Source organism: Microvirga zambiensis WSM3693 (genome assembly GCF_016735695.1).
GTDB classification, from domain to species: Bacteria; Pseudomonadota; Alphaproteobacteria; order Rhizobiales; family Beijerinckiaceae; genus Microvirga; species Microvirga zambiensis.
This window is the reverse complement of sequence record NZ_JAERQD010000006.1, coordinates 1-190843: the sequence shown is the minus strand read 5'-3', so window position 1 is coordinate 190843 and position 190843 is coordinate 1. Positions and strand designations below refer to the sequence as shown.

168 protein-coding genes and 1 tRNA gene are annotated in these 190843 nt (G+C 64.4%); 78 read left to right on the top strand and 91 right to left on the bottom strand.

The window, feature by feature from the left end; genetic code table 11:
* The first annotated feature begins 218 nt into the window (after window positions 1-218).
* Entirely contained in the window at window positions 219-884 is a 666-nt protein-coding gene (locus JKL46_RS07365; RefSeq protein ID WP_201831391.1) for an MBL fold metallo-hydrolase, read from the top strand.
* Between the two features lie 264 nt (window positions 885-1148).
* Here the strand turns inward: JKL46_RS07365 and JKL46_RS07360 are convergent, their stop codons facing one another.
* Window positions 1149-2615: a catalase gene (locus JKL46_RS07360; RefSeq protein WP_201831383.1), complete on the bottom strand. Its 1467-nt coding sequence runs from the start codon at window positions 2613-2615 to the stop codon at window positions 1149-1151.
* Between the two features lie 96 nt (window positions 2616-2711).
* On the opposite strand from JKL46_RS07360, the gene JKL46_RS07355 reads away from it, so the two are divergent.
* Complete coding sequence (locus JKL46_RS07355) at window positions 2712-3626, top strand: hydrogen peroxide-inducible genes activator (RefSeq protein ID WP_201831381.1); 915 nt, start codon at window positions 2712-2714, stop codon at window positions 3624-3626.
* 19 nt (window positions 3627-3645) lie between these two features.
* Here JKL46_RS07355 and JKL46_RS07350 read toward each other — a convergent pair whose 3' ends face one another.
* The gene (locus tag JKL46_RS07350; RefSeq protein WP_201831379.1) at window positions 3646-4881 is read right to left on the bottom strand and encodes a YeeE/YedE family protein; all 1236 of its coding nucleotides are present in this window, start codon (window positions 4879-4881) and stop codon (window positions 3646-3648) included.
* A 216-nt stretch (window positions 4882-5097) separates the two neighbouring features.
* Between JKL46_RS07350 and JKL46_RS07345 the strand changes: the two genes are divergently transcribed.
* Entirely contained in the window at window positions 5098-6126 is a 1029-nt protein-coding gene (locus JKL46_RS07345; protein WP_201831376.1) for a cysteine synthase A, read from the top strand.
* Between the two features lie 140 nt (window positions 6127-6266).
* Here the strand turns inward: JKL46_RS07345 and JKL46_RS07340 are convergent, their stop codons facing one another.
* The 4 genes from JKL46_RS07340 to JKL46_RS07325 all read right to left on the bottom strand — a co-directional run bounded on the left by JKL46_RS07340 (window position 6267) and on the right by JKL46_RS07325 (window position 8907).
* The gene (locus JKL46_RS07340) at window positions 6267-6725 is read right to left on the bottom strand and encodes a hypothetical protein (protein ID WP_201831374.1); all 459 of its coding nucleotides are present in this window, start codon (window positions 6723-6725) and stop codon (window positions 6267-6269) included.
* Window positions 6726-6854: 129 nt separating this feature from the next.
* Window positions 6855-7622, bottom strand: a complete 768-nt coding sequence (locus JKL46_RS07335; RefSeq protein ID WP_201831372.1) for a sulfite exporter TauE/SafE family protein — start codon at window positions 7620-7622, stop codon at window positions 6855-6857.
* 135 nt (window positions 7623-7757) lie between these two features.
* Window positions 7758-8297 (bottom strand): GNAT family N-acetyltransferase, encoded by a 540-nt coding sequence (locus JKL46_RS07330; protein ID WP_201831370.1) that lies wholly within the window; start codon window positions 8295-8297, stop codon window positions 7758-7760.
* Between the two features lie 10 nt (window positions 8298-8307).
* Window positions 8308-8907 (bottom strand): helix-turn-helix domain-containing protein, encoded by a 600-nt coding sequence (locus JKL46_RS07325; RefSeq protein ID WP_201831367.1) that lies wholly within the window; start codon window positions 8905-8907, stop codon window positions 8308-8310.
* Between the two features lie 139 nt (window positions 8908-9046).
* On the opposite strand from JKL46_RS07325, the gene JKL46_RS07320 reads away from it, so the two are divergent.
* Complete coding sequence (locus JKL46_RS07320; RefSeq protein WP_201831365.1) at window positions 9047-9304, top strand: hypothetical protein; 258 nt, start codon at window positions 9047-9049, stop codon at window positions 9302-9304.
* Between the two features lie 7 nt (window positions 9305-9311).
* On the opposite strand, the gene JKL46_RS07315 is transcribed toward JKL46_RS07320, so the two are convergent.
* Window positions 9312-10862 (bottom strand): hypothetical protein, encoded by a 1551-nt coding sequence (locus tag JKL46_RS07315; RefSeq protein ID WP_201831363.1) that lies wholly within the window; start codon window positions 10860-10862, stop codon window positions 9312-9314.
* A gap of 66 nt (window positions 10863-10928) precedes the next feature.
* Complete coding sequence (locus tag JKL46_RS07310) at window positions 10929-12077, bottom strand: TAXI family TRAP transporter solute-binding subunit (protein ID WP_201831361.1); 1149 nt, start codon at window positions 12075-12077, stop codon at window positions 10929-10931.
* Between the two features lie 430 nt (window positions 12078-12507).
* On the opposite strand from JKL46_RS07310, the gene minC reads away from it, so the two are divergent.
* From minC to minE, 3 genes are read left to right on the top strand one after another with little or no spacing between them, the layout of a single operon-like run.
* Complete coding sequence (gene minC, locus JKL46_RS07305; RefSeq protein WP_210381292.1) at window positions 12508-13176, top strand: septum site-determining protein MinC; 669 nt, start codon at window positions 12508-12510, stop codon at window positions 13174-13176.
* Between the two features lie 17 nt (window positions 13177-13193).
* On the top strand, window positions 13194-14009 hold the full coding sequence (gene minD / locus JKL46_RS07300; protein ID WP_201831350.1) for a septum site-determining protein MinD: 816 nt from the start codon (window positions 13194-13196) through the stop codon (window positions 14007-14009).
* Window positions 14006-14275 (top strand): cell division topological specificity factor MinE, encoded by a 270-nt coding sequence (gene minE / locus JKL46_RS07295; protein ID WP_201831347.1) that lies wholly within the window; start codon window positions 14006-14008, stop codon window positions 14273-14275. The genes minD and minE overlap by 4 nt, the downstream gene beginning before the upstream one ends.
* 50 nt (window positions 14276-14325) lie before the next feature.
* Here the strand turns inward: minE and JKL46_RS07290 are convergent, their stop codons facing one another.
* The 3 genes from JKL46_RS07290 to JKL46_RS07280 all read right to left on the bottom strand — a co-directional run bounded on the left by JKL46_RS07290 (window position 14326) and on the right by JKL46_RS07280 (window position 16734).
* Window positions 14326-15462 carry a hypothetical protein gene (locus JKL46_RS07290; protein WP_201831339.1) on the bottom strand — a complete coding sequence of 379 codons (1137 nt, stop codon included), beginning with the start codon at window positions 15460-15462 and terminating at the stop codon, window positions 14326-14328.
* Window positions 15455-16171 carry a hypothetical protein gene (locus tag JKL46_RS07285; protein ID WP_201831337.1) on the bottom strand — a complete coding sequence of 239 codons (717 nt, stop codon included), beginning with the start codon at window positions 16169-16171 and terminating at the stop codon, window positions 15455-15457. The genes JKL46_RS07290 and JKL46_RS07285 overlap by 8 nt, the downstream gene beginning before the upstream one ends.
* A gap of 173 nt (window positions 16172-16344) precedes the next feature.
* On the bottom strand, window positions 16345-16734 hold the full coding sequence (locus JKL46_RS07280; RefSeq protein ID WP_201831335.1) for a septal ring lytic transglycosylase RlpA family protein: 390 nt from the start codon (window positions 16732-16734) through the stop codon (window positions 16345-16347).
* A gap of 439 nt (window positions 16735-17173) precedes the next feature.
* On the opposite strand from JKL46_RS07280, the gene JKL46_RS07275 reads away from it, so the two are divergent.
* A complete protein-coding gene (locus tag JKL46_RS07275; protein WP_201831334.1) occupies window positions 17174-18106 on the top strand; it encodes a DMT family transporter in 933 nt (310 codons plus the stop codon).
* Window positions 18107-18131: 25 nt separating this feature from the next.
* On the opposite strand, the gene JKL46_RS07270 is transcribed toward JKL46_RS07275, so the two are convergent.
* The gene (locus JKL46_RS07270; RefSeq protein WP_201831333.1) at window positions 18132-18416 is read right to left on the bottom strand and encodes a hypothetical protein; all 285 of its coding nucleotides are present in this window, start codon (window positions 18414-18416) and stop codon (window positions 18132-18134) included.
* 206 nt (window positions 18417-18622) lie between these two features.
* Between JKL46_RS07270 and JKL46_RS07265 the strand changes: the two genes are divergently transcribed.
* The 5 genes from JKL46_RS07265 to JKL46_RS07245 all read left to right on the top strand — a co-directional run bounded on the left by JKL46_RS07265 (window position 18623) and on the right by JKL46_RS07245 (window position 21455).
* On the top strand, window positions 18623-18961 hold the full coding sequence (locus JKL46_RS07265) for a hypothetical protein (protein WP_201831331.1): 339 nt from the start codon (window positions 18623-18625) through the stop codon (window positions 18959-18961).
* A 258-nt stretch (window positions 18962-19219) separates the two neighbouring features.
* On the top strand, window positions 19220-19429 hold the full coding sequence (locus JKL46_RS07260) for a cold-shock protein (protein ID WP_099509679.1): 210 nt from the start codon (window positions 19220-19222) through the stop codon (window positions 19427-19429).
* 85 nt (window positions 19430-19514) lie between these two features.
* Entirely contained in the window at window positions 19515-19733 is a 219-nt protein-coding gene (locus JKL46_RS07255) for a hypothetical protein (RefSeq protein ID WP_201831330.1), read from the top strand.
* Between the two features lie 61 nt (window positions 19734-19794).
* Entirely contained in the window at window positions 19795-20709 is a 915-nt protein-coding gene (locus JKL46_RS07250) for a class I SAM-dependent methyltransferase (protein WP_201831329.1), read from the top strand.
* Entirely contained in the window at window positions 20706-21455 is a 750-nt protein-coding gene (locus JKL46_RS07245; RefSeq protein WP_201831328.1) for a pseudouridine synthase, read from the top strand. Before JKL46_RS07250 ends, JKL46_RS07245 begins: the two co-directional genes overlap by 4 nt.
* 16 nt (window positions 21456-21471) lie before the next feature.
* Here the strand turns inward: JKL46_RS07245 and JKL46_RS07240 are convergent, their stop codons facing one another.
* A complete protein-coding gene (locus tag JKL46_RS07240) occupies window positions 21472-21891 on the bottom strand; it encodes a nuclear transport factor 2 family protein (protein WP_201831326.1) in 420 nt (139 codons plus the stop codon).
* Between the two features lie 241 nt (window positions 21892-22132).
* On the opposite strand from JKL46_RS07240, the gene JKL46_RS07235 reads away from it, so the two are divergent.
* The 4 genes from JKL46_RS07235 to JKL46_RS07220 all read left to right on the top strand — a co-directional run bounded on the left by JKL46_RS07235 (window position 22133) and on the right by JKL46_RS07220 (window position 25047).
* A complete protein-coding gene (locus JKL46_RS07235) occupies window positions 22133-22480 on the top strand; it encodes a hypothetical protein (RefSeq protein WP_201831324.1) in 348 nt (115 codons plus the stop codon).
* 138 nt (window positions 22481-22618) lie between these two features.
* Window positions 22619-23299, top strand: coding sequence for a TerC family protein (locus JKL46_RS07230; protein ID WP_201831323.1), 681 nt, complete (start codon window positions 22619-22621; stop codon window positions 23297-23299).
* Window positions 23300-23461: 162 nt separating this feature from the next.
* Window positions 23462-23538, top strand: a tRNA-Arg gene (locus tag JKL46_RS07225).
* A gap of 363 nt (window positions 23539-23901) precedes the next feature.
* Window positions 23902-25047: a GNAT family N-acetyltransferase gene (locus tag JKL46_RS07220; RefSeq protein ID WP_201831321.1), complete on the top strand. Its 1146-nt coding sequence runs from the start codon at window positions 23902-23904 to the stop codon at window positions 25045-25047.
* A gap of 26 nt (window positions 25048-25073) precedes the next feature.
* Here the strand turns inward: JKL46_RS07220 and JKL46_RS07215 are convergent, their stop codons facing one another.
* Window positions 25074-25307, bottom strand: a complete 234-nt coding sequence (locus tag JKL46_RS07215; protein ID WP_201831319.1) for a hypothetical protein — start codon at window positions 25305-25307, stop codon at window positions 25074-25076.
* Between the two features lie 230 nt (window positions 25308-25537).
* Between JKL46_RS07215 and JKL46_RS07210 the strand changes: the two genes are divergently transcribed.
* On the top strand, window positions 25538-25885 hold the full coding sequence (locus JKL46_RS07210; RefSeq protein WP_201831317.1) for a hypothetical protein: 348 nt from the start codon (window positions 25538-25540) through the stop codon (window positions 25883-25885).
* 51 nt (window positions 25886-25936) lie between these two features.
* On the opposite strand, the gene JKL46_RS07205 is transcribed toward JKL46_RS07210, so the two are convergent.
* The gene (locus tag JKL46_RS07205) at window positions 25937-26896 is read right to left on the bottom strand and encodes an EamA family transporter (protein ID WP_201831423.1); all 960 of its coding nucleotides are present in this window, start codon (window positions 26894-26896) and stop codon (window positions 25937-25939) included.
* A 357-nt stretch (window positions 26897-27253) separates the two neighbouring features.
* On the opposite strand from JKL46_RS07205, the gene JKL46_RS07200 reads away from it, so the two are divergent.
* Entirely contained in the window at window positions 27254-28678 is a 1425-nt protein-coding gene (locus JKL46_RS07200) for a hypothetical protein (protein WP_201831315.1), read from the top strand.
* Between the two features lie 158 nt (window positions 28679-28836).
* On the opposite strand, the gene JKL46_RS07195 is transcribed toward JKL46_RS07200, so the two are convergent.
* Window positions 28837-29040: a hypothetical protein gene (locus tag JKL46_RS07195; protein WP_201831314.1), complete on the bottom strand. Its 204-nt coding sequence runs from the start codon at window positions 29038-29040 to the stop codon at window positions 28837-28839.
* 243 nt (window positions 29041-29283) lie between these two features.
* Here JKL46_RS07195 and JKL46_RS07190 point away from each other — a divergent pair, with 243 nt between their 5' ends.
* A complete protein-coding gene (locus tag JKL46_RS07190; protein ID WP_201831313.1) occupies window positions 29284-29616 on the top strand; it encodes a hypothetical protein in 333 nt (110 codons plus the stop codon).
* Window positions 29617-29734: 118 nt separating this feature from the next.
* The gene (locus tag JKL46_RS07185) at window positions 29735-30187 is read left to right on the top strand and encodes a baeRF12 domain-containing protein (protein WP_343074028.1); all 453 of its coding nucleotides are present in this window, start codon (window positions 29735-29737) and stop codon (window positions 30185-30187) included.
* Window positions 30188-30229: 42 nt separating this feature from the next.
* On the opposite strand, the gene JKL46_RS07180 is transcribed toward JKL46_RS07185, so the two are convergent.
* From JKL46_RS07180 to JKL46_RS07160, 5 genes are all read right to left on the bottom strand, one after another.
* Window positions 30230-30427: a hypothetical protein gene (locus tag JKL46_RS07180; RefSeq protein WP_201831311.1), complete on the bottom strand. Its 198-nt coding sequence runs from the start codon at window positions 30425-30427 to the stop codon at window positions 30230-30232.
* A 71-nt stretch (window positions 30428-30498) separates the two neighbouring features.
* Complete coding sequence (gene iolB / locus JKL46_RS07175; protein WP_201831310.1) at window positions 30499-31302, bottom strand: 5-deoxy-glucuronate isomerase; 804 nt, start codon at window positions 31300-31302, stop codon at window positions 30499-30501.
* 12 nt (window positions 31303-31314) lie between these two features.
* Entirely contained in the window at window positions 31315-32199 is an 885-nt protein-coding gene (iolE, locus tag JKL46_RS07170; protein WP_201831305.1) for a myo-inosose-2 dehydratase, read from the bottom strand.
* 187 nt (window positions 32200-32386) lie between these two features.
* Window positions 32387-34234, bottom strand: coding sequence for a 3D-(3,5/4)-trihydroxycyclohexane-1,2-dione acylhydrolase (decyclizing) (gene iolD, locus JKL46_RS07165; protein ID WP_201831304.1), 1848 nt, complete (start codon window positions 34232-34234; stop codon window positions 32387-32389).
* 92 nt (window positions 34235-34326) lie between these two features.
* Window positions 34327-36240, bottom strand: coding sequence for a bifunctional 5-dehydro-2-deoxygluconokinase/5-dehydro-2-deoxyphosphogluconate aldolase (locus JKL46_RS07160; protein WP_201831299.1), 1914 nt, complete (start codon window positions 36238-36240; stop codon window positions 34327-34329).
* Window positions 36241-36384: 144 nt separating this feature from the next.
* On the opposite strand from JKL46_RS07160, the gene iolG reads away from it, so the two are divergent.
* The gene (iolG, locus tag JKL46_RS07155; protein WP_201831297.1) at window positions 36385-37374 is read left to right on the top strand and encodes an inositol 2-dehydrogenase; all 990 of its coding nucleotides are present in this window, start codon (window positions 36385-36387) and stop codon (window positions 37372-37374) included.
* Between the two features lie 107 nt (window positions 37375-37481).
* Here iolG and JKL46_RS07150 read toward each other — a convergent pair whose 3' ends face one another.
* Window positions 37482-38345 (bottom strand): MurR/RpiR family transcriptional regulator, encoded by an 864-nt coding sequence (locus JKL46_RS07150; protein WP_201831295.1) that lies wholly within the window; start codon window positions 38343-38345, stop codon window positions 37482-37484.
* 261 nt (window positions 38346-38606) lie between these two features.
* On the opposite strand from JKL46_RS07150, the gene JKL46_RS07145 reads away from it, so the two are divergent.
* The 5 genes from JKL46_RS07145 to JKL46_RS07125 all read left to right on the top strand — a co-directional run bounded on the left by JKL46_RS07145 (window position 38607) and on the right by JKL46_RS07125 (window position 43342).
* Window positions 38607-39548, top strand: coding sequence for a substrate-binding domain-containing protein (locus JKL46_RS07145; RefSeq protein ID WP_201831293.1), 942 nt, complete (start codon window positions 38607-38609; stop codon window positions 39546-39548).
* A gap of 74 nt (window positions 39549-39622) precedes the next feature.
* On the top strand, window positions 39623-40765 hold the full coding sequence (locus tag JKL46_RS07140) for an ABC transporter permease (RefSeq protein ID WP_246529192.1): 1143 nt from the start codon (window positions 39623-39625) through the stop codon (window positions 40763-40765).
* The gene (locus JKL46_RS07135) at window positions 40765-41550 is read left to right on the top strand and encodes an ATP-binding cassette domain-containing protein (protein WP_201831291.1); all 786 of its coding nucleotides are present in this window, start codon (window positions 40765-40767) and stop codon (window positions 41548-41550) included. The genes JKL46_RS07140 and JKL46_RS07135 overlap by 1 nt, the downstream gene beginning before the upstream one ends.
* Before the next feature lie 199 nt (window positions 41551-41749).
* Entirely contained in the window at window positions 41750-42874 is a 1125-nt protein-coding gene (locus tag JKL46_RS07130) for a Gfo/Idh/MocA family protein (protein ID WP_201831289.1), read from the top strand.
* Between the two features lie 27 nt (window positions 42875-42901).
* Window positions 42902-43342 (top strand): SRPBCC family protein, encoded by a 441-nt coding sequence (locus tag JKL46_RS07125; RefSeq protein ID WP_201831287.1) that lies wholly within the window; start codon window positions 42902-42904, stop codon window positions 43340-43342.
* A 221-nt stretch (window positions 43343-43563) separates the two neighbouring features.
* Here JKL46_RS07125 and recQ read toward each other — a convergent pair whose 3' ends face one another.
* Window positions 43564-45366 (bottom strand): DNA helicase RecQ, encoded by a 1803-nt coding sequence (gene recQ, locus JKL46_RS07120; protein ID WP_201831285.1) that lies wholly within the window; start codon window positions 45364-45366, stop codon window positions 43564-43566.
* Window positions 45363-46634: a BaiN/RdsA family NAD(P)/FAD-dependent oxidoreductase gene (locus JKL46_RS07115; RefSeq protein ID WP_201831283.1), complete on the bottom strand. Its 1272-nt coding sequence runs from the start codon at window positions 46632-46634 to the stop codon at window positions 45363-45365. The genes recQ and JKL46_RS07115 overlap by 4 nt, the downstream gene beginning before the upstream one ends.
* Before the next feature lie 152 nt (window positions 46635-46786).
* Here JKL46_RS07115 and JKL46_RS07110 point away from each other — a divergent pair, with 152 nt between their 5' ends.
* Complete coding sequence (locus tag JKL46_RS07110) at window positions 46787-47251, top strand: CAP domain-containing protein (protein WP_201831281.1); 465 nt, start codon at window positions 46787-46789, stop codon at window positions 47249-47251.
* A 60-nt stretch (window positions 47252-47311) separates the two neighbouring features.
* Window positions 47312-49087 carry an SLC13 family permease gene (locus tag JKL46_RS07105; RefSeq protein ID WP_201831279.1) on the top strand — a complete coding sequence of 592 codons (1776 nt, stop codon included), beginning with the start codon at window positions 47312-47314 and terminating at the stop codon, window positions 49085-49087.
* Between the two features lie 9 nt (window positions 49088-49096).
* On the opposite strand, the gene JKL46_RS07100 is transcribed toward JKL46_RS07105, so the two are convergent.
* Complete coding sequence (locus tag JKL46_RS07100; RefSeq protein ID WP_201831277.1) at window positions 49097-49360, bottom strand: hypothetical protein; 264 nt, start codon at window positions 49358-49360, stop codon at window positions 49097-49099.
* A gap of 192 nt (window positions 49361-49552) precedes the next feature.
* On the opposite strand from JKL46_RS07100, the gene JKL46_RS07095 reads away from it, so the two are divergent.
* Window positions 49553-50197, top strand: a complete 645-nt coding sequence (locus tag JKL46_RS07095) for a hypothetical protein (RefSeq protein WP_201831275.1) — start codon at window positions 49553-49555, stop codon at window positions 50195-50197.
* 469 nt (window positions 50198-50666) lie between these two features.
* On the top strand, window positions 50667-51626 hold the full coding sequence (locus JKL46_RS07090; RefSeq protein ID WP_201831273.1) for a DMT family transporter: 960 nt from the start codon (window positions 50667-50669) through the stop codon (window positions 51624-51626).
* Here the strand turns inward: JKL46_RS07090 and JKL46_RS07085 are convergent.
* Window positions 51589-52542 (bottom strand): hypothetical protein, encoded by a 954-nt coding sequence (locus JKL46_RS07085; protein WP_201831271.1) that lies wholly within the window; start codon window positions 52540-52542, stop codon window positions 51589-51591. The genes JKL46_RS07090 and JKL46_RS07085 overlap by 38 nt on opposite strands.
* Before the next feature lie 271 nt (window positions 52543-52813).
* On the opposite strand from JKL46_RS07085, the gene ribA reads away from it, so the two are divergent.
* Window positions 52814-53926 (top strand): GTP cyclohydrolase II RibA, encoded by a 1113-nt coding sequence (ribA, locus tag JKL46_RS07080; RefSeq protein ID WP_201831419.1) that lies wholly within the window; start codon window positions 52814-52816, stop codon window positions 53924-53926.
* A gap of 132 nt (window positions 53927-54058) precedes the next feature.
* On the top strand, window positions 54059-55741 hold the full coding sequence (locus tag JKL46_RS07075) for an L-lactate permease (protein WP_201831269.1): 1683 nt from the start codon (window positions 54059-54061) through the stop codon (window positions 55739-55741).
* Window positions 55742-55809: 68 nt separating this feature from the next.
* On the opposite strand, the gene JKL46_RS07070 is transcribed toward JKL46_RS07075, so the two are convergent.
* The 6 genes from JKL46_RS07070 to JKL46_RS07045 all read right to left on the bottom strand — a co-directional run bounded on the left by JKL46_RS07070 (window position 55810) and on the right by JKL46_RS07045 (window position 62575).
* Window positions 55810-56979: a M20 aminoacylase family protein gene (locus JKL46_RS07070; RefSeq protein ID WP_201831267.1), complete on the bottom strand. Its 1170-nt coding sequence runs from the start codon at window positions 56977-56979 to the stop codon at window positions 55810-55812.
* 87 nt (window positions 56980-57066) lie between these two features.
* Complete coding sequence (locus JKL46_RS07065) at window positions 57067-58227, bottom strand: peptide ABC transporter permease (protein WP_343074026.1); 1161 nt, start codon at window positions 58225-58227, stop codon at window positions 57067-57069.
* Between the two features lie 286 nt (window positions 58228-58513).
* Window positions 58514-59404 carry a 3-hydroxyisobutyrate dehydrogenase gene (mmsB, locus tag JKL46_RS07060; RefSeq protein WP_201831262.1) on the bottom strand — a complete coding sequence of 297 codons (891 nt, stop codon included), beginning with the start codon at window positions 59402-59404 and terminating at the stop codon, window positions 58514-58516.
* Window positions 59405-59462: 58 nt separating this feature from the next.
* The gene (locus JKL46_RS07055; protein WP_201831257.1) at window positions 59463-59834 is read right to left on the bottom strand and encodes a DUF5367 family protein; all 372 of its coding nucleotides are present in this window, start codon (window positions 59832-59834) and stop codon (window positions 59463-59465) included.
* On the bottom strand, window positions 59831-60982 hold the full coding sequence (locus JKL46_RS07050; protein WP_201831255.1) for an isobutyryl-CoA dehydrogenase: 1152 nt from the start codon (window positions 60980-60982) through the stop codon (window positions 59831-59833). Before JKL46_RS07050 ends, JKL46_RS07055 begins: the two co-directional genes overlap by 4 nt.
* A gap of 96 nt (window positions 60983-61078) precedes the next feature.
* Window positions 61079-62575: a CoA-acylating methylmalonate-semialdehyde dehydrogenase gene (locus JKL46_RS07045; protein WP_201831253.1), complete on the bottom strand. Its 1497-nt coding sequence runs from the start codon at window positions 62573-62575 to the stop codon at window positions 61079-61081.
* A 109-nt stretch (window positions 62576-62684) separates the two neighbouring features.
* On the opposite strand from JKL46_RS07045, the gene JKL46_RS07040 reads away from it, so the two are divergent.
* Window positions 62685-63575, top strand: a complete 891-nt coding sequence (locus JKL46_RS07040) for a LysR family transcriptional regulator (RefSeq protein ID WP_201831250.1) — start codon at window positions 62685-62687, stop codon at window positions 63573-63575.
* A 267-nt stretch (window positions 63576-63842) separates the two neighbouring features.
* Window positions 63843-64814, top strand: coding sequence for a transaldolase (gene tal, locus JKL46_RS07035; RefSeq protein WP_201831248.1), 972 nt, complete (start codon window positions 63843-63845; stop codon window positions 64812-64814).
* A gap of 228 nt (window positions 64815-65042) precedes the next feature.
* Here the strand turns inward: tal and JKL46_RS07030 are convergent, their stop codons facing one another.
* The 3 genes from JKL46_RS07030 to JKL46_RS07020 all read right to left on the bottom strand — a co-directional run bounded on the left by JKL46_RS07030 (window position 65043) and on the right by JKL46_RS07020 (window position 69795).
* Window positions 65043-66722, bottom strand: a complete 1680-nt coding sequence (locus JKL46_RS07030; RefSeq protein WP_201831247.1) for a thiamine pyrophosphate-binding protein — start codon at window positions 66720-66722, stop codon at window positions 65043-65045.
* Window positions 66723-66796: 74 nt separating this feature from the next.
* Window positions 66797-68347, bottom strand: a complete 1551-nt coding sequence (amaB, locus tag JKL46_RS07025) for an L-piperidine-6-carboxylate dehydrogenase (RefSeq protein ID WP_201831246.1) — start codon at window positions 68345-68347, stop codon at window positions 66797-66799.
* 314 nt (window positions 68348-68661) lie between these two features.
* Window positions 68662-69795, bottom strand: a complete 1134-nt coding sequence (locus JKL46_RS07020; protein ID WP_201831245.1) for a saccharopine dehydrogenase family protein — start codon at window positions 69793-69795, stop codon at window positions 68662-68664.
* A gap of 114 nt (window positions 69796-69909) precedes the next feature.
* Between JKL46_RS07020 and JKL46_RS07015 the strand changes: the two genes are divergently transcribed.
* The 7 genes from JKL46_RS07015 (at window position 69910) to JKL46_RS06985 (ending at window position 78905) form a co-directional block, all read left to right on the top strand.
* Entirely contained in the window at window positions 69910-70338 is a 429-nt protein-coding gene (locus tag JKL46_RS07015; RefSeq protein WP_201831244.1) for an Lrp/AsnC family transcriptional regulator, read from the top strand.
* A complete protein-coding gene (locus JKL46_RS07010; RefSeq protein WP_201831243.1) occupies window positions 70335-71543 on the top strand; it encodes an NAD(P)/FAD-dependent oxidoreductase in 1209 nt (402 codons plus the stop codon). Before JKL46_RS07015 ends, JKL46_RS07010 begins: the two co-directional genes overlap by 4 nt.
* Window positions 71544-71826: 283 nt before the next feature.
* Window positions 71827-73134: a sn-glycerol-3-phosphate ABC transporter substrate-binding protein UgpB gene (gene ugpB / locus JKL46_RS07005; protein WP_425493239.1), complete on the top strand. Its 1308-nt coding sequence runs from the start codon at window positions 71827-71829 to the stop codon at window positions 73132-73134.
* A 129-nt stretch (window positions 73135-73263) separates the two neighbouring features.
* Window positions 73264-74145 (top strand): sn-glycerol-3-phosphate ABC transporter permease UgpA, encoded by an 882-nt coding sequence (ugpA, locus tag JKL46_RS07000; RefSeq protein ID WP_201831242.1) that lies wholly within the window; start codon window positions 73264-73266, stop codon window positions 74143-74145.
* Complete coding sequence (ugpE, locus tag JKL46_RS06995; RefSeq protein WP_201831240.1) at window positions 74145-74990, top strand: sn-glycerol-3-phosphate ABC transporter permease UgpE; 846 nt, start codon at window positions 74145-74147, stop codon at window positions 74988-74990. Before ugpA ends, ugpE begins: the two co-directional genes overlap by 1 nt.
* A gap of 92 nt (window positions 74991-75082) precedes the next feature.
* Window positions 75083-76159, top strand: a complete 1077-nt coding sequence (locus JKL46_RS06990; RefSeq protein ID WP_201831238.1) for a sn-glycerol-3-phosphate import ATP-binding protein UgpC — start codon at window positions 75083-75085, stop codon at window positions 76157-76159.
* A 1114-nt stretch (window positions 76160-77273) separates the two neighbouring features.
* Window positions 77274-78905 carry an HAL/PAL/TAL family ammonia-lyase gene (locus JKL46_RS06985; RefSeq protein WP_201831236.1) on the top strand — a complete coding sequence of 544 codons (1632 nt, stop codon included), beginning with the start codon at window positions 77274-77276 and terminating at the stop codon, window positions 78903-78905.
* Window positions 78906-78955: 50 nt separating this feature from the next.
* Here JKL46_RS06985 and JKL46_RS06980 read toward each other — a convergent pair whose 3' ends face one another.
* On the bottom strand, window positions 78956-79261 hold the full coding sequence (locus tag JKL46_RS06980; protein WP_201831235.1) for a hypothetical protein: 306 nt from the start codon (window positions 79259-79261) through the stop codon (window positions 78956-78958).
* Window positions 79262-79339: 78 nt separating this feature from the next.
* Between JKL46_RS06980 and JKL46_RS06975 the strand changes: the two genes are divergently transcribed.
* Window positions 79340-79855, top strand: coding sequence for a GNAT family N-acetyltransferase (locus JKL46_RS06975; protein WP_201831234.1), 516 nt, complete (start codon window positions 79340-79342; stop codon window positions 79853-79855).
* 6 nt (window positions 79856-79861) lie between these two features.
* Here the strand turns inward: JKL46_RS06975 and JKL46_RS06970 are convergent, their stop codons facing one another.
* Entirely contained in the window at window positions 79862-80302 is a 441-nt protein-coding gene (locus JKL46_RS06970) for a GNAT family N-acetyltransferase (protein ID WP_201831233.1), read from the bottom strand.
* Between the two features lie 10 nt (window positions 80303-80312).
* Window positions 80313-81551, bottom strand: coding sequence for an allantoate amidohydrolase (locus JKL46_RS06965; RefSeq protein WP_201831231.1), 1239 nt, complete (start codon window positions 81549-81551; stop codon window positions 80313-80315).
* Window positions 81552-81689: 138 nt separating this feature from the next.
* Here JKL46_RS06965 and JKL46_RS06960 point away from each other — a divergent pair, with 138 nt between their 5' ends.
* Complete coding sequence (locus JKL46_RS06960) at window positions 81690-85484, top strand: beta strand repeat-containing protein (RefSeq protein ID WP_201831229.1); 3795 nt, start codon at window positions 81690-81692, stop codon at window positions 85482-85484.
* 115 nt (window positions 85485-85599) lie between these two features.
* Here the strand turns inward: JKL46_RS06960 and JKL46_RS06955 are convergent, their stop codons facing one another.
* From JKL46_RS06955 to JKL46_RS06925, 7 genes are all read right to left on the bottom strand, one after another.
* Window positions 85600-86643 carry an NAD(P)/FAD-dependent oxidoreductase gene (locus JKL46_RS06955; RefSeq protein ID WP_201831227.1) on the bottom strand — a complete coding sequence of 348 codons (1044 nt, stop codon included), beginning with the start codon at window positions 86641-86643 and terminating at the stop codon, window positions 85600-85602.
* A gap of 171 nt (window positions 86644-86814) precedes the next feature.
* Complete coding sequence (locus JKL46_RS06950) at window positions 86815-87129, bottom strand: 2Fe-2S iron-sulfur cluster-binding protein (RefSeq protein ID WP_201831225.1); 315 nt, start codon at window positions 87127-87129, stop codon at window positions 86815-86817.
* 136 nt (window positions 87130-87265) lie between these two features.
* Window positions 87266-87982 carry an ABC transporter ATP-binding protein gene (locus tag JKL46_RS06945; protein WP_210381290.1) on the bottom strand — a complete coding sequence of 239 codons (717 nt, stop codon included), beginning with the start codon at window positions 87980-87982 and terminating at the stop codon, window positions 87266-87268.
* Window positions 87979-88755, bottom strand: a complete 777-nt coding sequence (locus tag JKL46_RS06940; protein WP_201831223.1) for an ABC transporter ATP-binding protein — start codon at window positions 88753-88755, stop codon at window positions 87979-87981. The genes JKL46_RS06945 and JKL46_RS06940 overlap by 4 nt, the downstream gene beginning before the upstream one ends.
* Window positions 88752-90599 (bottom strand): ABC transporter permease, encoded by a 1848-nt coding sequence (locus JKL46_RS06935; RefSeq protein WP_201831221.1) that lies wholly within the window; start codon window positions 90597-90599, stop codon window positions 88752-88754. The genes JKL46_RS06940 and JKL46_RS06935 overlap by 4 nt, the downstream gene beginning before the upstream one ends.
* Before the next feature lie 3 nt (window positions 90600-90602).
* The gene (locus tag JKL46_RS06930; RefSeq protein ID WP_246529191.1) at window positions 90603-91031 is read right to left on the bottom strand and encodes an endonuclease domain-containing protein; all 429 of its coding nucleotides are present in this window, start codon (window positions 91029-91031) and stop codon (window positions 90603-90605) included.
* Between the two features lie 76 nt (window positions 91032-91107).
* The gene (locus JKL46_RS06925; protein WP_201831219.1) at window positions 91108-92313 is read right to left on the bottom strand and encodes an ABC transporter substrate-binding protein; all 1206 of its coding nucleotides are present in this window, start codon (window positions 92311-92313) and stop codon (window positions 91108-91110) included.
* Between the two features lie 174 nt (window positions 92314-92487).
* Between JKL46_RS06925 and JKL46_RS06920 the strand changes: the two genes are divergently transcribed.
* The 4 genes from JKL46_RS06920 (at window position 92488) to JKL46_RS06905 (ending at window position 95905) form a co-directional block, all read left to right on the top strand.
* Window positions 92488-93681 carry an amidase gene (locus JKL46_RS06920; protein ID WP_201831217.1) on the top strand — a complete coding sequence of 398 codons (1194 nt, stop codon included), beginning with the start codon at window positions 92488-92490 and terminating at the stop codon, window positions 93679-93681.
* 71 nt (window positions 93682-93752) lie between these two features.
* The gene (locus JKL46_RS06915; RefSeq protein ID WP_201831215.1) at window positions 93753-94634 is read left to right on the top strand and encodes an SMP-30/gluconolactonase/LRE family protein; all 882 of its coding nucleotides are present in this window, start codon (window positions 93753-93755) and stop codon (window positions 94632-94634) included.
* A 5-nt stretch (window positions 94635-94639) separates the two neighbouring features.
* On the top strand, window positions 94640-95641 hold the full coding sequence (locus JKL46_RS06910; protein ID WP_201831213.1) for an aldose epimerase family protein: 1002 nt from the start codon (window positions 94640-94642) through the stop codon (window positions 95639-95641).
* A gap of 87 nt (window positions 95642-95728) precedes the next feature.
* A complete protein-coding gene (locus JKL46_RS06905; RefSeq protein ID WP_201831211.1) occupies window positions 95729-95905 on the top strand; it encodes a hypothetical protein in 177 nt (58 codons plus the stop codon).
* 29 nt (window positions 95906-95934) lie between these two features.
* Here JKL46_RS06905 and JKL46_RS06900 read toward each other — a convergent pair whose 3' ends face one another.
* Entirely contained in the window at window positions 95935-98013 is a 2079-nt protein-coding gene (locus JKL46_RS06900) for a M3 family metallopeptidase (protein ID WP_201831209.1), read from the bottom strand.
* Between the two features lie 72 nt (window positions 98014-98085).
* A complete protein-coding gene (locus tag JKL46_RS06895) occupies window positions 98086-98847 on the bottom strand; it encodes a dienelactone hydrolase family protein (RefSeq protein ID WP_246529190.1) in 762 nt (253 codons plus the stop codon).
* Between the two features lie 189 nt (window positions 98848-99036).
* On the opposite strand from JKL46_RS06895, the gene JKL46_RS06890 reads away from it, so the two are divergent.
* Window positions 99037-101052 carry an AI-2E family transporter gene (locus JKL46_RS06890; RefSeq protein ID WP_201831207.1) on the top strand — a complete coding sequence of 672 codons (2016 nt, stop codon included), beginning with the start codon at window positions 99037-99039 and terminating at the stop codon, window positions 101050-101052.
* Between the two features lie 7 nt (window positions 101053-101059).
* Here the strand turns inward: JKL46_RS06890 and JKL46_RS06885 are convergent, their stop codons facing one another.
* The 18 genes from JKL46_RS06885 to bcsN all read right to left on the bottom strand — a co-directional run bounded on the left by JKL46_RS06885 (window position 101060) and on the right by bcsN (window position 126998).
* Window positions 101060-101887, bottom strand: a complete 828-nt coding sequence (locus JKL46_RS06885; protein ID WP_201831205.1) for an ABC transporter ATP-binding protein — start codon at window positions 101885-101887, stop codon at window positions 101060-101062.
* Window positions 101884-102741, bottom strand: a complete 858-nt coding sequence (locus JKL46_RS06880) for an ABC transporter ATP-binding protein (protein ID WP_201831203.1) — start codon at window positions 102739-102741, stop codon at window positions 101884-101886. The genes JKL46_RS06885 and JKL46_RS06880 overlap by 4 nt, the downstream gene beginning before the upstream one ends.
* 2 nt (window positions 102742-102743) lie before the next feature.
* Window positions 102744-103658, bottom strand: a complete 915-nt coding sequence (locus JKL46_RS06875) for an ABC transporter permease subunit (RefSeq protein WP_201831201.1) — start codon at window positions 103656-103658, stop codon at window positions 102744-102746.
* Window positions 103655-104665: an ABC transporter permease subunit gene (locus JKL46_RS06870; protein ID WP_201831199.1), complete on the bottom strand. Its 1011-nt coding sequence runs from the start codon at window positions 104663-104665 to the stop codon at window positions 103655-103657. Before JKL46_RS06870 ends, JKL46_RS06875 begins: the two co-directional genes overlap by 4 nt.
* Before the next feature lie 65 nt (window positions 104666-104730).
* Complete coding sequence (locus JKL46_RS06865) at window positions 104731-106332, bottom strand: ABC transporter substrate-binding protein (protein WP_201831197.1); 1602 nt, start codon at window positions 106330-106332, stop codon at window positions 104731-104733.
* Window positions 106333-106589: 257 nt separating this feature from the next.
* Window positions 106590-108491, bottom strand: a complete 1902-nt coding sequence (locus JKL46_RS06860; RefSeq protein WP_201831195.1) for a response regulator — start codon at window positions 108489-108491, stop codon at window positions 106590-106592.
* Window positions 108488-110212, bottom strand: coding sequence for a response regulator (locus JKL46_RS06855; protein WP_201831194.1), 1725 nt, complete (start codon window positions 110210-110212; stop codon window positions 108488-108490). Before JKL46_RS06855 ends, JKL46_RS06860 begins: the two co-directional genes overlap by 4 nt.
* Window positions 110209-111285: a chemotaxis-specific protein-glutamate methyltransferase CheB gene (gene cheB / locus JKL46_RS06850; RefSeq protein WP_201831193.1), complete on the bottom strand. Its 1077-nt coding sequence runs from the start codon at window positions 111283-111285 to the stop codon at window positions 110209-110211. Before cheB ends, JKL46_RS06855 begins: the two co-directional genes overlap by 4 nt.
* A gap of 10 nt (window positions 111286-111295) precedes the next feature.
* A complete protein-coding gene (locus JKL46_RS06845; RefSeq protein ID WP_201831192.1) occupies window positions 111296-113512 on the bottom strand; it encodes a response regulator in 2217 nt (738 codons plus the stop codon).
* Between the two features lie 27 nt (window positions 113513-113539).
* Window positions 113540-115216, bottom strand: a complete 1677-nt coding sequence (locus tag JKL46_RS06840) for a methyl-accepting chemotaxis protein (protein ID WP_201831191.1) — start codon at window positions 115214-115216, stop codon at window positions 113540-113542.
* A 1-nt stretch (window position 115217) separates the two neighbouring features.
* The gene (locus JKL46_RS06835) at window positions 115218-115814 is read right to left on the bottom strand and encodes a chemotaxis protein CheW (protein WP_201831190.1); all 597 of its coding nucleotides are present in this window, start codon (window positions 115812-115814) and stop codon (window positions 115218-115220) included.
* Window positions 115815-115816: 2 nt separating this feature from the next.
* The gene (locus JKL46_RS06830; protein WP_246529189.1) at window positions 115817-117277 is read right to left on the bottom strand and encodes a CheR family methyltransferase; all 1461 of its coding nucleotides are present in this window, start codon (window positions 117275-117277) and stop codon (window positions 115817-115819) included.
* Window positions 117259-117756, bottom strand: a complete 498-nt coding sequence (locus tag JKL46_RS06825) for a chemotaxis protein CheW (protein WP_201831189.1) — start codon at window positions 117754-117756, stop codon at window positions 117259-117261. The genes JKL46_RS06830 and JKL46_RS06825 overlap by 19 nt, the downstream gene beginning before the upstream one ends.
* A gap of 97 nt (window positions 117757-117853) precedes the next feature.
* Window positions 117854-120028, bottom strand: coding sequence for a tetratricopeptide repeat protein (locus JKL46_RS06820; RefSeq protein WP_201831188.1), 2175 nt, complete (start codon window positions 120026-120028; stop codon window positions 117854-117856).
* Complete coding sequence (locus JKL46_RS06815; protein ID WP_201831184.1) at window positions 120019-121116, bottom strand: family 8 glycosyl hydrolase; 1098 nt, start codon at window positions 121114-121116, stop codon at window positions 120019-120021. Before JKL46_RS06815 ends, JKL46_RS06820 begins: the two co-directional genes overlap by 10 nt.
* Window positions 121113-123671, bottom strand: a complete 2559-nt coding sequence (locus JKL46_RS06810; RefSeq protein WP_201831182.1) for a cellulose biosynthesis cyclic di-GMP-binding regulatory protein BcsB — start codon at window positions 123669-123671, stop codon at window positions 121113-121115. Before JKL46_RS06810 ends, JKL46_RS06815 begins: the two co-directional genes overlap by 4 nt.
* Window positions 123672-123680: 9 nt before the next feature.
* Window positions 123681-125876, bottom strand: coding sequence for a UDP-forming cellulose synthase catalytic subunit (gene bcsA / locus JKL46_RS06805; protein ID WP_201831179.1), 2196 nt, complete (start codon window positions 125874-125876; stop codon window positions 123681-123683).
* 162 nt (window positions 125877-126038) lie between these two features.
* Window positions 126039-126998, bottom strand: coding sequence for a cellulose biosynthesis protein BcsN (gene bcsN, locus JKL46_RS06800; RefSeq protein ID WP_201831174.1), 960 nt, complete (start codon window positions 126996-126998; stop codon window positions 126039-126041).
* Between the two features lie 355 nt (window positions 126999-127353).
* Between bcsN and JKL46_RS06795 the strand changes: the two genes are divergently transcribed.
* Window positions 127354-128541, top strand: a complete 1188-nt coding sequence (locus tag JKL46_RS06795; RefSeq protein ID WP_201831172.1) for a multidrug effflux MFS transporter — start codon at window positions 127354-127356, stop codon at window positions 128539-128541.
* On the opposite strand, the gene JKL46_RS06790 is transcribed toward JKL46_RS06795, so the two are convergent.
* Window positions 128532-129428 carry a LysR family transcriptional regulator gene (locus tag JKL46_RS06790; RefSeq protein WP_343074025.1) on the bottom strand — a complete coding sequence of 299 codons (897 nt, stop codon included), beginning with the start codon at window positions 129426-129428 and terminating at the stop codon, window positions 128532-128534. The genes JKL46_RS06795 and JKL46_RS06790 overlap by 10 nt on opposite strands.
* Window positions 129429-129570: 142 nt before the next feature.
* On the opposite strand from JKL46_RS06790, the gene JKL46_RS06785 reads away from it, so the two are divergent.
* Genes JKL46_RS06785 through JKL46_RS06775 form a run of 3 tightly spaced genes read left to right on the top strand, consistent with a single transcriptional unit; the run spans window position 129571 to window position 132769 of the window.
* The gene (locus JKL46_RS06785; protein ID WP_201831170.1) at window positions 129571-130767 is read left to right on the top strand and encodes an acyl-CoA dehydrogenase; all 1197 of its coding nucleotides are present in this window, start codon (window positions 129571-129573) and stop codon (window positions 130765-130767) included.
* Window positions 130768-130784: 17 nt separating this feature from the next.
* A complete protein-coding gene (gene dapB, locus JKL46_RS06780) occupies window positions 130785-131591 on the top strand; it encodes a 4-hydroxy-tetrahydrodipicolinate reductase (RefSeq protein WP_201831168.1) in 807 nt (268 codons plus the stop codon).
* A gap of 5 nt (window positions 131592-131596) precedes the next feature.
* Complete coding sequence (locus tag JKL46_RS06775; RefSeq protein ID WP_201831166.1) at window positions 131597-132769, top strand: CaiB/BaiF CoA transferase family protein; 1173 nt, start codon at window positions 131597-131599, stop codon at window positions 132767-132769.
* Between the two features lie 203 nt (window positions 132770-132972).
* Here JKL46_RS06775 and JKL46_RS06770 read toward each other — a convergent pair whose 3' ends face one another.
* On the bottom strand, window positions 132973-133545 hold the full coding sequence (locus tag JKL46_RS06770) for a TetR/AcrR family transcriptional regulator (protein ID WP_201831164.1): 573 nt from the start codon (window positions 133543-133545) through the stop codon (window positions 132973-132975).
* Window positions 133546-133709: 164 nt separating this feature from the next.
* Between JKL46_RS06770 and JKL46_RS06765 the strand changes: the two genes are divergently transcribed.
* The gene (locus JKL46_RS06765; protein WP_201831162.1) at window positions 133710-134843 is read left to right on the top strand and encodes an efflux RND transporter periplasmic adaptor subunit; all 1134 of its coding nucleotides are present in this window, start codon (window positions 133710-133712) and stop codon (window positions 134841-134843) included.
* Window positions 134844-134852: 9 nt separating this feature from the next.
* Window positions 134853-137936 (top strand): efflux RND transporter permease subunit, encoded by a 3084-nt coding sequence (locus tag JKL46_RS06760; RefSeq protein ID WP_201831160.1) that lies wholly within the window; start codon window positions 134853-134855, stop codon window positions 137934-137936.
* A 157-nt stretch (window positions 137937-138093) separates the two neighbouring features.
* Here the strand turns inward: JKL46_RS06760 and JKL46_RS06755 are convergent, their stop codons facing one another.
* The 7 genes from JKL46_RS06755 to JKL46_RS06725 form a co-directional block, all read right to left on the bottom strand.
* Complete coding sequence (locus JKL46_RS06755; protein WP_201831150.1) at window positions 138094-138546, bottom strand: Fur family transcriptional regulator; 453 nt, start codon at window positions 138544-138546, stop codon at window positions 138094-138096.
* A 248-nt stretch (window positions 138547-138794) separates the two neighbouring features.
* Complete coding sequence (locus JKL46_RS06750; protein ID WP_246529188.1) at window positions 138795-139214, bottom strand: Fur family transcriptional regulator; 420 nt, start codon at window positions 139212-139214, stop codon at window positions 138795-138797.
* Between the two features lie 120 nt (window positions 139215-139334).
* Window positions 139335-140510: a Gfo/Idh/MocA family protein gene (locus tag JKL46_RS06745; RefSeq protein WP_201831144.1), complete on the bottom strand. Its 1176-nt coding sequence runs from the start codon at window positions 140508-140510 to the stop codon at window positions 139335-139337.
* A gap of 18 nt (window positions 140511-140528) precedes the next feature.
* A complete protein-coding gene (locus tag JKL46_RS06740) occupies window positions 140529-141587 on the bottom strand; it encodes a sugar phosphate isomerase/epimerase family protein (protein WP_201831143.1) in 1059 nt (352 codons plus the stop codon).
* A gap of 326 nt (window positions 141588-141913) precedes the next feature.
* Window positions 141914-142864, bottom strand: a complete 951-nt coding sequence (locus JKL46_RS06735) for a substrate-binding domain-containing protein (RefSeq protein ID WP_201831138.1) — start codon at window positions 142862-142864, stop codon at window positions 141914-141916.
* A gap of 65 nt (window positions 142865-142929) precedes the next feature.
* A complete protein-coding gene (locus JKL46_RS06730; protein ID WP_201831130.1) occupies window positions 142930-143928 on the bottom strand; it encodes an ABC transporter permease in 999 nt (332 codons plus the stop codon).
* Window positions 143925-145445: a sugar ABC transporter ATP-binding protein gene (locus JKL46_RS06725; protein WP_201831128.1), complete on the bottom strand. Its 1521-nt coding sequence runs from the start codon at window positions 145443-145445 to the stop codon at window positions 143925-143927. The genes JKL46_RS06730 and JKL46_RS06725 overlap by 4 nt, the downstream gene beginning before the upstream one ends.
* A gap of 256 nt (window positions 145446-145701) precedes the next feature.
* On the opposite strand from JKL46_RS06725, the gene JKL46_RS06720 reads away from it, so the two are divergent.
* Window positions 145702-146763: a LacI family DNA-binding transcriptional regulator gene (locus JKL46_RS06720; RefSeq protein ID WP_201831127.1), complete on the top strand. Its 1062-nt coding sequence runs from the start codon at window positions 145702-145704 to the stop codon at window positions 146761-146763.
* Window positions 146764-146768: 5 nt separating this feature from the next.
* On the opposite strand, the gene JKL46_RS06715 is transcribed toward JKL46_RS06720, so the two are convergent.
* Window positions 146769-147134 carry a hypothetical protein gene (locus JKL46_RS06715; RefSeq protein WP_201831126.1) on the bottom strand — a complete coding sequence of 122 codons (366 nt, stop codon included), beginning with the start codon at window positions 147132-147134 and terminating at the stop codon, window positions 146769-146771.
* 342 nt (window positions 147135-147476) lie between these two features.
* Here JKL46_RS06715 and JKL46_RS06710 point away from each other — a divergent pair, with 342 nt between their 5' ends.
* Complete coding sequence (locus JKL46_RS06710; RefSeq protein ID WP_201831125.1) at window positions 147477-147890, top strand: VOC family protein; 414 nt, start codon at window positions 147477-147479, stop codon at window positions 147888-147890.
* Between the two features lie 18 nt (window positions 147891-147908).
* On the opposite strand, the gene JKL46_RS06705 is transcribed toward JKL46_RS06710, so the two are convergent.
* Window positions 147909-149540, bottom strand: coding sequence for an alpha-D-glucose phosphate-specific phosphoglucomutase (locus JKL46_RS06705; protein WP_201831119.1), 1632 nt, complete (start codon window positions 149538-149540; stop codon window positions 147909-147911).
* Between the two features lie 210 nt (window positions 149541-149750).
* Window positions 149751-150011 carry a hypothetical protein gene (locus JKL46_RS06700; RefSeq protein ID WP_201831117.1) on the bottom strand — a complete coding sequence of 87 codons (261 nt, stop codon included), beginning with the start codon at window positions 150009-150011 and terminating at the stop codon, window positions 149751-149753.
* 185 nt (window positions 150012-150196) lie between these two features.
* On the opposite strand from JKL46_RS06700, the gene JKL46_RS06695 reads away from it, so the two are divergent.
* Window positions 150197-151183, top strand: coding sequence for a Bug family tripartite tricarboxylate transporter substrate binding protein (locus JKL46_RS06695; protein WP_201831115.1), 987 nt, complete (start codon window positions 150197-150199; stop codon window positions 151181-151183).
* Window positions 151184-151192: 9 nt separating this feature from the next.
* Here JKL46_RS06695 and JKL46_RS06690 read toward each other — a convergent pair whose 3' ends face one another.
* Window positions 151193-152008, bottom strand: a complete 816-nt coding sequence (locus tag JKL46_RS06690; RefSeq protein ID WP_246529187.1) for a DUF1194 domain-containing protein — start codon at window positions 152006-152008, stop codon at window positions 151193-151195.
* 639 nt (window positions 152009-152647) lie between these two features.
* Here JKL46_RS06690 and JKL46_RS06685 point away from each other — a divergent pair.
* The 5 genes from JKL46_RS06685 to JKL46_RS06665 all read left to right on the top strand — a co-directional run bounded on the left by JKL46_RS06685 (window position 152648) and on the right by JKL46_RS06665 (window position 157654).
* Window positions 152648-153067: a DoxX family protein gene (locus tag JKL46_RS06685; protein WP_201831113.1), complete on the top strand. Its 420-nt coding sequence runs from the start codon at window positions 152648-152650 to the stop codon at window positions 153065-153067.
* A gap of 208 nt (window positions 153068-153275) precedes the next feature.
* Complete coding sequence (locus tag JKL46_RS06680; protein WP_201831110.1) at window positions 153276-153572, top strand: hypothetical protein; 297 nt, start codon at window positions 153276-153278, stop codon at window positions 153570-153572.
* 305 nt (window positions 153573-153877) lie between these two features.
* Complete coding sequence (locus JKL46_RS06675) at window positions 153878-156160, top strand: putative bifunctional diguanylate cyclase/phosphodiesterase (protein ID WP_201831109.1); 2283 nt, start codon at window positions 153878-153880, stop codon at window positions 156158-156160.
* Window positions 156161-156311: 151 nt separating this feature from the next.
* Window positions 156312-157205 carry a response regulator transcription factor gene (locus tag JKL46_RS06670; protein WP_246529186.1) on the top strand — a complete coding sequence of 298 codons (894 nt, stop codon included), beginning with the start codon at window positions 156312-156314 and terminating at the stop codon, window positions 157203-157205.
* A 233-nt stretch (window positions 157206-157438) separates the two neighbouring features.
* Window positions 157439-157654, top strand: coding sequence for a hypothetical protein (locus JKL46_RS06665; protein ID WP_201831102.1), 216 nt, complete (start codon window positions 157439-157441; stop codon window positions 157652-157654).
* Between the two features lie 115 nt (window positions 157655-157769).
* On the opposite strand, the gene JKL46_RS06660 is transcribed toward JKL46_RS06665, so the two are convergent.
* The 13 genes from JKL46_RS06660 to JKL46_RS06600 all read right to left on the bottom strand — a co-directional run bounded on the left by JKL46_RS06660 (window position 157770) and on the right by JKL46_RS06600 (window position 175661).
* Window positions 157770-157970, bottom strand: a complete 201-nt coding sequence (locus tag JKL46_RS06660) for a hypothetical protein (RefSeq protein WP_201831100.1) — start codon at window positions 157968-157970, stop codon at window positions 157770-157772.
* A gap of 122 nt (window positions 157971-158092) precedes the next feature.
* A complete protein-coding gene (locus tag JKL46_RS06655; RefSeq protein ID WP_201831098.1) occupies window positions 158093-158983 on the bottom strand; it encodes a LysR family transcriptional regulator in 891 nt (296 codons plus the stop codon).
* A 252-nt stretch (window positions 158984-159235) separates the two neighbouring features.
* Window positions 159236-160615, bottom strand: a complete 1380-nt coding sequence (gene pelG / locus JKL46_RS06650; protein ID WP_201831096.1) for an exopolysaccharide Pel transporter PelG — start codon at window positions 160613-160615, stop codon at window positions 159236-159238.
* On the bottom strand, window positions 160615-162144 hold the full coding sequence (pelF, locus tag JKL46_RS06645; RefSeq protein ID WP_201831092.1) for a GT4 family glycosyltransferase PelF: 1530 nt from the start codon (window positions 162142-162144) through the stop codon (window positions 160615-160617). The genes pelG and pelF overlap by 1 nt, the downstream gene beginning before the upstream one ends.
* Window positions 162137-163207: a hypothetical protein gene (locus JKL46_RS06640; RefSeq protein ID WP_201831090.1), complete on the bottom strand. Its 1071-nt coding sequence runs from the start codon at window positions 163205-163207 to the stop codon at window positions 162137-162139. The genes pelF and JKL46_RS06640 overlap by 8 nt, the downstream gene beginning before the upstream one ends.
* Entirely contained in the window at window positions 163167-164606 is a 1440-nt protein-coding gene (locus JKL46_RS06635) for a GAF domain-containing protein (protein WP_201831088.1), read from the bottom strand. Before JKL46_RS06635 ends, JKL46_RS06640 begins: the two co-directional genes overlap by 41 nt.
* Entirely contained in the window at window positions 164603-165967 is a 1365-nt protein-coding gene (locus tag JKL46_RS06630; RefSeq protein WP_201831085.1) for a polysaccharide biosynthesis/export family protein, read from the bottom strand. Before JKL46_RS06630 ends, JKL46_RS06635 begins: the two co-directional genes overlap by 4 nt.
* A 24-nt stretch (window positions 165968-165991) precedes the next feature.
* On the bottom strand, window positions 165992-167776 hold the full coding sequence (locus tag JKL46_RS06625) for a tetratricopeptide repeat protein (protein WP_201831080.1): 1785 nt from the start codon (window positions 167774-167776) through the stop codon (window positions 165992-165994).
* Window positions 167773-168714, bottom strand: coding sequence for a glycoside hydrolase family 191 protein (locus JKL46_RS06620; RefSeq protein WP_201831078.1), 942 nt, complete (start codon window positions 168712-168714; stop codon window positions 167773-167775). Before JKL46_RS06620 ends, JKL46_RS06625 begins: the two co-directional genes overlap by 4 nt.
* A 97-nt stretch (window positions 168715-168811) precedes the next feature.
* Entirely contained in the window at window positions 168812-172492 is a 3681-nt protein-coding gene (locus JKL46_RS06615) for an Ig-like domain-containing protein (protein ID WP_201831076.1), read from the bottom strand.
* A gap of 402 nt (window positions 172493-172894) precedes the next feature.
* Complete coding sequence (locus tag JKL46_RS06610; protein WP_201831075.1) at window positions 172895-173986, bottom strand: transporter substrate-binding domain-containing protein; 1092 nt, start codon at window positions 173984-173986, stop codon at window positions 172895-172897.
* A gap of 111 nt (window positions 173987-174097) precedes the next feature.
* Window positions 174098-174979, bottom strand: coding sequence for an SMP-30/gluconolactonase/LRE family protein (locus tag JKL46_RS06605; protein ID WP_201831074.1), 882 nt, complete (start codon window positions 174977-174979; stop codon window positions 174098-174100).
* On the bottom strand, window positions 174972-175661 hold the full coding sequence (locus tag JKL46_RS06600; protein ID WP_201831073.1) for a GntR family transcriptional regulator: 690 nt from the start codon (window positions 175659-175661) through the stop codon (window positions 174972-174974). Before JKL46_RS06600 ends, JKL46_RS06605 begins: the two co-directional genes overlap by 8 nt.
* A 203-nt stretch (window positions 175662-175864) precedes the next feature.
* On the opposite strand from JKL46_RS06600, the gene JKL46_RS06595 reads away from it, so the two are divergent.
* From JKL46_RS06595 to JKL46_RS06525, 15 genes are all read left to right on the top strand, one after another.
* Window positions 175865-177061 carry a UxaA family hydrolase gene (locus JKL46_RS06595; RefSeq protein ID WP_201831072.1) on the top strand — a complete coding sequence of 399 codons (1197 nt, stop codon included), beginning with the start codon at window positions 175865-175867 and terminating at the stop codon, window positions 177059-177061.
* A 20-nt stretch (window positions 177062-177081) separates the two neighbouring features.
* Window positions 177082-177891 (top strand): ABC transporter permease, encoded by an 810-nt coding sequence (locus JKL46_RS06590; RefSeq protein WP_201831071.1) that lies wholly within the window; start codon window positions 177082-177084, stop codon window positions 177889-177891.
* On the top strand, window positions 177888-178646 hold the full coding sequence (locus JKL46_RS06585; RefSeq protein ID WP_201831070.1) for an ABC transporter permease subunit: 759 nt from the start codon (window positions 177888-177890) through the stop codon (window positions 178644-178646). Before JKL46_RS06590 ends, JKL46_RS06585 begins: the two co-directional genes overlap by 4 nt.
* A complete protein-coding gene (locus JKL46_RS06580) occupies window positions 178643-179461 on the top strand; it encodes an ABC transporter ATP-binding protein (protein ID WP_201831068.1) in 819 nt (272 codons plus the stop codon). Before JKL46_RS06585 ends, JKL46_RS06580 begins: the two co-directional genes overlap by 4 nt.
* 30 nt (window positions 179462-179491) lie before the next feature.
* Window positions 179492-180721 carry an ABC transporter substrate-binding protein gene (locus tag JKL46_RS06575; protein ID WP_201831066.1) on the top strand — a complete coding sequence of 410 codons (1230 nt, stop codon included), beginning with the start codon at window positions 179492-179494 and terminating at the stop codon, window positions 180719-180721.
* 59 nt (window positions 180722-180780) lie between these two features.
* The gene (locus JKL46_RS06570) at window positions 180781-181680 is read left to right on the top strand and encodes an NAD(P)-dependent oxidoreductase (protein WP_201831064.1); all 900 of its coding nucleotides are present in this window, start codon (window positions 180781-180783) and stop codon (window positions 181678-181680) included.
* Between the two features lie 8 nt (window positions 181681-181688).
* Window positions 181689-181997 carry a UxaA family hydrolase gene (locus tag JKL46_RS06565; protein WP_201831061.1) on the top strand — a complete coding sequence of 103 codons (309 nt, stop codon included), beginning with the start codon at window positions 181689-181691 and terminating at the stop codon, window positions 181995-181997.
* 27 nt (window positions 181998-182024) lie between these two features.
* Window positions 182025-182849 carry an SDR family NAD(P)-dependent oxidoreductase gene (locus tag JKL46_RS06560; RefSeq protein ID WP_201831059.1) on the top strand — a complete coding sequence of 275 codons (825 nt, stop codon included), beginning with the start codon at window positions 182025-182027 and terminating at the stop codon, window positions 182847-182849.
* A 118-nt stretch (window positions 182850-182967) separates the two neighbouring features.
* Window positions 182968-184362 carry an ABC transporter substrate-binding protein gene (locus JKL46_RS06555; protein WP_201831057.1) on the top strand — a complete coding sequence of 465 codons (1395 nt, stop codon included), beginning with the start codon at window positions 182968-182970 and terminating at the stop codon, window positions 184360-184362.
* Window positions 184359-185309 carry a carbohydrate ABC transporter permease gene (locus JKL46_RS06550; RefSeq protein WP_201831055.1) on the top strand — a complete coding sequence of 317 codons (951 nt, stop codon included), beginning with the start codon at window positions 184359-184361 and terminating at the stop codon, window positions 185307-185309. The genes JKL46_RS06555 and JKL46_RS06550 overlap by 4 nt, the downstream gene beginning before the upstream one ends.
* Window positions 185306-186145, top strand: a complete 840-nt coding sequence (locus tag JKL46_RS06545; RefSeq protein ID WP_201831054.1) for a carbohydrate ABC transporter permease — start codon at window positions 185306-185308, stop codon at window positions 186143-186145. Before JKL46_RS06550 ends, JKL46_RS06545 begins: the two co-directional genes overlap by 4 nt.
* Window positions 186142-187194, top strand: a complete 1053-nt coding sequence (locus JKL46_RS06540) for an ABC transporter ATP-binding protein (RefSeq protein ID WP_246529185.1) — start codon at window positions 186142-186144, stop codon at window positions 187192-187194. Before JKL46_RS06545 ends, JKL46_RS06540 begins: the two co-directional genes overlap by 4 nt.
* Before the next feature lie 34 nt (window positions 187195-187228).
* Window positions 187229-187978, top strand: a complete 750-nt coding sequence (locus JKL46_RS06535; protein WP_201831053.1) for a GntR family transcriptional regulator — start codon at window positions 187229-187231, stop codon at window positions 187976-187978.
* A 45-nt stretch (window positions 187979-188023) separates the two neighbouring features.
* Window positions 188024-189658, top strand: coding sequence for an arylsulfatase (locus JKL46_RS06530; protein ID WP_201831052.1), 1635 nt, complete (start codon window positions 188024-188026; stop codon window positions 189656-189658).
* Window positions 189659-189772: 114 nt separating this feature from the next.
* A complete protein-coding gene (locus JKL46_RS06525) occupies window positions 189773-190729 on the top strand; it encodes a formylglycine-generating enzyme family protein (protein ID WP_246529184.1) in 957 nt (318 codons plus the stop codon).
* Window positions 190730-190843 lie beyond the last annotated feature (114 nt).

Below are 190843 nucleotides of genomic sequence, written 5' to 3'. Positions count from 1 at the left end.
ACCTCGCCCGCCTTCGGGCCTTCGATGCGGATGGTCTCGATGGTGAGCGGCTTGCCAGCCTCCCAGGCGACGGCGGCCCTGGTTTCCATGCTCGTGTCCTTTGATGATTCGATGAGGGGACTATGTGAATGCGCCTCGCCGGCGGTCAATAGAAGCGATCTTCGTTTCCCTGGACTTCACAGACAGGACCGCGCGACATATGTCTGCCGTCGAATCCCATGAAGGAGCGACTTGTGTCCGACGTCCGCGCCGCCATCATACCCGTGACGCCCTTCCAGCAGAACTGCACCTTGCTGTGGTGCGAAAAGACCAAGAAGGGCGCGGTGATCGATCCGGGCGGCGATCTCGAGCGCATCCGGGACGCGATCGCGCAAAGCGGCGCGAGCGTCGAGAAGATCATTCTGACCCACGGCCATATCGATCACGCGGGCGGGGCGGCGGAGCTTCGGGACGAGCTCGGCGTGCCGGTCGAGGGACCGCACGAGGCGGACGATTTCCTCCTGCAACGGTTGGCCGAGCAGGGCAAGGCGTACGGTTTCGAGGCCCGTGCCGTGACGCCGGATCGCTGGCTGCATGAGGGCGACACGGTGAGCGTCGGCGATCTGACCCTCGACGTGCTGCATTGCCCCGGCCATTCGCCGGGCAGCGTCGTCCTCGTTTCCCCGGCGCAGCGCTTCGCCCTTGTGGGCGATGTGCTCTTCCAGGGCTCTGTCGGGCGCACCGACCTTCCCGGCGGCGACGGCAAGGTGCTGATCCGCTCGATCAGGGACAAGCTCCTGCCCCTCGGCGACGACATCGCCTTCATCTGCGGCCACGGCCCGATGAGCACCATCGGCCAGGAGCGGCAGACCAACCCGTTCCTGCGGGGCGAGGAGCTGGTTTGACGCTAATCTAACCCCAATGTCATTCCGGGGCCGCGCAGCGGAGCCCGGAATCCATAGCCGCTAACGGTGCAAGAGAAGGCTCAACGCGTCTCATCCGCTCTTGAGACGTCGTGCTTATGGATTTCCACGCCTGCGGCGCGGCCCTTTGGGTCGGGCTCGGCCTCCGGCCGCCCCGGAATGACAGCGCGATACACGGAAAACAAAAAACGGCCCGGGATCGCTCCCGGGCCGCTCGCTTTTTTGCCCCTACGGATTTCTTTTCGATTATTCCGCAGCCTGGATCAGCACGGCGCCCTTGAGGCCCATGCGGTCCGCCACGCCGAGGCCGTAGGCCTTGTCGGCAAGGTAGAAGTGGACGATCTGGCGCTTCACGATTGCCTCCGGCACCCCCTGCATCGCTTCGGCGATGTTGTCCATGAGCCGGTCCTGCTCGTCCGGCGTCATGAGGCGGAACAGGTCGCCCGGCTGCTTGTAGTCGTCGTTGCCGGCGCGATGATCGTAGCGGTCGGCGTCGCCCGAGATCTTGAGCGGCGGCTCGGCCGCGCGACGCGTCTGCACCGGGCCGTTGAAGGAGTTCGGCTCGTAATAGGCGTCACCCCGGTTGGGGATATCGAACAGCATCGAGCCGTCGGCATGGTAGTGATGCACCGGGCAGCGCGGACGGTTGACGGGGAGCGCCTCGTAATGGGTGCCGACGCGGTAGCGGTGCGCATCCGCATAGGCGAAGATGCGGCCCTGAAGCATCTTGTCCGGCGAGAAGCCGATGCCGGGCACGATGTTCGACGGCGAGAACGAAGACTGCTCGACCTCGGCGAAGTAGTGCTGCGCGTTGCGGTTGAGTTCGAGGATGCCGACCTCGATCAGCGGATACTCGCCGTGCGGCCACACTTTTGTGACGTCGAACGGGTTGTAGGAGGTCTTCTCCGCATCGGTCTCCGGCATGACCTGCACGCAGAACTTCCAGCGCGGGAAGTCGCCGCCTTCGATGGCCTCGTAGAGATCGCGCTGCGCGCTCTCGCGGTCCTTGGCGATGACCTCTGCACCCTCGCGGTTCGTCCAGGTCTTGATCCCCTGCATGGACTTGAAGTGGAACTTCACCCAGAAGCGCTCATCCTTATCGTTGATGAACGAATAGGTGTGCGAGCCGAAGCCGTGCATGAAGCGGTAGCCTTGCGGCAGGCCGCGATCCGAGAACAGGATCGTCACCTGATGCAGGCTCTCGGGGCTGAGAGACCAGAAATCCCACATGGCGGTCGTCGAGCGCAGGTTCGTGGCGGGGTGACGCTTCTGCGTGCGGATGAAATCGGGGAACTTGACCGGATCGCGCACGAAGAACACCGGCGTGTTGTTGCCGACGATGTCCCAGTTTCCCTCATCCGTGTAGAACTTCAGCGCGAAGCCGCGTACGTCACGCTCGGCATCCGCCGCGCCGCGCTCTCCGGCGACGGTCGAGAAGCGCAGGAAAGCCTCCGTCGTCTTGCCGATCTCGGAGAAGACCTTGGCCTTGGAATATTGCGTGATGTCGTTGGTGATCGTGAGCGTGCCATAGGCGGCCGAACCCTTGGCATGAACCACGCGCTCCGGAATACGCTCCCGGTTCTGATGCGCGAGCTTCTCGATCAGCTGGTAATCCTGAAGCAGCAGCGGGCCACGCGAGCCGGCGGACAGGCTGTTCTGGTTGTCGGCGATCGGCGCACCAGCCGTCGTGGTCATGGTTGTTGTTTTTGTCATGGTTGTCCCCATTGAGTGGGACGCAAGATGCCGATGCGGTGCGATAAGGTCCAATTGTATTGATTACAAAGTGCGATCAGTTATTCTTATCGCACGATGATCACGCTCCGACAGCTCCGATATTTCGAAACGCTGGCGCGCATGAAGCATTTCGGTCTCGCGGCCGAGCAATGCTCCGTCACGCAGCCGGCCCTCTCCATGCAGATCAAGGAGCTCGAGCGCGAACTCGACGTGGAACTCGTCGAGCGCAAGGGAAACTTCGTTGCGTTGACTCCCATGGGGCAGGAAATCGCCGCCCGGGCGGAAACGATCCTGAATCAGGTGCGGGAATTGTCCGATTATGCGCACCAGCACCACGGCGTCCTGACCGGGCCCCTGCGCCTCGGCATCATCCCCTCGATTGCTCCCTATCTTCTGCCTGACATCCTGACGGAGGTGGGAAGGCAATATCCGGCGCTCGACCTGCAGATCCGCGAGACGCAGACGAGCGCCCTCGTGGAGGAATTGACCCGCGGCGAGCTCGACGCGGTGCTGCTCGCCCTGCCGCTGCAGCAGCCGCAGCTCGAAACCATGGCCCTGTTCGAGGATCGCTTCCTCATCGCGGTGCAGAGCCAGACGGCGCATGATTGGGCGACCGGGGATCTGCGCGCCCGGATCGAGCAGGAGCGGCTGCTTCTTCTGGAGGAGGGCCATTGCCTGCGCGATCAGGCCCTGCAGTTCTGCCACATCGCCAACATGCAGGCCCGCAAGGCTCTCGGCGCTGCCTCGCTCACCACCATCATGCAGATGGTGGCGGCCGGTCACGGCATCACGCTCCTGCCGGAGATCTGTGCGAAGAGCGAGGTCGACCGGCAGCGCGTCGCGCTGATCGAGTTTCCGGAGGACGCGCCGATGCGCATTGTCGGCCTCGCCTGGCGCCGGACCTCGACCCGCAAGAACGACTTCGTCGCCCTCGGCGAGCTGATCAATGCGCTCAAGCGTCAGGAACCGGCAAAGCCTGCCCGCTCCTGACGCAGCGACCGGATCAGGTTCAGCAGCCGGTGAGCTTCACGCGTTCGACTTCGAGGCCGAAGGCGGGGCGCAGGCGCGTGCCGAAGACGTTGCCCGCGAAGGCTGCGACGAGCCAGACCCAGCCATGCACGCTGCCCGAGGCGATGCCGGAGAAATAGGCGCCGATATTGCAGCCATAGGCGAGGCGGGCGCCGTAGCCGAGCAGCAGACCGCCGACGATGGCGGCGATGGCGGAGCGCAGCGGCACCTTCCAGGTCGGCGCGAAGCGGCCGGCGAGCGAGGCGGCGAGCAGGGCACCGAAGATGATGCCGAAATCCATCACCGTGGTGACGTCGTTGAAGATGCTGCTGTTGAGCGCCGCCTTGTTGGCGGGGCTCGACCAATAGGGCCAGCTCGCCACGTCGAAGCCGATGGCGGCCGCAATCTTCGAGCCCCACAGGGCGAAGGCGGAGGTCACGCCCCAGGGACGGCCGGCGAGATAGAGCGTCACGAAGTTGAGGAGGGCAAGGGCGACCGCGCCGGCCACGATAGGCCAGGGACCGCGCAGGAAGCGCGCCAGGCCCTGGCGCGGCGACGGATCCGCCGCAACCAGCCGGCCATGCCGGCGCTTCTCGAACACGACGGTGATTGCGGCGATCAGGGCGAAGACCGCGAGCTGCACGGCCAGCGCCGTCCAGGGACCCCAGGTCTTGACGATCGAGATCGCAGGCAGGCTCGGCAGCGCGACCCACCAGTGGAGATGCGCGGCGCCGATGGCGGAGCCTGCGATGAAGGCCGCAAGCGTGATCACCATGCGCGTCGAGCCGCCGCCGACCGTATAGAGCGTGCCGGAGGCGCAGCCGCCGCCGAGCTGCATGCCGATGCCGAAGATGAAGGCGCCGACGACCACGCCGATGCCGGCGGGCGAGACGTTGCCGGCAACCGGCTGGCCGAACAGGGTGCCGGAGGCGAGGACGGGGAAGAAAAGGATCGAGGCGATCGCCAGCATCACCATCTGCGCGCGCAGGCCTTCCCCGCGCCGGTCGGCGATGAAGACGCGCCAGGCGGAGGTGAAGCCGAAGGCGGCGTGATAGAGCACGAGGCCGAGCGCCGCGCCGAGCACGTAGAGCGCGGCCTGACGCGGATTGATGATGACGCCGAGGAGCGCCGCACCGCCGAGGATGCCTGCGGCGGCGGCCAGGGAAGCGGGAGCGTTGACGGTCAGGCCTGCCCGGTTCCCGGCGGAAAAGGGCGATGCCACGGCGGAGCTGGACATGATCGAACCTCAAGGATTGCAAGCAAATGAAGCGCGAAGGCCTCACGTGCCTTGCGCGAGCAACATGTAGTTCGTTATAAAGAACGTCAAGAGATACATTTTATCCAATATTCACGCTAAATTATGTGAATATTGGATCTGCAGCCGGCGCCTTGATGTCGCCGGCTGCCGCGCGACAATCCCGCTGCCCGTCAAAAAACCGTCTGCGAGTCCACTATGATCAAGTCCGACGTTCCCGCCGCCATCGGCAACACCCCTCTGATCAAGCTCCGCCATGCCTCAGAGCTGACCGGATGCGCGATCCTCGGCAAGGCCGAGTTCATGAACCCCGGACAATCGGTGAAGGACCGCGCCGCGCTCTTCATCATTCAGGATGCTGTCAGGCGGGGTACCCTGCGACCGGGCGGCGTCATCGTCGAGGGAACGGCGGGCAATACAGGCATCGGTCTCGCGCTTGTCGCCAACGCGCTCGGCTTCAGGACGGTGATCGTGATCCCGGACACGCAGAGCCAGGAGAAGAAGGACATGCTGCGGCTCGCCGGCGCCGAGCTGATCGAGGTGCCGGCGGTGCCTTACGCGAACCCCAACAACTACGTGAAGGTTTCGGGCAGGCTGGCCGAGCGCCTCGCTGCTTCCGAGCCGAACGGAGCGGTCTGGGCCAACCAGTTCGACAACGTGGCGAACCGGCAGGCCCATCTGGAGACGACTGGGCCGGAGATCTGGGAGCAGACGGAGGGCAAGGTCGACGGATTCGTCAGCGCCGTCGGCACGGGCGGCACGCTCGCCGGCGTCGGCATGGCGCTGAAGGAGCGCAATCCGAAGGTGGCGATCGCCCTCGCCGACCCGATGGGCGCGGCGCTCTACAGTTATTATACGACGGGTGAGTTGAAGGCGTCCGGCTCGTCGATCACCGAAGGCATCGGTCAGGGCCGCATTACCGCCAATCTGGAAGGTGCGCCGATCGACGTGGCCTTCCAGATCCCGGATGAGGAAGCGATCCCGATCGTCTTCGATCTGCTCGCCCATGAAGGCCTGTGCCTCGGCGGGTCGTCGGGCATCAACGTTGCAGGCGCGATCCGGCTCGCCAAGCAGCTCGGACCCGGGCACACCATCGTCACGGTGCTGTGCGACTACGGCACGCGCTACCAGTCCAAGCTCTTCAACCCGGATTTCCTGCGCTCGAAGAACCTGCCGGTTCCGGCCTGGCTCACGAAAGAGATCAGCATCGATCCGGGGCTCGTCTAGAGCATTTTTCGGCGAAGTGGATCCGGTTCGCCGTCAAAAAATGCGGCAAACCAAAAAAAGAGAGGTTATTCCACGCAAGTGGAAACGGCTCTAGACAAAGGGACGCCGCGTCCGATGCTTCCGGACGCGGCGTTCTTCGATCAGGCAGCCGACGAAGTCGCGGCCTCAGCGCTCGTCGTGGATGGCGTCTCGTCGGGACGCTGCGGCTGTTGCGGGCGGCTCAGATTGGCCGGCGAGCGGTTAGCGGATACTGCCGACGGCGTCGTGGACGAAGCCTTCGCGTGAACGGTGTGAAGATCGGCCTGAATGCTGTCGATCAGATCGACGAGCCAGCTCTCGCCGCCCTGGATGCGTTCGCGCAGGGCGGATTTCGCGATGTCGAGCTTCGCCGAAATCTCCATCGTGTTGCGTGACTGCAGATCACCGAAATCCTTCTCGATGGCGGCCAGCTCGCGCACGAGCTCGTCACGCAAGGGACGCTGATCTTCGACCGTGATCAGAGGCGAGTTCAGCATGCCCCGCAGGGCAGCCCATCGCAGGCCGAGAGCGCTGACGGATTGCGTTCCTTCGAGTCCGGACATGTTTTGGGATTCGGCCACGGGCAGTTCCTTTTCGCGAGAGCTTCAGAATCGGGTCGTCGCAGGAAGGAGCATGGTTGTGGCGTGAATCGGGCAGCAGCCGGCAAAATGCCGCCCGGACTCGTGCTATTTCGAGAATGGTTAGCGAATTCAGCGAATAAAGAAATACAGTGTCAGTGCGGCGCCGACGGCGATGACGAGCCAGCGGATGACGCTCGCCGGCAGGCGGCGGCCGAAGACGACGCCGAGATAGCCGCCGATCACCGAGGCCGCGCCGACGACGAGCGTCTCGGGCCAGCTCACGAGCCCCGCCGCGATGAACAGCACCACGGCGACGAGCTGAATCAAGGTGGAGCACAGATGTTTCGCCGAATTGATCAGGTGAAAGTCGTCGCCTTCGGTGATGGCGAGGGCCGCGAGCATGACGATGCCCATGCCCGCGCCGAAGAAGCCGCCATAGACCGCGACCCCGGTCTGGAAGACGAGGCCGGCAGCCCAGGCCTTCGTCGAGGGATGATGGCCCTCATGCTTGCCGATGGCGCGGGCGAGCGCCACGATCTTCGGGCTCGCCGCAAAGAGCAGGGTGGCGAACAGCAGAAGCCACGGCACGAGCTGCCGGAAGGCCTCGTTGTTGGTCACGGTCAGAATGTAGGCGCCGCCGAGACCTCCGATGAGGCTCACGATCCCGAGCGCGGCAAAGCGTCGGATGTTGGCGGCAAGCTCGCGCCGATAGGCCCAGGCGCTCGACAGGTTTGCGGGCGTGACCGCAACCGCGCTGGTGGCATTGGCGACGACAGGCGGCAGTCCGGAGGCGACGAGGGCGGAGAAGGTGAAGAAGGTGCCGCCACCCGCGATCGCATTGACGAGGCCGGCGGCAAGACCCGAAGCGGCAAGAAGCGCCGCGCTGGATAAGTCCATGATGGTACAGTCTGATGTAAAGGCGGGACCGATTGGTTCGCCGCGGCCATAGCATGGCCGTGAGGCCATGTCCTCTAGGCGATCGTCTAGAGCCGCTTCGCCGAAAAATGCTCTCGGCGGTCATGCGCTGTCGGATCAGGCGGCGGCGAGCAGCTTGTAGAACACCGTCGTGTCGCAGAACCCGCCCTGCGGCCAGAGCGCGTAATTCGGGATGATTCCGGACTTGGTCCAGCCGACCCGCTCGTAGAGGCGCTCCGCATCGCCGCCGGTTACCGTGTCGAGCACGAGCACGGTCTTGCCCGCCTTCCGCGCCGCCTCCTCGGCGGCGAGCATAAGGGCTGCGCCGATGCCGTGCTTCCGGAACCCGCGATGGACGAGCATCTTGGCGATGTCGGCCCGGTGCGGCTGGTTCTCCGGCTGCTTCAGGATCACCTGCACCGTGCCCACGACCTGTCCGCTTGCCCGCTCCTGGGCGATGAGCAGGATGCGCTCGCCTGCCACCACGCCCTCGGCCACGCCCCGCCAGAACGCGTCAGCCCTGTCCCGGGTGAGCGGCAGCATGAAGCTGACCGAGGCGCCGCCCTCGACGCAGTCGATGAGGACGTCGGACAGGGCGCCGACCTGTTCCCCCGCCTCCTGCGGCGCGAGCGTGCGGATGATGAACGGGTCGGTCATGAGGCTTTCCTCAGCGTTGGCCGGCGGGGCCGGCCCGCGTGTCGATGGCGAGCGCCACCACGTAGCGGGCTGGGCGCTCGGATTGATTGCGAAAGATGGTCGGCTGATCGAGGCGCATGGACAGGCAGTCGCCGGTGCCGAGGTGATAGGTGTCGTCGCCGAGGGTGAGGTCGATATCGCCCTCGATCATCCAGATCTGCTGGTGAACCACCGAGGCGCGATGCCCGGTGTCGTAGGCCACGCGGGCTCCCGCCGGAAGCACGACCTCGACCAGCTCGATGGGTGAGGGGAAGCCGGGAGCCGAGAGGTTGCGGCGCATGTAGCCGCTGTCCGGATCGCGCCAAACGCGCTGATCGGCACGACGTGCCAGCGGCGAGGCCCCGGCGCTGTCCTTCTCCGCGAAGAGAGAGGCGAGCGTCACGCCGAGACCGGCGGCGAGCTTGTCCAGCACGGTCGCCGTCGGGCTGCTCTCGCCGCGCTCGATCAGCGAGATCATGGAGCGGCTGACCCCGGTCCGATCAGCCAGACCATCGAGAGTGAGGCCGTTCTCCGCACGCAGATCGCGCAGGCGGGTCGCCAGATGAGTGTTCAGAGCGGAGGAGTGATCCATTAAGATAGACTATGAAATCCAATATATTGGAGTCAAGCGCGTAACGCTGCAGCTTGGCAGCCCTGACGACGTCGGTTTGCTGTGGATCACGCTAGGGCACTCCATTGCCCTTGTGAGAACAAAAGAAGATTTTCAAGGCATGTCGAACGTGATCCCCCTCGCTCCGCGCCTCAAGCAAGGACAGACGCCTGTCGCCGAGGCGGAGGAGAGGGCTGCGCTCGCCGCCGATCTCATCGACCTGATCGAGCGTGTGCGGGAACTGACCGAGCACGTGGCCGGACTGCCGGGCTCCCCGCTGCAGGTCCAGCAGACCGCCCAGCAGCTGCTCGATGCCGGCACGGCTCTCGAGCGGGCCGTGGATTCCCTCACCGAGGGCGGCGAGTGGGTGCCGTTCTAAAACCTTGTTACTTCAGCGCCTCCATGCGTTCGCCGGCCTGAGCGATGCCGAGCGCGCGCGCCTGCGCATAGAGTTCCCGCGCCTTTGCGGCATCGCCGCGGATCCCCCGCACGCCGAGCTTCGACAGCATGTTCGGGTCGAAGGTCTCGGCCAGCAGGAAGGCCGCCCGCGCATGTCCGCTCGCCATGGCCCGTTCGAGGAGGAGGCGGGCGCCGCTCACATCGCCTTTGTTCATAAGCTCTTCCGCGCGCGCCGTCAGCCGGTCCTCGGGCTTCGTGGGTTCGGGTGTCGCAGCCGGCCTTGGTTCGGACGCCGGAGGCGGCAGGACGCGCGCCGGATCCAGGCTCCGCGCTGCGAGCGGCAGCGGCTGGATGCTTTCCGGCAATGCGGCAACGACGACAGCGCTTGTCGTTCTCTCCGGCAGGGCCGGGGCCGCATCGGGAATGGCGGGGCCTGGTGCGCTTGCAGGCGCCGCCGGCAGCGCGGATGTCACCATCACGGCGGTCTCCTCCGGCATGGGAGCGGGGAGCGGCGGCTCAGCGCCGGCCGTCGCGATCCGGAACACGAAGGGGGCCGCGCCCGGACGGAGGGGATCCTGCAGGGCGCGAAGATCGTCCTCCGCATCGGTCAGGGCCTGGGTCAGGATATCGCTGCGGATCTGCGAGCGGGCGACGGCCTTTTCGAGCTCGGCCACCCGGGTCGACTGGGCCGCCAACGTCTCGTTCCTGGAAGCCTGCAGATCGCGCAGTTCCTTCTGCATGCTCGCAAGCTGGCGCGAAGCGGTGGCGCTCTGCTCCCGTTCCTTTCCGAGCAAGGTTTCCAGCTCGGCATTCTTCGATGAACCTGCTGCCTGGTCCTGCTCGCGCGTCGTCCGCAGGCCGCGATTCTCGTCCTGCAGTTTCGCCAGCTCGGCGCGGGCCGCTTCGCCGCGTTCCCGTTCACCCGCCAGCGCCTGCTCGATCTCGGACAGCTTTGCGGATTGCGCTTCCGTCTCGGTATCCAGGCGGGCGGCAAGGGCATTGTGCTCCTGCGTGAGGCTGTCCAGGGTCTGCGAGACGTTGCTGCTGAACGATTGCTCGCGCTCGAGCGCCTGCTGTATATCGGCGAGGTTCGCCGCGGTCGGTGCGAGGGGGCAGGAATCGGAGGTTGCAGCCTGAGCGACCGCGCCTGCAGCCGCAGCGGGCCTGGCCTCGCCGCGTATGCCGAGCTCCTGCAGGGCCTTGACGAAATCCGGGTCCTTGAGATGGTCGGCGAGAACGATGGCCAGGGTACCGACTTCGATCGCTGCGTTGACGCTGTTCTCCGCTGCGGCGACATCGCCCTGTCGGATCAGGGCCTCGAGATCCGCGGCAAGCTGCCTGCGGTCCGGCGAGGTGAGAAGAAGAGGCAGAAGGCTGCGGAAATCGCTCGCGCCGGTCCGGCCGGCGGCAATTTCCAGGGTGGGATCGGGAGGAAGGCTCTGGGCTGCCGCGGGACTAAGAAGTGCAAGGCCGATCAACGCGGATGCCAGCAACTCGGTGGTGAAAGGTCTCAATCCAAAATCATCGTGCCCAATCATGTCGGACCTCCTTCGACGGTCGCCGAAGGCGGTGGATCCGCCCTCGGCTTCGGTCCTGTTGGTTTCTTAATCTTGCCGGGTGACGCGCCGGGGCGCTCTTTGCTTCTCGCCTTGCCAGGCGAGGAACTCACGGAACAGAACCTCACGCTGTTCCGCCGAGACGTTGAGGCCCTTGCTGCTCATGAAGCTTTCGAAGCTCTGGCTCTGGGCCGACGGCTTGCTCGCCATCGCGGCGCGGTCGAGCCATGCCTGGGCCGGCTTCACGCGCTCCCAGCCGGGCACGTCGGCGGCGAGGTTGACTTCCTTCCATTTCGGGTGGCGGCCGGGAAGCAGGAACTCGTCGAAGCGGGAGAAGAAGGCATCGACGAAGCGGCGGACGCGGTTGTAGCGGTCCGAATTCTCTGGCCAGTTGAACACGGCGAGGAGGCTTCCGACGGCAAGCGTATCCACCGGCTTGTCCTTGTCGACGAGTTGCGGATAGTCCGTATTCGCGAGGCTTGCCGGGAAGTAGCTTTCCGCGATCTCGCCTTCGAAGGGAATGGCGAGAAGATGGAAGCGGCCTTCGGTCTGGAACTCGGCGATCGCGCGTACGGGCCGTCCCGCCACATAGACGGCGGCCTGGATCTCGCCCGACTTCAGCTTCGCATAGGACGATGCCTGATCGAAGGTTGTCATCTCCGGCTTGATCCCGAGCTTGCCGAAGATCAGGCGAGAGGTCAGGTTCGTGCCGCTGCCGGCCTTGTCGATATTGACCTTCTTGCCCTCGAGCTGCCGGATGTCCGTGATCTCCCGGCTGGCGATGATATGGACCTCCTCGTTGTAGAGGCGGGTGATGAAGCGCAGGCGCCGCACCGCATCGCCCTGGAGGTTTTCGGCATTCAGCTGCTCGCGCGCATCCATCTGCACGATGCCGATATCGACCCCGCGCAGGAACATGATGTCGCGCAGGTTCTGCAGCGAGCCGCGGCCGATCATCGGCAGCACCCGCAGGTCTTCGCCGTCGAGCACATTGGCGAGGTCGGCGGCGATGCGGATATAGGTTCCGTCGGCCCCGCCCGAGATCACGCCCAGGGTGCCGGAATTCGCGCGGGCCGGATTGAACGGAGCCGTCTGGGCCGATGCGCCGACGATGCCTGAGACGAGGAGGGCTGCGGCAACGGCCAGGCGGCCGAAAAGACTGGATACGGAAGAGAAGGTTTTGACCCGGCCCGACATTCTTCATCCTCCCTGGATGCGCCTCACGGCTGTTGTCGATTTGGATCGCCCGCCTCATCATCGGGTCTTGAAATTAGTCTTAGCAATGATGAAACAAAACGAAACAAAGCTCATCGTATGCCCATGACACAACCGGTCAATTGAGTTTCGCCGTCGAGCTAATACTCAAGAAGTGCTAGGCCGTACTCACAAAGTGCTAAGTGTTATCTTTATATTCCTTGAAAAAGTGGAATTTCTTATTGGGGCAAAATCGAGGCCCAGCGGGTCGGCCGGCGTCTGCGGCATTAAGAAATTTCTGGGTTCTGCGGGACTCCTTTAACGGTCCGTTAACCATAAACGGTCGAAATCATATCCAATTAAAGGAATCTGTACTCCCGTGACCATTGCCGTTCGCAACCGCCCCTCTCTTCGTTTCCGTGGCAGGTCTTTCATGGCCCTGGTCCTCGCGCCAGAAGTGCCTCTGAGGGACTGGCTCGAGGATCTCGACGCCGTCTCGGAGCGTTCGCCCGGCTTTTTCACGGGGCGGCCCATCATCGCCGACGTCTCATCGCTGAAGCCGTCCAAGTCCGAGCTGAAGTTCCTCCTCGCCGCCTTCAAGATGCGCAACATCCGCATCATCGGCCTCGAGGGTGCGGCGCCGGAGAATGTCGATGCCGAGATGCCGCCGCAGATCAACGGCGGCAAGCCCGCCGGCGACATCGATGTGCCGGATGCGGCCAATGCCGCCGTCGCGGCCGCGAGCGCTCCCTTCGCCGATGCGCCGGTGCCGGAGAAGTCGCTGCTCATCGAAGGCTCCGTCCGTTCGGGCCAGTCGATCCTGCATCCGGAAGGCGACGTGACGGTTCTCGGCTCCGTCGCCTCGGGTTCCGAGATCGTCGCGGGCGGCTCGATCCACATCTACGGCTCGTTGCGCGGCCGCGCCATCGCCGGCTGCACCGGCAACGGCAAGGCCCGCATCTTCTGCCGCAAATTCGAGGCCGAGTTGATCGCGATCGACGGACTCTACAAGACCGCTGACGATCTGGGGGGCAAGTTCCTCGGTCAGCCTGTGCAAGTGAACCTGGATGGCGACTCCATCATCCTGAAAACATTGGATTGAGAGAAAGAGAGACGACGATGGCCAAAGTCTTGGTCGTAACTTCAGGCAAGGGTGGCGTTGGCAAGACCACGTCTTCGGCAGCTCTGGGGGCAGCACTGGCACATGGCGGCGAGAAGGTCGTCGTGATCGATTTCGACGTCGGGCTGCGCAACCTCGATCTGGTGATGGGGGCGGAGCGCCGTGTGGTGTTCGATCTCATCAACGTGGTGCAGGGCGATGCCAAGCTCAATCAGGCGCTCATCCGCGACAAGCGGATGGAGAACCTCTCGCTGCTTCCCGCTTCCCAGACCCGCGACAAGGACGCGCTCACGGAAGAGGGCGTCGCCCGCGTTCTCAACGAGCTGCGCGAGAAATTCGACTGGATCATCTGCGACAGCCCGGCCGGCATCGAGCGCGGCGCGACGATGGCCATGCGCCATGCGGATGTCGCCGTGGTGGTGACGAACCCGGAAGTGTCCTCGGTGCGCGACTCCGACCGCATCATCGGCCTGCTCGATTCGAAGACGGAGCTGGCCGAGAAGGGCGGGCGCATCGAGAAGCACCTGCTGCTCACCCGCTACGACCCGGCCCGCGCCGAGCGCGGCGAGATGCTGAAGGTCGACGATGTGCTCGAGATCCTCTCGATCCCGCTCATCGGCATCATCCCCGAGAGCGAAGAGGTCCTGCGCGCCTCGAATGTCGGCTCGCCGGTGACGCTCAACAATCCTGCCAGCGCCCCCGGACGGGCCTATTTCGACGCCGTCCGCAGGCTCAAGGGCGAGACCGTCGAACTGACCATCCCCACCGACAAGAAGGGCCTGTTCGGCAAATTGTTCGGACGGAGGGCCGCATGAATCTCTTGAGTTTCTTCAACCGGCGTACATCCGCGCCCGTGGCGCGCGAGCGCCTGCAGATCCTGCTCGCGCACGAACGCGGCATCGTCGGGGGAAAGCCCGACCTCGTCGCGCAGCTGCGGGAGGAGATCCTCGCCGTCGTCCGCCGCCATGTCATGGTCGAGCAGGACAACGTTCAGGTGAAGATGAACCGCGATTCCGACATCTCCACCCTCGAAATCGAGATCGAGATTCCGGGTCCGGGCCAAGTCGCAGCGAGCGCCTGAGCCTTCGGCCTTGATACCTCCGCGGTCCCCGTCCTGGACGGGGACCTTTTTTATTGCGACGGACCCCACACGCCGATCTTGGCGGCGCGTGCCTTGTCGGCGGCCGCTTTCAGTTCCGGCGTCGCCTCGCCGGTGGGTTTCCCGCCGCCATTGAACAGCACCACCCGCGACAGGTCCTGACCACCGACCTGGCACCGATAGACATCGTTCGATCCCGCCTTCTCGCAGGCGACCTCGCGGCCGTTGAGGTACTGGGTCAGATCCTCCGGCTTGCCCGCGCCCGGCGCCCATTCGACGCCGAAGAGGCGAACCACCTCACCGTTCAGGGACAGGGTCGCCGTGTCGATCACGTCGGGCACGCCGCGCAGCGAAGCGGAGGATGCCGTCGATCCGGTCACCGCCGGTTCCGGGTCGCGGATCGGGCCGGCAGCGGCAAGGTTCGAGGGGGCAGGCGCGGTCGCGCCGGCCTGCGACGTCGTCGCCTCGTCACCCCGGAAGAGAAACGCGCCGACGCCGAGAAGCGCCACGACAGCGACCGCACCGAGCGCCAGGCTCGGCCTCGCCCAGGAGCGCTTCCGCATGTCGCCGAAGGCATTGCGTTCGTCGTCGGCGACGACGGGAATGGCATCGTCCGGCATCCGCTCCTCGGCATTTCCATGCACGGCCGGCGCATCCGAGGCGGCGAAGGAATCGTGCTGATGTGCGCGGATTTCGGGAGCTTCATCCGGCATGCGATGAGCCGAGGCGGGCTCGCTCCGTTCAGCATGCGGCACGGCGCCTGCCTTCGCCCCGGGGTCGAGCGCGAGCCAGTCACGCTTCGGCTTTTCGTGCGGCTCTGCCGCTCCGGCGGCATGGTCGGTGTCGCGCTTCGCCGACCGGAACAACACCGGGTAGCGAACGCGCAACTCGTCCAGAAGATCGTGCAGCGTGAATCCCTGCTCTCGACCGTCCCGTTCGATCGTCCGCGGCTTGCCGTCGTGGTCGATGACCGTGAGCTTCAGCTCGTTGCCGGCTTCCGAAGGGCGCACGGAAGATTCGATGATGAGCTCGAGGGCGCGGCGGGAATCGTCGGTCGGATGGATCCGATCGAGCTCCACTCGAATGACCTCGCGCATCCTCTCGCGCATCTGAGCCCAATGGTGACGGGGATCCGCCGACGAATCGCGGGTGATGGAATCATCATTCATAGGAGGCACCCTCCTGGGTGACATTGCGCTTGCGCTCCTGCCCGAGCAGCGTGCTGTGTTCGGCGACGATGACCGGCCTGTCGCCGATGAAATGGACGATGAGCTGGAGGGCTCCGGTGCCTTGCGACATCCGGCGGCGCTTGGGAGAGGAGGCCGTGAAATCGAACACCGCATGCACGGTGCAGATCTCGCCGGCGGGGTTGCAGGTGGTGCCGATGCCGTCCTGGCGCGGGCGATAATCGCGCTCCGGCCAGCGCCGGACGAAGCGGCGCTTCTCGTTGAAGAGCCGCTGCATGCTCACCTCGCGCCCGTGGAAGAGCACGCGGGGCGCATAGAAGGCCGCCGTTGCCTCGAGCGCTGCTTCGTTCGCGGCCGACCAGGATTCCAGATAATCGACGGCGAAGCTCTTGGCGGCCGCAGCCCGGGCGGCGCGCTTTTCGGCATCGGGGTCCTTCGTCGGCTGTGCGGCGACGGCCGGGGCGGAGGGGGTAGCGGCCGGCGTCTGAGGCTGCGCGGTCTGCGATGGACTGACCGGCGTCGGTGTGGCTGCCTGCGGTGGCGGAGGGACAGGTGCCGGCTTTGGCGGCGCTGCCGGCTGAGCCGGCTGAGAGGAAGCGGCTGGGGCTTCTGCCGGGGGATCGACCCAGGCCCGTCCGTTCTGGGCCGCAGCCATCGGGCCCGATGCCATGGTTAGGATCAGAAGAGTCATTCTCGATGTCAGCGACCGGCCGAACTGCATGCGTTTCCAAAAGCCCTTTGCGGCAAAGGTGACCGGGGAAAAGCGGGGAGAAGGCCTCTCGGTTCCAAAGACCCCCTCCGGCAGGAGGTTCCTGCCGGAGGGGCTTGAAAATGCTTCGGTGATGAAAAGGGTCGTGCTGAAAATTAGAGCTGGGCGACGTCGACGGAGCCGACGCCCGAAATCCCGATGGCCTGGGCCGAGGCCTTGGACAGATCGATGACGCGACCATGGGCATAAGGCCCGCGGTCGTTGATGCGCACCACCACCGACTTGCCCGTCTTCTTGTTCACGACCCGGACCTTGGTGCCGAAGGGCAGGGTGCGATGGGCAGCGGTCAGCTCATTGGTGTTGAAGGTTTCGCCGCTTGCCGTCCGGCGGCCCTGGAAACCGGGCCCGTACCAGGAAGCACGGCCGCTCTGGATCACTTTCCCCGCGGGTTCCGCAGGCTCCGCCTGGACCGCAGGAGAAAAGACAACTGCCGATCCGGAGATGAAAAGGCTGGCAAGAGCGAGCGTTACCTTACGTTGATCCACTATGCATTCCCTTGTCTGTTATGGATGGGATGCAGAATGGAGGCTAATGGGGCAACAATAAGACCATTTATTAATCGTTAACTATGCAGTTATAGCCTGGTGTGAGCACTTTGAGGCGCCTTAAGATTTATTTAAATCTCCAATAGACGTTCAGTAGAGCCCGATTTTCTGAAGTAAGATGGAACTATAGCCTCAGTATGGAACCGTCACTGCGGCCAAGCTTGGGCGAGGAGAAGGCTGGATCGGGGTTTTTGCCATGCTTGAGGCGCAGGTGTCGGAAGGCCGGAGTATGGGCCCATTCATTCAGGGCATGCAATATGTGCCAAGTTTGCACTTCTCCTGGCAAGGAAACGGTATTTTATGGGGGCTATATTACCTCCCAACTCGAGACCTTCAGGCTCGTCGCGCCCGCGCACGAGCCTCATTTTTTGAGTCTTTCATGACCTCCGCTGCCCGGACGACCGATGCCGCCCAACCGGCTGCCGCCAGCCCGCAGGTTTCCTCGCCGCTGCGGGGAATCCTGTTTCTGATCACCTCGACGGTCGTGTTCTCGGTGGCGGATGTGATCACCAAGCAGCTCGCCTCCACCCTGCCGCCGCCGGAAGTGGCCTGGATGCGCTACGTGACTTTCGCGGCCATCATCATTCCTCTCGTGCTGATCAAGGGCGGCCCGGCGCTGCTGCGCTCCCAGCGGCCCGGTCTTCAGGTCTTGAGAGGGCTCGGCATGGTCGGTTCCTCGATCATGTTCATCCAGAGCCTGCCGCATCTCCCGGTCGCCGATGCCACGGCGATCTTCTTCGTCTCGCCGATCCTGATCATGGCCCTCTCCGTCCTCTTTCTCGGCGAGGCGGTCGGCTGGCGGCGCTGGACCGCGGCGGCCATCGGCCTGATCGGCGTCCTGATCATCGTCCGGCCCGGCACGGGTGCCTTCCAGTCGGCCGCCTTCCTGCCGATCCTGAGCGCATCGAGCTGGGCCGTCGGGGCCGTCGTCACCCGCAAGATCAGCGGCGATCAGGCGCTGACGACGCTCGCCTATTCCGCATCCGTCGGCAGCATCGTGCTGAGCGTGCTCATGCCCTTCAACTGGGTGACGCCGAACGGAATCGAGATCGCGCTCGGGCTGTGCATGGGCATCCTGTTCGCGATCGGGCACTGGCTCGTGGTCCTGGCCTATCGCCACGGCAATGCGTCGCTGATCGCGCCGTTCTCCTATGTCCAGCTGATCTGGGCCGGGACGCTCGGCTATCTGGTGTTCGGCACTCTGCCGGATTCATGGACGATCACCGGCGCCGCCATCATCGTCACGAGCGGCTTCTACACCGCCTATCGCGAGCGGCTCCGCGCGCTTCAGCAGAAGTTCAGCGCGTCGTAGGAAAACGGGTCGGCTACTCGGTCGCTCAGGTGCCCGAGTGGACGACGCGCAGGCGCGGGCGCGCGTTGCGGCTGTAGAACCTGATCTCGACGAAGTCTCCGTCCTCGGCTCCTTCGATGAGGCGATACCCGAACTGTTCCACGAGGGCGCGCATCTGCCCAAGATTCTCGCTCGAGATCCTGCGGGTGAACTCCATCAGATCCTGGCTCATCAGCGCCGCGACGATGCCGATCTCGACCCCCTGGTCGAAATCCGTATTCCGCGCCGGAAAACGAAGCCGCATACCCTCAGCGAGATGGATGTGGTGCATGGGATCCTGACAATTCACGCCTCTACAGGCGGCGTTTATCGGGCCTAAGTTCCTACCTGATGCTTAAAACGGGAGGGCGCGTGCAAAGCGTGGTTAACCTTTGGTGGATCTCGGGAAGGCAGCTTTGCATTAATCCGTTGCAGGCCGCCGGCCGCCCTCGGGAGCGGGCGGTGCGGTCTCATCACTCACATCAGGCGAGGCGCAGCATGAGGTACCTTTCGATCGGAACCGCACTGGCAGTCATTCTGCTGGGCTCAGCGGCCCAGGCGGCGGATGCAACCATGGTGACCAGGGCCGGCCTGTCGCCGCTTCAGCCAGGTCTCGCCATTTCCCGTCTGGCCGACGAGGGCCTGGGCTATTCCGTCCTGCACGACGTGCCGGGCGTTCCGCAGACCGCCTATCGCGTACATGTCACCTGCGCCATCGACGAGACCTTCGTGCAGACCTATTGCGCGACGCCGGCCTACGCTTCCTATTGCCCCAGGGCCCGGATCGTCTGTGCGGACGGCGTGGCGCAGGTGCGGGGGCTGCGCCTGAAGTACTGAGGCGACCTTCTCCGGCCGGCCGAGGTCCATCGTTTCGAGGGAGGATTTACCGCTTGTTTACGACACCGCCTTGTATTCGCCGTAAGCTGGCCCTAGATAGCACCTATCGACATTTGGCCGGACAATCGGGCCGTTACGCCTTGGACTACCGGGCGCACGTTCAGACACTCTTCCCAAACATCGACGAACCGAGTGTGAGGTCGTGCGAGAGCACGCCCTTTGCTCACGTGCATGTTAAGCCTAACCAAGGATATTCCAATGATTACTGGCACCGTTAAGTTCTACAACGATCAAAAAGGCTTCGGCTTCATTCAGCCGGACGATGGCAGCAAGGACGTGTTCGTCCACGCCACCGCTCTCGAGCGCGCCGGCATCCGCGGCCTTCGCGAAGGCCAGAAGGTTTCCTTCGACACGGCCGAGGACCGCCGCAGCGGCAAGGTCGCCGTCAACAACATCCAGACGGCCTGATACCTGTGAAACGGGCAGCTTTCCTTGCTGCCTTGCGAAGCCGCTCCCCGGAGCGGCTTCTTGCTTTTCCGAAAAGGAGGTTCCTGTGAGCCACAAATATGTCATGGGCCAGCTTGTGCATTCCGCTGCCGCCCATTTCGCAGATCGCACCAGCGGCACTTACGAGGTCGTTCGTCTGATGCCGGAGAACAGCAGCGGCGAACTGGGCTACAGGATCAGGGATACGGCGAGCGGCGCCCAGCGCGCGGTGGGAGAATCGGAGATTCGCGCCGTCGATACCAAGCAGGCCGCACAGGGCCATTGAGTCTTACCTTTCAGGCCACGGCATAATAAGAACCCTGGCTTTGAGCGTGGACTAAGTCACTTTGCAAGACACGAAACCAAGCGGCGTCTACGGGGCGCCACCGGCCGAACTGGCCCAGACACCGGAAGGGGCGACCCAGTTCTCCCCCCTGATTCCAGGCTCCGCCAGGCTGGAGGAACAGCCTGAAAAATCCCTTGGCGAGATCGCCGTATTGGCTCCGCCCGGCACCGTCGAGCGACGTTACGTGATCGCTCTGGCCCTGCGGACGCTTGCTCCCGGGGGCTCGCTGACCGTCCTGGCGCCGAAGGACAAGGGCGGCTCTCGGATCGCCAAGGAGCTCAAGGGCTTCGGCTGCGAGGTCAGCGAAACCTCCCGCCGGCACCACCGCATCTGCACCGTCATGCGGCCCTCCGAGCCGATCGGGACCGACGAGGCCATCGCCGAGGGCAGTCCCCGGCTCGACGCCGCGCTTGGCCTGTGGACCTGGCCCGGCGCCTTCAGCTGGAACCGCATCGATCCCGGCAGCGCTTTGCTCGAACAGAACCTGCCCCCGCTCTCCGGACGCGGGGCGGATTTCGGCTGCGGCATCGGCATCCTCGCCCGCACCATCCTGGCATCGCCCAAGGTCGAGAGCCTGGCACTGATCGACATCGACCGACGTGCCGTCGAGATGGCGGCGCGCAACCTGGACGATCCGCGGGCGCTGGTGCGATGGGCGGATCTGCGCAGCGGAACGGACCTGAAGGGCCTCGACTTCGTGGTGATGAACCCGCCCTTCCACGACGGCGGCGCCGAGGACCAGAGCCTGGGACAGGCCTTCATCCGCCGGGCCGCCGAGGCGCTCAGGCCGGGCGGCGTTCTCTGGCTCGTCGCCAACCGCCATCTGCCCTATGAGGCCGTGCTGAAATCCGCCTTCAAGCGCGTGACGCCGAAGACTGAGGCGGCCGGCTACAAGATTTACGAGGCCCAGAAATGAGCAAGGCTCCGACGCTCCGCCTCGACCGGCTGCTCGCCAATATGGGCTACGGCTCGCGCCGCGAGGTCCAGTCTCTCGTCGATGCCGGACTGGTGACCTTGGACGGAGCCGAGATCGAGGATGCCGACGGTCGCATCGCCGTGACCCGCGACCTGTCCGAGCGGATGCGGATCCGGGGCAAACCGCTCGATCCGCCGCCGGGCCTCGCGCTCATGCTGCACAAGCCCCTCGGCGTGACCTGTTCGCACAAGGAGGCTGGCCCTCTCGTCTATAGCCTGCTGCCGGAGCGCTGGCGCCGGCGCGATCCTGCGATCTCCACGATCGGCCGGCTCGACAAGGACACGTCGGGACTCCTGCTGATGACCGACGACGGCGCCCTGCTGCACAGGATCATCTCGCCGCGCTTCAAGATCTCCAAGCGCTACCGCGTCACCCTCGATCGCCCCTTGCGCGGCGACGAGGCGGCAATCTTCGCATCCGGCACCCTGATGCTCGACAACGAGGGCAAGCCGCTTCTGCCGGCGCAGCTGGAGGTGACGTCGAGCACCGGCGCCTTCCTGACCATCACGGAGGGGCGCTACCATCAGGTCAGGCGCATGTTCGCGGCGCTCGGCAACCACGTCACCGATCTGCATCGCGACCGCATCGGCACGCTTCCCCTGCCGGAGGACCTTGCACCGGGACAATATCGCCTGCTCGGCGAGGACGATCTCGCGCTTGTCTTGCCGCCGGCCAGGGGGGCCTGATTCCAAGGGAGGCTGATTACGGTGTCGCGGCAGCGATGAGCCGGGCGGTGTCGTAATACTCCTCGAAATCGACCACCTTGCCGTCCTGGAAGCGCCAGATATCGACCTTCCTGGTATCTGCTATCTTTCCCGTGCCTTTATTGCGCCAGATCGCCCGTCCGATCACGGCGACGCGGTCGTCCTGGGCGATGAAGTCGTTCATGCTGTGAGATATCATCTCCCAGTCGCGCATCAGGTCGTCGAGATAGGCCTGTACGCCGGACTTGGTGGTGCGGCGCGTCGTGAAGGGGACTTCTGGCGAACCTTCCGCCAGCGAGCCGAGGGAGACATCATCGGCGATGATGTTCATCCAGCATCCGCAATCGTTGCCTCGGGCATCGACCCATTGCGCATAGGCGTCTTTGAGAATTGCAACATGTTCGGTCTGGGCTGCCATGGAGCTCTCCTATGGAAAGCAAGCTTGAGCGAGTCGCCCGATCGGAATGGTGAAGGACAAGCTGCCGCCGGCCAATGTCTATTAAGATCTAGCGCAAAGCTGCGCGCTGAGGGTCGATCTTCTCTGCGGCAACATTCGGCACGATCATTCGACCGGCCGCGGTTGCCCTGAACCCTCCGGCCGGGGTAGGAGAAAGGGTGTCCGCTGCCGTGGAGCACCTTTCGCTCGGATGGACAGAGCCTTGGCCCGACCCCGCATTCATCGTTTCATCGCGCAGGCATTGCTCGGGCTGCTCCTTTTCGCGTGGCTTCCTGTCGCGGAGGGAGCAAGCTCCCCGTTCCTGAACGATCCCGCCCAAGTCCTCTCGCTGGCCGAACTGCCCGATGGGGCAGAAGCGGACGGTGAGGCTTGCGGCGACGCTTTCGAGGATGGCGACGGTGGTCTGGATCCTGCCCTCATTGGCTCGCCCTGTCGTCCGAGCGATGACCTCGCGAGGCAACGCCTGAACCTGAGCGTTCCAGGTGCGATCCTTATTGCCGGCCTGTCGGGCGTTCCGCACGCGACAGGTCCACCCAAGGCTTCCCTTTAAGCAGGCCCGCGGCTTCGCCCCAGGTCCTCGAAACGCCGCTGCGTGCCGGCAAGGCGCGCCCATTTTTCTGCCGAACCGCCGCATCCGCGCTTTGTTCCGGCTCACCGGCCTCGGCAATCTCAAATCAAGTTTTGCATCATGGAAGCTCTCCTCCCTCAAGCCCTCAAACTGCTCGGCATCATCTGGATCAACGTCATCCTGTCCGGAGACAATGCCGTCGTCATCGCGCTGGCCTGCCGCGGCCTGCCGGAAGACAAGCGCCGCATCGGCATGGTCCTCGGCGCCGGCGTCGCCGTCGGATTGCGGATCATCTTCACCGTGCTCGTTGCGGCGCTCCTGTCCACGCCCTTCCTCAAGATCATCGGCGGTCTCCTCCTCCTGTGGATCGCCGTAAAACTTCTGAGCGGCGACGACGACGAAGGGAACGTGAAAGAGACGGACCGTCTCTGGCATGCGGTCTGGACCGTCGTGGTCGCCGATGCGGTCATGAGCCTCGACAACGTTCTGGCCATCGCCGCGGTGGCGCAGGATTCCACCTTCCTGCTCGCCGTCGGGCTTGCCATCTCGATCCCGCTGATCGTCGCCGGCGCCGCCCTCATCATGGCGCTTCTCGACCGGATGCCCCTTCTCATCTGGGCCGGCGCCGCCCTGCTCGGCTGGGTGGCCGGCGAGATGCTGGTGTCCGATCCCTGGCTCGTCGAAAAGCTCGGCCAGGAACTCGGCCACAAAGCGGAGATCCCGACCGCCATCCTCGGCGCCGTCCTGGTGGTCGCCATCGGCTATATCTCGCGCCAGAGGGCGGCTGCCGACGAGGCGTGACGCTGCGACCGGGCCTGCCGCCTCACTTTCGAAGCGGCAGGCCCGGCGCCACGCCCGGTCCACCGGAAGATGGAAATGGGTGAGGTGCCTTAAACCAGGGCCGCCAGAGGTTGCTCTGGGGCGGGTAATCGGATAGGGAATGGATCAGGCTCATCGCCTCAAGCACCCGTAGCTCAGCTGGATAGAGCGTTGCCCTCCGAAGGCAAAGGTCACACGTTCGAATCGTGTCGGGTGCGCCATTCTTTTCCAAGAACCTCTAGGCCAAAGCCACGCTCCTTTTGCGGAGCGCCTTGCCGCGTGGCGGATTTCCGGCGCGGTTTCCGAGCAGCGATTCCCGTCAAGATGCCGGCATCCAGGCTGTCTCTGGCCGCGGGGAGAAGGCAGCTCGATGAGCCTTCGTGCGAGGCGCGCCGGATCATCTTAGCAATTTCGGATATGTCCATGAAAATTGAGGACATGCTTCGCGTCTAACCGAAGTGGTAGTGACATCTCCCAAAGAGAAATGGTTTTACGGCATGCCGCGCCCAAGAATAGAATTCGTGTGAGTTAGTCGATCGGTTCATTTCGGTCGAGATGAACTATGCTTTCATTGAAAAACTGGAATGGACATCGAATTGAGCTGGCATCTCAAGATAGAAGTCTTTCGCTCGCACGAGCTGCTACAGGCGGTATGGCGAGGTTTTCAAAACGAAGCCTGCTGCACGGCGTTCCAGACCTACGGCTGGATGTCCCTGCTTCTGGACAATGTCGGGACAGCCTTGTCCGCGACCCCGGCCATCGTTCTTGTAAGCAGCGAAGACGGTGCGCCTCTGATGCTGATTCCCCTGGTCGAGCGCCAGCAGGGAGCATTGCGGGTTCTCGAATTCATCGACTTCGGCATCTGCGACTACAATGCGCCTATCATCCGTCCGGACTTCGCGGCGGAACTTGACGGACAGGATTTCTCGCTGCTTTGGCAGCAGATTCTCGAACGCGTCGGCCGCGTTGACGCCGTGAACCTGCAGAAGATGCCATCCGTCATCGGAGAGGCGCGCAACCCCTTCACTCAACTGACTTGTTACGACGACCTCGTGGCATTCAACTGCCCTCTCAGCTCCGACTTCACGGATTACATGAAGACGCGGAGCAGCAACATGAACCGCGAGTTGCGGCGCGCCCGTCGGAAACTGGAAGCCATCGGGCCGGTCGAGCTGCGGGTGGCGTCCGATCCGGACGCGGCCGATGCCTTAATGCAATCCATCCTGGAGCATAAATCGGCCTGGTGCCGTGCGAACGGCGTCTGCGATCTGCTCGGTCAGCCGGCCTATACGGACTTCTATCGCACGCTTGCTCAGGAGGAAGTCGGCGGCATCGCCCATAGCTGTGCTCTCACGGTTGGCGATCGCATGATTGCCGGTGTTTTCGGACTTGTCTGGCGCGGTCGGTTTTATGGGCTGATTCAATGCAGCGATTTCGAGAGCTACAGAGCCTATTCCCCGGGAAGCCTGCTGCTCGCTGAAGTGATCCGCTGGAGCTGCGAAAACGGGATATCGCTTTTCGACTTCTCCATCGGCTCGGAATCCTACAAGGGCCGCTGGGCCGACGAGGAGGAGCAGCTCTACCAGCACGGGCAAGCCTTCAGTGTCAGGGGAAGGCTGATCGACATGCGCCGGCGCGCGCTGGCCGGGTTCAAGAGCAGGGCCCATCCCCAGCTTGTCGACGCCCTTCGAAATTTGCGGAACAAGGCTGGAGTGCAGTCTCAAAAATGAAAGTGACCGCCGGATCGCGAACCGCTCTAACGGCGTTCGGCGGATCGCAGCTTCCGGAGGTCGTCCAGATCGCTTGAACGGCTCTCATGCGCCTTGGCTTTGTCCGAGGCGCGCAGGTAACCCAGGCTTGCGGCCAGGAGCGCAGCCAGGCTCCCGCCAAACGGCATGCTGACGATGGCGACGGCTGCTCCATAGGGCCAGAGCAGCAGGCAGCTGACGATGCCGCCGACCAAAGCCGCAATCATGTAGATGACAATCACGCCGCGCTCTCTCTTAGGGACTACCTCAATCGCACCTTAGCGAATTTTGAGAAACTTTGAAGAGCGTCGGTCGAAGTGTCGCGGATCAGGTGCCGTAAGGGAAGATTCCACCCTTTATAGTCCGTGGCTACGACTGGCGAGAGCCTTTCCGCTTCAGCGCCGCCATATTAGATACTGCGACGATACAACAGAGTCTGTTGTCCTCTCCTCACAGGATCATCGTTGGCAGCATGATGATGCGACTGAAATCACTTCCTCTGGCGATGGCGGCCCTCTTTCTCGCGAATGTCGCCAATGCTCAGGTTCCCCAAAGTCACGACAAATGGCTCGAGCAGCAGCAGAAGTTCAACAAGCGGATCGAGGCCAGCAACAGGCGGGCGACCCGGAGCATCTGTGCGGATCTTTGCAAGGAGCAAAGGCGACCGACGAATGTCGAGATCGACGAGCTGTTCGAGCCGGCATCGACCTCGGCGACCCGTTATGAGCGGGCCCGCACGCCCTATGAGATGCAGCTGGAGAGCGAAGGCCTGCAGGATGAGGGCGAATTGGATGGCGCCGCCGGTCCGACCGTTCCTTAACATCCTCCAACCCCTCATAAGTTGAGGCATCTCTGTCGTTCACGTTGGCGGCTATGCAGCCCGGGCTGAGCGGGGTTTCGGCCTGATCGCGTTGGCGAGCACGAGGCCGGCGACGATGAAGGCTGCTCCGGCAAGGTCGTAGCCGTGCAGGCCTTCGCCGAGGAACAGATAGGCGAGGATCGCGACGAAGACCGTCTGCAGGTAGAGCAGCATGCTGGCGCGGCCGGCTCCGAGCGTCTCGACGCTGCGGTTGTAGAGGTAATACATCAGGGCGCCGCCCGGGCCGGCCACATAGGCAAGCGCCAAAAGGCCGTTGGCATGCAGCGAGGAGCGTTCGCCCGACAGCAGCTCCCACAGATAGAAGGGCAGGGCGGTCAGCGCGCCGGCGCCGAGCAGCAGCACGACCATGGGCAGGAGCTCGATGCCCAGTTTGGCGCGGCGCAGCAGAACGGTGTAGAGACCCCAGCAGATTGCGCTGCCGACGATCCACAACTCGCCAGCGCTGAACTGGAGCCGCATCAGGGCGGCAAGATCGCCGCGCGCGACGATCACAGCCATGCCGACCAGGGAGAGCAGCGCGCCGAGCGCCTTCCACGGTCCGAGCGGCTCGCCGAGCACGAAACGGGCAAGCACCATCGTCATGACCGGCGACAGCGCCATGATGATGCCGGCGGTGGTCGCGTCGGTGTGGCTGAGGCCGGTATAGATCATGCCCTGGCAGAGCGTCAGGCCGATGGTACCGATCATCAGCACTTCCAGCGCCCGTGACCGGAGAAGCGCGATCATCGCCCCGTGGTGACGATGCACGATCGGCAGCAGGATCGCGCAGGCGAGCGTCAGCCGCCAGAAGCAGAGCGCCCAGGGCGGCATCTCGGGAGCGGCCCACTTGGCGGCGATATACACGCCGGCCGAGAGGAGCCAGCACAGAACGGCTGTGAGATAGGCGGACGGAGCCGCGACGCTTGTGGTCCCCTTGCCCTCATCGGGGTGAGCTATCGGCAGAGATTGAATGTCCGTTCCCTCCGATCTTGCGGCGAGCTTAGCACGAGCGCGAGCTTCCGCGCATCGGCTGATAAAGCTGAAGATCTTGGAGTTGCGCGAATCATTCGACTAAAGTTTTTCCGCGGAACAACAATGAAATATCCAATAGTATTGCTCTCTACAGATGATAAAACCGTAGTTTACTTAGGGATTAAACCGAAGAGGTAATCCTTAAGAAGGTATAATTACTGATAAAATGGTAGGTTGTGTTCAGGGGGTACCAAGGAAGACCGATTACCGGAACCAATTCCTTTTAATATTCTTTGCTCAGCGAGACTTTCTTATCCGGGGTCTCCGGAAATTCCCATCTTGGCTCGGGAGTAAAGTATGAAGCGTACCCACAAGCTTGCCTTGGCAGGCGCAGCTACCCTTTTGTCGTCTGTCGCCGTTTTCACGGCCATCTCGAGTTCCATGGCCGCGCCGGCGAACAAGGCTCGCCCGGCCCGCGTGGCGCAGGTCTGCGTCCCCGCCGTGCCGAACCCGTCGGATTACACCAATTGCCGCCATGTTCGGGTCCGGGGTGTTGCGACATGCCGTTGCCAGATCGTTCAGCCGGCGCAGCGCCAGGTCCAGACGCCCCTGCAGCGCCAGAACCTCGCCGGGGCGGTCCTGGGCCTGGGCGCATACGGCCTGATCAACACCGATCGGCCGGGTGATCATGGCGGCCCGCGCGAAAGCTTCGCCTCGAACACCAACCCGGGCGGGACTGGCCCCACGACGCCGGGCGGCGGTTCGAGCGGAGGCGGCAATTCCGGAACCGGCGGCTCCGGCGGCGGTGGCCATTCGGACAACGCGCCGGGCAAGGGCAACAGCGGCTCCGGCGGCTCGAAGGGCGGCTCCTCTGGAACAGGCGGCTCCGGCGGTGCGCAGCCGGGCGGTTCGGCCCCAGGCGGAGGTACAAATCCCGGTGGCGGGACATCTCCGGGCGGCGGGACCAGCCCAGGCGGAGGGACCAGCCCGGGAGGAGGGACGAACCCAGGTGGCGGAACGAATCCTGGCGGTGGGACCAATCCAGGGGGCGGAACCAATCCCGGCGGCGGTGACGGCGGCAATCCGGGTGGCGGCACGAACCCGGGCGGTGGGACTCCCGGCGGAAACAATCCGGGCGGTGGCGGACACCACGGAGGCGGACACCATGGCGGTGGCGGTCATCACGGCGGTGGTGGTCATCACGGCGGTGGCCACGGTGGCGGTGGAGGTCATGGCGGCGGCGGTGGCCACAGCGGCGGCGGAGGCCATGGTGGCCACCACGGCGGCGGCTGGGGCGATGACGGCGGTGGCAAAGGCCATGGCGGTGGAGGCAAAGGTCACGGCGGCGGGAGAGGCGATCACGGCAACGATGGTCCCGGCCGCGGCGGCCATGAAGGCGGCGGCAAGGGCGGTCGTGGAGACCACGGAGGTCGCGGCGACGATGGCGGCCATGGCGGAGGAAAAGGTGGCGGCTACGGCGGTGGCGGCCAAAACGATGGCGGCAAAGGCGGCCGTGGGGATCGTGACAACGACGGTGGCCGGGATGATTCCGGTCACGGCGGCGGAAAGGGCTCCGGCGGCGATCGCGGCGGCAAGGGCGATGGCGGTAAGAGCGATGGCGGCCGTGGCGGCAACGACGGTGGCAAAGGCGGCCGCGGCGGCGATAGCAACGGCGGCGGCAAAGGTGGCAACGACGACGGCGGTAAAGGCGGTCGTGGGGGCGACAGCGACGGCGGTGGTAAGGGCGGCGGCGGAGGCCGGGGCGGCGACTCGAAGCGCTAAGATCTGATCCGCCTGCGTAACGCTAGCCCCGCCGGTCGACCGGCGGGGCTAGTGCATTTTTCAGAGCATCGGATTCAATGCAATCGCCGATGCAGGAGGGGCAGCGGACAATCTTGGCAGGTTTTCAATGAAGCGGCCCTCGGGGGCAGCGCGATGCGCTAGCTCGCAGAATTCCCGCCGACACTCGGGCAACTTGCCCGGTTTCGTGCAAGGTTCAGCTCCTGCCGACCCGTCTTCGTTTCCACTGCGCCCGGCAGAACGGCATGACGCATGTCGAGGCCGCTCTCCGCAGCCTGGCCGCGCGTTTTGCCGGGTGCGCTGATGGTGACGCGGTTTCCGGAAATGGGGTCGAGGATGGTCATCTTCGTCTTCTTTCGCTCGGCATGCAGCCGATGCCGCATTCGGGGAAGAAACGACCCTGTCCAAGTTCCGTTCGAGGAGCGCTGCCCGCGGTGTGCGCTCGAACACCAAGGGACGGCGAGGCATCGTTCTGAGCTCAATTCGTGAGGCTGCGCCGGTCCTATGCCGAGCTTGTGAAACCGGCTCCTGGAACGAAGCGGCCGATCATGACGTTGCTCGACCGTTGCGTTTCACCGGAGAGCGGTATGTTTTCTTCGCGTATTCTGAAGTCGTCTCTCGCGGCCTTGGCCCTGTGCGGCGCGGCTGCGGTCTCATCGATGCCATCGGTGCAGGCGAGCGAGCGGTCGGGGATCTGGAACGGCGGCTCCTACGCGAGCGCCCAATATGTGCGCGACAGAAACGTCTATCGCAACGGACGCAGGGTTTATGTCCGGGACCGCTATCGGTCTTCCTATCGCCATCGCTACGCTCCTCGTCGTGCCTATCCAAGGGTCTATGCTCCCAGTCGCGGCGCCTATTGGTATCCGGAGCGCCCGCGGCCCGGACGCACGGATCGGGCGCTCGAGGAGCGGCGGTAGCTCCTCATTCGCATCAACGGGTGCGATGGGCGACGAACGAGTGTCTGTGATATGATATGAATTGAATCACCGCCGACTCGATTGCCGAAGAATGCCTCCCGTCACAAGGAGCGTGACCGTGAGCAAACAGCTCAAGCTTTCCCATGACGCTTTGATTCTTGTCAGTGACGGCCGAAAGGCCCTTTTCCTGAAGAACGAGGGCAATGCCCTCCATCCGAACCTCCAGGTGGATCGGGTTCTCGAGGCTCCGGACAATCTGCCGACGCGCGAGCAGGGTACGGACAAGCCCGGACGGGCTGCCATGATGGACCAACGCAGCGCAGTCGAGCAGACCGACTGGCATGATCTCGCCGAGCGGAAATTCGCGGGAGAAGTGGCCGAGGCGCTCAACGCGGTCTGCTCGAATGGCGCGGTCAAGGATATTGTCGTGGCAGCACCTCCGCGCACCCTGGCCGAGCTTCGTAACCGATTCTCGGACGCCGTGAAGCGACGGATCGTGGCTGAGGTGAACAAGGACCTTACGAAGCACCCGGTCCATGAGATCGAGCGTCACCTGATGGCAAGCGCCTGAACCGCTAGAGCATCTGACGCGCGCCTCACGGGGGCCGCTGTTTTAGCGGTGCCACTTGATGTTGAGTGCGCTCGTCACGAGCCGGTCGATGAGAACCGGCGCGTCGGCGGCCATTCGCTCGATTCCCGTCACGGCCTGTCGCGTCATGCGCCCGTTCAGAAAGGCGTAATCCATCACGATCGCGCTCACGAGCGCGAGCACGGTCTTGAAGACGCGCGAGCCGAGATCGGACCAGGACATGGGGCCTCGTATAAGGAAACTCTGTTCGCCTCATGCCCGAAAGGCTCGAGCGGATCAAGGGACCGGCGGTCTCAGGCCTGTTTCAGCATCCATTCGTGATCCGGATCGTTGTGGAACTTCCAGATCCGCTTCGGCCCGGCCATCACGTTGAGATAGTAAAGCTCGTAGCCGTGCGGAGCGCCGACCGGGTGATAGCCTTTCGGCACCAGCACCACGTCCCCATTGGCAGCCGCCAGCGTTTCGTCGAGCGAGCGGTCATCCGTATAGACCCGCTGCAGGGCAAAGCCCGAGGGTGGGTTGAGGCGGTGATAGTAGGTCTCCTCCAAAAGCGACTCGTTCGGCAGCATGTCCCGGTCGTGCTTGTGCGGCGGATAGCTCGACCAATGGCCCGAGGGCGTGATGACCTCGACCACGAGAAGGCTTTCCGCGGGCTCCGACTCCGGCAGGATGTTGCGCACATGGCGCGTGTTCGTGCCCTTGCCGCGGGTTTCCTGACCGACCTGATCGGGGCCGATCACGCGGGCTGGCAGCTTGCCTTCGGCCGGCGCCGTGCACACCGCGATCTCGCAATCGGTCTCTGCCGTGAGCGACCATTCGGAGCGGGCGGGCGCATAGAGCGACCACGGGTCCGGCTCGAACGGCGAGTTGCGCCCGCCGATCGTGCCGAAATCCTGGCCCGAGGCCGAGACGCGCGCCTTTCCTGAGAGCAGCACGATGCAGGCCTCCCGGTCGCCCGTCGCCTGTCTCACACTCTGGCCGCTTCCGAGCCGGTAGACCTCGAAGCCCACATAGGTCCAGCCGGCGGATTGCGGCGTAATGGCGTGGATGCGCCCTTGTCCATCGGGCTTCGATGGTTTGACGAGGAGGTTCGACATCGTGAGCGCTCCTTAACGCAGGCCGGTTTCCGTGAGGTACCGGGTGAGATTGGCATAGCCCATCTTGGCATAGGTCAGCGGATGCGCCTTCTTCGGATCCTGCTCCGCCTCGATCACCACCCAGCCGCTATAGCCCGGCAGTTCCTTGAACACGGAGACGAAATCCACCATGCCGTCGCCCGGCACCGTGTAGACGCCTTCGATGACGGAATCGAGGAAGCTCCAGCCTTGCGCCTTCGACGTCTCCATCACGCTCTTGCGCACATCCTTGGTGTGCACGTGGCTGATGCGGCTGCGGTAGCGGCGGGCGAGCGCTGCGGGATCAGCACCGCCCCAGGTGGCGTGGCCGGTGTCGAGAAGGAGATGCACCGCCTCGCCCGTGGAGCGCATGAAGGCGTCGATATCGGCCTCCGATTCCACGATCGTGCCCATATGGTGGTGATAGACCACGCGCACGCCTTCCTGCAGGGTTCTCTCGGCGACGTCAGTGATGCGGCGCCCGAATTCGGCCCAGTCGCCATCCTTCATAACGGGGCGCTGCGAAAGCGGCTTCGAGCGGTCGCCATGGATGGCGTTCGAGGTCTCGGCGAAGACGAGCACGTTCGAGCCCATGGCCTTCAGGAGGTCGAGATGCGGGCGCAGGGCCTTCATCTCGGCATCCGCATCGCGCTTCAGGAGTTCGGCGGAGTACCAGCCGGAGACGCAAGCCAACCCGAAAGGCGCCAGTGCCTTTTTCAGCGCTTCCGGCTCGCGCGGAAACTTGTTGCCGAGCTCCATGCCCTCGAAGCCTGCTTCCTTGGCCTCGGCCAGGCACACCTCGAGCGGCGTCTCACCGCCGAGTTCCAGCATGTCGTCGTTGGACCAGCCGATGGGATTGGCCCCGATGCGGATCGTCATGTTCTGTTCCTTCTGTACTCTCTCGGTTTTTGAGTGTCGTACTCATAAGACCGCTGCTTCATCTCTACCCTCATCCTGAGGAGGGCCTTTAGGCCCGTCTCGAAGGAGGAACCAGTGATCTCTGGAACCTCCTTCGAGACGCCGCTTCGCGGCTCCTCAGGATGAGGTGATTTTCCATTTATTCTTGTTAATCGCCCACGCGCTGCGCGCTGAGGGCATCCTCGTAATTCTTGCGCGCCGTCGTCACCTGCTCGCGCACGGACACTTCCGGCACCGCCACATCCCACCAATGGCCGCCCGCATCGGTGGAGGCGAGCGGATCGGTGTCGATGACGATCACCGTGCTGCGCTCGGCGCTGCGTGCCTTCTTCAGCGCGTCTTCCAGCTCGCCGATGCCCTTCACCTTGATCGCCTGCGCACCGAGGCTTGCTGAATGGGCCGCAAAGTCGATATCGGGCAGCGTCACGTGGTTGGTGTGCTGCAGCAGGTTGTTGAAGCTCTCAGACCCGGTGGCGCGCTGCAGGCGGTTGATGCAGCCATAGCCGCGATTGTCGAGCAGCACCACGGTGAGCTTCTGGCCCAGCATCACGGAGGAGGCGAGCTCGGAATTCATCATGAGATAGGAGCCGTCACCCACCATCACGATCACTTCGCGCGAGGGATCGGCCATCTTCACGCCGAGCCCGCCGGCGATCTCGTAGCCCATGCAGGAATAGCCGTATTCCATATGGTAGCCGAGAGCCGTGCTCGCCTTCCAGTGCTTGTGCAACTCGCCCGGCAACCCGCCTGCGGCGCAGACCACCACGTCGGTCGGTTGCGAGTTGCGCTGCACTGCGCCGATCACCTGCGCATCGGAGGGCAGCTCCGCATTGGTCGGATCCGTGTAGCGGGCGGCTGTGTCGAACCAGCGCGACTTCTCCTCGCGCGCCTTCGCCGTCCACGCCTCCGGCGCCTTCCAGGTGCCGAGCGCGCGGCTCAGCTCCTCCAGGCCCGCACGTGCGTCGGCCACGATCGGCAATGCATTGTGCTTCGTCGCATCGAAGGTCTGCACGTTGAGGCCGACGATGCGGCGGTTCTGGTTCTTGAACAGGGCCCAGGAACCGGTGGTGAAATCCTGCAGGCGCGTGCCGACCGCGATCACCACATCGGCCTCTTCGGCCAGCGCATTGGCTGCACCCGTGCCGGTGACGCCGACGGCACCGAGATTGGCCGCGTGATCATGGGCCAGGCTCGATTTTCCCGCCTGCGTTTCACCGGCGAAGAGCCCATGCTTCTCTGCGAAGCTCGCGAGCGCCTTCTCCGCGTCGGAATAGAGCACGCCGCCGCCTGCGACGATGAAGGGCTTCTTCGCCTTGCGGATGAGGTCTGCGGCCTCCGCAAGTTCCGCCTCGTCGGGGCGGATGCGGCGCGGCGTCCAGATCTTTTCCGCAAAGAAGCTCTCCGGATAATCGTAGGCCTCGGCCTGCGTGTCCTGGCACAGGGCCAGCGTCACGGGTCCGCACTCGGCGGGGTCCGTGAGCACGGTCATGGCGCGCTGCAGCGCCGGGATGATCTGCTCGGGCCTGGAGATGCGGTCGAAATAGCGCGAGACGGGGCGGAAGCAGTCATTGGCCGAAACGGTGCCGTCGGAAAAACTCTCAACCTGCTGCAGCACCGGATCGGGTCTGCGGTTGGCGAAGACGTCGCCCGGCAAGAGCAGAACCGGCAGGCGGTTCACATGCGCCACCGCAGCGGCGGTCACCATGTTGGTGGCGCCGGGGCCGATGGAGGTGGTGCAGGCCATCATGCGCCGCCGGCGCGAGGCCTTGGCGAAGGCGATGGCCGCATGGGCCATGCCCTGCTCGTTGTGGCCGCGGAAGGTGGGAAGGGTCTCGCGCACGCCGTGCAACGCCTCGCCCATGCCGGCCACATTACCGTGGCCGAAGATCGCCCAGACGCCGCCGAAGAGCGGCAGGATCTTTCCGCCGATTTCAGTCTTCTGCGCCGTCAGGAAGCGGGCGACGGCTTGCGCCATGGTCAGCCGGATCGTGCTCATGCGTGTTCCTCTTAAAAATGGCGTCGCAGGGTTTTCAGGTTTTCCCGTTCATGGAAAGAGCGCGGAGCCCTTTGCAGGCTCCGCCCTTGGTATTAAGCCGCCTGCGGGCGGGCAGAGACCCGCTGCCAGGCATCGACGAGGCGCTGGAAGCGGGAGGCCATGTCCGTGATTGCGGCTTCATCGGTGATCTCTCCCTTGAGCCAGCGCCGCGCGGCATCGTTGAAGATCGTGCGGCCGACTGCGAAGCCCTTCACCTGCGGCTCCTTGGCGGCAGCAGCGAAGGCGGCTTCCAGTTCCGCTTCCGGCGCTTCGAGGCCGAGCAGCACGATGCCGCGGCAATAGGAGTCATTCCGCGTGATCACGGCGCCGATGGCGTGCCAGGCGGCCTCGTCCCGCTGCGGCTCGAGCTTCCACCAGTCGGGCTTGATGCCGAGATCGTAGAGGCGCTGCAGGATGCCCGCGACCGTGTCCACTTTCAGCGGGCCATGCTTGCCCGCGATGATCTCGACCAGCAATTCGCGGCCGATGCGGCGCGCGGCGTCGTGCAGGCGCAGCAGGTCGCGCTCCTGGCGCTCCTTCATGTCCGGCGGATCGTCCGGATGGTAGAAGCAAAGGCATTTGATGGTGTGGCCGACCGGCCATTCCACCAATTGCGCGCCGAGCGAGCCGCCGCCCTCGAAATCGAGCGGGCGCGAGCCCGGCAGCTCGACCGGGCGTCCGATCCAGAACGGATGATCGGCCGCGCGGAACAGAGCCTCGCGTCCATAGGTGCCGTCGATCAGCATGCCGAAGCCGGGGCGGCCGTCCGCCACTGTCGCGGCGGCCTTGACGGCCAGAACCTTGAAGTCGGGAATGCGTTCGACCGGCGCGCCGATTTCCTTCGCCATCGTTTCGAGCTGCATGCGGTGGTCGATGGCGAGCGCCATGAGTGTCTCGCTTTCCGGCCTGCGCGTCGTCGCCCAATGGATGTGGTTGATGTCCTCGTCGAAGCGCAGGGCCTTGTGGCGGCTGCCCGCTTTCAGGAAATGCTGCAGCTCGGGGAAGGTCGGAATCTCCGGCGAGCAGAGCAGGCGCGACACGGCGAACGCCCCGCTCGCGTTGGCATAGGCGCAGCAGGTCTCGAGCCTCTCACCTTTAAGCCATCCGCGCAGGAAGCCGGAGAGAAAGGCATCGCCCGCGCCCAGCACGTTGTAGACCTCGACCGGGAAGCCGGGACCCTTCACGCCGTCGTCGAGCGAAGCGGGAATCTCGGCCGGAAACACCACGCAGCCCATGGGGCCGCGCTTGCACACGATGGTCGCTTTCGAGATCGCACGGATGGCGCGGATCGCAGCCAACGTATCTTCCGAGCCGCCAGCGATATGCAGCTCTTCCTCCGTGCCGACGACGAGATCGCAATCCGCGAGAATGGGTTTGAGATGCTCCGTCACCGCATCGGAGCGCACATAGCGCGACTCGCCGGCGCCGTGGCCGAGAAGGCCCCAGAGGTTGGGGCGGTAATCCACATCGAACACCACCTTGCGGCCGTTCGCCTTCGCGATGCGAATCGCCTTCTTCTGTGCAGCGGCGGTCTTCTCGCGCGCGAAATGCGTGCCCGTGACGACGATGGCGGCGGCCGAGGCGATGAAGCTCTCGTCGATATCGGCTTCGTCGAGCGCCATGTCGGCGCAGTTGTCGCGGTAGAAGATCAGCGGAAAGGAATCCTCGTCGCGCACGCCGAGAATCACGAGGGCCGTGAGCCGCTCCCTGTCGGTGAGGATGCCTTTCGTCGAGACGCCCTCGCGCTCCATCTGCTCGCGGATGAAGCGGCCCATGGCCTCGTCGCCGACGCGGGTGACGAGGCCCGACTTCAGGCCGAGCCGCGCCGTGCCGATGGCGATGTTGGCCGGGCATCCGCCCACCGCCTTGGAGAAGGAGGCCATGTCCTCCAGCCGCCCGCCGACCTGCTGACCGTAGAGATCGACCGAGGAGCGACCGATGGTGATGACATCCAGGGCTGGCTTCATGCTATTCCTCCCGCTGCCGGTCTTCATCGACCGTGTGAGAGCCCATTGGCCCTTGCAGTTATAGAACGTTTATTCTATTAGCAGCTTACGTTGGAATATCAATTCTAAATTTCACCGTAGCCGGCAAAGAATCAGAGAGGAAACATGATCAGGATCGCCGTTCTGGGCGCGGGCCGAATCGGCCGCATTCACGGGCGCAACGCCGCCAACCATCCGGATGCCCGCCTCGTGGCGGTGGCCGATCCGCATGCGCCCTCCGCGCAGGAGCTTGCCGCTGCGACAGGCGCCGAAGTGGCCTCCCTGGAGGAGATCGTCGAGCGCTCGGATGTGGACGCGATCCTCGTCTGCACGCCGACGACGACCCATGCCGACCTGATCGAGCGCGGCGCGCGCGCCGGCAAGGCGGTGTTCTGCGAGAAGCCGGTCGATCTGTCGAGCGCGCGCATCGAGACCTGCCTCGCCACGGTGGAGAAGGCGGGCACGCCGCTGATGATCGGCTTCAACCGCCGCTTCGACCCGAACTTCGCGAGCCTTCGTCGCCGCCTTGCCGACGGCGAGGTCGGCGAGGTCGAGATCGTCACCATCCTGTCGCGCGATCCCGGCCCGCCGCCGGTGAGCTACATCGCCACCTCCGGCGGCCTTTTTCGCGACATGATGATCCACGATCTCGACATGGCCCGCTTCCTGCTCCTCGGCGATGAGCCGGTGGAGGTGCACGCGGTCGGCTCCTCCCTCGTCGATCCGGCCATCGGCCAGGCCGGCGATGTCGACACCGCCGCCGTGATGCTGAAGACGGCCAAGGGAAGGATCGTGCAGATCTCCAATTCCCGCCGCGCCACCTACGGCTACGACCAGCGTATCGAAGTGCACGGCTCGAAGGGCATGATCCGCGCCGGCAACATCCACCGCACGACGGTGGAAGTGGCGAACGCCTCCGGCATCGCCGCAGACCCGGTGCAGGACTTCTTCCTGGAGCGCTACGCGGAAGCCTATCGCGAGGAACTCTCCACGTTCCTCAACGCCGTCCGCGACGGCAAGCCGTGCAACCCGACCGGCCGTGATGGACTCATGGCGCAGCGCCTGGCGGACGCAGCGACGGAATCGGCGCAAAGCGGAAAGCCGGTGCGGGTTTGACCTTTTACGTCATCACCGGCCTTGTGCCGGTGATCCCGATAAAGGCTTAGCGCTTCTCAGGATTGGGATGGCCGGGACAAGCCCGGCCATGACGGTTGGTGGCAGGCTTATCCCTCCGCCCGCTTCTCCGCCGTGCCCACTGCCAGCGCCATCGCGAGCGCGAACGACGCGGAGAGCGAGCGGAAGGCGCCGAAATCGGCTTCGGCCACTTCGAGCCAGACATCGGCATTGGTCACCAGCGGGCTGAAGGCCGAATCGGTGATCGCGACCACCGGCACGTCGCGCTGCGCCGCCGCCGCAGCGAGATCGGCGGTGACCGGTGCATAGGGCGTGAAGCTGATGGCAAGCACCGCATCGCGTTTCGAGGCGATGGCGAGCTGCTCGGGGCCGAGCTGGCCGACATGGTCGATGAGGATCGCGCGCATTCCGAGCTTGCCGAAAGCGTAGGCGCAATAGGCGATCACGGGAAACACCCGGCGTGCGCCGAGCAGATAGACCGTATCGGCCTTGGCGAGCGTCTCGATGGCGCGCGACAATTCCTCCGGGCGCACCGAAGCCTGCATCCGCTCGAGCGAGACGGATGCGGCATTGGTGAAGCCTTCGAGCAGGGAGGCCGCATGCACGTGATGCCCCTCCGCATCGCGCAGGCCTTTCAGCCGCTCGCGATAATCGGGAAAGCGCTCGCGCAGGCGATCGCGAAAAATCTGCTGCAGATGGGAGAAGCCGTCATAGCCGAGGCTTTTGGCGAAGCGCACCAGGGTGGAAGGCTGCACGCCCGCATGCTCGGCGATTCCCGCTACGGTGCCGAAGGCCACATCTTCGGGATGCTCCAGGGCGAAGGCGGCAATCTGTTTCAGGCGCTTGGGCATGGCCTCGCGGCGGTTGAGCAGGAGCGTGCGCAGTCCGTCATAATCCTCGGGCACTCCGACCGCGACCGCCTCTGCGCTGCCCATATCGTCCTCTGCTTCCATTCGACCGGTCCCATGCCATCGGATCGGGCCTTGACCCGATCCTACAAAAATGGAATAAAAATTCCAATATAGAAACAAAAAAGGTTCTGACGTTCCGTTTTGACGGACGATCGGATCGGCAGAGGGAACGCTGTACGGACGGTGATTCGCCCTTCGGCTCATTTGTTTTCTCTCTGCCCGGTGAGGCAAGCGGCAATGCCGCTTACGTCCGTCGCTGCCAACAGGCTGCGATAGGAGAGTGGAATCAAAGGGAGGAAGAGCATGAAATCGTTCATTACCGGTCTGGCAGCCGCAGCAGCCCTGACCCTTGCCGTCGCCGTGCCGGCCGCTGCACAGCAGAATACCCGCATCATCGTCGTCAGCCACGGCCAGGCCAACGATCCGTTCTGGTCGGTGGTGAAGAACGGCGTCGCCGCCGGCGGCCAGGACATGAAGGTCCAGGTCGATTACCGGGCGCCCGAAACCTTCGACATGGTCGCCATGGCCCAGCTCATCGATGCCGCCGTGAACCAGAAGCCGGCAGGTCTCATCGTCTCCATTCCGGATTCCTCGGCGCTCGGTCCGTCGATCCAGAAGGCGGTGGCCGCCGGCATCCCGGTGATCTCCATGAATTCCGGTTCCGACGTGTCGAAGAAGCTCGGCGCGCTGCTTCATGTGGGCCAGGACGAGATCGAAGCCGGGCGCATCGCCGGCGCGAAGCTGAAGGAATTGGGCGGCAAGGTCGGCCTGTGCGTGAACCAGGAGGTCGGCAACGTCTCGCTCGACCTGCGCTGCAAGGGCTTCGGTGAAGGCTTCGGCGGCAAGGTGACGGTGCTCCCCGTCACGAACGATCCGGCTGATATCCGCGCCAAGGTGAAGGCGGCGGTTGCGGCGGACGCTTCCATCGACACGATCCTCGCGCTCGGCGCCGGCACGGCCGGCGAGCCGTCGGTTGCGGCCGTGAAGGAGGCCGGAAAGACGGGCGCTATCCGCGTCGCCACGTTCGACATGTCGGCCGGCTTCCTCAAGTCGGTAGCGAGCGGCGAGGCGGTCTTCGCCATCGACCAGCAGCAATACCTGCAAGGCTACCTGCCCGTGGTGTTCCTGGCGAACTACGCCAAGTACGGCCTGATGCCCGGCGGCAACGTGCCTTCCGGCCCGAATCTGATCACGAAGGAAAAGGCTGCCCAAGTGATCGATCTGTCTGCCAAGGGCATTCGCTAAAGCGCTCATCGGAGCCCGCGGCCGTGCAGGTTGCGGGCTCCTTCTTTTTCACGGATCCATTCGGGGAGGCGCTCATGGTCAACACCACCCAGCCGACCGCCAATCTCGCACCGGCTACGGCCGTCAAGGCAATTCAGGACGAGCGCCTGCGGGAGGTCTCCCTTCTGACGAAGATCATGCGGCGCCCCGAGCTCGGCGCCCTGGCCGGCCTCGTCCTGGTCACGATCTTCTTCCTCTCCACCGCGGATGCCTCGATGTTCACGCTCGCGGGCATCATGAACATCCTCTCGCCGGCCTCGCAGCTCGGCATTCTCGCCATCGCCGCGGCGCTGCTGATGATCGGCGGCGAGTTCGACCTTTCCATCGGCTCCATGGTGGCCTTCACCGGCCTCGTTTTCGGCGGCTTCATTACGCTCAGCGGCTGGCCTCTGCTCGTCGCCATCGCCGCGACCTTCGTCGTCGCGGCCGTTCTCGGCGGGATCAACGGGCAGATGGTGATCCGCACCAGGCTTCCCTCCTTCATCGTCACGCTCGCCTTCCTGTTCATCCTGCGCGGCCTCTCCCTCGTCGGACTGAAATGGGCGACCGGCGGCTCGACACAGATGCGCGGCATCGGCGATCAGGCGGGCGAAGGTCTCATCCGCGAACTCTTCTCGGGCGTTGCCTTCGAAGGGGTGTTCTCCTGGCTCGCAGCGCATGACATCATCGCCAAGTTCCCGAATGGCACGCCGACGGTCACGGGAGTGCCGATCTCCATCGTCTGGTTCATTCTCTTCGCGCTTGCCGCCACGTGGCTTCTCTTACGCACGCGCGCCGGCAACTGGATTTTTGCCGCCGGCGGCGATGCCAATGCGGCGCGCAATTCCGGCGTGCCGGTGGACCGGGTGAAGACGGCGCTCTTCATGCTCACCGCCGCTGCCGCCGCGCTCGTCGCCATCCTCACGGTGCTCGATGCCGGTTCGACCGATGCGCGGCGCGGCTTCCAGAAGGAGTTCGAGGCCATCATCGCTGCCGTGATCGGCGGCTGCCTGCTCACCGGCGGCTACGGCTCTGCCATCGGCGCCTTCTTCGGCGCCATCATCTTCGGCATGGTCTCCATCGGCCTCACCTATACGCGCTTCGATTCCGACTGGTTCCAGGTTTTCCTGGGCGCCATGCTGCTGCTCGCGGTGCTGTTCAACAACTTCATCCGCCGCAAGGTGACGGGAGAGCGCTGATGGACACGACTGCTCCGCTCATCGATATCCGCAACCTCGTCAAGCATTTCGGCTCGGTGATCGCGCTCTCGGGCGTATCGCTTGCCGTCAACCGCAGCGAGGTCATGTGCCTGCTCGGCGACAACGGCGCCGGCAAGTCGACGCTGATCAAGACGCTCGCAGGCGTGCACAAGCCGACGTCGGGCGAGTTCCTGGTCGAGGGCCAGCCGGTGGCGTTCGCCAGCCCGCGCGATGCGCTCGATGCTGGCATCGCGACGGTCTATCAGGATCTCGCGATGATCCCGCTCATGTCGGTCACGCGCAACTTCTTCATGGGTCGCGAGCCGGTGAAGGGAATCTGGCCCTTCCGCAATGTGGATTTCGATCATTGCGACGAGGTGACCCGCGAGGAGATGCACAAGATCGGCATCGACGTGCGCGATCCGCATCAGGCCGTCGGTACGCTCTCCGGCGGCGAGCGGCAATGCGTGGCGATCGCACGGGCCGTCTATTTCGGCGCCAAGGTGTTGATTCTCGACGAGCCGACCTCCGCGCTCGGCGTTGCACAGACCTCGATGGTCTTGAAATACATTCACCAGGTGCGGAGCAAGGGCCTCGGCGTGATCTTCATCACGCATAATGTGCGCCACGCCTATGCGGTCGGCGACCGTTTCACCGTGCTCAACCGCGGCAAGACGCTCGGAACCTACAAGAAGTCCGAGATTCAGATCGAGGAGCTGCAGAACCTCATGGCCGGCGGCAAGGAATTGCAGGCGGTGTCGGAGGAATTGGGCGGGATGGTGTGACAGCGAGAGCTGCCTGTCTTAGATGGACAAGCTTTAGATGTCATGGCCGGGCTTGTCCCGGCCATCCCGATGTTTTGAAACGCCACGTCTTTCCGATCGAGATCACCGGCACAAGGCCGGTGATGACGAAGAGTTGAGTTTCCGGCCAGATTCTCTGGATGAGGATCAAGTTTTGTTCATCGTCTCAGGAGCACAACGCATGACGTCACTCGGCATCGGTCTCATCGGCACGGGCTATATGGGCAAATGCCATGCGCTCGCCTGGAACGCGGTTGCCGCCGTCTTCGGCGATGTGGAGCGGCCGCGCCTTGCCGTGTTGGCCGAGGCCTCGCAGGAGCTCGCCGAGCGAAAGGCGCGCGAGCTCGGCTTCGCGCGCGCCACGGGAGACTGGCGTTCGCTCGTGACCGATCCTGCCGTCGATGTGGTATCGATCACCACGCCCAACGCTTTTCATCCCGAGATGGCGATCGCGGCGCTGGAAGCCGGCAAGCATGTGTGGTGCGAGAAGCCGATGGCGACGAAGCTCGCGGATGCGGAGCGCATGCTGGCTGCCGCTCGCGCTTCGGCCAAGGTCGCGGCGCTCGGCTACAACTATATCCAGAACCCCATCATCCGCCTGATCCAACGCCTCCTCGACGAAGGGCAGATCGGCACGGTCAACCATGTGCGCCTCGAGATGGACGAGGATTTCATGGCCGATCCGGAGCAGCTCTTCTACTGGAAGAGCGAGGCGACATCGGGCCATGGCGCGCTCGACGATTTCGGCGTCCATGCGTTGAGCCTGATCTGGGTCCTCTTCGGCGGTGTGCGGCGGGTCTGCGGACATATGGCCAAGCCCTATGCGGACCGGCCGGTGAAGGATGGCGGCCGCCGCGCGGTCGAGACCTACGACATCGCCACCACCCTGATCGAGCTCGACAATGGCGCCTCGGGCGTGATCGCGCTCAACCGTTCGGCCTGGGGCCGCAAGGGCCGCATCTTCATGCAGCTCTTCGGCTCGAAGGGCTCCATCGTCTACGACCAGGAGCGCATGAACGAGGTGCAGCTCTACACCGCCGACGGGCCGCCGGAGAGCCAGGGTTACCGCACCATTCTCGCCTCCCCGCATCATGCGCCTTATGATAAGTTCATTCCGGCGCCGGGCCATGGGCTCGGCTTCAACGATCTGAAGATCGTCGAGTGCCGCGAGCTGATCCGCCGCATCGAGGGCGAGCGCGCGCATCTGATCGCATTCGAGGATGGCATCCGCATCGAGCGTACGGTGGATGCAATTGCCAGGAGCGCCCATGACGGCGCCTGGGTGGACGTGACAGCAGGCGGGTGACGACAGGCCGCCTGAGGAGGAGCGACCATGAAAGTCGGGACGACAGCGGATCGGATTGTCATCGAGTACGATTTCAGGAAGAACTCCAGGGATGTCTGGGCAGCCCTGACGTCGCCCGAGGCCATCGTCAGCTGGTGGGGCGGCGATGTGCGGCTGGAGCCGAAGGCGGGCGGCGCCTTCCGCGAGGAATGGACGGACAACACCGGGCGCAAGGTCGTGACCATCGGCACGATCAACCGCTTCGAGCCGCCGGAGCTTCTCGAACTCAGCTGGGCCGACGAGGACTGGCCGCAGCCCACGCAGGTGTCGATGACGGTCGATCCGGTCGAGGACAGCAAGACCATTCTGCGGCTCGATCACCGCGGCTGGTCGGTCCTGCCGGCCGACAGACGCCAGCAGCTCATCGAGCAGCACGCGGCCGGCTGGCACCACCATCTGCGCGGGCTGGAGGCTTATCTGGGGAGGTAGAAGGCCGGCTTGGAACCGCCGCTGTCATTCCGGGGCGCCGCAGGCGAGCCCGGAACCCATAACCGCTAACGCTGCAGAAACTGACTCGACGCGACTCGCTTCTTCCTGGAATGTCGTGGTTATGGGTTCCGGGTTCCGCTGCGCGGCCCCGGAATGACAGTGGGTTTCCATCGTCACCGGCACGAGGCCGGTGATGACGTGGTTTTAGGTCTGATCGCAAATTAGGCCGCATGAGCCTTCACCACGTCCAGAAACGCATCCGCATAGCGGTCGAGCTTGGCCTGACCGACGCCGTGGATCTCGCCGAAGGCGCGCGGGGTCACCGGCCGCTTGGCCGCCATGTCGATCAGGCTGCGGTCGGAGAAGATGACATAGGCCGGCACGCCCTCTTCCTTGGCAAGCTTTGTTCGCAGGGCCTTCAGGTCGAGAAGCAACGGATCGTCGGTGGGCACCACGGATTCCGCTTCCATGCGCGAGCGCCTGCGGCGGCGCTCGGCGGGCTTCATGAGCACGTCCGAGCGCAGCTCGATCCGCTCCTGGCCCTTGAGCACGGCGACGCCCTTGTCCGTCAGGGTCCAGCGGCCGTATTCGGCAAGCTCCAGGCCGATCAGGCCCGCCGCATAGATCTGCCGCAGCAGCGAGCGCCATTCCGTCTTCGAGCGGTCGTTGCCGACCCCGAAGGTTTTCAGCTTGTCGTGGCCGAAGCGGCGGATGGAATCCGTCACCTCGCCGGTCAGGATGCTGATGAGATGCTCCGTGCCGAAGCGCTCGCCGGTGCGCACGATGGCGGAGAGAATTTTCTGGGCCTCGATGGTGCCGTCGAAGGACATCACGCCGTCGATGCACAGATCGCAATTGCCGCACGGCTCCGTGCTCTCGCCGAAATAGGCGAGCAGGGTCTGGCGGCGGCAGCGCGGTGCTTCGCAGAGAGCCACGAGGGCATTGAGGCGCTGGCGCTCGACGCGCTTCTGCTCGTCCGAGGCGTCGCTCTCCTCGATCTGCAGGCGGCGCAGGCGCATGTCGTCGAGGCCATAAAGCGTGAGCGTGTCGGCGGGTGCGCCGTCGCGGCCCGCGCGGCCGATCTCCTGGTAATAGGCTTCGATGGATTTCGGCAGGGCCGCGTGGGCGACGAAGCGCACGTCGGGCTTGTCGATGCCCATGCCGAAGGCGATGGTCGCCACCATCACCACGCCGTCCTCCTGCAGGAAGATGTCCTGGTTCTTGGCGCGGTCCTGCTGATGCATGCCGGCGTGATAGGGCAGGGCGCGATAGCCGGCCTGACTCAAGGAATCGGCGAGCCGCTCCGTCGCGTCGCGCGACGAGCAATAGACGATGCCGCTCTCGTGCCGGTGCTTGTCGAGGAAGGAGAAGAGCTGGCGCTTCGACTGCTCCTTGGCCTGCATGGCGAGGCGCAGGTTCGGCCGGTCGAAGCCGTGGATGAAGAGGCGCGGCTCCTCCTCGAACAGGCGATGCATGATGTCGCCGCGCGTCGCCACGTCCGCGGTGGCGGTGAGCGCGATGGTCTGCACGTTGCCGAGGCGCTGGCGCACCTCGCCGAGCATCGCGTATTCGGGCCTGAAATCGTGGCCCCATTGCGAAACGCAATGCGCCTCGTCGATGGCGAGCATGTTCACGCCGGCCCGTCCGAGCCATTCCGTGGTGCCGGTATTGGCGAGACGCTCCGGCGAGGCATAGAGAAGACGCATGCGTCCATCGCGCACCGCATCGACCACGCGACGATTCTCGTCCGGATCGTTGGCGGAGTTGAGGCTGCCGGCCTCGATGCCGAAATGGCGCAGGGCCGCCACTTGGTCACGCATGAGGGCGATGAGCGGCGAGACCACCAGGGTCAGGCCCTCACGGGCGAGCGTCGGCAGCTGATAGCAGAGCGACTTGCCGGCGCCGGTCGGCATGACGGCGAGAACGTCGTCGCCGGCCAGCACCGCGCGCACGATCTCCTCCTGTCCTTCGCGGAAGGAAGAGAAGCCGAACACGTCGTGGAGAATCTTGGCGGGGTCGATCACGAATTTCGTGTGGCCGATGACGGATTCAAGGTCAATGCGTCATCGGGAATCTGCAAGGCCGCCAGAACGCCTCTCGCTGCGGCAATGCCGGTGGCGAAACTGGCCTGGAGGAGATAGCCGCCGGTGGGCGCCTCCCAGTCGAGCATCTCGCCGGCGACGAAGACGCCAGGCAGGCGGCGCAGCATCAGGTGCTCGTCCAGCTCGGTGAAGGGCACCCCGCCGGCGCTGGAAATCGCCCGCTCCAGGGATTTCGTGCCGGTCAGCTTCAACGGTACGGCCTTGATGAGGTGGGCAAGCGCCTCGGGCTCTGCGGGCAGGGTGGCGGAGGCCTCCCGCAACAGGGCGATCCCGACTGGGCTTAAGCCCGCGGCCTTGCGCAGGAAGGTCGAGGCGGATTGGCCTTTTCGCGGTGGGCTCAGGCGCTTTGCCAGGGCATCCTGCGAAAGATCGGGCCTGAGATCGATGTGGAGAAGGGCGCTGCCTTTCTCCGCTATCGCATCTCGAAGCTTGGCCGAGAGAGCATAGACCGCGCCGCCCTCGATTCCATCCGTCGTGACGATGGCCTCGCCCTTCACGCTCGTACCCTCGAAGGTCAGGGCGATCCGTTTCAGGGGCTCGCCCTCGAAGCGGCTGCGCATGATGTCGGACCAGGGAAGGGTGAAGCCCATATTGGCCGGCCGCAGGGGCGAGACCGCGATGCCGCGGCGGGTCAAAAGATCGACCCAGGTTCCGTCCGAGCCGAGCCGCGGCCAGCTCCCGCCGCCAAGCGCCAGGATGGTGGCGTCGGGCTTTGCCCGCACCGATTCGCCCGCCCCATCGGTAAATGCGAGCGCGCCATCCTCGTCAAAACCCTGCCAGCGATGGCGCAGGGCGACGCGGACACCTAATTCCTCGAGCCGCCTCAGCCAGGCGCGCAGCAGGGGCGAGGCCTTGAAGGCTTTTGGGAACACACGTCCGCTCGACCCCACGAAGGTCTCCTGTCCCAGACCCTCGCACCAGGCGCGCAGATCCTCCGGGCGGAAGGCCTCGATCAGGGGCCGCAGCAGCGGCTGGGCTTGAGCATAGCGGGTGATGAAGCGCTCGAACTCTTCCGAATGGGTCAGGTTCAGCCCGCCCCGTCCCGCCATGAGAAGCTTACGGCCCACCGACGGCATCTGGTCGTAGATTGTGACGGAAACGCCTGCGCGTCCCAGAACCTCCGCGGCGATCAGCCCGGCGGGGCCGCCGCCGATGATGGCGACTTCGGGAGGGGAGGAGCTTGAGGGCATGCGGTCAGCTGACGCGGGAGGGCAAGGAAACTGGACCCTCGGACAGCGGCATGGCATGCAGCGGCATTGGGTTCATGGCTTTTGCACATGACCGTGACAGGCTATTTTTTCAAGGGGAGCGGTGTCTCAACGCCGCCCGAAGGGGATTGCGGATGCATGCTCTTTTCATGGCGGGCCTCCTTGCGCTCGGTCTCGCCGGTTGCGCGGGCGATTGGGCGCTCACGCCCAAGGATGCGGTGCTGGCGAGTTCCACGAACGATGCCGCCGAGGCGGCCCGGCTGATCTCGGCCTACCGCGTCTCGAAGGGCCTGAGCCCGGTGACGGTGGACACGAATCTCAACAAGGCGGCCGAGCATCAGGCGCGCGCGGTTGCCGCCGCCGGCCGGCTCAGCCACGGCAGCTTCGCCAGTCGCATGGGTGATTACGGCATCATCGGCTATTCCGCCGAGAACCTCTCGGCCGGATCCGATTCCGTCGACGGCGCCATCGGCCGCTGGAAGGCCTCCCCCGGCCACAACAGCAATCTCCTGATGCCCCAGGCCCGCAAGATCGGCCTCGCCCGCGCCGATGCCGACAACCGCTATGGCCGCTACTGGGCGCTCGTCCTCGGCCAGTAAGCGTGGCACTAACGGGGGCGTGGAGCGTTAGGACCATGATTCCTCTCGCTTGCGCTCCCCATGACCCACCAGCAAATGCTCGCCTTCGCCATCGTCGCCGGGATGATGGCGCTCTTCGTTTGGGGCCGGTTCCGCTACGATCTCGTCGCCGTCTTTTCCCTCTTGGTGGCCGTTCTCGTCGGCGTCGTGCCGGCCGATAAGGCGTTCGAGGGCTTCAGCGACGACATCGTGATCATCGTGGCAAGTGCGCTCCTCGTCAGCGCCGCGGTGGCGAAATCAGGCATCCTCGAAGCGGGGCTGAACCGGGTCGGGCCCTACTTACGCACCACGCAGATCCAGATCGTCGTGCTGGTGAGCGTTGTGACGGTCCTCTCCGCCTTCGTGAAGAATATCGGCGCGCTCGCGATGATGATCCCCGTCGCGTTCCAGATCGCGCGGCGCACCAATACCTCGCCGTCGAGCTTTCTCATGCCGATGGCCTTCGGCTCGCTTCTCGGCGGCATCGTCACCCTGATCGGCACGTCGCCCAACATCATCGTGTCGCGGGTCAGGAAGGAGCTCCTGGGCGAACCCTTCGGCATGTTCGACTTCACGCCGGTCGGAATCGGCATCGCGCTTGCCGGCGTCGTCTTCCTCGCCTTCGGCTATCGCCTGCTGCCGCAGGGCCGCAAGGGAGCAGCCTCCCTCGATGCCGCGCTCAACATCAAGGATTACGTCACCGAGGCCCGGGTGACGGCGGAATCCGACGTGGTCGGGCAGACGGTGGCGGATCTGCACCGGCTCGCCAACGGCGAGGTGAAGGTAGCCGCCATCATCCGCAATGAGGGCCGCAGCCCCAGCCCGCTGCCGGACGTGACGCTGCGGGAGAACGACCTCCTCATGCTGGAGGGCGAATCCGATGCGCTCGAGAGCGTGGTCGCCCGGGCCGGCCTGCGGCTCAGCCGGGAGCATCGCCTGCCTGAGACCGAAGAGGCCACGGACGAGATCGGCGTCATCGAGGCCATCGTCGGGCCGAACTCCGCCCTGACCGGCGTCTCGGCGGGCGACATCGGGCTCTACGAGCGTTACGGCGTCAACCTCATTGCGGTGAGCCGCAGCGGAGAGCGCTTCAAGGAGAGGCTGCGCACCATTCCCCTGCGCTCGGGCGACGTCATCGTGCTTCAGGGCAATTTCAGGCGCCTGCCGGACACCTTGCGCGATCTCGGCTGCCTGCCGCTGGCAGAGCGCGAGATCCGGCTCGGCAGCGCGCGCCGGAGCATCCTTCCGGCTGCGATCCTGGCGCTTACGATGGTGCTCGTCGCCTTCAACATCCTGCCCGTCGCCATCGCCTTCTTCGGAGCCGGCGTCCTGCTGATGCTGTTCGGCTCGCTGACCCTGCGCGAGGCCTACGAGACCATCGAATGGCCGATCATCGTGATGCTCGGTGCGCTCATTCCGGTCAGCGAATCGATCCGCACCACAGGCGGCACCGACCTGATTGCCGGCTGGCTATCGGCCGCAGCCCACATGCTGCCGCCGACGGGCGCCCTCGTGCTGATCATGGTGGCGGCAATGGCGGTGACGCCGTTCTTGAACAACGCCGCGACGGTGCTCGTCATGGCGCCCATCGCAGCGAGCTTCGCAACCCAGCTCGGCTTCAGGCCCGATGCCTTCCTCATGGCGGTGGCGATCGGCGCGGCCTGCGATTTCCTCACACCCATCGGCCACCAGTGCAACACCCTGGTCATGGGGCCCGGCGGCTACCGATTCGGCGATTACTGGCGGCTCGGCCTGCCGCTCTCGATCCTCGTGGTCGTGATCGGGGTGCCGCTGATCATGCTGGTCTGGCCGCTCTGAGCGGGGATGTCAGCGCAGGACGGCGGTGAGCAGCAGGGTCGTGCCGACGACGGAGGCGGACAGCGTGACGATCATCGCCCAGATGTGAAGCCGGTCCCGCTCCTCCTGGTTCAGCAGGGGGCGATAGCGCGAATCGGAACGGCCGAAGATGAAGCTGGTCGTGCGGCCCGGGCGCGGATCGTGCGGCATCACGCAAAAGCTCGACCTCACCACGGAGCGCATGGGCTCGTGGCTGACGCCATAGGAAGGCTCGCGGGGGATCGGCGGGTTCATGGCGCGACGCTACTGGGGACGATATCTTGAGCGTGAGGCTCGCCCGGAACCTGTGAAGGAGAAGTAAAGGCCAGGGACTTCTCCCCATCGTCGTGAACGAAGTCTTGACGTGGCAGCTCGTCACCCTCGCGGCTTCTTCCCGTGCCGCTTGTGTCATGATATGCCGTTACGGGAAACGAGGGAGTTGGTGCGATGGGGACCTTTCGCCGGGCAGGCCTTGCGGCCGCAGCTTTGATTGTCGGGGCATGGAGCCAGGCTCATGCCCAGGCAGACTCGCGTATCAATTTCGCCGCCTTCGCGCCGCGCCTTACCGACATCGCCGCTGGCAATACGGCCGGGCCGGATGTTGCTTCGGCTTATGAGAAGCAGGTGAACCAGGCCAGGGCGTCGCAGGCCGCCACCATGGGCATGACGGCCACGCAATCCACCATCGACGGCATTTTTTCGGGTGGCAAAAGCCTGATGACGTCGGTCCCCTACATGAGGATGCAGGCCGGAATGGCTGCTCAGATGGAGGCCTCGCAACGCATCGTGAACTCCGCCAGGGCGCGGGGTCAGGCCGAGCGTGCGGCCAGCCAGCCTGTGCCCGATCCCGATCGCCCGACGGAGGCGCAGGCCATCCTGTCGGTCATCGAGAATGGCTATGGCAGCAGCGCTCCCTGGCGGAATCCACAATCGGGTGCCTCCGGGAAGGTCACCATCCGGCCCGTCGCGAAGGGCAATTTCAAGGGGCAGGATTGCCGCCTGGTGCAGCGCGAATGGCGCAGCGGCGGCAAGTCGCGCAAAGGCGAGATGGTCGCCTGCCGGTCGAATGGCGAGTGGTACGCCCTGTCGTGAGGGGCTTGGCCCGGCATCCAGTTCCCTAAGCCCTCCTCCCCCTTGTGGGGAGGAGTTGGAGGTGGGGGTGCAGGCGCGTGCTTTCTGTTTCGCACCATGGTTGCCGCAGCCTACCTCTCCCCGGTGGGGAGAGGTCGAGCGAAAGCGAGGGTGAGGGGGCACAGGTTTCTCCGGAGAGGGCGTGACCCCTCACCCGCGCCTCCGGCGCGACCTCTCCCTCAAGGAGAGGTGAGCCAGCGCCATACCTGCATTGGCGATCGCTTACACCCCCACCCTTAATCCCTCCCCACAAGGGGGAGGGAGAAGCCACTGCGCCTTTCAATCAATTTCGAGCCACACTCTGTGGAGACGCTCTGCTCCTCACCATGAGGTCAGTGATCTGTGGCTCAGCCTCCCTGGTCCCACAGGAAACGGGTCGTTCGGCGCCTCATTTCGTGTCATTCAGGTGCGACACCTGGAATCCTCGAGAATGACACAAGCGCCCGTTCAGAAGACCATGGCGGCGTCCGATTGGGCGCTGCTCGCCATCCTCTCCATCGTCTGGGGAGGCTCGTTTCTCTTCATAGGCGTCGCAGTGCGCGAATTGCCGCCGCTCACCATCGTGGCGATTCGGGTGGCAACGGCGGCCTCGGCTCTGCTTCTCGTCCTGAAGCTGATGGGCGAGAATCTGCCGCGCAGCCGCGAGGCCTGGACGGCCTTTTTGGGCATGTCGATTCTCAACAACGTGATTCCCTTCACGCTCATCGTCTGGGGCCAGAGCCATATCGCCAGCGGCCTTGCCTCGATTCTCAACGCGACAACGCCGCTCTTCACGGTGATCGTGGCGCATTACTTGACGGCGGACGAGCGCCTGACGGGGCAGAAATTCGCAGGCGTCATCGTGGGCTTCGTCGGCGTTGCGGTGATGATCGGTGCGGCCGCCTTCGTTGCGCTGGACACGAGCATCCTGGCGCAGCTCGCCATTCTCGGCGCCGCCCTGTCCTACGGCTTTTCCGGCGTCTTCGGGCGGCGCTTCAAGACCATGGGCATTCCGCCCCTTGCCACGGCCACCGGGCAGGTGACGGTCTCGAGCGCGCTTCTGCTGCCGGCAGCCCTCCTCGTCGACCGGCCATGGACGTTAGCGATGCCCAGCACCGGTGCGATCCTGTCGCTCGCGGCCCTCGGCCTCGTCTCGACGGCCTTCGCCTATCTGATCTTCTTCCGCCTGCTGGCGCGGGCCGGGGCCACGAATGTCGGTCTCGTGACCTTCGTCATTCCGGTCAGCGCCATCCTGCTCGGCGTGCTGATTCTCGGCGAGACGCTGGCTGCCCGGCATATCGTCGGCATGGCCCTGATCGGAGCAGGGCTCATCCTGATCGACGGCCGTCTCGTTACGGCGCTGAACGCACGGTTTACCGGGAGGGAGCCGGCGACGCGCGGAAACGGTTGAACATCATGTCCGGCGCGCTGGTGTTGTGACGGGAGGGCACGAGGCGGCCCATCCAGGCATCGGTGGCCTTGGCGCCGGGAAAGTTCATGATCATCTCCTCGCGCCAGGAGCGGGCACCTTCCTCGCGCACGGCGATGCGCGCCACATCCGCATTGAACTCGGTCACGTACATCGAGCGCAGGCCCGCGAAGGGCAGGCCGGAGACGCCCTGATCGAAGGCGACGTCGAGGGTCATGCGCTCCTCGTTCAGGGCCTTGACCGCGACGCTCGCCTTGCCGCCCTTCGCGAGTGTCAGCGTGAACGTCATGGTCTTGGGATCGAACGCGACATCCTTCAGGTTCACCACCGGCCGCTGGTCGAATTCCACCGGGCCGACCAGGAAGGACGAGCCATAGGACGTCCAGTCCAGATGCTCGGGCGGCAGCGGCTTGATGCGCCAGTAGCCGTCGCCCGGATAGATCACGAGCACTTCGATCGCCTTGTCGCCCCGCTTCTTGAGGAGCTGGAGGAGATGGATCTTGTGCGTGACCTTGTCGCCGATCGTGACGGTGACGTCGTTCGGGCGCCAGAATTCGGTGAAGGACAGGCCCATGATGCGCAGGCTGTCGTCCTCGAAGAGGGTCGCCATGGTCGGGTGAGGCTTGGCCGAGGTCTGCTCGGAGATGTCCTCGCAGGCGGTCCAGTCCGGCTCCCAGCGGTCCTGGCGCAGGGAGCCCATATAGGCCGGATGCACCGCCTCGATCTGGAAATGCCGCACGTCCGGAGAGGCGAAATTGACGGCGACGTTGTCCTTCTCGGCGCAGAGCACCGGCTCGCTGGTGTTGGTCATCTCCACGGCAAGGCCGTCGAGGGTGGCGGCATGGGCCGTCGTGGCAAGACCGAGGAAACCGAGGGCGATGAGCCGGGAAAGGAACATGGAGAATCGTCCGGATTGTCGTCGTGGAAAGCGTGGCGGCACAGATAGCGCGATGGATCTATGCCGTCGAGCCAACTATGCCTTCGAGCCAGCACACCTTTGCAGCCAAACCCATTGATCCGGCATGGCTGCCGTCGCATCTATGGAATTGGGGTTCGGGAGAGCCCTGTGATAGGGTGAAAACAATCCTGAAGCGTGGCTTTGGGGCTTTTGGCCCTAAATGTTCGCCTTCTCCCGCTGGATTAGAGGCGATTTGCCTGAGTTATCGATGATGCGCCTGAACTTGAGCCTGTCCGACAATCCCGCCACGACCCTGGTCGAGCGGGCGATCATGGAGTTCCGCAGCGCCCGTCCCGTCGTGATCGACGGCGTGGCGGGTAGCGCGCTCGTGATCAGCGTCGAGGATTTGGGTGAGGACGTGGCGGCCGAGATCGACGCCGTGGCGGAGGGCCATGCCCATCTCGTCCTGCCGGCGGCACGGCTGCGCCGCCTCGGCCTCGATCGCGGGGGCCCCGGCCGTGTGGCTCTCCCGGTGGTCGACCGGGCGCGTGTGGAAAATCTGGCGCTCAAGGTCGACGGTCGCATCGATGCGCCGATTCGTCCCGCCGATGCCCTGGACGAGGAGGCGCTGGAACTCGCCCGCCTGTCTCTCGTCCTGCCGGCCGTCATCGTCGTACCCTTGGCCGAGGGCACCGCGATCGCTCCTTCCCTGTTGCGGGTGCCTGGAACAGCCGTGCGGGGTTATCGGCAGGCCCAGGCTCTGGGCCTGAAGATCGTGAGCCGGGCGCCGGTGCCGCTGGAAGGCGCGCCGACCAGCGAATTCGTGGTGTTCCGCGGCGGCGAGGGCCTGCGCGACCAGGTCGCGATCGTGGTCGGCAAACCGGATCTCGCCAAGCCCGTGACCGTGCGCCTGCATTCCGCCTGCCTGACCGGCGATCTCTTCGGCAGCCTGAAATGCGATTGCGGCGATCAGCTGCGCGAGACCGTGCGTTTCATGGCGCAAAACGAGGGCGGCATCCTGCTCTATCTCGACCAGGAAGGGCGCGGGAACGGCATCGCCAACAAGATCCGCGCCTACAAGCTCCAGTCGCAGGGCTACGATACCTACGATGCCGACGAGGTTCTGGGATTCGAGGCGGATCAGCGCCGCTTCGATTTCGCCGCGACGATGCTGAAGGAACTCGGCATCGGCACGGTTCGGCTCATGACGAACAACCCGGAGAAGATCGCGGCTCTGGCGAATGCCGGCCTCGAGGTGATCTCGGACCATCGCGTCCTTGGCCGCCCGACGGCGGAGAACGTGAGCTATTTGGCCGCCAAGCGCGACCGGGCCGGGCACTACATCGATCTCGAGGGCATGCTCGCCTGCTCGAACAAGGATTGAGATCGCTCTCCTCGCTCATCCGCTATTGCCGCACCGCATCATCGTCTTAGCTTCCCATGAGGCGGCCGTTTTTCCGCCCGACCGCCCGAGCTCTCGTTGCCGGCGCCTGCCGGCGGGATCAGGGGAAACGTCATGTGGAGTCAGGTCTATAATCCCTTCGGCAGCGCGGTGCTGTCGACCATCGCCGCCGGGATACCGGTCGTCCTTCTCCTGGTGATGATCGCATCCGGCAAGGTGAAGGCCCATATCGCCGCCGTCATCGCACTTCTTGCAGCCGTCGCGGTCTCCGTCTTCCTGTTCACCATGCCTGCCGGGCTTGCGATCCGCGCGGCGCTCTTCGGCGTCGTCACGGGCATGTTCCCCATCGGCTGGATCATCCTGAACGTCATTTTCCTCTATCGGCTGACGGTGGAGAAGGGATGGTTCGCCACGCTCCAGCAATCGGTCGGCGACCTCACGACGGATCGCCGTCTCCAATTGCTTCTCGTCGCCTTTTCCTTCGGAGCCTTTTTCGAAGGGGCCGGCGGCTTCGGCACGCCCGTCGCCGTGACCGGCGCCATTCTCATCGGGCTCGGGTTCTCGCCGCTTGCGGCATCCGGCCTCTCGCTCATCGCCAACACGGCGCCGGTGGCCTACGGCGCGCTCGGCGCGCCGATCCAGGGACTGGCCTCGGTCACGGGCTTCGACCCTTACATGCTCGGCGCGATGGTCGGTCGCCAACTGCCCTTCTTCTCGATCATCGTGCCGTTCTGGCTGATCTGGGTCTTCGCGGGCTTTCGCGGCATGCTCCAGATCTGGCCGGCCATACTCGTCTGCGCCGTGTCCTTCGCGATCCCGCAATTCCTGATCTCCAACTTCATCAATCCCTGGATCGTCGATATCGGAGCCTCCCTGATCTCCATGGCCTGCCTTGTCGGCTTCATGCGGATCTGGCGCCCGAAGGAGGTCTGGACCTCGCCGGCCCTGCGCACGCACGACATTTCCGCGGGGACCCTGACGCGGCCCGCGCCGCTGGGCGCCGGCACGGCCAACGTGACGCCGCGGGCGAGCCGCGAGGACATCGTGTGGGCCTGGGTTCCGTGGATCATCCTCTCCGTGATCGTCGCGATCTGGGGCACCGGCTGGTTCAAGGCGCTCGTGAACCCGATCTTCACCTGGAACTATCCGATCCCCGGGCTGCACAACATGGTGCAGAAGGTGGCGCCCATCGTCGCCAATCCCACGGCGGAGCCTGCGGTCTTCGCCTTCACCTACATGTCCTATACGGGCACGGGCGTGCTGATCGCGGCCATCATCGCAGGCTTCGTCATGAGATTTTCGCCCTTGCGGCTCATTACCGCCTGGTTCGAAACCATCTGGGTGCTGCGCTACTCGCTCATCACCATTGCGGCGATGCTGGCGATCGGCACGCTGACGCGTTTCTCGGGCGTCGATGCGACGCTGGGCCTTGCCTTCGCCGGAACGGGAATCCTCTATCCGTTCTTCGGCACATTGCTCGGCTGGCTCGGCGTGGCGCTGACAGGTTCGGACACTGCATCGAACGTGCTGTTCGGCGGTCTGCAGAAGATCACGTCCGAGCAGCTCGGATTGTCACCCATCCTCATGGCGGCGGCGAATTCCTCCGGCGGCGTGATGGGCAAGATGATCGATGCGCAATCCATCGTCGTGGCGTCCACTGCGACGAACTGGTTCGGGCATGAGGGAAGCATCCTGCGCTTCGTGTTCTGGCACTCCATCGTGCTCGCCTGCCTCGTCGGCGGCCTCGTTATGCTGCAGGCCTATGTCCACCCCTTCACGCAGATGGTCCTGCACTGACGATATGACGCGACAAAAGAAAAGCGCCGCCGGAAACGTTCCGGCGGCGCTTGATCGATGCGTCGATATCAGCGGGCGGGCATGCCGGTTTCCACGATCTTCGCCCAGAGCGAGACGCCGTAGGGGCTTGCCTCGTCGTTGAAGTCGTAGGCCGGATGGTGGACGCCTGCGGTGTTGCCGTTGCCGAGGAAGATATACGCGCCGGGACGCTGTTCCAGCATGTAGGAGAAGTCCTCCGCGCCCATGAGCGGAAGGATGTCGGTGTCGACCGCGTTCTCGCCGCCGACGGCACGGGCGACCTTGGCCATGAACTCGGTCCGGTCGGGATCGTTCATGGTCACCGGGTAGCCGCGGTCGTAGTCGACACTGGCCTTGGCGCCGAATGCGGCGCAGACGTTCTCGACGATGGCGCGGATGCGGTTCTCGGCGAGATCGCGCACCTCGGGCGAGAGGGTGCGAACCGTGCCGAGCAGGGTTGCCGTCTGCGGAATGACGTTGAACGCTTCGCCCGCCTTCACCGTGCAGACGGAAACCACGACGGAATCGAGCGGGTCGGCGCTACGCGATGCGATCGTCTGCAGGGCCGTGATCACCTGGGCGGAAATGACCACCGGATCGATGCAGTCATGCGGGCGCGCCGCGTGTCCGCCTTTGCCCTCGATGCTGATCGTGAAGCGGTCCGCCGCCGCCATCATCGCGCCGGGGCGGATGGCGAACTGGCCCACGGGAATACCCGGCATGTTGTGCATGCCATAGACCTCGTTGACGCCGAAGCGCTCCATCAGGCCATCCTTCAGCATCTCGTTGCCGCCGCCGCCACCTTCCTCCGCCGGCTGGAAGATCACCACCGCAGTGCCGTCGAAATTGCGCGTCTCGGCCAGGTACTTCGCCGCGCCGAGCAACATGGCGGTATGCCCGTCATGGCCGCAGGCATGCATCTTGCCGGGCACCTTGGACTTGTGCGCGACATCCGTCGCTTCCTCGATGGGAAGCGCGTCCATGTCGGCGCGCAGGCCGATCACCTTTCCGGAATTGTTCGTGCGGCCTTTGATGACGCCGACCACGCCCGTCCGGCCGAGACCGGTCACGACCTCGTCGCAGCCGAAGCTCTTCAGCTTCTCTTCCACGATTCCCGCGGTGCGGTGAACGTCGAAGAGAAGCTCGGGGTTTTCATGGAAGTCGCGGCGCCACGCGGCGATTTCATCGGCGAGATCGGCGACGCGGTTGATGATCGGCATAGGAAGTCCTCGGGTTGGGCGAATCCGGAAAGCGCCAGCCAAGCAGAGGCAGTGCCATTGCGTCAACGGTTACAGAATTGCGGACAATCAGAGATGGCGCCGCAACACGGCCTTGGGGCGCTTGGTGCGGAACTGGCCACGCTCGATCGCAACGAAGATCAGCACCAGGACCACGAGGGTGGTGAACCACCAGACCTGCGCGGTGCCGATGCCGAGGCAGCCCAGTGTGAAGGTGCAGGCGAAGGCCGCCATGATGCCGGGCTCCATCGTGGCGCGGCTGACCTTCGACCGGGTGGCGGCCTGATAGAGGATGATGCTGCCCGCCACGGCGCCCACCAGCCCGAGTTCGTACCAGATCTCGAACAGCAGCGTGGACGGGGCATTCTGCGGGATCAGACCGAAGACGCGGCCGCGCAGGGCGGTTTCCAGCCCGTGTCCCGTGAGGAGGCGCAGGGGCTCGCTGATCACGATCTGGCGCCAGGCCTCCAGGCTCGCCACCAAGGGCGCCTTGGGACCGTACAGGCCGGTCGCCAGGGGCTTCAGGACGAAGGGCAGGAGCGGTGCAAACAGCAGCAGGCCCGCCATGACGAGGCCGGTCAGCCGCGATCCGAGGGCCGGACTCCAGGCGGTGACGAAGAAAGCGAGCGTGCCGGCGATCAGGCCGTACAGAGGCAGGCCCTCACGGGTGAGGAGGGAGCAGACGGCCACGGCGAGAGCAAGGCCCAGAGCCTCCAGATTGCGTCCGCGGGAATGGAGCCAGGCCAGTGCCGGCCAGAGCAGCACGACGAGCATCAGCATGCCGCGCTCGAGGCTCAGGCCCTCCGGGTCGGAGGCGCTGCCGCCCGTGATCGACAGGACGATCGCGATCAGGGCTGCCAGGCCGACGCCGATGGGTAGGAGATAGAGGTTGGCCGAGCGCATCCGCTCGGGCACGGCGAGATAGCCGCCGAGCGCCATGAGCGCCATGCCGGTGATGTTCAGAAGCCTTTCCGAGGCTTGGGGCAGGAACGGCGTCCAGACCAGCGACAGAGCGGCCCAGATCAGCAGGACGATGCCGGCCACGCCGCCCGGCGACACGAGCAGTGCGATAAGCTTCTCCCGGGCATTCCTGGCGCTTCCGTCGAGCACTGAGGCGAGGACGAGGAGAATGACCGCCAGCGGCGCCATCGCCACGATGGCGCGGCGCGTGAACAGGGCCGCCAGGGGCACCGCGAAGAACAGGATCGCAAAGCCGAGACGCCGCAACATGGCAGCAGCATCGGCGGAGGGATTTGCCGTTTGGGAAACCGAGCGGATCATGCGGGCGGACAACCGGGAATTGAACGGTCAGGGAAGTGAAGCGTAGCGGAGCCGTGCCTCAAAAGCTGTAGGTGCAATGCAACACATCCAAGGCGTTTATGTCTCTCCAGGCACCTTTATGCTCTCCACGTCGTCACCGGCCTTGTGCCGGTGATCTCGATGTGAGGGGCCCAGCGCTTTTCTAATCGAGATGGCCGGCACAAGGCCGGCCATGACGTAAGGGGGGCGTCCGCAATCACCCCTTCTGCCCCCGGATGAAGTTGATGATGCCGGAAAAATCGTCGCCCTCGTGGCCGGCATTGGCGAACAGGCTGTAGAGCTGTGCCGCCTCGGCCCCGAGCGGCGTCGCGGCGCCGGAGGCGAGCGCGGCCTCCTGGGCGAGCTTGAGGTCCTTGAGCATCAAAGCCGCCGCGAAGCCGGGCTTGTAACCATTATTGGCCGGCGAGGCCGGCACCGGACCCGGCACGGGGCAATAGGTGGTGAGCGACCAGCACTGGCCGGAGGAGGTGGACGCGACGTCGAACAGCGCCTGATGGGAGAGGCCGAGCTTCTCGGCCAGAACGAAGGCCTCAGCCACGCCGATCATCGAGATGCCGAGGATCATGTTGTTGCAGATCTTAGCCGCCTGGCCTGCGCCCGCCTCGCCGCAATGGACGACCTTCTTGCCCATTTTCGCGAGGATCGGTTCCGCCCGGTCGAACGCCTCTTTCGCGCCGCCTGCCATGAAGGTCAGCGTCGCGCCCTTTGCGCCACCGACGCCGCCGGAGACGGGCGCATCGAGGCTCGCGAGGCTGCCGCCCCGCTCGCGCGCCAGCCCATGGGCCTTGCGGGCGCTCTCCACATCGATGGTGGAGCAGTCGATCAGCAGCGCGCCTTCCTTCACGGACGGCAGGATATCGGTCCAGACCGAGAGCACGTGCTTTCCTGCCGGCAACATGGTGATCACCACCTCCGCGTCCTTTACCGCGTCAGCGGTCGAGGCGGCGATGCTGAGCCCCTCCGCGCGCGCCTGATCGCAGGAGGCCGGCGACAGGTCGAAGCCGGTGACTTTGTGCCCGGCCTTGACGAGATTGGCAGCCATCGGGCCGCCCATGTTGCCGAGGCCGATGAAGGCTATGCTGGTCATGAGAGTCCTCCCTTTTGTCGTGCGATTCTTTAAGCCGACGTGCCGATGAAGGCCGCCGTCATGCGTTGCGCGCCTTCCAGAGCGCTCCGGTCAGCGCGAAGCCGTAGAACCACAGCATCAGCGATCCGAACACCTTGTCGAGGGCAGGATCGAGGCGCGGGAAGAACACGGCGAAATGCGAGCCGATCGCGGCCAGGATCAGCATGCCCGGAACGGCGACGAAGCCCATCGCCTTGGCCGCATCCTTGCCGGACGCGCGCAGGATGCGGTCGACCGACAGGCCGAGCATCAGGCCGAGCACGGCACCGGCCGCGAAATTGATCTGGAACGGCCTTCGCCCATCCAGGAAGAACCAAGGACCGGCCCACAGGAACAGCGCGAAGATCGCGGCGGTCAGGGCCAGGCCGAGGCCGAGCGACCTGAGCATCATCGATTGCCGCGCCCCACCAGATCGCGCGCCACGATCAGGCGCATGATCTCGTTGGTGCCTTCGAGAATCTGGTGCACGCGCAGGTCGCGCACGATCTTCTCGACGCCGTAATCGGCGAGATAGCCGTAGCCGCCATGGAGCTGGAGCGCGTCGTTCGCGACCTCAAAGCCCACATCGGTCGCCATGCGCTTGGCCATGGCGCAGAGCCTCGTCGCATCGAGCGCCTTGGCGTCGAGCGCCGAGGCTGCGCGCCACAGGAAGGTGCGTGCCGCTTCGAGTTCCGTCGCCATGTCGGCGAGCTTGAACTGCAGCGCCTGGAACTCGGCGATGCGCTTGCCGAAGGCCTTGCGGTCGTTCGCGTAGGACAGCGCCTTGTCCAGCGCCGCCTGCGCGCCGCCGAGCGAGCAGGCGCCGATATTGATGCGCCCGCCATCGAGCCCCGACATGGCGATCTTGAAGCCCATGCCCTCGTCCGACAGAAGATTGGCGACGGGCACGCGCACATCCTCGAAGATCACGGCGGCGGTGGGCTGCGCATTCCAGCCCATCTTCTTCTCCTGCGCGCCGAAGGACACGCCGGGCATGTCCTTTTCGATGACGAGCGTCGAGATGCCGGACGGGCCGTCGCCGCCCGTGCGCACCATGGTCACGTAGATGTCGGAGGTGCCGGCGCCTGAGATGAACTGCTTGACGCCGTTGACGATGTAGTGATCGCCGTCGCGCACGGCCTTGGTCTTGAGCGCCGCCGCGTCCGAGCCCGAGCCCGGCTCGGTCAGGCAATAGCTCGCGATCAGCTCCATTGTGACGAGGCGCGGGATGTAGCGTTGCCGCTGCTCTTCAGAGCCGTAGCGGTCGATCATCCAGGTCGCCATGTTGTGGATCGACAGATAGGCCGAGACGGCGGGGCAGCCGGTGGCGAGGGCCTCGAAGATCAGCGCCGCGTCGAGCCGCGTCATGCCCGATCCGCCGACATCGTCGCGGGTGTAGATCGCGGCCATGCCCAGCGCTGCCGCCTCGCGCATCACATCCACGGGAAAATGCTTCTTCTCGTCCCATTCGAGGGCGTGGGGGGCGAGGTTCTCCGCTGCGAAGGCAAGAGCCATGTCGCGGACGGCGATTTGATCGTCTGTGAGGGAGAATTGGGTCATGGGCCTAAATCGTCGTGGCGGGGCCGGTTGTGCACCCCGACTTTGGATCTAGAAATGAAATGGCCGGGAGCGAGCCCCGGCCATCATATTGTTCTCTTACTTCATCGTCGGAATGGAGAATTCCGCGCCTTCCTTGATGCCGGAGGGCCAGCGCGAGGTGACGGTCTTGGTCTTGGTGTAGAAGCGCACCGCATCCGGGCCGTGCTGGTTGAGATCGCCGAAGCCGGAGGCCTTCCAGCCGCCGAAGGTGTAATAGGCGAGCGGCACCGGGATCGGCACGTTGATGCCGACCATGCCCACGTTCACGCGCGAGGCGAAATCGCGGGCGGCGTCGCCGTCGCGGGTGTAGATCGCGACGCCGTTGCCGTATTCGTGATCAGAGGGAAGGCGCAGCGCCTCCTCGTAATCCTTGGCGCGGACCACGGAGAGGACGGGCCCAAAAATCTCTTCCTTGTAGATGCGCATGTCGGTCTTCACCTCGTCGAAGAGGCAGCCGCCCATGTAGAAGCCGTTCTCGTAGCCCTGCATCCTGAAGTCGCGGCCGTCGACCACGAGCTTGGCGCCTTCCTGGACGCCGACATCCACGTAGGAGCGCACCTTCTCCATATGCGCCCGGGTGATCATCGGGCCGAAATCGGCGGAAGGATCGGTGGAGGGTCCGACTTTGAGGGTCTCGACGCGCGGGATCAGCTTGTCCATGAGCGCGTCGGCGGTGGCCTTGCCGACCGGCACCGCAACCGAGATCGCCATGCAGCGCTCGCCCGCCGAGCCGTAGCCGGCGCCGATGAGCGCGTCCGCCGCCTGATCGAGATCGGCGTCGGGCATGATGATCATGTGATTCTTGGCGCCGCCGAAGCACTGGGCGCGCTTTCCGTGCGCGGTGGCGCGGGAATAGACGTATTGCGCGATCGGCGAGGAGCCGACGAAGCCGACGGCCTTGACGTCCGGATCGTCGAGGATCGCGTCCACCACTTCCTTGTCGCCGTTGACCACGTTGAGGATGCCGGCGGGCAGGCCCGCTTCCATCATCAGCTCGGCAAGGCGCATCGGCACGCCCGGGTCACGCTCCGATGGCTTCAGGATGAAGGCGTTGCCGCAGGCGATGGCCGGCGAGAGCTTCCACAGCGGGATCATGGCCGGGAAGTTGAACGGCGTGATGCCGGCGACGACGCCGAGCGGCTGGCGGATCGAATACATGTCGATGCCGGGGCCGGCGCCTTCCGTGAACTCGCCTTTGAGCAGGTGCGGGATGCCGGTGCAGAACTCAGCCACCTCGACGCCGCGCTGGATGTCGCCCTTGGCGTCGACGATTGTCTTGCCATGCTCGCGGGCGAGCATGTCGGCGAGCGAATCGGTCTCCTTGGCGATGAGCTCAAGGAACTTCATCATCACGCGGGCGCGGCGCTGCGGGTTGGTGGCGGCCCAGGCCGGCTGTGCGGCCTTGGCGTTCTCCACCGCCTGGCGCAGCTCGTCCTTGGAGGCGAGCGCGACGCGGCCCAAAACCTCGCCGGTCATGGGCTGGAAAATTTCGGTGCTGCGTCCCGACTTGCCCGGAACCTGCCTGCCGCCGATGAAATGTCCGACCTCGCGCATGGCGTCTCTCTCCTCCTGAGGGGTGTTTTTAGTGTCCTCGTTCTATCATTGTTGAAATCGCACGACTATGGGTGAAACCGAGGCACCGTTGTGCGAAAATGCCAATACCATGAGCGCATTCGACTGGGACGATCTTCGCTTTTTCCTGGCCGTCGCTCGCGCCGGCCGGCTCACCGCGGCGGCGCGCCAGCTCGAGGCCGACCACACCACCGTCTCGCGCCGCATCTCAGCCCTCGAAGCCTCGCTCAAGGCCAAGCTGTTCGAGCGCAGCCCGCAGGGCTACACCCTGACCGAGCAGGGCGAGCGGCTCCTCAAGCATGCCGAGAGCATGGAGACCCAGGCGCTCGCCGTGGCGAGCGAGCTCGGCGGTGCGGATCTCGCGCTGTCCGGTACCGTGCGCATCGGCGCGCCGGACGGGATCGGCACCTATTTCCTCGCGCCCGAACTCGGGGCGCTCGCCGAACGCCATCCCGGCCTCACCCTGCAGCTCGTGGCGCTCCCCCGCACCTTCTCGCTCTCCAAGCGCGAGGCCGACATCGCCGTCACCCTGGAGCAGCCGACGGAAGGCCGCCTCGTCTCGCGCAAGCTCACGGATTACCGCCTGCGGCTCTACGCTTCGCAAGCCTATCTCGAGCGCCACGGGCCGGTGAACGAGCTGTCGGATCTGGCGGGCAAGACCCTGGTCACTTACGTGGCCGACCTACTCTACAGCCCGGTGCTCGACTATTTCTCGGGCCTCGAGAAATACACCGCCCGCCGCTTCGAATGCGCCAGCGTGGTGACCCAGGCCGAGGCCGTGCGGGCCGGAATCGGTATCGGTGTCCTGCACGATTACGCGGTGCGGCAATTCCCGGAACTCCAAGTCGTGCTGCCCGAGGTGTCGTATCTTCGCACCTACTGGCTCGTGACCCACGCGGATGTGCGCTCCTTGCGCCGGGTGGAGGAGGTCTATTCCTTCATCCTGAGCCGGGTGAGGGCCAACAGGGGGCTTTTCGTGTGATCCGGCTCTTCCCTCCCCCTTGCGGGGAGGGATCGAGGGTGGGGGTCGCAAAGTCGGAACGCTGTGCGCCACAGAATACGCGACGCCGATACAGCCTCATCCAGCAAGCTTTCACCCGGTCGCACCACCCCCACCCCTACCCCTCCCCGCAAGGGGGAGGGAAGATCGCACCGGGAATGACAACAAAGCCGCATTCGTCGCTTTGCCCTTCACGCCGCCTTCTTATGGGACTAAGTCAGGCGTCAAGGAAAACCCACGGAGACACGCATGCCCTCCAAGCTCGACCAATTGCGCGCCATGACGGTGGTCGTGGCCGATACCGGCGACCTCGACGCGGTGCGCCGCCTGAAGCCTCAGGACTGCACCACCAATCCGACCCTGCTGCTGAAGGCGGTCGAGCTCCCGGCCTACGGGCACCTCCTGGAAGAGGCTCTCACCTGGGGCCGCAAGCAGGGCGGTTCCCGCGAGAGCGTCGTGGCGGCGATCAGCGACCGGCTCGCGGTGGCCTTCGGCACCGAGCTTGCGAACATCGTGCCCGGCCGGGTCTCGACGGAAGTCGACGCCGATCTTTCCTTCGATACGGAAGCGACCCTGAAGACGGCGCGCACCATCATCAAGGATTACGAGGAACGCGGCATCGGACGCGAGAAGGTTCTGATCAAGATCGCCTCGACCTGGGAGGGCATTCGCGCCGCGGAGATCCTCCAGAAGGAAGGCATCGACTGCAATCTTACGCTGCTGTTCGCCCAGGTGCAGGCCCAGGCCTGCGCGGAGGCGGGCGCGTTCCTGATCTCGCCGTTTGTCGGCCGCATCCTCGACTGGCACGTGAAGGCCGGCGGCGGACCCTATACCGGCGAGACCGATCCGGGCGTGCTCTCCGTGCGCAAGATCTACGAGTCCTACAAGGCGCAGGGCATCAAGACCGTGGTGATGGGCGCCTCGTTCCGCAACATCGGCGAAATCGAAGCGCTCGCCGGCTGCGACCGCCTCACCATCTCGCCCGCACTGCTCGACGAGCTGGCGAAGGCGCAAGGCGATCTGCCGCGCAAGCTCTCGGCCGAGAGCGTGGAAAAGATCCAGCCCCTGCCGCGCATGGACGAGAAGAGCTTCCGCTTCGCGTTGAACGAGGACGCGATGGCGACCGAAAAGCTTTCCGAAGGCATCCGCTCCTTCGTGAAGGATCTGCGTTCGCTCCGCACGCTCGTGGCGCAGCGGATGGATGAGGCGAAGGCGGCTTAAAGATCGAAGAAACGTCATCCCGGACGAGCGAAGCGCGGGTGTCCCCTCCCTCCTTGTGGGGGAGGGCTAGGGATGGGGGTGCTGGCGCCGGAGCCTCATCGGTTAGCGCTCATACCCCCCTCTCCAACTCTCCCCCACAAGGGGGGAGAGGGTTTCCCGCGCTTTATTGAAAACGATCCCGGATCTCGCTTCGCTCGTCCGGGATGACGCGCTCACGTCAGCGCAGTATCACTTCTTCCCCGCCAGCGCCTTCTCGCGGATCTGCGACAGCGACATCGTCGGCGTGATCGCTTCCGGGTCGATGATGCAGTGGAGAATTGCAGGCTTGCTCGATGTGAGCGCCCGCTGCAGCGCCGGGGCGAATTCCTCCGTCGTCGTCACGCGCTCGCCATAGCCGCCGAAGGCATTGGCATAAGCTGCGAAGTCGGGGTTCCTCAGCATCGTCGCCGAGACGCGGCCGGGATACTCGCGCTCCTGGTGCATGCGGATCGTGCCGTACATGCCGTTGTCGAGCAGGATCACCAGGATTGGCAGGTCGTATTGCACGGCGGTGGCGAATTCCTGCCCGTTCATGAGGAAGTCGCCGTCGCCGGCGAACACCACCACCGGGCTGTCGGGCCGGATGCGCATGGCTCCGACACCCGCCGGCACGCCGTAGCCCATGGAGCCGGAGGTCGGCGCGAGCTGCGTGCCGTAGTGCTTGAACGGCCAGAAGCGATGCACCCAGGTAGCGAAGTTGCCGGCGCCGTTGCAGAAGATCGTGTCGGAGGGCAGCGTCTTTCGAAGATAAGTCATCACCTCGCCCATCTGCAGGGCGCCGGCGTGACGGATCGCTGTCGGATCGCTCCAGGCGAGATAATCCGCATGCGCGGTCTTCGTGCCCTCGCTCCAGGGCAGCGAGGCCGGCGGGTGCACGGCCTCCAACGCCGCCGTGAAGGCGATCGGCGAAGCGTTGATGGCAAGATGCGGCGCATAGACCCGGCCGAGTTCACTCGGATCGGGATGGACATGCACCATTGTCTGTTGCGGTACCGGAATGTCGAGGAGCGTATAGGCCTGGCTCGGCACTTCGGAGAGACGTCCGCCGACGAGGAGCACAAGGTCCGCTTCCTTGATGCGCGCCAGCAGCTTCGGATTCACGCCGAGACCAAGATCGCCGATGTGAGACGCGTGATCGGCGGGAAACAGCATCTGGCGGCGGAAGGTGCAGGCGACCGGCAGCTCGAAGCGCTCGGCAAAACGGACGAAGCGCTGCACCGCGAGTTCAGACCAGCGGCTGCCGCCGAGGAGCGCGATCGGATTCTTTGCACCGTGCAGAAGCTTCTGCAATTCCGCCATCTGCGTGAGACCCGGATGCGTCTCGATCACCTGATAGCGCGGCGCGTCAGCGACCGCGGCCATCTCGGTGAGCACGTCCTCCGGCAGCGCGATCACGACCGGGCCAGGACGGCCGGACGTCGCCACGTGGAAGGCGCGCGACACGATCTCCGGAAAGCGCGCTGGATCGTCCACCTCCGTCGCCCATTTGGCGAGCGGGCCGAAGGCGGCGCGGTAGTCGAGCTCCTGAAAAGCCTCGCGCTCGCGCATGCCGCGCTCGATCTGGCCGACGAACAGGATCATCGGCGTCGAATCCTGTTTGGCGATGTGGATGCCGGGCGAGGCGTTGGTCGCGCCGGGGCCGCGGGTGACGAAGCAGATGCCGGGGCGGCCGGTGAGCTTGCCATAGGCCTCCGCCATCATCGCCGCGCCGCCTTCCTGGCGGCAGACCGTGATCGCGATATTCGCGTCATGCAGCGCGTCGAGAGCCGCGAGATAGCTCTCGCCCGGAACGCAGAAGATGTGATCGACCCCGTGGAGTGTCAGCTGATCGACAAGAATCTGGCCGCCGGTGCGGGAGGGCGCTGTCATGGAAGGCTCGCGATGTGAGAGTATAGATAGCAAAACGGAGGGCATCGCTGCCCTCCGCTGAGTGTTTACGACGATCAGGCGTCGACGTCGAACTTCACGCCCTGGGCGAGTGGAAGCGTCGTGCCGTAATTGATCGTGTTGGTGGCGCGGCGCATATAGGCCTTCCAGGCATCGGAGCCCGATTCACGGCCGCCGCCCGTCTCCTTCTCGCCGCCGAAGGCTCCGCCGATCTCGGCGCCCGAGGGGCCGATATTCACGTTGGCGATGCCGCAATCGGAGCCCGCCGCCGACACGAAAGCCTCGGCCTCGCGCAGGTTGAGCGTGAAGATCGAGGAGGAGAGGCCGGCGCCGACCGCGTTGTGCAGCGCGATCACCTCGTCGAAATCCGAATAGCGCATCACGTAGAGGATCGGCGCGAAGGTCTCGCGGGTGACCGGGCCGGTCTGGCTCGGCATCTCGACGAGCGCCGGGCGGGCATAGATGCCGTCATTCGCCACATCCGTGTAGCGTCCGCCGCCATGCACCTTGCCGCCGGCCGAGCGGGCCTCGTCAAGGGCGCGCTCCATGCCGTCGAAGGCGGCCTTGTCGATCAGCGGGCCGACGAGCGTGCCATCAGTGCGCGGATCACCGATCTTCACGCCGCCATAGACCTTGACGAGACGCGGCACGAGCTGATCGTAGACGCTCTCATGCACGAAGAGACGGCGCAGGGTGGTGCAGCGCTGGCCTGCCGTGCCCATCGCCGCGAAGGCGATGCCGCGAAGCGCGAGATCGAGATCGGCGGAAGGCGCGACGATGGCGGCGTTGTTGCCGCCGAGCTCCAGGATCGCGCGGGCGAAGCGTTCGGCCAATTTCGGGCCGACCTGACGGCCCATCGCCGTGGAGCCGGTGGCGGAGAGAACCGGAACGCGGTGGTCCTCGACCAGGATCTCGCCGACCTCGCGGCCGCCGAGCAGCACTTCGCAGAGGCCTTCCGGCACGCCGCCGAAGCGCTTGGCGGCGCGTTCCACGATGGCGTGGGTGGCAAGCGCTGTGAGCAGGGTCTTCTCGGAGGGCTTCCACACCACGCTGTCGCCGCAGACGAGGGCAAGCGCCGCGTTCCAGGACCAGACGGCGACGGGGAAGTTGAAGGCCGAGATCACGCCGCAGATTCCGACCGGATGCCAGGTCTCCATCATGCGGTGGTCGGCGCGCTCGGTGGCGATGGTGAGACCATAGAGCTGGCGCGAGAGGCCGACCGCGAAATCGCAGATGTCGATCATCTCCTGGACCTCGCCGAGGCCCTCGGAAACGATCTTGCCGGCCTCCAGGGTGACGAGACGGCCGAGGTCATCCTTGGCGGCACGCAGCTCCTCGCCGAGGAGGCGAATGAACTCGCCGCGCTTCGGCGCCGGAACCTTGCGCCAGGCCTTGAAGGCGGCATCGGCCCGGCCGATGGCGGCCTTGGCCTCCTCGGGCGTCGTCTCGCGCACATGGGCGATCACCTCGCCGGTGATCGGCGAGCGGGCCGGGCGGCCTGTGGCGGCAAAGGCGCTCTCCGGCACGCCGAGGCGCGCCAGAATGGCGCGGGCCTCGTCCGCAACGGAGGCGGGCGCGGCGGATACGGGTTTCAGGCTCGCGGTCATGTTGGATCTCCCTGAATGCGGGCTTGAGGCATAGAGCCCGCCACCCTCGCTTGTCGTTGAAACGAAACGACGGCGGCTTTCATGCCACCGTCTTAATGCATGACCCGGAAGCCTGGGAACTGCTTTTCCCGAATGAGGTCATGCGACTTTGTAAAGAACCCGGGCGCTTGGTGGTCCCCCAGCATGTCATCACCGGCCTCGTGCCGGTGATCTCGAAAAGGTGAAACGCCGCGCTTTTCCGATCGGGATGGCCGGCACGAGGCCGGCCATGACGTCGAGGTTGGGGTGGCGGCAGGGAATGGCTCGCCCGCTCCTCACGCCACCGCGTCGAGGCGGATGTTCTTCACCGCCGGCTCTTGGCCCGAATCCAGGCGCTCGCCGGCATAGACGCGGCCGAAGCGGTTGGCGAGGAAGGTGTCGAGGTCGATCTCCTCCTGGCGCACGAAGCCATGCTTCGGCAGCTGGCCGGCGACCAAGAGGTCGAGCATGGCGCAGATTCCGGCGGCGGTGGTGACCTGGATCGCCGTGCGCTGCTGGCCTGCCACGTTCTGGCCGTAGACACTGCGGGCATAGGTTTCCTGCACGAAGCGGCCGCCGCGCTCGCCGGTGACGGTCACGAAGACGATCACCATGTCCTGCATGGTAGCGGGAACGGCATTCTCCAGAATGTCCTTCAGAACCTCGCGGCGGTTGCGCAGCTGCAGGTCGTTGAGCAGCACCCGCATCAGGGCGCAATGGCCGGGATAGCGGATGGTCTTGTAGTTCAGGTTGCGCACCTTGCCCTCAAGCGTCTCGCAGAGCGTGCCGAGGCCGCCGGAGGTGTTGAAGGCCTCGTAGCGGGTGCCGTCGAGGGAGAATTCCTCAAGTTCCTCCATGGCCGGCACCTCGCGCAAGGTACCGTCGACCACCGCCTCGCAGCGCTCGATATATTCGTTGATGACGCCGTCCGTGCTCCAGGTGAGGTTGTAGGAGAGCGCGTTCGACGGATATTGCGGCAGCGCGCCGACGCGCAGGCGCACCGTGTCGAGCTTGTCGAAGCGGCGCGCGATGTCGTGGGCGACGATGGAGATGAAGCCGGGCGCGAGGCCGCATTGCGGGATGAAGGCCGTCTCGGAGCCGTCGGCCAGCTCCTTCACCATGCGGGTCGTGGCGACGTCCTCGGTCAAGTCGAAATAGTTGACACCCGTGAGCCGCGCGGCCTTCGCCACATGGCCGGTCAGGTGATAGGGCGCGGCGCTGAGCACGGCGTAATGGCCTTTGAGGGCGTTCTGCAGGGCGACCGCGTCGGAGAAGTCGAGCTGGACCGTCCGCACGCCATCCTTGGCGACCGCTTCGAGCGCCTCGGCGGAGGAATCCGCGACGGTGACCCGGTAATCGCCGGTCTCGTGAAGCATGTCGACGATGGTGGAGCCGATCTTGCCGGCGCCGATGACGAGGATCGAGTGCATGGTAAACCTCCCTGTATTGCCTCAGAAGAAGGCAAAGCCTTGCAGAACGCCATGGACAAGCCGACGAAAAGACGAGTAGTTTTCGGCAGATTGCCGAGTTGACTGGTCATAACGATGCTTGATGCCACGGACCGCGCCCTGATTGCTCTCCTGCGGGAGAATGCCCGCATCGGCCATGCCGAGGCGGCGCGGCGCCTGAAGCTGTCGCGCACCACGGTGCAGGCACGGGTCGAGAGCCTGGAGCGGCGGGGCGTGATCGCCGGCTATACCTTGCGCCTCGCGGAGGAGATCGCGAGCCGGATGGTGCGGGCGCATGTGACCATCGTCGTGGCGCCCAAGGCCTCCGGCGGCGTGGTTGCCGCGCTGCACCGCATGCCCGAATTGCGTGCGCTTCACTCGGTCGCGGGTGTCTTCGATCTCCTGGCGGTGGTAGAGGCTCAGGACGTTCCTTCCCTGGACGCCGCCATCGACAAGATCGGCGCGCTCGACGGGGTGGAGCGCACGCAATCCTCCATCATCCTCTCAACGAAATTCGAACGATGACCTCAGCAGCCTCTCTCCAAGCCGATGTTGTGATCGTCGGCGGCGCCGTCATGGGCTCCTCCGCGGCCTATCACCTGCTCGCCGATTCCGGCTTCAAGGGACGCGTGATCGTCGTCGAGAAGGATCCCACCTATCAGCTCTCGGCCTCGGCCCTTTCGGCGGCCTCGATCCGCCAGCAATATTCGAGCGCGGTGAACATCCGCATCTCGCTTTACGGGATCGACTTCCTGCGCAGCATCGGCGACCGTCTCGCCGTCGACGGCGAGCGGCCGGAGATCGGGCTGAGGGAGGGCGGCTATCTCTATTGCGCCACGGAGGCCGGCGCCCCGATCCTCGCCGAGAACCACGCGCTTCAGAAAGCAGAAGGCGCCGACATTCTCCATCTCGATCCGGCCGCGCTGAAGGCGCGCTTCCCTTGGCTCAATGTGGAGGACCTCGCCGCCGGCACCTGGGGCCGCTCGGGCGAGGGCTGGTTCGACGGCTGGGGCCTGCTCCAGGCCTTCCGCAAGAAAGCCCGTTCGCTCGGCGCGCATTACGTGAAGGGCGAAGTGGCCGAGATCGAGCGCGACGGCGGCACCATCACGGCCGTGCGTCTGAAGGACGGCACGCGCATCGCCTGTGGCGCGCTCGTCAACTGCGCCGGCTCGGGCGGACGGGCGATCGCGGCGATGGCCGGGCTCGACATCCCGGTTCAGGCCAAGCGGCGCTACGTCTTCACATTCTCGTGCAAGGAGCCTGTGGAGAACTGCCCGCTGCTGGTCGATACCTCCGGCCCCTACGTGCGCCCGGAAGGCGAGGGCCATTTCATCTGCGGCGCCTCGCCGGAAGCGGATCTCGATCCCGACTGGTCCGACGAGGATCCGGCAAGCCAGGAGATCGATTATTCCTTCTTCGAGGAATTCATCTGGCCCGCGCTCGCCCATCGCGTACCGGCCTTCGAGGCGATCAGGCCGGGCCGCGCCTGGTCGGGCCCTTACGACATGAGCCTGCTCGATCACAATGCCATCATCGGCCAGGCCGGCGAGATGAAAAACTTCTATCTCTGCAACGGCTTCTCGGGCCATGGCCTGCAGCAGGCGCCGGCCGTCGGCCGCGGCCTTTCCGAGCTGATCGTCCACGGCGGCTACCGCACGCTCGATCTGTCCGAACTCGGCTACGAGCGCGTGCTCGCCAACCGGCCGCTTCTCGAGCGCAATGTGATCTAGCGCGATTCGCTTTCGCACGGCGCGGTCAAGCTTGACCGTAAAGCTCCTCTCACACCGTGCCACGCCGATGCGCCGGGGTCTCTTCCGTTCGGACACTCCCCCAACGAGGAGGCCCTCTGGCCGCTTTCCCGGTGGCCGGCGTTAAGTCTTTTGGAGGAAAGGGCTTCCATTTTGAAGCCGGCTATGATTGTCATGTTTTCGTCATAGAAACGTCATCCGGCCTTAATGCAGGGATGATGAACGACAATAACATCCCCGACGGGATGACATGGGAGAGATCACTATGATGAAGAAGTCCCTTCTCGGCGCACTGGCCCTCGGCCTCGCGACGAGCACCTCTGCCTTCGCTCAGACGGAGCTGCAGTGGTGGCACGCCATGACCGGCGCCAACAACGACGTGGTCAACCGTCTGGCGGAAGAGTTCAACAATTCGCAGAAGGACTACAAGGTCGTCGTCAGCTACAAGGGCCAGTATGCCGACACGCTGAACGCTGGCATCGCCGCCTTCCGCGCCGGCAATGCGCCGCACATCCTGCAGGTCTTCGAAGTCGGCACTGCGACGATGATGGGCGCCAAGGGCGCCATCAAGCCGGTCCACGAGATGATGAAGGAAGCCGGCGAGAAGTTCGACCCGCAGAGCTATCTGCCCGCCATCTCCGGCTATTACTCGACCGCCAAGGGCGAGATGCTCTCCTTCCCGTTCAACTCCTCCTCGATGGTCATGTGGATCAACAAGGACGAGCTGAAGAAGGCCGGCATCGCCGAGATTCCGAAGACCTGGCCCCAGGTGTTCGAAGCCGGCAAGAAGCTGAAGGCCGCTGGCCACGAGACCTGCGGCTTCTCGAACGCCTGGGCTCCCTGGGCCAACATCGAGCAGTTCTCGGCCTGGCACAACATCCCGATGGCCACCAAGGCCAACGGTCTCGACGGCTTCGACACGGAGATGAAGTTCAACTCTCCGGCTCACGTGAAGCACCTGCAGAACCTCGTCGATCTGCAGAAGGACAAGACCTATGACTACTCGGGCCGCGACAGCCGTTCGGAAGGCCGCTTCACCTCCGGCGAATGCGCGATCTTCCTGACCTCGTCGGGCTTCTACGGCAACGTGAAGGCCAACGCGAAGTTCGACTGGGCCAATGCACCGATGCCGTACTACCCGGACATCCAGGGCGCTCCGCAGAACTCCATCATCGGCGGCGCTTCGCTGTGGGTCATGGGCGGCAAGAAGGCTGACGAGTACAAGGGCGTTGCCAAGTTCTTCGCCTTCCTGTCGGACACCGACCGTCAGGCCAGGCTGCACCAGGAATCGGGCTACCTCCCGATCACCAAGGCGGCCTACGAGAAGACCAAGGCGTCGGGCTTCTATGAGAAGAACCCCGCTCTCCAGACGGCGCTGATCGAGCTGACCAACAAGGAGCCGACCGAGAATTCCCGCGGTCTGCGCTTCGGCAACATGGTCCAGATCCGTGACGTGGTCTCGGAAGAGATCGAGGCGGCGCTCGCCGGCCAGAAGCCGGCCAAGGACGCTCTCGACTCCGCCGTGAACCGTTCCAACCAGATCCTGCGTCAGTTCGAGCGCACCGTCCGCTAAACTGAAACGATCTGTGCGACCTGTCATCCCGGGCGGCTTTTGAGAAGCGGCCCGGGATGATCTTATAAGACAACCTCGCAGACCGGTTGCTGCCGTTATCTGCCCCATCCCCGGACAGCCGTAATCGCGATGGAAAAACGAGCTCATTTTTCAGGTTGGACACTGCCTCTTCTGCTGATCGTTCCGCAGATGGCGATCACCATCATCTTCTTCTACTGGCCGGCCTCCCAGGCGATCTGGCAGTCCTTCCTGCGCGAGGACGCCTTCGGCCTCTCCTCCGAATTCGTCGGGTTCGAAAACTACGTCCACCTGTTCGAGCAGCCCGAATATTACCGGGCCATGGTCACGACGGCGATCTTCTCGTCCCTCGTCGCCTTCTTCTCGCTTGCCTGCTCGCTTCTGCTCGCGACCCAGGCCGACAAGAACCTGCGCGGCGGGCAGGCCTACAAGACGCTGCTGATCTGGCCCTATGCGGTGGCCCCGGCCATCGCCGGCGTTTTGTGGATCTTCATGTTTCACCCGACGCTCGGCACCCTGTCGAAGCCGATCAAGGCGATCGGCATCGACTGGAACCCGATGCTCAACGGCAACCACGCCATGACGCTGCTCGTGCTCTCCGCGACCTGGAAGCAGATCAGCTACAACTTCCTGTTCTTCCTCGCCGGACTCCAGGCGATTCCGAAGAGCGTCATCGAGGCCGCGGCCATCGACGGCGCGGGCCCGCTACGGCGGTTCTGGACGGTGATCTTCCCGCTTCTGTCGCCGACCACGTTCTTCCTGCTCGTGGTCAACATCGTCTACGTGTTCTTCGACACCTTCGGCATCATCGATGCGGTGACGGGCGGCGGTCCCGCAGGAACGACGACGACCCTCGTCTACAAGGTCTATGCGGACGGCCGCCTCGGCGGCGATCTCGGCGGCTCGGCCGCGCAATCGGTGATCCTGATGATCATTGTGATCGCGCTCACCGCCATCCAGTTCCGTTATGTCGAGCGCAAGGTGCAGTACTGATGGTCGAGAATCGTCCCTTCACCCAATTCATGGCCTATCTGACGCTGGCCCTCGGCATCGTCATCGTGGTCTTCCCGGTCTATCTGGCGATCATGGCCTCGACCTTCGACGCCGCCACGATCGTCAACGGCAACATGCCGCTCACGCCGGGCGACCAGGCGGGCGAGAACTACTCGCGCGCCCTGTTCTACGGCGGCAAGCTCGCCCGCGAGCCGGTCAGCATGATGATGATGAACTCCATGATCATGGCCCTAGGCATCGCGTTCGGAAAGATCCTGATCTCGATCCTGTCCGCCTATGCGGTGGTCTATTTCAAGTTCCCGTTCCGCAAGACCGCGTTCTGGGTCATCTTCATCACGCTGATGCTGCCGGTCGAAGTGCGCATCTATCCGACCTACAAGATCGTCGCCGATCTCGGCCTGCTCGATACCTATACGGGTCTCATCATGCCGCTCATCGCCTCGGCGACGGGCACGCTGCTGTTCCGGCAGTTCTTCATGACGATCCCGGACGAGCTGCTCGAGGCTTCGAAGATCGACGGCGCGGGCGCTTTCCGCTTCTTCAAGGACACGCTGCTCCCGCTCTCGATGACGACCATCGCGGCCCTCTTCGTGATCCAGTTCATCTACGGCTGGAACCAGTATCTCTGGCCGCTGCTGATCACGACCAAGAGCTCGATGCAGACCATCGTCATCGGCATCAAGAAGATGATCACCACGACCGACGCGCTCACCGAATGGCAGATCGCGATGACGACCGCGGTGCTCGCCATGCTGCCGCCGGTGCTGGTGGTGGTCTTCATGCAGAGGCTCTTCGTGAAGGGTCTCGTCGAAACGGAGAAGTGACGCGCAGGTTACGCGCAGCGCCTTCTCGCAATATTGGAATTCATGCCCGGCGCCCGTAAGCGGCGCGGGCAGCGGTCAAAAGGAATGGTTTGATGGCAGGGGTAACGCTCGACACCGTCAGGAAGATCTATGCGGGCAATGTGGAAGCGGTGAAGGGCGTGTCGCTCGGCATCGAGGACGGCTCGTTCTGCGTGCTGGTCGGACCCTCGGGCTGCGGCAAGTCCACGTTGCTGCGCATGATCGCCGGCCTCGAGACGATTTCCGGCGGCGAGGTCAAGATCGGCGAACGCGTGGTGAACCAGGTCGAGCCCGCCGACCGCGACATCGCCATGGTGTTTCAGAACTATGCGCTCTATCCGCATATGACGGTCTACGACAACATGGCCTACGGCCTGAAGAACCGCGGCACGCCGAAGGACGAGATCGAGAAGCGCGTCAAGGAAGCTGCCCGCATCCTCGCGATCGAATCCTTCCTCGCGCGCAAGCCGCGCCAGCTCTCCGGCGGCCAGCGCCAGCGCGTCGCCATGGGCCGCGCCATCGTGCGCAAGCCGCAGGTCTTCCTCTTCGACGAGCCGCTCTCCAACCTCGATGCCAAGCTGCGCGTGCAGATGCGCGTCGAGATCAAGCGCCTGCAGCGGGCGCTCGGCGTGACCTCGATCTACGTCACGCACGATCAGGTCGAGGCGATGACGCTCTCCGACAAGCTCGTGGTGATGTCCGGCGGCCAGATCGAGCAGGTCGGTTCCCCCGCCGACGTCTATCGCCGTCCGGAGACGCGCTTCGTCGCGACCTTCATCGGCTCGCCGCCCATGAACATCCTGTCCGGCACCGTGGAAGGTCCGGGCCGCGTGTCTGTCGGCGGGCAGTCGATCGCCGTGACGGACATGCGCGAGGGCCTGACCCCCGGCTCTGCCATCGAGGTGGGCCTGCGTCCAGAGGACGTGCAGGCGGGCGGTGCTGCGGCGAGTTCGCTCTCCATGGATGTGGATTTCGTCGAGGAGCTCGGTGCGACCCAGCTCTTCCACGGCAAGGTCGCCGGCTCCGAATTCGTCGTCCAGGCCTCCACCGGCCAGCTCCCGGCGGATACCCGCAAGCTGATGCTCGCCGTCGATCCCGCCAACGTCCACCTCTTCGACCCGCAGACCACCAAGCGCCTCGGCCGCGTGTGATTGCGGCTCCGGCTGGTTCGGTATGACCCGACAGGCCTCGGCGGTGCCGAGGCCTTTATCGTTGAGACGAATCTATCCGTCTCCGTCTCCCAACCGGGAGAGGGGAGACACGTGTGTCATCCCCGGCGCACGAAGTGCGGGAAGGGGATTCACGATCAGGTCGGCGCTATGGATTCCCTTCCCCTCGGCTACGCTCCGGGCGGGAATGACACTGCCCTTCCTGCAATCCTCTGTCCTCATGCCGCGCTTGTCGCGGGTATCCACGTCTTGGCAGTGTCGCGGTTCTTGAAGACGTGGGTGGCCGCACCAAGTGCGGCCATGACGTGGAGGATGTCATCCCCGGCGGCCGCAGGCCGGGAATGACACGACCCCTCATGGCACCCTCTCGGTCATGCGACCCTCTGCTGTCATCCCATCCTCCGCCGTCGTGATACCCACCGCGTCATGCCCGGGCTTGTCGCGGGTACCCACGTCTTGGCAGCGTCGCGGTTCCTCAAGGCGTGGGTGGCTGCACCAAGTGCGGCCATGACGGCGAGGGGCGGGGATGGGGGTGAGGGCAACGTTATGTTCTCACTTTGTTCTTGACTGGATGGTCAAGCTCGGCTATATCATTCGCCATCCCCGCCTGACGAGGGGCGCGCTCGCGAGGCGTCGCAAGAACGGGGCGGAGAACGGTCCCGCCGCAGGCCTCGCAAGCCGGTGATCGCGGGTGGCCGGCCCGGGCTTGATCCGGGTCCGCTGAAACAAACCGTGTGCGACGAGCAAGCCGGCTCTGAGCATTTCACACACAAAAGCGAGCCGGGCTGCCATTCGCGCCTCCCTCGACCTTGACGGCTCGCAGCGAAAGCTGCGGGCCAAAAGGTGCTGGCTCTTTGACAAGCGGTGTTGAGCTCCTCAGCCCGTCACACCCTCGACGTCATGGCCGGGCTTGTCCCGGCCACCCACGTCTTGAGGAACCGCAGCGCTGAAGAAAGACGTGGGTCCCCGGCACAAGGCTGGGGATGACGGTGAGAAGAGATAGAGAGGGTACGACGCGAAAAGCGTCATCTCAAAGCGGCGGTTGCACGGCGCCTGAAGCCTCGGTATCCCTTGTCCATCAACGTGAGGTACAGCGATGACGGTCAAGCTCGACGGGGCCACTCTGCGCATTGAGGCCGCGGTGCGGGTCGCCCGCCCGGATGCGCAGGGGAACTATGCGCAGGCGGCTCTGGCGCCGGAGGCACGCGAGCGCATCGCGGCGACGCGCGATTACATCGACCGCACCTGGATGCATGACGACGCGCCGCTCATGTATGCCTTCAACACCGGCGTCGGCCTGTTCAAGGATCAGCGCGTGTTGATCGAAGACATGGCCGCCTATCAGCGCAAGACGGTCTACGCCCATGCGACCGGTGTCGGCGAGGCTTTCTCCGAGGACGTGACGCGCGCCATGATGCTGCTGCGCGCCAATGCCTTCGCGTCGAATTATTCCGGCCCGCGCGTCGAGCTCGTCGAGCGGCTTCTCGCCTTTCTCAATGCCGGCCTGCATCCGGTGATCCCGCAGAAGGGCTCCGTCGGCGCTTCCGGCGATCTCGCGCCGCTCGCCCATATGGCCGGCGCCGTCTGCGGTTTCGACGAGGCCGAGATGATCTATCGCGGAAAACTCATGCCGGCGCGCGAGGCTATTCAGGCGGCGGGCTTCGATCCCGATTTCGATCTCGGTGCGAAGGATGCCTCCGCTCTCATCAACGGCTCGACCACCTCGCTCGCCCTCGGCGCGCTCGCCACGCACGACGCGCGCCGCCTGCTGAAGCAGGCGGATATCGCCATGTGCCTGTCGCTGGAAGCCATGCGCGGCGAGCTCGCCGCCTTCGATCCGCGCGTGCACAAGGCGCGTCCGCATCCCGGCCAGGCGCGCGTAGCGCGCAACCTCCTGCGCATTCTGGAAGGCACGAAACGTTGCTCGCAAGCCGCGCGCGACGTCGTGTTTCCCGATGAGCCGCGCCAGCCCGGGCAGCCCGCGGCTCCGCGCGTGCAGGACGTCTATTCCCTGCGCTGCACTCCGCAGGTTCACGGACCCGCCGTCGAGGCGATCGAGTATGTGGAGCGCATCGTCGGCACGGAGATGAATTCCGCCACCGACAATCCGCTGATCTTCGATGACGGCGAGGGCGGCTACGTGTCGATCTCGGGCGGCCATTTCCACGGCCAGTATATGGCTCAGGCGATGGATTTTCTCGCCATCGCCATGGCCGATCTCGGTGCGATTTCCGAGCGGCGGCTTGCGCGTCTCATCGATCCCACCATGTCCTACGGGCTGCCGCGAAATCTGCTTGCCGGCAAGCGCGGCCTCAACACGGGCTTCGCCACGGTGCAGTGCTCGATGTCGGCGCTCGTCATGGAAAACCGCGGCCTGGCGACGCCCGGTTCGGTGGATTCCGTTCCCGGCAAGTCCAATGCGGAGGATCACGTTTCCAACTCGACCTGGAGCGGTCGCAAAGCACGCACCATCGTCGAGAACGTGGAGCAGATCGTGGCGGGCGAATTGCTGATGGCGGCGCAGGCGCTGACCCTCGTCGAGCCGATCGCAAAGGATCATCCGCTCGGAAAAGGATCGCGCGCCGCGATGGAGGCGATCCGCGCGGTCATTCCGCCGGCGCTCGACGGCGATCGCTGGTACGCCACCGAGATGCGCCAGGCGCTCGATCTCGTGCGCTCCGGCGCGGTGGTCGCAGCGGTCGAGAGCGCAGTGGGCGAGCTGGAGTAAAGAGAAAGGGCCCGGCGATGCCGGGCCCTGGATGCTTATGCTGCGTTCGGTCAGCGGCAGCGGCGAACTTCGCGATAGACGATACTTCCGTTCGGCCGCACGACGCGTTCGCGCACCCAGCGGCAGCGATTCGGGCGATTCCAGCCGGGCCGCACGCCGCAATCGCGGACGGTGCGGAAAACCACGCGACCGCTCGGGGTCACGGTGCGGACGCGGCGCGTGACGCAGGCAACGTTGTCGACGAGCGATGGTGCCTGGACCTGCTCGGGGCTGAAGCGCGCCTGCGCTTCTTGCGGTGCAGCGAAGAAGCCGGCACCGAGGGCGAGAGCGAAGGCGGGGAGGATGATGGCTCGCATGGTCCATTCCTTATGTTTTTAAGCAGCAGACGACAACGACCTGTCTATGCCATGGTTCCTGAAGCTGGAATGAATCTCATGTTGTCCCGCGTTGTCATTCGCACCGTAAACGCCACCGATGCGGCCGAACTGATCGCCGCCAATCTGGCAAGCATTGCCCTGCACGAGCCCTGGGTGTCGCCTTGCCGTGACCAAGCGAGCTTTCTCGGCTATCTCGCGCGCTGTGACGGAGAGCGCTCTCTCGGATTCATCGCACGCGAGCGGGAGAGCGGACGAATCATCGGCGTGGTGAATGTGAGCGAGATCGTGCGCGGATTCTTCCAGAGCGCCTATCTCGGCTATTACGGCATGGCCGGCCTGAGCGGACGCGGCCTGATGACCGAGGCGGTGGGTCAGGTGGTGTCGCACGGCTTCAACGCCCTCGGCCTGCACCGCCTCGAGGCGAACATCCAGCCGGGCAACGAGCCGTCGCGCGCTCTCGTCAAGAGACTGGGCTTTCGTCAGGAAGGCTATTCGCCGCGTTATCTCAAGATCAGCGGCGAATGGCGCGATCACGAGCGCTGGGCCGTGCTCGCCGATGACTGGCGCGGCTGACGGCGATCAGCTGAGTGGCGCGAGAGTCTTCTGCAGGAAGACGCGGCTGTTGCCGACGGGATAATCCTTGAGCTCGCCGAAGATCTCGTAACCGAGACGTTGATAAAGACGAAACGCCGCGGGATTGAGCGTGTCGATCCAGACGGAGTGACAGCCTCGGCGTTTCGCTTCGTCCTCGGCCATCGCTATGAGCTTCGTCGCAAGGCCCATCCCGCGAAGGGATTCGGGCACGAAGATCAGCTCGATGCCGAGCCAGCCGCCATTCGTGCGGCCGCAGAGTCCGCCGACGGGTGCACCGCCGTCCGGATCGCGGATGGCGATGGAGAGATCTCGCCCCGGCGGATGACCGGCAAACAGCGTCGCGTTGAAGCCTCGCACGCCGTTGAGCACGACATCATGGAGCGCTGGCTCCTCATCGACGAACTCGATGATCGGTGTTGGCCTCATCGAGCACACCTCACGCTGCGATCCGTCTGACTGCCTCGATCAGCACGCGCGCCGCCACATCCGCATCCTCGACCGTGATCGACTCCGCCGGGTTGTGGCTGATGCCGCCCTTGCAGCGCACGAAGAGCATGGCGGAGGGACAGAGATTGGCCATGGCGACCGCATCGTGGCCTGCGCCGGAGGAGAGATGCAGCGGCTCGATGCCGAGCTTTCGTGCAGCATCCTCGAGCTGTCCGATCAGGCTCTTGTCCATGGGCGTCGCGGGCGATTCCATGAACGGCTCGATGGTGAACGCCACCCCGCGCCGCTGCGCCGCCGCATGGCACTCGGTCACGATGTCCTCCACCATGGCGTGGCGCACCGCGTCGTCCGGCGAGCGCGCATCGAGGGTGAAGTCGACGCGTGCGGGAATGACGTTGATCGCGCCGGGCTGCACCTGCGCCACGCCGACGGTCGCCACCGTGTCGGTGAGGGGCGAGCCCGCGCGCTCGACGATGCCGATCATCTCGGCAACGGCGGCCAGCGCATCGCGGCGCATATTCATCGGCACGGTGCCGGCATGGCCCGCTTCGCCGACGACGCTGGCGCGGGCCCGGGTGATGCCGTTGATGGCGGAGACGATGCCGACAGGCAAATTCTTCGCTTCGAGCAGCGGTCCCTGCTCGATATGCACCTCGAGATAGCCCCGATAGCGCACCGGATCGCGGGCGAGCGCTGCGGCCCCTGCCGGATCGCCGCCGAAGCGGATCAAAGCGTCGCGCAGGGAAATGCCATCCTGATCCTTGCCGTCGAGCCAGGCCGGATCGAACCGACCGGCAAGAGCCTGCGAGGTGGAGAGGTTGGTCGGGAAGCGCACATTTTCCTCGTCCCCGAAGGCGACGATCTCGATGGGGCAGGCGAGGGCGATCCCCTGCTGCTTCAAGGCCTCGACGGCGACGATGCCCAGCACCACGCCGAGATTTCCGTCGAAGCGTCCCGCGTCGACGACGGAATCGATATGCGAGCCGATGAGGATCGCAGGAGCTTTGGAGTCGGCGCCCTCGACGCGGCCGATGACGGAACCGAGCGCATCGATATGGGCATTCAGTCCCGCCGCCTGCATCAGGCCGAGCGTCGCCTCGGCGGCCCTGCGATGTGCGTCGGAGAGGTAGAGACGGGTGAGGCGGCCGGGCTCGTCCGTATGCCGGGCGAGTTCCTCGATCATCGCCATCACGCGGCGGCCGAGAGTGAGTTCTGTCGTAAGCGTCATGGGCGGGAGAGTTTCAGAAAGGCAGATTCGCCGCAAGGGCCAACGGGTCCGGCTTCGACGCCGCCCCAGGACCTTGTCGACTAACATATGTTATAATAAATCTATGGGAAGCTTGTCCTTATCGGGAAAGTTCAGCCCATGTCCGATTTCATCAGGTTACCGTTTCGAACAGACCCGGGCGAGCTGGGCTCGGATCGCTGGAGCAATGCCCTCATCCGCCCAATGGTCTGGCCCGGCCTCGACGTGCTCTTCGGTGCGCCGGGCGAGCAGGCCTATGGCAATCGCCTTCCTGCCTGGACAAGCGGCGATCCGGGAGCCGCAGCAACCGGCCCGGTTGCGTTATCGGCCTCGTTCTCCTTCCCTCTTCCCGGCCATTCCCGGCAATCCAAAATGGAGAGCTCGACGCTTCCGAAAGAGACGGGGATCGCCGGAGGCACAAATAAGCCCACTGCGAAAGTCACGACGGGCGACGGTGCCGCCAACAAGCTCTCCGGCGGCGCAGCCCACGACAAGCTGAATGGCGGCGGCGGCAACGACACGTTGCTCGGTGGCGCAGGGAACGACACGTTGATCGGCGGCAGCGGCAACGACTCGCTCGTGGGCGGTTCGGGCGACGATCGCTATGCGGTGGATTCCTTACGCGACCGGGTCCGGGAGACGGCGAATGGCGGCCTCGATACGGTCGAGGCGCGGGTAAGCGGATACACGCTCACATCGGGGGTCGAGAACCTCATCCTCGGCGGGCGGATCGCCAAGGGAAAAGGCAATGCGCTTGCCAACGTGATCACCGGCAACGGCGCAGCCAATACGCTCGACGGTGCTGCCGGCGACGACACGCTGATCGGCGGTGCCGGCAATGACAGGCTGATCGGCGGCACAGGCAGCGACACGGCAAGCTATGCGGGCGCGACCAAGGGCGTGTCGGTCGATCTCGCCAGGACAACGGCGCAGAACACGAAGGGCGCGGGAACCGACCGGCTCTCAAGCATCGAGAATGCGATCGGCTCGTCGTTCGGCGACACGCTCACGGGCGGCGCCGATAGCGTTCTCACTGCCAATCGGCTCGACGGAGGCAGCGGCAATGACGCGCTCTTCGGCGGCGGCGGCGACGATACGCTGATCGGCGGCGCGGGCAGCGACTCGCTGACCGGCGGTGCGGGCAACGATCTCTATTCCGTCGACAATCTGAACGATGTCGTCGTGGACGCTGCAGACGCGGGAATCGACACGGTCGAGGCGAGCGTCGATCATACCCTCGGCGCGCATGTGGAGAATCTCAGGCTTGCCGGCGCAGCTGCGATCGGCACCGGGAACGACTTTGCAAACGTCATCACGGCGAATTCTGCGCGGCACAGCACGCTTCATGGCCTCGACGGCAATGATACGCTCCTTGGCGCCACCGGCGATGACACGCTTTTCGGCGGCGCAGGCAACGATTCGCTCGACGGTGGTGCGGGCGACGACGCGATACATGGCGATGCCGGCGACGATAGGCTCGCCGGCGGTCTCGGCGGCGCGGATCGGGCGATCTTCTCCTCCGCCGGATCGGCCCTCGTCATCCGCCTCGATTCCACCGGCAGCGGGACGGCGACCGGCCAGGGCAACGACACCTTGAGCGGCTTCGAGATCGTCGAGGCTGGCCGTTTCGGCGATCTCATCGAGATCGGCACGGATGCGGACGATTTCGCCAATATCGTCCGGGGCGGCGCCGGCTTCGACACGATCCGCGCCGGCGGCGGCGCCGACCAGGTTTTCGGTGAGGACGGCAACGATTCGATCGAAGGCGGGACGGGCTCCGACATGCTCGATGGCGGCGAGGGAGCCGACGCGCTCGACGGCGGCGCCGGCAGCGATACGCTGATCGGAGGGCTCGGGGCCGACAACATCGCGGGCGGCGGTGGCGATGACGGCCTGGATGGCGGCGAGGGAGCGGACACCCTCCTCGGCGGTGCGGGCAGCGACGTCATCATCGGCGGCGCCGGTGGCGATTCTCTCGATGGCGGAATGGGCGCCGATCGGCTCATCGGGGGTGAGGGCGACGACGTCTATGTGGTGGACGATACTGGCGACGTCATCGAGGGCGAGGCGGCCGGAACCGGGGCCGGCACCACCGACATGGTCTTCGCCTCCGCCGATTATACGCTCGGCGCCAACCTCGAAATGCTGTCCCTGACCGGGTCCGCGACGAGAGGCACCGGCAACGGGATTGCGAACCGCATCAGCGGCAATGCTCTCGCCAACACGCTCGATGGCGGTGCGGGCGTGGACACGCTCATCGGGGGCGCCGGCAACGACACCTATATCGTCGACGAGACCGGCGACACGATCCTCAGCGAGACGGCGGGCACCGGCGACGGCTTCATCGACACCGTCGTCGCATCCTTCGATTACACGCTGGTCGACAACCTCGAGAACCTGACGCTTGCGGGCCTCGCGGTGCGGGGGACGGGCAACGCCCTCGCCAACCGGATCGAAGGCAATGCTCTTGCCAATACGCTCGATGGTGGCGCGGGTGCGGACACGCTGATCGGCGGCGCCGGTGACGACACCTATATCCTTGCCCAGCAGGCGGATATGGTGATCGAGAACGACGACGAGGGGCTCGACACCATCAGGCTCGTCCCAGGCTTCGTGCAGCGTGAGTACTTCCTGCAGGCCCATGTGGAGAACCTGATCGTCGGAACCTTCGGGGTTCTGTTCTCGAACGGGAACAGCCTGAACAATCACATCGCGGTCACGCTCGGCAATACCGAGCAGACGCTTCGGGGACTTGGTGGAGACGACACGCTCGACGGCGGATACGATGTGAACGGCCTGAGCAGCATCGTGGATGTCATCGATGGAGGAGACGGGTACGACTACACCGATTACTCCAAGCATCCCTCATCGGGCGTGTTCGGCGGAGGCGTCTTCGTCGATCTCGCCGCAGGCCAGCAAGTTGCGATCAATACCGGCGTTGCGCTCCAAGGCCTCTCCGATCAGCTGATCAGCATCGAGGGCGTCATCGGAACCGCTTTCGACGACCGCTTCGTCAGCGGATTCACCGGCGCCGCGCGCACCGTCGGCAACACCTTCAAAGGCGGTGCCAGCATGGACATCGTCGATTACCGACATGCTGGGGCCGGTATCAACGTGGTCCTCGGCGACGGCCTCGACCCTTTTACCGGCGACATCTTCGAGGGCATCGAAGGCCTTGCCGGAAGCGCGTTCGACGATACGCTGAGCGGCAGTACCGGGAACGACTACCTCGATGGCGGACAGGGCAACGACATTCTCAATGGTCGCGCCGGACACGATATCGTCGATTATCTTCTCGCCGGTTCCGCGATCGCGATCGATCTGCGAAATGAGTTCCAGGAAGCCAGCGTCACGGGCGGATACGGCAGGGACAGGCTCACCTCGATCGAGGGCGTTCGGGGTACCATCCGGGCGGATTCCATCTCGGGCAACGATGTCGGCAACACGCTCATCGGCATGTACGGCGCTGACCAGCTCCATGGTTTCGGCGGGGCCGACACGCTGAACGGAGGTGAGGATAACGACACCCTCGACGGCGGCGATGGCGCCGACATCCTTCACGGCGGGCTTGGCGCCGATCGGTATGTCGGAGGCGCGGATCGCGATACCTTCGTCTTCGTCACGATCGAAGACACGGCGGGCGACGTCATCACCGATTTCAACAACGGCCAGGACGTGCTCGATCTCTCCAGGATCGACGCGATCAACGGCGGCGCCGACGATGCGTTTTCCTCGATCATCGTTCTCGGCACCGGTATCCCGGCCACGCTCGCCGCCGGGACGCTGTGCTACGATTTCAGCAACGGAATCCTTTACGGCTTCGTCGGAAATGCCGGCACCAGCGCAGCCCCCAATTTCGCGATCACAGTTGGGCTCGGCATCAGCTGGGGCACGAACGGCAACATCCTGCTTTAGTGCTGTTCCACTCGCGTGGAACAGCACTTGTCTTTTGCCGCATTTTTTTACGGCGAACCGGATCCACTTCGCCGAAAAATGCTCTGAGCGGCGGCGACGATCGCCGCCGGCCCGGTCAGGCCGCGACGCCGAGCTTCTTCTGCAGGCTGGTCGACGACGTCGTGTATTGGAACAGGAGCTTCTTCTCCGGATAGACGTAGCGGTGCACCTTCTGCGCCGCCAGCGCGCCTTCGTGGAAGCCGGAGAGGATGAGCTTGAGCTTGCCGGGATAGATGTTGATGTCGCCGATGGCGAAGATGCCCGGGACGTTGGTCTCGAATTTTTCCGTATCGACCGGAACCAGATTCTCGTGCAGGTTCAGGCCCCAATCGGCGATGGGGCCGAGCTTCATGGTGAGCCCGAAGAAGGGCAGCATCACGTCGCAATCGACAATGTGTTCCGAGCCATCGTCCTTGCGGATCACGGCGCCCTCCAGCACCGGCGCTTCGCCCTTGAGGGTGGTCACCTGGCCGAGATGCAGGTCCATCTCACCGGAGGCGACGAGGGAGCGCATTTTCTCCACCGTGTGCGGCGCGGCGCGGAAGGCGTCACGGCGATGGAGCAGAGTGAGGCGCTTGGCGATCGGCTGCAGGTTCACCGTCCAGTCGAGCGCGGAATCGCCGCCGCCGACGATGAGCACCTTCTTGTTGCGGAACATCTCCATCTTGCGCACGGCGTAGAACACGCCGGTGCCCTCGTAATCCTCGATATGGTCGATCGGCGGCTTCTTCGGCTGGAACGATCCGCCGCCGGCGGCGACGATCACCGCCTTGCAGGTGAAGGTCGTGCCGTTCTCCGACGTCTTGACCCTGAACAGCGGCGCCTCGGGCGTGCCGATGGATTCCAGGCTCTCCACCATCTCGTTGAGGTGGAAGGTCGGATGGAACGGCTCGATCTGCGCCATCAGGTTGTCGACGAGGCCCTGGCCGGTCACCATCGGGAAGCCGGGAATGTCGTAGATCGGCTTCTCCGGATAAAGCTCGGCGCATTGGCCGCCGACCTTCGGCAGGATGTCGATGAGATGGCATTTGATGTCGAGGAGACCGAGTTCGAATACGGCGAACAGGCCCACAGGCCCGGCACCGATGATGACGACGTCCGTTTCGATATGGTCGGTCATGAACAGGCTCCTTCGAGAGACGGCCTTCGCAAAGCACGGTCTCCCAGTCTTGGCAATGTGGCAGGCTGAGCGGATGAGGATCCGGCGGATCCTCATCCGCTCAGCAGACTTTTTTGACGCATTTTCGGGCGGCGAACCGGTGTCCACTTCGCCTGAAAATTCTTGTGACAGTCACGCTCCCGTAGGAGCGAGGGTGACCTCCAGGCCGTCGAGTTCGGGGGTCCAGAGGATCTGGCAGGAGAGGCGGGAATTCGGCTTCGTCACTACCGTGTCGAGCTGGTCCTCTTCCTCGTCGGTGGGAGGATAGAGCCTGCCGAGCCAGTCCTCGGCGACGAAGACGTGGCAGGTGGCGCATTCGCAGGCTCCGCCGCACAGGCCCTCGATGGGCAGACCCCAGTCCCGGATGATCTCCATCACCCGCCAGCCCTCGATGGCCTCGAGGGTATGGCGCTCGCCGGCGCGGTCGGTCACATGGATGACGCCCATGAAGCGGGAATTCCTCTTTAAAACTCTTCTGGGATGTGGCGCGGACGGGGCGCCGGATGGCTGCATATCGTCCTTTCGGCCCGTTCCGTCAACGGTTTAGCCTGGGGTTTATGGTCTCGGGCCCGAGCCGTGGCTTCTAAACTCCAAGGGTCTCCGTCCGCAGCCCCTCGTCGGCGACGAGCTCGGCCATGGAGCCCTGGAACCGGATCTCGCCGCGCTCGATGACGCAGGCCCGGTCGCCGATCCCGGCGGCGAAGGCCCAGTTCTGCTCGGACAGCAGCACCGCCACCCCTTCCGCCTTCATGGCCCGGATCGCATCGGCCATCATCTGGACGATGACCGGGGCGATGCCCTCGGAGGGCTCGTCGAGCAGGATCGCGTCCGGATTGCCCATGAGGGTGCGGGCAATCGCCAGCATCTGCTGCTCGCCGCCGGACATCTGGTTGCCGCGCCGCCCGCGCATCTCGGCGAGATTGGGAAAAAGCCGGAACAGACGCTCCGGCGTCCAGGGCGCGCGACCGGCGACCGCCTCGCGGCGCCCGGTCTCCAGGTTCTCGTCGACGGTGAGATCGGTGAAGATGCGCCGGTCCTCGGGCACGTAGCCGAGCCCCAGCCGGGCGATCTTGTAGGTGGGCAGCTTGCCGAGGGTGTGACCCTTGAAGGTTGCATGGGTCGCGGTGGCCGAGATCAGGCCCATGATCGCCTTCAGCGTCGTGGTCTTGCCGGCTCCGTTGCGGCCGAGGAGGGCCACGACCTCTCCCGGATAGAGGTGGATAGACAGGTCGAAGAGCACCTGCGCCCGGCCGTAGAAGGCGTTGAGGTGCCTCACATCGAGCAGCACATCGCGTTTCATGCGGGGGCCAACCCTTTCGGCCGCTCCAGGGCGTGGTCATCGCCGAGATAGGCCCGTCGCACCTGCGGATCCCGGCGGATCTCATCCGGACTGCCTGCGGCGATGATCTGGCCGCGCAGGAGCACGAGCACCCGGGCCGCATGGCCGAAGACCACATCCATGTCGTGCTCGGTGAAGAGGATTCCGATGCCCTGCGAGGCGGCGATGGACGCGGTCAGGTCCATCAGTGCAGCCCGCTCGCGCGGGGCCATGCCGGCGGTGGGCTCGTCCATGAGAAGGAGCTTTGGCGCTCCCGCCAGCGCCACGGCAAGCTCCACCCGCTTGACGTCGCCATAGGCCAGCGCCGAGCAGGGAATATCCGCCGCCTCCGCCATGCCGACCTTGGCGAGAAGCTCCATGGCCCCGTCGCGATGGCGCTCCCGGGCAGGCGACCAGAGCCTGCCGCTCTGCCGGCGGGCGCTGATCAGCGCCATCTGCACGTTTTCGACCGTGCTCATGGAGAGAAAAGTCTGCGCCACCTGGAAGGTACGCCCGACGCCGCGGCGAAAGCGGGCCTGCGGCGAAGCGTGGGTGATGTCCTGCCCGTCGAGCAGGACCTTGCCGCGATCGGCCTTCAACTGTCCGCCGACCATGTTGAAAACAGTCGACTTGCCGGCCCCATTGGGGCCGATGATCGCCAGCATCTCGCCGCGCTCGACGGTGAATGTCACATCGCGCGCCGCTACTACGCCGCCGAAGGACTTGTGCAGGCCAGTGACGGTGAGAAGCGTCATGCGCGCTGCTCCTGCCAGTGCCGGATGGTGCCGACGAGACCGCGCGGGAAGAGCAGCACCATGGCGATGATGCTCAAGCCCAGCACCAGGCGCCAGTACGACGTGAGTGGCATGATCTGGTCACGCAGGAAATGCAGCACGCCGGCGCCGATGAGTGGCCCCGTGACGGTCTGAATGCCGCCCAGCAGCAGCATGGTGAGCGCGTCCACCGAGGTCGAGATGCCGAGAAGGCTCGGATCCACCGAGCCGCGTGAGAAGGCATAGAGGCCGCCGGCAAGCCCGGCGGCGGCTCCCGAAATCATGAAGGCGAGCCAGCGATGCCGGCGGATCCTCAATCCGATCGCTTCCGCACGGGCCTCCGAGTCGCGGGCGGCGCGCAGGGCATAGCCGAAGGGCGCGTCGATGATGCGCCTCAAAAGCAGCACAGTCACGAGGGTCAGCGCGGCGGTCAGGGCGTAATAGGGCACGGGCCCGCTCGCCCATTGTGAGGGCCATACGCCGACGATGCCGTTGTCGCCGCCGGTCACGTCGACCCATTGGAAGGCGACCGCATAGAGGATCTGCGCGGCAGCCAGCGTCATCATGGCGAGATAGATGCCGGACAGACGCACCACGAAGGCGCCGATCAGCATCGCGCCTAAAGCCGCCAGCGCGAGCCCAAGGGGCAGTGCGGTCTCCATCGAGGCGCCGTACCATTTCACCGCCAGCGCCGCGCCATAGGCGCCGAGCCCGAAGAAGGCCGCATGGCCGAAGCTCACGAGCCCGCCGACGCCGATGAGGAGCTGCAGGCTGAAGGCGAAGAGCGCGAAGATCAGGATCTCGGTCGCGACCTTCAGGAGATAGGCATCCGCGACGAGCGGGAAGGCGGCGAGAGCCGCGATCACGACGAGCAGGATGTAGGTTCGCCCGGGCAGCGGCTTGTGGCTTGCAATGCCGATCGCATGGGTGCCGCCCACGATTTCGGCGCGCCCGAAGAAACCGTAGGGCCGGATCGCCAGCACCACGGCCATGAGCAGGAACACGACGACGAGGGTGCTTTTCGGGAAGATCAGGATGCCGAAGGCCTGCAGCTGTCCGATGACGAGCGCCGCGAGAAAGGCCCCCGGCACGCTGCCCATGCCGCCGACCACGGTGACGACGAAGGCCTCGGCGATGATCGACAGATCCATGCCCGCATGGGCCGAGACGCGCGGGATCTGCAGCGCGCCGCCGAGGCCTGCGAGGAATGCGCCGAGAAACAGCGTGCCGGTGAACAGCATAGCCTGGTTGACGCCAAGCGATGCGACCATGTCGCGATCCTGCGTTGCCGCCCGCACCAGCACGCCGAACCGCGTCCTGCGCAGGAGAAGCCAGACCAGCCCCAGCACGACGGGGCCGGCCGCGATCAGCACGAGTTCGTAAGATGGGAAGCGCCGTCCGAGAATTTCGACCGGTGCACGCAGGCCAGGAGCCCGTGGCCCGAGAATATCCTCCGGCCCGAAGATCTGGATCACGAGATCCTGCACCACCAGCACCACGCCGAAGGTGGCGAGGAGCTGAAAAAGCTCCGGCGCGCCGTAGATGCGCCGCAGGAGCAGCACTTCGATGATAACGCCGATGATGCCGACGATGAGCGCCGAGAGCAGGATGCCGGCCCAGAAGGAGGTGGGGCCGAAGGAGAATTCGAGCAGCCGCGGCACGAGGGTCGCGGCCGTGTAGGCGCCGATCATGTAGAGCGAACCGTGGGCGAAGTTCACGATCCGCGTGACGCCGAAGACGATGGTCAGGCCGCAGGCGGTGATGAAAAGTGATGAAGCGCTGGAAAGGCCGCTCAGCGCCTGAACGGCGAGGAAGGAGGGATCCATGGTCTACCCTCCCCTTGAGGGGGAGGGTCGGCCGTCAGGCCGGGGTGGGGTGGGAAGCGCAAGCGCTTCCGATTGAGGCGAGCCATACAGGGCCGCGTAAATGGTATCGAGAACACCGTTCATGTTCTCGGTCAGCTCGGCGTTCCAGAACCGGATGACACGATAGCCTTCTTGTTCGAGCCAGCGGGTCCGGGCTTCATCCTTGGCTATGATGTCGTCCTGCGAATGTTGCCCGCCGTCGAGTTCGATGAGAAGACGTGCTTTCAGGCAGGCGAAATCTGCAACATAAGGACCGATGGGAACCTGGCGGCGGAAATGGCTTCCGTAGACCGGGATGCGCTTCAGGGCGCGCCAGAGGGCTTGTTCCGCCTCGGTGGTTTTGGAGCGGAGTTGCTTTGCTCTCTCACGTCTGAAGCGGCTGATGTCGGCCATGATCGCTTTCTGTTGTGGTGCCACCCCACCCCGACCTACGGTCGACCCTCCCCCTCAAGGGGAGGGTGAAGGCGCGTCAATCCTTCCGCACCGCCTTCACCTCGCCCTCGGTTGGCATGAACGAGGTGCCGTCCTTGTAGGCCCAGTCCGTCATGCCACCCGCGGCGCCTTTCAGCGCGAGCTTGCCGACCCAGGCGCCCATCGAGGACTGATTGTCGATGCCACGCATGGTGACGGGACCGACGACGGTGTCGAACTTCGCGTCCTCGAGCGCCTTGATGAGAGCCTCCGTGTCAGTCGAGCCGGCCCGCTCGATGGTGTCGCGGATCATGTAGACGACCATGTAGCCGAGGAGCGAGCCGAGACGCGGCGTGTCGTTGTACTTGGCGCGGTAGGCGTCGACGAAGGCCTTGTGCTTCGGCTCGGTGATCTGGTCCCAGGGATAGCCCGTCACGGTCCAGCCTTCCGGCACTTCGTCCTTCAGGGGCAGGAGCCATTCGGGCTCGCCGGTGAGAAGCGACAGAACGGTCGCCTTTTCGAACAGGCCACGGGTGTTGCCTTCGCGGACGAACTGGGTGAGGTCGGGGCCGAAGAGCACGTTGAAGATGCCGTCGGGCTTGGCCTGCTCGAGCGCCGAGACGGTGGGGCCTGCCTCGATCTTGCCGAGCGCCGGATATTGCTCGGCGACGATCTCGGCGCCCGGAATCCGCTCCTGGATCAGGCGCTTGAACGCGGCGGCCGCTGACTGGCCGTATTCGTAGTTCGGCGCGACGATGGCCCAGCGCTTCGCACCGGAGGCCTTGGCTTGGTCGACCAGCATGCCGACCTGCATGGTGTTGTTGGGCCGGATGCGGAAGGTGTAGCGGTTGCCCTGGCCCATGGTGATCGCATCGGTCAGCGGCTCGGCTGCGATATAGACGATCTTCTTCTGGTTGGCGAAATCCGCCATGGCGACGCCGACATTCGACAGGAAGGAGCCGAAGAGCAGGGATACGCCCTCACGGCTTACGAGTTCGTCGGCCACGCGGGTGGCGTCGCCCGTGGTCGCGCCGTCCTCGCGGGAGATGATCTCGAGCTTGCGGCCGAGGACGCCGCCCTTGGCGTTGATCTCGTCGAGCGCCAGCTGCCAGCCGTCGCGGTAGGGCACCGTGAAAGCGGCCTGCCTGGCATAGGAATTGAGCTCCCCGATCTTGATCGGAGCGGGCTGAGCCTGCACGGCGGGAGATCCGAGCGCGAGCGCCACTCCAAGGGCCAGCCAGCGGATCGTCGATGTTGTCGCCATTGTGCGTTCCTTGAAAACGAGAACCTGCGTGGATTTAGGGCCAATCGCACCGGGAAGGAAGACGAAAACTGCCGAGCTTCACCAAATCCTGCGGTTCCTCAAATCCTGCCTTGCCCCCGGCGGGAAGAGAGTGACACATTCGCGATCCCCTCGTCCCCGTGGTGTAGTGAATCCATGCTCCTCGACCGCGACCCCGCCCATGCCTTCATGCCCTATCCGGCCGTTCCGGTCGCCAATGCCCCGAACGGGCCGCTGTCGGGCCTGACCTTTGCCGCCAAGGATCTGTTCGACGTGGCGGGCTACCCCACCGCCTGCGGCTCGCCGCACATGCTCGCCATGTCCGGCATCAAGATGCGCACGGCGCCGACGGTGCAGAGGCTCCTCGATGCCGGCGCCCGCCTCGTGGGCAAGACGATCACCGACGAACTCGCCTTTTCCATGAGCGGCAAGAACGCCCATTTCGGCACGCCGGTGAACGGAGGCGCGCCCGATCGGATCCCCGGTGGCTCGTCCGCGGGCTCGGCAGCCGCCGTCTCGAACGGGCTGTGCGACTTCGCCCTCGGCACCGATACGGGCGGCTCGGTCCGGGCGCCGGCGAATCATTGCGGCCTCTTCGGCATCCGGCCGACCCATGGCCGGGTCAGCCTCGAACTCTGCCACGATCTGGCGCCGTCCTTCGACACCTGCGGCTATTTCACCCGCGATGGCGCCACTTTCGTGCGGGTCGGCGAGGTCCTGCTCGGGCCGGATCCCTCGCCCCTGCCGGAAAAGCCCCGGGTGCTGCTGGCGAGGGACGCCTTCGCTCTGCTCCACGCGGATGTGCGGGAGGCGCTCGCGCCGGCGCTGCGGCAGGCGGAGGCCGTACTCGGGCAGCCGGAGACGGTCGATGTGGCCGTGGAAGGGTTCACCGCGCTCTACTGGGCCATGCGCTATATCCAGAGCCGGGAGGCCTGGATTGTCGATGGGCCGATGATCGAGCGCTACCGGCCGCCCCTCGGTCCCGGCGTGGCCGATCGGTTCGAGTTCTCGAAGGCCGTCACCGATGCCCAGGTGGTGGAATCGCAGGTGATTCGGGCTGCGTTCCGCAAACGATTCGGCGCCCTCCTCGGCAGCGACGCCGTCCTGATCCTGCCGACCATGCCGGATGTCGCGCCGCTGCTGTCCGAGAGCGACGAGGCCCTGAACGACTACCGCAACAACGCCCTGAACCTGCTCTGCCTGTCGGTCCTGACGGGCCTGCCGCAGGTCTCGATCCCGCTCGCCTCCCGCCTCGGCGCGCCGCTGGGCCTGTCGATCATGGGACCGGCGGGCTCCGACATGAGCCTTGTCGCGCTCGCACGTCGAATCGCAGAGACGCCCGCATCCTGAGGGGACCCATCGCGCCCAGCCGGAGTTACCGGCAGGGCAAGGAAGCACGCGAACTGCCAAGGGGAAGCGACATGACACATCCAGCCGTTCATCCGCAGACGCCGCATGTGGCGGTGGCCAGCGCCTGCATCCTGGGCGAGGGCCCCGTCTGGGATCATCGCTCGAACACGCTCTTCTGGGTCGACATCAAGAATCCCGGCATCTGGCGCTACCAGCCGGAAGCAAAGGAGCATTTCCGCATCGACGCGCCCGAGCGAATCGGCTTCATCGCGCTCACCCCGGACGAGGACGAGGTCATCGCCGGCTTCAAGTCGGGCCTTGCCCGCTTCAATCTCCGGACGGGCGCGGTGCAGCCCATCGTGTCCCCGGACAAGGACAAGCCCGATAACCGCATCAATGACGGCCATGTCGGGCCGGACGGCGCGATCTATTTCGGCACCATGGACGACGAGGAGAAGACCAAGTCGGGTGCTTTCTGGCGCTGGGACGGCAAGGCGCTGACTCAATTCCATTCCGGCATCATCGTCACCAACGGGCCGGCCTTCAGCCCGGACGGGAAGAAGCTCTATGCGACCGATTCGGTCGACTGCACGATCTATGTTCTCGACGCTCAAGGAGGCCGGATCGGCAAGCCTCATCCCTTCGTCCGCTTCGGCGAGGGATGGGCCCATCCGGACGGCATGGCGGTCGATGCGGAGGGCTATGTGTGGGTCTGCCATTGGGGTGCTTCGCGCATCTCCCGCTTCGCGCCTGACGGATCGGTCGAGCGTGTCGTGCCCGTTCCGACCGCGCAGGTCACGAAATGCGCCTTCGGCGGGCCGGATTTGACAACGCTCTACATCACCACCGCCGCCATCGGCCGCGACCCGCATCTCGACGTGATGGCAGGGCATCTCTTCCAGGTCGAAACCGGCGGCATCCGCGGCCTGAAGGCTCATTTCTTTGAGGGATAGGCAACATGACGATCGAGCGCTTCGGAACCCTCAATGGCCAGGACGTCCTGCAGGTCACGCTCAAGGGGCCCGACGGGATGGAGGCGAAAATCCTGACCTGGGGCGCCGTGGTGCGCGATCTCGTGGTGCCGCTTGCGGATGTTCCCCAGCGCGTGGTGCTCGGCCTCAACTCCATCGAGGATTACGTCGCCCATTCCCCCTATTTCGGCGCCATCGTTGGGCGCTACGGCAACCGCATCGGCGGGGCGCGATTCACGCTGGACGGGGAAACATATGAACTCGATGCCAACGAGGGCAGGAATCAGCTTCATGGCGGCAGCATGGGCTTCGGCACGCGCCTCTGGGGCATCGTCGATCACACGCCCTCCAGTCTGACCCTGGGGCTCGTCTCGGAGGACGGCGACATGGGCTATCCCGGCCGCGTTGTCGCGACCTGCACCTACACGCTCCGAGAACCTTCGCGACTGCAGATCGCGCTCGAGGCGACGAGCGACAGGCCGACGCCGGTCAACCTCACCACCCACGGTTATTTCAACCTCGACGGCAGCCCCGATATCTCTGCGCATGAATTGACGATCGCCGGCGACTACATCACGCCAACCCAGCCTGACCTCATTCCTACCGGTGAGATCCTGATTGTTGCCGGCACGGATTACGACTTCACTGCCGCGCGTCCGGTGCACGGGGCGCAGCACACCCTCTACGACATCAACTATGTGCTGCGCGGGCCCTATGGCGAGCTTCGCCACGCGGCGACCCTGGCATCGCGCAGAAATGACCTTTCCATGGAGCTCTGGACCACCGAGCCCGGCGTCCAGTTCTACGATGGACACCTGATCGACATCCCCGTGGAAGGGCTGGATGGCGCCAAGTACGGCAAGCATGGCGGCCTCTGCCTGGAGCCGCAGCGTTTTCCCGACGGCCCCAATAAAGCCCATTTTCCGGAGTCTATCGTGCGCCCCGGGCGGGTCTCCCGACAGGTCAGCGAGCTGCGGTTCTCACGTTGATCGAAGGAACTTCGCCCAAGCGTAGGTGTTTTTCTTCACTGGCGTTGCGTTTCCGAACGAACACGAATCAGAAGGGAAAGGCCGTCCATGCCGGTGCTCGATGCGAAAGCCCTGGAGATCGATCCGCAAGGAGCGGCTTTCCTGAAGAGCGTCCTGCGACCGCTTCCGGCACCTCAGGTCTCGCCCAAGGAAACGCCGCGAATCGGCAAGATCCGCTTCTACGCCATGAAGCGCTCGCGCGAGTTCACCACCGGGACGGCGTGACGGGCCGGATCCGGCCCGTCGACTTGACCTCAAGCGTCTTCGACCACCGCCACCAATCCGCGCTTGGCCAGAAGTGCGTCTGCCGTAGGCAGGCGTCCGCGGAAAGCCGTGTAGGCTTCGGCGGGGTCGCGCAGATTGCCGGCTGAGTAAATGAATGTTTTCAGCTTGTCCGCCATCTCCTTGTCGAAGGCGTTACCCGTCTCCTCGAAGGCGGTGAAGGCATCCGCATCGAGCACCTCCGACCAGAGATAACTGTAATAGCCCGACGAATAGCCGTCGCCCGAGAACACATGCGTGAAATGCGGCGTGCGGTGGCGCATGATGATCTCGCGCGGCATGCCGATCTTCTTCAGCGTCTCCGCCTCGAAGGCCGAGACGTCGAGATTGCTCAGATCCTTGCGGCGATGAAGCGCGAGGTCGACGAAGGCGGAGGCGAGATATTCGACCGTGGCGAAGCCCTGGTTGAAGTTGCGCGCAGCCATGAGTCGTTCGAGCAGCGCTTCGGGGATCGGCTCGCCGGTTCGGTAATGGGTGGCGTAGCGGCGAAGGATGTCCGGCTGCGAGAGCCAGTGCTCGTAGAGCTGCGACGGCAGCTCTACGAAATCCGTCGATACGGCCGTGCCGGCCAGGAGCGGATAGGTCACGTTCGAGAGCAGACCGTGCAGGCCGTGGCCGAATTCATGGAATAGCGTGCGCGCATCGTCGAAGCTCAGGAGCGATGGTTCGCCCGCTGCGCCTTTCGAGAAGTTCATCACGTTGACGATGATCGGGCGGATGTCGCCCGAGAGCTTTTCCTGCGAGCGGAAGGCGCTCATCCAGGCGCCGCTGCGCTTGGAGGGCCGCGCGAAATAATCGCCGATGAAGGTGCCGACAGGGTTGCCCTGCGCATCCTTCACCTGCCAGGCGCGGATATCGGGATGATAGCGCGGAAAGTCCTTCAGTTCCTCGAAGCTCAAGCCGAACAGCCTTTGCGCCGTTTCGAACGAAGCCTCGATGATGCGGTCGAGCTGGAAGTAAGGCTTGATCGTCGCCTCGTCGAGATTGTGACGCGCCATGCGCACCTGATCCGCATAGTAGCGCCAGTCCCACGGCTCGATGGCGATGTTGTCGCCGACCGACTGCGCCTGGGCCTGCAGGTCGTCGCGCTCTTCTTTTGCCCGGGCAATCGCCGGTGTCCAGACATCGTCCAGGAGCCTCGCGACATTGTCGGGCGTCTTCGCCATCGTATCGGCGAGTTTGAAATCGGCGAAGGTCTCGTAGCCGAGAAGCTTCGCGCGTTCTGCGCGCAAGGCCGCCGTCTCGGCGATGATCGCCTTGTTGTCTGTGGCATTCGCATTGTCGCCGCGTGCCGCCCAAGCCCTGAAGGCCTGCTCGCGCAGGTCGCGCCGCTTGGAGAATTGCAGGAACGGCTCGATGCTGGAGCGGGAGAGCGTGATGACATGCTTGCCCTTCAGGCCGCGCTCCTCCGCCGCCTGAGCGGCCGCCTCGCGCAGGAAGGATGGCAGGCCCTCGAGATCCGTCTCTCCGTCGAGAACAAGCTGATAGGATTTTTCATCGGCCAGCACGTTCTGCGAGAATTGCGTGCCGAGGCTTGCCAGCCGCTCCGTGATCGCGGCGAGTCGCTTTTTCTCCTCCGGCCCGAGCTTCGCCCCGGCGCGCACGAAGATGGTATGATAGCGGTCGAGAACGCGGGCCTGCTCGGGGGCAAGGCCGAGGCTGTCGCGCTTGCTGTAGAGCGCCGCCACGCGCTTGTAGAGCGCCTCGTTCATGAAGATGCTGTTGCGGTGCTTGGCGAGAATCGGCGCCATCTCGCGCTCGACGGCCTGGATCGCATCGTTGGTATGCGAGCCGGCGAGATTGAAGAAAACGCCGCCGACTTTTTTCAGTGTCCGCCCGCTTTTCTCCAGTGCCTCGACGGTGTTGGCGAAGCTGGACGACTCCGCATTGTCCGCGATGGCGGCGATCTCGGCCTGCTGCTCGGCGAGTGCCGTGTCGAAGGCAGGCTTGTAGTGCTCCGGCGTGATGCTCTCGAAAGGTGGAAGGTCGAAGGGCGTGGTCCACTGCGTGAGAAGGGGATTGCCTGCGAGAGCCGCGTCTGAAGCCGTCATGATCGCTCCTGCTTCCTGAAAGAGGGGCCTAGTCTTAATCGCCTCCGCCGCCTGCGGGAAGGGGCCCAGCATTCACGGGCGCTGCAGTCCGGCGAGATGGCGCTCGAGAAACGCGAGGGATCGGGCGGTCGCATCGACCTCGGCCGCGCCTCTGAAGCCGTGGCCTTGGCCGGGATAGACCTTGATCTCATGCGGCACATTCTGCTGGCGCAGCAGCGCCTCGACGGCATAAGCGTTCGACACGGGCACGATGGGATCGGCCGATCCATGGAGCACCAGAGTCGGGGGCAGCCGGGAGGTCGTGGCGATCGCACCCTCCGGCAGCGGGCCGAAATAGCTCACAAGCGCCTTCACGCGGCTGTCGGAGCCGGCCACGGCAAGCCCAAGGGCGGCGCCGAGTGAAATCCCGATGATGCCGACCCGGCGCGGATCCGCACCGGAATGATCGGAGGCGAATGCCAGCGCATCCTGCACAGTCTCCCTCCAGGACACGAAATTCTGGAAGAGAGTCCCGAACGAGGCCCGCCTTTCGCCCGTGCGGTCGAGATAATGCACGAGATGCACCTGGTAGCCGGCGGCAGCCACATTCCGAGCGCCCTCGCGGTATCGCGTGTTGGCGCTCAGGCCGTCCGCGCCATGCAGCATGAGAATGGCAGGTCGGGATGAGGTTCCGGTTGCCTGAAAGGTCTCGACGGCGACGGCCTTGCCTCCGCTCTTGAAGCTGTTGCGTTGGGCGGTGACAGGCATTGCGGTCGATTGGTCCTGTTGGGCGTGGGCGGCCGAAGAGGCAGCGAGGGCTGCACCGATCAGGAGATGGCGTCTGGTGATCGACATGGAGGCCGGAGCTGAAGAAGGGATTGTCGTTATCTCGATGAGATGGGACCTGATTCCCGCGCGTGCAGATGGCAAAAGGTCCCAGCTCGCTCCGGGACAAGCTTTGCTGTCGCGCTCAAGGATCGTTTGGCCGTCGAGCACGTTGTTTAGGGCGGCGAGATCGGCTCCCCGCTTGTAGAGATCGACAGAATGCGTCCCACGCCCTCGGTATCCCCTTCGGAGACGGAGATCCAGCCTCCCGGCGTTCCAGGTCTTTCCGGATTGCTGACGCTCGCCGTCGGCGTCGTGGTGCTGGCCGCGCTCTATGTCGGGCAGGACGTGTTCCTGCCTGTCGTGCTGGCCATCCTCCTCGCCTTCGTGCTGGCGCCCTTCGTGGAGGTGCTGCGCCGGTGGCGTCTCGGCCGGGTGCCGGCGGTCATCATCGCGGTGCTCGTTGCCCTCGGCATCATCGTCTCCCTTGGCGCAGTCATCGGCTTTCAGCTGGCCGGTTTGGCGAGTGATCTGCCGCGTTATCAGACCACTATCGAGACCAAGGTCGGCTCATTGCGCGAGGGCACCCTTGGAAAGCTGCCGCAAATTCTGAAGGACTTCGGCCGGCACTTCGACCGTGCGGTTGCCGAGCCTCCGCCGCCTCAGGCGCCGGCCTCGTCAGGGCCGAACGCACAGACGCCTCCGGAAGCATCCGGCCCTTTGCCGGTCGAGGTGCATGAGCCGGATCCGACGCCCGCCCAGATGGCGCGGGACGTGCTGCTGCCTGTGCTCGAACCGCTCGCCACCATGGGCATCGTCTTCGTGGTGCTGATCTTCATCCTCATGCAACGTGAGGATCTGCGCGACCGCATGATTCGCCTGTTCGGAGCGAGCGATCTCCATCGTACCACCGTGGCGATGGATGATGCGGCGCGCCGGCTCAGCCGCTACTTCCTAACCCAGCTTGCCCTCAACGCTGCCTTCGGCGTCGTGGCCGGCATCGGCCTGTGGCTGATCGGGGTGCCGAGCCCGGTCCTGTGGGGCGTTTTCGCCGCGCTGATGCGCTTCGTGCCCTATATCGGCTCGTTCGTCGCTGCCCTGCCTCCGATCCTGCTGGCTGCAGCAGTCGATCCAGGCTGGTCGATGGCGCTCATGACCCTGGCCTTGTTCCTGATCGGCGAGCCGCTGATGGGGCATGCGATCGAACCTGTCGTCTATGGACAGAGCACGGGCCTTTCGCCTTTCTCCGTCGTGATCTCGGCGATCTTCTGGACCTGGCTCTGGGGGCCCGTCGGTCTGCTCATCGCCACGCCGCTGACCCTGTGCCTCGTGGTGCTCGGGCGGCACGTGGAGCGGCTGGAATTTCTAGACGTGCTTCTTGGCGACCGGCCCGCTCTCACACCGGCGGAAAATCTCTACCAGCGCATGCTGGCGGGAGATCCGGACGAAGCGCTGGAATCGGCGGAAGTTCTGCTGAGAGACCGTTCGCTCACATCCTATTACGACGAGGTCGCCCTCAGGGGCCTGCAGCTTGCCGCGAACGATGCGACGCGCGGCGTGCTGACTCAGCGCCAGCTCGATCAGGTCAAGGATGTGACCCGCGCGCTCGTGCAGGATCTCAGCGGTCACGACGATGTCGAGCCGCATCCGCAGGAAACCGAAGACGAGCCGGTTGCGCCGCCGGAGAGTGAGAAGCCGGCCAACAAGCAGCCTGCAGTTACGAAGCCGATTCCGGAGGCGCGCGGAATTCCGGAAGCCTGGAAGGCGGAAGGGGCGATCCTCTGCGTCGCCGGTCGCGGACCGCTCGACGAGGCTGCCTCCGAGATGCTGTCGCAGCTCCTGAACAAGCACGGGCTCGGCACCCGCGTCATTTCTCACTCGGCCGTCTCGCGTCGGGAGATCTTCAATCTCGACATGACCGGCGTGCAGATGGTGTGCATCAGCTATCTCGAGATCAGCGGAACGCCGGCGCATCTGCGCTATCTGCTGCGCCGGCTGAAGCAGAAGGCGAAGGCACCGACGCTGGTGGGTCTCTGGCCGGCGGAAGACGCGGTTTTGAAAAGCGAGCCGATGCGCGCGACGCTCGGCGCGAATTACTACGTTTCGTCGCTGAGGGATGCCGTGGTGCAGTGCCTCAAGGTCGCAACCGACGAGGAGAAACTGCCGGAGCCGGCCAATTCGCAGAATGCGGAGCAGGCAGCGACCGTCAATACCCGACTGCCGCTGCCCGCGTAGGGTGATTTCAGGCCGCGTTCTTTCGCGCCAAGCGTGCCTTGATGCTTTCCGGATCCGCACGCGGCGTCGCAGCGAACAGCGTCTTGGTGTAGTCGTGCTTCGGATCGGCGAAGACCTCGTTGCGCGTGCCGTATTCCACCGCTTCGCCGAAATACATCACCATTACCTCGTCGGCGATGTAGCGCACCACCGACAGGTCGTGGCTGATGAAGACGTAGGTGAGGTTGAACTCATCCTGCAGATCGGCGAGCAGGTTCAGCACCTGGGCCTGCACCGAAAGGTCGAGCGCAGACACCGGCTCGTCGAGAACGAGCAGGCTTGGGTTGAGCATCAGGGCACGGGCAATCGCGATGCGCTGGCGCTGGCCGCCGGAAAACATGTGCGGATAGCGGTTGTAATGCTCCTCGCCGAGGCCGACCTTTTTCAGCATGGCCATGGCGCGCTCACGGCGTTCGTCCGCCGGCACATTGCCGTGAATCACCAGCGGTGCGCCCAGAACGTCGCCGATCTTCTGGCGAGGATTGAGGGAGCCGTAAGGGTTCTGAAAGACGATCTGCACCTCGCGCCGCAGATCCTTCGTGAGATCCCCCTTCGCGATATCGACCTTCTTGCCCTGGATGAAGAGCTCGCCGGCCGTCGCAGGGTCGATGAGCGTGAGAATGCGTGCAAGGGTGGATTTGCCGCAGCCGCTCTCGCCGACGATGGCGAGTGTCTTGCCCTTCTCGACGGTGAAGCTCACGCCCTTCACGGCGTGAACCGTTTTGCCCTTGGAGAAGAGGCCTCCGGGCATGTGATAATCCCGGACGATGTTTCGGGCTTCGAGAACGACACTCATGATACGGCTGCTCCGGCGATCTCGCTTCCGTCCTTGAAATAATCGGCGATGGTTGGCAGGCGATCGCCCGTCGCATTGTCGGGCAATGCGGCGAGAAGCGCCTTCGTATAGTTGCTGCGCGGATTCTCGAACAGGGTCAGAACGTCCGCCTCTTCCATCTTGCGGCCTTTGTACTGCACCACGACCCGATCGGCGGTCTCCGCGACCACGCCCATGTTGTGGGTGATCATGATCATGCCCATCCCGTGCTCGGCCTGAAGCTTCACGAGAAGGTCGAGGATCTGCTTCTGGATCGTGACGTCGAGCGCAGTGGTCGGCTCGTCGGCGATCAGAAGCTTCGGATTGCAGGCGATGGCCATGGCGATCATCACGCGCTGGCACTGGCCGCCCGACATCTGATGCGGGAACGAGCTCAGGCGTTCGGCGGGATTGGGGATGCCGACCGCAGTCAGAAGCTCGATGGCGCGGGCACGCCGCTCCTTCCGCCCGAGGCCGAGATGGAAGCGCAGCACCTCCTCGATCTGGAAGCCGACCGTGTAGCAGGGGTTGAGGCTGGCTACCGGCTCCTGGAAGATCATGGCGATGTCCTTGCCGACGATCTTGCGACGCTCGGAATCGGACAAGCTCAGAAGGTCGCGGCCGTTGAAGGTCATCTTGTCGGCCGTCACCTTCGCCGTCCACGGCAGGAGGCCCATCACGGCGAGCATCGAGACGGACTTGCCCGAGCCGGATTCGCCGACGATCGCCAGGACCTCGCGCTGCTCGACCTTGAGCGACACGCCATCGACCGCACGGAACATGCCGGTGGAGGTCAGAAACTCGACGACGAGGTTCTCGATTTCAAGAAGCGCCATGGTCAGGACCTCTTCAGTTTCGGATCGAGGGCGTCGCGAAGACCATCGCCGAGGAGATTGAACGCGAGCACGGTGATGAGAATGGCAAGGCCTGGGAAGGTCACGACCCACCACGCGCGGAGCACGAACTCGCGCGCGTCCGCCAGCATGGTGCCCCATTCGGGTGAGGGAGGCTGCGCACCGAGGCCGAGAAAGCCCAGCGCCGCCGCATCCAGAATCGCGGTCGAGATGCCGAGAGAGGCCTGCACGATCAGGGGAGCGGTGCAGTTCGGCAGCACTTCCTTGAACATCAGGCGCATCGTGCCGGCGCCGCTCACGCGGGCTGCCATGACGTAGTCCTTCGAGGTTTCGGTGATCACCGCCGCGCGGGCAAGGCGCACGTAATGCGGCAGGATCACGAGAGCGACCGCAAGCATCGCATTCATCAGGCCCGGACCGAGCACCGCCACGATCACGATGGCGAGCAGCAGGCTCGGCAGGGTGAGGACGATGTCCATCAGGCGCATGATGAAGATCTCGGTCAGGCCGCGGTAGAAGCCTGCGACGAGGCCGAGCACGGTGCCGATAACGATGGAGATCGCCACCACCACGATGCCGATGAGAAGCGACAGCCTGGCGCCGTAGATCATGCGCGAGAGGATGTCGCGGCCGATCGGGTCGGTGCCGAGCGGATAGGCGAGCGAGCCGCCTTCCTGCCAGAACGGGGGCTTCAGGGCGATCGCGGTGTCGGTGACATAGGGCGAGTGCGGGGCGATCACATCGGCAAGGAGCGCCACGATCACGACGGCGACGATCACGACGAGACCGGCGACGGCGCCGTGGTTGGCGCTGAAATAGCTCCAGAACTCGCGGAGCGGATGGGGCGGGGTGGCGGTCGGGGCGGCGACAGCCGGAGCTTCCATGATTTCAGTGGTCATCGCGTATGCCTGATGCGAGGATTGATAAGGCCGTAGGCGAGGTCGACGAGAAGGTTCACGCTCATCACCACGACGCCGAGCAGAAGGGCGCCGCCCTGCAGCACGGGATAATCGCGGCGGAAGATGGCGTCGATGAGCCATTTGCCGACACCGGGCCAGGAGAAAATAGTCTCCGTGAGGATCGCGCCGGTGAACAGCACTCCCACCTGCAGGCCGATCACGGTCACGACCGGAATCAGGGCGTTGCGCAGGGCATGCAGAGCGACGATCCGGAACCGGGTCAGGCCCTTGGCCTTGGCGGTGCGGATGTAATCCTCGCCCAGCACCTCCAGCATGGCGGAACGGGTCATGCGGGCGATGACGGCGAGCGGAACCGTGCCGAGAACGATGGTGGGAAGGATCAGATGCCTGACGGCGGACCAGAAGGCTTCAGGCTCATCGGAGAGAAGCGTATCGATCAGGAGGAACCCCGTGATCGGCTCGATATAATAGAGCACGTCGATGCGGCCTGAGACGGGTGTCAGGTCGAACTGCACCGAGAACAACAGGATGAGGATGAGACCCCACCAGAAGATCGGCATGGAATAGCCGGCCAGCGAGATGCCCATCACGCCATGGTCGAAGATCGAATTTCGTCGGATGGCGGCGATGATCCCGGCAGGCAGCCCGAGCACGAGAGCGAAGATGATCGCGCAGAAGGCAAGCTCGACGGTAGCCGGGAAAAGCGAGGAAAACTCGTTGAGAACCGGCTCCTGCGTGATCATCGACTTGCCGAGATCACCCTGCAGCACGCGCGACAGGTAGATCCCGTACTGGACGAAGATCGGCTGATCGAAGCCATATTCCTTGCGGAGCTGTTCGTGGCGGGCGGGATCGATGCCGCGCTCGCCGGCGAGTGTTTCGATGGGATCGCCCGGTACGAGGCGGATCAGGAAGAAAGCCAGCAACGTGATCCCGATAAAGGTCGGGATGATCAGGCTGACGCGGGTCAAAATGAATCTGAGCATCGTCTGAACATAAAAAGGCGGAGCGGCTTTTTTGAGCCGCTCCGCCGTAGGTTGAAGGGATTAGCTTACTTGCCCTTGATATCGACGCCGTAGAAGGTGTGGCGGCCGAACGGCGAGAGCTTGAAATCCACGACTTCCTTGCGGACCGGCTTCAGCTGCACGGCGTGAGCCACCGTGAACCACGGAGCCTGCTCCTTGAAGATCTTCTGAGCCTCTTCGTAGAGCTTGGTACGCTCGGCCTGGTTGGTCACGACCTTCGCCTTCGTCACGAGATCGTCGAAGGGCTTGTAGCACCACTTGGCGATGTTCGAGCCCGAAGCGCTCTGCGCCGAGGCGCAGCCGAGCAGGGTGTGCAGGAAGTTGTCCGGATCGCCGTTGTCGCCCGTCCAGCCGAGCTGAGCCATCTGGTGCTCGCCGGCCTGAGCGCGCTTGCGATACTCGCCCCACTCGAAGCTCTTGATCTCGGCCTTCACGCCGATCTTGGCGAGGTCGGCCTGCATGAGCTCGGCGATGCGGCGGGCATTCGGGTTATAGGGGCGCTGAACCGGCATGGCCCAGAGGTCGGTCTCGAGACCGTTCGGATAGCCGGCCTCGGCCAGGAGCTTCTTGGCCGCTTCGGGGTTGTACTCGTCGTCCTTGATGGACTTGTTGTACGACCACATGGAGGGCGGGATCGGGTTGATGGCAGGCACGCCCGAGCCGAGGAACACCGCGTCGACGATCGCCTTCTTGTTCATGGCCATGTTGAAGGCCTTGCGGACGCGTACGTCGTCGAAGGGCTTCTTCGTGGTCTGGTAGGCGAGATAGCCGACGTTCAGGCCAGGCTGATCCATGACCGTGACGTTCGGGTCCTTCTTCATGGCGTCGAGGTCAGCCGGGTTCGGGTACGGCATGACGTGGCATTCGCCCTTCTGGAGCTTGGCCCAGCGCACGGAAGCGTCCGGGGTGATCGAGAAGACGAGGTCGTCGATCTTCGCCTTGCCGTCCCAGTAATCGGGGAACGCCTTGTAGCGGATGATCGCGTCCTTCTGGTACTGGACCAGGTAGAACGGGCCCGTGCCGACCGGCTCTTGGTCGATCTTCTCAGGCGTGCCGGCCTTCAGCATGGCGTCGGCATATTCCTTCGACTGAACGCCCGCCCATTGCATGGCGAGGTTGGCCAGGAACGGAGCTTCCGGCTTGTTCAGGGTGATGCGGACGGTGTAATCGTCGACCTTCTCAACCGACTTCAGCAGGGCAGGCATGCCCATGTCGTTGAAGTAGGAGTGGTTCGGGCTGGTCACCTTGAAGAAGGGGTTCGCTTCCTTCCACTGACGCTCGAACATGAACACGACGTCGTCGGCGTTCATGTTGCGGGTCGGCTTGAAGTTCTTGTTGGAATGCCACTTGGCGTTCTTGCGCAGGTGGAAGGTATAGACGGTGCCGTCAGCGGAGATGTCCCACTTCTCGGCGAGGCCGGGGACGACCTTGGTGCCGCCACGCTCGAAATCGACGATGTTGTCGTAGATCTGCTCGGTCGCGTCGAAGGACGTACCGGTGGTGTTGACGCCGGGATAGAAATTCTCCGGGCTGCCCTCGGAGCAGTAGACGAGGGTTTTGGCGGCCAGCGGAGCGGCGGCCAGGAAGGCCGGAACGCAGATGGCTGCGAAAAGGGCTGATTTTTTCATTACCTTGGTCCTCTGAGACGGCTCTACTCGTGGCCGTTCTGTGACGGAGTTAAGGTGCGAAGCCCCGAAATTGTCAATCTGTCCATGCAACAATGGATAATTTTTAAAGGATATTTACCATTTTCTGCCCATGCGGCAGCCTGAATCACGGCGCAAAAAGTCAATTTTCCGCGATTCCTGTCCCGGTTCGAACGAAGGTCTTCCGAAAGGTCCACGTCGCGGGCGGAGTGCGCCTCGAACCTTCGAGACGAGACGCCTCAGGCTGCAGGCCGGCGGGCCGCTTCCGTGACCTTCGCCGCCAGATCGGTGCGGCTGAAGGGTTTGTGCAGCATGGGATATCCTTCCGGCATGCGCTTTGGATCAGCATAGCCGGTCACGAGCAGGATGCCGATTTCGGGCCTGATCGCCCGCGCCTTGTCGGCAAGGTCGGTTCCAGTCATGCCCGGCATGGCGAAATCGGCGACGAGAAGGTCGAGCTGGTCGTCGGTTTTCAGGATCGCAAGCGCAGAGGATCCATCGGCAGCCTCTACGACCCGATGGCCCATATCGGTGAGATAGGCAGCAGTGACCGTCCTGACTTCCGCATCGTCATCCACCAGAAGGATGCGCACCTTGGGGGTGTCCATAGTGAGAATTTGCTCATTGCGAGGGCTGTCCTCCCGCTCGCAGGCGGCACGGGACAGGTAGAGGTCGACGGTCGTTCCCGTACCGACAGTGCTGCGGATCGTGACGGTGCCGCCGGATTGCTGGGCAAGGCCGTAAACCATCGGCAGACCGAGGCCCGTGCCCTTGCCGATTTCCTTCGTGGTGAAGAAGGGCTCCAGCACGCGGGCCAGAACCTCGGGCGGAATGCCGGTGCCTGTATCGGCCACGGAGATCACGACGTAATCCCCGCCGTTGAGCTCCGCGATCCGTCCATCCTCGACCGTCTCGTTGCGGGTGGAAAGGGTGAGAATACCGCTTTCCGTCATCGCATCGCGGGCGTTGATGCACAGGTTGAGGATCGCCAGTTCCAGCTGGTCCGGATCGACCATGGCCGTCCACAGCTCGTCGGTCAGCTGGCGCTCGATCCGGATGACGCCGCCGAGCGTGCGTGTCAGCAGGTCGTTCATGCCCGTGATGACCTGATTGACGTCCACCGCCTGCAGCCGCATGTCGCGCTGACGGCTGAAGCTCAGGAGACGCTGCGTTAGGGATGCCCCCCGCTCCGCCGCATAGGTGGCGTTCTGCAGAAGGCGCGTCAGCCGCGGATCGTCGGGAGCCCGGCGCGATGCGAGATCCAAGCTGCCGAGAACCGCCATCAGAAGGTTGTTGAAATCGTGAGCGACGCCGCCTGCGAGCGTTCCCAGCGCCTGCATCTTGTCCGCCTGCCGCAGACGCATCTCCATCAGCTTCCGCTCGGTAATGTCGCGCTCGATAGTGGCAAGATTCGTCACCTTTCCCACCTCGTCGAGGATGGGAATGCGGTTGATGAGAAACCACTGGGTCGCGCCGTCGGGCGCGATACGCTCCTCGACCACTTCGTCCGGCTCCCGCGCGGCGATGGCGCGGCGCTCCGCGTCTTCGATCGTCGTTGCGCGCTCGGGCGAGACGTAGTCGCGCTCCCTGTGGCCAAGGCAGCTTTTGGCGGCGCTTCCGAGGGTGCGGGCCTTGCTTGCGTTCAGGCGCACGAAGCGGCCGTCGAGATCCTTGAACGAGATCAGGTCGCCGCTGCTGTCCATCAGCCCGTGCAGGAGCGAGCGTTCGGTGTCGAGCTCCCGCGCGAGCATGCGCCGCTGGTAGGCGGCGGCCACCATGTTGGTGAGCGCTGCCGGATCCCAGGGCTTGGGCGCATAGGCCATGATGCGGCCTTTGTTGACCGCGCCGATGACGGCCTTGAGATCGGCATAGCCGGTGAGAAGGATCGCTTCCGCATCCGTGACGTTGCGGGCTTTGGCCAGAAATTCGTCACCCTGCATCTCGGGCATGCGCTGGTCCGAGATGATGATGGCGATATCCGGCTCTTTCCGGATGATGTCGAGCGCCTTGATCGGAGACGAGGCCGTCAGCACGCGATAATCGTCCTCGAACAGGTCTTCGAGAGCGATCAGAATGTCCGGCTCGTCGTCGACGACCAGGATCGTGCCATGCGTTGGGTTCATCTCACTCGGCAAGGTCATGCAGCAATCTGCCTCGGGATCGTGATGGTGAAGCTGGCGCCGCCCTGCGGCCCTGCCTCCACCGTGATCGATCCCTTGTGGGCCTGAACGACGCTATAGGCGATAGCCAGACCAAGTCCAGTTCCAGACCCTACGGGCTTGGTCGTGAAGAACGGCTCGAAGATGCGCTCCCGCAATTCCCGGGGAATTCCCGGACCCGTATCGCTGATTCTGATCGTATAGGTTGTCTCGTTGCTCTCGGTTTCAATGTCTATGCCCCCGGTCCCCTTGATCGCGTCGGCGGCGTTGCCGACGATGTTCATGACCACCTGGTTCAACAGAGCGGGCGAGCAATAGAGGTCGGGAACGGCATTGTAGCGGCGGCGCACGTCGATCCGGGTTCCGAGCTTGTGGCCGAGAAGGGCGAGAACGGTTTCGATGGACTCGGGCACGTTGACGGTCTGGAAGTCACCTTCGTCCAGGCGGGAGAAGCGCCGCAGGTTGAGAACAAGTTCCTGGATCCGGGCGAGCCCCAGCTTCATCGCGGCCACCCGGTCGCGCGATTTCTGGACCTGGCGCTCGAGCCCGGCTTCCGCCGGCAGCTTCGTGGCGATTTCCCCCAGGAGCCTTTCCACCGTTCCCTGGTGGGCCTGGATGAAGGCAAGCGGGTTGTTGATCTCGTGGGCGATGCCGGCGACGAGTTCGCCGAGGGAGGCCATCTTGGCGGCCTGGACGAGCTGGGCCTGCGTGCCCTTCAGAAGATCGTTCGCCTCCTCGAGCTCGCGGTTGGCATTGGCAAGCGCCTCTGCGGAAGCGGCTTCTGCACGCGCTCTCGCGAGGGCGAGTTCGCGTTCGCGCAGCTCCGCCTCGATGCGCCAATTCTCGTCCTGCATCAGCTTGCGCCTGACGAGGGCGCGGATGCGCACACGCATCACGTCGGGCTCGATCGTCGAGGGAACGATGTCGTCGACGCCGGCAGCGAAGGCGCGCGCGATCACATCGCCGCCCTCCTCGTTGCCGAGGCCGACGATGGCAAAGCTCGGTGCATCCGTTCCGGGCAGGGGAGCAAGACCACGATAGAGATTGAGCTGGCGGCATAGCTCGATGCCGTCGAAGCTCGGGCTGAGCAGGTTCACCAGAACGCAGTCCCAGGTGGAATCGGACGCGCGGACGAGTCTGAGGGCCTCGGGCGGATTCGAGGCGGCCGTGACCGCATAGCCTTCATGGGCCAGCATGTTCTGAAGATAGGTGCGGCGGGTGGGACTGTCGTCCACGATCACGATGCAGGCACGGCGGAAGGCGCCGAAGCTGGGCGATTGCCGCTCCTCCCGGGAATCGCCGATCGGCGACGAGCGCCGCCGGAGCAGCGCCTTGATGCGCAGGATGATCAGCTCCTGCTCGGCAGATTTGGAGATATAGGCGTCCGCGCCGCTCTCCAGCCCCTGACGCTCGACGGCGCGCTCCCGTGCTTCGGTGAGCATGATCACCGGAATTGCGCGGGTGCGCACATTGAGCCGCATCTGCCGCGTCAGCTCGTCGCCGTTCATGCCGGGCAGGTGATAATCGGCGATGACGAGATCGGGCAGTTTCTCGTTCAGACCGTCGAGCGCTGCTTCCGCCGTGGAGCGCCAGGAGACGTTGAAGCCGTTAGTCTCCAGCATGTGGCGCAACTGCAGCGCCTGGGTTTCCGAATCCTCGACCAGGAGGATCTCGGCGGTCTGGGCGACGGGGGCTGCGCTCATTCGCCGTCCCCTTGCGCCAATTTCAGGATCCGCGGGCCGATGAGGTCGAGGGGCAGGCTGAGATTGACGCCGCCCAGGCGGGCTGCTGCTGCCGGCATGCCGTAGACGACGGCGGTGCTATCGTCCTCGGCCAAGGCATAGCCGCCGGCCTGGCGCATCTCGACGAGGCCCTGCGCCCCGTCCTCGCCCATGCCGGTAAGAATGACGCCGAGGCCCCTCCGGCCCGCAGACCGGGCAATCGACTGGAACAGCATCGTGGCCGAGGGGCGCTGATTGCCGAGGGGAGGTTCTCCGCTCACCTTCAACGTACCCGCGGGCGAGAGCAGAAGATGCCGGTCGCCTGGGGCGACATAGACGCGGCCGGGCGAGGGGATCTCCTGGTCCTGCGCGAGGCGAACGTCGAGCGGCATCAGTCCGTTGAGCCAGGAGGCGAAGCCCTCCATGAAGGGAGCGCCCATGTGCTGGACGAGAAGAACCGGCAGCGGGAAATCTCCCGGCAGAGCACTCAGGACCTTGGCAAGCGCGGGCGGCCCGCCGGTCGAGGCGGCGATGCCCATGACGCTCGGACGCGCCGCCTTCCATTCCAGATCACGGCGCGAAGCCGAAATCGTCGCCTTCTCGCGCCAGGGCGCGAAGGAACGCTGCCGGACCACCGGAACCTGGCTCATGATGTAGAGCTGCGTGCAGATGGTGGTGGCGATCCCGGCATAATTGGCGCTGGAGAGACCGACCGGCTTCTCGACCACCGTGAGCGCGCCGGCGCGCAGCGCGTTCATGGATATCTTGAGCGAGGAATCCTCGATGCTGTCGGCGATGACGACGATAGGTGTCGGATGCTCCGACATGATCCGGCGGGTTGCTTCCAGCCCATCCATGCCCGGCAGGCGAATATCCATCGAGACCACGTCCGGCTGCACCCGACCGATCTCCTGCAGGGCCTCCTCCGCCGAGCTGACGGCAGCGGCGACCACGAGGCGGGGATCGCTGGCGATGATATGGACCAGCAGCTGACGGACGACGAGGGAATCCTCGACGACCATCACACGGACCCGCGGCTGATGCGCCATACTCATCGCATGAAACTCACAGCACCTGTCCGATCGTCGCCAAGAGCTCGCGCTGATCGAACTTCTGCTTGGTAATATAGGCGCTGGCGCCCAGATCGAGACCCTTGCGCACATCCTCCGGGGCGGCGCGTGAGGTCATGAGGATGACGGGAACGGCGGAAAGCCGCGGATCGGTCTTGATCGCCTGCAGCAGGCCGAATCCGTCCATGCGCGGCATTTCCACATCCGCGATGACGAGATCGACGATCGCGTCGCCGGAACGCAGGACGTTAAGGGCGTCGATCCCGTCGACGCTGAGGAGGACCTCGTAGCCCTGCGCCTCGAGAATGCCCTTCTCGAGGGTACGGGTCGTGATGGAATCGTCGACCACGAGGATTGTCCGGGCGCGCCGCTCTTCCTCGGGCGCCCATTGGGCGAGACCGAGGCCGCCCGCCGCCAGCCTGCCTTCGTTCCTGACCCAATGATCGATCAGCTTGTCCGGGCTGAGCACGAGGGCCGGCATCTCGTTCTCCAGAAGGACCGTTCCGGAGACCAGTTCACCGAGCCCGATCGCCTGCACGTCGCTGACCAGCATGGTGCGCACGTCGTGGAACGTATTGACGGCAAGCGCGCAGGAGCGCGAACCGTGACGGACGAGAACGGCCTTCACGTGTCCGGCCTCTGTGGGGAGGGGGGCATTCGGGGATCCTGTCAGAGCTGCGAGGGCGACGACTGGGACGATAACGTCCTGTCCCCCGATCTCGATCCGAGCCGCCGGACGGCCTTCCACACTTTCCAGCGCCTCGGAGCGTAGCCGCAGCAATCGCTCGACCGCATGGGAAGGCATTCCGAACATCCGCCCCTCGGCCTCCAGCAGCAGCAGCGGCTGCCGTGCCGCGGTGAAGGGCACGTTCAGCAGTACCTCGGTCCCGTGAGGAAAGCGCGGTCGCAGGAGAACGGTGCCTTGCAGCCTGCGTGCAGCTTCCGCCACCACGGAAAGACCCATGCCCCGGCCCGAGAGACGGTCCACCTCGGGCGCGGTCGAGAATCCGGGCGTGAAGACGAGACCGAGCAGCTGATCCATCATCGGCGGCGGATGGTCTGGGCTGCGCGGCTGGAGCAGACCGCGCTCGATGGCCACCTGCTCGATTCGGTGAAGATCCGGTCCGCGCCCGTCGTCGCGTATGCTGATGGCGAGGCGCCCTCCGCGGGAGGCCAACTCCAGGGTTACCTCCGCCCGCTCGGGCTTGCCCCTGGCGGCGCGCTCCTCCGGCGTGTCCACTCCGTGGCTCACCGCATTGCGCAGGAGATGCATCACGGCGTCCTTGAGGGCCTGGAGCACCTGCCGGTCGACCTGGATGTCGAGACCGATGGTGCGTACATGGACGTCCCGTCCCGCATTTCGGGCGATCTCGCGCACCATGTGGCCGAAGCCGCCGAAGACCGTCTCGGCCGAGACGAGAGAGACGCGGTCGATGTTGTCGCGGACCTCGCTCGCGGCCTGCGCGATTGACCAGCGCGATTGCCGCCGCTCGCGCGACAGGGCGGAGAGCCGGCGGAACAGGACTTTGAGACCCTGATCGAAATCGCGCAGTCGAGGGGCGAACGAGGCGCCGTTGCGCGCAGCTGCCGGGTTCGCCCCCTCCCGAGCGGCCGAGCTCAGGGCATTCACCTGTGCATAAAGCTGGTCCCAGCCGCGGCGCAGCCCGCGGATTTCCTGCTCCATCTGCCGCAGCGTGTCGTCAATCCCCTCGTCCGCCTGCAGCTCCGTGAGCAGCCGATGCATGGAATCGGAAAGTTCCTCCATCTGCTCGGCCGCGACGCGCAGATAGGAGCCTGCACCACCCTCCGCTGCATCGGCCTTCGGAGCGGGAGATTCCGGCTCGCCGGATGCGGGCGGCGTGATCGGAATGGCCAGCGTCGGCGATTTCGGCTCCGGCGGCTTCGACAGATCCGCAACGAGATCCTCGATCAGGTCGAGATTCTGCCGCACGGTCGCGACATTCGGCGCATCGAGAGCACGCTGGCCTTCGAGCACCTGCGAGAACAGCGCTTCGAGCTGGTGCGCGACTTCCTCGACTGCCGGCAGGTCGACCGCGCGGGCGGCGCCCTTGAGGCTGTGCGCCCGGCGAAAAACGTCCGTCAGGTCGATCTCGCCGCGATCCGCGTGATCGAGCGCGGAGCGGATCGCCTGGAGATGCTCCCGGTGTTCGACCTCGAAGGCGGCCAGGAGCTGCTTGCGGATATCCGTCACGATGCGCGCGTCTCCATCGGCGCCGAATTACAGGCGATAGCGCTCGGCAAGGCCGAGGAGCTGCTGCGCAAGGCTGGACAAGTTGGCCGCCGCCGTATCGAGCTGGCGCGTGCCGGCCGCCGTCTGCTGGCTCGCCTGGCGGATGTTCTGCAAGGCGCCCATCACCTGCTCGATGCCGAGCTGCTGCTGATTGGTCGAGGCGATGATCTGCTGGAAGGTCTGGACGCTCTCCTGAATCTGGCCCGAAATGCCGGTGATGGTCTGCTGCGTAATGTCCGTACGTTCCTTGCCTGCAGCGACGCGCTTCACGGCTTCCTCGGTCAGCATGACGGATGAGTTGATGCCGCGCTGAATGTCGCCGAGGATCGAGCGGACCTGAAGCGTCGCGTCCTTCGCCTGATCGGCGAGCGTCTTCATCTCGGAGGCCACGACCGCGAAGCTGCGGCCGTTCTCGCCGGCTGCAGCCGCCTCGATCGCTGCGTTGAGCGCGAGCAGATGTGTGCGCTCCGAAATGTCGTTGACCGATGTGATGATCTCGCCGACAGCCTGCGTCTTCTCGCTCAAGGCGACGATGTTCTCCGCCACCGCTTCAGCCTGCTCGCGGATGGAGTCCATGGCGCGGGCGGTTTCCTCCACGGCCTGCAATCCAGACATGCTGGTCTGCGCGGCGGCCTGCGCCGAGGCGATGACCTCCTGCGCGCGCTTGCCGATCTGCGTGCCGGAATGTGTGATCTCGTCGACCGTCGCGGCCGTTTCCTGCACGGCGGCAAGCTGCTCTTCCACGGAGGCTGCCTGCTCCTGGGTCGAAGCCCGGATCTCGGCAGCGGCTGCGTTCAGGTTTTCCGTTGCTTCGCGGCTTTGCCGGGCGAGCTGCCGCAACCCGTCGACCATGGTGTTGAGGGTCGTGCCGAGATGCCCGATCTCATCCTTGCCCGTGACAGCCATCTGACCGCCGAGCTCGCCGCGCCCGACCCGCTCGACGAAGCCCATGAAGGTGCCCAGCGGACCGGTGATGGAGGAACGCAGGGCATAGGTGATGATGATGCTGAGGAGAGCCGCTCCGGCCAGGGCCAGGATGATCGACATGCGGCTCTGCTCGTAGACCTCTCCGATCCGCCGCTGCCCGATGGTGATCGCTTCGCTGAGGATGCTGCGGGCCTGTGCGAGATTGCGGTTCCAGGATTCTCGGCTGCCGTTCAGGGCGCCTTGGGCAGCAATCACTGTGGCGAGATCGTTGCTCTGCAGGGCTGCGAACTGCCGTTCGCTTGTCGTGCGCAGCTGGCGCAAGTCCGCGCCGGCGCGATTCAAGCTTTCGATGATCCGCCGCCAGGCATCGGCCCGCTGCGACGTGACGGAGGTCGTCGAGAAACCATTCACCGTCGCAAGTGCCTGATCGAGGGATGCTTCCGTTGCCGCCGCCTGCTGCTCCCAGGAGCGGGCGAGATCGTCGCCGGCCACCTGCTGCTGGCCGAGGGAGCGCAGGAAGAAGCGGGAGAGGATTTCTTCGCGCAATCCGCGCATCACGTTCTGCCGGTCTCCGACATCCTCGAGCTGGCGCATCAGGGCGAGGTCGCGCGTGACGATCGTTTCCGTCGAAGTCCGGACGTCGTCGAGCTGGTTGATGGCGTAGATGCCGAGCCCGACCATGAGCGCGACGATGACGGCGAAGCCGAGAAGAATACGGTTGGCGATCGAGATCGTCACGTCAGACTCCAGGAACAGGGGAAGAGGGCAGGAAGGGGCGCAGGAGGCGCTCGGTGTCGAGAAGGGACAGGGTTTCTTCTTGGTCGGACATCCCGGCCGCTGGCCTGGCATAGCCGGTGACCGCATCGTTTCGGAAACCCGCCGCCTCCTCGCCGGCCAGCGGGAGAATCTCGGAAACCGCGTAGGCGCGCTCGACCCTCAGGGCCACCTGGGGCTGCTCGCGCCGCAGGAGCACGAAGTGCTGGTCCCCATCGTCCGCGGCGGCCGGTTCGAGGCCAAGGGCGACCGCCAGGTCGATCACGCTCACCAGCCGTCCACCGCGGCCGAAGAGGCCAATCAGGGCCGGCGCCGCATCGGGAACGGGAACGCATTTCTGCGCCGGCAGAATTTCCGCCACAACCTCGACAGGGATGCCGAAACGCTCGCGGCCCGAGCCGCAGACCAGCGCGCGGGCGGGCGCTTCGGCGGGTGCCGAGGCATCCTTGCGGGCGGCCAGGTTCGCGGTTCTGTCGTCGAGGATCTGCCGTCTCCGCTCCTCCGCCGAGCGGACGCGGAACTGGGCCATTTGATGCAGCTTGCGGCGTACAGATTTCGCCATGGTCAGCCTCCGCGCCTCGCAGGCGTATCTGCGGCGAGATGCGCGCGGACAAGGTCTCGCAGATCCTTCGCCGTGAGCCCGTCCGCTTCATCGAGCTGGCGGTCGCCAGGCATGGTGGCTGCAATACGGGCCGCATTGGTCAGAGAGCGCCGTCCGGAACCGGATCTGCCGTCCGCAAGCAGCAGGAGACCAAGGTGATAGTGAGCCATGGCGAAGCTTTTATCGAGGTAGAGGCTGTTAAGGAAGCTTTTCTCCGACTCGCCGGGGCGCCTGAGCTCCCGCAGGACGAGACCGCGATAAAAGTGCAGTCTGGCATCGAGAGGCTGTTCGGCCAAGGCCTTGCGGCAGAGCCCGTCCGCGGCGGCGAAATCGCCTGCATCGGCTCGCGCCCTGATCTCCTCCAGCAGGGCATCCGGCTCGTCGGATGCCGAGGGAGCCTTCGGCAAGGTCGGGGCCGAGGGCGGCGCTTGCCGCTTCGCTTTGACAGGCTCCGCCGGTTTCGGCGGCGGCAGGAACGGCTTCCACTCCGGCGGCGGCAGAGCCGGGAGTTGCGAGACGGGGGGAGCCGGCGTCGTCGCCGCTCCCGATCCATGGCGATAGGCCACCGTTCCCGGCAGATTCACCACCTGCATCATGGTTGAGAAGGTGGGATTGGGCTCCGCATGCCCGAGCAGCATCCAGCCGTCCTCGGTGAGGCGGTCGCGCAAGGCTCCCACGAGCTCGACGACGGTGTCCGGATGAAAATAGATCAGGACGTTGCGGCAAAGAATCAGGTCGAATTCCGTGAGTTCCAGCGGCGAGGTTCCGTCGAGAAGGCTCAGCAGGTTGTGGCGCTCGAAGCGGACGATGGAGCGGAACTCCGGCCGCACCTGCCATCGGTCCTTGTCGATGCCGATGAAATACCGCTCCCGTTCCTGCGGCGGCATCGAGCGCAGCGCCCATTTTCCGAACTGCGCTTGTCGCGCCGCCTTGAGGAAGCTGTCGTTGATATCGGTGCCGAGGATGACGATGCGCCAATCCTCCAGGCTTTTCCCGAGAATCTCGTTCACGAGAATCGAGAGGGAAAAGGCCTCGGCTCCCGTGGAGCAGCCGGCGCTCCAGATGCGCAGCCGCCGCGTGGCACTCTTACGCGCGATGATCTCGGGCAGGATCGTGTCGCGCAGAGCGGTGAACTGCTCCGCATAACGGAAGAAGAAGGTTTCGCCGATGGTGATCTCGGCTTCCAGACGGCCCCATTCGGCAGGTCCCGAAATCGCATCGTCGAGGAGGGTCAGATATCGCGTCGAATCGGGAAGGCCGGTCGCACGCAGACGCTTGCGCACGCGCTCCCACAGGAGGTCGTCCTTGTCCTGGTAATAGAAATGCCCGGTGCGCTCGATGATGCGGCTCTTCAGCTGCGGGAAGCCTGCATCGATCAGCGGAGCGGCGACGGCGCGTGCCGCCATCAGGCCGAGACCGCCCATTCGCCAAGCCGGTTCTGGGCCTGGCGTCCGAGTTCCGCGAGCGCCTGACGCTCCTCGGCGAGCAGTATCCGCTCGAGCGAAAGCAGATGGACCAGACGCTCCTCCCATGTGACCTCCGCCTCGACGCAGCCGTTGAGGCTATCGGCCTGCTGCACGGGCGAAAGGCGGGATGTGTCGATGGTCGCCACATCCAAAACCCGATCGACGAGAAGCGCCGTCGTATTCGAGCCGCCAGTCAGGATCAGGTGCCGGTAAAGCGCGCTCTCTGCGTCGGCATCCTCCTGCGGAAGTCCGAAAAGCACATCGAGCCGGAGAACCGGGACCGCGCTGCCGCTCAGGTTGAAGAAGCCGGCAACCGGTCGGGGGAGCGCTGGCGGACGCCAGAGGCGGGGCAATGGCAGAAACTCCCGCGCCGCGCTTCTATGCAGGGCGCAGGCGGTGCCGCACACGTCGAAAACTATGATCTGCAGGCTTGCCATGCTCGGATCGCGGGAGAAGTCGGAAGGGGCGGACGCGCCCACGGCTTAGATAGGCACAAAGTTTCACCGGGCAACAGCAGGGCGCCCTCGGCCCGGATTAATAGCGTACCTGTCCGGTGACTTCACGGATCGCGTTCAGGCCGGCGGCCGCCTCTTCCGAATAGCCGGTCTGCTGGACGGCGCGGAAGACCTTCTCCGCATCGTCAAAGCGTCCGAGCTTGAGATAGGACCAGCCGCGGATCAGCAGCAGGTCGTTCTGCTCCGGCACGATGCGGGCACGCTCGCTGAGGGCATGGAGCGTTTCCACGTAGCGTCCGTCGCGATAGGCGGCAAGGGCGCGCTGGGTCAGGATCGAAGCCCCCAGCTCGACGCGACGCTCGCGGTTCTGCGGCGCCTCGGCGGCCGCAATGGCCGCTTCCGAGGTCAGGTTCTTGCGCAGATAAGCGAGGGACTTGCCGTAGGCGGCCTCCTCCCGGGTACGGCTGCTGCCATTGGCGATCGCCCGGTCGAAGGCGTTCACGGCTTCGAGCGGACGATTCGCCTCCATCAGGCACCAGCCGCGGGTCAGAGCCGCGTCGGCAGAAAGGCCGCTTGGATTGCGGGTGATGGCACAGTTGCGCCCCAGAGCCGAGCGCGCCTGTGTTTGCCGGCGGCGCACATTCTCCTCGGTCTGGACGAAAGCCTGTTCGGCTTCGACCCGCTCCACTGCGACCTCGCGGGGCGCATAGCGCGGCTGCGCTGGCGGTGGGGCGGTCTCGACGGGAGCGGCCATAGCAGGGGGGGCAGTCATGGCAGGCTGCGGGACGGCAGGCTGTGCGGCGACGGCCTGCCGTCCCGTGGCGGGATTCACCCCGTCCGCCAGATCGGCGATGCGCTGGGAGCGGCTGCGCCATTGGGCGACGACGGCGTTGAACCCGCCCCGGTCGTTCAGGCGCTGCGTCGACAGGGCGAGACCATAGGCGGACGGCTCGTCATCAGCCTTCCAGCTCAGGGCGGTGCGGAACCAGTCGCGGGCGGTGCGGATCTGTTCCGTGTTGTAGGAATACCAGCCGAGGGCCTGGGCTGCATCGGAGAATCGCTGAGCCATGACCACCGGAACGATCCGGCCGACCACCTGCGTGTCGAGGCGCGGCGGTGGATCCTGGCTGAGCAGGGCAGTCGCCACGTCGAGATAGATCTTCATGTTCTCGGGGGCGCGCTCGCGCCACTCATAGGCAAAGGTCTCGGCCTCCGCGAGGCGGTTGAGTGCCCGCAGGGACATGGCATAGCCCTCGGCCGCCTTCGGGCCGGCGTTGCGGTCGAGTGCGGTCTTGAACAGTTCGAGAGCCCGTGTGGGATTGTTGTGATGGTAGTTGTACCAGCCGAGGATCAGCACAGGACCCGCTTCGCCGCTGGTCTGGATCATCCTTTCGACCACGGCGAGATCGTCCGCCGAGGCGGTCATCTTGCTGTCGAGGGAAGCGCGCTCGACCCGGCGCCGGGCGAGCTCGTCGCGGATGGTGCCGAAATCGTCCGGGGTGTCGCCGGTCCTGCGCTCGAACTGGAGCAGCGCCGTGACCTGCGGCTCTGGCAGAACGAGGAGCGCCTTCTGCAGGGTCGCCAGGCGTTCGGCCGGAGTGGCGCAGTTCGTCAGGATGTAGGTGTAGACGTCCCGCGTCCGGTTCGGCTGGTCGGTGCGGGCGAAGGCCTCCGCCACGCGCCAGAGCACGTCGACATTCATGCAGGTGAGAAGGCCTGGCACCTCCGTCGCCACTGAAAGGACGGTCCGCCATTGCCCGGTATCGGACGCATTGGTCAAACGGCGACGGGCTTCGACAGTCTCGAGCGCGGTGACCAGCTCCTCCGGCGGCTTCCAGTTCGCGTCCGTGGCCTGGCGCTCGGCGATGGCCGCGCGAACCTCCGCGATGCGATCCTCGCGATAGAGGTTCCAGAGACGTTCGATGAGTGGGTCGGGCGGCGGGGCGCCGGGGCTGCCTGAGAGCTGCGAGAGATCGCTCGGCGGGGTCCAGTTCGGATAGAGCGCGCGCAGGCGGGCGATTTCGGCATTCACCCGGCGGGTATCGCCCTGGGATGCGAAATAGCGCAGCGCCGATTCATCGACCTGCGGTTGAGATTGGGACTGCGATCCGTTCGTCGGTGCCGGCGGGGGCGGCGCGGGCGCCGGCGGTGCTTCCGCTGGCGGCTGGCTGACGCCGGAGCCCGTCTGCTGCGCGATCGCCGCGAAGCCGAGGATTGCAACCGCAATGGTGATGGCGCTGCCGACTAGACGCATTGCGGATATTTTTCACCGAGCAGGGATTTCGCCAAGAGATACAGGGTCGACGGGTAATAGAGGCTCGGCTCGAAGCTTTTGAGCGGCTCCGGAATCGGCGTTCCGTCGAGCGCACAGGCCAGGGCGGCGGGAAGCATGGCGTAACCCTGGTCGGTAAGCCGCTCGCGCACTTGGCCGGTGACGACGTTGATCACGGCAACCCCTTCATTCTCCGCAGACCAGCGCTGCTTGAGAGCCCTCAGCCACTCCATCTCGGTCATTCCTGCTCTCAACAGGTAAAGCGGTATCCTTAACGAGTTGTAACCGAATTCGGGGGGAAAGCCATCGGCAGGCTTGGGCTGCAGGCCGTTTTGCAGAGAAATCCAATCGGCCGGAAGCCGCACCCGGCCCGAGGTTGCCTGCTGCAGCAACATGACGCCATCACGCCAGACGCGCGTCCACTCATATTCCGGCGCAAGGGCCGCCATGACCGGGAAGGTCTCGAAAACCCAATAGGAAAGATTGATGACCGGACCATCCGGTCGATCGCCGGCACCGAAGCCCTGGGAGCCTGGAAGCAGGACGAGGGATCCTCCGGCGCGGCTCAAAGTGCTTTTGCCGATCGCCTTGGCGAGCTTCTGAGCCGCATTGGTGTAGCGGGTTTCCTGCCAGGCGGCTCCCGCCCGGGCAAGCGCGTAGGCGATGAGAAGATCGCCGTCGGTCGCGTTGTTGCGGTCGGTGATCTTCGGTTTGCCGTTGGGGTCCCATTTCCAGACCGCGAGGCCGTCGTCGCGGATGAGAAGCTCGGTGAAGGTGAAATTCCAGATCTGCTCGAAGGAGCGTCGATCCCCGGCCGCCAGCGCGAGCAGGAGCCCGTAGCCCTGGCCCTCGCTGTGGCTGATGTTGCCGTTGGCGGTGTCGACCACCCGTCCGCTGTCCTCGACGAAACGGGAGCGATAGGCCTCCCAGTCGGCGGCGGAGATGGTTCCCACCAGGTTCAGCGGCTGGACGGAAAGTGTTTGGGAGCTGGCCATCGACCCCGTGAGAAGGAGAATTGCAGTGACGAGCCAGGGCAGAATCCGCTTCGGAGGAGACGCATCGCCCGTCATGGCCGGCGCCCCAGGCGGTTCAGAAGCAGATAGGTCGCGACGCCCAGGACCATGCAGGCCGTCAGCAGGAGAAGCGCGTATTGAACGAGGTTCGCGGACATCCAGTTCGCCGCCACGAGGCGCATGTTCCTCAAAGAAAGCGGCTGCGTCTGGACGAAGCGATAATCGTTGATGGGCTCGACCTGGAGCTTCGTCTCCCTGGGCTCCAGGGCGACGGCCCGGCCCGCGACCTGGGACCAGAGCAGCGGGTTGGCGAGGCGGGCCATCTCGTCCGCCAGAGCCCGATCGGTACGCGCCGTCAGAAGAGTCCACACGCCGGCCGTGTCGCTCTGGTTCTGGGCCAGGAGCAGGGAGGCGCGCTGCGGCGGCTCATAGGGTGCGTCGGTTCGCTCCTCCAGCGACAGGGAGCTGAGGGAGAGGCTGAAGGTCTTTTCCATCCAGCCCTGCAGGGTGCCGAGCGTCTGCTGGAAAAAGCCGCGCCGCTGGAACGTGTCGGACCAGCGCCGGCGGACCTCGTCGGTCGATGCGGTGGCGAGACGATCGGGCGAGACCTGGGACGTGGGCAGGCTGAAATCCGAGCTCGCCACCTGCGGTCCTGCCCTGTCGCCCGTGGGCGTCGAGGGCCAGATCATGCGCAGATGTTCGGAAACCTTCACGCGGTTGAGGAGGCCCGACGGGATCTGATCGACGGCGCCGATGAAGAGCACGGATTCGTCGTCCGAAGCCGCGTTGGAGAACTGCGCCCGCACGGGTGTGCCGCCGCTGCGCGCCATGCGGGCGAGCAGCGTGCCGGCAGCGGAATAGTTGAGCGGGTCGGGCCGTGCCAGGACGATGGTCGTGGGGACGTCCTCGTTCGGGAACCGGCCGGTGCTCATGACGGCAAGGTCCGGCACGCGGCCGATGCGCCCATAGGTCGGAAAATCGAGGGTCGAGGTATCGAAGAGAACCAAGCGGTTCGATTCTGATAGCGTCTCGCCGGGGGCGCAGCGTTCGTCCGCATCGGTGAGCAGGATCGCTTCGATGGTGACCTGGTTGATGCCGGCCTTGAAGTTCCTGAGAGGCAGCCGGATGGTGTGCCGCCGGACGATGTCGCCCTGCTTGGTGATCGTCGTCTGCGTGCTGATCATGCCGTTGACGAACACGTTGATGTGGCTGCCCGGCCGGACCGCGGCGGTATAGGCCGCATCGAGATGAAGGATCGCCTCGCCGTATTCGGTCGCGTAGAAATCGGAGGGCAGGTTGATGGCGAATTCGGCCTTCAGGCGCCGCCCGGAGAATTCCTGCGTCGGCACGCCGAGATCCGCGAAGCGGAAGGAGTGGGCACCGAAGGCGGTCAGGATTTCCGGCCAGTGCCAGGCGGCCGTGTCGAGAATGCCGCGCTGGACATTGGCGTTGTTGACGGCCTGCGCACCGACGATGCCGATGGCGGTGTCGAGATCCTGCCAGGTCGGACCGGACACGACGAGGGTCGAGCCCAGGGAGCCGGGATCCTGCATCATCATCGTGAGCGGCTGCGACGAGGCGGCATCCGGCATGCCAGCCACCAATCCGCGCAATTCGCCGGCCAGGCCGATGGCCACCTTGATCGTGCCGACGGGGGAGGGGCCGGGATCGGTTTCCACCACCTGGATCACCGGGTGGGCGTAGCGCCCGCGCAGGGCCACCAATTGCACGAGGCGCAGCAGGCGGTCGCGGATTTCGGGGCGGTAGATCTTCGGCGCAACCACGCGGATCGTGGTCACGCCGGTGCTGTCGACGCCCACCGCCGGAAGATCGTCCAGGCCGCGCAGGGTCTTCGCCGCGCCTTCCGCAAAGACGAGCCTGGTCGTCGCCGAGTCGAGATCGGTCCAGAGCTCATAGGTCGCATCGATTGTGCAATCCGTGCGGTGGCGCTGGAAGGCTTCCGCGCGGATGATGTTCTGTCCCGCCCGCAGAAGACCGGGACGGATCGTTGCGGTCAGGCGCTTGATGTCGTTCGGCGAGGAGATCGGGGTATCGACCACCGATTCCCCATTGATCGCGATCCGCAGGCGCGATCCCTCGGGCATGACCACGACGGCATTCTTGAAGCCCAGCACCAGGGAGGCCCCGCTTGCCGCTTCGTCCTGCGTGAGGTGAACCGTCCAGGACTTGGCGTCCGACTCCCCCTCCAGGCGAACCGTCTCGAAGGGAAGAACCGGACGTTCGTTCCGCACGCCGCCACGTGCCGCCGTCGCGGCCGGAGCCGGCTGTCTCGCCGGCGCAGCACCCGTCTGAGGCGAGGGGGATGGCGATGCCGGAGCCTGGCGGGCCGGCCCCATGTTGAAGGGCGTTCCAGCATTCGCCGGAGGCGAAGACGGCTGGGCTGCGGGAGGCGTGGCTGGAGCAGCGCCGGGTTGGCGCATCTCGAAGCCCTGGCCGGAGGGGGCGGGTGCCGCAGGCTGCGGCTGGGGCCTGACAGCGGGGGGATTGCTCTGCCCGTTCGGCGACATGGTGAAGGGTGAAGCCTGGGCGGCGGCTTCCGTGGCACCCAAAGCCTGCAAGGCCAGCAGAGGAAGGATATGGACCAGACGCACGAGGCACCTCTACTTGGCGGCCGAGGCGACGGAGGGGGCCGGCGGGCTGGAGCTGCCGATCCTCTGCAGGCCGAGGAAATAGGAGAGGCCGCGGCCGGTCTGGTAGAACGCGACCATGAAAAACCAGAGCGTCCCGCGCAGAACGCCGATGTCGTGATGACGGTTCTTCTGGAAGGTGCTCCACTGGTCCGCGTTGGCGAAGACGAGGTCGGCGATCATCTTGCGGTGCTCGGCCTTCTCGATCAGGAACTGGCACCCCAGCAGCAGGCCCTTGTCGTCCATGCTAACCTTGCGGATCTCCACCGGCAGGTGCTGGACGGGAAGGTTGGCGAAGGGTTGGAACTCGAGAGTGCCGGCAGTTCCCTTCTTCAGGCGCGGCTCGGCCGAGGGCGGCACATGGAGCCGGCCGCCGCCCACCGACACGTCCTTCAGGACCGCATCGATGATCTCGTCGCCCATGATGAAGCGGCAGGGCCGCTCGACGCGCACGCGGTGGCTCTGGCGCCGCGTCGCCCGCTCGGACACCACGCCGAGCGCGCAGCCGGCGATGATGAGATTGAGTACGTTCCAGGCTCCCGTCACCAGGGTCAGGTCGGCCTTGTAGGGCTCGGCCCAGACGCGGATTCCGGTGGCGATGACGCCGAGGATCAGGATGCCGAAGATGATGAAATAGGGCGTTCCCAGTTCCGAGACCCGGCTTTCCTCCATGGACTCGTTCTTCGCCGTCACCTTGAAGGTGGGCTTGCTGGGATTGGCGATCACCGACAGCACGGCCGGCAAAAGATAGATCGTCTGGATATATTCGTAGAGATCCGAGATCCACGGCCAGCGGTAGCGGCCATAAAGGTAGTTCTGCATCATGAAGTTCACCATCATGTAGGTGAACGTATAGGCGAAGAACTCGCCGCCCGATGCGGTGAAGATCTCGAGCGAGAAGAACAGGTAGCACAGCGGCGAGACGAGGAAGCAGAACCGCGAGAACGGGAACAGCCAGAACATGCTGCTCGACATGTAGCAGAGGCGCTGCGAGATCCTCAGCCCGCGCTTGAGGGGCGGGAACTTGTAGCGCAGGATCTGCATCATGCCTTGAGCCCAGCGCGAGCGCTGGCCGATGAAGCTGGCGAAGCTGTCCGGCTGCAGGCCGGCGATGAGCGGCTTGTCCACATAGACGCTCGTCCAGCCGCGGGAATGCAGTTCGAGAGCGGTCTCGCAATCCTCGGTGATGCTGACGCCGCTGAAGCCGTTGGTTTCCTGCAAGGCCTCGCGCCGCAGCACGGCGGCCGAGCCGCAGAAGAAGGCGGCGTCCCACTTGTCGAGGCCGCGCTGGATGACGCCGTAGAACATCTCGTTCTCGGACGGCATGGTCTGGAAGGTGCCGAGATTGCGCTCCAGCGGGTCCGGATTGATGAAGAAGTGCGGCGTCTGGACCAGGAACAGGCTCTTGTCCTTGGTGAAGTACCCGACGGTCTCGGTGAGGAAGCTGCGGGCCGGGGCGTGGTCCGCATCGAACACCGCTACCAGATCGCCGGTCGAGTTCTCGAGCCCGTTGTTGAGATTGCCCGCCTTGGCATGCACGTTGCGGGCGCGGGTCAGGTATTTCACGTCGAGGGAAGCACACAGCGCCTGCAACTCGGCGCGACGTTCGCGGGCCTGCTGGGCGGAGGCAGTGTTGCTCGAATTGCACTTCTCGTCCGTGCCGCCGTCATCCAGAAGCCAGACCGTCATCTTGTCGGCGGGATAGGTCATCGCCTTGGCCGCGGCGAGTGTCGTGGCCAGAAGATCTGCACCCTCGTTGTAGCTCGGGACGAAGATGTCGACGGTCGGCAGGTTCTGCGGGTCGATCTGCGGGGCCTTGCGCGAGGGCAGGGGGCTCGACACCACGAAAAGGCTCAGGAACAGCATCATGACGCTGTACATCTCGGCCAGATAGAGCAGGAAGCCGGGGATGAAGCTCGCCACCTCGGTGATCGGCGGGATGGTGCTGGTGGTGCGCCAGAAGACGTAGCGCAGGACGATGGCGGTGCCGAGAGCCAGTGCGATCAGGCGCCAGATGCCCTGGGCGCGCATGAACTTGATGATGATCATGCAGGCCACGACCATGAGGCCTGCGACCAGATGTGCCTGGAGGCTGATGGGTAGAGCCACGATCGAGACGATCAGTATCGCCGCCACAGCCCAAAAGGCCACGATAAGACCTGCTCGCATCGTCTAGGTTCTCGGCTCAAAGGATTTGCGTGGGAGGAGGCACGCTTAGTTGAAGAATAGTCCAGGGTCCATGAATATATCGATAGTTTAGTGTAGGCCTAATGTCACATGGGTAAATACAATGTTATTGTGACTTGATAACATTTGTCCCATGAACTGTGGCTATTGGATCGGAGGCGGGGGGACGACGGGATAGCCGCTCTCGGGCGCAGTCGGCGGAGGCGGCAGGGGTTGTGTGGTGATGGCCGGCGTGCTCGTGTCTTTATCGATCATGCGTCTGGGTGCTGCCGGAGCAGCGCGGCGGGTTTCGCCGGAAATGGTGCGGCGGCGGACAACGGTCGTGTCGCTGCCGAGGCCCAGCGGATACATCGGTGCATTCGTCTCGCCGAGCTGGGCCGGCGGCGGAGGCGGTTCGCCGTAGGGGTTCCAGGATTCCTGGCGGTAATAGGCGGCAATCGTGAAGCCGTAGAAGACCCTCAGGAGCTGCTCGACCGTGGCGTCCGCATCGCACAGGCGCAGGCGGACCGAAACTGCGCCGCCCGGCAGGAAGACGGCGGGTTCGTTCGGTTCGATCCGCTGCCAGGCATAGAGGCAGAGGTCGCCGCTGGATGACCGGCCGGTCGCAAAGCCGAAGGGACCGAACTTGTTCTGCACATAGACCAGCGATGTCTGCATCTCGACGCCAGGGATCCGGTCTTCCATCTCCGACAGGAGCCGGTCCTGCGAGAGAGAGGGGAGCGACAGTGTCTCGGCCTGTTCGGGGTTGGTCTGCGTGTTGTTGAGCATGCTGACGTAGAAGGCATTCTGCCCGGTGGTCAGCGAGGCGGTCGAGAGCGCGATCTCCTGCGAGATGCCGTCCTGATACGTGCGCTGGAGAACGGCGACGACGGAGGGTCCGCCGGGCGGGGGGACGATGATCGCCCGCGTTGCCGGGACCTCGGACATGAGGGTCGCAAATCCCAGATCTGAGCGCCCGGCACAGGCCGACAGGGTGGCCAGGACGGTCGTGGCCAGAACGGCATCGACAGCCATCCTCAGGCCAGACGGACGGGCGGACCCTGCGAAAGCATCCGACGGCTTGGCGCCGAAGCTCGTCCGATTCTGGGGCGTCGAAAAAATCATGAAGAACTTTGAAAACTCTGGTGGCCAGCCGGACAGCCGAAGAGGGAGCCTTCGCAGAGGAGCCAAGACCTCCTTTGCGACCAGCCCCGTTCAGCTGGATGGTTAATCAGCTATCACCGTTCATGGTTAACGAAAGGTAAGCGCAGGTCCAAGAGCGGATTATAGTCCAGCCTCAAGGGTAGGCCAGGCTTGACCTGAGCGCCAGAGGGCATACAAGCAATGCACACCCTTCGGTGCGCCAGGCCCGAGGGGGCTTCCATTCCTTTCCGCTGATATATCCTGACCTGCTTCGCCCCGCGTTCAGGCCGTTTTCTCAATCCCGGTGCACCAGCCGGGGCTACGAAAGCCGTTTCCGATGAAGTCCGCCTTTCTGCGCAATGCGCTCGTCCTCGGCATGCTGTCCGCTGTCGGGCCCTTTGCCATCGACATGTACCTGCCGTCGTTCCCGGCCATCGCCCGCGATTTCAAGGTCGATGTCAGCGCCGTGCAGATGAGTCTGATGAGCTTCTTCCTGGCGGTCTCCGTCTGCCAGATCGTCTATGGGCCTTTGTCCGACCGTTTCGGCCGCAAGCCCCCGCTCTATTTCGGACTGGGGCTGTTCATCCTCGCCGGGATCGGCTGCAGCTTCGCGCCGAATGTGGAAACCCTGATTGCATTCCGCTTCCTGCAGGGCGTCGGATCCTGCGCCGCCATGGTCATCCCTCGCGCCATCATTCGCGATCTGCATACCGGGCATGAGGCAGCCCGGCTGATGGCCACCACCATGCTGGTCTTCAGCGTATCGCCGATCCTCGCGCCGCTGGCAGGCAGCACGCTGACGGCGTTCTTCAGCTGGCGCGTGATCTTCTGGGCGATTGCCGCCATCGGCCTTGCCGGCCTTGCCGTGGTCGTCTTCCTTTTGCCGGAGACTCACAAGCCGGACGAAGACCGCAAAGGGCTGGGGCATGCCTTCGCCACCTATGGACGCCTCCTGAAGGACCGGCGCTTCTTGGGGCTCGCCTTCATCGGCGGGTTCAGCCAGGCGAGCTTCTTTGCCTATCTCGCCGGTTCCTCGGTGATCTTCATCGAGCATTTCGGGCTGTCGCCTTCGGCCTACAGCATGATCTTCGCCTCGAACGCCATCGCCTTCATCGGCAGCGCGCAGTTCAACAGCATCTTCATGCGCCGCTTCGGCGCCGAGCGGGTCGTGCGGACCGCGATTTCGGCCTTCGCAATGCTGGTGAGCCTGCTCTTCGTCCTCACGCTTCTTGGCGTCGACAATGCCTTCGTTCTCTGGGGGCTGCTGTTTCTCTCCTTCGGCTGCCTCGGCTACGTCATTCCCTCGACGGCGGTGCTCGCCCTTGAGGAGCATGGGCCGATCGCTGGTACGGCGTCCGCCCTCATGGGCACCCTGCAGCTCGGCACGGGCGCCACGATCATCGTGCTGGTCAGCCTGACCTACAACGGCACATCCCTGTCGATGGTCAGCGCCATCTTCGTCTGCGCCCTCGTCGCACTTACCTTGAGCTTCCGAATCATGAAGCCGAAAAGGGATTATCCCTGACGGATCTCCTCCAGGATCCAGTCGCGGAACGAGCGCAGCAGCGGCGTCTCCGCCTTGTGCTCCGGGTAGACGAGGTAATAGGCGCCGCCGCTGACGAGGCTTTTGGGAAAGAGGATCTCCAGGCGGCCCGAAGCCAGCTCGTCCGCGATCAGGAAATGCGGAATGAGGCCGGCGCCGAGCCCCGCCGCCGCCGCCTGCGCGACCATGGCGAACTGCTCGAAGCGCGGGCCGCGCAGGGGATTGCCCACCTTCACCCCGACGCTGGCGAACCACTCCGCCCAGGCCGTTGGTCGGGTGCTCTGCTGGAGCAGGGTGGCGCGGGTCAGATCCTGCGGCGCGTGCAGATTCTCCCGCTGCCGGTAGGCCGGGCTGCAGACGGGGACAGCCTCCTCCGTGCGCAGCAATTCGCACACTGCGCCGGGCCAGTGCGGTTCGCCGAAATGGATGGCGGCATCGAAAGGCTCGGCGGCGAAGTCGAAGGGCACGAGGCGCACGCCGAAATTCACCGTCGCTCCTGGATGCTGGGCGAAGAAACCGGGAATGCGCGGAATGAGCCAGCGGGTGCCGAAGGTCGGCAGGGTCGCAAGATTCAGGACGCCGCTGGTGCCGGACAGCGCGATCGCCTGATGGGTGGCGTCGGACAGTTCGGATAGAGTGCTGCGCACCTGCGAGGCATAGAGGCGGCCGACATCGGTCAGGACGACCCTTTGCCGGGAGCGGCTGAACAGGGAGACGCCGAGCGATTCCTCGAGTTGCTGGATCTGGCGCGAGACCGCGCTCTGGGTCAGATTGAGCTCTTCCGCTGCTCTCGACACGCTGCCATGGCGGGCAGTGGCCTCGAAGGCGAGGAGGTTGCCCACATTGGGCAGGAAGCCGCGGCGAAACACATGTTCATTCCGGTTGAGAATAACCTGCTGCGAAGATGTCGATTTACATTTGGCCTGTCCAGCGCGATTTTGCCGCTCAATTTCAATGGCTTTGGTTGGTCTTACACGGCTGGCCGCACAACTTTCGGGAAGGATGATCGTCATGGCCGGTGCTCAGGAATATGCGAAGTTCACCTGGGAGGACCCACTCCTTCTCGACGATCTTCTGACTGACGACGAGCGCATGATCCGCGACACCGCCCGCGCTTATGCGCAGGAGAAGCTGCTTCCGCGGGTGATCGAGGCCTATCGCGAGGAGAAGACCGACCGCGCCATCTTCAACGAGATGGGGGATCTCGGCCTCCTCGGCGTGACCCTGCCGGAGGAATACGGCTGCGCCGGCGCATCCTACGTCGCCTACGGCCTCGTGGCGCGCGAGGTGGAGCGGGTCGATTCCGGCTACCGCTCCATGATGAGCGTGCAATCCTCTCTCGTCATGTACCCGATCTATGCCTATGGCTCCGAGGAGCAGCGCCGTAAATACCTGCCCAAGCTCGCCTCCGGCGAGTTCGTCGGCTGCTTCGGCCTGACCGAGCCGGATGCCGGCTCCGATCCGGCGGGCATGAAGACCCGCGCAGTGAAGACCGATGGCGGCTATCGCCTCTCTGGCTCCAAGATGTGGATCTCGAACTCCCCCATCGCCGATGTCTTCGTGGTCTGGGCCAAGTCCGAGGCGCACGACAACCAGATCCGCGGCTTCGTGCTCGACAAGGGCATGAAGGGCCTGTCCGCCCCGAAGATCGGCGGCAAGCTGTCCCTTCGCGCCTCCATCACCGGCGAGATCGTCATGGATGACGTCGAGGTCGGAGAGGATGCGCTGCTTCCCAACGTGTCCGGCCTGAAAGGCCCCTTCGGCTGCCTCAACCGGGCCCGCTATGGCATCTCCTGGGGCTCCCTTGGCGCTGCCGAGGATTGCTGGCACCGGGCGCGGCAATACACCCTCGACCGCAAGCAGTTCGAACGGCCGCTCGCCGCAACCCAGCTCGTCCAGAAGAAGCTCGCCGACATGATGACCGAGATTACGCTCGGCCTCCATGCTTCCTTGCGCGTAGGGCGCCTGTTCGACGAGGGCCGCGTGGCGCCTGAGATGATCTCGCTGGTCAAGCGCAACAATTGCGGCAAGGCGCTCGATATCGCCCGTCAGGCCCGCGACATGCACGGCGGAAATGGTATCCAAGAGGAATATCATGTCATGCGCCATGCGCAGAACCTGGAGACGGTGAACACCTATGAGGGTACGCACGACGTGCACGCCCTGATTTTGGGCCGTGCCCAGACCGGACTGCAGGCTTTCTTCTGAGAGGGGATTGATACCTCATGTCAATTCGGATCACCTTGGCCGGCTCGACCGGCTGGGTCGGCAAGGCCCTCGTCGCGGCGATCGCCGCCTCCCACGATCTCGAGCTGGCGGGCGCCGTCAGCCGCAGCGCCGCGGGACGGGATGCGGGCGAGGCAGCAGGACTCCCCCATCTCGGCGTTCCGGTCAGCGCGACCTTGGAAGAGGCCCTGAAAGCTCCTTCCGACGTGGTGATCGATTACACCAAGCCCGGCGCCGTCAAGGCGCATACCCTGACGGCGCTGGCGCATCGCCGGCATGTGGTGATCGGTACCTCCGGGCTCTCCGGGGAGGATTATGCGGAGATCGAGCGGCAGGCGCTCAAGGCCGAGCGCGGCGTACTCGGCGCCGGCAATTTCTCCATCACGGCGACGCTGCTGCGTCGGTTCGCCCTCGAGGCGGCCCGTTACGTACCGGATGTGGAGGTCATCGACTACGCCTCGGCGAAGAAGCCCGATACGCCCTCCGGGACGGCACGCGAATTGGCGGAGCTTCTCAGCGAGGTGCGCCAGCCTGCAACCTCCAAGCCTCCCCATCAGCTGGTCGGCGTGCAGGAGACCCGCGGCGGCGCGCTCGGGGCGAGGGAGAAAGTACAGGTCCATTCCCTGCGCATGCCATCCTTCGTCCTCTCCTGCGAGGCGGTGTTCGGTGCCGACAACGAACGGCTCGTGATCCGCCACGATGCCGGGTCGTCGGCCGCTCCCTATGTTGCCGGCACGCTGCTGGCAGCCCGCCGCGTCATGTCCTTCATCGGCTTGAAGCGCGGCCTCGATGCCGTGATGGACTGAGCCGCATGAAACCGCTCGAAGGCCTGAAAGTCCTCGAACTCGCGCGCATCCTCGCCGGCCCCTGGGTCGGCCAGCTGCTCGCCGATCTCGGCGCCGATGTGGTCAAGGTCGAGCGGCCGGGTGCCGGCGACGACACTCGTGCCTGGGGGCCGCCCTTCGTCGAGGCGGAGGACGGCGGCGATCTCTCGGCCGCCTATTTCCATTCCTGCAACCGCGGCAAGCGCTCCATCGCGGCGGATTTCGAGACGCCCGAGGGGCAGGAACTTGTGCGCCGGCTCGCGGCCCATGCGGACGTCGTGATCGAGAATTTCAAGGTCGGCGGCCTGAAGAAATACGGGCTCGACTACGAGAGTCTGAAACAGGTCAACCCGCGCCTCGTCTATTGCTCGATCACGGGCTTCGGCCAGGATGGCCCATACGCCTCCCGCGCCGGCTACGACTTCATGATCCAGGGCATGGGCGGCATCATGGACCTGACCGGCGACCCTGACGGCGAGCCGCACAAGATCGGCGTCGCCTATGTGGACATCTTCACCGGGGTCTATTCGGTGGTCGGCATCCTCGCGGCGCTTCGCAAGCGCGACGCCACGGGGGAGGGTGCCCATCTCGACATGGCGCTCCTCGACGTGCAGACGAGCGTGCTCGCCAACCAGGCCCTGAATTACCTCGTCTCGGGCAAGGCGCCCCGGCGCATGGGCAACGCCCATCCCAACATCGTGCCCTACCAGGTGTTTCCGGTAGCCGACGGCCACGTGATCGTAGCGGTGGGCAATGACGGGCAGTTCGCCCGCCTCGTCGCCGTTCTCGGCCGGCCCGAACTGGCGCAGGACGAGCGCTTCCGCAGCAATGCCGGCCGCGTCGGGCACAGGGCGGAGCTCGCGCCGCTGCTGAGCGGGCTGACCGTCACGTTCACCCGCGACGATCTCCTGGCGGCCCTGGAAAAGCAGGGCGTTCCAGCGGGGCCTATCAACACGGTGGCGGATGTCTTCGCCGACCCGCAGGTGATCGCCCGCGGCATGAAGATCGAACTTCCTTCAGAGGCGGCCAAGGGCGGAGCGATCCCTTCCGTCCGCTCGCCCATCGTCGTCGACGGGCAGCCGATGGCGGCGGAGCGGCCGTCGCCGCGCCTTGGCGAGCATACGGATGAGGTGTTGAGCGATCCGTCCTGGATGGCCTGAGAGTCTGGCTCGTAAATCTTCCACCTCATCCTGAGAGGCTGGCTCATAAATTCGACCTCATCCTGAGGAGCAGCGCAGCTGCGTCTCGAAGGAGGTTCCAGAGAGCACTGGAGACGCCCTCGTCCTTCGAGATGCCGCCTGCGGCGGCCCTCAGGATGAGGGCTTTGGGCAAAAATCCTTTGCGAGTCAGACTACGAGGACGCCTACTCGGCGATGCCCTTCGTGACGAGGCGGTCGATGGCCTTCACGATACGGTCGCGGTCAGCCTCCGAGAACGGGCTGAGATTGTGCATCTCGAGATTGCTCAGGCCTTCCGTCGCGAGCCAGCCGAGGAGCGCGGAGTCGAGGTCGTCGGAGGTGGTCTTGAGCTGATCGAGGGTGGTGTTGATCACCTCGCGCACCGGGTCGAGGAGGCGCGGGTTCTCGGCTGTCGCCGCCATCATGCCCGTGGCGATCTCCTGCATCTTGCCGCCGCAGCAGAAATTGAGCAGGGTCTTGGTGACCACGCGGGCCTCCAGGTTCGGCCCTGGGCCTGCCGTCTCCCGAAAAGCTTCCTTCTCGGTGGCGACCTGGTCGATCATGCGCTGGATCATGGCCTGAAGCAGCGCATCCTTGGTGGGGAAGTTGTAAAGGAGCCCGCCCTTGCTGAGCCCAGCCTTGTCGGCAACGGCTTCGAGCGTCAGGCGCCCGGCACCGATCTCGCCTACAAGCTCTGCCGCCGCATCGAGGATCTTCTCTCTGGAACTCTTGCGGCCTCGGGCACTGGGAAACAGCATCTACATCTCTTGATCATGTGCGCAGGCGCACTTGCAACTAAACCGTCCAGACGGTATATAAATGCCTCCACGGCATTGGCGTCAAGGGATAGCCGCGTCGATGCCGCACCCCCTTAGTCTTATATGGGCCCGTTGATAAGGGTCCAGAATCTCGGAAAAAGCCTATGAAACGGCGCGTTGTTGTTGGTCTCGTGTTTCTTCTTGCGGTCGGGCTGTGCGCCGGCCTGATCTGGTTCAACTTTTTCCGCGACAAGATGATCACGCAGTTCTTCGCGAACATGCAGCCGCCGCCGCAGACGATCTCGGCTGCCAAGGTCGAAGCGAAGACCTGGACGCCGAGCATCGGCGCCATCGGCACGGCCAAGGCCGCCAACGGCGTGGAGCTCGCCTTCGAGACGGCCGGCATCGTCAGCCAGATCAAGTTCAAGGCCAACCAGGAGGTTCGCCAGGGCGAGGTCCTCGTACAGCTCGACGACACCGTCGAACGCGCCGACATCCAGGACGTCCAGGCGGCCGTGAAGACGGCTGAGAGCAGCTTCGATCGCGCCCGGACCCTGTCGACCCGCGGCTACGGCACGGAGGCCAACCTCGATCAGGCCAGCGCGTTGCTGGCCGCGGCCCGCTCCCGTCTCGCGCGCATTCAGGCGACCATCGAGCAGAAGGCCCTCAAGGCGCCGTTCTCCGGCGTCATCGGCATTCCGCGCATCGATGTCGGCCAGTATCTCCAGCCGGGCACCGTCATCGCGAGCTTCCAGGATCTCTCCTCCATGAAGGTCGACTTCACGGTGCCGGAGCAGCGCGCGAGCGAGATCAAGCTCGGTCAGGAAGTTCGCGTGGGCACCACCGAGGGCAATCTTCCCTACAAGGGCCGCGTGATCGGCAAGGATCCGCGCGTCGATCCGAAGACCCGGCTCGTTTCGGTCCAGGCTCTCGTCGAGGACAACAAGGACGGGGCGATCCTCCCCGGCCAGTTCCTCCACGTGGAAGCGGTTCTTCCCGAGCAGCCCAATGTCCTGACCGTGCCTCAGACGGCGGTGATCGCCAGCCTCTATGGCGACTACGTCTACACGATCGACGAGGAGCAGCGCGGGGACAACAAGGTCCAGGTCGCCAAGCAGGTCTTCGTGAAGACCGGACGCCGTCGCGGCGGCGCGCTCGAAATCGTCTCCGGCGTGAGCGCGGGTCAGCAAGTGGTCGCTTCGGGACAGAACAAGCTGCAATCCGGCGCGGCCGTGAAGATCGACAATTCCATCGATGTGACGAAGCTCGACACGTCGAAGCTCGCGAGCGGCCAATAGGCATTAGTCATGAGTTTTACTGAACTTTTCATCCGCCGCCCCGTCCTGTCGATGGTGGTGAGCCTCCTGATCCTGCTGCTCGGTGCGCAGGGTCTGATGAACCTCCAGGTGCGCCAGTATCCGGAGGTCGAGGAAACCACGATCACGATCACGACGACCTATACGGGCGCCAGCGCCGACCTGATCCAGGGCTTCATCAGCACGCCCATCGCCAAATCCGTGTCGAGTGCGGAAGGCGTGGACTACGTGACGACGCAGAGCCGGCTGGGCATCAGCACGGTGTCCGTGCGCATGCGCCTGAACACCGATCCGAACGCCGCGCTCACCGAGGTCACCGCGAAGGTGCAGCAGGTGCGCGCTCAGCTTCCCTCGGAGGCCGAGGATCCGGTGATCATGAAGGGCACGGGTCAGAGCTTCGCCCTCATGTACATCACCTTCGGCAGTACGGAGATGAATCCGGAGCAGGTCTCCGAATTCCTGACCCGCGTGGTGCAGCCGCGCTTCGCCACGCTCAACGGCGTCGGCAATGCCGAGATCCTCGGCGGTCGCGACTTCTCCATGCGCGTGTGGCTCGACCCGGTGCGCCTCGCGGCGCGCGGCGTCACGGCCGGCGACGTGGTCCAGGCGATCAACGCCAACAACTTCCTTGCAGCGCCCGGCAAGACGCAGAGCGAGTACGTGGCCTACCGGCTCGACATGCAGACCACGCTGCAGACGCCTGAGACCTTCGGCATGCTGCCGATCCGGTCGGCGGGCGACCAGCTCGTGCGCCTGCGCGACGTGGCCGACGTGGAGCTTGGGCCCAAGAGCACGGACACCATCGTCAGCTTCAACGGCAGCGAGGGTACCTTCATCGGCATCACGCCGACGCCGTCCGCCAATCCGCTGACCACCGCCGCCGAGGTCACGAAGGAGATCGAGGCGATCCGTTCGACCCTGCCCAAGGGCATGAATGTCGAGATCGTCTACGACGCATCGAGCTTCATCTCGGCTTCCATCGAGGAGGTGTTCAAGACCATCGGTGAAGCAGCCCTCATCGTCGTGGTCGTGATCCTGCTCTTCTTAGGGTCATTCCGCTCGGTGCTGATCCCGATCGTGACGATCCCGCTCTCGCTCATCGGCGTGTGCTTCTTCCTCTATGCGCTAGGATATTCGATCAACCTCCTGACCCTGCTGGCGATGGTGCTCGCGATCGGACTCGTGGTCGACGACGCCATCGTGGTGCTGGAGAACATCCACCGTCACATCGAGGAAGGGTTGAAGCCCGTCGACGCGGCCATCGTCGGCATGAAGGAAATCTTCCTTCCCATCGTCTCCATGACGATCACGCTCGCTGCGGTGTATGCCCCTATCGGCTTCACGACGGGCCTGACGGGCTCGCTCTTCAGGGAGTTCGCCTTCACGCTTGCAGGCTCGGTGATCATCTCCGGTATCGTGGCGATCACGCTCTCGCCGATGATGTCGTCGAAGCTGCTGAAGTCCCATGGCGCGCAAGGCCGTTTCGCGGCCTTCGTGGACCGCACCTTCACGCGGCTCGAGAACTGGTATGGAAGGCGCCTCAAGGGCTCGCTCGATTATCGCGGCGTAACGCTCGTCATCGTCGCGGTCCTCCTCGGCACCACGGTGTTCCTGTTCACCAAGACCTCCTCGGAGCTTGCGCCGGAGGAGGATCAGGGCGCCTATCTCGGCATTCTCAACGTGCCGAAATACGCGACCGCCGATTACACGCAAGCCTTCTCCAAGCAGTTCACGAATGCAGGCGAGAAAATCCCTGAGATCGACGCCAGCTTCCTGATCGTCGGCATCGACGGCGGCGGCGGCGGCTTCTTCGGCTTCAAGCTGAAGGAGTGGAGCGAGCGCGAGAAGAAGGGCGAGCAGACCAAGCAGGAGATCCAGAATCTCCTGAACCAGAATGCCGGCGTGCAGGCTTTCGCCTTCGCTCCGCCGTCCCTGCCCGGTGGCGGCGACGGGCTGCCGATCCAGTACGTGCTGCGCACCATCGGCGATTCGTCCCAGGCCTATGAGGTTGCCGAGCAGATTCGCCAGCGCGCGATGAAATCCGGCAAGTTCATCGTGGTTCAGAACTCGATCTCCTACGAGACGCCGCGCGCCCGCATCACCGTCGACCGCGACCGTGCCGCCGCTCTCGGCGTGCCGGTCTCGGAGATCGGCAACACGCTCGGTGCCCTCGTCGGCGGCGCGCCGATCTCGAAATTCGACCGCGACAGCCGGAGCTACGACGTGGTCAGCCAGGTCCGCCAGGAAGACCGCCTGAATCCGGAGCGCCTTGCCGAGTACTATGTGCGTGCCTCCGACGGCTCCATGGTTCCGCTTTCCGCGCTCGTCAGCATCAAGACGGATGCGGCACCGGCCGCCATCGAGCAGTTCAACCAGCTCAACTCGGCGACCGTCTCGGCGCTGCCGCTGCCCGGCGTCACCACGTCGGAGGGCCTCGCGACCCTGCGCGCGATCGGCAAGGAGGTCATGCCCCAGGGCTTCTACGAGGATTATGCCGGCCAGTCGCGCCTGGAGATCCAGGAAGGAAGCTCGATCTTCCTCGCCTTCGGTCTCGCCGTCATCGTGATCTATCTGGTGCTGGCGGCGCAGTTCGAGAGCTTCCGCGATCCGTTCATCATCATGATGTCGGTGCCGCTCTCCATGTTCGGCGCCATGATCTTCCTCAATCTCGGGCTGGCGACGCTCAACATCTACACGCAGGTCGGCTTGATCACCCTGGTGGGACTGATCACCAAGCACGGTATCCTGATGGTGGAGTTCGCCAACGAGCAGAAGGAGAAGCACGGGGTCAGCAAGCGTGAGGCGATCGAGGAGGCGGCCCGCGTCCGTCTTCGCCCGATCCTCATGACCACGGCGGCCATGGTGCTCGGCGTTGCGCCGCTGCTCTATGCCAGCGGCGCGGGTGCCGCGGCGCGCTTCTCCATGGGCCTCGTGATCGCATCGGGCATGTCGATCGGCACGATTTTCACGCTCTTCGTGGTGCCGATGTTCTACACCTTCATCTCGAAGGAAACCGTGCGCGCCAGCCGTGCCGAGGAGAAGCATCCTCACCGTCAGGCTCTGGCGGCGGAGTAGAGCATCGAACCGAAAAGTGGCTCCCGCTTTTGGGTCCCATCCGATGCGCCAAGAATCCGAGGCTTCAAGAAAAAGAAAAGGCCGGGCATTGCCCGGCCTTTTAAGTTGAGGTCTCGAAAGGCAGGGTCAGAAACGACTCTGCCTTTTGCTTTGAAGTTCAGCGTGCGATCTCGCCTTCGACTTCCATGAAGGGCGAAACGGACCTGAAGCCGGCCTGCTCGGCGGCCTTGCGCACAGCTTCCGCGACCTCGCTCGAGTGAACCTCGATGGTCTCGCCCGTCTTCGAATCGACGAACATGATCTTCATCGCGTTCACGTCCGGCTGGCCGTGGGAGATGACGTAGGAGTTCTGGGTCGCCAGGCGGTGGACGAGGCCGGCATCGCGCAGGAAGTCGAGGGCGCGGTAGATCGTGACGGGAGCCAAGCGCTTCTTCTCGCTGCTCAGGCGGTCGACCAGGTCGTAGGCCCCGACCGGACCGCCGCTCTGGACCAGCTCGCGGTAGACGCGCTCGCGAATCGGCGTGAGCCTGAGATTGTTCTGCCGGCACAGATCGTCTGCACGACGGAGGAGATTTTCCTCTTCTTCTTTCCTGAGGGCTTTGGTGCTCATGAGCCGCACTCCTGTTATTACGGAACCTATATATTCATATAGGTAAAATGTGGCGCTGACAATGTGCTATCGTTGCGGAGGGTGCTTGCAGCTGTGCATATTCCGAAAGGGAAGAAAGCATTCCGGCAAGGAGGGACTCCGCATGCCGCGCAATATTACGTAGTAACGTATCAAAAAGAAGAAGGTTCCCGCGGTCTTAAGGATACGCATCAAAGCACGCAAAAGGGCTGACGAATGCCGGGCAAACTCTAAGCCTGCTTGGTGCAGCCTTCGCACAGGCCTCGGATCTCGACGGTGACCTTCTTCGCATGGAAGGCGTTGTCGTCGCCCCAATGGGACAGCCGCTCGCTGATATGCGGATCGGTGAATTCCTTCACCAGACCGCAGTTTTCACAGATGGCGAAGGCCGCCATGTCGTGCTCCTGGTGCGGGTGCTTGCAGGCCACATAGGCGTTCAGGCTCTCGAGCCGGTGGGCGAGGCCTTTCTCGATCAGCTTGTCGAGGGAGCGATAGATGGTGGGCGGCGTCACGGCGCCCTTGGCCCGCATCTTGTCGAGCACCTCATAGGCCGAGAGCGGATTCTGCGCCGAGCACAGGATCCGGTGAACCCGCTTCTGCGTCTCGTTCAGCTCCTCGAGGCCATGGTTGTGATGATGCGTGGCAGCCATCTGAAATCGTTAAAAATCCGCCGGTTACAGGGTCATCCTATACGTCATGATTGCGGAGGCGATTTCAAGGGAGCGGTGCGAAAGCCCTGCGGATGGCCGCAGGGCTCCCATGGATGGAGTCTACAGATCGACCCAGGCGGCCTTCCGCTGCGAGGAGCGCACGGCCGCCTCGATGAAACGCACGCCGCGCACGCCATGCTCGACGCCCGGTACCTGGAGCGAGAAGGGGTTGGGATCGCGCTTCTCGATTCGGGCCGTGATCTGCTCGGCCACATCCGTGTAGAGCTGGGCGAAGCCCTCGAGATAGCCTTCCGGATGGCCGCCGGGGATGCGCGAGGCGGCGCGGGAGACATCGTCCGCGCCGTAGCCGTTGCGGCGGATCATGCGCGGCGGCTCGCCCAAGGCTGAGAAGGTGAGATAATTCGGGTTCTCCTGATGCCATTCGAGGCCCGCCTTCTCGCCATAGACGCGGATGCGCAGGCAGTTCTCGAGGCCGGAAGCCACTTGGCTGCACCAGAGCATGCCCTTCGCGCCGGAAGTGAAGCGCAGCATCATATGGGCGTTGTCGTCGAGGCGGCGTCCCTCCACGAAGGTGTGGAGCTCCGCCGAAAGCGAGGCGACCTCGTCGCCCACGATGAACTCGGCGAGGTTGAAGGCGTGCGTGCCGATATCTCCGACCGCGCCGGCGGGCCCCGAGCGGGCAGGGTCCGTGCGCCACTCGGCCTGTTTGCTCCCCGTTTCTTCCACGCGGGTGGCGAGCCAGTCCTGCGCATATTCCACCTGCACGACGCGGATCGCACCGAGCTCGCCCGCCTGCACCATGGCGCGCGCCTGCCGCACGAGCGGATAGCCGGTGTAGTTGTGCGTGACTGCGAAGATCAGGCCGGATTCACGTGCGAGCTTTGCCAGCTGATCGGCTTCACGCCGCGTGGTCGTCAGCGGCTTGTCGCAGATCACATGGATGCCGGCCTTGAGAAAGGCGCGCGCCGCGGCCGCATGGGCATGGTTCGGCGTGACGATGGCGACCGCGTCGATGCCGTCCTTCAGCCGCCGCTCGCGCCGCGCCATCTCGTTGAAGTCGCCATAGACGCGGTCCGGCTTCAGCAGCAGATCCTCGCCGGAGGCCTTGGCCCGTTCCGGGTCGGAGGAGAGCGCGCCCGCCACCAGCTCCCAGCGGTCGTCGAGACGCGCCGCGATGCGGTGCACCGCGCCGATGAAGGCGCCACGCCCGCCGCCGACCATGCCGAGGCGCAGGCGGCGGTTCAGCTTCTGATCGGGAGATCCTGCAATCGTCATATCTCGCCCCTTTGTCGCTTACGCGTCGATGCCGAGCATGCGGCGGTTGGCGGACTCGTCCGTTCCGCCGGCGGCGAAATCGTCGAAGGCCTTTTCCGTCACGCGGATAATGTTGGCCTTGATGAACTCCGCACCCTCGCGCGCACCGTCCTCGGGATGCTTCAACGCGCATTCCCATTCGAGCACGGCCCAGGAATCGTAGTCGTATTGCGCGAGCTTGGAGAAGACGGCGTTGAAATCCACCTGCCCGTCGCCGAGGGAGCGGAAGCGTCCGGCGCGGTTGATCCAGCTCTCGTAGCCGCCATAGACGCCGACGCGGCCCGATGGGTTGAACTCCGCGTCCTTGGCATGGAACGCCTTGATGCGCTCGTGATAGAGATCGATGAAGGCGACGTAGTCGAGCTGCTGCAGCAGGAAGTGGCTCGGATCGTAATTGATGCAGGCGCGGGCATGGCCGCCGACCGCATCGACGAAGCGCTCGAAGGTGGCGCCGTCGTGGATGTCCTCGCCGGGATGGATTTCGTAGCAGACGTCGCAGCCCGCATCCTCATAGGCATCGAGGATCGGCGTCCACCGGCGCCCCATCTCCTCGAAGGCGGTCTCGACGAGGCCGGCGGGACGCTGCGGCCAGGGATACATGAACGGCCAGGCGAGCGCGCCGGAGAAGGTGACGCTGGCTTTCAGCCCCAGGCGCTTCGAGGCTTTGGCCGCCATCAGCATCTGGTTCACGGCCCATTCCTGCCGCGCCTTCGAATTGCCGCGCACCTCCGGCGCCGCAAATCCGTCGAAGGCTTCGTCATAGGCCGGATGCACGGCGACGAGCTGGCCCTGGAGATGCGTCGAGAGTTCGGTGATCTCCATGCCGTGCGAGCGCACGATCCCGGTGATCTCGTCGCAATACTCGGCGGAGTCCGCTGCCTTCTTGAGATCGATGAGGCGAGCATCCCAAGTGGGAATCTGCACGCCCCTGTAGCCGAGGGAGGCCGCCCAGCGGCAGATCGCGTCGAGCGAGTTGAACGGAGCCTCGTCCCCTGCGAACTGCGCAAGGTAAAGGCCGGGACCCTTCATGGTCTTCATGGTGAACTCCTGGTATTCCCCTCCCCCTTGCGGGGAGGGGCAGGGGTGGGGTGGTGCGACGGGGTGAAACTGCTCCGTCATGGCCGGGCTCGTCCCGGCCATCCCAATTCTATGAAGCGCCGCGCTTTCTTAATCGGGATCACCGGCACAAGGCCGGTGATGACGTGGTAGAATGAGCGTCGGCAATCTCGTCGAGCGCATCGCTCCGACTTTGCGACCCCCACCCTCAATCCCTCCCCGCCGCAAATCGGGTGTTCCCGATTTGCGTCTTATCAAGCTCATCTCAGGCAAGCCTGAGATGAGCGGGGAGGGAAGAGGTGTCTCGCTTAGAACGGCGAGTTCGGGAAGTAGTGCTCCTTGGCGTTGTCCTTCGTGATCAGCTGGGCGTTGAGCACGTAGGTGCCGCGCATGGGAGCGCTGGTGTAGAAGTTCGCCGCGGTGACGACCATGGCGGTGGCGATCATCGACGGCGGATAGGACACGTCGGCCGGGATCATCTTGTCGCCGTCCATCACCTTCTTGACCATGTCCTTCATGCCGGCGCCGCCGAGGACGAACTTGATGTCCTCGCGCTTGCCCTGGCGGATGGCTTCCATGACGCCGAGCGCCATGTCGTCGTCGGAGGCCCAGACCGCGTCGATCTTCGGATGCTTGGCGAGGTAGTCCTGCATCACCTTGAAGGCGTCGTCGCGGTTCCAGTTGGCATATTGCTTGTCGATCACCTTCACGCCCGAACCTTCGAGAGCCTTCTCGAAGTTCGTCACGCGCTCCTCGTCGATCACCGTCGGGATGCCGCGGAAGACCACCACGTTGCCCTGCTTCAGGTTGTCGACGAAGTACTTGCCGGCGACGCGGCCGAACTCGGGATTGTTGCCGGCGACGTAGATGTCCTGGATCGACGCGTCCTTGAGGCCGCGATCGACCACCGTAATGAAGGTGCCGCGCTTCTTGATCTCGCGGACGGGGTTCGTCAGCTCGTCCGAGTTGAAGGGCAGGACCACCAGCGCATCGACCTTCTGCGAGGTGAGATCGTCGAGCGCGTTCGCCTGGGAGGCGCCGTCGGGCGAGGTCTTCACCACGACCTTGAGGCCCGGATAGGTCTTCTCGAGCTGCTTGGCCGTCTCCTGCGCGTGATAGACGACGCCGCCGGTCCAGCCGTGGGTCGCGGCCGGGATCGAGACGCCGATCGTCACGTTCTTCTGCTGGGCCATCGCGCCGGTGGCGACGCCGGCCATGAGGCCCGCCGCCATTGCGATCTTCAGTACCGTTGCTTTCATTTCATTCCTCCCTGGAGTGTCGTTTTAAGCCCTTTGTCCCTTCTCCGGTGGGCTTAAGCCCGGTTTCATCGCCCGCGGTGGACTGACCGCTGCACGAGCATGGCGATAATGATGATGGCACCCTGAACCGCGCCCACGAGGAACTCGGAGACGAAATTCGACAGCACCATGATATTGGCGACGAGTTCGAGGATTACTGCGCCGACCACAGTACCCCAGACGCGGCCGATGCCGCCCCGAAGCGCCGTGCCGCCGATGACCACGGCCGTGATGGCCTGCAATTCCCACAGCAGGCCGGTGGTCGGCGTGGCCGAGCCGAGGCGCGGCACGTAGACCAGCACGGCGATGCCGACGCAGATGCCCTGGATGATGTAGGTGAGCGTGCGCACGCGCCAGATCGGCACGCCGGAATAGCGGGCCACGTCTTCGTTGGAGCCGAGCGCCACCACGTGGCGGCCGAAGGATGTGCGGTAGAGGATCAGCGCGCCGATGGCGGCCACCACGAGAAAGGCGATGATCGGAATCGGAATGCCGAAGATGCTGCCGAAATAGACCGGGCGATACATTTCGCGCAGGTCGAAATTGCGCATGGTGATGGTGCCGCCCGCCGCCAGCCAGATCACGAGCGAGCGGAAGATGCCCATGGTGCCGAGCGTCACGATGAAGGGCTCGATGCGCCCGAAGGTGACGATGAGGCCGTTCGCCAGCCCGCAGGTGGCGCTGAGCGCGATGGCGACCAGCATGCCGATGGCGAGCGTGCCGAGATCACCGCCGCCGAGATTGTTGAGCGTCAGGATCATGACGCCGGCCGTCAGCGCCGCCATGGAGCCGACCGAGAGGTCGAGGCCGCCGCCGGCGATGACGAAAGTGGCGCCCACCGCAATGATGGCGATGAAGGCCGAGCGCGTCACCACGTTGAGCAGGTTCGACGTGGTGAGGAAATCCGGATTGATCAACGCGCCGGCGATCACGAGCACGAGAAGCGCGATGAAGGGCGAGAGCGCCCGCATGTCGATGGAGAAGCGGCGCTTCTCGGCGCCGGTGCGAAGCACGGATTCGGTCATGCGGTGCCCGCGGCGATTTCCGCCGCCCTTTCTTCGTGAACGCCAGTGGCGAGATAGACGATGGAATCCTCGGACAGGTCGGCTTGCGCGACCTCCCCGGCGACACGCCCGTTGCGCATCACCACGACCCGGTGGCACAGCCCGATCAGCTCCTGCATCTCGGAGGAGATGACGACGACGGCGCGGCCTTCCGCGGCGAGGGAAGCGATGAAGCGGTAGATCTGCTCCTTGGTGCCGATGTCGACGCCGCGGGTCGGTTCGTCGATGATGACGATGCGCGGCTCCACCAGCATCATCTTGGCGAGCAGGAGCTTCTGCTGGTTGCCGCCGGACAATTGCCCCGCCAGAAGGTCACGCCGACGGGTGCGGATGTCGAAATCCTTGATCGCCTTGTCGAGCGCCTGCTCCTCGGCGCCTCCGTCGATGAACGATCCGCGGGTGAACTTCTCCAGCGCCGCGAGGGACAGGTTGACCCGCAGGTTCTGCTGCAGCAGGAGGCCTTTGCCCTTCCGGTCCTCCGATAGATAGACGATGCCCGCCGCCATGGCCTCGCGGGCGTCACGGAAATGAACCTGCTTGCCGTCGAGGGTGATCGTGCCGTGGCCCGGGCGCAATCCGACGATGCTCTCGAACAACTCCGTGCGGCCGGCGCCGATCAGGCCGCCGAAGCCGAGGATCTCGCCGCGATGAAGCGTGAAGGACGCATTCTCGACAAAGCCCAGCACCGCCATGTCGCGCACGCTCAGTAGCGCCTGGTCGGAGGCGGTTTCCGGCTTTTCGGGATAGAGCTTGGACATGTCGCGCCCGACCATGAGGCGGGCCATCTCGAGCGGCTCGAGACCTTCGATGTCACGGGTCGCGATATGGCGCCCGTCGCGCAGGACAGTGACGCGATCCGCAATCGCCTTCACCTCGTTCAGGCGATGGGAGATGTAGAGGACGGCGACGCCCTGCGCGCGCAGCTTGCGGATGATCTCGAACAGGCTTTCGGCCTCGATGGGCGTGAGAACCGCCGTCGGTTCGTCGAAGGCGACGACCTTGTGCGGCACCAGCAGAGCGCGGGCGATCTGTACCAATTGCCGGTCGGCGATGGAAAGGCGGCGGACCTCCCGGTCCGGGTCTATCTTTGTGCCGAGCTCCTGCAGGATGGCGCGCGTCCGCTCGCGCATGGCCGCGTCGTCGACGAAGCCGAAGCGCCGGATCTCGCGTCCGAGAAAGAGGTTTTGCGCCACCGTCAGATCCGGCGCGAGCAGAATTTCCTGGTGGACGAGAACGATGCCCTGGCTCTCCGCATCGACCGGCCCAGAGAACGTGACCGGCTGCCCGTTCAGATGAAGAGTGCCTTTGGTCGGCGGCAGATGACCCGAGAGGATCCGCATCAGGGTCGACTTGCCGGCCCCGTTCTCTCCGATGACCGCATGCACCTCACCGGGCTTCAGGTCGAGCGAAATCCCGCTCAGGACCTCGATCGGCCCGAAGGACTTGGAGATGCTCTCTGCGCGAAGAACGGAATCCATGAACTGCTCCGGATGAACGACAGCGCTCGCCCGCTTGGACGAAGGCGGTGGCCGGCAAGACTGTGCCGGATGACGTTCAGCTGGATGAGGCGTGAGCTGGCATTCGTTTCCTCCTGCTTGCGCCCTGTCCTCTTGCGGGACCTTTTGCGCCATAAAAACCCTCGACAGCTGCGACGAGGGTTCCATGTAATCGTTTACATGAAACTTTACCCAAACCACGGCTTCTGTCAAACAGAACCATCGTAGGGGGAGATCCATGGACGAGGCCGGGCAGGGAGACAGATCGGAGCACGAGGGCGTCCCGCTCCGCGCCGCCCGGATCCAGGACGTCGCGAAGCTCGCCGAAGTTTCGACCGCCACCGTCAGCCGCGCGCTGGCCACGCCGGAGCGCGTCTCGGCCGAGGCGCGGGCAAGGGTGCAGGAGGCCATCGCCAAGACGGGCTACGTGCCGAATCTCGCGGCCCGCAGCCTGCGCTCTCAGAAAACCGGCATGGTGCTCGTGGTCCTGCCGGACCTTGCCAACACATTCTTCTCCAAGATTTTGCGGGGCATCGAGGAGACCCTTTTCGAGGCCGGTTACGGCATGATCATCAGCGATCTCGACGGCTCGCCCGAAAAGGAGGCGCATTTCGCAGCCTTTACCGCCGCGGGCCGCGTGGACGGTGCCATCCTCCTCAACGGCCACCTGTTCGGCCAGACGCGGGAAGGGGAGGGAAAGCCGGCCAAGATCAAGATCCCGCTCGTAGCGCTGTGCGAAGCGATCCCGGGAGTCGACATTCCGCAGATCGAGATCGACAACCGGGCCGCAGCCTCCAGGATGACGCAGCATCTCGCGTCGCTGGGCCATCACAGCATCGCCTATGTGAGCGGCCCTGCCATCAACATCCTCGAACGGGAGCGCTTTCAGGGCTTCAAGGACGGACTTGAGGCGGCGGGCCTGCCGTTCGATCCGGAACTCGTCATTCCAGGCGACTATACCGTCGCATCCGGGGTCGCGGCTGGCCAGAACCTGGTCGCGCGATCGGGCCGTCCGAGCGCCGTGTTCTGCACCAGCGACGAAATGGCGATCGGCCTCATGCGCACCCTGTTCTCGGCGGGATTGAAGGTGCCCGAAGATATCTCGGTGACGGGGTTCGACGACATCGAGTTCGCCGCGGTGGCGGAGCCAGCTCTGACCACGATCCACCAGCCGCGCCGGGAACTCGGGCAGGCTGCGGCGACGGTGCTGATCAATCTCCTGCAGGGACGTCCGACGCCCAAACGGATAAGGCTGGAGACGGAGCTGGTGATCCGCGACAGCGTCCGGCCGCGGGCCTGAAAGGCTCAGACCATCGCGAAGGCGCCGACGAACAGCACCAGAAGGAGACCGATGAAGCCGACAAAGGCGTAAAGCGCCTTGTGCGACTGACCGTGGGCATAGCTGTCCCTTTCGGCTCCGTCCTGCCAGCGCGTGGAGGCTTCCTGATGCCGGGCGAGATCGACCCGTTCGTGGCTTGGCGGCGTGCCGGCTGCCTCGTCGTCGGTGCCGAGTGGGGAAAGGCCGGGATCGAAGGCCGGGTTCTTGTCGCCCGTGCGCCCGCTGTCGATATCGCCCTTCAGCTGTGCCGTGGTCGAGCGAGCGTTCATGGGCGGCGCGTCTATCGGCTGCATCGTATAGGCCGGGGGAATGTCGTGGTAACGGGTGGACATCGGACCTCTCCCCGGCTTTGCCGTGCTTGGGAGGAAACCATCGGGATCCGGCAAGGGTTCCTGACGGCCACGCTTTGGGCTGCAGGCAAGAAAAAAGGCCGTTGTTGCCAACGGCCCGAAGTTTAGGGAGGAAACGCCCAAGAAGGGCAGCAACGCTGCGACGCCAATCGCCGTGTTGCAATGCAATAGATAAGGGGTGGGTCCACGGTCTTCAAGGTCAAAAGGTCAGCATCGTTGCCCAATTTTTTGCCGCTCTGAAAGGCAAGGTTTTCAAGGGGAACTGGACATCGCGAAGGCGCCCGTGGACAAAATGCAGGCAGTCAGCATTCCAAGAGGTCAGATATGCCCAGGCTGAATGCCGTTCTCGAGACCGCGCTTTACGTGGATGACCTGTCTCGGGCCAAGGCCTTCTACGAGGCCGACCTCGGCCTGAAACTCCTCTTCGGCATCCAGCGCATGTGCGCCTTCGATGTGGGCGGGAAAAGCGTGCTGCTTCTTTTCCTGCGCGGCGGCTCGAACGAGCCGATGCCGACCCCTGGCGGGACCATCCCACCCCATGACGGGCAGGGACCGCTCCATATCGGCTTCGCCGTTGCCGCGGACGAGCTCGCCGCGTGGGAGGTGCGTCTGCAGGAGCGCAGCATCCCTATCGAGAGCAAAATGACCTGGTCGCGCGGCGGTACGAGCCTGTATTTCCGGGATCCGGACGGACATCTCCTGGAACTGGCGACGCCGGGGCTCTGGGCGATCTACTGAGCTGGCGTCATCCGGGATTCAGGTCACGACGCTCGGCTCGTTGCGGCCGGTGCGGGCCGCGATTTCCGCGATCTCGCCTGCCGCCTGTGCCACCGGCGCCAGTACCTCGGCGGTCGGCAGGTCGTGCCGGTCCGCATTCGGCTCGAAACGCTCGAGATAGACCCTGAGCGTCGCGCCCGAGGTGCCGGTTCCCGACAGCCGGAAGACCGCGCGGGCATCCTCCTCGAAGAGGATGCGGATGCCCTGTTTCGGCGTCACCGATTGATCGACCGGATCGGTATAGGCGAAGTCGTCGCAGGTCTTGACCGTGAGCCCGCCGAAACGCTGGCCGGGCAGGGTGGGAAGCTTGGCGCGAAGCGCTTCCATCAGCGCGTTCGCCGGTGCGGTCTCGAGTTCCTCGTAATCGTGGCGAGTATAGTAGTCGCGCCCGAAACTCGCCCAGTGCTCGCGCACGATCTGGGCCGCCGGCTTCTTCGTGACAGCGAGGATGTTGAGCCACAGCAGTACGGCCCACAGGCCGTCCTTCTCGCGGATATGGTTCGAGCCCGTACCCGCGCTCTCCTCGCCGCAGATCGTGATCAGGCCGGCATCGAGCAGGTTGGCGAAGAACTTCCAGCCCGTGGGCGTCTCGAAGCAGTTGATGCCGAGCTTTTCCGCGACCCGGTCGGCGGCGCGGCTCGTCGGCATCGAGCGCGCCACGCCGGCAAGTCCTTTGGCGTAGCCGGGTGCCAGATGGGCGTGGCTTGTCAGAATGGCGAGGCTGTCGCTCGGCGTCACGAAGAGGCCCTTCGCCACGATCATGTTGCGGTCGCCGTCGCCGTCGGAGGCGGCGCCGAAGTCGGGCGCATCGGGGCCGTACATCAGCTCCATGAGGTCATGGGCGTGGACTGGGTTCGGATCGGGATGATGACCGCCGAAATCCGGCATCGGTTCTCCATTTACAACCGTGCCTTCCGGCGCACCGAGACGGCCCTCGAGGATCGTCTTGGCGTAGGGTCCGGTGATGGCGCTGAGCGCATCGAAGCGCATGCGGAAACCGGAGCGGAACAACGCGGCGATCTTGTCGAAATCGATCAGCTGCTCCATCAGCTCCGCATAATCCGCGACCGGATCGATCACCTCGACCGACATACCGCCGACCTTGGTCGCGCCGATGCGGCCGAGATCGATATCCGGCGCATCGACGATCTTGTATTCGGCGATCTCGCTTGCGCGCTTGAAAACCGCCTCCGTGAAGGATTCCGGTGCCGGTCCGCCGTGGGACATGTTGAACTTGATGCCGAAATCGCCGTCGGGTCCACCGGGATTGTGGCTCGCGGAGAGCACGAGGCCGCCGACGGCCTCGTGCTTGCGGATCACGCAGGAGGCGGCGGGCGTGGACAAAAGTCCTTTCTGCCCGACGAGAACGCGGCCGAAGCCGTTTGCGGCCGCCATCCTGATCGCGATCTGGACGACGGAATCGTTGAAGAAGCGCCCGTCGCCGCCGATCACCAGGGTTGCCCCGTCCTTAGCCTCGACGGTGTCGAAGATCGCCTGGACGAAGTTCTCCACATATCTGGGCTTTTGGAAGACGGTGACCTTCTTGCGCAGGCCCGACGTGCCGGGGCGCTGGTCTGAAAACGGTGTCGTCGGAATGCGGGTGGTCACCATCGGTGCAGATCTTCCTTGAGCGCTCTCTCGAGCCGTTCTTGTGCCCTTCAGCGATCCCGAGCGGAATCGCGTCCATTTTAGGGCCGCCGACAGCAGATGCCACTGCCAAGATGAAGGCTGCGTGAAGGTCCGGCATTCGGATGGAACATTCTTCCGATAACCCTGGCACATCGTGCCGGAACGGATGTGCCAGGGGTCTCGGGAGCGGGATCAGGGCTTTTTGCCGGATGACGTCTTGGAGGACTTGTCGGCTTCAGCCTGTTCGGGATTGGGAAGCCCGTCGCCGGCCGGCTTCACCTCCTCGGGGTTCGACACCGTCTTGCTGACGGGCTCCCGCGGCGGCTCCTTCTGCGGCGGAGGGCCGGCGACGGCCGAGCCGCCCATGTAGGAGGGCGGATCGCTGGCCGGGAAGGAATATTCCGAGCCGGCATCGACGAGTTCGTCCTCTGCCTTCTTCTTTTTCTCGCCCATCGTCTTCTCCTGTTCTGCAAAGCCATTCTTTGCTCGAGGGGAGAATGCGGGGAGCAGCGCCATGTTTCAGGCTTGGCGGTAAAAACGGGAAAGCGGTCCCGCTCCGGCTCTGGTCGGGGCGTCCTGTCCCGCTATCTGCTGCCGGACGCCGAAAACCATAACGGATCGATGTCCGGGAGAACGCCATGAGCCAGACCCGCCGCAGCCTTCTCACGTCCCTGGCCGCCGCTTCCGCGGCATCGGCCCTGGTGCCATGGGGGGCTTTTGCACAGGCCGGCTACCCCACACGGCCGGTCAAGGTGATCGTTCCCTACGCGGCCGGCGGCGGCACCGATTTCTTCGCCCGCCTGGTGTTCGGCGCCATGGGTGAGCAGCTCGGCCAGCAATTCGTGATCGAGAACCGGCCCGGCGCCGGCACCAATATCGGGGCCGAGGCGGTGGCGCGTGCGGAGCCCGACGGCTATACGCTGCTGCTCGGCGACACGGCGACCTTCGCCACCAACCGCACCCTCTACCGCAAGATCTCCTTCGACCCATACAAGGATTTCAGCCCGATCTCGCTGACCGGACGCTTCGCCCTCGTGCTCCTCGTCAACACGAGCAAGCTGCCGGTGACGTCGGTCGAGGAGATCGTGGTGGAGGCGAAGAAGACGCCCGGCCGCATCAATTATGCGACGCCGGGCTTGGGAAGCCCGTTCCATCTCGCCACCGAGCTGCTGTCGCAGGGCACCGGGATCAAGCTGACCCACGTGCCCTATCGCGGCGCGGCGCCGGCCGTACAGGATCTGGTCGCCGGGCAGGTCGACATGATGTTCATCGATTTCGCCACCGCCCGCTCGCAGATCTCGGGACCGATCCGGGCGGTGGCTGTGGCCTCGCCGGGAGAGTTCGCCGGCCTGCCGGGCGTGGCGCCGGTGGCGGCCCATCATCAGGGCTTCGAGGCCTGGGCCTGGCAGGGCTTCGTCGCTCCGGCGGGCACGCCGGCCGAGATCATCGCGAAGCTCAACGAGACCTATCGGCGGGTCATCGCCAATCCGGAGATCCGCGCCAAGCTCACCGCAGCCGGCATCGACGTGCTCCAGAGTTCGCCCGAGGAAATGGCGGCCTATATGCGGGAGGAGGGCGCCAAGTGGGATACGGTCATCAAGACCGCCGGCATCACCCTCGAATAGGCTTGCGCCTCAGTTCCTGTCCCAGCGATCCCATCGGTTGTTCCAGCGGTCGGCGTCCTGGCAGTTGACGGGAGCCTCCGCCTGAACCTTGCGGATCAGCGCATCTTGCGGTGCCGGGAGGGCTGCGATCTCACGGATGATCTTGGTGCGGATCGCATCCGCGAATTGCTGCCGCTCGCGCACGGGGACCAGGAAGGCTCCCTCGCCGCCGATCACGCAGCTCTTGTAGTAGAGATCGAGATGCTCCATGTCGCCGAAGCCCGACGGGCGCTTGAGCATGATCGGAAGTCCGTTGATGGTGATGCCCTTGGCGACCGCTTCGTCGCGTGCCGCAACCACGCCGCGCCCGCTGCTGTTGGGCCCGTCGCCCGAGACGTCGATGACCCGACGGATCGGCTCGACGCCGGTCTGGTCGAGGAGCTTCACGCCGAAATCGATGGCGCCGGAGATCGATGTGCGCCGGAGGCGCCCGATCGGATTGTCCTTGAGGCCGTCGGCGAATTTCACGGCGCTCTCGGGGCTGTCGATGATGGTCCAGGGAACGACGACGTTCTGGTGCTCGACTCCGGACCATTCCATGTATGTGACGATGATCCGTCCGACCATGCCGTTGCGGACGGCGTCGTGCACGACGGGAGAGCGGAAGGCTTCCATGAAGCCCTGGCGCTGAAGCTCCTGCTCGTCGGGATCCATCGAGCGGGAGACGTCGACGGCCAGAACCAGGGCCACATCGACCTCGGTTTCCTCCGCTCGGGCCTCGGGGGCAGGAAGCCATAGCGCCGCCGTCAAGACGGCGACGAGCATGCCGAGAAGCCTTCGATTCATCCCTGCCTCCATTCTGCTGAGCAAGGAAGCTGACAGGAAATGTCATTCCGGCAAGGCCGGATGATACAGGATCCAGGCGTAGAGGGCTCAATTTAGCGTGAGCGTCCTGTAGATAGCCTCAAGGACTGGCTCGTCATTCGGCGTGAAGCTCAGGCGGCTTGTCCCTCCCCCCTGTGGGGAGGGATTAAAGGTGGGGGTGCGAGTGGGAGTCCATCAGGATGTGGCTCGCGTTCACCCCTCCTTGAGGGAGAGGTCGCGCCGGAGGCGCGGGTGAGGGGTTGCGCCCTCTCCGGGTAACGCTCTCCCCCTCACCCTCGCTTTCGCTCGACCTCTCCCCACCGGGGAGAGGTGATGCCTGCGGCAGCCTCAGTGCTGAACTGGAAAAGCGCAGCGCTCACACCCCCACCTCCAACTCCTCCCCAGCGCAAGTCGGGTGTTCCTGACCTGCGGCAGACCAAGAAAAGTCTCGGGCAAGCCCGAGGCTTGTGGGGGAGGAGAGTTATCCCAGCTCGACTCTCAGGATCGCCCCACATGAATATCCGCAGAGACCGTTCCACTTCCGCAGGCCTGCCATATAACCCGGGCGGGGGAGGCCCGACCTCTCCTCGAAATGGTCTCGTACACGAGGTTCCGATAATCATGTCAGCCGCTCTCGACCGCTGGTCGCCTCAGGCCTTGGCGACCTTGAGAATCGTCACGGCCCTCCTTTTCATCGCGCATGGAACGCAGAAGCTGTTCGGCTTCCCTGCCCCTCCCGAGGGCGGCACGCCGGCGCTCTTCTCCCTCTTCGGCATCGGCGCCGTCCTCGAGCTGATCGGCGGCGTGCTAATCCTGGTGGGGTTCTTCACGCGGCCTATCGCCTTCATCCTCGCAGGCGAGATGGCCGTGGCCTATTGGATGTTCCATGCGCCCCAGAGCGTCTATCCGGTCCTGAACGGAGGCGATGCCGCCGTCCTGTTCTGCTTCGTGTTCCTGCTCTTCGTGTTCACCGGCCCGGGGGCCTGGAGCATCGATGGGGCGACGCAGCCGGCAGGGCGCAGGCATTCGTGGGAACGCTGAGACAGCATCCTATCCACAGGCAAGACGGAGCAGCGTCCGGAGGCCCGGCATTCCTACCCCGAAAGAGCGGGATCACTTACCCGACCCACGCGACTATTCTTGAGACCGGTATTTTTGGGAACGGTTTTGCCGGATCTCCGGTTTACCGAATGACCTCCGCATAAGAAGCGGATAATGCCGAAGCCGGTTGCGTTGCGTGGGAGTGAACATGGCCGAGATCATCGCTTTCAAGGATCTCAAGCGGATTGCGGATCGCTGCGAGGTGCTCACGCTTTTCGAGCCAAAGCGACCTGCCGCGAAGCGCGCCAAGGCTTCTCCCGAGACCAAGGCTTTCGAATTCCCGAGCTGCCGCCCCTTCATCTCCGGCAACCTGACCGACCTTTTCGAGCAGGCGAACGCGGTGGCGATGCGCCATCACCACGGCGACCCCAAGGTGTCGGCGGCCGTCGCCGAGAAATGCCTCGAGCTGATTCGCGTGCTGGACCTGCACGCGGAACCGGAATGAAGCGCCTCGTCCGCCGCAAGCGAAGCGATCTGCATTAACTTTAATTGTTCGAAGCCTGCCGATAGGGAAGTCGCCTCATTGACTCCTCGGCCGGGCTATAGAATTGTTCCGTCCTGAACATGATACCTGTGGCTGGTTGAGTTGTTTGCCGAACGCCGCGCAACTCAAAGGCATGATGCCATCCTGCCAGGTCGGTGCGAATCCGGCGGTTCTCAACCCCAATCCCTGATTTAATCGATCTCGGCCGTCGGGCCTTCACCGCTCGACCGGCGCGAGGCCGTTCCGGTATCGCCGTGTCGCAGGCTTTGTCATTTTTCAGTCGCCCAGGGCAGCGCTTCCTGCACAGCATCCTGCTGCCCGTCCTGCTGGTCGCGTTGGCGACCTTCTCCCTCGGGGCTTTCTCCATTCTCCGGGCTGTCGACAGCAGCAACGGATTGTCCGCGGAGCGCCAGCTTCGGAGCGTGGACCGCAGCATCCGCGCCGCCGTCCATGAACTTGCCCAGCAGCAGGAGATGGTGGCCGTCTGGGACGATCTGGTGATGGAGCTCAGCCAGAGCGAGCTCGATCTCAAATGGCTCGATGCGAATATCGGCGTCTGGCTCGGCAAGACATTTGGCCAGGACGAGGTCTATATCCTGAACGAACGCGACGAGCCGATCGCGGCCGCAATCGCCTCCCAGCGCGTATCCGTACGCGATTATGACCGCGTGCGTGCGCAGATCGACAATGTCGTCTCGGGCCTGCGCAGAGCCTCCGACACGGTTGACGGACAGCCTGTCGCGGATTCCGGCGCGGCCAATTATCTGGTCACCGGGCGGGCAGTCCATGATGCGCAGCTGCTTGAGCTTTTCGGCCGCCCCGCTGCCGTGAGCGTGATGAAGATCGTGCCCGAATCCGACGCGGTTCCCTATCTGCGCGGGCGCGAATCCCTGCTTGTCAGCATCCGGTTCCTCGATGGCAGCTTCATCAAACAGATTGCGGACCGAAATCTGATCGAGGGCCTGCGCTTTTCCGATGTCGACAACCCCGATGCCGGAGAGATCTCCGTTCCCGTGCAATCCGATGCCGGAGTGCACATCGGCTATTTCATCTGGAAGCCGGATGTTCCGGGGAACCGTATCCTCGCATCCGTCGGTCCTGCCACTGCGGTCGCCGCGATCGCGATCCTCCTGCTCCTCGGCGCGCTGAGTTATCGACTGAAGCAGTCGACGGCCGCTCTGGAAAGGACGGTGCTCGAACTGAAGGCGAGCGAGGCCCATGCTCATCACTTGGCCTTCCACGATGTGCTGACCGGCTTGCCGAACCGGGCGCTGTTCGAGGATCGGCTCAACCACGCCATCGCCCGAACGCAGGCCGACGAGCGCATCGCGGTGATGATGCTCGATCTCGACCGCTTCAAGCACGTCAACGACACGCTCGGGCATCACGCGGGCGACAGCCTCATCCGGGACTTCTCGATCCGGCTGGCAAAGCTCGTCGGCGCGCGCGACACGATCACACGGCTCGGCGGCGACGAATTCGCCATCCTGCACGTGTCGGTGGCAGGTGCGAACAGCGCCGAAGAGCTGTGCGAACGCGTCCTTGCCACAGCCCTGGAGCCCTATGACGTTCTGGGGAATCAGGTGTTCGTCGGCACAAGCATCGGTCTCGTCCTCGCACCCGATGGCGGTGCCGACCGCGTCGAGCTTCTGCGCAGGGCGGACATCGCCCTCTACCGCGCCAAGGCGGAGGGACGGAACTGCTTCCGGACCTTCACGCCGGAGATGGACGAAACCATCAATGTGCGCCGTATCGTCGAGGAGGAGCTTCGCATCGCCCTCGATACGGATGACGGCCTCGAAGTGGCCTATCAGCCGCAGGTCGCAGCGGGCGGTGCGATCGTCGGCGTGGAGGCGCTGATCCGCTGGCGCCACCCGGTGCGCGGCTTCATTCCGCCGAGCCAGTTCGTTCCGGTTGCCGAGCAGACGGGCCTGATCGTGCCGCTCGGCGAGTGGGTTCTGCGCCAGGCCTGCCGGGCTGCGCAAAGCTGGCCGGATCTCTTCGTTTCCGTGAATCTGTCGCCGGTGCAGTTCAGGACTGCGAACTTCGCCGAGAAGGTCATCGCCATCGTCCGCGAGAGCGGCTGCGATCCACGGCGTGTCGAGCTCGAAGTAACCGAAAGCGTCCTGCTCGATGAAGTCTCCGCCACCGCCGATGCGCTGCGGACCTTGCGCGAAGCGGGCTTCCGCATCGCGCTGGACGATTTCGGTACGGGCTATTCGAGCCTGGGCTATCTGCATCGCTTCGAGGTCGACAAGATCAAGATCGACCGGTCGTTCACGCAGAGCCTCGGGCAGAGCAGCAAGGCGGCCGCCGTCATCAAGGCCATCGTATCGCTCGGCCAAGCCATGTCTCTGACGGTCACTGCCGAAGGTGTCGAGACGGAGATGCAGAGGGCCTTTCTGCACAATGCCGGCTGCAATGAGATGCAGGGCTATCTGTTCTCGAAGCCGATCACCGAAAATCAAGTCACGCGCATGTTGAGCCGTGCATCGTCGAGAATCGTGCAGCCTTTTGTGGAAGGCTCGCCGATTCTCAAAGCAAGCTGAGTGTATGTTATGGCGAATCGTTGTAGTCGATACGAAGCGTTGATCGGGCGGATTACTCATTCCGCGTCATACTACCCGCATGAAGAGAGTTACCTCTTTCGCTCCCGCGCGTTCGAGGAACTTATGCCTTTTGGAGCGGTTGTCGACCGGCATGATCCATCAGTGGATCGGCTTCCCGGACATGACGTCACTCAACCAAGGCTTCTCGCCTGATCATCATAAGGCGAATGGCGTCACGATCCTCGACCGCGCATCGCCGAATACGAACAAGGGGCATAAAATCATGGGGCACGATGTTGTCTACAAGGAGCAGATCCTCCCGATCGCCCAAGACCCTTTTCAGAATGTGACGACGGTTCTGATCTGCCAGAACATGCTGCTGCGCGCCGGAATCCGCCATATTCTCTCCGGGACCCGATTCACCCCGATGGATGACGCCTATGAAGACCCTAAGGGTCTGCAGGCCTTTGCGGACAAGGTGCCCGTCCTCGTCGTGATCTGCGAGGCCTGGACGCAAGTGGAATACGCGGCATCGATTCAGGAATTGAAGGCACACTGCCCGTCGGCGCGTGTCGTTCTTCTCACGGACGACATGGATCCCGAGACGGTTCTGACGCTCTGCCGGACCGGTGCGGACGGATTTTGCCCGACGAACATGGAACGCCAAGCCCTCGTCAAGGCGCTCGAGATGGTGATGCTCGGCGAGACTTTCATCCCGGCCTCGGTCGGGCTTGCGCTTCTCGACCAGACGAGGCGCGCTCCGTCCGCCGGGTTCGCCGCAGTTGCCGCGAGGCCGGTCGACGACACCGCCAGGCTCCTGAACAAGCTGTCGGAGCGCGAAGCCCAGATCCTGCGCTGCCTCACGCTGGGAGCCTCGAACAAGGTGATCGCGCGCGAACTCGGTGTTGCGGAAGCGACCGTGAAGGTGCATATCAAGGCCATCCTGCGCAAGGTGAAGGCGAGCAACAGGACACAGGCGGCCATGTGGGCCGCAGGGCATTTCGGCGCCGCACAGAACGGCGTGGCCCCGGTTTTAGGCGAATAAGAAAACTTTCTGGTCCATCCGTCGCCGACCCTGCGCTTTGCCGGCGTCATCCCTCTTCAGGGATGGCGCGCTACTACTATTGGGGTAGCTCAAGTGGCGAGTTGCGGATCACTCAAGACGGACGTTACTCCTGTTAGCGTCCTGACGGCGACCCAAAAACTGTTCCGTATCGCGTAATCGCGCCGCAGGCTCAAATCGAGAAGAAATCACCATAATGGTGCGGCGGGGCATACATGAACTATCAGATAGAATTGGTTGCTCGTGCATTTTACGATGCCGAGTATGACGATGGCTTATGGGATTTCGAGGCGGAATACATCAAGAACGAATACAGAGAATACGCCAGGAATGCCATCGATCTTCTTCACGAAGACATCGGGGTTCTGCTAGTCGCTCTGGAGGGGGCGGTTGCGGAGGAAAGACCTGGCCGATCGAGAGCCGCTGCCTGAACGGATCGCGGCCAACCTGAAAAACTTGAGGATCGCGCCCTCGAGCATCGGACCCGAAAGCGGGCTCCGCTTTCGGGATCCATGCGATGCGCCGGGCGTGACCTCAAGAATGCTATCAATGCAGGTCGGGCGGCAGATCGACGATCCGCTTGATCTCGTAGACGACCAGCATCACGAAAACCGACGCGATCACGAGGCCGAGCGCATGCGTGAACACGCTTGGGCTGACGCCCGAGGCCGAGGAAACGAGGGCCAGAAGGATCAGGAAAGGAAGTCCGAGGGCAATCGCGAAAACGGCAACAAAGGATCGTGACATCGGGGTGGTCCCCAGGGGTTCGAAGGAAAACGGTAAGTAGCCTAAGAAACGTGGAGAAAATGAGATAGGGCGATCTCGGTTCCCCCCAACCGTGGCGCCTGCAGGCCCGGCGTTCCGCGCTCTCAAAAATCCCAGCGCTGGGCCTTCGAGACGAGAAAGTCGCGGAAGACCTGGACGCGCGCGACGGATCGCATCTCTTCCGGATAGACGAGATAACTGTCGAGCACCGGCATCTGCTCGTCCCTGAGAACCTGCTTGACCTTGGGATTGTTGCTCATCGCGTAATCCGGCGCCATGCCGATCCCGGCGCCGTTCTCGATGGCATGCCGGAGCGCGAGGCTGTCATTGACCACGAAGCGGCTCGGGCGCGGATCGCGGGCCGGGCGTCCGATGCTCGTCAGGCGGTGCAGGTCGAGGATGAAGGCCGGCTGATCGCCGCCGAGGCAGACGATGGAATGGCGGTCGAGATCCTCGATGCGCTCCGGTTCCCCGAAGCGCTCGATGTAAGCGTGTGCCGCATAGGCGTGATACTGGATGGTGAAGAGCCGGCGCTGGATCAGGTCCGGCTGGGCCGGGCGGCGCAGGCGGATGGCGATGTCCGCCTCGCGCATGGAGAGATCGAGCTCGTCGTTCGTCAGAATCAGCTGGATCCGGACCTCCGGATAGAGGTCGAGAAATTCCGTGATGCGCCGCGCCAGCCAGATGCCGCCGATGCCGACGGTGGCCGTGACCCTGAGCTCTCCGGCGGGCCGCTCGCTCGTCTCCGTGAGGCGATGGCGGGTTTCCTCGAGACGCAGGCGGATGTCCTGCGCAGCCCGGAACAGCACGTCTCCGTGCTCAGTGAGAACGAGCCCGCGCGGGTGCCTGTGAAACAGCGGGATCTTCAGTTCGTGTTCGAGGGCGCTGATCTGTCGGCTGATCGATGACTGGTTGACGCCGAGCTTCTCGCCGGCGCGGGTGAAGTTCCCGGCGCTCACGACTTCGTAGAACAGCCTGATCTTGTCCCAGTCCAATCCAGATCCTCGGGCATGGGGCGGCCGCTGCCGCGTTGGTCGTGGGCCCCAAGAGAGACCGCAGCGGCCGTTCCGGTCAAGCCCTCTCTTATGCACGGGCGACAGGGATCACCCGCGCCGGCCGCGCGGGCTCGCGGAGGCTGCGGTGCGGGGACGGCCTAGAGCCGTTTCCATTGATATGGAATCGGCTCTTTCCTTTAGTTGTACCGCGCTTTTTACCGGCGAACCGGATCCACTTCGCCGGAAAGCGCCCTAATGAAGCCCGCGGTTGTTGGCGATGAAGGTCATGTAGGGCAGGCGGGTGATGCACCAGATCCCCGCCAAGCACGCCACCGCGAAGGAGAGCAGGCTTGCGAGAAAGTAGCCATAGCCGGTCCACGGCGCCCCGAAGGGAATGAAGGCCAGCGTCAGGATGGCGTTGGAGGCGAAGAACAGGCATGTGACGCAAAGCAGGATGCGGCGCAGGTCGAAATAGGCGATCACGATCATCGCGAAGAGCAGAAGCGTGTGGAAGAAGGCGCCGAGAACGCCGAACCGGAACATCGAGACGAGCTCGATCCCGCCCTTCGCCAGGCCGATCAGGCCCGGCGCGACCAGGATCGCCATGTAGCAGATGATGCCCTGGACGATGGCGATGTTTCTGACCCCTTCGCCCAGCACGCTCATGATGAGCTTGTGGTTCTGCCGGATCTTCTGCAGCGTCGCGTGATTCTGGATGTCCCTGTAGAAGGCGACGTATTGCTCGAAGAAGCGCGTCTCGATGGAGACGAGGAAGAGGATCAGCGCCGGCACGATGGTCAGATAGGCCAGGAACATCGAGCTGTCGTAGGACGGATTGGTGATCAGCCCCGGCGCCACGGACTGGCCGTCGGGCGAGAGCCACATGATCCATTTATCGACCCAGATGGCCGCGTTGTAGAACAGCCCGACGCAGGCGAGATCCCAGTATTTCCGAAAGGAGGGCAGCAGCCCGAACGGATTTCTGATGCCATAGGGATATTCGGCGAGAATGCAGCCGAGAAGACAATAGAAGATGACGGCAAGGCCGAGGGTGAGGCCGGCGAGTGCTCCCGCCTCGCCGTAGAGCGGCGACAGATAGGTTCCCGCCGCGAAGGCGACCAGCATGCCGAGCGCGAAGGCGAGGCTGATCGAGCGGTAGTTCTTCAAGGCCGAGAGGAACACGCAGGCGAGCCATATCCCGCCCGTCACGAGAAAGCCGAGGAGCGCGAGAAGGCTCTCGGCTGCCGAGAGGTCGAGCACGAGCGTGACGAAGGCGATTCCGAAGGGTGCCTGAATTCCCCAGAGCAGCACGAGCGCGCCGATCAGAACGCCGGGAACCTCCTCGGCCTGCCGGGCATACAAAAGATCGGCGAGATGGCGCGTCAGCACCATGACGATCGGCCCGGAGAAGACCAGCGAGAAGGAGAAGTTGTAGATCAGGATCGCGGTGACGCGCGACAGAGCCTCCCGGTCCAGAATGCCCTTGGTGGCAGCCTCGAATGCCGCGAGCGCCACGACCGTGAACAGCCACGGCCCGGCGGCGACGATGGCCGCATGGCCATAACCCTGCAGCCGGGCGCTCAGGTCGTCCCGTTCGACCAGGGTCCTGAGCGCAAAACCAATTCCGGCCATCACACACCCTCGACAGCGAGCGATGCCCGTTCGGGCATCTCCAGATGGTCGTGATAGAGATCCCGATAGAGCCCGTCGACGACGCGTTTGTTGTAGTACTTTTCCGTCCGGGCCCGGATCGACTCGCCATATTGCTTTCTGAGATTTTCGTCGAGCAGCAGGTCGGCGAGGCCTTTCGCGGTCGCCAGCGGATTCGAGAGCGGCGTCACGAATCCGCCCGGGCCGAGGGCCGGCGCTTCGTCGGTACGACCGTGAAGAATTTCCCGGCACGAGCCGACATCCATCGCCACGCTCGGCACGCTCGCCGCACCCGCTTCGAGCAGAACCAGCGGCTGCGCCTCGCTGATGCTCGTCAGCGCGATGACATCGACATTGCCGAGATAATCCTGGAGCCTCACGCGCCCGGAGAATTCGAAGGTATTCTCGAGGCCGAGATGGGCGACCATCTGCCGGCATTCGTGAAAATACTCGGGGTCTTCGTCCGTCGGGCCGAGCAGCAGCACGCGCACGTCCGGCACCATGTCGCGCAGGAGCGCGGCCGCGCGGATGAAGGTCTTTACATCCTTGATCGGTACGACGCGCCCGATGAGGGCTACGGTGGGCCGGCGAGGAGATGGATCGCGGGGAACTTTCGAGAATCCGTCGTAGTTCACGCCGTTCGGGATGATCTGGAGCTTCTCCGCAGGAGCGCCATCGCGGGACTGCAGGACCTGGTTGCCGGTATAGAGCGTGGTGATGCGGCTGCAGGCCTCGTAGCAGGTCCGGGCATAGCCGGTGAAGGCATCGATCCACACGTCGCGCAGGTCCCGCCGCCGTCCTTCGATGTCGAGGGAGGAGGGCATCTGGTCCGAGAGCCAGTCCGCCATCGCGATCTCGACGCGGCGCTCGTTGGTGTAGATGCCGTGCTCGGTCAGAAGGCCGGGGCGACCGGTGGTGAGAACCGCGCGCGCCATGGCGATCCCGGCATAGCCGGTCGAGATCGCATGATAGATCCTGGCGCGAGGCAGCTTAGCCAGCAGCACGGAGAAGAGGCCGCCTGCGAGCGCGCGCCAGCTCCAGAAATAGTTGATGAACGAGCTTCCCGGCGTCGAGTGTTCGTACATGCGCTCGACCATGGCGAACACCGCCTCGGTGTTGAGAAGCGAGGAGCGCGAGACGTTGGGGCCGTGCTTCTCCAGCACGTCGAGAAGCTGCCGGAAATCGGTAAGCCCGCCGCGCTCGAAAAGGCGCGTCATAGGCTCCTCGATGTCCTTGGCGATGTCCTGGCGACCGGAGACGATGGGCACTCGGTCGCTCGCCTGCTGCAGAGCGATCTCGGTCATGCCGGTCACGTTCGAGGGCAGCGTGAAGCGGCTCGTCTTGGGGCTGTCGTCCGCCGAGAGCACGAGCAGGTGGAAGGTCAGATGGCTCTGCGCCTGGATCAGATCGTGCATCCAGCTCGACACGCCGCCTGCGACGAAGGGATAGGCCCCTTCGACGATGAGGCACACATCGGCTTCGGTTTCGGTGGTATTGCGATTCTCAACCATGGGCGGGCGTCCATAGGCCGAGGGAGGCGCGGATCGGCTCGTCTTCGGCGCTCGCCGTGAGGCTGGCGAGGAGGCGGGCGCTGAGCCGGCGCAGCAGGCGAAGCCGTTTCAGGCTGTAGAGCGCCTCCGCCATGGGGGCCACGAGCGCGTGCGGAATCGATTGCGATCTCAGCCAGGGCATCAGAAGGCGCATCGCCAGCTCGGGCCGGTCGAGCTCGAGCAGAAGCCTCGCGACGGTGGCGACGAGTTCCGGGTCGTGGGGCGAAGCCTTGAGGAGCTTCATGTTGATCTCGAGCGCGATTGTCCGCTCGATCGCCGCACGCTCCGTATCGAGCAGACCGGTTCGGGCATAGGATTCGTGGTGAAGGGCGATCCTGCGCATGATCGATGGATTGCCGGGATCCTTCTCACGCTCCTCCTGCAGGACGACGGATTGCTGCAGGAAGTGGTTCTCGATGCGCGCTGCCGCCGTTGCAGCCTGTACGCGGATCGCGGGCTCGGGGTCGTTCAGGGCCCGCTGAAGGGCGGGCGAGAATTCCGGTTTGAAATGGTCTGCGATCAGCGTGACGACGGATTGCTTCTGCGCCACCGAACCCTGGTCGAGCACGTCGCAGAACGGAGAGACGGTGCTTTCCCGGCTCGGCTTTGCTCCGCGCCACTCGATCAGTTCGTAGAGCGCCTGCGCGCGGTCGGCGAGGGCCTGTGGGAAGAGGCGCTCATACCATTCCTCGAAGGAGATCGAGGAACGGCTCGAAATCCAGCGAACCATCGCCATCAGGGCGCAACCAAGGACTCCGATCGGCCCGAGCGCGACCAGGGACGCGACATAGAGCGCCAAGCCTGGCTCGGCTTCCCTGCGGCGCAGCCACGGGAGGCTGCCCGCAACGACGAAGACCGAGATGATGCCATGGAACAGCACGGCCTCCGTCATGCTGGCGCCCGACGACAATCCGTGAAGCACGAGAAGGATCTCGGCCGCCATGGAGCCTCCGATCAGCACGGCAGGCTGCGACCGGAGATCTTCAAGCTTTCTGCTGAGCATCGACAGGCTGCTGCTGGACATCGAGAATAATCTCCGAGCGCTGATCGTCTGCGCGCCGGTAACGATGGAGGATTTCGACAAGGTAACGGGAACGCACCGAATAGCCGTCTTCCGCCAGGATTGAGCAGACGCTGCGGATGAAGCGCTTCGCCACGGCGTCGGCCATCTGCGGCTCGTGTCCCGGCAGGAGAACCACATAGGTCCAGCCCGCCTTGCCGAAGTTGAAGCGGAGGTTGTTGGGCGAGAGGATTTCGCGCGCTGCCCGCAGCACAGATTGCGCCACCAGAGCCTCGTCCGGAACGGCATGCCCGGCTTCCGGCTCGAAACTGGCATAGAATGCGCAGGCGTCGAACCCGGCTTCGCGCGCGAGATCGGTCAGGGCGGCCCGCTGGCCGTCATAGAAGGATCCCGGCAGGAGCTGCTGCATCGGATCGGAATCGCGCATGCCCTTCAGCGTCTCGATCCTTTCGGCGCTCGCATAGGCGGCGCCGATCCATTCGCACAGGATCCTGAAGTTCTGCACGCTCGCCGGGTTCAGGCCGGTCAGGCCGACCCGCTCGATCTTCAGCATGCCGAAGATCGCCCCCGTCCCGGCATGCACGAGGGGTGCCGCGAGAATTCCCTGGTTCGCGAGGATTCTCTCGTGAGATGGGTCGGAGGCGAGCAGGGTCTGCTGCCGGGCAACGATGGCCTGGAACAGCACCGACGATGAGTCGAATTTTTTCAGCAGCCCATCGCTCGCCTGCCATCCCTCGCTCGTCGAGACGGACAGAGACGGGCCGTTCAGGAGGAACAGCGAGAACTTGCCGGGCGCCATCACCGTGCGGACGAGATCGGGAATGCCGGCAAGCACGTCCTCGGTCGTCTGCCGATCGATGGCGCGCGAGGCGCGGTAGACGGAAGGCACGGTCTGGACCTGCGCTGCGACCCGCACTTCGAGCGTGCTCTTGGCCTCGGACAGCATCTCGTAGGCATGCGTGATGGCCGACACCTGCTGCCGGGCATTCTCCAGCTTTCCTTTCAAGGCCTCGAACCGGTGCCGGTGGCCCGACCTGATCTCGCCGAGAAGCAGCGCCGCCATGATCCAGAGGACGGGATCTGCCGTCACTCGCAGGAGCCAGGTCGTGCTTTCTTCGTTGAAGCCCTGTTCGGGAATGTGGCCTGCAAGGGCCGCAATGGCGCAGAGCGCCGCCGTGGCGAGGCCCTCGTTGGTTCCGTAATAGGTCGAGACGAGAAGAACGATGATCCAGAAGGGGTGAGGGGAGATTTCGGAAAAGCGGTCTCCGGACCCGAGCAGCGCATCCACGAGCAGGGCGACAGCGAGAAACAGAACAGTTTCGACGAGCGCGGAGACGCGCAGGCCCAGGACGACGCGATGCGCTCTGGGCTCGTCGGTATGCGGTACACCAGACTGCGTCATCGGGCTGCGTTAGCCTCCGTCAGGGATGCGCCATTGGAGGAGGCCTGCGCACCCGTCTCGCTTCCGGCAACCGAAGTGCGGATCGATTGAGAGAACCGGACGATGAGGATGTCGCCCGGCTGGAGAGGCGTTGCGCTCGTCGCGACGATTTCCGTCTCCGCACCGGAGGCATCCTGGCGAACCAGCTTGAAGCCGGGGCGCTGGCTGCGCGAAGGCATGAATTCGGCTTCGTTCAGCGTCTGATCGGCCATCAGAAGCTTCTGCTCGAAGTCGTCGAGCGTGGCCTGGAGAGTCTGCAGCTCGCCCGCAATGTCTTGCCTGCGACGAGCGTCGGCTTCCTGCGTGGCGTTTTCGGCTTTCACGAGCTCCTGCTGCAGGCGCAGCGATTTCGCATCGAGCTCCTGCTTGCGGATGGCGACATCGGCGAGCATGCGGTCGATGTCGAATTCGCGGCCCATGGTCGCCAGGCCGCGGGCCTGGAGCGAGCGCAGATTGTCGGCCTGCTGCTTGGTGGAATCCCTGTGGCGTTCGAGGCTTTCCGCCTGAGCCTTCAGAGCCTGGATTTCCTGCCCGTAGAGATCGATGAGCTTCTTCTGTGCGGCGATGGAGGTGGTGAAGGCGCGGCGCCTGGCATCGAAGATCGTGCCTTCAAGACGCATCGCCGCCACGACGACCGGATCCGCCTTGCGGGTCACCATGTCCTGCGGGAACTCGATGGCCTCGGCGTTCTTGAGTTCGGCCTCCAGACGGAAGCGGCGGACGCTCAGTTCCGTGATACGAGCGCCTAAGGAACGGCGTTCGCCGGCGGCCTGCGCTGCCTCCCGCTGCGCCTGTGCCGGCGTCGGCGAGGAAGCACGGTAGAAACCGCCGGCGAGGCTGACGGCCTGCAGGGCGGTGATGCCGGGACGATAGGCATATTCACCGGGCCGTTCGAGATCGCCCATCACGAAGAAGGGACGGAACTGAACGATCTCGATCGACGTGGTCGGGCGCTCGGAGAGAGACAGCTTCGCCTGCAGTTTCTCGGAGACCTGCGTGGCGAGTGCCGCCGCCTCGAGCCCGAGCGCCTTCACGTCGCCGACGAGCGGAAGCGAGATGAGGCCGTTGGGGCTGACCGTATATTCGCCGTTGATGGGCGAGCGCAATTCGCCCGCTCCCGTGAACCACTCGATGACGCTGACGCGGATCTTGTCCTGTGGCCCGAGTTCGTAGGCGGGCGCATCCGCGAGCGCCGCGCCATGGCTCATCGAGGCCAGGAGTGCAGCCCCGGCCCATGTGCCAATTCGTTTCGCCATCGCCGCGATGCGCTCATGGATTTTGGTGGAACGGCTGTCGGATGGGAATTTGAAAAATTTCGGCATTATCGGTTTCCTCGAATTCAATTCTCATCGTGTGGCGGTACGGTCGAGCGGGTCGGCGCTCGCCAGGGCTTCGGTCGGCTTCAGCCGCACCAGGGGCGCGCCGAAGAGCACCTTCACTTCCGCGAGCAGCATCCGGTCGCTGTCCGTTCCACGGTCCTCGACAAGGCGTGCCGCGGCTGCGAGCGCGAGGCCCTGGCTTCCGCCCTTGAGCGCCGTGAAGACGAGATCCTTCAGGAAGTCCGGGCCGATCCTCCGGTCGTCGTTCGTCTTCAGCCAGTCGATCACAGCATCCTGCCGGCGTGCGGAGGCTGCAGCGATCGCCCAGGCCTGATCGGCCTGGAGAGAGGGCTGCTTGTCCTTCAGGATATCGAGCACTGCCTGTCCCTCGTTCGGCAGGCCGAGATCCGCATAGAGGCGGGCGATCGGATCGAGCAGATTCTCGGGAATGTCCGCATTGCCTGCGAAGGCCGGACGCTGACCGTCCTGGAACGTGAAAGGAAGGCCCGATCTCAGCGCGGCGAGCGCAAGATTTCTGTGCAGCAGGCTCAGTTCGAGCCGGGCGAGCTTGATCGCCGTCTCCGGGTTGCCCTTGGCGTCCCGCGCGGCAAGGCCTGCCCATTCCGTCGCGGCCTGGCGGTCCCGCAGGGCAGAAGACGTCTCGGCCATGATGATCGGAGGCAGAGTGTTGCGCTCGTCTCTCAGCCGGGCTCGGATGGAATCGACAACGTCCGACCGCCCCGCACGCAGCGCCGCTGCCGACGTCGCTGCCAGAACACCTTCCGGGATCGAGCCGATGCCCATGGCTGCCGCCGCATCGGACGCACGTCCATGCAGTCCCATGGAGATCGCAAGGCGCAGCCGTAGTTGTGCCACATCCGGATGGGCATTGCCGTTCGTACCGGCAAAAAAGGCTTCCAGGCGCCGCAGGGCGGCTTCACGCTGGCCGGCATCGACTTCGGCCTGACCCGTTGCCATCACCAGGCTCGGTTCGCGGGACTTGTCCGCCAAGGGCGCCAGGAGCTTCAGGGCGAGTTTCGGATGGCCGCTGACGGAGAAGGCGCTGGCGACGGGGAGAACATCCCGTGCCGGATTCCGGGACCTGGCGAGCCAGCGTCCCGCATGCTCGAAGGCGCTGCCGACTTGGCCGGCCGCAACCCGCAGCGACATGTCGAGCGCCACGACACTCGCATCGACGGCACCTGGCCGAAGGGTTTCGAGCCGCCTGATCATCTCGATGCCGGCAGCCGGATTGCCGGTTGCCTTCTCCAGCTTGGCGAGTTCGACGAAATGCGACGCATCGGGACGCGGCCGGCTGACGAGCTGACGGAGCACGCGGCGCTGCTCGATGGGTCGGTTGAGTTCGCCGTAGAGCCGCGCGAGCTCCTGAAGGGATGCCGGCGAGGGCTGGATCGTTCCGAGGCGCTCCACCATGCGAAGAGACGATTCGAGGCGCCCGAGCTGACGGTAATAGCCGGCCAGCGCCTGAAGCAACTCGGGATCGCGCGGATGATCGTTCAAAAGCTGCTCGAGGAGCAGGGCAGCGCCAGAAACATTTCCGACCTGGGCACGGGCCTGCGCGAGCGCTCCGATCGTCGCGGCGGAGGAATCGCCCGCGGCATATTTCTCCTCGAGAATGGTGAGAGCCTTGTGCGTGAAGCCGAGCTCAAGATTGAGGCGCCCCAGCTCGGCGCCCCGGGGCACGAAGAACAGGCTGAGGGCTATGGCTGCGGCGATCGTGAGCAGCAGCGCATGCTGCCCGCGAAGCGTGTTCCAGAGGAAGGCACCGATTGTGCGAGCGGAGCCGATCATGGTGACTTCCCGCTCGGCAGGGGCTCCGGAACGATCTTCATCAGGTCAGGCGTTGCGACATAGGGAACGAAACCGTCGGCGCGTGCTTCGGCGTAAAGCTTCGCGAGGCCAGCGCGGTCCTTCGGATCCCAGTAGTCGAGCGAGAAGAGCTGCAGGGACGGGTCGCGGTCGCGCGCCTCGAGCATGCGCGCGCGCTGCCATTCGATATCCTGCTCCGTCCGGCGATAATACGTCCCTGTCTTCGCGTTGAAGGTGCTGCGCACCGACTCGCCGAGGAGATAATCGAATTCACCCGGAATGAGAGGCAGGATCGCGTAGCCGCGATTGACCATGATGATGATCGATGGAAAGGCCGACCGGATCGCCCGGACGAGATCCGCCGCCGCAGCGATCATGCCTTTGAACTTGACAGGATCCTGACGCTCCAGCGTCTCGGCGCTGTCGAGGGTATCGAGGAATATACCCTGATAGCCGTTCTTCAGGATCGCCGGAATAATTTCGTTCAGCAGCAGGCTGCGCCAGGCATCGCTGCGCACGTCCACGAAATAGGCATCGGGCCAGGCCGGGTTCGGCGCTCCCAGAGCGCCCTTCGAGCGCAGGCGCGAATAATACGGTCGGCCTGAATGAACCTCCGCAATGCTGACATAGCCGAGGATCGTCGATTCGATGCGGCGCCTGACGAAAGGTTCCGCCGCTTCGCGATCCTCGATGATAAGCAGGGAGTCGTCATCCGGGATCGTATCGTAGCGATCGCCGTAATACACCATGAGCGACTTGTGCTGCCGATAGAGCTTGCCGGCATGACCGGTGCCCGCGAGGCTCCGGTCGCCATTACCGCGGAGGGCGGCCGCAACCAGCACGGCCAGAGAGATTCCCACCACGCGCCGATTCAGCAATGGCTTATCCATATCGGATGCACGGATGCGGGTGGTGATCATTCTATGCACCAGACGTACTACAGAACCAGTTTCTCTTTCGTTCGGAGACGGCTCGTCGGGGAGCAAATGGCCGCTCCCCGACGAGCCGTACCCGTATTCAGAACAGGAAGTCGTCGAAGCCGATCGCCTTGGCCTTGATGTTCATCAGTTGAACCGACGTCGTGGCATCGAAGCTGACGATCGTATGGCTTCCCTGCTGCTTCACGTGGTCTGTCTTCCATGCGGCGAACGAACTGGATGTGACATCGAAGTCGAAGAAGCGGACATCCAGCTTGTCGTGCCGGCTTCCGGTATCCTCGAAATCCATGATCTTGTCGCGGCCGCCATTCGACTCGAACACGAAGACGTCGTTGCCCCGCCCGCCGCGCAGGATGTCGTTTCCGCCAAGTCCGGCCAGGGTGTCTGCGCTGCTCGAACCGGTGATGGTGTCGGCAAATTTGGTACCGATCACCCCCTCCATGTCGCGGTACTTGTCAATCCCGAGACCGGCGCTCCTGCCGTCGAATGTGGTGTACTTGCTGTTTTCCTGCGACAGGGTGATCTTGATTCCCTTCTTCCCGTCCGAGAAGTCGAGCAGGTCCTTTCCGCCATCGCCGCTGATGGTGTCGTTGCCCTTGCCGCCGCGGATGATGTCGTCGCCACCGCCGCCCTTGAGGGTGTTGTTTCCGTTCGTTCCGACGAGCCAATCCGCGCCGCTTGTCGCTTTGCTCTTGGTCACGTCGAAGATCTTGAAGACCCCCGTGCCCGCATTGCTGCTCACATCGGCATAGGCGGCATTGTTCACGGCAATCGAGAACTTTCCGCCGTTGCTCATCGAAGGAGTCAGAGTTGCTGTGTACGTTGTCCCGCCGTTGAAGGAGAAGCTCTCCATCGTGGCGCCGGTCACGAGGACATCCTGCGCCGTGAAGCTCGACGGATCGACCGCTTTGCTGAACGTGAAGGTCGCCTGGATGGCCTTGCTCGAGCCGATCCTCGCCTGCGTGATGTCGAGGGTGGGGCTGGAATTGTCGAGCTCGAACGAGAAGGGCGTGGCGTCCGATGTTGCGCCGGTCGAATCTTTCTGGCGAACATAGACCGTGTTGTTGCCCTGGGTCGGCGTGAACGCCTTGGTCCAGGTGCTCCCATCGACCGAGTATTCTACGGATGCGCCGGATGCGACACCGGTCACCTTCAGATTGCCGTTGCTCGTAACCCTGTCGGTCGACGAGATTCCGGTGTCATAGGCAAGAGCGACGCCCAAAGCCAGTGGTTTGAGCTTCACGGAGACCGTGTGGCTGCCGCTGCCGTTCACCTTCAGTTCGAGCTTGTCACCATTGCGGCTGGCGATATCGGCACCGGTCACGATCAGCTGCCGGCCCTGGGGGTCGACCAGATCGATGGCGATCTTGCCTTCGCCCTTGATCGAGAAGTCGAGGTTGACTCCGTCGCCAGTGACCGACACGAGCTGGGCGCGCGCGGGCAGCGCGGTGATATGCGTTACGTCCTCCGGGGTTCCAAGCTTGATCTTGAAGGTTCCGCCATCGGCATCCATGAACACGCTATCTTCGTCATAAGCGTACCAACCGGAGACGCTTGCGATCGTCTTGCCCTTCTCCACATCGAGGGCGAAGGTGCCAATCTGGTTCGCCGTGACGTCTGCGGTGACCGTCGCGGTCATAGTGTTGCTGGCGCTGTCGAAGCTGTAATTGAAGCCGGCCTTCTCGAATGCTTTGATGCGATACGCGAGATCCGCCATCGTGACGAACTCGGTCCCCTGTTCATAGGCATATTTCAGGAAGTCGCTATACATATCGAGCGTATAGGGCGATGCCGTCGGCGGGTTGACCATCCATTGGGTCGGCCCGTAATCGTGCCAGGGCCAGACGAAGACGGGCATGTCGGATTTCATGGAGAGTTCGTTGAACTCTTTGATCCATTCCGCTTTGGCCGCCGCTGCGTTCATCCCGCCGCCATATTCAGGCAGCGCCTCGACCAACGAGAAGTCGAACTTTATGTTCGGTGCGAGATAGACCTTGTCGGAGTCGGGGGTGAGATACCCGAAGGCACCAGGATAGCCTGCACCAACCCCCGTATAACCACCGGTCATGTATGAAAAGTACTGGCCGATCAGTTGCGAGGTGGCGAGGGATTCCGGCGCTCCGGGAACGGCCGCGCCCTCGATGGTGATGCCGAGCTTCTGCTCCAGCAGAAGCTTCGACTGCTCGAACTCGAACTGAATCTGCGCAGGCGTGAGGAGGTTGGTGTCCTCGGGGTGGGTATAGGAGTGAGTACCGATCTCATTTCCCATCGCCAGCAGCTGCTGGTAGAACGACGTCGAGACATCCCAGTCCGTGGTTTGGCCACCTTCAGCGTCGTTCCCGATATTGACGTAGTAGGAGCCCACGAAATCGAACTGCTCCTTCCACTGCTCCAGAATGGCTCCGAGCTTGGTATAGATACCCTGGCTGACGTCTTGAGCCTCCTGCGACTGATCCATATCGTTGCGGGCGGCGAAGATGGACGCCTGGCGTCCCATTTGGAGCTTCAGCTCCGGAACGTTCTCAGGGCGAGCGGCCCAGCCGATCGCATGCTGCAGCATGTTGCTATCGGCGAGCATGCTTTCCGTGGCGAAGAAGACGTTGTTTCCGCCGGTTTGCGTAGCTAGAACAGCATTGTGCGTGCCGTCGGAGGCGGATTGCGTCGCCAGAACCTGTGTCGACTCGCCGTTCACGCCTTCAAAATAGGCTGTACCGACCAGTGATGTGGCATTCTTCACGTAGGTGCGGATCTGCTCGCCGCTGTCATAGCCGATCACGTGGCCGCTCTGAACACCGCTCGCCGTCACAGTGACTTCGTCGACGTTGTTGCTGCCGACCCGCTTCACTCCGAGCAAGGCTTCCATACGAGCATAAGTGTCTGGAAGAGCGACACCCGTTTCGTCGTTCGTCATGAAGTTGCCGGCGGCAACGAGGCTGATGCCATACTTATTAACGGCGTCTGCCAGGACATCCTCGATCGCGCTCAGCTTGTCTTTGTTCACGTTTGTGAACGAGGGGAAGATGATCGCATCGTAATTCACGACCTTAGACAGGTTCGTGAGGTCGCTTTCCGTCAGGATGTCGAACGGGACGCCGGCCGCGATTGCCTGGCTCTGGGCGGCCATGATGAGCTGGGAATATGCGGTCGGGTTCGGTGGGGTGACCACATTGCCTTCGGCGTCTTTACCTTCCCAATATCTTGCTGCGGAGGATTCCGAAAAGACAATCGCGACCTTGAGATTGGTATCCGTCCTGACAGGTATGGGATCATCCGTAAGAGTGAATGGGCCTGCTGAATAGGGGTCTGGCAGGTAAGTCGAGTCGTTAAGATCAATCAGGGTGCTGACAGCTGTCGAATTGCCGATCTTCACCTTGTCGATCGCCAGTTCGACAACCCTGCCATCCGTCGAATGTTTGAACGACACGCCATCTGTCACGAGGGTCGCGTCGCCGTTCCCCGCGAGAGAATAGAGAGCTGGTCGGACGCCTCCCAACTCATCCGCCTCGAACTCGATCTTGTAGTCGGCACCGATCGCGATGCCCCAGAAGGAATATCCTGTTGCCGTACTTTTATCGGTATTTAGCCACATTGTGCTGCCGGTGCCGATTGAAACGGCACTCGACTCAATGGCGAAGTAATAGGTTCCGTCGGCATAACGACCATAGACCTTGGAGCCATTCAGCCCTGTCATTCCGAAGTCGAGACGGTCGATATTGGTCCAATCCGTAAGCTGACCGTCGAGTGTGATCGTTGACGCCAAGATCCTAATCCCCCGAAAAACTTCATGAATCCGATAGAGTTCGTTCTCCACCGAATATTGTTGAAAGGGGGTGCCGATAAAGCTGTCCTGAAGGGCTAATCTGTTGGGTGGCAGCTTCTGCATGACCTACCCCCGTCATGCGGCGTGACCCGCAGGTTCCGGAAAATCGGAGGTAGATCCCTGCCAAACATGCGGCCCAAATGTGGCAAGAGGACAAATAAGGGGCAGTCGGGCCTACGACGTTCTGGGCAGATGAGCCCTTTTCCATGCCACCATCGAGGGAGGCGTTAGGTGGGGACAATCCTCCGAGGTTGCGGCGAGATCACGCAGAGGTGTTCGAAAGCGATATCAGCCGGGGAGGGCGGCCTTTCGGATGAACTGGCCTTCAGCCTGATGGCATGATCACTGCTCGCCTAGATAGCTGAACAGGATCTGGCGCCACCATTCGCTTTGAACCGTTTCGAGCATCGCCACGTCGATGGGCTTGCGGAGCCGGCTGCCGAGGGGCAGTGCGATGCCGTACATCTGCTGGTCGAAGCTCAGGTCGAGCATCTCGGCGGAGGCGGCGAACTGCTCGCGCACGATCCAGGCGAGAAGCGGCTTGTCGTAGACGAACGCATCCAGCGTCCCGTTGCGGATCGCCGTCAGGCCGTCATGGGGTGAGGAAAACCGGCGGTAGGCGATGCGGCGGGCCGTCAGGTATTCCTCCGTCGCCGATCCCTGGACGGCACCGACGCGCACGGAGGAGAGATCGCTCACCGATGTGACGAGGCCCTGCAGCTTGCCTGCGGTCAGGGTCGATGTGACGCTTGCCGTGAAGACGGCGATGGCGACGATCGAGGCGATCATCCACAGGACGGCGAGGGCGCGTCCGATGCCCGTCCGCGGAGCGAGATGGCCGGTGCTCGCCTGAGTCATCGCTTCGGCGGACCACCAGATGCTCGTGCCGATTCCCTTGATCGCGCCGCCGCCGAAATCCTCGTTGTGGCGGCGCTCGAAAAGCCAGATCAGCAGGCCGACCGCGAGCGCCAGTCCGATCAGCGCGAGGATCGCCTGAAGGAAGCCCAGGGATGTCAGGGTGCGAACGATCAGGACCCAGGCCGTGGGAGATGCGGAGGGAACGGCGATGCCGAGCCCGCTGAGATAGAAGGGCTGGCTGAAATCGAGAATCCGCTCGCGCTCCGCCGTGATGGTCAGGGCCGCCACCGAGGCATCGTAGCGGTGCGCTGCCGTTCCCTCGAGAAGTCCCTGAACGGTGGGATCCTCGACGAATCGGTAATGGAGCTTCGCCTGCTCGGCGATCCGCCTCCAGAGATCGATGCTGATCCCCTTCCAGGCCCCGTCGGGCGCCTTCATGGCGAAGGGCGCTGCCTCCTTGGTGGCGATGACGAGTTCTGTCTCCTGCGCCGCGGCAGGCGCGGTGCCGATCAGCAGCAGCGCGAGCAGGCAGGCGAGACGGCAACGCAGAAAACGCCAGTCCTGGATCCGGGTCATCACCAGGCTCCCTTCGCAGCGGTGTCCACCTAACTGACGGCGGAATGGTGCGGAAATATGAGCGCGCGAGCGTCGACGAGCCTCTGCACCTTTATAGTTTGCGATCGGGCATCACCCGGCGAAGGCCGGTTCCAGTCTGCCGGCAACGCCGACGTCGAAGGCCAGCAGGCTGCCGGCAAGGGGCTGCGACTGGCGTTCAGTTTCGGACAGCTTCTGGGTTGCCGTGGTGACGAACAGGGTGCGGAGGTCCGGCCCGCCGAAGGCGCAGGAGGTCGGCTGGCTCACCGGCAACTCGATCAGCCGGTCGAGGCGCCCGTCCGGCGCGAACCGGGCAAGGCAGCCGCCCTTGTAGCGCGCGTTCCAGATGAAGCCCTCCGCATCGACGGTCGCACCGTCGGGAACGCCTGGCGCCGCATCGGCATCGACGAGGACGGACCAGGGGCCGATATCGCCGGTACGGGCATCGAAGGTGGCCTGCTCGATTGGCCCCTTTCGCGAATCCGCGAAATAGATCGTCCGACCATCGGGCGAGAACGAAATCGCGTTTGCAACCGATACGTCGCCGCGAACTTTGGTCACGGACAGATCCCGATCGATGCGATAGAGGCCGCCGGTGGGATGGAGGCCGTAATCCCACATGCTGCCGCACCAGATCCTTCCGGCGGCGTCGCATTTCGCATCGTTCAGGCGATTGTGCGGAAGGTCGGATTCCAGCCGGACGAGAGGGGAAAGTTGCGAGCTTTCCGGCTCGAAAGCGTGCAGTCCATCCTTCAATGCGACGACGACGCCACCTTTCTTTCGGGAGACGACGGCACCGATCACCTCGGGCATTGACCACGTTGCTGTCTGTCCGCTTGCCACATGAAGCCGGTGAAGGCAGGGACGGCGCAGATCGACCCAATAGAGGCAGCCGCTCGCCTCGCTCCAGGTCGGAGATTCGCCGAGGACATCCCGGCTCTCGGCGACGACCTCGAACCGCGTGCCGCTAGGCATGGCTTGCCCGCTTCGCGGTCTTCAGCGGCACGATGCCGTTCAGGTTCGGGTCGGCGGCCATGCACTGGAGCAGATCGTGCTTGGCCTTCTCGATATGGGCTCCCATCAGCATCGAGGCCGACGCTGCATCCCGCCGCTCGATGGCGCGGATGAGATGCCGATGATCGTCCGACACGTTGTCGAAGCGCTTCGGCGTGTAGCCGTAGCGCTGCCACAGGGCGGCGACCAGCAGCCAGTGCCGGTCGACGAGGGAAAGCGCACCGGGATTGCCGGCGGCCTCGTTGATGATGCCGTGAAAGAGATGGTTCACTTTCGGAACGGAGACGAAGTCACCGGCGGCGACGAAGGTCTCGAACAGGTCCTGAGCCTCGACCAGCTTGCGCAGGTGCTCCTCGGTCCGCCGCTCGGCCGCCCGGCGGGCCAGCATCGTCTCGATGGCGCTGCGGATGTCGAACAGATCCTCGACGAAGCTCAGGTCGATCGAGCGCACCCGGGCGCCGCGGTTGGGCTCGATCACCACGAGGCCCTCGCCATGCAGCTCGCGCAGGGCTTCCCGGATCGGCATATGGCTCACGCCGTACCGGGTCGCGAGCTCATCGATCCGCAGCCGGGAGCCGAAGGGGAGGCTTCCCGAAATGATATCGTCCCGGAGAAGGCGCTGGATGTCCGGTATGCGCGACATGCGCACTCCTGGGTTGGATTTGAGCAAATTTCGTCTCACAGAAGCCAGAATTAGTCAATTCGCCGGATTTTAAGGAAAGTTTTGATCAAAATACTCTTGAATCTTTGATCAAAGGAAGGCAGGTTTGGCGATAACGTCGCGCTATAGGCGGCGAGTTTGGGGCTGGCTTACCGGTCCTTGATCAAAATTCTAAGGAAGCGCGCATGCTGACGCCATCTTCCCAACTCGCGGCTCTGGCCGGAGGCGGGCGGTTCACGGGCTATCGCCGTGCCGATGGCCAGGTCGGGGTCCGGAACCATGTTCTCGTGCTCGGCATCAATGGCCTGGCGGTCCGGGTGGCGGAGCGCATCGCTGCGGCGGTTCACGGCTGCGTCTGCGTGGCGACGACGGCCGGGCGCGGTCAGGTCGAGCCGGATCTGACCTGCCAGATCGATCAGCTCGTCGGTCTCGGCCGAAATCCCAACGTCGCTGCCGTGCTCGTGGTCGGAGTCGATGCGAAGACGGCGGAGCTGATCGCGCGCCGCATCGGCGAAATCGGCAAGCCCGTGGAAACGGTGACATTCGCCGAGACCGGCGAGGACCGGCTCGCCGTGCTCGACAAGGGCATCCGGAGGGCCGCTACGCTGGCCCAGCAGGCATCGCTCCTGCGCCGGGAGGAATTCGACATTGCCGAGCTGATCGTCGGGATCGAGTGCGGTCATTCCGACGCGACATCGGGCATCGTCAGCAATCCGGTCGTCGGTAGGGTGGTGGATCGCCTTGTCGATCGCGGCGCCACGGTGATCCTCGGCGAGACAGTCGAGTGGCTCGGCGCCGAGCACCGGCTGGCCTCCCGGGCGCGTACGCCCGCGATCGGCGAGGCGATCATGAACGCCGTGCGGCAGCGCGAAAACATGGTGGCGGCTTCGGGCCACAGCCTGACCTGGAACAATCCGGGGGAGGAAAACATCCAGGGCGGTCTGAGCACCATCGAGGAGAAGGCGCTCGGGGCCGTGAGCAAGTCCGGCTCGCGCAGCATCGACGGCGTTCTCGAGATCGCAGAGGCGCCGCAGAGGCCCGGCCTTTATCTGATGGACGGGCCGTCCTTCTCGCCGGAATCCCTGACCGGATTCGCGGCGGCCGGCGCGCAGATCATGCTGTTCACCACCGGGCCAGGCAACAGCTTCGTCAACGCGCTTGCTCCCACCATCAAGATCACCGCTCAGGCAGAGACCGCACAGCGCCTGATCCATCAGATCGATTTCGATGCGAGCGCCGTCTTGTCGCAGGGTGAATCGCTCGAAGTCGAGGGCGAGCGCCTGATGGAGAAGATCGTCGATGTCGCCTGCGGCACCCTCACATGGGGCGAGGTGCTGGGCGAGGGTCTCGAGGTGCTGACGCGCATCAGGGGATCCCTGTGATGGTGCAAAGGATCGCAGGGATGATGGCGTCCTTCGGCGGTGCCCTGGCGGGCGGTTCCGCCGCCCCGCGGCGCTGGCCTGCATGGGCGATCTACCTTCGCACCATGGGGCTGTTCTGCCTCCTGTGGTACGTCATGTCCTGGCTGACGCCGAACAAGCTTCTGCTGCCCTCGCCCATCGACGTGGCCTCGGCCATGCGCGACCGCATCGAGGATGGGGAACTGATCGCCAATGCGACCGTCAGCCTGACGCGGCTGCTGATCAGCGTCTCGATCGCATCGCTCATCGCCATACCGCTCGGGCTTGCCATGGGCACGAGCCGCCTCTTCGAGGATCTGCTCGAATGGCCGGTCGAGCTGCTGCGGCCCATCGCCGGCATCGCCTGGATTCCGCTGGCTCTGTTCATGTTCGGCATCGGCAATGGATTGCCGATCTTCATCATGGTCTATACCGCCTTCTTTCCGCTTCTTCTCGGGACGGCGGCAGGCGTCCGCAATGTCGACCGCAGGCTCATCGCCGCCGCGAAAACGATGGGGGTCCCGAGAGGCACGCTGATGCGGCACGTCATCGTTCCCGCAGCCCTGCCATCGATCATGACCTCGGCGCGCCTTGCCGTTGCAGCCTCCTGGACGGCGGTGGTGGCGGCGGAGCTCGTCGGCGCTCCCAGCGGCCTCGGCTATGCGATCGAATACTACCGGAGCATGCTCGACACGCCCTCGGTGATGACATTCATCATCGTCATCGGCGTGCTCGGATTCCTCTGCGACACGGCATTGCGCTCCCTCAGCGCGGCGCTGATGCCATGGGCGCTATCGGAGAAGAAGCGGTGAAGCACTTTCTCATCCGGCTCGCGACGCCCATCATCCTCGTCATCCTGTGGCAGCTTCTTGCCGATGCATTCGGCTCGCCACGAATGCCACGCCCGAGCGCGGTCGTTGCGTCCGCCACCAAGCTGATCGGCAGCGGAGACCTGATCACCGCGCTTGCCACCAGCCTGGGCCGCGTCTTCTTCGGCTTCATGCTCGCCTGCGCAATCGCGATTCCACTCGGGATCCTGATGGGAAGCGCGAGGGCCGTCGAGCGCAATCTCGATCCGCTCGTCGAGAGCTTCCGGCCGGTCGCGGCAATTGCCATTCTGCCTCTCGTGATCCTGTGGCTCGGGACCGGCAGCATGGCCGCCATCGTGATCGTCGCCTATGCCGCTTTCTTCCCGATCCTGATCAACACCATCGCCGGCGTGAAGCGGATCGATCACAACCTCATGCGCGCGGCCTATACGATGGGCGTGCCACCGGCGACCCGCATGTGGGTCGTTCTCCTCCCCGCCGCTCTGCCGGCGATCCTCGTCGGAATGCGGATCGGTCTGGGCATGGCCTGGACGGCGATCATCGCCGCGGAACTGGCCGTCGGCGCCAAGGCCGGCGGCGAGGGCGGCATCGGCCAGATGATGTTCATCTTCTATTCCTACAGCGTCGAGCTCAACGGCATCGTCGTGTGCATGATCGCCGTGGGCATCGTTGCGCTCGTTCTCGACCGCATCCTCCGCGCAGCGCTGCATGCTGCCGTTCCCTGGAGCCGCCTATGACCCTGCAACCCGCTCCGAAGATCAAGCTCGCGCATGTGCGCAAGGAGTTCGGCGGAACGCCCGCGGCAATCGTCGCCGTCGAGAGCCTCTCGCTCGATATCAGGCCCGGCGAATTCCTCGCCATCGTCGGACCGTCCGGATGCGGCAAGACGACGGTGCTCAACATGCTCGCGGGGCTGGAGCCTGTGACATCGGGCACCATGACGATGGACGGGAAGGCCATCTCGGGCCCCGGCGCGGAGCGCGGCGTCATGTTTCAGGATTATGCACTGTTCCCCTGGAAGACCGTCGCCGGCAATATCGGCTTCGGCCTCGAGCACGGTCCGGCAGGACATGGATTGTCGCGCGCCGAGCGGGATGCCCGTGTCGCGAGGGTCATCGACCTCGTCGGGCTCAAAGGATCCGAGACCAAGTATCCGCATCAGCTCTCCGGCGGCATGCGACAGAGGGTGGCCCTGGCACGCCTCGTCGCCAACGAGCCGGAGATCCTGCTGATGGACGAGCCCCTGGCGGCACTCGATGCGCAGACACGCATCATCCTGCAGGACGAGCTGCTGCGCATCTGGGGGCAGGACAAGCCGACCTCCGAGCGGCGCACGGTGGTCTACATCACCCATTCGATCGATGAAGCGGTGTTTCTGGCGGACCGGGTCGTGGTGCTGAGCAGCCATCCCGGCCGGCTCAAGCGCATCGTCGATGTCGACCTGGCACGGCCGCGCAACGACGAGACCCGCAAGAGCCGGAGCTTTTCCGAACTGAGCCAGACGATCTGGGAGCTGATCCGAGAAGAAGCCTATCGGGCAACCATGCAGTAACGAACTGCAAGCGTAAGGGAGGAGCATACAATGACAACGAGCAAGACCATCACATTAGGCCGGCGCGGTTTCCTGCTGGGCGCGGCAAGCACGCTCTGCGCACCCGCCATCGTGCGCGCGCAGGGCGCAAAGGCCGCCAAGGTATCCGTCGGCCGCCAGCCCTATGCGGCGGGAAATTCCCCCGTGACCCAATACATGATGAATGAGAAGCTGTTCGAGAAGGCCGCATCCGAACTCGGCTACGATCTGACGGTCGATTGGCGCGACTATCCCTCGGCCCTGCCCATGGTGGAGGCCTTCATCTCGGGCAATCTCGATATCGGCATGTGGGGCAACACCCCCATCGTGCGCCTGCTGTCGCAGAACCAGGGCATCCATGTTCTCACCGTCGGCGAAGGCCATTTGCGCATGGTGCTCTGCACGCGTCCGGATTCGCCGATCCGCAACATGGAGGATCTGAAGGGCAAGACGGTTGGCGCGCTCGTCGGCGGCGATCCCTACAATGCTCTCTCGCAGATGCTGCTGCACGAACTCGGCAATGCCGACCCTCGCGCCTTCGACATCAAGGTGGTCAACACGCCGACGCAGGCGCAGGCCGCCTCCCTGCCGAGCGGCATGGATGCGGCGATCGCGATCTACCCGGCCTTCCTCAAGGCCAATGCGGAGATCGGCACGAAGGGCATCGTCAATTCGTTCGGCTACACCGAGGCCGGTTACAAGGGGCCTGCGGGCGAGGGTGCGGGAATTCTGCTGCCCGGCGTGAAGAAGTCGCCCTTCTTCCCCGACGGGTATTATCTCCACCGTTCGTTCTGGATCTGCAGCGAGCGGATGCTGTCGTCGGATGCGGCGATCGGACAAGCCTTCCTCATCGCCCTGCAGCGGGCCGTCGTCGCTTTGGGCAAGATGAAGCCCGGCGACATCTCCGAGATGGTCTCGAAATACTGGGGCCTTTCGCCCGAGCTCGGATCGAAGATCGTCGAGGACGAAGTCCTGTTCCAGCGCGGCTGGATCTGGCCGACCGAAGGCGATGCGGCCGCGATCACGCAGATCTCGAACTTCATGGTCGAGGGGAGGCTCATCCCGAAACCTCTCACCTTCGACCAGGTCAAGTCGGCCTTCAGCAAGGCGGCTCCGCTGCTTCAGAAAGCCTATGAGGCAACAGGCAAGATGCCCGCCGAGTCCGACTTCACCGCAAAGGGGGCGAAGGATCTGCGCGGCCTGCCGGCCTGGCAGATGAACAGCTGGAAGGCGCCCGCATAAGAGAGCGGCAATCGCCTTCCCAAGACACGAAACCTGAATCGAGACTAAGGAAAGAACGAATGACTTCCGTGGGATTTATCGGACTCGGCACGATGGGTGGGCCGATGGCGCGTAACGTGCTCAAGGGCGGCCATGACCTCGTCGTCCTCGATATCAATCAGGCGGCGGTCGCAAAACTGACGGGGGAGGGGGCGAAAGCCGCAGCCTCCCCGAAGGAAGTGGCGCAGGCGTCAGAGATCGTCATCACGATGCTGCCGGATGCGCCCGACGTCGAGCGCGCCGTCCTCGGGCCGGACGGGATCCTCGCCGGGCTGCGCCCCGGCAGCGTCTATATCGACATGAGCACCATCGATCCTGCCACCACGCAGCGGATCGGGCGGCTGGTGACGGAAAAGGGCGCCGCCATGATCGACAGTCCCGTCGGCAAGACGGCCGAGCATGCGGTCGCGGGGACGCTCACCCTCATGATCGGCGGCGAGGAGGCGGTGATCGAAAGAGTGCGGCCGATCCTCGGCCTGATGGGCAGCGATCTCATCCGGTGCGGCGATCTCGGCGCCGGCCAGGCGATGAAGCTGATCAACAACCTGCTCGCGAGCATCCTGCTGGAGGCCAGCGTCGAGGCGCTCGTGTCCGGCGTGAAGGTGGGCTTGACGCTCGACACGATGATCAGCGTGCTGAAGACGACCATGGCCTGGAACAACCAGCTCGCCATCGCCATGCACAACCGCGCGCTCAAAGGCGATTTCGAGCCGGGATTCATGGTGAAGCTCGCGCACAAGGATTGTCGCCTGGCGATGAGCATGAACGAAGGGCTCGGCCTGAAGGCTCCCGTGGGCGCTGCGACGCTCGCGGCGCTCCAGGAGGCGTTGGACGAGGGCCTTGGAACGAACGATGTCGGGTCCCTGCTCCGCCTGCGTGAGAAGGCGGCGGGCGTCACGGTGCGCCTCGGTCAGGCGTGAGCTGCCGCATGAGTGCTGAAACGCCGCAATCGGAGACAAGCGCGATCGTTCTCGATCCTGCCGATGATGTTGCCGTGCTCGTCGCACCGGTCGAGGCAGGTGCGCGCGTCAATGTCGCCGGCTCTGACGGCGTATTGTCCTTGCCGGTTCGCCAGACTCTGCCGATGGGGCACAAGATCGCCCTGCATGCGCTCCCCGCGGGCAGCCAGGTGCGCAAATACGGCGAGGTCATCGGACGTCTCACGGAGCCCGTTGCGCCGGGCGATCATGTTCACATCCACAATCTCGCGAGCCAGAGGGCCGTGACGCGGCCGTAAGGCAAACTCTCGGAAATGGAAAAACTGATGTCAGCTCAGGATGTCGCTTCATCGAATGCAAGATCGATCGCCCAACGCTTCTCGATGGCGGGGCGGCGGGCGCTCGTCACTGGCGGCAGCGTGAGCATGGGCCGCGAAATCGCCGTTGCTTTCGCAGAGGCAGGAGCGGATGTCGCAATCCAATATTCGAAAGCGGCGGACATTGCCTTCGGAAAGGAGAATGCCGCGGAGGAGTTGATCCGCAAGATCGAGACCAGAGGCCGGCGCGGCGTCGCGATCGAGGCGGATTTCGAGATCGCCGGGGAAGCGAAGGATTGCGTTCGCCGGGCCGCGGCGCATCTTGGTGGGCTGGATGTTTTGGTTGTCTGCGCGTCGATCCAGTACCGCACGCCGTTCCTGGATATGCCGGAGGAGCAGGTGGAGCGTCAGATCCAGATCAATTTCAGAGCTACGATCGAGCTGCTTCAGGCCGCCCTGCCCTTGATGAAGGAGGCGGGCTGGGGGCGCGTCGTCACCATTGGGAGCATCAACCAGGCCAAGCCCGAATCCGAACTCACGGTCTATGCGGCGCTCAAGAGTGCACAGCACAATCTCGCGATGAACTTGGCCAAGGACTACGCCGTCCATGGCGTCACCATCAACAACCTGTCCCCGGGCCTCGTCGCTACCGAACGCAACAAATGGCGCCGGGCCGACCCTGCAATCTGGGCCGAGATCCAGCGGAATTCCTGCCCGATGCAGCGGGCCGGCGAGGCACATGAGGTCGCGGGAGCGGCTCTTCTGCTCTGCTCCGAGGCAGGAAGCTTCATCACGGGGATCGATCTGCAGGTGACGGGCGGGCGCCATCTCTAGACCGGTGCAAGGACCGGGGCCGGAGGGAGCCTCAAGGGAATGGCCGCCCGCTTGACATGTCCTAACAATGTGATGTTTGTTAGAACAAAGATATAAAAACGGTCACGGGAGGAAGCACATGAAGAATACCGAATTCACTCGGCGTGCCTTTCTGAAATCGGGTGTCGCCACATCTGCCGCCCTGGCTGCGGCGCCAAGCCTTCTGAACGGCGCGATGGCGCAGGAGGCAGACCTCGCACCCTACAAGGCGGCCAAGATCGACTGGCAGCAGTTCAAGGGCGAAACCATTACGGTTGCGGTCATTCCCGCGACCTATTTCGACAACCTGATCACCCTGGCGCCGCAGTTCGAGGCACTCACCGGCATCACGGTGCGGTTCGAAAAGATCCCGCCGGCGCAGATCCGCCAGAAGAGCGTGATCGACCTGACCTCTAAAACCGGCACCTACGCCACCCATGCCGCCGACCCAATGTATTATTCTTTGTATGCGGCGAACAAATGGGTCGAGCCGATGGAGACCTACCTCTCCGACGCGTCCCTGACCGATCCGGCCTGGTTCAAGCTCGACGATATCGTCCCGGCCTGGCGCAACGCCAACAGCGTCGACGGCAAGCTGCTGGGCATGCCCTATGACGGCGAGGTGACCCTGCAGGTCTACCGCAAGGATCTCTATGATGCGAAGGGGCTGAAGCCTGCGGATGATCTGCAGACCTTCGTGTCCAACGCCGCGGCCGTTCACAATCCGGACGCCCGCGTCTGGGGTGCCGCCCTTCGCGGCGTCGCCGGCGCCGGCCAGAACGTCTACATCTATTCGTCACTCTTCCGCGAATTCGGCGGGCAGTGGTTCAAGGATGGGCGCCTCACCGTCAACGGGCCCGAGGCCGAGGCGGCGCTCACCTGGTATGTCGACCTGATGCGCAAATATGCGCCAGCTGCGGCGCAGAACTGGAACTGGCCCGACATCGCCGATGCCTTCTCGCAGGGCACGATCGGCACCTATGTCGATGCCCATTCCTCCGCTTCCGTGGTCAACAATCCCGAGAAGTCGAAGGTGATCGGCAAGGTCGCCTACGCCCGTTGGCCGAAAGGCCCGTCGGGCAAGCGCGTGACATCGATCTGGAACTGGGGCTTTCCGATCAATGCCGCGCTGCCCGACAAACGCAAGAAGGCGACCTGGCTCTTCATCCAATGGGCGGCCTGCGCCGAGACCCAGGCGCGCACGGCGCATCGCTTCGCGGGCCCCGCCAAGCGCTCCGGCGTCAACCGGATCTCGATCTGGCAGGATCCCGCCTATGTGGGACTGATGCGCGGGTTCGGCGACAACTTCGTCGAGGCGACGCTCGCGTCTCTCCAGGACGACACCGACGTCGATTGGCGTCCGCGCGTGCCGCAATGGCCTGCCATCGGTGACACCCTGGCGACCGCCATCCAGTCGGCTCTCGCGGGTCAGGCAACGGCCAAGGCCGCCCTCGACGAAGCGCAGAAGCGCATCGAGCCGATGATGCGTGGATGACGATGGCGAAGTCGCTTGCTGCAGAACCGGCCGGTCTTGGCCGTGTGATGTCGCCATCCGGCACGGATTACAGCAGGGCTCTGGCCGTTCGGGAGCGCCGTTTCGCGACGGCGCTCCTGGCGCCGGCCTTCCTGGCGCTGATGGCGACCACGACCTTCCCGCTTCTCTACCTGATCTGGACCAGCGTCCACCGCATGGATCTCGCCATGCCGTTTGCCGACGGTTTCGTCGGCTTCGACAATTACCGCGAGCTTCTGCAGGACAGTCGCTTCTGGGCCTCGCTTGCGGTCAGCCTGATCTATACGGGAACCACGGTCGTTCTGCAGGTCGTCATCGGGCTGGCCCTGGCGCTGCTCGTGATGGGGATGAAGCGGGGGCAGGGGCTCTTCCGCATCATCGCCATCCTGCCGGTGGTGCTGTCTCCGGCGGTGGTCGGCATGGTCTGGCGTACCTTCATGCTCGCGCCCGAATTCGGCATCGTCGATTACTTCGCCATCATGGCCGGGCTCGGAAGCCAGAACTGGCTCGGCGATCCGACGCTCGCGCTAGTTTCCGTCGTCGTGATCCACACCTGGCAGTGGACTCCCTTCGCCTTCATGGTGCTGCTCGCCAGCCTCGCCGCGTTGCCCGACGACATCTATGAAGCTGCCCGGATCGATCGCGCGAGCGCGTGGCAGCGGTTCAAGCGCATCACCCTGCCGCTGCTCCGTCCCGCCATCGTAATGGTGATCATCATGCGCACCATGGTGGCGCTCACCGCCTTCGCCGCCATCTTCACGGTGACCGGTGGCGGGCCCGGAACGGCGACCGAGATCCTCAATCTCTACGCCTACCGCAAATCCTTCACCGAATTGTCCATCGGCTACGGCTCGGCCCTTGCCGTCGCGCTCCTGATCGTGACGGTGCTGATCTCCGCGGTGCTCTTTGCCGTCAGGAGAGCGCGATGATCGACAAGAGGTTCCGCATCGCCGCGGTCATCGGCATCTCTCTGGTCTTTCTTCTGGCCTGGGTGTTCCCGATCGTCTGGAGCGTCATGAACTCCTTGAAGACCGAGCAGGACGTTCTGGCCTATCCGCCGAAATTCCTGTTCGCGCCGACGCTCGCCGCCTATCGCGACGTGCTGTTCGGATCGGGCTCCATCCTCCCGAACCTTTTGAGCAGCTTCATCATCTCGATCGGCACGACCATCGTGACCATGATCATGGCCGTGCCGGCCGCCTATGCGCTCGCCCGGCTGCGGGTTCCGGGCAAGAGGTTCGCCGGGTTCTACGTGCTCGCGACCCAGATGCTGCCGCCCGTCGGCATCATCATTCCCTACTTCCTGATCCTGCGGAACATCGGCTGGATGGATACGTACCAGGGCATCATCCTGATCTACCTGTCCTTCTCGCTTCCCTTCGCGATCTGGCTCCTGGTCTCGTATTTCGAGGACATTCCCTTCGAGATGGAGGAGGCCGCCTATATCGATGGTGCAAGCCGCTGGAAGACCCTGTGGCGGATCATCATCCCGCAGGTGCGCGGCGGCATCGCGGTGACCGTCGTGTTCGTATTCCTGAATGCCTGGAACGAATTCCTCTTCGCGGTCGTCCTAAGCGGCAACACCGTCCGTCCGGTGACCATCGCGATGTTCAACTTCGTCTCCGTCGAGCAGACCCTCTGGACGAAGCTCGCCGCCGTTTCCGTCCTGGCCATGCTGCCCGTGATCGTCCTCGGCATCGTCGCACAAAAACATATCGTCAAAGGTCTCACGGTCGGTGCCGTGAAGGGAGGAGGGCGCCGATGAACATGCGCGGACAGGTTCACTTCGACCGCATCGTCAAGATGCATGGAAATTTCAGCGCCCTCAAAGGGATCGACTTCACCATCCAGCCAGGGGAGTTCTTCGCCCTGCTCGGGCCGTCGGGCTCTGGAAAGAGCACGACCCTGCGCATCCTTGCGGGGCTCGACATGCCGACCTCCGGCACGGTGGTGATCGACGGCAAGGATGTGACCGCTCTCGACGCCAAGGACCGCGACGTCGCCATGGTGTTCCAGAGCTATGCCCTCTATCCGCACATGACGGTGTTCGAGAACATTGCCTTCCCGCTGGAAATGGCGAAGGTCGGCAAGGCGGAGATCGAGCCTGCTGTCCGCGAGGCGGCGCGCAAGGTCAAGATCGATCATCTCCTCGACCGCAAGCCCGGACAACTTTCCGGCGGACAGCAGCAGCGCTGCGCCCTGGCGCGGGCCATCGTGCGGAAGGCGCGTCTCTTTCTCCTCGACGAGCCGCTCTCCAATCTTGATGCCAAGCTGCGGCTGGAAACGCGGATCGAACTCAAGAAGCTGCAACGCTCGCTCGGCGTAACGGCGGTCTACGTGACCCACGACCAGGAAGAGGCCATGACCCTTGCGGACCGCATGGCGGTGTTCATGGAAGGTCAGATCCAGCAGATCGGCCGCCCCTCGGAAGTGTTCGCGAAGCCGAATTCGGTCGATGTCGCGGCCTTCATCGGCTCTCCTCCGATGAATCTGATCGAAGGGCGCTATGCGGATGGCCATGTGGAGATCGAGGGCCACCGGCTCAGAACATCCCATCAGATCGCCGGATCGCGCAATGTGATCGTCGGCATCCGCCCGGGGGCTATGCGGCTTGAGGCTGGCGGACTTCCGGCAACGGTGGATCTCGTCGAAGACCTGGGCGATACAGCGGTGCTCGATCTCACTCTGGGCGGAGCGACGTTGCGCGCGCGCGTCAGCGACGGGCCCGTGCCGAAAGAGGGGCAGGCGGTGTCCGTGACCGCGCGCCCCGAGGACATTCATCTTTTCGACGCTACCACGCGCAAGCGTCTGTGACATTGGAGAAAGTTCGCCCTGGCGGACGAAGACCATGAGAAAGCAAGCCGCACATCAGCAGCCACAGGATGACAAGGATCCGCTTCACGTGCAGATCCGTGAGGCGATCCGCCGTCGGGTCCGGGACGGAGATCTCGTCAACGAGAGCGGTCGTCTCATGACGGAAGCGGAACTCGTCAAGCATTTCGGCGTAAGCCGGGTCACCATCAGAAACGCCATCAAGCCACTCGTGGACGAAGGCATGTTCGAACGCGGCCGCGGCCGCGGCACGTTCCTGCGCTCCAATCAGCCCGAGAACTGGATGGGCCGGCTGATGGGTTTCTCCGAAACCATCAAGGATGCCGGCTACGAGCCGGGCGCGCGCATCCTGCATCAGGGGATGACGAACCGGCACGACGATACGGTGCGGGAGCTTCTGCGGGAGCGGGCGGTCTGGGAGCTGAAGCGCATTCGCCTGGCGGACGATATGCCCATGGCCATCGAGCATGCCTTCTATCCACCCGATATCGGTCTCGAGCTGGAGAAGCGCGATCTGACATCCATCGTCATGTATCGTGTGTTCGAGGGTGATCTCGGCATCGAGATCAAGAACGCGGTGCAGACGATCAGTGCTACCTCGGCCGATCGCCTCACCGCGGACCTGCTCGGCGTGGAGAAGGGAAGCCCGCTTCTCTCCATGGAGCGCCTGACGATCGCGACAGACGAACGGCCGCTCGAATTCCTGCGCTCCGTCTATCTTCCCGACTATTTCCGGTTCTCCATCAATCTGTCCCGACGCTTCTGATCGACGCTCCGGCAGCGCGGCAACAACGACCAAGAAAGGTGATCAATGAGCAAACCTGGCACCACGCAGGCAAGCCCCAACATCCTGTTGATCCTGAACGACGACATGGGCTTTTCGGATATCGGCTGCTACGGCGGTGAGATCGACACTCCCAACCTCGACCGCTTGGCCCGGGACGGCCTGCGTTACTCGCAGTTCTACAACACGGCACGCTGCTCGCCCTCGCGCGCCTCGCTGCTGACGGGCCTTCACCCGCACCAGACCGGAATCGGCATTCTCACCTACAGCACCGGGCCCGAGGGCTATGCCGGCGACCTGAACCGGAACTGCGTCACCATTGCAGAGGTGCTCAAGCGCAGGAACTACAAGAGCTATCTGAGCGGCAAATGGCATGTCGCCAGCAATCTGACCGAGCCGACCGATGCCTGGCCCCTGCAGCGTGGCTTCGACGAGTTTTTCGGCACCATCATCGGAGCCGGAAGCTTCTATCACCCCAACACGCTGACGCGCGGTAACGAAAACGTCGAGCATGAGGCCGAGCAGAATCCGGAATTCTTCTACACGGATGCGATCAGCGATCAGGCGGCGGACTTCATCCGCGCGCATAAGAAGAACCATCCCGATGCACCGTTCTTCCAATATGTCGCCTACACCGCCCCGCATTGGCCGCTGCATGCCCATGAGGAGGATATCGCCAAGTACAAGGGCCGCTTCGATGCAGGCTGGGACGAGCTGCGCGAGGAGCGTCTGGAGCGCCTGGTGAAGAGCGGCATCATCCATCCGTCCTGGAAGCTCACCGACCGCGATCCCAGCCAGCCGGCATGGACAGAGGCCGACCACCGCGCGTGGCTGCTGCGCTGCATGGAGGTCTATGCCGCTCAGATCGATCGTATGGACCAGGGCATCGGGCGAATCCTCGCCGCGCTTGAAGAGACGGGACAGCTCGACAATACCTTGGTCATCTTCCTCTCCGACAACGGCGCCTGCGCCGAGGACATTCCAGAAGGAGTGACTGCGAAAGAGCTGGTCGATCAGCTGATGATCGCGAAAGCCACGACGCGCAAAGGCGAGCCGGTCCGTTTCGGCAATTATCCGGATATCATGCCCGGCGCCGAGGACACCTATCAGAGCTACGGGACCGCCTGGGCGAACCTGTCCAACACGCCGTTCCGGCTCTACAAGCACTGGATCCACGAAGGCGGTATCGCGACGCCTCTGATCATGCATTGGCCGGAGGGCATCACAGAGAAAGGCGCTCTGCGTCATCACCCGGGCCAGCTCACCGACATCATGGCCACCATCCTCGAGGTGACGCAGGCCGAATATCCGCAGATCTATCAGGGCAATGCGATCCTTCCTTACGAGGGCGAAAGTCTTGTGCCGTCCTTCGGCTCCGACGAAACCTCGCGCGGTCCTCTGTTCTGGGAGCATGAGGGCAACGCGGCCGTGCGCGTCGGCCAGTGGAAGCTCGTGCGCAAATATCCCGGCCCGTGGGAACTCTATGACATGGAAGCGGACCGCACGGAGATGAACGATCTTGCGGCACAATATCCCGACAAGGTTCGCGAGATGAAGGAACTTTACGCCGCCTGGACCGAACGCTGCGGCGTCATTCCGCGCGAAAAGATCCTCGAATATATGGCGCAGCAGGAAGGCACTGCCTTCTGGGAGGACAAATAGGCGGCGGTTACGCGCTATCCGCCGATGGCAAAGGAGCAGGGACGGGACAGGGGACAGCCTGTCCCTGCACCGTTTCTAGACCGGCCGTATGCGGTCGGGATATTGGATGGTTCGATGACAGACAGGAGTGGCGGTTGTTGCGGCATTTCCCGTGAGGATGTCCGGGCATTGGTGGACAATGCTCAACCTCAGATGCCGCGTGGCAGCACAGTCCCAGCGATGCGCTGGAGTCATCTCGACGGCGGCGAGTTCACCATGGGCACGTCCGGACACGAAGGCTTTGCAGGCGACGGCGAGGGACCGGCGCGCCGGGTTCGCCTCGACCCCTATTCCATCTCAATCTATGCCGTCACGAACGGGCAGTTCGGCGCGTTCGTGCGCGACACCGGCTATGTCACGGAGGCCGAGCGCTTCACCTGGTCCTACGTGTTCCATGCTCTTGTTTCCGACGAGCTGAAAAGCCGTGTCGTGAAAGTGCCGGCGCAGACGCCGTGGTGGCTGCCGATCACCCATGCCTATTGGGCGCAGCCGGAAGGTCCCCGCAGTATGATCCTCGACCGCCTCGACCATCCGGTCGTTCACGTCTCCTGGCACGATGCGAAGGCCTACTGCGCCTGGTCGGGAACCCGCCTTCCCACCGAAGCGGAATGGGAATTTGCCGCAAGAGGTGGGTTGGAGAATGCGCTCTATCCCTGGGGCGAGGAACTCACTCCTGACGGGAAGCATCGCTGCAATATCTGGCAGGGGCATTTTCCCGTCGTGAATACTCTCGATGATGGATATCTCGGAACTGCGCCGGTCGATGCATACGAGCCGAACGGCTATGGCCTCCACAACATGGCCGGCAATGTGTGGGAATGGTGCGAGGACAATTTCTCGCCGAACTATCACCGGGAAACCTCCGACCTGAACCCCCTCTGCCGGGGCGAGATCGACAACAGATCCATGCGGGGCGGCTCGTTCCTCTGCCACGAATCCTATTGCAACCGGTATCGCGTCGCCGCGCGGAACTCCAATGCGGCCGACAGTTCCGCGAGCAATATCGGTTTCCGCGTCGTTCAATCCTCATGAAGAGTCTTACAGGCCTGTGACCTATTACCTTCCCATAGCCGAGATGCCTGTGAGTGTATTGCTCATTCTTGGGATGGGTGCGGCGGTCGGGTTCATCTCGGGTCTGTTCGGCAT

What these genes read in the sequence shown, in the direction of transcription:
- JKL46_RS07365 (WP_201831391.1), top strand. Translation starts at nt 219, where the DNA reads ATGAAGGAGCGACTTGTGTCCGACGTCCGCGCCGCCATCATACCCGTG.
- JKL46_RS07360 (WP_201831383.1), bottom strand. Translation starts at nt 2,615, where the DNA reads ATGACAAAAACAACAACCATGACCACGACGGCTGGTGCGCCGATCGCC.
- JKL46_RS07355 (WP_201831381.1), top strand. Translation starts at nt 2,712, where the DNA reads ATGATCACGCTCCGACAGCTCCGATATTTCGAAACGCTGGCGCGCATG.
- JKL46_RS07350 (WP_201831379.1), bottom strand. Translation starts at nt 4,881, where the DNA reads ATGTCCAGCTCCGCCGTGGCATCGCCCTTTTCCGCCGGGAACCGGGCA.
- JKL46_RS07345 (WP_201831376.1), top strand. Translation starts at nt 5,098, where the DNA reads ATGATCAAGTCCGACGTTCCCGCCGCCATCGGCAACACCCCTCTGATC.
- JKL46_RS07335 (WP_201831372.1), bottom strand. Translation starts at nt 7,622, where the DNA reads ATGGACTTATCCAGCGCGGCGCTTCTTGCCGCTTCGGGTCTTGCCGCC.
- JKL46_RS07330 (WP_201831370.1), bottom strand. Translation starts at nt 8,297, where the DNA reads ATGACCGACCCGTTCATCATCCGCACGCTCGCGCCGCAGGAGGCGGGG.
- JKL46_RS07325 (WP_201831367.1), bottom strand. Translation starts at nt 8,907, where the DNA reads ATGGATCACTCCTCCGCTCTGAACACTCATCTGGCGACCCGCCTGCGC.
- JKL46_RS07320 (WP_201831365.1), top strand. Translation starts at nt 9,047, where the DNA reads ATGTCGAACGTGATCCCCCTCGCTCCGCGCCTCAAGCAAGGACAGACG.
- JKL46_RS07315 (WP_201831363.1), bottom strand. Translation starts at nt 10,862, where the DNA reads ATGATTGGGCACGATGATTTTGGATTGAGACCTTTCACCACCGAGTTG.
- JKL46_RS07310 (WP_201831361.1), bottom strand. Translation starts at nt 12,077, where the DNA reads ATGTCGGGCCGGGTCAAAACCTTCTCTTCCGTATCCAGTCTTTTCGGC.
- minC (WP_210381292.1), top strand. Translation starts at nt 12,508, where the DNA reads ATGGCCCTGGTCCTCGCGCCAGAAGTGCCTCTGAGGGACTGGCTCGAG.
- minD (WP_201831350.1), top strand. Translation starts at nt 13,194, where the DNA reads ATGGCCAAAGTCTTGGTCGTAACTTCAGGCAAGGGTGGCGTTGGCAAG.
- minE (WP_201831347.1), top strand. Translation starts at nt 14,006, where the DNA reads ATGAATCTCTTGAGTTTCTTCAACCGGCGTACATCCGCGCCCGTGGCG.
- JKL46_RS07290 (WP_201831339.1), bottom strand. Translation starts at nt 15,462, where the DNA reads ATGAATGATGATTCCATCACCCGCGATTCGTCGGCGGATCCCCGTCAC.
- JKL46_RS07285 (WP_201831337.1), bottom strand. Translation starts at nt 16,171, where the DNA reads ATGACTCTTCTGATCCTAACCATGGCATCGGGCCCGATGGCTGCGGCC.
- JKL46_RS07275 (WP_201831334.1), top strand. Translation starts at nt 17,174, where the DNA reads ATGACCTCCGCTGCCCGGACGACCGATGCCGCCCAACCGGCTGCCGCC.
- JKL46_RS07270 (WP_201831333.1), bottom strand. Translation starts at nt 18,416, where the DNA reads ATGCACCACATCCATCTCGCTGAGGGTATGCGGCTTCGTTTTCCGGCG.
- JKL46_RS07265 (WP_201831331.1), top strand. Translation starts at nt 18,623, where the DNA reads ATGAGGTACCTTTCGATCGGAACCGCACTGGCAGTCATTCTGCTGGGC.
- JKL46_RS07260 (WP_099509679.1), top strand. Translation starts at nt 19,220, where the DNA reads ATGATTACTGGCACCGTTAAGTTCTACAACGATCAAAAAGGCTTCGGC.
- JKL46_RS07245 (WP_201831328.1), top strand. Translation starts at nt 20,706, where the DNA reads ATGAGCAAGGCTCCGACGCTCCGCCTCGACCGGCTGCTCGCCAATATG.
- JKL46_RS07240 (WP_201831326.1), bottom strand. Translation starts at nt 21,891, where the DNA reads ATGGCAGCCCAGACCGAACATGTTGCAATTCTCAAAGACGCCTATGCG.
- JKL46_RS07230 (WP_201831323.1), top strand. Translation starts at nt 22,619, where the DNA reads ATGGAAGCTCTCCTCCCTCAAGCCCTCAAACTGCTCGGCATCATCTGG.
- JKL46_RS07220 (WP_201831321.1), top strand. Translation starts at nt 23,902, where the DNA reads ATGGACATCGAATTGAGCTGGCATCTCAAGATAGAAGTCTTTCGCTCG.
- JKL46_RS07210 (WP_201831317.1), top strand. Translation starts at nt 25,538, where the DNA reads ATGATGATGCGACTGAAATCACTTCCTCTGGCGATGGCGGCCCTCTTT.
- JKL46_RS07200 (WP_201831315.1), top strand. Translation starts at nt 27,254, where the DNA reads ATGAAGCGTACCCACAAGCTTGCCTTGGCAGGCGCAGCTACCCTTTTG.
- JKL46_RS07195 (WP_201831314.1), bottom strand. Translation starts at nt 29,040, where the DNA reads ATGACCATCCTCGACCCCATTTCCGGAAACCGCGTCACCATCAGCGCA.
- JKL46_RS07190 (WP_201831313.1), top strand. Translation starts at nt 29,284, where the DNA reads ATGTTTTCTTCGCGTATTCTGAAGTCGTCTCTCGCGGCCTTGGCCCTG.
- JKL46_RS07180 (WP_201831311.1), bottom strand. Translation starts at nt 30,427, where the DNA reads ATGTCCTGGTCCGATCTCGGCTCGCGCGTCTTCAAGACCGTGCTCGCG.
- iolB (WP_201831310.1), bottom strand. Translation starts at nt 31,302, where the DNA reads ATGTCGAACCTCCTCGTCAAACCATCGAAGCCCGATGGACAAGGGCGC.
- iolE (WP_201831305.1), bottom strand. Translation starts at nt 32,199, where the DNA reads ATGACGATCCGCATCGGGGCCAATCCCATCGGCTGGTCCAACGACGAC.
- iolD (WP_201831304.1), bottom strand. Translation starts at nt 34,234, where the DNA reads ATGAGCACGATCCGGCTGACCATGGCGCAAGCCGTCGCCCGCTTCCTG.
- JKL46_RS07160 (WP_201831299.1), bottom strand. Translation starts at nt 36,240, where the DNA reads ATGAAGCCAGCCCTGGATGTCATCACCATCGGTCGCTCCTCGGTCGAT.
- iolG (WP_201831297.1), top strand. Translation starts at nt 36,385, where the DNA reads ATGATCAGGATCGCCGTTCTGGGCGCGGGCCGAATCGGCCGCATTCAC.
- JKL46_RS07150 (WP_201831295.1), bottom strand. Translation starts at nt 38,345, where the DNA reads ATGGAAGCAGAGGACGATATGGGCAGCGCAGAGGCGGTCGCGGTCGGA.
- JKL46_RS07145 (WP_201831293.1), top strand. Translation starts at nt 38,607, where the DNA reads ATGAAATCGTTCATTACCGGTCTGGCAGCCGCAGCAGCCCTGACCCTT.
- JKL46_RS07140 (WP_246529192.1), top strand. Translation starts at nt 39,623, where the DNA reads ATGGTCAACACCACCCAGCCGACCGCCAATCTCGCACCGGCTACGGCC.
- JKL46_RS07135 (WP_201831291.1), top strand. Translation starts at nt 40,765, where the DNA reads ATGGACACGACTGCTCCGCTCATCGATATCCGCAACCTCGTCAAGCAT.
- JKL46_RS07130 (WP_201831289.1), top strand. Translation starts at nt 41,750, where the DNA reads ATGACGTCACTCGGCATCGGTCTCATCGGCACGGGCTATATGGGCAAA.
- JKL46_RS07125 (WP_201831287.1), top strand. Translation starts at nt 42,902, where the DNA reads ATGAAAGTCGGGACGACAGCGGATCGGATTGTCATCGAGTACGATTTC.
- JKL46_RS07115 (WP_201831283.1), bottom strand. Translation starts at nt 46,634, where the DNA reads ATGCCCTCAAGCTCCTCCCCTCCCGAAGTCGCCATCATCGGCGGCGGC.
- JKL46_RS07110 (WP_201831281.1), top strand. Translation starts at nt 46,787, where the DNA reads ATGCATGCTCTTTTCATGGCGGGCCTCCTTGCGCTCGGTCTCGCCGGT.
- JKL46_RS07105 (WP_201831279.1), top strand. Translation starts at nt 47,312, where the DNA reads ATGACCCACCAGCAAATGCTCGCCTTCGCCATCGTCGCCGGGATGATG.
- JKL46_RS07100 (WP_201831277.1), bottom strand. Translation starts at nt 49,360, where the DNA reads ATGAACCCGCCGATCCCCCGCGAGCCTTCCTATGGCGTCAGCCACGAG.
- JKL46_RS07095 (WP_201831275.1), top strand. Translation starts at nt 49,553, where the DNA reads ATGGGGACCTTTCGCCGGGCAGGCCTTGCGGCCGCAGCTTTGATTGTC.
- JKL46_RS07090 (WP_201831273.1), top strand. Translation starts at nt 50,667, where the DNA reads ATGACACAAGCGCCCGTTCAGAAGACCATGGCGGCGTCCGATTGGGCG.
- JKL46_RS07085 (WP_201831271.1), bottom strand. Translation starts at nt 52,542, where the DNA reads ATGTTCCTTTCCCGGCTCATCGCCCTCGGTTTCCTCGGTCTTGCCACG.
- ribA (WP_201831419.1), top strand. Translation starts at nt 52,814, where the DNA reads ATGCGCCTGAACTTGAGCCTGTCCGACAATCCCGCCACGACCCTGGTC.
- JKL46_RS07075 (WP_201831269.1), top strand. Translation starts at nt 54,059, where the DNA reads ATGTGGAGTCAGGTCTATAATCCCTTCGGCAGCGCGGTGCTGTCGACC.
- JKL46_RS07070 (WP_201831267.1), bottom strand. Translation starts at nt 56,979, where the DNA reads ATGCCGATCATCAACCGCGTCGCCGATCTCGCCGATGAAATCGCCGCG.
- JKL46_RS07065 (WP_343074026.1), bottom strand. Translation starts at nt 58,227, where the DNA reads ATGTTGCGGCGTCTCGGCTTTGCGATCCTGTTCTTCGCGGTGCCCCTG.
- mmsB (WP_201831262.1), bottom strand. Translation starts at nt 59,404, where the DNA reads ATGACCAGCATAGCCTTCATCGGCCTCGGCAACATGGGCGGCCCGATG.
- JKL46_RS07055 (WP_201831257.1), bottom strand. Translation starts at nt 59,834, where the DNA reads ATGATGCTCAGGTCGCTCGGCCTCGGCCTGGCCCTGACCGCCGCGATC.
- JKL46_RS07050 (WP_201831255.1), bottom strand. Translation starts at nt 60,982, where the DNA reads ATGACCCAATTCTCCCTCACAGACGATCAAATCGCCGTCCGCGACATG.
- JKL46_RS07045 (WP_201831253.1), bottom strand. Translation starts at nt 62,575, where the DNA reads ATGCGCGAGGTCGGACATTTCATCGGCGGCAGGCAGGTTCCGGGCAAG.
- JKL46_RS07040 (WP_201831250.1), top strand. Translation starts at nt 62,685, where the DNA reads ATGAGCGCATTCGACTGGGACGATCTTCGCTTTTTCCTGGCCGTCGCT.
- tal (WP_201831248.1), top strand. Translation starts at nt 63,843, where the DNA reads ATGCCCTCCAAGCTCGACCAATTGCGCGCCATGACGGTGGTCGTGGCC.
- JKL46_RS07030 (WP_201831247.1), bottom strand. Translation starts at nt 66,722, where the DNA reads ATGACAGCGCCCTCCCGCACCGGCGGCCAGATTCTTGTCGATCAGCTG.
- amaB (WP_201831246.1), bottom strand. Translation starts at nt 68,347, where the DNA reads ATGACCGCGAGCCTGAAACCCGTATCCGCCGCGCCCGCCTCCGTTGCG.
- JKL46_RS07020 (WP_201831245.1), bottom strand. Translation starts at nt 69,795, where the DNA reads ATGCACTCGATCCTCGTCATCGGCGCCGGCAAGATCGGCTCCACCATC.
- JKL46_RS07015 (WP_201831244.1), top strand. Translation starts at nt 69,910, where the DNA reads ATGCTTGATGCCACGGACCGCGCCCTGATTGCTCTCCTGCGGGAGAAT.
- JKL46_RS07010 (WP_201831243.1), top strand. Translation starts at nt 70,335, where the DNA reads ATGACCTCAGCAGCCTCTCTCCAAGCCGATGTTGTGATCGTCGGCGGC.
- ugpB (WP_425493239.1), top strand. Translation starts at nt 71,827, where the DNA reads ATGATGAAGAAGTCCCTTCTCGGCGCACTGGCCCTCGGCCTCGCGACG.
- ugpA (WP_201831242.1), top strand. Translation starts at nt 73,264, where the DNA reads ATGGAAAAACGAGCTCATTTTTCAGGTTGGACACTGCCTCTTCTGCTG.
- ugpE (WP_201831240.1), top strand. Translation starts at nt 74,145, where the DNA reads ATGGTCGAGAATCGTCCCTTCACCCAATTCATGGCCTATCTGACGCTG.
- JKL46_RS06990 (WP_201831238.1), top strand. Translation starts at nt 75,083, where the DNA reads ATGGCAGGGGTAACGCTCGACACCGTCAGGAAGATCTATGCGGGCAAT.
- JKL46_RS06985 (WP_201831236.1), top strand. Translation starts at nt 77,274, where the DNA reads ATGACGGTCAAGCTCGACGGGGCCACTCTGCGCATTGAGGCCGCGGTG.
- JKL46_RS06980 (WP_201831235.1), bottom strand. Translation starts at nt 79,261, where the DNA reads ATGCGAGCCATCATCCTCCCCGCCTTCGCTCTCGCCCTCGGTGCCGGC.
- JKL46_RS06975 (WP_201831234.1), top strand. Translation starts at nt 79,340, where the DNA reads ATGTTGTCCCGCGTTGTCATTCGCACCGTAAACGCCACCGATGCGGCC.
- JKL46_RS06970 (WP_201831233.1), bottom strand. Translation starts at nt 80,302, where the DNA reads ATGAGGCCAACACCGATCATCGAGTTCGTCGATGAGGAGCCAGCGCTC.
- JKL46_RS06965 (WP_201831231.1), bottom strand. Translation starts at nt 81,551, where the DNA reads ATGACGCTTACGACAGAACTCACTCTCGGCCGCCGCGTGATGGCGATG.
- JKL46_RS06960 (WP_201831229.1), top strand. Translation starts at nt 81,690, where the DNA reads ATGTCCGATTTCATCAGGTTACCGTTTCGAACAGACCCGGGCGAGCTG.
- JKL46_RS06955 (WP_201831227.1), bottom strand. Translation starts at nt 86,643, where the DNA reads ATGACCGACCATATCGAAACGGACGTCGTCATCATCGGTGCCGGGCCT.
- JKL46_RS06950 (WP_201831225.1), bottom strand. Translation starts at nt 87,129, where the DNA reads ATGGGCGTCATCCATGTGACCGACCGCGCCGGCGAGCGCCATACCCTC.
- JKL46_RS06945 (WP_210381290.1), bottom strand. Translation starts at nt 87,982, where the DNA reads ATGAAACGCGATGTGCTGCTCGATGTGAGGCACCTCAACGCCTTCTAC.
- JKL46_RS06940 (WP_201831223.1), bottom strand. Translation starts at nt 88,755, where the DNA reads ATGACGCTTCTCACCGTCACTGGCCTGCACAAGTCCTTCGGCGGCGTA.
- JKL46_RS06935 (WP_201831221.1), bottom strand. Translation starts at nt 90,599, where the DNA reads ATGGATCCCTCCTTCCTCGCCGTTCAGGCGCTGAGCGGCCTTTCCAGC.
- JKL46_RS06930 (WP_246529191.1), bottom strand. Translation starts at nt 91,031, where the DNA reads ATGGCCGACATCAGCCGCTTCAGACGTGAGAGAGCAAAGCAACTCCGC.
- JKL46_RS06925 (WP_201831219.1), bottom strand. Translation starts at nt 92,313, where the DNA reads ATGGCGACAACATCGACGATCCGCTGGCTGGCCCTTGGAGTGGCGCTC.
- JKL46_RS06920 (WP_201831217.1), top strand. Translation starts at nt 92,488, where the DNA reads ATGCTCCTCGACCGCGACCCCGCCCATGCCTTCATGCCCTATCCGGCC.
- JKL46_RS06915 (WP_201831215.1), top strand. Translation starts at nt 93,753, where the DNA reads ATGACACATCCAGCCGTTCATCCGCAGACGCCGCATGTGGCGGTGGCC.
- JKL46_RS06910 (WP_201831213.1), top strand. Translation starts at nt 94,640, where the DNA reads ATGACGATCGAGCGCTTCGGAACCCTCAATGGCCAGGACGTCCTGCAG.
- JKL46_RS06905 (WP_201831211.1), top strand. Translation starts at nt 95,729, where the DNA reads ATGCCGGTGCTCGATGCGAAAGCCCTGGAGATCGATCCGCAAGGAGCG.
- JKL46_RS06900 (WP_201831209.1), bottom strand. Translation starts at nt 98,013, where the DNA reads ATGACGGCTTCAGACGCGGCTCTCGCAGGCAATCCCCTTCTCACGCAG.
- JKL46_RS06895 (WP_246529190.1), bottom strand. Translation starts at nt 98,847, where the DNA reads ATGTCGATCACCAGACGCCATCTCCTGATCGGTGCAGCCCTCGCTGCC.
- JKL46_RS06890 (WP_201831207.1), top strand. Translation starts at nt 99,037, where the DNA reads ATGCGTCCCACGCCCTCGGTATCCCCTTCGGAGACGGAGATCCAGCCT.
- JKL46_RS06885 (WP_201831205.1), bottom strand. Translation starts at nt 101,887, where the DNA reads ATGAGTGTCGTTCTCGAAGCCCGAAACATCGTCCGGGATTATCACATG.
- JKL46_RS06880 (WP_201831203.1), bottom strand. Translation starts at nt 102,741, where the DNA reads ATGGCGCTTCTTGAAATCGAGAACCTCGTCGTCGAGTTTCTGACCTCC.
- JKL46_RS06875 (WP_201831201.1), bottom strand. Translation starts at nt 103,658, where the DNA reads ATGACCACTGAAATCATGGAAGCTCCGGCTGTCGCCGCCCCGACCGCC.
- JKL46_RS06870 (WP_201831199.1), bottom strand. Translation starts at nt 104,665, where the DNA reads ATGCTCAGATTCATTTTGACCCGCGTCAGCCTGATCATCCCGACCTTT.
- JKL46_RS06865 (WP_201831197.1), bottom strand. Translation starts at nt 106,332, where the DNA reads ATGAAAAAATCAGCCCTTTTCGCAGCCATCTGCGTTCCGGCCTTCCTG.
- JKL46_RS06860 (WP_201831195.1), bottom strand. Translation starts at nt 108,491, where the DNA reads ATGACCTTGCCGAGTGAGATGAACCCAACGCATGGCACGATCCTGGTC.
- JKL46_RS06855 (WP_201831194.1), bottom strand. Translation starts at nt 110,212, where the DNA reads ATGAGCGCAGCCCCCGTCGCCCAGACCGCCGAGATCCTCCTGGTCGAG.
- cheB (WP_201831193.1), bottom strand. Translation starts at nt 111,285, where the DNA reads ATGAGTATGGCGCATCAGCCGCGGGTCCGTGTGATGGTCGTCGAGGAT.
- JKL46_RS06835 (WP_201831190.1), bottom strand. Translation starts at nt 115,814, where the DNA reads ATGGCGAAATCTGTACGCCGCAAGCTGCATCAAATGGCCCAGTTCCGC.
- JKL46_RS06830 (WP_246529189.1), bottom strand. Translation starts at nt 117,277, where the DNA reads ATGGGCGGTCTCGGCCTGATGGCGGCACGCGCCGTCGCCGCTCCGCTG.
- JKL46_RS06825 (WP_201831189.1), bottom strand. Translation starts at nt 117,756, where the DNA reads ATGGCAAGCCTGCAGATCATAGTTTTCGACGTGTGCGGCACCGCCTGC.
- JKL46_RS06820 (WP_201831188.1), bottom strand. Translation starts at nt 120,028, where the DNA reads ATGCGTCTAGTCGGCAGCGCCATCACCATTGCGGTTGCAATCCTCGGC.
- JKL46_RS06815 (WP_201831184.1), bottom strand. Translation starts at nt 121,116, where the DNA reads ATGACGGGCGATGCGTCTCCTCCGAAGCGGATTCTGCCCTGGCTCGTC.
- bcsA (WP_201831179.1), bottom strand. Translation starts at nt 125,876, where the DNA reads ATGCGAGCAGGTCTTATCGTGGCCTTTTGGGCTGTGGCGGCGATACTG.
- bcsN (WP_201831174.1), bottom strand. Translation starts at nt 126,998, where the DNA reads ATGATTTTTTCGACGCCCCAGAATCGGACGAGCTTCGGCGCCAAGCCG.
- JKL46_RS06795 (WP_201831172.1), top strand. Translation starts at nt 127,354, where the DNA reads ATGAAGTCCGCCTTTCTGCGCAATGCGCTCGTCCTCGGCATGCTGTCC.
- JKL46_RS06785 (WP_201831170.1), top strand. Translation starts at nt 129,571, where the DNA reads ATGGCCGGTGCTCAGGAATATGCGAAGTTCACCTGGGAGGACCCACTC.
- dapB (WP_201831168.1), top strand. Translation starts at nt 130,785, where the DNA reads ATGTCAATTCGGATCACCTTGGCCGGCTCGACCGGCTGGGTCGGCAAG.
- JKL46_RS06775 (WP_201831166.1), top strand. Translation starts at nt 131,597, where the DNA reads ATGAAACCGCTCGAAGGCCTGAAAGTCCTCGAACTCGCGCGCATCCTC.
- JKL46_RS06770 (WP_201831164.1), bottom strand. Translation starts at nt 133,545, where the DNA reads ATGCTGTTTCCCAGTGCCCGAGGCCGCAAGAGTTCCAGAGAGAAGATC.
- JKL46_RS06765 (WP_201831162.1), top strand. Translation starts at nt 133,710, where the DNA reads ATGAAACGGCGCGTTGTTGTTGGTCTCGTGTTTCTTCTTGCGGTCGGG.
- JKL46_RS06760 (WP_201831160.1), top strand. Translation starts at nt 134,853, where the DNA reads ATGAGTTTTACTGAACTTTTCATCCGCCGCCCCGTCCTGTCGATGGTG.
- JKL46_RS06755 (WP_201831150.1), bottom strand. Translation starts at nt 138,546, where the DNA reads ATGAGCACCAAAGCCCTCAGGAAAGAAGAAGAGGAAAATCTCCTCCGT.
- JKL46_RS06750 (WP_246529188.1), bottom strand. Translation starts at nt 139,214, where the DNA reads ATGGCTGCCACGCATCATCACAACCATGGCCTCGAGGAGCTGAACGAG.
- JKL46_RS06745 (WP_201831144.1), bottom strand. Translation starts at nt 140,510, where the DNA reads ATGACGATTGCAGGATCTCCCGATCAGAAGCTGAACCGCCGCCTGCGC.
- JKL46_RS06740 (WP_201831143.1), bottom strand. Translation starts at nt 141,587, where the DNA reads ATGAAGACCATGAAGGGTCCCGGCCTTTACCTTGCGCAGTTCGCAGGG.
- JKL46_RS06735 (WP_201831138.1), bottom strand. Translation starts at nt 142,864, where the DNA reads ATGAAAGCAACGGTACTGAAGATCGCAATGGCGGCGGGCCTCATGGCC.
- JKL46_RS06730 (WP_201831130.1), bottom strand. Translation starts at nt 143,928, where the DNA reads ATGACCGAATCCGTGCTTCGCACCGGCGCCGAGAAGCGCCGCTTCTCC.
- JKL46_RS06725 (WP_201831128.1), bottom strand. Translation starts at nt 145,445, where the DNA reads ATGGATTCCGTTCTTCGCGCAGAGAGCATCTCCAAGTCCTTCGGGCCG.
- JKL46_RS06720 (WP_201831127.1), top strand. Translation starts at nt 145,702, where the DNA reads ATGGACGAGGCCGGGCAGGGAGACAGATCGGAGCACGAGGGCGTCCCG.
- JKL46_RS06715 (WP_201831126.1), bottom strand. Translation starts at nt 147,134, where the DNA reads ATGTCCACCCGTTACCACGACATTCCCCCGGCCTATACGATGCAGCCG.
- JKL46_RS06710 (WP_201831125.1), top strand. Translation starts at nt 147,477, where the DNA reads ATGCCCAGGCTGAATGCCGTTCTCGAGACCGCGCTTTACGTGGATGAC.
- JKL46_RS06705 (WP_201831119.1), bottom strand. Translation starts at nt 149,540, where the DNA reads ATGGTGACCACCCGCATTCCGACGACACCGTTTTCAGACCAGCGCCCC.
- JKL46_RS06700 (WP_201831117.1), bottom strand. Translation starts at nt 150,011, where the DNA reads ATGGGCGAGAAAAAGAAGAAGGCAGAGGACGAACTCGTCGATGCCGGC.
- JKL46_RS06695 (WP_201831115.1), top strand. Translation starts at nt 150,197, where the DNA reads ATGAGCCAGACCCGCCGCAGCCTTCTCACGTCCCTGGCCGCCGCTTCC.
- JKL46_RS06690 (WP_246529187.1), bottom strand. Translation starts at nt 152,008, where the DNA reads ATGAATCGAAGGCTTCTCGGCATGCTCGTCGCCGTCTTGACGGCGGCG.
- JKL46_RS06685 (WP_201831113.1), top strand. Translation starts at nt 152,648, where the DNA reads ATGTCAGCCGCTCTCGACCGCTGGTCGCCTCAGGCCTTGGCGACCTTG.
- JKL46_RS06680 (WP_201831110.1), top strand. Translation starts at nt 153,276, where the DNA reads ATGGCCGAGATCATCGCTTTCAAGGATCTCAAGCGGATTGCGGATCGC.
- JKL46_RS06670 (WP_246529186.1), top strand. Translation starts at nt 156,312, where the DNA reads ATGATCCATCAGTGGATCGGCTTCCCGGACATGACGTCACTCAACCAA.
- JKL46_RS06665 (WP_201831102.1), top strand. Translation starts at nt 157,439, where the DNA reads ATGAACTATCAGATAGAATTGGTTGCTCGTGCATTTTACGATGCCGAG.
- JKL46_RS06660 (WP_201831100.1), bottom strand. Translation starts at nt 157,970, where the DNA reads ATGTCACGATCCTTTGTTGCCGTTTTCGCGATTGCCCTCGGACTTCCT.
- pelG (WP_201831096.1), bottom strand. Translation starts at nt 160,615, where the DNA reads ATGGCCGGAATTGGTTTTGCGCTCAGGACCCTGGTCGAACGGGACGAC.
- pelF (WP_201831092.1), bottom strand. Translation starts at nt 162,144, where the DNA reads ATGGTTGAGAATCGCAATACCACCGAAACCGAAGCCGATGTGTGCCTC.
- JKL46_RS06640 (WP_201831090.1), bottom strand. Translation starts at nt 163,207, where the DNA reads ATGTCCAGCAGCAGCCTGTCGATGCTCAGCAGAAAGCTTGAAGATCTC.
- JKL46_RS06635 (WP_201831088.1), bottom strand. Translation starts at nt 164,606, where the DNA reads ATGACGCAGTCTGGTGTACCGCATACCGACGAGCCCAGAGCGCATCGC.
- JKL46_RS06630 (WP_201831085.1), bottom strand. Translation starts at nt 165,967, where the DNA reads ATGCCGAAATTTTTCAAATTCCCATCCGACAGCCGTTCCACCAAAATC.
- JKL46_RS06625 (WP_201831080.1), bottom strand. Translation starts at nt 167,776, where the DNA reads ATGATCGGCTCCGCTCGCACAATCGGTGCCTTCCTCTGGAACACGCTT.
- JKL46_RS06620 (WP_201831078.1), bottom strand. Translation starts at nt 168,714, where the DNA reads ATGATCACCACCCGCATCCGTGCATCCGATATGGATAAGCCATTGCTG.
- JKL46_RS06610 (WP_201831075.1), bottom strand. Translation starts at nt 173,986, where the DNA reads ATGACCCGGATCCAGGACTGGCGTTTTCTGCGTTGCCGTCTCGCCTGC.
- JKL46_RS06605 (WP_201831074.1), bottom strand. Translation starts at nt 174,979, where the DNA reads ATGCCTAGCGGCACGCGGTTCGAGGTCGTCGCCGAGAGCCGGGATGTC.
- JKL46_RS06600 (WP_201831073.1), bottom strand. Translation starts at nt 175,661, where the DNA reads ATGTCGCGCATACCGGACATCCAGCGCCTTCTCCGGGACGATATCATT.
- JKL46_RS06595 (WP_201831072.1), top strand. Translation starts at nt 175,865, where the DNA reads ATGCTGACGCCATCTTCCCAACTCGCGGCTCTGGCCGGAGGCGGGCGG.
- JKL46_RS06590 (WP_201831071.1), top strand. Translation starts at nt 177,082, where the DNA reads ATGATGGCGTCCTTCGGCGGTGCCCTGGCGGGCGGTTCCGCCGCCCCG.
- JKL46_RS06580 (WP_201831068.1), top strand. Translation starts at nt 178,643, where the DNA reads ATGACCCTGCAACCCGCTCCGAAGATCAAGCTCGCGCATGTGCGCAAG.
- JKL46_RS06575 (WP_201831066.1), top strand. Translation starts at nt 179,492, where the DNA reads ATGACAACGAGCAAGACCATCACATTAGGCCGGCGCGGTTTCCTGCTG.
- JKL46_RS06570 (WP_201831064.1), top strand. Translation starts at nt 180,781, where the DNA reads ATGACTTCCGTGGGATTTATCGGACTCGGCACGATGGGTGGGCCGATG.
- JKL46_RS06565 (WP_201831061.1), top strand. Translation starts at nt 181,689, where the DNA reads ATGAGTGCTGAAACGCCGCAATCGGAGACAAGCGCGATCGTTCTCGAT.
- JKL46_RS06560 (WP_201831059.1), top strand. Translation starts at nt 182,025, where the DNA reads ATGTCAGCTCAGGATGTCGCTTCATCGAATGCAAGATCGATCGCCCAA.
- JKL46_RS06555 (WP_201831057.1), top strand. Translation starts at nt 182,968, where the DNA reads ATGAAGAATACCGAATTCACTCGGCGTGCCTTTCTGAAATCGGGTGTC.
- JKL46_RS06550 (WP_201831055.1), top strand. Translation starts at nt 184,359, where the DNA reads ATGACGATGGCGAAGTCGCTTGCTGCAGAACCGGCCGGTCTTGGCCGT.
- JKL46_RS06545 (WP_201831054.1), top strand. Translation starts at nt 185,306, where the DNA reads ATGATCGACAAGAGGTTCCGCATCGCCGCGGTCATCGGCATCTCTCTG.
- JKL46_RS06540 (WP_246529185.1), top strand. Translation starts at nt 186,142, where the DNA reads ATGAACATGCGCGGACAGGTTCACTTCGACCGCATCGTCAAGATGCAT.
- JKL46_RS06535 (WP_201831053.1), top strand. Translation starts at nt 187,229, where the DNA reads ATGAGAAAGCAAGCCGCACATCAGCAGCCACAGGATGACAAGGATCCG.
- JKL46_RS06530 (WP_201831052.1), top strand. Translation starts at nt 188,024, where the DNA reads ATGAGCAAACCTGGCACCACGCAGGCAAGCCCCAACATCCTGTTGATC.
- JKL46_RS06525 (WP_246529184.1), top strand. Translation starts at nt 189,773, where the DNA reads ATGACAGACAGGAGTGGCGGTTGTTGCGGCATTTCCCGTGAGGATGTC.